At 42.5% G+C, this 190,443-nt stretch carries 146 protein-coding genes, 9 tRNA genes, 4 pseudogenes and 1 other annotated feature; of the genes and pseudogenes, 75 read left to right on the plus strand and 84 right to left on the minus strand.

Annotation, left to right across the window (positions count from 1 at the left end):
* Window positions 1–532 precede the first annotated feature (532 nt).
* Window positions 533–1,864, plus strand: coding sequence for an NCS2 family permease (locus tag GTW09_RS02180; RefSeq protein ID WP_071979242.1), 1,332 nt, complete (start codon window positions 533–535; stop codon window positions 1,862–1,864).
* A 99-nt stretch (window positions 1,865–1,963) separates the two neighbouring features.
* On the opposite strand, the gene GTW09_RS02185 is transcribed toward GTW09_RS02180, so the two are convergent.
* From GTW09_RS02185 to GTW09_RS02195, 3 genes are all read right to left on the minus strand, one after another.
* Window positions 1,964–2,218: a DUF3862 domain-containing protein gene (locus GTW09_RS02185; RefSeq protein WP_071979243.1), complete on the minus strand. Its 255-nt coding sequence runs from the start codon at window positions 2,216–2,218 to the stop codon at window positions 1,964–1,966.
* A gap of 126 nt (window positions 2,219–2,344) precedes the next feature.
* Window positions 2,345–3,283: an allantoinase PuuE gene (gene puuE / locus GTW09_RS02190; protein ID WP_163109682.1), complete on the minus strand. Its 939-nt coding sequence runs from the start codon at window positions 3,281–3,283 to the stop codon at window positions 2,345–2,347.
* Between the two features lie 3 nt (window positions 3,284–3,286).
* A complete protein-coding gene (locus GTW09_RS02195) occupies window positions 3,287–3,931 on the minus strand; it encodes a TetR family transcriptional regulator C-terminal domain-containing protein (RefSeq protein ID WP_071979245.1) in 645 nt (214 codons plus the stop codon).
* 427 nt (window positions 3,932–4,358) lie between these two features.
* Here GTW09_RS02195 and xdhA point away from each other — a divergent pair, with 427 nt between their 5' ends.
* From xdhA to GTW09_RS02230, 7 genes are all read left to right on the plus strand, one after another.
* A complete protein-coding gene (xdhA, locus tag GTW09_RS02200; protein ID WP_163109685.1) occupies window positions 4,359–5,798 on the plus strand; it encodes a xanthine dehydrogenase small subunit in 1,440 nt (479 codons plus the stop codon).
* Complete coding sequence (xdhB, locus tag GTW09_RS02205) at window positions 5,791–8,193, plus strand: xanthine dehydrogenase molybdopterin binding subunit (RefSeq protein ID WP_163109688.1); 2,403 nt, start codon at window positions 5,791–5,793, stop codon at window positions 8,191–8,193. Before xdhA ends, xdhB begins: the two co-directional genes overlap by 8 nt.
* Window positions 8,190–9,059 (plus strand): xanthine dehydrogenase accessory protein XdhC, encoded by an 870-nt coding sequence (xdhC, locus tag GTW09_RS02210; protein WP_163109691.1) that lies wholly within the window; start codon window positions 8,190–8,192, stop codon window positions 9,057–9,059. The genes xdhB and xdhC overlap by 4 nt, the downstream gene beginning before the upstream one ends.
* Window positions 9,060–9,062: 3 nt before the next feature.
* The gene (gene uraD, locus GTW09_RS02215) at window positions 9,063–9,566 is read left to right on the plus strand and encodes a 2-oxo-4-hydroxy-4-carboxy-5-ureidoimidazoline decarboxylase (protein WP_163109694.1); all 504 of its coding nucleotides are present in this window, start codon (window positions 9,063–9,065) and stop codon (window positions 9,564–9,566) included.
* Between the two features lie 123 nt (window positions 9,567–9,689).
* Window positions 9,690–10,022 carry a hydroxyisourate hydrolase gene (gene uraH / locus GTW09_RS02220; RefSeq protein WP_163109697.1) on the plus strand — a complete coding sequence of 111 codons (333 nt, stop codon included), beginning with the start codon at window positions 9,690–9,692 and terminating at the stop codon, window positions 10,020–10,022.
* 5 nt (window positions 10,023–10,027) lie between these two features.
* Window positions 10,028–11,365: a guanine deaminase gene (guaD, locus tag GTW09_RS02225; protein ID WP_163109700.1), complete on the plus strand. Its 1,338-nt coding sequence runs from the start codon at window positions 10,028–10,030 to the stop codon at window positions 11,363–11,365.
* Window positions 11,352–12,683 carry a urate hydroxylase PuuD gene (locus GTW09_RS02230; RefSeq protein ID WP_163109703.1) on the plus strand — a complete coding sequence of 444 codons (1,332 nt, stop codon included), beginning with the start codon at window positions 11,352–11,354 and terminating at the stop codon, window positions 12,681–12,683. Before guaD ends, GTW09_RS02230 begins: the two co-directional genes overlap by 14 nt.
* 122 nt (window positions 12,684–12,805) lie before the next feature.
* Here GTW09_RS02230 and GTW09_RS02235 read toward each other — a convergent pair whose 3' ends face one another.
* On the minus strand, window positions 12,806–14,077 hold the full coding sequence (locus tag GTW09_RS02235) for a diguanylate cyclase (protein WP_163109706.1): 1,272 nt from the start codon (window positions 14,075–14,077) through the stop codon (window positions 12,806–12,808).
* Window positions 14,078–14,354: 277 nt separating this feature from the next.
* On the opposite strand from GTW09_RS02235, the gene GTW09_RS02240 reads away from it, so the two are divergent.
* The 3 genes from GTW09_RS02240 to GTW09_RS02250 all read left to right on the plus strand — a co-directional run bounded on the left by GTW09_RS02240 (window position 14,355) and on the right by GTW09_RS02250 (window position 19,187).
* The gene (locus GTW09_RS02240) at window positions 14,355–15,017 is read left to right on the plus strand and encodes an NAD(P)H-dependent oxidoreductase (RefSeq protein ID WP_163109962.1); all 663 of its coding nucleotides are present in this window, start codon (window positions 14,355–14,357) and stop codon (window positions 15,015–15,017) included.
* Window positions 15,014–16,963: a monovalent cation:proton antiporter-2 (CPA2) family protein gene (locus GTW09_RS02245; RefSeq protein ID WP_163109709.1), complete on the plus strand. Its 1,950-nt coding sequence runs from the start codon at window positions 15,014–15,016 to the stop codon at window positions 16,961–16,963. Before GTW09_RS02240 ends, GTW09_RS02245 begins: the two co-directional genes overlap by 4 nt.
* Before the next feature lie 292 nt (window positions 16,964–17,255).
* Window positions 17,256–19,187 (plus strand): EAL domain-containing protein, encoded by a 1,932-nt coding sequence (locus GTW09_RS02250; protein WP_163109712.1) that lies wholly within the window; start codon window positions 17,256–17,258, stop codon window positions 19,185–19,187.
* Window positions 19,188–19,284: 97 nt separating this feature from the next.
* Here the strand turns inward: GTW09_RS02250 and GTW09_RS02255 are convergent, their stop codons facing one another.
* The 3 genes from GTW09_RS02255 to GTW09_RS02265 form a co-directional block, all read right to left on the minus strand.
* Entirely contained in the window at window positions 19,285–21,093 is a 1,809-nt protein-coding gene (locus GTW09_RS02255) for a putative bifunctional diguanylate cyclase/phosphodiesterase (protein WP_163109715.1), read from the minus strand.
* 286 nt (window positions 21,094–21,379) lie between these two features.
* Complete coding sequence (locus tag GTW09_RS02260) at window positions 21,380–22,672, minus strand: amidohydrolase (protein WP_420809534.1); 1,293 nt, start codon at window positions 22,670–22,672, stop codon at window positions 21,380–21,382.
* Between the two features lie 116 nt (window positions 22,673–22,788).
* Window positions 22,789–23,568 (minus strand): ferredoxin--NADP reductase, encoded by a 780-nt coding sequence (locus GTW09_RS02265; protein WP_163109718.1) that lies wholly within the window; start codon window positions 23,566–23,568, stop codon window positions 22,789–22,791.
* A 481-nt stretch (window positions 23,569–24,049) separates the two neighbouring features.
* On the opposite strand from GTW09_RS02265, the gene GTW09_RS02270 reads away from it, so the two are divergent.
* Both GTW09_RS02270 and GTW09_RS02275 read left to right on the plus strand, forming a co-directional pair.
* Window positions 24,050–24,415 (plus strand): response regulator, encoded by a 366-nt coding sequence (locus GTW09_RS02270; RefSeq protein ID WP_071979252.1) that lies wholly within the window; start codon window positions 24,050–24,052, stop codon window positions 24,413–24,415.
* A complete protein-coding gene (locus GTW09_RS02275) occupies window positions 24,412–24,996 on the plus strand; it encodes a chemotaxis protein CheC (protein ID WP_071979253.1) in 585 nt (194 codons plus the stop codon). Before GTW09_RS02270 ends, GTW09_RS02275 begins: the two co-directional genes overlap by 4 nt.
* A 55-nt stretch (window positions 24,997–25,051) precedes the next feature.
* Here GTW09_RS02275 and GTW09_RS02280 read toward each other — a convergent pair whose 3' ends face one another.
* From GTW09_RS02280 to GTW09_RS02295, 4 genes are all read right to left on the minus strand, one after another.
* Window positions 25,052–26,527, minus strand: a complete 1,476-nt coding sequence (locus tag GTW09_RS02280; protein WP_163109720.1) for a M20 family peptidase — start codon at window positions 26,525–26,527, stop codon at window positions 25,052–25,054.
* Window positions 26,528–26,643: 116 nt separating this feature from the next.
* Window positions 26,644–28,647 (minus strand): DNA topoisomerase III, encoded by a 2,004-nt coding sequence (locus tag GTW09_RS02285; RefSeq protein WP_163109722.1) that lies wholly within the window; start codon window positions 28,645–28,647, stop codon window positions 26,644–26,646.
* 113 nt (window positions 28,648–28,760) lie between these two features.
* Window positions 28,761–29,606 (minus strand): DUF3307 domain-containing protein, encoded by an 846-nt coding sequence (locus GTW09_RS02290; protein WP_163109724.1) that lies wholly within the window; start codon window positions 29,604–29,606, stop codon window positions 28,761–28,763.
* Between the two features lie 178 nt (window positions 29,607–29,784).
* On the minus strand, window positions 29,785–30,426 hold the full coding sequence (locus tag GTW09_RS02295) for a hypothetical protein (protein ID WP_163109726.1): 642 nt from the start codon (window positions 30,424–30,426) through the stop codon (window positions 29,785–29,787).
* Window positions 30,427–30,903: 477 nt separating this feature from the next.
* Between GTW09_RS02295 and GTW09_RS02300 the strand changes: the two genes are divergently transcribed.
* Window positions 30,904–31,908, plus strand: coding sequence for a helix-turn-helix transcriptional regulator (locus GTW09_RS02300; protein WP_163109728.1), 1,005 nt, complete (start codon window positions 30,904–30,906; stop codon window positions 31,906–31,908).
* 23 nt (window positions 31,909–31,931) lie between these two features.
* Here GTW09_RS02300 and GTW09_RS02305 read toward each other — a convergent pair whose 3' ends face one another.
* A complete protein-coding gene (locus tag GTW09_RS02305) occupies window positions 31,932–33,029 on the minus strand; it encodes a cell division protein FtsZ (RefSeq protein WP_163109730.1) in 1,098 nt (365 codons plus the stop codon).
* A gap of 221 nt (window positions 33,030–33,250) precedes the next feature.
* On the opposite strand from GTW09_RS02305, the gene GTW09_RS02310 reads away from it, so the two are divergent.
* Both GTW09_RS02310 and GTW09_RS02315 read left to right on the plus strand, forming a co-directional pair.
* Window positions 33,251–33,925, plus strand: coding sequence for a nitroreductase family protein (locus GTW09_RS02310; protein WP_163109732.1), 675 nt, complete (start codon window positions 33,251–33,253; stop codon window positions 33,923–33,925).
* Window positions 33,926–34,048: 123 nt separating this feature from the next.
* On the plus strand, window positions 34,049–34,732 hold the full coding sequence (locus tag GTW09_RS02315) for a spermidine synthase (protein ID WP_163109734.1): 684 nt from the start codon (window positions 34,049–34,051) through the stop codon (window positions 34,730–34,732).
* A 322-nt stretch (window positions 34,733–35,054) separates the two neighbouring features.
* Here the strand turns inward: GTW09_RS02315 and GTW09_RS02320 are convergent, their stop codons facing one another.
* Entirely contained in the window at window positions 35,055–35,738 is a 684-nt protein-coding gene (locus tag GTW09_RS02320; protein WP_163109736.1) for a type 2 periplasmic-binding domain-containing protein, read from the minus strand.
* A 457-nt stretch (window positions 35,739–36,195) separates the two neighbouring features.
* Between GTW09_RS02320 and GTW09_RS02325 the strand changes: the two genes are divergently transcribed.
* The gene (locus tag GTW09_RS02325; protein WP_163109737.1) at window positions 36,196–36,438 is read left to right on the plus strand and encodes a type II toxin-antitoxin system Phd/YefM family antitoxin; all 243 of its coding nucleotides are present in this window, start codon (window positions 36,196–36,198) and stop codon (window positions 36,436–36,438) included.
* A 7-nt stretch (window positions 36,439–36,445) separates the two neighbouring features.
* A complete protein-coding gene (locus GTW09_RS02330) occupies window positions 36,446–36,766 on the plus strand; it encodes a type II toxin-antitoxin system RelE/ParE family toxin (RefSeq protein ID WP_420809535.1) in 321 nt (106 codons plus the stop codon).
* 51 nt (window positions 36,767–36,817) lie between these two features.
* Here GTW09_RS02330 and GTW09_RS02335 read toward each other — a convergent pair whose 3' ends face one another.
* The gene (locus tag GTW09_RS02335; protein WP_163109739.1) at window positions 36,818–37,078 is read right to left on the minus strand and encodes a hypothetical protein; all 261 of its coding nucleotides are present in this window, start codon (window positions 37,076–37,078) and stop codon (window positions 36,818–36,820) included.
* A gap of 24 nt (window positions 37,079–37,102) precedes the next feature.
* On the opposite strand from GTW09_RS02335, the pseudogene GTW09_RS02340 reads away from it, so the two are divergent.
* A pseudogene (locus GTW09_RS02340) lies at window positions 37,103–37,216 on the plus strand (IS3 family transposase); the annotation flags it as partial.
* A 107-nt stretch (window positions 37,217–37,323) separates the two neighbouring features.
* Here the strand turns inward: GTW09_RS02340 and GTW09_RS02345 are convergent.
* Window positions 37,324–38,877: a hypothetical protein gene (locus tag GTW09_RS02345; RefSeq protein ID WP_163109741.1), complete on the minus strand. Its 1,554-nt coding sequence runs from the start codon at window positions 38,875–38,877 to the stop codon at window positions 37,324–37,326.
* A 387-nt stretch (window positions 38,878–39,264) separates the two neighbouring features.
* Here GTW09_RS02345 and GTW09_RS17785 point away from each other — a divergent pair.
* The 4 genes and pseudogenes from GTW09_RS17785 to GTW09_RS02365 all read left to right on the plus strand — a co-directional run.
* Window positions 39,265–39,417: pseudogene (locus GTW09_RS17785) on the plus strand (helix-turn-helix domain-containing protein); the annotation flags it as partial.
* A 15-nt stretch (window positions 39,418–39,432) separates the two neighbouring features.
* A pseudogene (locus GTW09_RS02355) lies at window positions 39,433–39,648 on the plus strand (IS3 family transposase); the annotation flags it as partial.
* Window positions 39,649–39,743: 95 nt separating this feature from the next.
* Window positions 39,744–40,526: an N-formylglutamate amidohydrolase gene (locus tag GTW09_RS02360; protein ID WP_163109743.1), complete on the plus strand. Its 783-nt coding sequence runs from the start codon at window positions 39,744–39,746 to the stop codon at window positions 40,524–40,526.
* A gap of 2 nt (window positions 40,527–40,528) precedes the next feature.
* The gene (locus GTW09_RS02365) at window positions 40,529–40,969 is read left to right on the plus strand and encodes a DUF3293 domain-containing protein (protein ID WP_163109745.1); all 441 of its coding nucleotides are present in this window, start codon (window positions 40,529–40,531) and stop codon (window positions 40,967–40,969) included.
* A 558-nt stretch (window positions 40,970–41,527) separates the two neighbouring features.
* Here GTW09_RS02365 and GTW09_RS02370 read toward each other — a convergent pair.
* Window positions 41,528–41,728: a hypothetical protein gene (locus tag GTW09_RS02370; RefSeq protein WP_163109747.1), complete on the minus strand. Its 201-nt coding sequence runs from the start codon at window positions 41,726–41,728 to the stop codon at window positions 41,528–41,530.
* Between the two features lie 772 nt (window positions 41,729–42,500).
* On the opposite strand from GTW09_RS02370, the gene GTW09_RS02375 reads away from it, so the two are divergent.
* The 6 genes from GTW09_RS02375 (at window position 42,501) to GTW09_RS02400 (ending at window position 52,950) form a co-directional block, all read left to right on the plus strand.
* Window positions 42,501–43,094: a hypothetical protein gene (locus tag GTW09_RS02375; protein ID WP_203565583.1), complete on the plus strand. Its 594-nt coding sequence runs from the start codon at window positions 42,501–42,503 to the stop codon at window positions 43,092–43,094.
* Entirely contained in the window at window positions 43,087–45,645 is a 2,559-nt protein-coding gene (locus tag GTW09_RS02380) for a hypothetical protein (RefSeq protein WP_163109749.1), read from the plus strand. The genes GTW09_RS02375 and GTW09_RS02380 overlap by 8 nt, the downstream gene beginning before the upstream one ends.
* Window position 45,646: 1 nt before the next feature.
* Entirely contained in the window at window positions 45,647–48,790 is a 3,144-nt protein-coding gene (locus tag GTW09_RS02385; protein WP_163109751.1) for a site-specific integrase, read from the plus strand.
* A gap of 121 nt (window positions 48,791–48,911) precedes the next feature.
* The gene (locus tag GTW09_RS02390; RefSeq protein ID WP_163109753.1) at window positions 48,912–51,023 is read left to right on the plus strand and encodes a hypothetical protein; all 2,112 of its coding nucleotides are present in this window, start codon (window positions 48,912–48,914) and stop codon (window positions 51,021–51,023) included.
* A gap of 1,176 nt (window positions 51,024–52,199) precedes the next feature.
* Window positions 52,200–52,637: a type II RES/Xre toxin-antitoxin system antitoxin gene (gene parS / locus GTW09_RS02395; RefSeq protein WP_163109755.1), complete on the plus strand. Its 438-nt coding sequence runs from the start codon at window positions 52,200–52,202 to the stop codon at window positions 52,635–52,637.
* A gap of 148 nt (window positions 52,638–52,785) precedes the next feature.
* Window positions 52,786–52,950, plus strand: coding sequence for a hypothetical protein (locus tag GTW09_RS02400; RefSeq protein ID WP_163109757.1), 165 nt, complete (start codon window positions 52,786–52,788; stop codon window positions 52,948–52,950).
* A 215-nt stretch (window positions 52,951–53,165) separates the two neighbouring features.
* Here the strand turns inward: GTW09_RS02400 and GTW09_RS02405 are convergent, their stop codons facing one another.
* The 4 genes and pseudogenes from GTW09_RS02405 to GTW09_RS02420 form a co-directional block, all read right to left on the minus strand.
* A complete protein-coding gene (locus GTW09_RS02405; protein ID WP_163109759.1) occupies window positions 53,166–53,831 on the minus strand; it encodes a hypothetical protein in 666 nt (221 codons plus the stop codon).
* Between the two features lie 1,541 nt (window positions 53,832–55,372).
* Window positions 55,373–55,855, minus strand: a complete 483-nt coding sequence (locus GTW09_RS02410; protein ID WP_163109761.1) for a hypothetical protein — start codon at window positions 55,853–55,855, stop codon at window positions 55,373–55,375.
* A 198-nt stretch (window positions 55,856–56,053) separates the two neighbouring features.
* Window positions 56,054–57,586, minus strand: coding sequence for a DUF4145 domain-containing protein (locus tag GTW09_RS02415; protein ID WP_163109763.1), 1,533 nt, complete (start codon window positions 57,584–57,586; stop codon window positions 56,054–56,056).
* Between the two features lie 297 nt (window positions 57,587–57,883).
* Window positions 57,884–58,827 (minus strand): annotated as a pseudogene (locus GTW09_RS02420) (IS3 family transposase).
* Window positions 58,433–58,549 (minus strand) — a sequence feature (AL1L pseudoknot). It overlaps the preceding pseudogene by 117 nt.
* Before the next feature lie 363 nt (window positions 58,828–59,190).
* On the opposite strand from GTW09_RS02420, the gene GTW09_RS02425 reads away from it, so the two are divergent.
* Together GTW09_RS02425 and GTW09_RS02430 are read left to right on the plus strand one after the other, a co-directional pair.
* Window positions 59,191–61,359 carry an McrB family protein gene (locus GTW09_RS02425; protein WP_163109966.1) on the plus strand — a complete coding sequence of 723 codons (2,169 nt, stop codon included), beginning with the start codon at window positions 59,191–59,193 and terminating at the stop codon, window positions 61,357–61,359.
* A gap of 3 nt (window positions 61,360–61,362) precedes the next feature.
* Window positions 61,363–63,987 (plus strand): restriction endonuclease-like protein, encoded by a 2,625-nt coding sequence (locus GTW09_RS02430; RefSeq protein WP_239059245.1) that lies wholly within the window; start codon window positions 61,363–61,365, stop codon window positions 63,985–63,987.
* Between the two features lie 345 nt (window positions 63,988–64,332).
* Here GTW09_RS02430 and GTW09_RS02435 read toward each other — a convergent pair whose 3' ends face one another.
* From GTW09_RS02435 to GTW09_RS02575, 29 genes are all read right to left on the minus strand, one after another.
* The gene (locus GTW09_RS02435) at window positions 64,333–66,120 is read right to left on the minus strand and encodes a hypothetical protein (protein ID WP_163109765.1); all 1,788 of its coding nucleotides are present in this window, start codon (window positions 66,118–66,120) and stop codon (window positions 64,333–64,335) included.
* Between the two features lie 2 nt (window positions 66,121–66,122).
* Entirely contained in the window at window positions 66,123–68,486 is a 2,364-nt protein-coding gene (locus GTW09_RS02440) for an AAA family ATPase (RefSeq protein ID WP_163109767.1), read from the minus strand.
* Between the two features lie 3 nt (window positions 68,487–68,489).
* Entirely contained in the window at window positions 68,490–69,944 is a 1,455-nt protein-coding gene (locus tag GTW09_RS02445; RefSeq protein ID WP_163109769.1) for a hypothetical protein, read from the minus strand.
* Window positions 69,934–73,275, minus strand: a complete 3,342-nt coding sequence (locus tag GTW09_RS02450; protein ID WP_163109771.1) for a DEAD/DEAH box helicase — start codon at window positions 73,273–73,275, stop codon at window positions 69,934–69,936. The genes GTW09_RS02445 and GTW09_RS02450 overlap by 11 nt, the downstream gene beginning before the upstream one ends.
* A gap of 8 nt (window positions 73,276–73,283) precedes the next feature.
* The gene (locus GTW09_RS02455; protein ID WP_163109773.1) at window positions 73,284–74,714 is read right to left on the minus strand and encodes a protein kinase domain-containing protein; all 1,431 of its coding nucleotides are present in this window, start codon (window positions 74,712–74,714) and stop codon (window positions 73,284–73,286) included.
* Window positions 74,707–75,399: a protein phosphatase 2C domain-containing protein gene (locus tag GTW09_RS02460; protein WP_163109775.1), complete on the minus strand. Its 693-nt coding sequence runs from the start codon at window positions 75,397–75,399 to the stop codon at window positions 74,707–74,709. The genes GTW09_RS02455 and GTW09_RS02460 overlap by 8 nt, the downstream gene beginning before the upstream one ends.
* Window positions 75,400–76,077 (minus strand): vWA domain-containing protein, encoded by a 678-nt coding sequence (locus tag GTW09_RS02465; protein ID WP_163109777.1) that lies wholly within the window; start codon window positions 76,075–76,077, stop codon window positions 75,400–75,402.
* Window positions 76,078–76,124: 47 nt separating this feature from the next.
* Window positions 76,125–76,460 carry a hypothetical protein gene (locus GTW09_RS02470; protein WP_061485479.1) on the minus strand — a complete coding sequence of 112 codons (336 nt, stop codon included), beginning with the start codon at window positions 76,458–76,460 and terminating at the stop codon, window positions 76,125–76,127.
* Window positions 76,461–76,762: 302 nt separating this feature from the next.
* Window positions 76,763–77,356: a sigma-54 factor interaction domain-containing protein gene (locus tag GTW09_RS02475; protein WP_163109779.1), complete on the minus strand. Its 594-nt coding sequence runs from the start codon at window positions 77,354–77,356 to the stop codon at window positions 76,763–76,765.
* 197 nt (window positions 77,357–77,553) lie between these two features.
* Window positions 77,554–83,856 carry a DEAD/DEAH box helicase gene (locus tag GTW09_RS02480; protein ID WP_163109781.1) on the minus strand — a complete coding sequence of 2,101 codons (6,303 nt, stop codon included), beginning with the start codon at window positions 83,854–83,856 and terminating at the stop codon, window positions 77,554–77,556.
* On the minus strand, window positions 83,853–87,251 hold the full coding sequence (locus GTW09_RS02485; RefSeq protein WP_163109783.1) for an STY4851/ECs_5259 family protein: 3,399 nt from the start codon (window positions 87,249–87,251) through the stop codon (window positions 83,853–83,855). The genes GTW09_RS02480 and GTW09_RS02485 overlap by 4 nt, the downstream gene beginning before the upstream one ends.
* Window positions 87,252–87,267: 16 nt before the next feature.
* A complete protein-coding gene (locus GTW09_RS02490) occupies window positions 87,268–87,807 on the minus strand; it encodes a DUF7004 family protein (protein WP_159494063.1) in 540 nt (179 codons plus the stop codon).
* A 46-nt stretch (window positions 87,808–87,853) separates the two neighbouring features.
* Window positions 87,854–89,629 carry a DNA recombination protein RmuC gene (locus GTW09_RS02495; RefSeq protein ID WP_239059246.1) on the minus strand — a complete coding sequence of 592 codons (1,776 nt, stop codon included), beginning with the start codon at window positions 89,627–89,629 and terminating at the stop codon, window positions 87,854–87,856.
* A gap of 129 nt (window positions 89,630–89,758) precedes the next feature.
* A complete protein-coding gene (locus tag GTW09_RS02500; RefSeq protein ID WP_163109784.1) occupies window positions 89,759–90,277 on the minus strand; it encodes an ATP-binding protein in 519 nt (172 codons plus the stop codon).
* Entirely contained in the window at window positions 90,270–91,676 is a 1,407-nt protein-coding gene (locus tag GTW09_RS02505; protein WP_163109786.1) for a zincin-like metallopeptidase domain-containing protein, read from the minus strand. Before GTW09_RS02505 ends, GTW09_RS02500 begins: the two co-directional genes overlap by 8 nt.
* Window positions 91,677–91,705: 29 nt before the next feature.
* The gene (locus GTW09_RS02510) at window positions 91,706–93,064 is read right to left on the minus strand and encodes a restriction endonuclease subunit S (RefSeq protein WP_163109788.1); all 1,359 of its coding nucleotides are present in this window, start codon (window positions 93,062–93,064) and stop codon (window positions 91,706–91,708) included.
* Window positions 93,064–94,659, minus strand: a complete 1,596-nt coding sequence (locus GTW09_RS02515; RefSeq protein ID WP_163109790.1) for an N-6 DNA methylase — start codon at window positions 94,657–94,659, stop codon at window positions 93,064–93,066. The genes GTW09_RS02510 and GTW09_RS02515 overlap by 1 nt, the downstream gene beginning before the upstream one ends.
* Window positions 94,660–94,793: 134 nt before the next feature.
* Entirely contained in the window at window positions 94,794–98,318 is a 3,525-nt protein-coding gene (gene hsdR / locus GTW09_RS02520; RefSeq protein ID WP_163109792.1) for a type I restriction-modification system endonuclease, read from the minus strand.
* A gap of 65 nt (window positions 98,319–98,383) precedes the next feature.
* Window positions 98,384–99,886 carry a sigma 54-interacting transcriptional regulator gene (locus GTW09_RS02525; protein ID WP_163109794.1) on the minus strand — a complete coding sequence of 501 codons (1,503 nt, stop codon included), beginning with the start codon at window positions 99,884–99,886 and terminating at the stop codon, window positions 98,384–98,386.
* A gap of 536 nt (window positions 99,887–100,422) precedes the next feature.
* The gene (locus tag GTW09_RS17510) at window positions 100,423–100,638 is read right to left on the minus strand and encodes a hypothetical protein (protein WP_239059247.1); all 216 of its coding nucleotides are present in this window, start codon (window positions 100,636–100,638) and stop codon (window positions 100,423–100,425) included.
* A gap of 533 nt (window positions 100,639–101,171) precedes the next feature.
* Window positions 101,172–103,184: an EH signature domain-containing protein gene (locus GTW09_RS17515; RefSeq protein WP_163109796.1), complete on the minus strand. Its 2,013-nt coding sequence runs from the start codon at window positions 103,182–103,184 to the stop codon at window positions 101,172–101,174.
* Entirely contained in the window at window positions 103,171–103,839 is a 669-nt protein-coding gene (locus GTW09_RS02540) for an OmpA family protein (protein WP_163109798.1), read from the minus strand. The genes GTW09_RS17515 and GTW09_RS02540 overlap by 14 nt, the downstream gene beginning before the upstream one ends.
* The gene (locus GTW09_RS02545; RefSeq protein WP_163109800.1) at window positions 103,840–106,179 is read right to left on the minus strand and encodes a hypothetical protein; all 2,340 of its coding nucleotides are present in this window, start codon (window positions 106,177–106,179) and stop codon (window positions 103,840–103,842) included. It abuts the gene before it with no gap.
* Window positions 106,180–106,191: 12 nt separating this feature from the next.
* Entirely contained in the window at window positions 106,192–106,596 is a 405-nt protein-coding gene (locus GTW09_RS02550; protein ID WP_239059248.1) for a hypothetical protein, read from the minus strand.
* Window positions 106,597–106,750: 154 nt separating this feature from the next.
* Window positions 106,751–107,311 (minus strand): hypothetical protein, encoded by a 561-nt coding sequence (locus GTW09_RS02555; RefSeq protein WP_163109802.1) that lies wholly within the window; start codon window positions 107,309–107,311, stop codon window positions 106,751–106,753.
* Window positions 107,312–107,697: 386 nt separating this feature from the next.
* Window positions 107,698–107,865 (minus strand): hypothetical protein, encoded by a 168-nt coding sequence (locus GTW09_RS02560; RefSeq protein ID WP_157187990.1) that lies wholly within the window; start codon window positions 107,863–107,865, stop codon window positions 107,698–107,700.
* Between the two features lie 86 nt (window positions 107,866–107,951).
* Entirely contained in the window at window positions 107,952–108,803 is an 852-nt protein-coding gene (locus GTW09_RS02565; protein WP_163109804.1) for an HD domain-containing protein, read from the minus strand.
* Window positions 108,804–108,876: 73 nt separating this feature from the next.
* Window positions 108,877–110,097, minus strand: coding sequence for a site-specific integrase (locus GTW09_RS02570; RefSeq protein WP_163109806.1), 1,221 nt, complete (start codon window positions 110,095–110,097; stop codon window positions 108,877–108,879).
* Window positions 110,090–110,326, minus strand: coding sequence for a hypothetical protein (locus GTW09_RS02575; RefSeq protein WP_163109808.1), 237 nt, complete (start codon window positions 110,324–110,326; stop codon window positions 110,090–110,092). The genes GTW09_RS02570 and GTW09_RS02575 overlap by 8 nt, the downstream gene beginning before the upstream one ends.
* A gap of 98 nt (window positions 110,327–110,424) precedes the next feature.
* Between GTW09_RS02575 and GTW09_RS02580 the strand changes: the two genes are divergently transcribed.
* Entirely contained in the window at window positions 110,425–110,646 is a 222-nt protein-coding gene (locus GTW09_RS02580; RefSeq protein ID WP_014978923.1) for a helix-turn-helix domain-containing protein, read from the plus strand.
* 662 nt (window positions 110,647–111,308) lie between these two features.
* On the opposite strand, the gene GTW09_RS17725 is transcribed toward GTW09_RS02580, so the two are convergent.
* The gene (locus GTW09_RS17725; protein WP_163109810.1) at window positions 111,309–112,535 is read right to left on the minus strand and encodes a flagellin N-terminal helical domain-containing protein; all 1,227 of its coding nucleotides are present in this window, start codon (window positions 112,533–112,535) and stop codon (window positions 111,309–111,311) included.
* A gap of 409 nt (window positions 112,536–112,944) precedes the next feature.
* Here GTW09_RS17725 and GTW09_RS02590 point away from each other — a divergent pair, with 409 nt between their 5' ends.
* Window positions 112,945–113,652 carry a hypothetical protein gene (locus tag GTW09_RS02590; RefSeq protein WP_239059249.1) on the plus strand — a complete coding sequence of 236 codons (708 nt, stop codon included), beginning with the start codon at window positions 112,945–112,947 and terminating at the stop codon, window positions 113,650–113,652.
* Window positions 113,653–113,902: 250 nt separating this feature from the next.
* Here the strand turns inward: GTW09_RS02590 and GTW09_RS02595 are convergent.
* The 3 genes from GTW09_RS02595 to GTW09_RS02605 all read right to left on the minus strand — a co-directional run bounded on the left by GTW09_RS02595 (window position 113,903) and on the right by GTW09_RS02605 (window position 115,815).
* A tRNA-Val gene (locus GTW09_RS02595) sits at window positions 113,903–113,979 on the minus strand.
* Window positions 113,980–114,159: 180 nt separating this feature from the next.
* Window positions 114,160–115,239: a patatin-like phospholipase family protein gene (locus GTW09_RS02600; RefSeq protein ID WP_163109811.1), complete on the minus strand. Its 1,080-nt coding sequence runs from the start codon at window positions 115,237–115,239 to the stop codon at window positions 114,160–114,162.
* Window positions 115,240–115,401: 162 nt separating this feature from the next.
* Window positions 115,402–115,815 (minus strand): MarR family winged helix-turn-helix transcriptional regulator, encoded by a 414-nt coding sequence (locus tag GTW09_RS02605; protein WP_163109812.1) that lies wholly within the window; start codon window positions 115,813–115,815, stop codon window positions 115,402–115,404.
* A 477-nt stretch (window positions 115,816–116,292) separates the two neighbouring features.
* On the opposite strand from GTW09_RS02605, the gene hmgA reads away from it, so the two are divergent.
* Together hmgA and hppD are read left to right on the plus strand one after the other, a co-directional pair.
* Entirely contained in the window at window positions 116,293–117,591 is a 1,299-nt protein-coding gene (gene hmgA, locus GTW09_RS02610) for a homogentisate 1,2-dioxygenase (protein WP_163109813.1), read from the plus strand.
* Between the two features lie 288 nt (window positions 117,592–117,879).
* Window positions 117,880–118,956 carry a 4-hydroxyphenylpyruvate dioxygenase gene (gene hppD, locus GTW09_RS02615; protein WP_071979265.1) on the plus strand — a complete coding sequence of 359 codons (1,077 nt, stop codon included), beginning with the start codon at window positions 117,880–117,882 and terminating at the stop codon, window positions 118,954–118,956.
* 92 nt (window positions 118,957–119,048) lie between these two features.
* On the opposite strand, the gene GTW09_RS02620 is transcribed toward hppD, so the two are convergent.
* Complete coding sequence (locus tag GTW09_RS02620; protein ID WP_071979266.1) at window positions 119,049–119,420, minus strand: VOC family protein; 372 nt, start codon at window positions 119,418–119,420, stop codon at window positions 119,049–119,051.
* 556 nt (window positions 119,421–119,976) lie between these two features.
* On the opposite strand from GTW09_RS02620, the gene GTW09_RS02625 reads away from it, so the two are divergent.
* From GTW09_RS02625 to GTW09_RS02650, 6 genes are all read left to right on the plus strand, one after another.
* Entirely contained in the window at window positions 119,977–120,366 is a 390-nt protein-coding gene (locus GTW09_RS02625; protein ID WP_163109814.1) for an ACT domain-containing protein, read from the plus strand.
* A 2-nt stretch (window positions 120,367–120,368) separates the two neighbouring features.
* Window positions 120,369–120,872, plus strand: a complete 504-nt coding sequence (locus GTW09_RS02630; RefSeq protein ID WP_338024912.1) for a PTS sugar transporter subunit IIA — start codon at window positions 120,369–120,371, stop codon at window positions 120,870–120,872.
* A gap of 161 nt (window positions 120,873–121,033) precedes the next feature.
* Complete coding sequence (locus GTW09_RS02635; protein WP_163109815.1) at window positions 121,034–121,381, plus strand: ArsC family reductase; 348 nt, start codon at window positions 121,034–121,036, stop codon at window positions 121,379–121,381.
* On the plus strand, window positions 121,375–122,511 hold the full coding sequence (dapE, locus tag GTW09_RS02640; RefSeq protein WP_071979270.1) for a succinyl-diaminopimelate desuccinylase: 1,137 nt from the start codon (window positions 121,375–121,377) through the stop codon (window positions 122,509–122,511). Before GTW09_RS02635 ends, dapE begins: the two co-directional genes overlap by 7 nt.
* On the plus strand, window positions 122,511–123,197 hold the full coding sequence (locus tag GTW09_RS02645) for a M15 family metallopeptidase (protein WP_163109816.1): 687 nt from the start codon (window positions 122,511–122,513) through the stop codon (window positions 123,195–123,197). The genes dapE and GTW09_RS02645 overlap by 1 nt, the downstream gene beginning before the upstream one ends.
* Window positions 123,198–123,266: 69 nt before the next feature.
* Window positions 123,267–123,467 (plus strand): DUF2897 family protein, encoded by a 201-nt coding sequence (locus GTW09_RS02650; RefSeq protein ID WP_071979272.1) that lies wholly within the window; start codon window positions 123,267–123,269, stop codon window positions 123,465–123,467.
* A gap of 211 nt (window positions 123,468–123,678) precedes the next feature.
* Here the strand turns inward: GTW09_RS02650 and GTW09_RS02655 are convergent, their stop codons facing one another.
* From GTW09_RS02655 to GTW09_RS02695, 9 genes are all read right to left on the minus strand, one after another.
* The gene (locus GTW09_RS02655; protein WP_071979274.1) at window positions 123,679–124,005 is read right to left on the minus strand and encodes a heavy metal-binding domain-containing protein; all 327 of its coding nucleotides are present in this window, start codon (window positions 124,003–124,005) and stop codon (window positions 123,679–123,681) included.
* Between the two features lie 28 nt (window positions 124,006–124,033).
* Window positions 124,034–124,438 carry an HIT domain-containing protein gene (locus GTW09_RS02660; protein ID WP_163109817.1) on the minus strand — a complete coding sequence of 135 codons (405 nt, stop codon included), beginning with the start codon at window positions 124,436–124,438 and terminating at the stop codon, window positions 124,034–124,036.
* Complete coding sequence (gene astE, locus GTW09_RS02665; protein WP_163109819.1) at window positions 124,431–125,471, minus strand: succinylglutamate desuccinylase; 1,041 nt, start codon at window positions 125,469–125,471, stop codon at window positions 124,431–124,433. The genes GTW09_RS02660 and astE overlap by 8 nt, the downstream gene beginning before the upstream one ends.
* A 214-nt stretch (window positions 125,472–125,685) precedes the next feature.
* Entirely contained in the window at window positions 125,686–126,126 is a 441-nt protein-coding gene (locus GTW09_RS02670; RefSeq protein ID WP_163109821.1) for an NfeD family protein, read from the minus strand.
* A gap of 152 nt (window positions 126,127–126,278) precedes the next feature.
* Complete coding sequence (locus GTW09_RS02675; RefSeq protein WP_071979279.1) at window positions 126,279–127,220, minus strand: SPFH domain-containing protein; 942 nt, start codon at window positions 127,218–127,220, stop codon at window positions 126,279–126,281.
* Window positions 127,221–127,486: 266 nt separating this feature from the next.
* On the minus strand, window positions 127,487–128,824 hold the full coding sequence (locus GTW09_RS02680; protein WP_163109823.1) for a putative bifunctional diguanylate cyclase/phosphodiesterase: 1,338 nt from the start codon (window positions 128,822–128,824) through the stop codon (window positions 127,487–127,489).
* A gap of 273 nt (window positions 128,825–129,097) precedes the next feature.
* Entirely contained in the window at window positions 129,098–131,575 is a 2,478-nt protein-coding gene (locus GTW09_RS02685) for a glycogen/starch/alpha-glucan phosphorylase (protein ID WP_163109825.1), read from the minus strand.
* Window positions 131,576–131,796: 221 nt separating this feature from the next.
* Window positions 131,797–133,449, minus strand: a complete 1,653-nt coding sequence (gene pgm, locus GTW09_RS02690; protein WP_100972453.1) for a phosphoglucomutase (alpha-D-glucose-1,6-bisphosphate-dependent) — start codon at window positions 133,447–133,449, stop codon at window positions 131,797–131,799.
* Between the two features lie 28 nt (window positions 133,450–133,477).
* Window positions 133,478–134,341 (minus strand): SeqA protein, encoded by an 864-nt coding sequence (locus GTW09_RS02695; protein ID WP_163109827.1) that lies wholly within the window; start codon window positions 134,339–134,341, stop codon window positions 133,478–133,480.
* A 380-nt stretch (window positions 134,342–134,721) separates the two neighbouring features.
* Here GTW09_RS02695 and GTW09_RS02700 point away from each other — a divergent pair, with 380 nt between their 5' ends.
* The 3 genes from GTW09_RS02700 (at window position 134,722) to GTW09_RS02710 (ending at window position 138,880) form a co-directional block, all read left to right on the plus strand.
* Window positions 134,722–135,681 carry an AAA family ATPase gene (locus GTW09_RS02700; protein ID WP_163109977.1) on the plus strand — a complete coding sequence of 320 codons (960 nt, stop codon included), beginning with the start codon at window positions 134,722–134,724 and terminating at the stop codon, window positions 135,679–135,681.
* Between the two features lie 116 nt (window positions 135,682–135,797).
* The gene (locus GTW09_RS02705) at window positions 135,798–136,805 is read left to right on the plus strand and encodes a DUF58 domain-containing protein (RefSeq protein WP_163109829.1); all 1,008 of its coding nucleotides are present in this window, start codon (window positions 135,798–135,800) and stop codon (window positions 136,803–136,805) included.
* Window positions 136,802–138,880 (plus strand): transglutaminase TgpA family protein, encoded by a 2,079-nt coding sequence (locus GTW09_RS02710; RefSeq protein WP_338024913.1) that lies wholly within the window; start codon window positions 136,802–136,804, stop codon window positions 138,878–138,880. Before GTW09_RS02705 ends, GTW09_RS02710 begins: the two co-directional genes overlap by 4 nt.
* A 73-nt stretch (window positions 138,881–138,953) precedes the next feature.
* On the opposite strand, the gene fusA is transcribed toward GTW09_RS02710, so the two are convergent.
* The 5 genes from fusA to GTW09_RS02735 form a co-directional block, all read right to left on the minus strand.
* Window positions 138,954–141,038: an elongation factor G gene (gene fusA / locus GTW09_RS02715; RefSeq protein ID WP_163109831.1), complete on the minus strand. Its 2,085-nt coding sequence runs from the start codon at window positions 141,036–141,038 to the stop codon at window positions 138,954–138,956.
* A 182-nt stretch (window positions 141,039–141,220) separates the two neighbouring features.
* A complete protein-coding gene (gene rlmM, locus GTW09_RS02720) occupies window positions 141,221–142,318 on the minus strand; it encodes a 23S rRNA (cytidine(2498)-2'-O)-methyltransferase RlmM (RefSeq protein ID WP_163109833.1) in 1,098 nt (365 codons plus the stop codon).
* A gap of 7 nt (window positions 142,319–142,325) precedes the next feature.
* On the minus strand, window positions 142,326–142,787 hold the full coding sequence (locus GTW09_RS02725) for a DUF423 domain-containing protein (RefSeq protein WP_338024918.1): 462 nt from the start codon (window positions 142,785–142,787) through the stop codon (window positions 142,326–142,328).
* Between the two features lie 113 nt (window positions 142,788–142,900).
* Complete coding sequence (locus GTW09_RS02730) at window positions 142,901–143,668, minus strand: alpha/beta family hydrolase (protein WP_239059250.1); 768 nt, start codon at window positions 143,666–143,668, stop codon at window positions 142,901–142,903.
* The gene (locus GTW09_RS02735) at window positions 143,661–144,560 is read right to left on the minus strand and encodes a transcriptional regulator GcvA (protein ID WP_071979289.1); all 900 of its coding nucleotides are present in this window, start codon (window positions 144,558–144,560) and stop codon (window positions 143,661–143,663) included. The genes GTW09_RS02730 and GTW09_RS02735 overlap by 8 nt, the downstream gene beginning before the upstream one ends.
* A 217-nt stretch (window positions 144,561–144,777) precedes the next feature.
* On the opposite strand from GTW09_RS02735, the gene GTW09_RS02740 reads away from it, so the two are divergent.
* Window positions 144,778–145,056: a hypothetical protein gene (locus tag GTW09_RS02740; protein ID WP_163109837.1), complete on the plus strand. Its 279-nt coding sequence runs from the start codon at window positions 144,778–144,780 to the stop codon at window positions 145,054–145,056.
* 241 nt (window positions 145,057–145,297) lie between these two features.
* Here GTW09_RS02740 and kdsA read toward each other — a convergent pair whose 3' ends face one another.
* The 6 genes from kdsA to hemA form a co-directional block, all read right to left on the minus strand.
* The gene (gene kdsA / locus GTW09_RS02745) at window positions 145,298–146,152 is read right to left on the minus strand and encodes a 3-deoxy-8-phosphooctulonate synthase (RefSeq protein ID WP_163109839.1); all 855 of its coding nucleotides are present in this window, start codon (window positions 146,150–146,152) and stop codon (window positions 145,298–145,300) included.
* Between the two features lie 21 nt (window positions 146,153–146,173).
* Complete coding sequence (locus GTW09_RS02750) at window positions 146,174–146,545, minus strand: SirB2 family protein (protein WP_163109841.1); 372 nt, start codon at window positions 146,543–146,545, stop codon at window positions 146,174–146,176.
* A gap of 14 nt (window positions 146,546–146,559) precedes the next feature.
* Window positions 146,560–148,128: a DUF3369 domain-containing protein gene (locus GTW09_RS02755; RefSeq protein ID WP_071979293.1), complete on the minus strand. Its 1,569-nt coding sequence runs from the start codon at window positions 148,126–148,128 to the stop codon at window positions 146,560–146,562.
* Between the two features lie 91 nt (window positions 148,129–148,219).
* A complete protein-coding gene (gene prmC / locus GTW09_RS02760) occupies window positions 148,220–149,071 on the minus strand; it encodes a peptide chain release factor N(5)-glutamine methyltransferase (protein ID WP_163109843.1) in 852 nt (283 codons plus the stop codon).
* A gap of 1 nt (window position 149,072) precedes the next feature.
* Complete coding sequence (gene prfA, locus GTW09_RS02765) at window positions 149,073–150,158, minus strand: peptide chain release factor 1 (protein WP_071979295.1); 1,086 nt, start codon at window positions 150,156–150,158, stop codon at window positions 149,073–149,075.
* A 15-nt stretch (window positions 150,159–150,173) separates the two neighbouring features.
* A complete protein-coding gene (gene hemA, locus GTW09_RS02770; protein WP_163109845.1) occupies window positions 150,174–151,448 on the minus strand; it encodes a glutamyl-tRNA reductase in 1,275 nt (424 codons plus the stop codon).
* Window positions 151,449–151,579: 131 nt separating this feature from the next.
* Between hemA and lolB the strand changes: the two genes are divergently transcribed.
* The 4 genes from lolB (at window position 151,580) to GTW09_RS02790 (ending at window position 154,213) form a co-directional block, all read left to right on the plus strand.
* Window positions 151,580–152,248, plus strand: a complete 669-nt coding sequence (gene lolB, locus GTW09_RS02775; RefSeq protein WP_163109847.1) for a lipoprotein insertase outer membrane protein LolB — start codon at window positions 151,580–151,582, stop codon at window positions 152,246–152,248.
* Between the two features lie 11 nt (window positions 152,249–152,259).
* A complete protein-coding gene (gene ispE / locus GTW09_RS02780) occupies window positions 152,260–153,123 on the plus strand; it encodes a 4-(cytidine 5'-diphospho)-2-C-methyl-D-erythritol kinase (RefSeq protein WP_163109981.1) in 864 nt (287 codons plus the stop codon).
* Between the two features lie 32 nt (window positions 153,124–153,155).
* Window positions 153,156–153,231: transfer RNA gene (locus GTW09_RS02785), tRNA-Gln, on the plus strand.
* A gap of 34 nt (window positions 153,232–153,265) precedes the next feature.
* Window positions 153,266–154,213 carry a ribose-phosphate diphosphokinase gene (locus GTW09_RS02790; RefSeq protein ID WP_163109849.1) on the plus strand — a complete coding sequence of 316 codons (948 nt, stop codon included), beginning with the start codon at window positions 153,266–153,268 and terminating at the stop codon, window positions 154,211–154,213.
* A 130-nt stretch (window positions 154,214–154,343) separates the two neighbouring features.
* On the opposite strand, the gene GTW09_RS02795 is transcribed toward GTW09_RS02790, so the two are convergent.
* On the minus strand, window positions 154,344–155,075 hold the full coding sequence (locus GTW09_RS02795) for an alpha/beta fold hydrolase (RefSeq protein ID WP_163109850.1): 732 nt from the start codon (window positions 155,073–155,075) through the stop codon (window positions 154,344–154,346).
* A 231-nt stretch (window positions 155,076–155,306) separates the two neighbouring features.
* A complete protein-coding gene (locus tag GTW09_RS02800) occupies window positions 155,307–156,353 on the minus strand; it encodes an NAD(P)-dependent alcohol dehydrogenase (protein WP_163109852.1) in 1,047 nt (348 codons plus the stop codon).
* 213 nt (window positions 156,354–156,566) lie between these two features.
* Here GTW09_RS02800 and GTW09_RS02805 point away from each other — a divergent pair, with 213 nt between their 5' ends.
* The 14 genes from GTW09_RS02805 (at window position 156,567) to GTW09_RS02870 (ending at window position 164,616) form a co-directional block, all read left to right on the plus strand.
* Window positions 156,567–157,061 carry a ribose-phosphate pyrophosphokinase gene (locus GTW09_RS02805; protein ID WP_239059251.1) on the plus strand — a complete coding sequence of 165 codons (495 nt, stop codon included), beginning with the start codon at window positions 156,567–156,569 and terminating at the stop codon, window positions 157,059–157,061.
* 130 nt (window positions 157,062–157,191) lie between these two features.
* On the plus strand, window positions 157,192–158,193 hold the full coding sequence (gene ahr / locus GTW09_RS02810) for an NADPH-dependent aldehyde reductase Ahr (RefSeq protein WP_163109854.1): 1,002 nt from the start codon (window positions 157,192–157,194) through the stop codon (window positions 158,191–158,193).
* Window positions 158,194–158,450: 257 nt separating this feature from the next.
* A complete protein-coding gene (locus GTW09_RS02815; RefSeq protein WP_071979303.1) occupies window positions 158,451–159,083 on the plus strand; it encodes a 50S ribosomal protein L25/general stress protein Ctc in 633 nt (210 codons plus the stop codon).
* A 5-nt stretch (window positions 159,084–159,088) separates the two neighbouring features.
* Window positions 159,089–159,670 carry an aminoacyl-tRNA hydrolase gene (pth, locus tag GTW09_RS02820; RefSeq protein ID WP_163109856.1) on the plus strand — a complete coding sequence of 194 codons (582 nt, stop codon included), beginning with the start codon at window positions 159,089–159,091 and terminating at the stop codon, window positions 159,668–159,670.
* A 41-nt stretch (window positions 159,671–159,711) separates the two neighbouring features.
* A complete protein-coding gene (gene ychF / locus GTW09_RS02825) occupies window positions 159,712–160,803 on the plus strand; it encodes a redox-regulated ATPase YchF (protein ID WP_071979305.1) in 1,092 nt (363 codons plus the stop codon).
* A gap of 186 nt (window positions 160,804–160,989) precedes the next feature.
* The gene (locus GTW09_RS02830) at window positions 160,990–162,033 is read left to right on the plus strand and encodes a peptidylprolyl isomerase (RefSeq protein WP_163109858.1); all 1,044 of its coding nucleotides are present in this window, start codon (window positions 160,990–160,992) and stop codon (window positions 162,031–162,033) included.
* A 188-nt stretch (window positions 162,034–162,221) separates the two neighbouring features.
* Window positions 162,222–162,298, plus strand: a tRNA-Met gene (locus tag GTW09_RS02835).
* 34 nt (window positions 162,299–162,332) lie between these two features.
* Window positions 162,333–162,417 (plus strand) — tRNA-Leu (locus GTW09_RS02840).
* A gap of 4 nt (window positions 162,418–162,421) precedes the next feature.
* A tRNA-Gln gene (locus tag GTW09_RS02845) sits at window positions 162,422–162,497 on the plus strand.
* A 23-nt stretch (window positions 162,498–162,520) separates the two neighbouring features.
* Window positions 162,521–162,605 (plus strand) — tRNA-Leu (locus tag GTW09_RS02850).
* 2 nt (window positions 162,606–162,607) lie between these two features.
* Window positions 162,608–162,683 (plus strand) — tRNA-Gln (locus GTW09_RS02855).
* A gap of 52 nt (window positions 162,684–162,735) precedes the next feature.
* A tRNA-Met gene (locus GTW09_RS02860) sits at window positions 162,736–162,812 on the plus strand.
* A 16-nt stretch (window positions 162,813–162,828) separates the two neighbouring features.
* Window positions 162,829–162,904, plus strand: a tRNA-Gln gene (locus tag GTW09_RS02865).
* A 305-nt stretch (window positions 162,905–163,209) separates the two neighbouring features.
* Window positions 163,210–164,616 carry an amino acid carrier protein gene (locus tag GTW09_RS02870; RefSeq protein WP_163109860.1) on the plus strand — a complete coding sequence of 469 codons (1,407 nt, stop codon included), beginning with the start codon at window positions 163,210–163,212 and terminating at the stop codon, window positions 164,614–164,616.
* Window positions 164,617–164,732: 116 nt separating this feature from the next.
* On the opposite strand, the gene GTW09_RS02875 is transcribed toward GTW09_RS02870, so the two are convergent.
* Both GTW09_RS02875 and GTW09_RS02880 read right to left on the minus strand, forming a co-directional pair.
* Entirely contained in the window at window positions 164,733–165,389 is a 657-nt protein-coding gene (locus GTW09_RS02875) for a cupin domain-containing protein (protein ID WP_163109862.1), read from the minus strand.
* 101 nt (window positions 165,390–165,490) lie between these two features.
* The gene (locus GTW09_RS02880) at window positions 165,491–166,114 is read right to left on the minus strand and encodes a flavin reductase family protein (RefSeq protein WP_163109864.1); all 624 of its coding nucleotides are present in this window, start codon (window positions 166,112–166,114) and stop codon (window positions 165,491–165,493) included.
* Window positions 166,115–166,293: 179 nt separating this feature from the next.
* Between GTW09_RS02880 and GTW09_RS02885 the strand changes: the two genes are divergently transcribed.
* Complete coding sequence (locus tag GTW09_RS02885; RefSeq protein WP_163109866.1) at window positions 166,294–166,851, plus strand: acyl-CoA thioesterase; 558 nt, start codon at window positions 166,294–166,296, stop codon at window positions 166,849–166,851.
* A gap of 229 nt (window positions 166,852–167,080) precedes the next feature.
* On the opposite strand, the gene GTW09_RS02890 is transcribed toward GTW09_RS02885, so the two are convergent.
* Window positions 167,081–169,651: a TonB-dependent receptor plug domain-containing protein gene (locus GTW09_RS02890; RefSeq protein WP_163109868.1), complete on the minus strand. Its 2,571-nt coding sequence runs from the start codon at window positions 169,649–169,651 to the stop codon at window positions 167,081–167,083.
* Between the two features lie 488 nt (window positions 169,652–170,139).
* Between GTW09_RS02890 and GTW09_RS02895 the strand changes: the two genes are divergently transcribed.
* Complete coding sequence (locus tag GTW09_RS02895) at window positions 170,140–170,322, plus strand: hypothetical protein (protein ID WP_163109871.1); 183 nt, start codon at window positions 170,140–170,142, stop codon at window positions 170,320–170,322.
* 146 nt (window positions 170,323–170,468) lie between these two features.
* On the opposite strand, the gene GTW09_RS02900 is transcribed toward GTW09_RS02895, so the two are convergent.
* Window positions 170,469–171,020: a carboxymuconolactone decarboxylase family protein gene (locus tag GTW09_RS02900; RefSeq protein WP_163109873.1), complete on the minus strand. Its 552-nt coding sequence runs from the start codon at window positions 171,018–171,020 to the stop codon at window positions 170,469–170,471.
* A gap of 336 nt (window positions 171,021–171,356) precedes the next feature.
* Between GTW09_RS02900 and GTW09_RS02905 the strand changes: the two genes are divergently transcribed.
* The 5 genes from GTW09_RS02905 to GTW09_RS02925 all read left to right on the plus strand — a co-directional run bounded on the left by GTW09_RS02905 (window position 171,357) and on the right by GTW09_RS02925 (window position 178,055).
* Entirely contained in the window at window positions 171,357–171,941 is a 585-nt protein-coding gene (locus GTW09_RS02905; protein ID WP_163109875.1) for a TetR/AcrR family transcriptional regulator, read from the plus strand.
* 620 nt (window positions 171,942–172,561) lie between these two features.
* A complete protein-coding gene (betB, locus tag GTW09_RS02910; RefSeq protein ID WP_163109877.1) occupies window positions 172,562–174,028 on the plus strand; it encodes a betaine-aldehyde dehydrogenase in 1,467 nt (488 codons plus the stop codon).
* 36 nt (window positions 174,029–174,064) lie between these two features.
* Window positions 174,065–175,717, plus strand: coding sequence for a choline dehydrogenase (gene betA, locus GTW09_RS02915; RefSeq protein ID WP_163109879.1), 1,653 nt, complete (start codon window positions 174,065–174,067; stop codon window positions 175,715–175,717).
* A 168-nt stretch (window positions 175,718–175,885) separates the two neighbouring features.
* Entirely contained in the window at window positions 175,886–177,103 is a 1,218-nt protein-coding gene (locus tag GTW09_RS02920) for a BCCT family transporter (RefSeq protein WP_163109881.1), read from the plus strand.
* Between the two features lie 229 nt (window positions 177,104–177,332).
* The gene (locus GTW09_RS02925; RefSeq protein ID WP_163109883.1) at window positions 177,333–178,055 is read left to right on the plus strand and encodes a TorF family putative porin; all 723 of its coding nucleotides are present in this window, start codon (window positions 177,333–177,335) and stop codon (window positions 178,053–178,055) included.
* A 140-nt stretch (window positions 178,056–178,195) separates the two neighbouring features.
* On the opposite strand, the gene GTW09_RS17435 is transcribed toward GTW09_RS02925, so the two are convergent.
* On the minus strand, window positions 178,196–178,372 hold the full coding sequence (locus GTW09_RS17435; RefSeq protein ID WP_198033598.1) for a hypothetical protein: 177 nt from the start codon (window positions 178,370–178,372) through the stop codon (window positions 178,196–178,198).
* Window positions 178,372–179,634: an FAD-dependent monooxygenase gene (locus GTW09_RS02930; protein ID WP_163109885.1), complete on the minus strand. Its 1,263-nt coding sequence runs from the start codon at window positions 179,632–179,634 to the stop codon at window positions 178,372–178,374. Before GTW09_RS02930 ends, GTW09_RS17435 begins: the two co-directional genes overlap by 1 nt.
* Window positions 179,635–179,959: 325 nt before the next feature.
* Here GTW09_RS02930 and miaB point away from each other — a divergent pair, with 325 nt between their 5' ends.
* The 5 genes from miaB to lnt all read left to right on the plus strand — a co-directional run bounded on the left by miaB (window position 179,960) and on the right by lnt (window position 185,650).
* Window positions 179,960–181,393 carry a tRNA (N6-isopentenyl adenosine(37)-C2)-methylthiotransferase MiaB gene (gene miaB / locus GTW09_RS02935; RefSeq protein ID WP_163109887.1) on the plus strand — a complete coding sequence of 478 codons (1,434 nt, stop codon included), beginning with the start codon at window positions 179,960–179,962 and terminating at the stop codon, window positions 181,391–181,393.
* A gap of 99 nt (window positions 181,394–181,492) precedes the next feature.
* Window positions 181,493–182,590: a PhoH family protein gene (locus tag GTW09_RS02940; RefSeq protein ID WP_071979341.1), complete on the plus strand. Its 1,098-nt coding sequence runs from the start codon at window positions 181,493–181,495 to the stop codon at window positions 182,588–182,590.
* On the plus strand, window positions 182,587–183,066 hold the full coding sequence (gene ybeY / locus GTW09_RS02945; RefSeq protein ID WP_163109889.1) for an rRNA maturation RNase YbeY: 480 nt from the start codon (window positions 182,587–182,589) through the stop codon (window positions 183,064–183,066). Before GTW09_RS02940 ends, ybeY begins: the two co-directional genes overlap by 4 nt.
* Window positions 183,067–183,207: 141 nt before the next feature.
* Window positions 183,208–184,065, plus strand: coding sequence for a CNNM family magnesium/cobalt transport protein CorC (corC, locus tag GTW09_RS02950; protein ID WP_071981207.1), 858 nt, complete (start codon window positions 183,208–183,210; stop codon window positions 184,063–184,065).
* Window positions 184,066–184,144: 79 nt separating this feature from the next.
* The gene (gene lnt, locus GTW09_RS02955; protein ID WP_163109985.1) at window positions 184,145–185,650 is read left to right on the plus strand and encodes an apolipoprotein N-acyltransferase; all 1,506 of its coding nucleotides are present in this window, start codon (window positions 184,145–184,147) and stop codon (window positions 185,648–185,650) included.
* 21 nt (window positions 185,651–185,671) lie between these two features.
* On the opposite strand, the gene GTW09_RS02960 is transcribed toward lnt, so the two are convergent.
* On the minus strand, window positions 185,672–187,420 hold the full coding sequence (locus GTW09_RS02960; RefSeq protein WP_203565585.1) for a Mur ligase family protein: 1,749 nt from the start codon (window positions 187,418–187,420) through the stop codon (window positions 185,672–185,674).
* On the minus strand, window positions 187,421–190,249 hold the full coding sequence (cphA, locus tag GTW09_RS02965; protein ID WP_163109891.1) for a cyanophycin synthetase: 2,829 nt from the start codon (window positions 190,247–190,249) through the stop codon (window positions 187,421–187,423).
* Between the last annotated feature and the right edge of the window lie 194 nt (window positions 190,250–190,443).

Genomic DNA, 190,443 nt, shown 5'->3' on the forward strand with positions numbered 1-190,443 from the left:
CTTTCCGTATTCTTATTTAACCACAAATGCAGTTTTATCAATAATATTGGCGCTATATTTTCCATAGTGCTATTTTTCGTGCCGCTGTTTCACACAATGCTTCTCCGAAAAAAGATGCCTTCCGTAAGATACTGTTATGCAACTCAGCTTCATGTGATAGCACCACGATAGCACCATCATAACGCCATCATAGTGCTATAAAGGTATCGTTTGATCGCACCTATAGCTCAACTGTAGCGACCAAAGCAGGTTCGGTGAGTTACAGACAGCTTGATAATTTAGCGATGCAGCAAGTACATTAAGCAACTGAATAAGAGAAAGCGTAGCATGAAACGCACCAAAACGTTGACTACTTGGTCAGTTAATTGCTTATGGCTAACGCAAGTACTTTCAGAAATTAGCCTTGCTTTGCGATTATAGATAATGGATAGACAACGTATTAACGAATATCTGCGCTTGCAACGTTAGCGAAAAAAGAAAGATACCTCCTATTTTAAAACGAATCACTGACTCAACACATAGAGATGACTAGATGTTCAACAACCTCATAGAGCGGCTTTTCAAACTTCAGCAGCACGGCACCACCGTAAAAACAGAAATCATTGCCGGCCTCACTACCTTTGCTGCTATGTCGTATATTTTAGTAGTCAACCCTGGCATTTTAGGGTTGAGCGGAATGCCTATTGAGGGCCTTATTACCGTAACAGCCATTGCTGCCTGTTTAGGTACTTTGCTAATGGCACTTATGACTAATTACCCTATCGCCCTAGCACCAGGCATGGGTTTGAATGCATTTTTTGCGTTTACCATCTGTTTAGGAAGAGAGGTGCCCTGGGAAGCCGCACTTGGTATCGTTTTTTATAACGGCATTCTGTTTTTAATTTTGTCGTTAACCGGTGTGAGAACCAAAATTGCGGAGTCTATCCCACCCTCACTAAAAATAGGCGTGCAGTGTGGAATAGGCCTATTTATAGCCTTTATTGGCTTAAAAAACGCTGAGCTTATTGTTGATAATCCAGCTACATTTGTTCAATTAGGCGACCTTTCAGAACCCGCGGTTCTGCTAGCACTTTTAGGTATAATTTTTACTATTGTGCTAATGATAAAAAAAGTGACCGGCGGCATTCTCATTTCTATTATCACCCTTACGGTTATTGGTGCGTTTATTCCCACAGACTCGGGAACATTAACGCAAACACCGCAAGCAATTGTGGGTATGCCTGAGCCAATATCTAACACCTTTTTTGCCATGGACCTTTGGTATCCCATAGAGCACTTTGCGCAAACCTGGGACCTTATTTTCGCACTTATGTTCGTTAATATGTTTGATACCATTGGCACGCTAATAGGTGTATCTCGAAAAGCAAATTTGCTCGCTGAAGACGGAAGATTACCTAAAATTGGGCCAGCAATGACGGCAGATGCGTCTGCAAGTGTTGTAGGGGCTATGGTGGGAACGTCTCCGGTTACAAGCTATGTTGAGTCTGCTACAGGCGTGTCAGCTGGCGGACGTACTGGGCTTACCGCCGTGGTGGTATCGGCCTGCTTCGTATTATCGCTGTTTCTCACCCCGCTTATGAAAGTAATACCACTAATGGCGACTACGCCAGCCCTGTTAATGGTAGGTATTTTAATGATGGAGTCTATTCGTCAGCTTGACTTTGACGACCTCGGCGCCTTAGCCACAGCGTCTGTTGCCCTTATCGCCATGCCACTGACGTTTAGCATTAGTGAGGGCATAGCCCTTGGTTTCATTACCTATGTGGGCATTAAAGTCGGTACTGGGAAGTTCCGAGAAGTGACTTGGCTAACCTATATATTAGCTGGCGTGTTTATACTCAGATATATTCTAGATTTGAAGTAAGACTTAGGAAAATCGCGGTGAATGCGAAGGGTGCCCTAGCGCTTTCAGCTCACCGCGACTTGAAGGTATGCTATTGAAAGTAGGTTATCCAAAGATAAGTTAAAGACCGCTGTAGTTAAATGTAATAGCCTTATCGCCCATGAATACAATTTTGACGTATTTAGACTCTTCATTCCCCCAAGTACAGGCCATTGTCCCCATTGTTTTTGAGCAGTTATCAGCACCGCCAAGAACGCTTTCTACTTCATTTTGTGACATGCCCATTTCTAGCTTGTCGTAATTTTCTTTAGAAAGTTTAGAGCATGCTGTAAGTGCTAATGCGCCCACAATTATCGCGATTGTTTTGAGTTTCATGCTGAAATCCTTTTTTGTATTTATAAATAATTACTAGCAAAACGCTATTTAGCATTTAGCCAATTAGCTTAATAGTAGCCTATTTACGCAAAGCCTATACAGTTATTCGTTCACATAAACTGAGCATTAATCAATGTTGTCGGCCCCTTTGTCAGGATGCTCGTTTAGCCAATGTCGGGCAATCTCTTCTCTTGTTGCGAACCACACCTTATCGTGAGATTTTACGTATTCGATAAAACGCTTCAGGGCAGCCAACCTCGCCGGACGACCGATGATTCTGTTGTGCAAACCGATAGATAACATTTTAGGCGCGTCCTCTCCCTCTTCAAGCAACACATCAAAGGCATCTTTTAGATAGGTAAAAAATTGGTCGCCACTGTTAAATCCTTGAGGAGAAGCAAACCGCATGTCGTTGGTATCGAGAGTGTACGGCACCATAAGCAAAGGCTTGCTGTAATGGTTATCAAAATACGGTAAGTCATCGGCATACGAGTCTGCGCAGTAAAGAATATCGTCCCGCTCTGCAATAAGTTTTAGCGTATTAGGGCTTGTGCGGCCGGTATACCATCCAACGGGCTTTTTGCCCGTTAACTGCTCATGAAGCACAATGGCGTCATCAATTTCTTTGCGCTCTTGCTGCTCATCCATGTGTTGGTAGTGAACCCAGCGCATACCGTGGCAGGCTATCTCCCACCCAGCACTTTGCATGGCTTCTACCGCTTCAGGATGTCGCTGCATTGCCATGGTAACACCAAAAACGGTTACTGGTATTTGGTGCTGAGTAAATAAACGGTGCAGACGCCAGAAGCCGGCTCGGCTGCCGTACTCATATATCGACTCCATACTAAGATGACGATCTTTATATGCCTGCGCACCGATAATTTCAGAAAGAAAAACTTCAGATGACTCGTCACCGTGCAGTACGCAGTTCTCGCCACCTTCTTCGTAATTGATAACAAACTGAAGTGCGATTTTGGCATTGCCAGGCCAGTTGGCGTGAGGCACATTTTGGCCATAACCCACTAGGTCTCGAGGATAGTTTGCAGCGCTTTTTTTATCTATCATTCCCTACTCCATAAATTGCGATGGCACCGCTAAACCACAGCCGCCCAATACAAGCTTAACAACTTCTTTTGTCGCTTCTTCAAAGTCTGCCTTGGTCATTTTTTTACCGCGCAGGCGAGTGATTTGCGCGGAGAAATCGGCATAGTGCTGGGTGCTTGCCCAAATAGTATAAAGTAGATACTCAGGGTTAAGTGGCTGCAGTTTACCTTCACTTATCCATGCGTTGATCAGCGCAACGCGTCCAGCCATCCAGCGGCCGTGCTCTTCATCAAAATAGCCACTTAAATTTTGCGCACCGTTGATAATTTCCATCGCAAATATTTTAGATGCTAAAGGATGAATGCGAGACACTTCCATTTTTTCAGCAATATATGTAGCTAGCACATCGGCAGGATCATCAGCCACCGTTGCTTTATCAAAATGAGAGTTCCACAGCGATAGAGTTTCTTCTAATACCGCGACATAAAGCTCTTGCTTCGATTTGAAATAGTAGAGTACGTTAGTTTTCGGAAGGCCCGCCTCATCGGCTATTTTTTGTACTGCCGTACCTTTGAGTCCAAATTGGGCAAAGCATTTTTCCGCAGCCTGAATTATTTTTCGTCTATTTGCAGCCCCGACACCAATTTCGGAGCCTCTTGCCTTTATCATTTTTTGTTCGTTCCTTTACATCATAATATGCATAAACTTTTAAATGCATTCGTGTAAGACGCTCTCTTATATTCGCTTACAACACTGTTACAACGCTGCTATCACACGGTTAACCTGCAAAATGTGCCACTACTCTAGTGCCAATCCAGTGTGACGCGCAAACTCTTTTTTAGGCCATTTACGTTAGCATGAATTTTTCTGCGCTCGGAAAATATATGCTTTTTCCTAAAGCTTTTGCCATTGCTGTCAAATTTGCATGAATGTTGCTTATCTTAGATAAGTAACTGAGTTTAAGAACGCAAAAAAACAGCCATGTAACCTACTGGCTTTTTTTATAAGCAAAAAATTGACCACATGGTCTACTTTTATATTCAAAATCCAGCTATATTAGCGGATATCAAAATGAAAAAAACGAAAGGGTGTGTATATGATTCGCTTCCTCATTAATCAAGAGCACGTTGAAATAGATAATGCGAGGGCCGATCTCACTCTTCTTCAATACATACGTGAATACAAAAAGCAGACAGGAACAAAAGAGGGCTGCGCTGCCGGCGACTGCGGTGCGTGTACCGTTGTACTTGCTGAGCCTAACGCTGATTACACGTCGCTGCATTACAGAACGGTTAATAGCTGTATCACTGTAATGAGCGCCGTTCACGGCAAGCAATTAATTTTGGTTGAACATTTAAGTTCAGGTAAAAAGCTTCACCCCGTTCAGCAAGCGCTTGTAGACAACCACGGCTCTCAATGTGGTTTTTGCACTCCGGGCTTTATTATGTCGATGTTTGCGCTTTATCACACCAACAGCGCGCCAAATAGAGATGATGTGCTTTATGCATTATCTGGGAATTTGTGTCGTTGCACAGGCTATCGCCCCATTATCGACGCCACTCTGGCCGCTTGTGAACAGCCTGCTGACGATCACTTTACACAAAATGCGTCACGCACCTTAGCGTTATTGAAAGACTTAAATGATGATAGTGAGATAGGCACCACTAGTCTCTTAATGCCGCAAAACCGAGTTGAGCTTGCTCAAGCCATTCGGGAAAACCCAGAAGCTAAGCTTGTGGCGGGCAGTACAGATTTAAGCCTAAGTTTTACTCAACAGCTAAAAAATATCGATAAGCTTATAAGCCTGTCTCATATTAACGAGCTAAAAGGCTGCACCGAAACACAGCATTCTCTCGTTATTGGTGCAGCTAACCCGTTTATGGATATCACACCTAAGCTGTTAGCCCACTTTCCACAGCTGGCAGAATTGATTACCCGTTTTGCGTCACTTCCCATAAGAAATCAAGCAACTATGGGGGGCAACGTTGCCAACGCCTCGCCCATTGGCGATATGCCGCCTGCTTTAATAGCCCTTAATGCAGTAGTTATTGCAGATAATGGCGCAGACAAACGTCGAATCCCTATCACAGAGTTTTTTGTTGGCTACAGACAGACCGCACTTAATACCGGCGAGTGGATAAGCCATATCGAAATTCCGTTTCTGTCAGATAATCAACGCCTTGCCGCTTACAAAATATCTAAGCGCGCGGAGGACGATATTTCTGCAGTGTGTGCTGTATTTAATGTCACCATTAGCGATGGCATTATTGAAAAAATAAGTGCTGGTTTCGGTGGCGTGGCGGCTACACCACAAGGCTGTCAGGCATTAAATGACGGGCTTGTTGGAGAACCTTTTGCAAGCAAGGGCTGTTTAGAAACTGGCAAGAAAATACTGTCGACAGCCTTTTCCCCTATTGACGATGTGCGAGCAACAGCAGCCTATAGAAATACGGTTCTAGCCAATTTATGGCATCGCTTTTGGCTTGAACATCAAACAGACAATACCATCGCGACACGAGTGGTGAATCATGCGTAAACTCATAACCCCATCTTCACAAGACAAATCTACCGGGCGCGTTCACACTTCTGAAAAACATGAAAGCGCGATTCGCCAAGTGCAAGGCGCTGCGAATTATGTTGACGATATTACTGAGCCTCAAGGCACACTGCATGCAGCAGTAGGTCTTAGCGACTGCGCGCGAGGTCGCATTTTTGCAATTAATCTTGATGATGTGCGTGCCAGTGAGGGCGTCATTGACGTTGTGACTATTGATGATGTGCCCGGTCACAAAGATATAGGGCCAGTATTCAAAGGCGATCCACTACTTGCTGACGGCGAAATAAAGTTTTTTGGGCAACCCGTATTTGCCGTGCTTGCATCATCAGCGCATTTAGCACGACAGGCCGCACTTAAAGGCCAAATAGAAGTTGAGTGCGAAGACGCTATCCTTACGCCGAAGCAAGCACATGAACAACAAGCTTTCGTAAGACCAATGCATCGCTTTGGACAAGGCGACGCAGATACCCAGCTTGAAAACGCCGTGCACAAGGTAAGCGGTTCACTTAATATTGGTGGGCAAGAACATATGTATCTTGAAGGTCAGGTAAGTTTAGCTGTACCTGATGAAGAAGATCGAATGAATATCTACACCTCTAGCCAACATCCAAGTGAAGTACAAAAGTTGGTGTCCGAGGTATTAAATGTGCGCTTACACCGTGTGTTGGTAGACATGCGACGAATGGGCGGTGGTTTTGGTGGTAAAGAAACGCAAGCAGCTCAATGGGCGTGTATCGCTGCATTACTTGCGCATAGAAACCGACAAGCGGTGAAATTGCGACTTCCCCGCTTTGTCGACATGCACGTAACAGGAAAACGCCATCCTTTCAGTAATGCCTTTGATGTGGCCTTTAACGCTGAAGGCAAGATCACCGCTACTCGCATGGAAATTAATGGTATTTGTGGGCATTCGCCCGATCTTTCTGATGCTATTGTAGACAGAGCCATGTTTCATGCGGACAACGGATATTTTTTAGGTGACAGCGATATTGTTGGTCATCGCTTGCAAACCAACATGGTTTCTCATACCGCGTACAGAGGCTTCGGCGGCCCGCAGGGAATGATTATGGCAGAGGCTATGATTGATAAAATTGCGCGTTATACTGGGTTAGACCCCTTAACAGTTAGAAAGCGTAATCTTTACGGTGAAACCACTGGTTCAAAAACACCTTACGGGATGGAGGTAGAGCACAACTTACTTCCAGACATGATTGAAGCCCTTGAGACAAAAGCCCAGTATTGGCAACGCCGAGAATCGATAAAAGCATTTAACCAAACCAGCCCTATTATTAAAAAAGGACTGGCGTTGACTCCCGTAAAGTTTGGCATTTCATTTACCTCAAAGCATCTTAATCAAGCTGGCGCTCTGGTGCATATCTATACCGACGGTAGCATTCAGGTTAACCACGGTGGAACCGAAATGGGGCAAGGCCTACACACGAAAATAGGCCAAATTGCAGCAAACGAGTTTGGGGTAGACTTATCAATGATTGAGGTCACCTCGACGCGCACCGACAAAGTGCCAAACACCTCGCCTACCGCGGCCTCAAGCGGTACAGATATGAACGGCAAAGCGGTACAAAATGCCTGTATTACATTGAAAGCTCGTTTAGCTTCCTGCTTTGCCACGAAAATTGGGAAACCTGAGCTGGCAAATCACGTTACCTTCACAGATGGCCTTGTGCGCTTAAACGACGAGAGTATGGCGTTCTCTGAACTTGTTCAAGCAGCCTATTTTGAGCGTATCTCGCTGTCTACCAGCGGCTATTATAAAACCCCGAAACTCGCATATAACCGCGAAACGGGGGAAGGCCGTCCGTTTTTCTACTTCGCTTATGGCGTGTCTATGTCAGAAGTCTCTATTGATACCCTAACTGGTGAATACAAGGTAGATAGCGTTGATATTATTCACGATGTTGGTAACAGCCTTAACCCTGCTATAGATATTGGCCAAATTGAAGGGGCGTTTATTCAGGGAATGGGCTGGCTAACTACCGAAGACCTAAAATGGAATGATAGCGGCAAGCTGATCAGTGAGAATATGGCTACCTATAAGATCCCAGCTATTGGCGACACTCCCGTTAACTTTAATGTTGAGCTGTTTGGAAAGGAAAATGCCGAAGACAGTATTTACCATTCCAAAGCAGTAGGAGAGCCACCGTTTATGCTTGCAATATCTGTGTGGTGCGCGCTAAAAGACGCTATTTCAAGTCTGTCGAATTACACTATTGATCCGCAACTGGACACGCCAGCCACGCCGGAAAGAGTGCTGAATGCAGTTGTTGCTACCACTGAGGCAATGCAAGCAGAAGCAGAATCAAAGACGTCACACTCGAAATACGGCGACGCTTTTTCGGCTTCGGAGGTGTCATGAATACTCCGTCATGGCGCTCAAAAACTTGGCATGAGGGCATTGCACACTGCCAACAAAGCAACCAGGCCTATGTATTAGTTACTGTAGTAAGTGTCGCAGGCTCTGCGCCGAGAGAAAGCGGCAGTAAAATGGTGGTAACCGCTTGTGAAAGTATCGACACTATCGGCGGCGGCCATTTAGAGCATCACGCTATACACACTGCAAGAGAGCTACTTGTTGCTGGAAAGCCGCATACAGAACTTTGTAGCTACCCGTTAAGCAGTAAGTTAGGGCAATGCTGTGGAGGCGCGGTGAAGGTATTATTCGATGTGTGTAATATGAACCAGCAGCATGTTGCTGTATTTGGTGCAGGTCATGTCGCTAAAGCACTGATCCCGATTATTGCGCAACTGCCGGTGAATATTAGCTGGATAGACGCTCGTGAATCACTTTTCCCCACTGATGTACCGAACAATGTAAAGGTGATTGTCGAAGAAGAGCCAGATTCTGAGGTGAGCCAATTGCCGCCGGGTAGCTGGCTAGTTATTCTTACTCACGACCACCAGTTAGATTTTCGAATTACCGAACAGGCGCTTAAATTTGCCTCACTGCCCTTTGTCGGCTTAATCGGCTCTGAAACAAAAGCGAAGCGATTTATCACTAAACTCACTCATCGTGGATTTGACGATTCTGCACTTGCAAGATTACACACGCCAATAGGCAGCCCCACAATACCTGGCAAACAGCCCATTGAGGTGGCGGTTTCTATTAGCGCGCAACTCATTACTATGCTGCACAATAAGACGATTCCAGTAGATAAAAAACCTCCATCTCAAGATGAAAGGTGTGAGCGCCAGGATAACAGAGTAAAGCATGACGACGAGTAAAACATGACACTTGATGAATTAAACAATTTAGATGCTCAAATGGCTGCCCAATGGTTTGAGCAGTGCTGCGCCTCTCAGGCTTGGATAGAGGGAATGGTAGTCGCACGCCCTTACACCAGCCTAGAAGCGTTGGAACAAGAAGCCGAAAACGTTTGGGAAACCTGCACAAACGAAGACATTTTAGAGGCCTTCAAAGCCCACCCTATGATTGGCAATGTAGATTCTTTGCGAGAAAAATTTGCCAACACTAAGGCGATAGCAGCGGGTGAGCAATCGGGTACGTCAAAAGCGTCTGAGGAAACTCTCAAGCAATTGCACGAAATGAATATGGCATATCTTTTAAAGCATAAGTTTATTTTTATCATTTGTGCAACAGGGTTATCAGCAGAAACCATGCTGTCAGCACTTCAATCTCGGATCGTTAATAACACTGATGAAGAGATAAAAATTGCTGCGGGTGAGCAGCTAAAAATCACGCTGTTAAGGTTGCGCAAAGCGCTTTCGTAATTAGGTGCTTATATCACTGTTTTATAAATGCAAGCGTAACGCTTTTTTATCAACTTGAATCACAGATTATCGAAAGTTGTGGCGTTAAATTTTTGTTTTAGCCGCAATATTAAGGACACGAATATGAACACATTATCAAGTCATGTACTCGATACCACAAACGGAAGGCCTGCAAAAGGCATAGCGCTTACGCTTACTTATCCCGACGGGAGCACTGCTGAAGGAATAACTAACGACGATGGCAGATTTAACGGCTGGGCAGAAAACTCAGCAAAGGGGTTTGAAGCCGGTACTTACACCCTGCGTTTTCACTGCCAGGAATACCTTTTAAGTAACCATAGCAAAAGCTTTTATCCTCATATTGATATTGCGTTTGAGCTTGAGGAAAACGGCGGCCACTACCACGTACCACTGCTTATATCGCCCTTTGGCTTCAGCAGCTACAGAGGCAGCTAACGTTTATGCCATTAAAAAATAAGCACGCAGAAGCAACACAGCTATTGCGTGCAAGCATTGCACACTTCCCTACTACAACATTGAATTTCGATGAGAAGGTTGAGATTTTCACTGACGGTGCATTAATAGTTAAGGGCAACACCATTCAAGACGTGGGTGACTATTTGTCAATGCACACGCGCTATCCCGATGCTGTAATAAATGATTATTCGGGCAAATGGATATTACCGGGTTTAATAGACAGTCATCTACACTACCCTCAAACTCAAAGTATCGCTAATTACGGTGACCAACTGCTTAGCTGGCTAGAGAACTATACGTTCCCTGCAGAGATGGCGTTTGAGGATGAAGCGCATGCCGCTCATATAGCCAAAGTATTTTTAAACCAGCTTCTTAAAAATGGAACCACTACCGGTTTTGTATTTACCACTGTGCATGCGTCGAGTAGCCAGGCCCTGTTCCGCGCCGCAAGTGACATCAATATGGCTATTGTTGCAGGCAAAGTGTGTATGGACAGGCACTGCCCGTCAAACTTACAAGATACGCCAGCATTGGCCCAGCGAGAAAGCGCTGATTTAATTGATGAGTGGCACAACAAAGGGCGCAACAAATATGCACTTACTCCACGCTTCGCACCAACGAGCAGTGATGCACAGCTTGCTGCTATTGGCGAATTAGCGAGTCAATATACTGATGTGTTTATTCAGACTCATTTGTCGGAAAACCATGATGAAATTGCGTGGGTTAAATCTCTATTTCCGAGCGCTAATGGCTATCTGGATGTTTATGATAAGTACAACCTCGTTCGCGAGCGCGCTGTATTTGGGCACGGAATTCACCTTAACCAAGAAGAATGGGAGCGATTAGGCGAAGCGAGGGCCACCATTGCTTTCTGCCCTACATCAAATTTATTTTTAGGCAGTGGTTTGTTTAATATGGAACAGGCTAGAGCGAGTAATGTTCACGTCGCTCTTGCCACCGATGTAGGCGCTGGAACAACATTCAATATGTTTAAAACCTATGGTGATGCTTACAAAGTCAGTCAACTGCGCAACGCTCCTATTAGCCCTCTCGAAGGCTTTTATCTAATGACTCAAGGCGCGGCAGCGGCCCACAAGTTAGATGACGAAATTGGTAACCTCAACCCGGGCACCGCTGCCGATTTCATCGTTGTTGAACCCAGGTTTGATGAGCTTACTGCGCTGCGTATCGATAAGGATGCTCTGTTTAAAGACGTCTTTTTTGCGCTCAGCATTTTAGGCGATGATCGTATGATTGAAGAAACATGGATTAGCGGCCAATGCTGTTATTCCAAAAAGGAGAATTTAGATGCCATGGCTTGACTGGTTCAGTTTGTTTGTTAGATGGCTTCACGTTATTGCGGGAGTCGCCTGGATTGGGGCTTCGTTTTATTTTATCTGGCTAGATAATAACCTTAAAGCCCCCCCGCAGTGGAAGGTTGATAAAGGCATAAAAGGGGATCTTTGGGCCATTCATGGCGGCGGCTTTTACGAGGTGGCTAAATATGCCTATGGGCCTGAACAGATGCCGACAACGCTTCATTGGTTTAAGTGGGAAGCCTACACAACGTGGCTTTCGGGCTTTGCACTACTGATTATCGTTTACTATTTTGGCGCATCTGCCTATCTGATAGACCCATCCGTAAACGCTATTTCTCCTAATATAGCTATCGGGTTAGGTTTAGCCCTCATTTTTGGCGGGTTAGCGCTTTACGAAATTGCTTGTAGAAGCCGACTTGCAAACTATCCAGTCGCTTTTGGCATTTGCTTAATTGCGCTTATTTGTGCGGTCACGTTTTTTGCGACGCAATGGTTTAGTGGGCGCGGTGCATTTATCCATGTTGGTGCATTAATAGGCACCATCATGGCTGGGAATGTCTTTTTAAATATCATGCCCAATCAACGTAAAATGGTGGCGGCGGTGGCAGCTAAACAATCCATAGACCCACAATGGGGCGCTAGTGCCAAGCTTCGTTCATTGCACAACAATTATTTTACGCTCCCCCTTCTTTTTATCATGATTTCAAATCATTACCCCATGACGTATCAACACCCTCAAAATTATTTGGTACTGATTGCCATTATGGCTGCTGCGGCGTGGATTCGACACTTCTTCAATTTGCGTCACAAAGGCCAAACACAACCTGGTATTTTAGTTTCTGGGGCAATCGCTATGCTGGCCATATCATTATGGGTGTCTTGGCCGCAAAGTTCGGCCGCGCTAGAAAGCCCGACACTCTCCCAAGTCCTTCCTCACTCTGACTCTAACTCTGGCTCTCACTCTGATAATTTAAATGCGACCGCTGGCGATGCAAGCAACGGTGAAAAAGGCGTAGGTCTGAATGTGGGTGAGGCTGTAGCCGTAGGTACAAAAACGCTTATCAGCAATACTCAAGTCGAGGGGTTAATAGAAAAACATTGTGTGAGCTGCCACTCCCGAAATCCAACGGATGATATCTTCAAAGTTGCGCCAATGGGTGTGGTTCTTGACTCGTGGCAAGACATTGAGCGCTACGCACCTCAAATTGTAAGGCGTACCTCGGTAACAAAAGATATGCCCTTTATGAATAAAACCGGTATGACCGAGCAAGAACGGGCCGCTATAGCGCTGTGGTATAAGCAATGGCAATTGAAACAGTAGGCTGCGCGGAATTGCAGTGGGAAGCTTTCCGCTACTAAAAAGCTAGTGTATAAAAATGCTCGCGCGGCTAGGCGCGCGAGCATTAGAGAAGATGAGTTATTGTGAATTAGTTTCGAAATAACCTACTCACTGATGTGATTGCGCTGTTTCGACTCTCCTTTAATTGAATACATTACATGGTCTGCAGCATCTAACCATTTTTGAACGGTGGATAATCTCTCATTCCATTCTTTCCACCCTGCTGTGTAACGAATGGGAACAGATAGGTGATCATCAATGTGCAGTACGAATGAAAGATTATCTATTCGCGCAAAAAAGCGCTCTACTTCATTAGCGCGAGTACCGTAAAGCAACACGACAAACTCATCACCGCCAATACGTCCCATTCGGTCGGAATCTCTCAATTTATTTTGCATTTTTTCGGCAAAGATCTTTAGTGCTTGATCCCCCGCAGCATGTCCGTAGTTGTCGTTTATTTGTTTGAAATCGTTTAAATCAATATAAACCAAGGTAGAAACATGCTGCTCTCGCTTCATGCGCTCTATCTCTTTTGAGAGTTGCTCAAATATTTCGCGGCGATTAATAAGCCCTGTGAGCGGGTCGGTTTTAGACAAGTAGGCTAATTCACTAATTGCGACCTCTAATGCCTGCTGCTGCTCTTTTTCTTTGGTAATATCATCTGCAGTGCCTAAAATAAGTGCCTGCTTCTCTTTTGCATCAAAAATAAGGTTCCCTCTGTCGTGCAAATAGCGAACTTTTCCGTTTACATCATAAATTCGGTATTGCAGTTCCCACGTTTTCAGTGGACGTTGATTAAATACACTCATTACCTTTATTTTATCTTCTTCGTGCACATGATTAATAAATGCCAGTGGTTTGGCATATAGCTCGTAGTCGCTGCGTCCAAAAATTGTATGGTAGCCGTCATTAAGGTAATGCAGCTTTTTGAAGTCTGGGCTCGCAACCCATATGAAAGTTCGGGAGGAGAAGGCATCTACGATTTTACTAAACAGTGCTTCAACCTGAAACAACTCGCTTTCTAAACGTTTCTTTTCGTCAATATCTTCAACCACCGAGATAAAGAAGTCTGGGTTGCCACGGCTGTCCCTCACTAAAGATACCGTGAGTTTACCCCACACCGCTGCGCCTCCGTTACGGATGTATTGCTTTTCCATAGAGTAACTATCTATAGAACCCGCAAGAAGCTGTTGAAGGTTAGAGAGATCAGTATTTAAATAATCACTTACCGTAAGCTCTTGAAAAGTCATACTTTTTAGAACATGTGGCTCGTAACCTAAAAACTCACATAGCTTTTTGTTTACATGAATAAAGCTTCCATCTGGACTAACGTGGGCTAAACCTACCGCACAAAATTCGAACGTTTTATCGAACATGTGCTTCACCCCTTTTCAATAAATGCATTCCGTGCCCTCTAATATCTGTAATTATGTGTTTTTTACTTACGACTATATCTAATTTATACTTTAGTCTAAAAATTAGTGATGGGGAAAGAATTGCGGGCAATTAGCCGAAAACATTTATTTTTCGCGTTTACACTTACTCAGGGCATGCCCTAGTCAGCTTTATAACAACCACTTCGGGAAAATATTAATGACCGACGCTACCTTGCCGTCTTCAGCAATAAAAAAGCCAGCAATAGAAACTTCTGCTATGGAAAGCTCGCAGACTTTAACTTCGTCTATAGCTAATAAAGATAAACGAATTCTCGTTTTATTTGCACACCCAGTACCTCAGCAATCTGAGGTGAATATTTTTCTATTTAACGATGCTAAAAACGTATCGAATGTCACCGCTATTGACCTTTATGCACACTATCCAGATTTTAATATCGATGTGATAAGAGAACAGCAGCGTTTGGTTAGCCACGATGTCATTATTTTTCAATTCCCACTTTACTGGTATTCCACGCCCTCGATTTTGAAAGAGTATCAAGATCTCGTTTTAGAGTATGGTTTTGCCTATGGTAAAGGTGGCAGCGCACTTAAAGGTAAGCAATTTTTTTGTGCCATTAGCGCCGGAGGTAAAGAAGAGGCCTACCAGTCTGACGGCTTCAATCACTTTACGATCCGTCAGTTGTTGCAACCTCTAGAACAAATGGCCAGCATTACCACCATGACATATTTGGCTCCGTTTGCCTTATTTGGCAGTCGCTCTGCTTCTCGAGAGCAACGTATCGAAAAACATCGTTCGAAGTGGCGCTCCCTTCTCAACGCCTTAGCAACAGGGCAATTTGATATAGAGCGGGCTAGAAGTATTGAGAATCTTGCAGATTTAGACATCCTTGAAGAACCTGCGGAGAATCAGTCGAAATGACCGCTTACTTTCTCTACATTTTCATTTATTTGGCCGCAGCGGTGATTGCCGTTCCGGTGGCTAAAAAGCTCGGTTTAGGCAGCGTTCTGGGCTATTTAATAGCAGGGTTAATTATTGGGCCAACACTTGGACTAGTTGGTGACGAAACCACCACTATTCAGCACTTTGCTGAATTTGGCGTGGTAATGATGCTATTTTTAGTGGGGTTAGAACTTGAGCCTAAATCCCTATGGGCAATGAAGTCTCGCCTTATTGGTTTGGGCGGATTGCAACTAGGGGGCACCACCCTACTGATAACCCTCATCGCAATGCTATTTAATCAACCCTTCACCATCGCGTTAACTATTGGCCTGATTTTCGCTCTTTCCTCTACAGCTATTGTGCTGCAAACCTTTCAGGAAAAGGGCCTGCAAAAAACGGAAGGCGGCAAAGGAGCTTTCTCTGTTTTACTATTTCAAGACATTGCCGTTATCCCTATGCTGGCGCTTATTCCCCTTCTTGCCCTACCGGAATTAGTGGCAAGCAACGCAGCATCTCAGGGAGAGGGACAAAGCCACTCAGACAGCCTGAGCGTGGTGAATGAACTGGCCCCGTGGGCCTATGGTTTAGTTATTATTGGTTCTGTGGCCTTCGTCACAATTGGTGGCCATTACCTTAGCCGCCCTTTATTTAAATTTGTCTCTTCCTCAGGTTTACGGGAAATTTTTACTGCCACTGCGCTTATGCTCGTTATTGGTATTGCTGCGTTAATGGGCTTAGTAGGTTTATCCCCAGCCCTTGGCGCTTTTTTAGCAGGAGTGGTATTAGCTAATAGTGAGTTTCGTCATGAATTAGAGGCAAATATAGAGCCGTTTAAAGGCCTTCTGCTGGGGCTATTTTTTATTACTGTGGGTGCTGGCATTAACTTTTCGGTGTTATCCGAAAACGCGATATTAATTGGCGTGTTAACACTGTCGGTAATTGGGTTAAAAGCTGCGGTACTTTTTCTAATTTCCCTCATATTTTCGTTTAAAGGAAGTAGCAAATGGCTTCTTACGTTAAGCCTAGCTCAAGCGGGTGAGTTTGGCTTTGTTCTACTTAGCTTTGCGTCACAAAATTTTGTACTGCCCCAGGATATTATTGCCATACTGTCACTGGTGGTAGCCCTTTCCATGTTTCTTACCCCCGGACTGTTTATTTTCTTCGATAGAGTCATTCTCCCCCGTTATCAAAGAAGAGGGTCACAAGGTACAGAAGACACTATCGATGACAAAGGAACCGTTATCATTGCCGGCATAGGACGTTTTGGACAAATTATAAACCGGTTACTTGTCGCCAATAATGTGCATACGGTAGTGTTAGATATTCGCGCAGAGCAGGTCGAGCTCATCAGAAAAATAGGCACCAAAGCTTATTTCGGCGACGCCTCGAAACCTGACATCTTGCATACAGCCGGTGCCGAAGATGCCGCATTGCTCATAATTGCTATTGATAACAGAGAAACTGCTGCAGACATGGTGAAATACGCGAAACATGCGTATCCAAATATGCGTGTTCTTGCCCGCGCTTTCGATCGCGGTCACGGCTATCGGCTGCGCCAGCTAGGTGCCGACTACGTGGTATCTGAAACTTATCACTCCGCACTTGAAATGGGTGCTCAGGCGCTGCGCTCACTTAATGTTCATCCGTTCCAGGTTGAACGGCAAAAAATGGCTTACAAAGATATTGAAGATCAGCAAAACGACGTGCTTTACCACGCGTGGATTGATGATGCTAGCGGAGAGCGTATCGACAACAACTATTTAAAACTCTTTGTTGAACTAGAATCGTTAATTGGTGAGGCACTGAACACTGAACTTCATGATACCCATTCCAAAGTTAAGGGCTGGACACCACCGCCTAAAGGACATGCAGATTCATTTTCTAGCGCGCAGGAAGGCGGGCACCCAGAAGTCAGAGATAATTAGGGGGTGTGTATAAAACGTACGAGGCTTTATCAATGGCTACTGAACATTAATTAAACTACCTGATATTGAGACTTGCTGGTATCATGGTAACAGAATCAATGAGATAAGCGGCTCACCTTTGAAGCGACAAGGGTTATTGCTGGCTGAGCTTAAGTAAACGTGATACCAAGCTGTCGCTAAAAATGATTACCTACAAAACAAATTAGCTGTAGGTAAAATGTCAGTAGCTTCTTGCATATTGAGTCTGTGAACGCTATGGAGCAGCCGTTAAATAGGGAGTTAACAAACAAAAATGAAGTTATCTACTCAAATAAATTTAGGCCTTTTGGTTCTTATTCTGATGGTAGGTGCCGGTGCAAGCTTTCTGGAAATTGAACAAACAAAAGCGCAGGCTATCCAATCTACCGAAACCTTATCAAAAGAAACAGCGACTCGATTAAATGCTCAATTGTCCAGCTTCAATGAAAGTCAGTGGAATAATAAGTCACTGCTGGAGAGTATTGTAGATGCAGCATTTTTAAATAAAGACGTTACTCACATAAGTGTTGAAAACGATAATGGAAGCGTGCTCATTGAAAAACGCACTTCAAACAGTGCTCAAGGTGTAAGTTTACTAGCTTCGGTTGTGGAGCTTTCTGACTCTTCGTCTCAAGTTGAAATTCCCACGACACAAAATGTAGTTAAGGTGAAAAGCAGCCCAAATAGCCACTATGTAAATTTATGGCGACAGCTTTTAAAAATCTGCGCGCTATGTGTTGTTCTCTATATTTTAGCGGCGATTGTGGTTGTACTCACAAGTAAACGCGCTGTTAGATCAGTGGGTAAAGTAACCAAAAAATTGAATGAACTTCAGAACAATGACTTTAGTCCTTCTTCGATAGAAACGTCTACCAAGGACTTTCTTTATCTCGTAAGCGCCGTAAACAATCTATCTCTTTCCCTTGAAAATAAATTTAAAGAGTTGACTCGCCAGGCTGAGCAATTCAAATCGGTGGCAAGTAGAGATACTCTCACAAAAATTGCCAATAGAAATGCTTTCGATAGACATATGAAGGCGCTAATTGGGGGCATTTCAAGCCCGAAGGAATATGCAATTACCCTAGTGCGCCTTGCCCAACTTACTAATATCAATCATAAGTTAGGCATGTTGGCGGGTGACAATTACGTATGCAGCGTTGCCGACATCATCAAAAAGGCAAGCCAAGAGCAGTTTACCGGTGCTTTTGTATTTAGAATATCTGGCGGCGACTTTGCTATCCTGAGTGATGTGCAGCCCAAAGACGTTCACGAAGAAAACCTCGCGATTATGAGTAAAGGCTTTACTACCATAAATCCTCTTCGCGACGGAAGCAAAGCAGCATGGATAGGTGTGGCGCGCTTTACTAACAGCATGTCACTAAAAGAGATCATGGAAAGTGCAGACAGTGCATTGATGGCTGCAACAAAGAGGCCTCAAGGCTGGCAATTTGCCTCCGATATTGCCGAAGTCCACAGCAATGCCAAGTGGAGAGAGCGCTTAAATTACGTAGTTTCTCAGCAGTATGCCGATATTTTAATTCAACCGATAATGAATTTAGAGCGCAATACACCCTCTTACTACGAGACTTTTGCACGTTTTAAAGACAAGCAAACCAACGACATCATTCCTATGTCTCAGCTGATCCCAGCTTCCGAGCGATTAGACCTTATTCCTGAAGTAGACAAGTTAGTTACTAGCATTGTATTTAAAAAACTCAAGGTGACTGCTCACCAAGTAGGTATCAACCTGTCTAACGCATCTATAGCCAACTCGGAGTTTCGTGAGTGGTTAATAAAGCAATTGTCTGAGCACGAAAGTCTCTGTCATCGAATCGTTTTTGAAGTTCAAGACGCTGCATTGATTCACTATAACGAAGAGGCTGTGGCGCTATGCAAGCGTATAACCCAACTGGGTTGCAGAATTACAGTAGAGCATTTTGGTGACAACTTTGCCTCTCTGTCAGGACTTCGCGCTATACAACCCGCCTATGTGAAGCTGTCAGGTCGGTTAACTGAAAGTATTCATACCAATAAAGACAACCAGCTTTTTGTAAGCAGTTTGCTTAATATTGCGCGTAGTTTAAATATTAAAGTGATTGCTGAAAAAGTAGAACATGAGGCTGAATCAGTGGCGTTGAATAATTTAGATATTATTCACCAGCAGGGCTATTACTTCTCAAAACCCGCTTTATGGACGGTTTATTAATGCCATTTATTCTTTAGCTTGTGTGCGTAACATACACCATAACATGCACCTCTCTGAGCAAGCCTGTGCGCACAAATTGAAACGACTGTATAAACAACTAGCCCTGCTCCAACAGCCTTGTTTCAATATCTTTGGCAGGTAATGGTTTGGCAAAAAGGTAACCTTGTGCGCACTCTATTCCCACGTTTTGGCAATAAGTAAGCTGCGATTGAGTTTCTATACCTTCTACAACAATTTGTAGGTTGAGCTTGCGGCCAAGGTTTACGATAGCTTCCATCAGCGCGCCGTCATATTCGCTTTCCGGCGCGTTTTCAAGAAAACTGCGGTCAATTTTCAAGTGACTTACAGGAAATCGCTTTAAATAGCTAAGCGAAGAATACCCTGTGCCAAAATCATCAATTGAGATTTCAACGCCCAATGCACGTTGCTTTTGTAAACCATCAAGTACCTGCTCGTCTGATTTGATCAATATATTTTCGGTTAACTCTAATCCTATTGCACTAGGTGGTAGGTCATACTTTTCTCGACACTTTGTTAAACGCTCAAAAAAATCGTCTTGCTCTAATTCACTACTAGACACATTGATGTGAATACATATCTCTATTCCTTTGTTTCGCCAATGCCTTGCTTGCCGACAGGCCTCTTCAAGCACCCACCTGCCAATAGAGATAATGAGATCAGTTCGCTCTGCAATGGGAATAAATACATCTGGTGGTGCACTGTGTTCTGCTACTTCAGGTGTCCATCTGAGCAATGCCTCACAAGATATGATACTTCCATTTCGCAAATCTATTTGAGGTTGATAAAGCAGCGTAAACTCATTTTTTTGAATAGAAGCCCGAAGCCGAGAGGCTATATTCCTCTGTTTATGAAGAAATAAGCTTAAGTCTTTGCTAAAAATACTGTAGCGATTTCTTCCGCTGTCTTTTGCTTCATACATGGCCGCGTCGGCATTTTTAAGCAGTGTCTCAACTTCTTTTCCATCTTCTGGAAAAAGGCTTACGCCAACACTAGAGGTAACAAAAACATTTTCAGCACCCAATGGAAAACTCTCTTTGCAACAATCAACAATGCGCTCAGCCATGCTCGATATAGAGCATTTTTCGTCAATCAAGTTGCTTACAACTACAAACTCATCGCCACCGAAACGAGCAACGAAAAATGCATCCCCAACACATTCTTGCAACCTTTCTGCAAATGCCGTCAGTAGCTTATCACCCCACGTATGACCGAGTGTATCGTTAATATCTTTAAACATATCAAGGTCGATAAAAAACACCGCCATCGCTGCCGACGCCGAACTAGCCTCTTCAATACGACTTTTGAGTTTTAATTCCAGGTGACGCCGGTTAGGTAGACCTGTTAATAAATCTGTCGTTGCTATTTTTTCAAGCTCTGCGCGAACGGCGTGTTGATCGCTTAAATCAATATCGACACAAAACATTTCAGGGCTGTCGCTCCCCTCTTTCAACATAACGTGAGATGAAAATACATTAACCGTTTGGCCATCTTTTCGAATGAGGGCTAACTCGCCGCTAGGAATGGGCACTCCTTCTACAATCCATTTGTTATGAAAAGAAATTACGTCGTTTCTCATAAATTCAGGAATGATTAAGTCTTCAAGACGCTGCCCTAGTGCTTCTTTTGCAGAATAACCATAGATATCTTCACTAGACGTATTCCAGTAGATAACTCGGCGATGTTTGTCATAACCTTGAACGGATACTTTAGGGAGTGAACTGATGAGTTGAAGGAAATGTGACTCTGCAGCCTCGCGGGCTGTTAATGATTGCACCGTTTCTGACGACGCCTTTCTTAATGAAGCTTTATCTGATGTAGCTTTATCTGATGTAGCTTTGCTTGACGAAACTCTCGACGAAGTACTAAAGTCGCTTTCTCTAGCCATTCTACGTCCTTATGCTTATTCATTACTGCAATGTAGACGTATAATCCTCGCCCACTTCGTTAGTATAGTTGGTAATTCTCCTTTGTCTCAAAATTTAATAAAGAGCAGACCACTTGCGTCAAACAATAAAACCATGAAAATAATAAGAATGCTCTAATGAACAAAAATGCTGCGGCATTCTGCCAGCAGCATTTTCCCTTTTGTACTGATTTTTAGGCAACCAATGTAATTAGCTAACGCACAAAAGGCATGTGGCTCTTTGCTGTAAAGCAAAGTTCAACATGCCCTATAGATTGCTGTAATCCAAAGCCCAATTTACGTACAACTCAGTCCCCACTTTCAAAGATGACTCGTCAGCATAAAAATAAGGAGAGTGATTACTTGGCGCTGTTTTCGCATCCTGTCCTTCTGGCGTTACACCTAAGAAAACGAACAACCCAGGGACATCAAGAGCAAAAAACGAAAAGTCTTCTGCGCCAGTCACCAAATCATTAACGTGCACGTTTTCTTTACCCGCGACACGCTCCATTGTAGGCAGCATCTGACGAGTAAGCGCCACATTATTTATTGTTACTGGGTATCCTTCATCAATATGCACATGAGCTTCTGCACCTGTGGCTTTAGCGGTCATTTCAGCTGTTGTAGTCAAATTTTCAAAAATTTGAGCGCGGTTACCCATGTCGAAATTGCGGATGGTACCCTCTAAATAAACTTCATCAGGGATAATATTGTTGCGAATACCACCATCGACAATACCAAAGCTTACCACAGCAGGCGCTTTGGTTATGTCTACCTGCCGGCTTATAATGGTTTGTGTGTTGCTGATGATTTGGCCCGCCGCCACTATGGGGTCGACACCGCCCCAAGGTCTTGAGCCATGAGTTTGCTGGCCTTTTACAGTTATTTCAAATCGGTCTGAAGAAGCCATCAATGGCCCCTCTCTGTAACCTATATGCCCTGCAGTTCCTGCAGACCATACGTGAATACCAAAAACAGCCTCTGGCTTATATCGCTCAAATAAGCCCTCTTTTAGCATTAGCTCGGCACCGCCCTCTTCACCTTTAGGCGCTCCTTCTTCAGCAGGCTGGAATATAAATACCACAGTGCCGTTAAGCTCATCTTTCATGCTCGCGAGCTTTTCTGCTGCTCCCATCAACATAGACATATGAAGGTCATGTCCACAGGCATGCATAACACCAACTTCTTCACCTCGATATTCAGAGACAGCGGTAGACTTAAACGGCACATCTGCCTTTTCGACAACGGGTAAAGCGTCCATGTCGGCTCGCATAGCGATAACAGGGCCTGGGTTCGCTCCCTCGAGCACGCCGATAACGCCCGTATGGGCAACGCCTGTCTCTACCTCCATTCCAAGCGCATTTAAATGTTCTGCAAGCACTTTTGATGTGCGAAATTCTCGGTTACTTAATTCAGGATGTTGATGCAGGTCGCGACGCCATTCAATCACTTTTTGCTCTAATTCAGCTGAAATAGTGACCGGCTCTTGAGCGTGGGTAGTGGGGCTAAGCGCAAGCATGGCAAGCGCAGAAAAAGCGGTGGTAACGGCTTTCATAAACATTCCTCATTATTCTATTTGAATAAGCAGTATGCCTATGTCGTACCGCTACCACAATACGATTTGTTTACCTTAACTGAAGCCTTGTGACAAAAAGAACACCGCTTGTATCACAGCGGTTATTCTAAGAACGCGTGCTCGATAACAAAGTGACCTTTCTCTCGAGACGTGGCTTTCTTGAAGCCGAAGTCAGACAGGATAGACATAGTGTCATCTAACATAGATTGGTTTCCACACAGCATAAACCTGTCGTCCTCGGTATTTAACTCTGGCAAATTGAAGTACTTACACAGCTCTCCGCTCTTCAGTAATTCAGTTAAACGGCGCTGATGAAGGCTACTTCTAAACGGCTCTCTTGTGACGATAGGAAAATATAGAAGCTTTTCGGACACTAAATCACCAAAGTACTCGTTGTTAGGCAATTCGTTGCAAATCTGATCTTGATAAGCAAGCTCGCTTTTCTCGCGCACGCTGTGCACTAAGATCACATGTTCGTACCTTTCATAAATGTCAGGGTCTTTTATGATCGACATGAAAGGCGCAAGGCCCGTTCCCGTTGCCAGTAAATAAAGGTTTTTACCCTCTATCAAGAAATCAGCCACCAGGGTACCTGCTGGACGGGTAGATAGAAGCAGCTGTTCGCCCACTTTTATATCTTTCAGCCGAGAGGTAAGGGCTCCGTCTGGCACTTTAATGCTGAAAAACTCAAGCTCATCTTCATAATTTGCACTCGCGATACTGTAGGCACGCATCAGCGGCTTATTATCAATTTCCAGACCCAGCATAACAAACTGCCCGTTTTCAAAGGTGTAATTTGGGCTTCGTGTTGTTTTAATTGAAAATAATGACTCATTCCAATGGTGGACGTGGGTAACTGTTTCTGACGTTAAATTTCGCATTTTCTCCCCGATAACGTTACTTCAATTTAGCTGTTGGTAATTAACACCCGCGATTAGTCGTAATAATACCCGAGTGTTTTACTCAGGTAAATACCCTAGCAAATTACTCAAGTATTAGTTAAGACCATCAGCCAGACCATAAATATAAATAGCAATCTCCCAAGGAGAACGACGGATAATTGTGTTACGTGATACGAGAAGCTTGAGATTAAGATTAGAGCGTATTGATGATGCGGGCGCTGTCGAATTTTAAAGTAGAATTTAACCCCACTAAATCTTATTTTTAGCCCGAGCATAAATTGCGATTTCGCTAAATCGCGTCTAGGTTAAAAGTGACTAAAACTAAAGTTGTATCCACTTTTGTATTAATTTAAAGTTTAATATACTTAAATGTCATATATGTCGTATTATGATGTACAAAGTTTCTTCAACAGAATAAAATGTACTGAAGAGGTATTTTCCCTGCTCACGGAGGATTTACATGTCGTTATCTGTACTAATTGCCGATGACTCTAAACTAGCAAGACGAAACGTTGTTCGCTCACTTCCTTTAGAGGTCGATTTTGCGGTAACTGAAGTGACAAACGGGCAAGAAGCAGTAAGTTTGCTTGCAGATAACACATACAGCCTTGTTTTACTTGATCTTACAATGCCGAAACTCGATGGCATTGACGTTCTCGAGCGACTTCAAACACTACCAGAAATGCCGAATGTGGTGGTAATAAGTGCTGACTTTCAACCAGAGAAACAACGGGTGGTAAAGGAGCTTGGGGCTAAATACTTTCTTCGAAAACCACTCAAAAAAGAAGATTTGGTGAACGTTCTCACTGAGTTAGGGTATTTATGAACACGTCATCACAGTTGAATGAAGAGCAAAGGGATGTACTCCAAGAGCTATTGAACATCTCAATGGGCCAGGCCGCTAACTCTCTAGCGGTTATGCTAGATACAAGAATTGATATTTCCATTCCCGAAATTTCTGCCGTAACCCCAAATCAGCTGTACGACTTGCTGTTTGAAACCGGCGACCTCTCTTACACTCGACAATCGTTTATGCGCGACATCCACGGCGAGGTAATATCGATCATTTCCTATTCTGGCCTCTCTGAAATTGGCGCGCTGATGGATTATGACCAGCCGTTAAGCGAGGAGGATATTCAAGAAATTATTTTAGAACTTTCTAATATTCTTGCAGGGGCTTGTCTTTCAGGACTTTCGGAGCAACTTAAGCTAACCACAAACCTCAACATGCCTTTACTTTTTCAGCCTGATAAAGCCAGTTTTGACGGCCTTCCATGGCAGCATAGCTTAGCAATGGAAGTGCAGTTTTTAATTACGATATCGTCATTTAGCATGCGGGTTATATTCTGCCTTGATGATGAGTCACTCGCGAGAATACTTGGTACCTTGAATGCGTACTTGAAGTAGTAGATACGATTTTTAAATACTGTTTTAGACAATCTCATTAGCACGCCGGCTTGGATTACTTTGTGCCGGCGTCTTCAATCATACTGTAAAAATAACTTACCGCTTTTATATAATCATCAACCGCAAGCTGCTCATTCACGCCATGGAAACGTTTTAAGCTTTGCTTGTCCAGTCTCACCATCATAAATCTATACACGTTATCTGATAGCTCATAAAAGTGCTTAGAGTCTGTGCCTCCCATTACCAGGTAAGGGGCAACTAAAATACTGTCATCCATACGGCGAATGTTGGACTCAATCAAGCGATACCCCAAACTGTCTGTAGGTGACACTTGAGAAGGCTCGTTTTCCATAAAAGTTTCAACTTTTACGCGAGGATCGTTTATTGCCTCAGTAATGTGCTGTTTAACACTAGCAATAGTGTCGCCAGGTAAAATACGCACATTCACTACGGCACTCGCTACTGTTGGTAATATATTAGACTTACTGCTGCCCTCAAGCATTGTAGCCGCTATAGAGGTGCGAATGCCCGCAGCACTGCTTGGCGATGCCAGCATTGTTTGCTCTACAATTGGCGAGAACAGCCATAGGTTTGCCATAGGAAGCTGAAGTGAAAAAGGCGCATAAGCCGCCACATGAGAAAAGGTGTTGTAACTGTGAGATAAATCGGTGTCGAACTGATTATTCTCTATATTGACGATAGCCTGGCTTAGAATACCTGCCGCTGTATGGTTTGGCGGTTGAGAAGAATGGCCCCCCTCAGACGACACGGTCAACCGTAAATTAACGAACCCTTTTTCGGCCACACCGATAATGGCAACGGGTTGCTCTATACCTGTCATTACGCCTTGCGTTATAGCGCCACCCTCATCAAGAACAAACTCAAAGCTTAACCCTTGCTGTTTAAAGTGCTCCGCAATTTTTGCAGCTCCCTGTTTGCCGCCTATCTCCTCATCGTGACCGAACGCAAAGTAAATACTGCGCTTAGGTGCAAAACCATTTTTTAAGTGCGTTTCCATGGCTTCAAGCAACGCCATTACTGTTACCTTGTCATCAATGGTGCCCCGTCCCCAAACCGTATCATCGACTACGGCGCCACTAAATGGCTGCTGCTCCCATTGCTCAGCGGTGCCTTCATCTACCGGCACCACGTCTGTATGCCCCATAAAAAGCACAGGCTGCAGCGAAGCATCGCTACCTTTTAAATGATAAACAAGGCTGTACTCACTCATTGTGTAATGCTCTGCTTTCTCATGAATTAAGGGAAAACTGTTTTGAATGTGCTTGTGTAGCCCCAAAAAGGCCTCTGCATTAAGGCGAGATGGGTCGTCATAAGAGACCGTCTTAAACTGAATAGATTTAGCGAACCTTGCTACAGCAGATTCTCTATCGATGGGCGCCTCTGGCAGCGGGCTATCTACAATTAGTTGGCTGTCTTTAAAACTCATTAGCGTATTCACATAAAGGCCTACACCAAGAACAACAACCAGCACAATTAAGAAACTTATTATTTTTATCAGCCGGGATTTCATTTTTATCTACCTAAATGAAAAGTGCAAAATAGTGAAGATAGTATTATCACGAATGTGCGGTAAAGTCTTGTTATGTCAGACCTATTCAAGCGTTTCAACAGCCTGTGATAGTTTGCCTATTTCGCCTGTCCTCTATTTTTGCTTCCAACTTCAGCCTTCTTAGTTCGTTTTCGCTTTTTGTAGGCAGGCTTTCCCGCTGCTTTCACCCCTTTAAGTGAGGTAGGCAAAGATGATGATGCTGCGCTAATAAGGCTGCTTAGTGTGCTTTCTAGCGGCTGCATAAAGCTTTTATAGTTGGCTTGCTGTTCGGCAATACTATTTAACGTGGCCTCCCACTTCGCTGTCATGTCTGGGGTTGTGCATATTTCAGGAAGCGCCTCAATTAACCCTACGCCAGCGGGGGTAGCCACTATTGCTTTTCCCTGACGCTGCAAAAAGCCTCGTTTAAATAATAACTCGATAATGCCGGCACGAGTGGCTTCGGTACCTAAGCCGTCTGTGTCTTTTAATATTGATTTAAGCGCCGCGTCTTTTACGAAACGGTTAATGCCCGTCATTGCAGCAAGCAGCGTGGCGTCGGTAAAATGCTTTGGCGGCTGGGTAAACTTTTCTAGAAGCTCTCCTTTTTCACAGTGCAGCAGGTCTGTTTTTTTAAGGTTGGATAATACTTGGGCAAATGCGCCCTCGTTGTTGCTTTGTTTCCCAGTATCGGTCTCAAAACTATTTTGTTCGCCTGTGTTTGTATTAGCAGCGGGCCCTTTCTCAAATAGTTTCTTCCAGCCTAATTGCTCAGTCACATTGGCGGTTGCGTTAAATTTGCCACCAGCAATAGTCAATTCAATGTGAGTGTGTTGATAAATAAAAGCCGGATAAAACTGCGCTAGGTACTGGCGCACAATAAGCCCATAAACGTTTTTTTCTAAACTGCTTAACGACGAGTTTGCTGGCGACTTTTCAGTTGGAATAATGGCATGGTGAGCCCCTACCTTTGCATTATTCCACGCTTTAGACTTTATTGATGCGTCGGCTTTTTTAGCATCTTCAGAAAAAGGCATTTGCGCGTTTGAAAGCGTGTTGATAATCGATTTCGCCAAAGCAAATTGTTCGTTTGGTAGATATCGACAATCAGAGCGTGGATACGTGATGAGTTTATGTTTTTCATACAGCGACTGGCATACATCAAGCACTAGCTTTGCGTTTAATGAAAACCGCTTAGCTGCATCTATTTGAAGCGACGACAGGTTGTAAGGCAAAGGAGCGTTAAGCTTTTTTTGCTGCTTTTTTATATCGGCAATTTTTGCAGCTTGATTGGTTATTCTTGCTACGACATTTTCTGCAAGTGCTTTAGAGAGAACGCGCCCTTCATCATCCATGTAGGCGCTACATGCGTCGCTTGGTTGCCACTTTGCAATAAATCGTTGATTGTTAGGGACTTGAACATGAGCGTTCACCTCGTAAAAAGGCTTGGAGACGAAGTGTTTAATTTCCTTGTCTCTGGTTACTACTAAGCCAAGAATTGGGGTTTGAACACGACCAACGGAAAGCACACCTTTGTAGCCCACTTTGCCGCCCTGAATAGTATATGCCCGGGTTAGGTTAATACCATATAACCAGTCGGCTCGGCTTCTGGCAAGTGCTGAGACTGACAGGGGCACAAATTGTTTATTTGACTTCAGTTGCGTTAATGCTCGCTTTACTGCCGGTAAATTTAAGTCGCTTACTAGCAAACGCTGCATAGCATCGCGCTTTCGCTGCGCCACGTTTAAAAAATCGATAACTTCGTCAACAAGCAGTTGCCCTTCACGATCAGGGTCGCCTGCATGCACTATCTGCTGACATTGTTTAACTAATTTGCGAATAACCGCTAGCTGGCTTTTTGTTTTATATTTTGGCTTGAGTTGCCATTGCTGTGGAATGATAGGTAAATGTTCTAACTGCCACCTCTTGAATTTTTCATCGTAGCTGTCGGGCTCTGCTTGTTCAAGAATATGCCCTATACACCAAGTAACAACATCACCATTTCCTACTTCAATGTAGCCTTGATGCTTTTTGTGAGGTTTGGGCAACGCATCCGCAATTGCACGCCCTAAGCTAGGCTTTTCTGCAATGTATAACTTCATTAAAACGCTTTAGCAAAGAGAAGTGAAAAATAGGGGTACATGGTAGATAACCACTGTTGATATATCCAGTTATTTTTAAATCAGCACTAAAATCCAACCTAATTGACAGTTAACTAGGGCGTGCTGATATACCAATGAGTAAAAAGCCCTATTGCTATGGTTATTGCAACGCTTGTAAATGTTCCTAGCAATACATATTCGGTTAATTTTTTATCTTCACTTTTAGTTAAATTACCAAACCTAAAAATAGATTTAGCAGCAATTAAAAAACCTATAGCGGCAAATTGGTTCATCAGCACAAAGGTAAGCATAAGCAGCCTTTCTAAGTAGCCAATACGTTGCCCAGCCATTGCTAATGTTGTTTGAATAGGAAGCTGAACAAGGTGCTCTGCTTCTTTTGGCTTATTCAGTTCATCAAGTTGTTTTGTCCACGGCGACAGCAGCTGCTTAATAAATATAGAGGTGGGCTGTAAAATTACTAAATACGCTAAGAACACAGCTAAGTGAATATGGTTAATGGTGAAAATTCTGATTATTAAAGCGTCAAACTGATTGGTCAACAGCGCCCACAATAATACGAGAACTGCGACATGGGCTGCTTGATCTATTGCAAACGCGAGTGTGGAAGAACCTGCGTAAGACTTTATTGCATCAATTATGAAATGGCTGAATAACACAGCAATTGCCACTATACATAGCGGGCCTATGCCAATCGACAAAGATGTGAGTTGCTGAATACTGCCTTTGCTTGGCAACTGCCCTGCCTGCTTATACGACACAAACGATATTATGAGTAATAGCAGCAATGCCACTACGCCATGCAATAGAGCATGAAGATACAGTGCCGGCGATTGAAGGTGTTTAGTATTTCGGCTGTTTACCCAGCTCGCAGGCTGAAGATAGAAATCGCCAATGACGTGAGCCACCAATAGCCCGATTAAAATACCAATGTGTTCCATTCTTAGAAATCCGTTTTATATTCGGTTAACCGCAGCGGCTTTTTTAGCAGCTTGTTCGCAAACCGTTCTTCTGTTGCATGTTGTTCAATATGGGTATTTCTCGTGGCATAAGTCGTGGCATACCTTGTGGAGTATCTTATGGGGTACCTTATTGGATACCATGCGACATACCTTGCCATCAGCGACTATTCTCATTAACTTCTGCAGCCATATAAGAAAGATAATCGCTTACCAAATGATATTCGCTGGCATTTAAAATACGGGTAACGTTACTGCGGGTTTTACCCAGTTTAACTGCTATCTGCTCATGCCCTTTATCTTCTGCGCTAATGTAGGCTAATAAGGTTTCTGCTTGGGTTTGAGTTAGACTTGTAATGTGGCTGTCTAAAAATGCAGTTAATAATGAAGCATGTTTGTTAAGAGCTTCAGAGTTACTCGTAAACGCTAAATATTGCGATTTCAGATTATCCAGCGCCCTGCCAGAGCGTACGAAAGCGTCGCCATTGCCGGTTTTAACTTCACCACCAGTAAAATTCACGGTACCAAGCCCCACGCTAATGCGAACGTTTATAGAGGGTTTGCAGGCTTTCAACGCAAGCCTTATACAAACCGCCACCTGCATGGCGTGTTGTGGTGAGGGAATAACAGCCTGAAAAGCATCTCCGCGAAACACGTCAAATTCCCCTTCATAAAGCGCAGTTTGCTCTTTAAGGGCGGCGGTGAGTACTTTCAATACATGCGCAAAGTCGGCCTCACTTAAAGACTGTGAATTCGCAATATCACCGGTTATTACTGCCGCGCTCTGCAGAGCCTTTTCCATATCGTCCTTCTTCGCGTTTTAATGTCTTTTCCGCACCTTGCTTTTAGTAAGAAAGAAAGTGAGTAAAGACGTAAAGTAGAATCAATTTATATTCTTAGTTTAGATTAACTGTATTTTTATACAGATACAATTCATACCTTTCTCACCTTTATATAGTCGAGCTAAAATGTGAAGCTAATGTGTGAAGCCAAAGTGCACTCGTTAATTTACCTTACTTCAAAAGTGACTATAAATAATCACTTTTTTGAAAGTTACCATAATCAATCACTTTTATGCAATGAGTTACCCGCTTAGCTTGAGTAAAGAACCTTTAATACAGGGTTTCTAACTTGGCACGCACCTATCAAGACAGGCACAACACTCACTATCTTACGGATAAAGTGAATGTCACTAGGCTAAAGTTCCAGTGCGACAGTTTTTGTCGCATATGGTAACTATGCTATCGTCACTGTTACCCTTAAAGCCTGTTTTCTCACTATGAGCGCATTTCAACGAAAACTCGATATCTTGCAGTTTGTGCCTACGGCCCCTCGTAAAGTGTCAAGCCGACAAATTTTTGAGAATCTTCAAAATTGTGGACATCATCATATCGATATGCGCACTATTCAACGAGATCTCGTCAATCTTGAAAACGTGGGTTTATTTGGGCTAGAGGTCGATAAGCGCTCAAAGCCCTATGGCTGGTATATAAACGCCAACTTTAAAAAGTTGAACCTTAGCTTGATGGATGGAAACACCGCACTAGCATTTAAAGTGCTAGAACAATCTGGAGCTACGCTGCCCAATTCTACCCTAACTGAAATGCAACCCTACTTTGATAAAGCGACGCAAATTTTGCAGCAAGATAGCGATTCACTGCTCACTAACTGGTTAAAATCGGTTGCAGACTCTCAAGTGTCTCAACCCCTCATTGCACCGGAAATTGATGCTTCTTGTTTTGAAAAAATAAAAAGCGCCATCTTCTTCAAGAAACAGATATCGGCAGATATAAAACGCGTATTCAGTGGTGGTAACGAAACGGTTTGGAAACACTACGACCGAGTAAACCCTATGGGCTTGGTAAAACAAGACGGAAGGCAGCTGTTTGTTTGTACCTTTGGAACTTTGCATAAAAGGCGCTATGCATTGCCTCTACAATTTATAAGAAATGTGACCGTAACCGATGATGATTGCCAACAAACATTTGGAGAGCTTGAAAATGTTCAGTTCTTAACGGCTACGAGCAAAGAAGAAGTTCAGCTAAAATTATTGGTAAAAAACAACTCTCTGTTTCTGCTTCATGGTTACAAACTCTCTGAAGATCAAACTATCAACAAGTCATCTCACAAAGATAAATCTTTGCTAATTGCTACAGTAAAAGATACCAACAAACTAAGAGCATTTTTAAGAGGTTTAGGCGATAACATTGAAATTATTGCTCCACAAAAACTGAGAGATTACTTTTGCGAACTCTCGACAAAGCTCTACAACACCTACACATAGCACTTGGCATTAACACATAGAACTTAGCCCTGCTCTCTCCCCTGAAGGCGCACAAACGTAGGTATATCGAGATACGCCTTTTCTAATCCACCGCCAGACGCTTTGAGCAGTTTTGTCATAGGTACCACATTTTCTTTTTGCGTAGTACCCAGCCTTTTAGTCTGCTCTTTTCTGGGAATTCCTGTAGCAATGATCAACACCTCACCAAAATAAGGTAAATCTGATGCTACTGTTACCCCAGAAATGATTAACGTGCGAGTATCGTCTATAAGTGCCTGAAGCGTAGCCAGCATTTCTTCGTACGCCATTAAGCTTGGCTCTTCTTTACAGGTAAGCTGAACAATAACACCCTGAGCCCCCACTATGTTTTGCTCATTAACAAGGGGGTTATTTAAAGCATGAGTTACTGCACTGCATAGAGAGCTATTTTCCTCTGCTATTCCTACCCCTAATGCAGTATCGCCATCTAACGAGAGAATGTGACTAAAGTCGTTTATGTCAACGTTGATATAGCCAGTATTGGTAAGCATGGTAATTATAGCTTCAACAATTCGGTGCATTTGTGTATCGCAATGACGAAATGCCGAGAGTAATCCAACGGTTTCATTTAGCGCGGAAACTAGCGAATCATTTGAAAGCACTAACGTGGCGTTTGCCGTTGCTTTTATCTCCTCTAGTGCATTGGACGCAATCTCTTGACGTTTACTTCCTTCCGATTTGAACGGCAAGGTGACAAAACACATCACGTCGATGTGGTTTTTCTTGGCGATGTCTAACAGTACAGGTGTTGCTCCGCTGCCTGTACCACCGCCCAGCCCAGCAATCATGATGATAATGGTATCGTCTTCTATAAGGGTTCTTAACGCTTCTTCACTTTGTTGAGCTGCATTGTAGGCCACCTCGGGATCGGCACCAGCGCCATACCCTTTTGTGGTTGATTCGCCGATAAGAAGCACTTCATGATTTTTACATTGGTGTAGCGCAGATATGTCGGTATTGATAGAGCTAAATCGAATATTAGTATGGCTACATAAATCCGCCATATTGGTAACGGCGTTCCCTCCACAACCACCAACCCCAATGACGTGAATGTTTAATTCTTTAGACTCTACGTTGTGCATGCTCAGCCCCTTACTCTAGTTATTGTTATTGGTATAAATAGCGTTTAAGTACCTACAGAGAATGCACCATTTATGCGTCAGAAATTGACGTATATCGACGCAGAGCCTTCTCTTTTGCTAAAGACGCCTTATCCATTTACCCTATGGATAACAATGAGAACCAGCAATTTAGCCAAAATCTTAATAACAACAGCTAACAACGGATACTATCGGATTATTTTATGCAACCTCATGACCAGTTACCTCTACACGATTTTATAGAATATTCAGAACAAGCTATGGTGTTGCGAAGCGCTGACTTCTTAAAAACAATGCAGCGAAGACACAGTATTCGCCAATTTAGCGATCGCCCTGTAGATCAGGCCATTATCGAGAACTGCTTATTAACAGCAGGCACTGCCCCAAGCGGTGCTAATCATCAGCCCTGGTATTTCGCTGCAATTAACTCGTCATCAGTGAAGCAAAAAATACGTGAACATGCCGAAGCTCATGAGCGCGGATTTTATGAGGGGCGCGCTGGTCAGCAATGGTTAGATGACTTAAAGCCATTAGGCACAAACGCCGATAAGCCTTACTTAGAAATAGCGCCTTGGCTAATTGCTGTATTTAGTCAAAAGTTCTCAGAGACTGACGGTGGAGAAAAACAGCAGAATTACTACGTTCACGAGTCTGTCGGCATTGCTGTTGGCATGCTAATTACTGCTTTGCACAATGCCGGGCTAGCCACGCTCACTCATACACCCAAGCCAATGAACTTTTTAACCAATGTGTGTGGTAGGCCTGATAACGAACGAGCATACATGCTGATTATTGCTGGGTACCCTGCAAAAAATGCGACGGTTCCAGTTCACGCCACAAAGAAGAAATCGCTTAGTGAGATAGCGAGCTTTTTGTAATCGCAGAAGGTGATTTTGAATGCCAGTGCGTTAATTTGGATCTGACCCTGTTTATTTCTGTGCTACTCTGCGCGCCGACAATTAATTTACGCAAAAAATGCGCTTTGAAGGACAAGTCTTCACATGGTTCCATGGGTTAAATTGGGTACAGCAAAAATTCCAAACAATGGTGGTGAACTAACCTTTTCTCAGCGAGATCAGGAATTTAGTATTAGGCTTTCTGGAATTCGTGGTGAATTAATGAATAGCCGTGTATTCAATTCAGAAAAAGAGCTGTCGCAAATGGGCTGCGCGCATCTTAAATCAACACCAAACGCCCACGTTCTCGTTGGTGGTTTGGGGATGGGCTACACGCTAAGAGCAGCACTAAATGAAGTTACTGCAACCTCACAGGTTACTGTCGCCGAGCTAATTCCTGAGGTTGTTGAATGGAACAAAGGCCCCTTAGGTAACTGCGCTAAAAACCCACTTCAAGATCCTAGAACTAACGTTGTAGTAGGTGATGTTAAACACCTTCTAAATACTGGGAACCCGACTTTTGATGCGATATTGCTCGATGTGGATAACGGGCCTGAAGGCCTAACACACTCTGACAATAATTGGATTTATTCAATAGACGGTTTAGAAGACATCTATAAGGTGCTTAAACCTGGTGGCATGCTTGCCATATGGTCTGCTGGGCCTGATTATTTGTTTTCCGTTCGCTTAAAAAATGCAGGCTACAAAGTATCTACGCGTATTGCCAGAGCTCGCAAAGGAAAAGGAAGTAAGCACACTATTTTCTTGGCTAAAAAAGCCAGTAGTTGACTATGTTGCCACAGATACCATAAAACTCTTTGAAATTATTCGTATTTACTACCGTCTACCAAAATAAACACACCCGAGTTTTACAGGAAAATTAGGATGTCAAACAATAAAATACTGAGGCTCTGCTAGAAATTTTTACCTTGATTAAATCGTTAAAAGTTATACCAGCGCATAAAAAAGCTACTTTAAATCGTCACACCGTTTCCTTAACATTTTGCTTGCATTATTTATGTTTTTTAAAGTGCACAACATCAGTTCAATTAAACGGAAGAAAACATGCTAGATACAAAGATCATATCAACGCTCTTATTAACGGCTGCGTTTAATTGACGTTTAACTCGTTAAGCAGGTTGCCCCAGTCACACGTTGGGTTCATGAATAAGGTTACTGGTGTAGTCAGTATTGAGGACTGAGAAAACTCTAAGTTGTCTTTGTTAAGCTGAGAAAAGGATATGTTATCGCTGATGGCGTAATCGACGAATCCCTCCTCCACATACTTTATGCCAATTTCCTTACTTTCAACAAAAAGTACTTGAATCCCTGCGTCAAAAAACTGTTGAGCGAATGGTGAGTTTTGTCGAGTGCGCAACAGGGCCACTGACCTTCCGGCAAGAGAGCCGAGGGTTTTCCATTTGAATGGGCTGTTCGCTTTTTCGTGTGTTAAACTTTTTTTGCGTACCAGGCCAATAGTGACTTCGCTTTTAGATAATACAACGCTCATACTATCAAATTCCTCGGCTACAGGATAAAAACTTGCGCACCAATCCCCCGTTGCAATTATGGAAGCAGCCCTTGCAGGAGGGGCGTATGTTGCCCTCCACACAATACCCTTTTTCCCTAAAACTTTTTCAAGAAGCTCAAATGCGACTCCGTTACCCTCAATTTCTGAAGACGTAAATGGTGGATATTTAATAGCGATAACATCGACAGTTTTCGCACACAATGGAAGTGCACTTACAGAAAGAATTAAAGCGAAAAAAATAAAGGCAACATTTCTGCGTAACATGGGATAAACCAAGCTCACCGTTTTTAAAACGATAACACACAAGTTTTATTTTCGTCTTGTGAAAGTTTGCAAGCTGAAGTGTTTTTAAAATGACGCTAGATAAAGTTTTTAGAGAAGAATAGATGGTGCGTCTTACGCAACAAGAAGCCGAGTGCATCATTGGTGTGCTAAACCGACTAGATACCAAAGTCTCGCACTTGACACAGCTGTGCTTTTGCCTTAGTTATTGCAGCGGTTTACGACGAGGTGAAATTGCCGGTTTGCAATTTGCAGATTTTAACTCACTTGGTGATCAGTGGGGCATGTTATTAAAAGCAAACTCAAAATGCCTGGCGTTGCGAACCTGCCTTAAATACATTGCACCTTACACTCCGCACTAATCGCACGATTTAATTATATTTCACATTCTGCGCGATAAACTACAATGTTATTTTACTTCCAAACTTGGAGCTCAAGAATGCAGACATTAACAGCAAATGATGCCAAACGTAATTTCGGTGAGCTGCTGCTGAACGCTCAACGTGAGCCAGTCAAAATTAGTAAGAATAACAAAGATGCCGTTATTGTGATGTCGATTAGAGACTATGAAGAACTGGAAGCTATGAAAGCCGATTACATCAAACATTGCTTTGAGTCCGCAAAAGCAGACTTAACACAGGGCAATGTAGTTGACGGTGAAAACTTCCTAAACGCGTTGTAAGTAAAGTATGCACAAAAGTAAATATAAACTAAGTCAATTAGCACAGACTCATTTACACAAAATCAAAGATTATACCGTTAAAAACTTTTCCGATAGGCAGTGGAACGCATACAAAGACACGCCTCTCACTGGGTTTCACATGCTCGCTAAGACCCCATCGGTAGGCAGAAGCTGCAACGATTTATATAAAAATGGATTTTATTTCCCTACTGGTAAGCACACTGCTTACTTTACCAAGGAAGGCGCTTTATTTTTGTCGTTGCAGTCCTTGGGCAATCGCAATTACCACAAAATCATTTACGATAATTATCACACTCTATCACTTTGAGTTAGGATGACAGTCTTGATTGGTAAACTAACTTTTCAATATCGGGCGCAGTCACGCAGGGCATAATGGCGAAGCTTCCCGCGTGTATGCATTCAAACGAATGAAGTGAGTTAGTTGATTGCGTTGCCAGCTAACTTTATAGAGGTAGTGCTTGTGTAGTGCCTCATGGAAAGAAGACAGCGCCACATAGAGCATGTTATTATGCATTTTCGCTGGGAAAATAGCGTCGCTCACACCACTGTTTTTTGGACGAATAACCACTATCTCGGCAAACTTATCGTGCAACGCTTGCTTCTTCGGGTCAAAAACCACCCATTAATAGCCTAAATAAAGCGGCAGTGCGGGCATGCTGCTCAGCAGGATATCCTGCAATACATCACTATGTTTTATAACAGCCAAAGAATGCAGTCATACTTGGATTATAAAAGTCCAAATCAATATGAGGCTTAAATGGCTGATTGAGGAAAAGCTGCTTAACTGGGTTGTGTGAATTTGCTTGACCACGTCATATGGTGCTGATTTACGTGAAAAGGGGCTTAACGCCCCTTCTTGCAAACCTACTTAGAGTGTTTCCTCAATCGCATACTCATCAACATACAAGCAATGGACAACACGGCCAGTGTGCCAGGCTCTGAGACTGTTGCATCTACGTCATTGGATGTCGTATTAAAACTGGCTAGAAATGCAGCCGCATCCTCTATGCCTTGCATTGAAAAGTCAGCCACTGACGTTGAAAAACCGAGCTGAATAGGAAATTGATGCGTATCGTCGTCATCTTCAATGCCCGTCACTAAGAAACTAGTGATATCAGCGTCAACGAGGTGAGTAAAGTCTACTGAATCCGTGAAAAGGAAATTGCCGAGGTCAAAGACATTGTCTTCATCATCAAACCCGTACAAACCAAAATTAGCACCGAAGCCCGTAGGAAAGCTTAAAATATCGGTAAAGAAGCTGTCAGAGTCCATTGAAAACAAGTAATTTTCAAACACAATGGGGTCAAACCATGCACCGCTAGCCCCGGATGAGAACTGATAAAAACCTCGCTCGTCATCACTTACATCAGGCATGATAGGATTGGCTTGGGTGGCACCTTCGCCAAATACAATCGACGCGATAACTGAGTCCTTTATTGTTAGCGGAACGTCATCGGCTAGTGACTTTCGAGACCACAATTCTGTATTAAGTCTCAGATATTCCGCTTCGCCAGTGATTTTATAGTCAGCGCGGGATGAAGTGATGTTCTGTGCGAGCCCATTGTCACTCCGCTCCGCCATAAATTGTCTAGTGCTCGTGTTTTCTGCAACAAGGAGGTCTGTCGCCCCTCGCGTTGCTGATGTTATCTCGCCACCATCTGTACGCACGTCGATATAGTGCGTTCTATAGCCGTCATAGAAATAACCGGGCTCGGCTGAGCCATTACTTGCAGTTCCATCAGTTAAGAAGTTAAGGTGCATCGAAAATGGCGTCGAGGCTTTGTTTCCCTGTTCATCAAAAATATCAAACGCAGCATCAACACTTGTGGATGCGTCTAGTCTTGTAGTTGTTAGGTAAGAAACACGTTTTGGGCCGCAAGATGAGCCATCTGAGCCTGCATCATATACTGCGCAGCTACGGCGCGAATCCATATCTATCGCGAACAGCCGAGAGAGGCCTTCAATGGACCCCTGATAATTAAAAACGGCTCCCTTGCCTCCAGAAGTTTCTCTGAGCGAATATTGTCCGGATGCTGATGCTTCGGCAAAGTTTTCGGTAGGCTCTTGGTAGTTAAAAAACGGCTCATCTACAGTGTGAAGCGCATTAGTTTTTTCAGGCTTTGAATCAACAAGAAATGGCCGTCTTACATCATGTGTAAAGTTCGTGTGACCTATGGATACGTCGTGGGTCGCAGCGCCTTGGAGAGGGACGTCATCTCCCTGATTTGCATGAAAGGTAACGTCCGTTGATTCTACTTCACTGAGATTTTCGCCTGCACTTCTCGTCAGCGCTGCCGCTTTAACATTATGTGAAAGCGTTCTAAATTGTACGTCAATAATCGGCGCTGCTTGAACGGCGTATGGAATACATGTTATCGCTGAAACGACGAGTGATGTCGCGACTGCTTTATTCATCATTTATAATCCTTTATGTAATGTTAACAATTGACTGATATTTACAGCGACCTGTCAAAAGCAATAATTGTTCCAAATCAATAAATTAGCGGTCTGTGTGGGCTCTACATAGACTACGGAGGTCGTACCATCTGCAAAGTGTAAAAATCCTTGACAATGCGTGCCTCTAGCTGAAATTTGACTAATTAAGTGTAAAGCGAAGCTTAGTTGTCATTTTCAGTCAGCCAATAGTAGATAGGTATTTTGGCTTCAGTTCGCTTTGACCGTACCAATGGTGTTTTTAACCCCGAATTCAGATATTAAGTGCACCACTCTTGGTTAAGTGGTGAGGAGGGATCAGCGGTCTATTGATGGTACTCAGCAATATCCAAAAAAAAACGATTATTTACAATTAGTTACAAGCGGAAAATCGAGAAGCAAGAATACCAGATAGAAGCCTACTTACGCGAGGGTTTTAGTTACTGAGAAGTTGGAAATCGTTTGAAAGTGAGTCATATTACGATTAGTCGAGAGGTTCGGCGTGAAAGAATTCGAGGTATACACTGCTTTACTTACAAGTTAACAGGCAGCATGAGTAGAAAAGGTGATTGCTGGGACAATACCGTTGTAGAGAGCTTCTTCGGCACATTAAAACAAGAGCGAGTGCAATGGCGTCACTACTAGAGCCGCCATGCTTTTCAGCAAGATATCCTGCAATACATCACTATGTTTTATAACAGCCAAAGAATGCACTCATACTTGTATTATAAAAGTCCAAATCAATATGAGGCTTAAATGGCTAATTGAGGAAAAGCTGCTTAACTGGGCTGTGTGAATTTGATTGACCACGTCATATGCCCTTTTCCCTACTGAAGGATCTATCAATCATTATGAATCGCTCTAATATCCTTTTGCATATTCCTCATTCGAGTAAGGACATTCCTGATGAGCTTCGGTCACAGTTTCTCCTTTCAGATGAAGAGATAAACCACGAAAACAACCTAATGACCGACCACTTTACAGACTGGTTGTTGGCGCCTTTGCGGATACCGATTAAAAACCAAATTATTTCCCCTGTATCAAGGCTAATAGTCGATATGGAGCGTTTCAACGACGACTCACTAGAAGTGATGGCAACTATACGAATGGGCGTTGTTTATAAGAAAGGAAGTCAGCTTCAAACTATACGCCGCGAACTTTCAAGCATAGAAAAAAGAGCTTTAATCGAGCAATACTACAATCCACACCACCAAAAACTTGAGGCGCTCACCGAGTCGACACACCAAACTTATGGGCAAACGATTATAATTGATGTTCACTCTTACCCTAAAGTTGCATTACCTTACGAGCAGAACAATTTTCGTCAACGCCCAGAGATTTGCATTGGTACTTGTGAGTATCACACACCCAAAAAGCTAGAGGCATGTTTAGTTAATAGTTTTATACGTTCAGGGTTTGAGGTTGACATAAACACACCGTTTGCTGGCACGCTTATCCCGACTAAGTATTGGAATAAAGAGAAACGTGTCCTTGGATTTATGCTAGAGGTTCGTCGGGATGTATATATGGATGAAAATAGGTTTACGCTATCAAAACATAGTGATGATGCTCGGAACAAAATCTGCCAAACCGTTGAACAGGCACTAAGTACTTTCTACTCAATGGAAGATTAATAATGATAGATAAAACTCTTACTGAGATATATAAAGAAGCCAAATATGTTGTTTTGCGACCCAATGATTCTTTACAACTTAAGGTAGGGGAGCATAGTTCAGAAGTGGATGAGCTCCTCATTAAGAATGGAACTGAAAATGCCTATTTCATTACACCTGAAAACCCATTCAGTCAGTCACTTTGTGAGACTGAAAACGCATTTCGACATCAACGGTTTTTAGGAATATTGAACGACAAATCTGTCCCCTACGTTGAAGGTTATGGAACAGATGAAGATGAGGTATGGGGTAAAGAGCGCAGTTACCTCCTCTTCTCTGATGACTTTGAGTGCATGCAAACTCTCGCGGCGCACTTTGGACAAAAAGGCATACTACAAATCACTATAGGACAGCCGGTAGGGTTGTTAATGTTAGGTGAGCTTCGATACAAACAGGTATGTTGATAAAGGCGGTGTTTCAAGGTGAGCATCGCATAAGGAACATCACCAATATTCAGTTTAGAATTGAAAGCCAACAGTATCGAGCGGACCTTCGCTTTTGGATACGAAATGTGGTTAAAAACCTCTTTCCTTAACTCAAAATAGAAGTGATAGTGCCTCACTACTTTGCGCAAAATATAAGAGACGTTTCCGGCTTAAAAGCAATAGCGAGTGATAAGGGACGTTTTCTAGTAAAAAATGCTACTTTTTCGGGGGGCGATTACAATCTCATGACCCACCCATAAGGCAAAAAAAAGACGCATAGGATTGTCGACCGTCTATTAGATTACTTCCAAGGGCGCTTTAGACTCTAAAACTACTCCTCATCATCAGAGTTTTTTTGAATAGAAAGCCAATACCTAGAATTACCACCGCAGTAAGAAAGGCAAAGGGTACTGCCAATCCAGATTCGAGTATTTGCGTTAAATAGTGCATTTGTTAACCCTGAGCGAATAATTAATAGATGAAGAAGGTAAGCTGCTGGTATCGTCCCCCCTCTTGTAAGAGAAAACGCGCCAAAAGCTATTTCTTTTTTTGAGTGTCCGTCGGCTTTATGTCTTTAAACTGTTGCATAGACTTCCATGATTCTTTTTGTGTTTCCTTTCCGTGCAGTGCCAGGGGAACGATACCGTCCTTATCGAATTCAATGTGCTGTAAGTCCACGGTGTGCTTTTTATCTTTCTCAGTCATGGGTGTAACCACTTTTATATTTGCCTGTAGCATTTAGCACTACAATAGCGTCACTTCATTTTCTCGCCACTTTATGTCTAGTACGTTGCATCGTGTCTATTGAAATGCTGCAGATGTGTAGCGATACCCAATTTAGAAATTTATCTATTGCGCACTTAATTACATTTCCAATTAAGGCGCACACTATCTGCATAGCGCGTTTTTTTCAAAAACGATAAAGAGAAAAATAAGTTATGCTCATTAAGACTGATTTTACTGGCAAATGGCGTAATCGAGCGAAAGGTGAGTTATGTCATATTTTACAGAGCTATTGTCGGTAATTTCGCCACTTATGACTGTTACGGCTAGTATCGTCATATGCTATGTTACATTCTAAAGAATACTGACCAAAGTTAACGAAGGAGAAATTCATGCCAGAAGAGCTTATTTTTTTACTACCACTGAGTGTGATGATTCTCGGCGCGTTGTATATCTCACACAAACACTCGAAAAAATGAATAAATATTAAAATAGATGGTGCGTCTACCCTGATTCGAACAGGGGACCTCTACCATGTCAAGACATATATCACCAATTCCCCTTCCCTTTGCCACGCCTTTTAAAATGCACAAACATCTAAAATAAAAGGATTTTAAATAAACGAGGACCTTTATCATAACATCTTTAGGTTGATTTTCAACCTAAAAATGGTCACAATTTGGTCTCATCTAAAAGTACTTAAAACGCAGTTAAAATCACGTTTTTATAGACTCGTTTTAACTTCATTTAGGTATTGCAAAAGGTTGGCTTTTAGAGCGTAAAAACAATGAACGAATTGGAAAAAGAACTAGCTAAGTTTGATAGCAATTTGTATGACAAGAGTGAGTTGGTAGAGGTAAAGCTGAATCGACTCTCTCCGGACAGTATTATGTCCGCTATGACAAAAAGCGCTAACCCATTCGGCGCTCTGAGAACCGCTAAAGAAACCTACGAACAAACTTCACCTTTTTTAAATTTACTCTCACTGCACTCCCCTATTATCTGTTATCGAGCTAGGGGGTATTACTACGTAGTGTCAGGTTTTTTTACCTTCTTAGCATTCCAAAGATACGCTGCGCAATATCAAACGGCGTCGGAGAGAGTCATAAGAGTTTTCCTTTTAGGTAAAACACCGCCAAAGTCTCTGAGACGGTCCATCATATTGCACTCACTGAGTACAGATTTACTTTCTAAGTGCTTTATCGCAGACACAAAAAAAATAAGCTTTTATCTTCGTACTTGGTTTAATCACGACCCTGGCAAACGAAGCATTTTTCAATCTCAAGAATGGCTATCACTTTTCCCTAACCTTAACTCAGTTGAAAAAGTTGCTGAGTACTTGTCAGTATCAAAAACAGAATTGAGTCGCAGCGGTGATTAATATAGAAACCCCAACACGTGAACAAATAATCGACTTTTTCGGAAGCGATGTCGTCAACGTCGAGGAGGTAGAGATATTCCTAGAGCAAATTGAGTGCCCTATTGATTTTCGCGGTTTAGGGTTTGTTTTTGGAATCCTTGAGTATGTTAGAGGAATTTCAGGACAAAGGTGGCTCAAACTTCTTGAAATTGAGCAAAGCACTTTCGATTCACTACAACAAAAAATTATCCAAGCCCCAACTGCTAATCAGCAAATTTTATACAATAAAACAAAGGCGAAAGGCTGGTTAAGCCTTCGACCAATATATTCATTACTGTTTATATTCTATGATTATCAAGACGATAAAATGGCGTCTGCGTTACTCTCTTTTCTCAGTCACTATTTCACTCATGAGATTGAAATTAAAAGCAATCGCAGAGTAGAGGAAGCGACAAGAGCATTCCGACTATCATATACCGATCCAGATGTAGCCAATCATTTGAGAACATCAGGTTCACCAGATGCATTGGCTATGAGTGCAGCTCATGCTCGAGAGAGCATCAAAGCGTTGAATCCAAGTAATCAGAATCCTTCAAGCTTGACATACCTTTATAGCCTTGAACATTTTTATCGTTTAAATTGGACTACGCGAGTGAGACAATCCCGCGACTCGCCCTCAAAAACACGCTCTTATTTTCAAAGAACAAAGCTAGCAAGACTTCCTGGTTCCGGAAACCTTTTGACTGCATCTCTTAAAGCAAAATACTTATCGAATGATAAAACAGAGGATCCCTCTGCTTGCTTGAGCGAGGACTACCCGAGTGTGGCTATCGTACAAATTAACGAGGAGGGTGAAAGTAAAGAGAGGCATGAGCGCCCTGATACAGCTGTCATCAAAGATGAATACAAAATTGAGAAAAGACGAAGACAAATCACTAGAGACGTTAGGCGCAGTCACAACCTTCTACCGACAGACCGCGCAATTCTTCAACCTCATGAACTTCATTTGCTGTGGCATGAGTTAATATCATCATCAAGCAGCACTTACAGTGGAGTACCAGCAAACTACATTCAAAGCCTAATATGTCTAATTTGGTTCCTAGGTAAAGAGTTAGACGAACTCCTCAACATTCCTGTACATCACAACCAAAGCCATAATGAACCAGGCCTTCATGTCACCAATGCATCAACAAGTTTGATAGTCGCTCCATCTCCAACCACGAAGAACTCTCTTTCGCATAAAAGAGACCTGCTCAGAGTAGGTTCCACAGTAACGCTCTCTCTGCCTACGTTTATATGCGAAAAAATAATAGCTGCAGATATACAGATGCACGAGACTATTGGCTGCACTTACCGACTGAACACTATAAAAAGTGCGGTCGATGGTTTCCTGAAGGTCATCAATCATCGCAACCACTGTCAGATAGGTGTAACGAGGATTGAATGCTTTCTTCAAAACTTCCTAGTTGCTCAAGAGCTTCACGATCCCGTTATTCTAGAACTTCTATCAGGCAAGATATCTTACTACACAAGGGCGCCAAGGCACTATGCGTGGTACAGCGAGAGGGAAATCAATGCCCGCACTAATTCCATTTGGCAAGATGTATTAAACCAAATGATGTTTTTTGATCCTAATTTTAAACCACCCAAGCTCATGCCCTCAGTTAATACCAATAGCAACATCGATAATGAAAGCGGGATCGAACAACATATTGGAGTAGGTTCATGTTTTACGCCAACGAAGATTGCATTGCAGTCCTGGATCTCAAGTACTGCAGCACACCTAAAAACTCATTTCGAGTCTAGACAAATTACGAGGCAAATAGAAAGCCTCATTGAATATCATAATGCTTATACAACCTACACACTTGGGATGCTTCTTAGCGGAACAGGATATCGAGCCGTATGTAACCCCCTGCCCTCTTTGAGTCTAATCTTTCCAGAAAGACATACGTTATGTATTTCTGACAAAGACTCAACAAAGACCTTCTCACATATGCGAGTAATAGTCTGTCCACGCTTATTGCGCCAGCAACTTCAATTCTATCAGGTACATATAAATACCATGGCGAACCTTCTCAGTGTGGTTGAGCCTTTGCTCTCTAGACATCTATTTTCTCAACTTTCTCCTACAAATTATGTTCATTTACAAAGTAAGAGCGAGCGAATCGAGCATTTTATTACTATCAGAAATTCCGCTACCCAACTTGGCGTTTTTTTCTTGTTTAGTACACATGGCAATGAAGCAGAAGGTGAACAAAATAAACTAGACAATACGGAACAGTCCATCATACCGACAACTGTCACACCCAAAAAATTGCGTGCTGAGATTCATTTACCCATTAATTTTGGAAGACACTACATGCGAAGGTACCTTCAAACCCAAAGCGTACATCAAGAGCTGATTAAGTTTCAGTTGGGTCACTTCGTTTCGGGCGAGAACCCGTTGGAAAAGTTTTCATCTTCAAGCTACCCAGCGACCGTCTCATCGCTACAACCTATAATCGATGAAATGCTAAAAGAACTAGGTTGGAAAGCGCTTCCGTCACTACTTACGAGGCTAAGGTCTTAATATGCATAAACAAGCGTCGATATTACTTTCGACCGATGTTAAACAACAATATGCGAGTTCAGCGCAAATAAATATTTCGGACTACGTGAAGCTTTCCAAGATTAGTAGATTCGATAGGGCTGATGCAGACAAAACTATTAAAAGCGTAATCGAAAAGTTTAAACGTCATATTCGCTATGAGAACCAAAAATACGTAGCACAAACTATAAACAACTTCACAAACTCGTTGAGTAAAGGGTTCGAACTACATTTAGTTGAGTTAAGACTTGCTGAATTACTATTTTGTATCGTAGAAAAAGCGACAGAAATCAAAGCTCCTAGACTCTCCTACCCTGTTCAAATCAAACAAGATATTCCACTCGTACAACCTGACGACATAATATTATCTGCGCTACAACGCAGGCTTTATAACTTCATTGAAGCACCGGAAACACTGTCTACTTATATGAAAAGCACCTACGATCATGTAGGTATTCTCATTACTTGGCTAATGCTAAAAGAAGGCGTATCACAGCCTCAAAATGTCAGAAGTCTTTTAAATAGAGAAGTAGATATTTTCTACATTGGTACCGAATGTTTCTTTGATACCGAGCATCAGCGATTTTGGTTATCGGAGACAGCAGTTATGATGCTCAAGTTGAATTGGAATGTACGACAGCGCAGTCCCGCAAACATAGTCAACGCAATAAACAGAACGCTACATAAATTAAAGGTTACACCCTCCGAATACAAAATCAGCGCAATTATGATTCGAAGTATGCTGCGTACTGAGTTGGCATTGTCATTAAGTACAGTAGAATCGGCTATAAGGCTAAGAATATTCCCTACCACACCACTCAAAAAGTATACACTCTTCAGACTATTAAAAGGCTCCGCAGTAGAGATACCACAAAACGCCATTGTTGACAGGACTATCCCGCAACGTCAAAGCAAAGCATGGTCCGATGCTATGCTTCCAAACAAACATAAAAGAAGATACGCCAAGACTATCGTTCCTGTAGAACAAACCACTGCAGAACAATATGCTGAAGTAACCTCGTTCATAAGCCGATTAAAGGAAAAAACAACTCAAAAGAAAAGCGGCGAAATTACTACTCCACTAAAAAACGAACTGCGATCCTGGCTCGAAAAAACAGAAAATGCCATACAAAAACCTCTTATATGGTTAATACTCGCATGGGCCTATCACCTACTTGATGAAGGAGGCAAAAAAAAGGATCGTTTAAGACTCAAGACAATTTATGACTACGTAGATTACGTTGCCAAACCCTTTATTCAAGAGTTTTCAGGATGTAACATGCAAGTCATATCATCTGATACATGGGTGGCTAAGTTAAACGACGTAGTTAATGAAATCACATCTAGCAAGAAACAATTCGTGCTGTACTTTGCTGATTTTCTGATTACTAAGAACTTAGTCAAGGAAATGGATATCTCTGATATCGATGTTCCATGCACAAGATCTGGCGTGAATGCTAACATCATTACCCAACACGAAGCAGACAGGGTATGCCAACTATGCGACCTCGTGAATACACCGCTGTCAACCCTCGCCAAGCTGTATTTTTGCTTTGGGTTCTATAGTGGGTTAAGGCGTAATGAAATTTCAGGCTTACAGTTCTCAGATTTTAAGATTGGGGGTCCGCATTATGTTAGTTTACAAGTACGGCCGAATAGATTTCGTGATTTAAAGTCAGCAAAAAGTTCTCGTAACCTACCTTTAGATTGCCTTTGGCCAGAACAAAGACTGACAGAGCTTATCGACTATTTAGATGGTCAAAGGGCGCCACATGTGAATCTGAAAACCAAAGTCGTGGCAGATATCAATAAGGCAAATCAAGCCTTCAATCTACTTAGTTATATATTACGCTCGGTCACTGGCGATCAAAATTTGGTCTTTCATCACTGTCGCCATTCATTTTGCAACTGGATGATGTTGCTGTTAAATATTGAATACCTAGACAAGTTTAGAACATACCACTTTTGCGATCATCCGTATTTCAATGATGTAAATTATAAAAAGGTGGCATCACGGCTAGCTTTAACACCATGGTCAAGAAAACGGCTATGGGCAGTATCATCATTACTGGGACACACCACGCCCGAGGTGACGCTCTCATCCTACTACCATTTGTCCGAATTCGTACATCATCTTGCACTCTCCGATAACAAACTGAGTAAATCGTCGCTTAGAGAATTCTGGGCGCTTCAAGATGAGAATTCGAAATCGAGTGGGAAGCTATTAAACCCTGCACACGACATAGATTTTCTGTGTCCCAAACAAATGACTGTCTGCGAACCCAAAGCGGTACACTCAGACAACCAAACGCTTCTGAAACAGATCAACAATGCGTTTTCAATGACGAGTGACAAAGAGCTTTCTCTGTTGGATGTTTGGGAAGTTATGTTAATGCTGGCGACCAACAAGTCCCGCATGCACATAAAACAGGCTATTGAGGTTGATGATGGACAAATCAACCAAATTATCAAGATAGACGAAGAGCTTTCCAGCCGACCAGGAAAAAAGGCTAGAAGAAACCTTCCTCGCTATGCGAATGCCGCAATGCTCAAGAAAAGCGAAATCGCTAGTGTAAAAAAGTTATTAACTACGTTTAATGACCTGTGTGGAGCTACAGAGGACGGTAATCATGCACTTTGGTCGGGGATGCACGATTTGATGAGGAATCGAGTTGCATCAAAAGACTCTTTGATAAGGTCGCACAACGTAGAAGCAATACGCACCCTATTCGATCTTTTTGAAGGACTAAAGAGCGAGAGTTGGCAACTTTCATTTACTTGGTATTTCCCCTCTGAACAACAATTTGATAAAGATTTGATCAGTCAATATCGAAAGGATTTAAAATTTTGGCTTAGTGAAATAGAGAGTCGCTTTGAAAGTGAGGTCTCGACTAAAATTGTGGTACCACATAAGTTTGTCGAATACTTAAAAGCAAAGGAGCAATCAAAAGTTAAGGTCAAGGTCAGCGATGAGGGACGGTTCCTCAGTTACTTGCAGAAAGGTACCGTTAGCTTGCATTTTTTAAAGCCAAAAACAGAGTCAAATAGCACGCCAAGACGAAACAAGGCGTTTATTAGTTTTCTTTGCGTTCTGGCGATGTATGGACACTTGAATCGAGCATCGTAGCAAACGTGAAGGATTTCATCTCGAAATTAGCACGAGTCAAGTGAGAAAGTCAGTTTCACTTTGTGTTATTTAAATTTTTGTGCTTTGTTTAAATTTATCAATTGCAAATAAAGGTCGTTTTTTGAGAGCAGAACGCCAAGCAAAAGCATTTTTTAAACAGCATAAAGCTAGGGCCCTTACACCTTATCAATACAGTACAAAAGACCAGTCATTTGAGTGTCTGGTCTGCCTCGACATGTTTGATATGTCTTATGACCGCGCCAAAGCTCTCGCGAAACGCTGGAAAAGTAAAGGTAGAGAGAACTTAGATGGAGTCTGCTGCCCTTCTTGTAGAAAAAGCTGGGCGCAATCGCGAACCTTGGCATCACAGTATGCGGCTATGACGGATGAGCAACTCATAAAGCTTAGTGAAGCGGCGTATGAATCTAACACCGAAGCTTCCAATCCGAGGCCCTATTGCGACACCCCGCATTATAACGAAATGCGGCGGCGTAAAAATGAGCAAGGGCTCTCACTCGTTGACCAGGTAAACGAGCTATTAGGTAGACGACGCCAAAGGCCCGAGCTGGACAATTATACATTAGACGACTGGCGGGGCTATTTAGCAGAACGAAAATACATAAATCAGAATGCGTGGAAAAGGGCTGATTCACATGGCTTGAAAAAGTGTCGTGAATCCGGATATTTTGAGCAATTAAAAGTAGAGTTTTTTTCCAACCGTCTTCTCTTTTTATCCAAAAATGGGGGAATATTTCATTGCCAGAGCAACGAAGAAAAAATTTTCGCGCAGGTGCTCGATGCCCTTGATTTAGAATTCGAGGCGCATCCCGAATGGCCATTCTGCTTGCCGAATTCGTCCCGAAATTGTTTAGCAGACTTCAAGGCTAAGGTTAACGGGCGGGTCTGCTTTATTGAGGTTTGGTTGGTGGGTAAGCATCTCCTCAAGCCCAGCGAGTTAAACGATACTTTCTTAATGAAATACACAGAGAGGCGTGCGCTCAAAGAACAATTAATAAAACAAGCCACTGGTGTTTGCTTTGATAATTTTATTTCGATTGAGGCTAGGACACTGAAAAATCATGGGTTAGAAACCTTTTTGGAAGAGATAAAATCTGTCCTCCATGCATTGGGTGTTAACGGGCTCGAGATCATCTCTAGCAAGCTAATTTCAGAAGCAGATCAAGCTTTATGCGCTGCCAGTTCACTTGATTCAGAATGGTTACTGAATTACGCTATCAAAAATAACTTGACGCATTACACTCATTTTGAGTCTTCGTTGGAAAGAGCAATCCGCAGAAATCAAGAGCTCAAATGTGAACTTGAGCTCAAGCTGGCTGAATACTGGAGACGCGAACCGACTTCTAGATTCCTTGAGAAGCCCAACCTCGATGACGTTAAAAAGTTTATTGCTCAACGTGTCGACATCAATACTCGGGAGGCTTATCAAAAAGCGTGCGAGCGAGGTGAGCTACCTGCCGGATTTTTGCAAAACCCTGTGCAGTATTATGACGAATTAACTTGCTGGCGAGAACTATTTGGTAGGCCCTCGCTCGTAGATTATGACGAAGCCCGAGCAATCGTACGCAGGCTAGAGGTAAAAGGCAAAACTGACTTCACTCAGCGTCGCGCTAGCATTAAGGAATCATTGGATTGTAATCACCCTGATTACGACCTGCTCAAAGTGAAAGGCAACCCGGGGAACCCAATATCCGGCGGTTATCTTGAGTTTACAACCTGGTCGGACTTTACCAGTAACGTTGAAAGCATAGGGCGAAATGAGAGAAACGCTAGAAATGCTGAGTTGTTAGAGTTGGTGAAGCGGGGCACCCTATCTGAAATTGTACAAGCGCTGAAGTCTTTTAAATGTGAATCAGCTGCGGCCCTCAGGAAGGAAGTAGGTCATAAAGTGATGGATGCATTATCCGAGGTTAACACCTCGCCCTTTATTGAGTTAGCACTGTTTGGTAACACAAGGAAAAATATCAAAGACTTGTCGGCCATCGCTGCATTAGTGCCTGAAGCTGCTTTGAAAAATATTGATACCTGGGGTAGATACCGAAAAGCTAACCCTGAATTTCAAGTGTTTCCCTATCATATTGAACGTGAGCTATCAGGTAGACAGGAGGGGACATGGACTGAAGTCATTCGAATTTTAGACACAAAAAGAGCCACGTTCCCCTTGGTCAGCGAATGGATTCAGGAAGGTTTAACATTTGTAAGGAGCAGATTGTGAGGCATTCAATTGTACTAGCTCAGAATTGATGGTTACCCGTTTTTTAGGTGCCGCTGTAAGATTAGGTTTGAGCTAGATTATTCTCAGCCTAAGCCTGTTTCCCATCGATTAATGTTTCTAGTGGTGTTTTGCCACAGCACATTTTGCCTTGATGAGCCCTTTCATTGTTTTAGTAATCCATCTGCTCTGTCTCATTAAAGAGAAGCGGACAAATGCACAACAAGTAACGCGTCATATCGGTAGCGGAAAAAACGTCAGTCAATTCATCAGACGAAAACTACCATGCCCAAGGGGGCTCTGAAGGTGATCGATTGTTATCGGCATGGTAATTTCAAGAAAAAGTGCTTATATTCGTTCTGAACTAAAACGCTATTCGCGCCACTTTTTGAAACGTTTACTGTTGTGTTACTTTTTTGAATATCGAATTTGTCTTAAAAATTACTTTGAGGAGGGACAGACAATTAATGAGATTCAGCTTATCGGCACTATCTTTATTATATTAACAATTTTAGTGGTAGGCATTGGCTTTTATTGGATTGCACGTCGACATGACAAATAAATCCTGTTGCAAAGAGTAAGTTAAGAAGGAACATACAAGACAGCTTAAATAGCAAACCTCTATATGTATTAGTCTCGAGTTTCCTGACAGGAGTGAACCAATAACGGTGCAGAATGTGGTATCAATAAGTGCCTTTTTATGTATTTTTGGCTGCGCTGTTCATCTAGTGTGAATGTCCAATAAAATAATCGAAAGCGAAGTACTCGCAAACTGACATCGCACTATTTTCTTCATTAATATTAGCCTTATACAGCTTGAGTACATGGAAGTATATCAGTATGAAATTTTACGATACTCCGAATGCCTCTCCCGACTATATTAAATTGAAAGAGTGGCCTTTCGGATGTTCAGTTGCCATACTTCGTGACAGTACTGCTATTCCCAAAGACATGGGATAGGCAATAAGTAAAATTCACAAATGTAACCCTTAAACACTAGAAGGACAGCGGGTTTATAAAGCGGTGTACGTCCCGATGTAGAACTTCAGATTGTATACTGAGTATATAAGTTAGGGAAAAATAGGTTAATATAGGCCTATTCAACAAATGCGAATACTCGCCGTCAGCTGGACTTTTGAATCACATTTTTTGCTGTAACACGTATTGTGGGAGTGCATCATGTTAACGTACACGCGCGACAGAGGGAAAAAGCAGACTATATGGGATATCATTGACATCCCCCAGAGAGGTCGCCAGCTTCAAGAGGCCATAGCAAGAGGTCTACCCTATTCCATCTTTTTGCGCATCGCACATTACGCTGAAATGACCAATGCAGAATTGGTTGGGTTACTCGGGATTTCAGTATCCACGCTACGTCGTCGTGCAAATGCTGGAAAGTTGAGTGTTGGTGAGAGCGAAAAAATAATTCGCCTTATTCAGATGATGAATGCAGGGTTAACGCTTTTTGATGGCAGTAAAGAGAAAGCGTTGTCATGGCTAAAGTCTCCCTCTCGTGGATTGAATGGCATTCAGCCTATCACGATGATATCGACATTCGCGGGAACAAACGAGGTTCTGGCGTTGACTGGTCGTATAGAGCATGGTGTGTATTGTTAGTTAGAACGCGCTATAATGTATGGTAGCGAAAGACAGCACAAGGCTAGTACGTCATTGTTATATTCGCTGAATTTTGACCAATTTAGTAGAAAAGTTGCCTTCGCTCGAGCGACAGAGCATCGATTGAAACAGTGTTTAAAGGTGTACCATGGCAAGAGTGTCGAGAGTTCCATTGAGCTTCATCTTATCAAGCAAAAATCCACGGCCTGAAGATAAGGCTCGATTGGATAAGTTTATGAGCACGTTCAGAGAGCGTTCAAAAGAAAAGATCGCGAGAGAATTTCCTCATCTTCCAGAGGCTAAAATTGACTAAATTGTTAAAGTTAAATGGCCCTGTTTTCGTTTCGGTTTTATTTTACACATAGTCTTAGTTGATGCTCGGAGATAGCTAAGTAACTCACACAAGGCGCCGTCGCTTTTGTTGCTCCACATTGTTCGATGTGTAAGCTCGTTGTCATAAGTGGCTTTATCAAGTTTACATGTCACCATTTTCTCCTAGCACTTTACCTCATAAACGAATTTTAAATTTTATTGCGTAAACTGCTCTGATTGTTCATATCGGGTAATGGCACAGCTTAGTGCATCTATAAGCAATAGGTTGCTATCGTAGTCCTGTAACAAAATCTCGATGATGTCTAAAGCTTTTTGGTGCTCTTCTTCGGTATTTATAGTATTTAATATTGGAAATTCACTTTGAAGTCGCTGCCCCATTTCTCGCAATCTTAAAAGAGCATCGCTACTTTTTTGCATAGTCTCTGCCGAATTTTCGTCGTCAGAGATTACATCAAATATATTCTTATATTGAAGAACCTCATCTCCTGTTTGTTGCTCATGCTCAATGACTTGTTTACTTCGTGCAGAGTTATCAGCTACTTCATCAATAAGTTCTTTTTCGCCTGTTGGCCAGTGAAAATCGTTCGGGCTAAGAAGCTCCTCTAGCGTGTACTTATTTGTGATTATTTCACGTTTTTCACACCAATCTCGCGCTATCACATCAAAAAACTCTGCAGGAATTTTCACCGACACCTGAGAGTCTAATATTTCAACCGGCAAGGGCATGGAATGCGAAACGACAATATCTATTTGGGCACTACTCCCGGGGGGGAGTGCTTCACTATTGCCAGACTCATTATTATCTATCTGATATAGGCTCAATGCGGTGGAGGCCTGTGATATCAAACTTTTCTTGCTCATACTCTTGTCCTGAAATTATCAGCTTCGCTACATTAATGGTTGGGCTCTGAACTTAAATATATGCTCACACCTCAATATTAACTTAGTGGCTTAGTCTGCTTTTGGCGATACTGATTAAACTAACCCGGGCGGCTAGCGCCGAACTTTTAACCAATGGAGCAAATATTGATACTAATATGAAATCGAAAACTTTCACACGAAAATTCCTACGATAAGTAGGTTTAGCCAACTATCTTGACCGGGTCTCTATAAATATTCGACAAGACAATAGCTATGCTATGCCGAGCTTAGAGCGATTTTGGTTGCGCTGATCAATCCACTTATCTTCCACCAGCGAGCCTGTGTCAAAAGTCTCAGTGTCTTGCTGTGTTAGCATATCCAGTAGCTCAGCGGTTCGAAGATTGACTGTGACACAAACCCACGTCGTTTTTTTCTTGTTGCTGACCTTGGTTACCTTTGTACTTCTTTGTTGTTACGAGTGATAGATTGGCAACCAAGTCACTTTACGGAAATGTGTTCACTTCAATTGAGCCGATATTTGCTCTTTACTTTCACATTAAAAAAACCTTGTGACATAGTGTGTATTTCCTCAAATTGAATTAAGGTGTTCAATTTTTTCTCGAAAAATGCCTTAATCATGCCCTATACTCGTATGATAGCTGCTGATTGCTTTGGGTCTATAGTACGGCTTCGTTGTTAATCCAGGACGGTGAGCAGCATAGTTAAAACTAGTAAACCTGCTAACATTTGTGTTTGTTAAACGTGAGGAACGTGATGTATCAAATTATTGTCTATGGAACGATTGGTATGCTGGTGGCGCTAACCTTTGCGGCCATCTTCATTGACTGGGATAAAATAGGTCACAAATACTTTCCAGAAACTTTTAAGGCGCCAGAGGATGATTCCTGATAGCCGCTCAATACCAAGTGCCCTAAATGTGGTGAATGGGGAGCATTGTAAAGATTTCCCGTCAAATGCCACAAAGCCAATAAATTTGGTGAGCAACATCTATTTTTTTATTACACACCGTTAGCATCTGGATGATGCCTATTCACCTAGTGTTGACGATAAACGAACGAAACTAAAATTGTCGGCCAAAATAGAGCAGAAGACTCAGTCCGTGCGTTTAGGATGTTACATACCGATGAGTTAACCAGAGATGAATGCTCTAGGGAGAGCAACCTTGATAGAACTGTAAATAAAATCTTTGCTCTAAAGGAGCGTTTAAAAAGCGACGATGATGATGATAATCTACCTCGAACTCACTTAGGCTACCTCCTATCATCTTGAACGCTTTTACAGGTTGGACTGGGTTACACGAGGTAGCCACGAGAGAAGAACGGCCAAACAAATACGTGGTCACTACAAAAGAACAAAGATACGAGCGAATAACGGGTTCCGATGACTTAATGACGCCATCGCTAAGTACGTAAAAGCTACCGCTTATTTACGAAGAAGTTGGTGTAACAAAAAGCGAGGACTCACCCGACGTTACAATCATCAAATCCTCAATTCCAAGCTCAGTATACAAATAGCCAAACTTAAAAATATCTTTGATATTTTTTGTATTTCTCTTTCTTATCTGTGAACCACTCAGTAAGGTCTACATTAAAAAAAACGCCGTTATTACCATTTCCACGATGTACGAAGCCGATGGAGTATTTAGATTTAATATGAAGTGTAAAACCATGTCCGATAGAATCTGCCTCATCTCTATCCCAATAAAGAGAGGTAAGAGAAAACCCAAAGCCCTTCTCCCACCAATTCAAACCGGCCCACTCTAAAGCGATAGCTACCGAATCTCGCGAACCGCGCTCTAAATTGTCAATTCTTTCAACAACCAGTGTAGGATGGAGAAGAATAATTTGGAGTTTAGGCGGCGCCACCAATGAAGGACCATTAAATTCATTACTGTAATACTGGGTAGTCGCCCATACCTCCCAAGGCCACTGGTACCGACTTTCATCCATAAACGAGTTCCAGCTTTTAACCAACACATTATGCTTTTCTTGGTTAGTTTCCAATAAGACGTTCCGATAAGAGTAAAAAGCAGGAGAAAGAGCGAACCTAAATTGTTCAGCAGCAGTACGACAACTAACATCTCCTTCTGCATTTGCACATACGCTATCTTTTGCTTAAGGTCACGTTATAAATGTTTGTGACTGTATCAATTAGACATTAAATCATTAACTAGCTCCGTTTGAAAAGTTGACTCATTAAAGTCACTTTCTTTTCTTTCGTACCTTTTGCCCTTGCTTACGACGCTCCTTTAAATTAGCTCTATTTGCCTTATTCTTTCTTCCGATCAAAGACCGTTTAAATGACGCGTACTCTTCCTGATGCGATTTTGCATCTTCACAACCGAACTCAACAGCTAGTTTTATTAAGTGCTCAAAGTAGATATCAGGATGTCTAATTTTATTCTTTGCTGCACAATCTATGTCATACATCGCCAATACGAAATACAACCGCCCTGCATCAGCTTTATTCAAAAGTTTGGCTTCACACATCGCCTCTAATACAACTTTATTACAAAGAAGTCCTAGCTGCCCTTTAGCTTCTGCAAAAAGAGCTGTGAGAGAGGCAGGAAACATATATGTTGGCATTCTGTTCCAATATTTGACGAGTTTTTCTATGGCTCTTACCTCGTCTTCTATTGCGGAACAGTCATCAAACAGTACTAATAACCCATCTAAATACTCAACTCCGGGCATTGATGTAGCTTTTAAAAAAACAACATTTCGTTTTGTATCTTTGGTAATATTTTTATTCAGAACATCCATGGATACTTGGTAAGCTAACGCACTTGCATTACGCCTTTTGACTCCCAAGTCGATTAGTCTTGAAAATTGTTCCTTATCTCCTAACTCGAAGGAAAGACTTAAGGCGTTGTCAAATGCTTCTGCATGCCCCATATTCAAAGCGGCTAGAAGTAAGTCTAATGCGGCAGACTTTTTTCCTAAAGCTAAATAAGATCTAGCCAAACTAAACCTTACGTCCCCAGAGCTTTCAAGCTCCAGAGCTTGCCTTTTGGTTTTGCGGAACTCTTCATCATTCTTGCCTTTTGGGTGTGCTTCTCCTGAATATATCTCTAATAACAATAGATATCCCCGACCTTCTCCCAGTCGAATACTTTTATTCGCCCAAAAAATTGCCTCGTTTATTTGCAGAAGGATCTTATCAATTACTAAGCGTGAATTTGTACGGGGCAAATCATGGAGACAGGCCAAACACTTCTTAGCGTGTGTATACACGCTACTTGGGTTCTCATTGAGTACCTGATAAGCATCTATTAGTTGATTTATATTTACTGTTTTCTCTAACTCATTAGGGATGTGACTGGGGCAAAACCTTTTACAGAGTGTTTCACCCAAGTTCATTGCAACGTTCAAGCAAGACTTGAGTTGTTGTTTAGTGACGAACGTTCTCTCAATTTCACCGGTTATGGAATTTATGGATATATGGGCTCCCACATTACCTATCGTGCGGAGATGGTGAAGTTGCTCTATTACATCATCATTATTGAGGAGCCCCTGCTGTATGCTCTTTTGGATCATGCTATACAAACCGTTTGCCGCTAAAATCTTGCCTTGAGCATGAGCCCAGTAAAGAAGCCACACTTCAGCAAAGTATCTAAGCTTGGAAGAGCATGCATCGGCATCTATATCAATAAGAAGTTCACACGTTTTTCCTGCTCGATAAAGCTCGGGGTAGGATTCTTTTAAATACCTAAAGTTTGAATTAATCAATTCCATTTACTACGACCTTTCCTTAAAACTATCTTCTTTTTATTTTGTATGTAAAGCCACTACTGAAAAACGGCATCTAGAAAACCGAATATCTTAAGAGGTAAGTGGTATTGCATGTAAATGCATAAACTTTCTTTTTCACCTTTTATCCAGACGATTTGATATGGGTTATTGTATGGATGAGGGATTTCGTTACCTATGAGGCGCTCCCTAGAATTTATTGCTCCGTTTGAACTTCATTTTTTCGTTGCTGTACGCTTCAAGTAAATTGCACCGGTAAATTCGGAGGCGAATTTGTTTAAGTCATGCTGCCGTATCTTCGGCTAGTTGTCGATAATAGTTTTCCTCAAATTGTACCTGTGGTGTGTCACCGATCGGTTCGAGCGGACGTTTTTTTTTGAACCAGTCAACCCATTCCAGCGTAACAGGCTCGACTAGATCTGGCCCCTTCCAGGGGCCGTCTTTGTGAATGACTTCGCTTTTGTAGAGGCCATCGATAGTCTAAGTTAGCGCGTCGTCGTACGCCACCCACAGTTGGTTGGGACGCTGTGCCGTAAACTCACGATTAACCAAATCCAATAGCTTTGCAGCATTGTCATCCGGGATGGTGTTAATAAAGTGACGACTTCGGCGCACACCTAGGATACCAAGCAGTTTCATCAACCTGGCTATAGTGTAACGAGCAATACGAAAGCCCTCGTGATTCATCTGTTTCCAGACTTTTCTCACGCCATAGCAGCGCTTATTTTCCTGACAGACACGCATCACTTCAGGCTACGCTTCATCCTGTTGATAACGCTGACAGCGCCGCTCTGGCTCAGCTTAAAGCGCTTTGTAGCGGCAATACGTTGACGGTGCGACTTGCACTTGACGACAAATCGGCTGGACACCATACAACGCACGATTGGCTTCAATAAATTTAACTATTACCTGGGTTTGCGTTCGAGCTCCGCCTGGGTGAAAAGAGCGGAAGCCATACGCAATATATCATTCGCTTGCTTAAGCTTTCGGTTTTATCGTTCTAGCACTTTGATTTTGGTTGCGGCATCCGAAGTCACACCAGGTTTCTTACCAGAATCAACCTCCATTTTATTCACCCAAGCTCTTAATGTATCAGGTGTTAAACCAAATTTAGATGATACAGACACCAAAGCGGCACATCTTGATGGATGCTCACTCTCTGAAATCAATACCATGCGAACAGCACGCTCGCGGACTTCTGGAGAATAAATAACTTTCCTGTTCATTGGCAAATACTCTCAAGATAATTAGCCTCCAACAAACCCAGATTGATTCATCCTGCATCAAGTGAACTTAAAATAAGGTAGCAGCCTTTTTTAGGTAAGGAATATAATCACCTACATCAATAATTAATCTACCTCAAATATAGTGAAATCGCTCATGCTGACAATGAAGTCGCATTAAGCCTTGCCTTTTATTCATTCTGTAAATATTCAGCGCTTTACATCTGTATCCCATTGCGTATACCATCAGAGGTTGTAACAGGAAAAAATTGCTCAAATTTCAAACGCTTAAGACGAAGCTGTGATCAGTGTAGCGTGCGTTAAATAGAGAAAAAATTCAATTAATAAGGACATTTGTCAGTAGTAATGGAAATACGCGATTATGAAGAGTTCGAGCTTGAACCACTTACTGATGCGGAATTAGTAAGTATTCTCCAAAAACGTTGGGAATTAAACGATACCGAATTTAATGTTTGGGGAGAACTTAAACCACTTGGTGACGTGAGTTGGGGTTATCTAACAAACGTTAGGGTTATTGGTGGCAGCACTATACTCACTTATCCCCTAAAGGGACATAACGGCAATTGTGAGTTCTTTGTCAATCCTAAAGATGCGTCAAAATACGGCCACAAAGATAATAGCAGACTGATCAGATGTCAGCTTATTTTATCTCCTCAAGAAGAGCGTAAAAAACACGAAATTCCTTTTGAAATGAATGTGAAACCAGGGAGTTGTTCTGAACTTAAAGAGCTTCCTAGCGCTGCGCCCATTGAAATCATCAATGCCGACGACAAGTCACCCTATATCACAAGTAGCCTTTATGACTTTCATCTAAACAAAATCCAAGAAAAATTAGCACTCGCGACAGATGAGTTAAAGACTGCGACAGAAAACGAATTGAATCTGCTGCAAGCACAACGTGACGAAGAAGAATCTAAACGTGATAGCGCAATCACACTCAACCGCACGCTTTCAGAAAAAGAGCAACAACTTAAAGACTCTATTCAGTTAATTGAAACCGAAAAACATGCTTCAACAGATGCATTACTTAAATTACAGAATCAACTAGCCACATTTGAGGTCGAAATGAACCAGAAGATAAAACGACTCAAGAGTTATGTTTCCGATAAAGCACAGTTTCTAAAAACATTTGAGTTTATCGACGAAGACGACCTCGAAAATTTCTTGCTTGAATCAAATGCTATTGGCTCTCAGGTAGACGGGCTCAGTTTTAAAGACGATTTCGGTAAAGACTACGAACGCGCTGTATCCTACATACAAGCTCACCTAGTTGAAAATGATATTCTTTATCCCCGCCATATTATCGAGAATTATCTAACTCTGCTTAGAACCAAAGACCTGATTATTCTGGCGGGTGACTCTGGCTCAGGTAAAACAAACCTGGTTAAGTCATTTGCAAAAGCCGTCGGTGGCAAATCCGTTATTGTACCCGTTAAACCGAACTGGACATCCAGGGAAGATTTATTGGGATACTATAATCCTCTTGAAAAAAAGTATCTCTCAACAGAGTTTCTTGATGCGCTTCTTGAGGCCAGACAAAACCCCAATATCCCCTACTTTATCTGTCTTGATGAAATGAACCTTGCTAGGGTTGAATATTATTTCGCAGACTTTTTGTCTCTTCTTGAAACACGTGATGAAGAGCCTGAAATATCATTATATTCAGAAAATGAATCTTCACACGTTTTGTCTGAGTTAAAGGCGGTTGTAGAAATCATAAATTCTGCAAAGGAAAAATATAGCCAGAACGGGATAACCGATTTTATTTCGTTACTACAAGATGAAGATGTTAATCATCAACTAAGACAGTCTTTTGGTTTCAGTGACAAAGATTCACTCATCAAGTATCACAGCGATATAAGGAGAATGTTGTCAGCGGTTATTACGATGCCGTCCAGCATAAAAATGCCTGAAAATGTACACATCATTGGTGCAATCAACATCGATGAGACTACCCATTACCTGTCACCTAAAATCTTGGATAGAGCACATATAATGCGCTTTGAATCCCCTCTTCTATCAGATTGGGATCAAATACTTTCAGAGGTGAATGCCTATAAATTTGACGAGTTAACCAAACCACTCTTGTTTGATAATGATGAGTTAGGCATTCGAATGAACTATCCAAAATTCAAACCAGGAGATGAGTTTACTGATCTCTTCATCGAATTAAACAGGAACTTCTTCCATAAGTTAGGCGTGGAATTTGGTATGAGAACTATTCGACAGGGCTTACATTACTTAACCCTATTTAAGGACGTCAATGACGATAAAGTACAAGCGTTGAACAATTTCTTACTACATAAAGTGCTCCCCAAATTTACATTTGATGGCAATAAGACTGTCGGACAAACAACGAAGTTGGATCTTATTGAAAAGGTTTTAGCCGAGCGAATACGACAAGAACTTCCAGACGCCGAAGAAATGCCTTCGTCTTTTTCAGCACTCTATGCGCTTGAAGAGATAGTCATCAATGCAAAATCCAATGATGGTGTAGTGAATTTTTGGTCGTAGTTGATGTCCCCCAAATTTGAAATCAAATATATAGAAATTCAATGGTATGACGAGCAGACAGTCACAAAAGTCATCGAGTCAGAATACAGCCTTCGCATAACGTTTAACGAAGAAAGTCAGGACTATGAATGCGAGACAACCATTTACCCCAATGCAGACGGATTTTTGGGTCAATTAGCAATACGTGTTTTGGATGACAATGCGACGCCTCCCCATATCAACATGCCCTCTGGTGAGGTCAAATATCTCGAAGAAATAAAGGATAAAGATACGGGTAGACTATGGTGGATAGAAAAAGACACATGGGATGAAAAAAACACTTATTGGCGACATTCCGGCGTTAATACTGCGGGGATGCTTAATCTTTCGATTGCTGGACAACGGTGCCACGTAAATATCGGTTCAATGGATTTTAGCTTTGAACAATTGAACAACTATCTGGATAGTTTCAAGAACGACCTGTGGGAGCTTATCTTAGATGAATCAAGCAGTATTCAAACGAATAAAATGGATAGTGCTTTCGGAATAAATAAAGACGCCATCGATTGTATCAAGCAGCTGGTAGGTCACGCTCAAAAAATACTCGAATCACCGAAAGGTGAGCTAAGAGAAGTTCAAGAGCTAAGACCAAGAAAAGCAGTAAGACCTGTCAATCGAACGTTCATGGAGCTGGTAAGTAAACCGAATCAACGCTTTTTAACGAGCCGAGCATCAACGCCCACATATAATGTTCCAGAGAATCGATATGTTTTGTTCGCACTAAAACGCTGTTATCGGATTATTAAACAAATCCGTACACTTTCAGAAAACAAATCTAAGCGATATTTGAATACGGTATCAAAACTCCAAGGCCAACTATCTTCATTTCGACCAACAGTGACGATTAATCGAGATTTAGTTGTCGCTGATTTAGAGCGCCTAAAAGTAAGGTGTAACATTAAATACTGGCAAGCAAAACTTGCAGAGCGATTAGCACTCAACAACATCAATCTCTATAAGAAAACGAATCTGCACTCTGTGCTTCGAATTAAAACAGAGAAAGTATCAACCAACAATTTATCGGGTGAAAAAGATGGCTTTTTCATCAAGGTTGTTGATAACAAAGATTGGTCGCAGCCAAATGACAACTTTACGTTTCTCAAATTTCTGCGAGGTAATTACGACCTTACAAGCTGTTTGGAGCCTTATTCAGAATACGAACTCGTTGGTAAATTCACATGCTCGCAAAGCGCTAGAGCGAACTTCTATAATATTATCGAGCTTGCTGAAATTAGGATTATCTCAACGCCCGGTTTTGAAATCGCAAGAAGCAACTATAGAAAAGAATTCCAACTCGGAAAAACACTAAACGAAAACTCGTGGCAACGAGCACTAACTACAAAAGAAATTGAGGAACAAGAGAAAGAAAAAGCTGCCATAAATAATCGCATTGAATTTTACTCTAAGAATCAGGAACTGGCGGCATACGTATGGGAAAAAATTGCTCCAAAGGAACGAATGTTACTCACGTTGATAAAAAAGCTTAAATCACTCAACATCAAGGAAGCATCTCATTTTCCCAACTCAATGACCTTTGTACAAAATCCTAATTACCAAGGAATACACAATGGTTATCGAAAATTAAGAGATCTAACACACCTTACTGACGAGGACATATTAGTTAGCCTAGAAAAAGTTGATGCCATGGGATTGGTTAATATGCCCTTACTATATGAACGTTGGTGTTTACTCCAAATCATCATTGTACTCAAAGAAGCGTTTCGTTTTCGATTACAAAAAGATTGGAAACACCGAATTATTGAGGCCGTCGGCGCGAAAAAAAAGGACATTCAAATTGCATTGGCAAACACTGAGACCAAACGCTTTATTACGCTGACGTATGAAAAAACACTTACGAACCGACGTATTCCTGACTATATAATTGATTTAGTATGGTTTGCTGATAGTGACACAAACGACGAGTACCCACAGAAAAAACGCTTTGTCATGGACGCCAAGTTTTATGATAGGCGCACATTTCAACGCTTTGACGGGTTATCTGGTGTGGTACATAACCTCTCAAAGACTAAAGATTATAGTGAGCAAGACGAAAACCCAGTATTTATTATTCACCCCTGTAAGGATGCTATCCCACATCGCGTTACGGCACAGGATTGGGGAGAAACCAGTTATTTAGGCGAAATACCCTATTCTGATGGGCGAATTCAAGGAAACCATGACTCCGGTGGCATATACCTTTCTCCCATAGACAGTAAGCTGTATACGGACGAACTGCAGCGATTACTGGGTTTATTTTTGCAGTATAAGCTCGAAGAAATGAACACAAAGTCCAGCGACCGAAGCGATGATAGAACTTCAGCTGTCCCTTTTTGTATTCGGTGTGGTTCTTCTGACCTGCAAGTTAAATCAAAATCAAATAACACTCGATTCGGAAATCCTATCTCGCGAACCCATAGATCTGTTTGGATGCAATGTAACGACTGTAATCACTTTATGAGCTTCAATCATTGCAATCAAACTAACACACGCCTTATCAAGAATGGCACTTATTGGACGTATCATTCAGCAAGAGCCATCGAGCCGTTCAATATAAAGTGTCCTAAATGTGGTGAATGGGGAGCATGGTAGCGGTAGCTCTTCAAATCTCACAATGCCAATGAACTTAGTCGCGCTTGTATTATTTATTACGCACCGTTAGTATCCAGATGTTACCTATCCGCCTAATTTTGAACCATATCGAATCATGATGGCCGCTTCTTTTGCGAAAGCTTCAAGCTCTTTCTTATTCATGTTTGTCTGCCTATCCTTAACTCTCTATAGAGTAAATTGAGATAGGCAGTTACACAAAATTAGTTACAGTCTCCGTCAACTGAACGTTTATTTTTCTATTGGTCGGTCAAAAAACACTCACGACCTCACCCTGTATCTATATTGCCTTTCATCAGGCTTTGAATTTTCATACTGCTTCACTATCTATTCGCCAAGGTTAATATTAAATGCAAATCTGCCATTGGATGTGCCTCCACCATTTAGGGTGAATAACAATTTTCTAACATCCAAAGTCCAGGTGGCTTTACATTCTTTATTACGACAAATTGCCGTAAAGTAGTCTTTAGATGATTGTCTTACACTGTTTTCATGCGCTTGCTGACTACAAACGGGACACTGTTTCAAATACTTAGAAATATTGTTCTTTGAAACTATTGTATTGTACAGGTCTGTGTTTGCATGTTTTTTAGCAATGCTTAATGCTTCATCCGACAGTTTGTAGTCATACTTTTCTTTGTATAATTCATCTATTGCATTTGGTAATTTAACTTCAAAGTCTGTTAAATATTCAAGAATAATTACTTTTATAATTTGCTGCTGTAGCTTTCCTGCAAGTGTCTCTTTACCGTCTAGATTAATAGGTGAAATAACTATCACTTTATCTGTTTCACTTAATGTATTGTTTTCAGGACAAACTAGAAATTCGCCATCCGCAAGTTCATTGTTGTTAATTTCTTCAACTAAAGGTTCAGATATAACTACGATTCGCGCAATAGCATTTTCTTTTCTTATTAATAACCACTCACCCTTTTTAGAATTCTCAATCGATAATCTAAAAGTGTTGTCATGGCTTAACTCATAACCTTTAGGCACCTTAGTTAAAGACCACCCTAAATTAACAAGTACTTGTCTTAGTATTTGGTCAACATATGATTGGTATAGAATAAAATTAAGTTGCTTTTGCTCGAGAACTTGTTGTGGTGTTAACTTATCTGTATTTGAGTTTTTAAGCCACTTGCGCCAAAGTTTAGCAGCTCTTCGATAGTTTTTATCATGAACTAAAATATTAGTTTGCTTCAACTCCATAGGTATCTGAGCACTTGTTGGGATTGACTGATATAACTTATCTGAGCGCAGTTGTGATAATTTACGAATGCTAGATTTAACCTTTTCTAAAGTAGACTCAGTTTGTTCATGCAGTTTATCTATTGCGCCTTCTTTATTTTCATATGCTCTACCCCAATCTTGAGTTAACTGAGTAATATATCTGTGGTCTTTATTACTGCCATCCAAAGTACCAAATCGGCCAATAAACCTTACGATTTCCTCAAGACGCAAACGATACAAAGTAAGGTAATTAAATAAGTTATCTATAAGCCTTGCATATACAATATTTTCATATATGGCTACTTCATCTTCACTTACCTTTGCCATTAACTTTTTAGGGATAATGCCTACAACAGTTCTTTGCTGCCAACATTCTGAATGAGCTACTAAGTGTGCTTGATAGTTATTTGCGTATCGTTTTACCCTGCTTGTAGGTAACAACTCAACGTCATATCGCATGCTCATTCTTGGAGAGCTATTGATTTGAAACAACACACCGTTTTCAAAAGCTTCTTCAATTCCTTTATCAAGCTCATTTGGCGTAATGTTTTTGCTAGTTTCCGGAGGTAAGAAGTGACTAAATGTAACTAAGTCATTTGCATCAAACTTATCGTTTATTTGATGAATAGCATCATATATAACTTTAAGTTGCTGCTCGCTTTTTAAAATATCATCATTGGTAAATAGCTCATCTGAAGGCTGAGCAAAATCTATTTTATTTGAGAACTTGTCTTCTACCTGGACAGGAATAATCGGCTCGAAAATAAGGGATTGTTCAAAGCTTTTTTCAAACTCTTTACCAACCAGGGCATAACGCCCTGATTGTATGCAAGTTACTTCGTTAGGCTTAACCGTTCTAGAAGTTACTCTGTCTATTAACAACATTGCTAATAGACCCCTTCTTCTTTGCGGGTAATTTCACTTTCAATAATTTCAATCGCCTTAGTGGCTGTACAATTAATTGATTTGAATATTTTAGATAATGCACTCTTCAAGTCTTTTAATTTATCGATAGAAATATCATAACGACCCAGTACCTTACCTTTGCGTAGAACTCGAGTTATTAGAAGGTGCTCTAATGCATCTGCTTCGTGACCACCAGAGTCTTTGTATACAGATATAAACCTAAGTGATTGAGCTTCAAATCGGTTACCCCAACCTATACCAAACTGACGTTCTAGGATATTTGTAAACTCTGAATTCACTAGTTTTTTCAGCATATCTAAAATTAGCTTGCTGTGGGTGCGTTCAGCTTTTTCAAAAAGTTCATTAACTGAACCGAAATCAATAACAGTATTCCTGATAGCTTTGGCTTGCCAACCATCAGGTTTTACTTGTTTTTCTAGGTCTAATGTAAACGCTCTATCGTGGGTTTTGTCTGCAAATTCAAAGGTTGTTTCATCGTGGTTCGCAGTCCCCATAAACCAGGTATTAGATTTTAATAACAACTTTCTGTCTTCAACAAAATATTTTGGAGGGTTAGCAATAGAAGAATCCATTAAGACAACGGTTCTTTCATGTTCATTCTCTTCCATCGCAGATAAAAACTCTGCAAAGTATTGCTCTGGCCGAGATAAGTTCATTTCATCTAGCAAGATAATATTAAAACGGTTTTCATAAGAAGGCGTATGGGCTCTATAAATACCTTGTAAACACTCTTTTTCATAATAACGTTTTTCAAATGCATTATAGTGGCCGATCAAGTCATCTCTATCTCGCCAGCCCGCCTGAACACGAACCTTAGTTACTTCTCCCCCAACCGCTTTAGAAAATGCATTTACTAAACTTGTTTTACCAGTACCTGAAATGCCTTGAAAAACATGAAGCGGACTAAGCGCTAAACCAGCCATAAACTTTCGAAGTAAGTCTAAATCGTAGTAAAGCTCTACATCTGTTGAAATGGCGATGCGGTGCTGTAATTCTTCTGTAAAATCTTTTAATGAATTCACTTGTTGAGCAGGCACGGGTTCACGATATTTACGATCCATTAATGTCAGCTCTTTAAACGCTTCTTGCGATTGCTGCTTTTCAATTAAGTCATCTAATTGTGACTTGACGGATTCAATACTGTGAGTCAAAGCAGCATTGCTTGTTTCAAGAAGATCTTTTTGCTTCTGCAATTCCAGCTTTTCCCTAATACTGAGCTTATACTTACCCTCACGTTGTTTAACTTCATCGTGTTCTTGTTTAAGACCTCTCAGCTCTTCTTCAAGATCGTCTGCTCTTTCTTTATAAAAGCCTAACTCTTCTTCTAAATCGTCTTCGTTGCGACCTTTTAACTTGTTGCGAGCATCTCGAAGCTGTTTTTCAAGTTCATCAATACGCATTAATACGGCAGCAGGAGAGCCAAGCTCTTTGATATGAGCTTCTCTTTCCAGCTCTTTATATCCAAGCAATCGATCCGTTAATTTTTTTATTTCGTTTTGATCACGACTACGGTAATCCTCTAACAGTTTTAGTTTATTTTCTAACGTAACTTTTTCTGTTTGAAATTCTCTGCGAATTTCTTCTAATGCTTGCTTTTTCATTGCTGCCTGTTCACCGAGCTCTTTCGTAAGCTGCTCGTTCAACAATTTGTTTTCATCAATTTGATTGCTTAGCTTCAATTGACGGCTCGCTAGTTCATCTTTTTCTGCCTGAAGCTTTTTCTTTAAGTCTTCGAATCGATTATTTTCCTGCTCTTTAGCAAGCTCTTCGGTTTGAGCTTGCTTTTCAAGCATTTTCAACTCGTTTGTTCTGCGCTGTTCGTCAAGCTTAGCTATTTTTTGTTCAACTTGTTGGTACTCTTTCTTCAAAGATTCCAAAGACTTTTGACGCTCAAGTGCAAAGCCAGCGTTAGCATTAGCTTCTTTTTCTAATAAAGTTTGCTCTTTTGATGAAAGCTCATTTAATTTTGCTAGAACCTCTTTCTCTTTAGATACAAGGTTTTCCTCTTTCACTTTTATCGACTGAAGTTTACTTTTTGCTTCTTCGCTGTCTTTAGCCGCTTGTTCAACGTTCAATTCAATTTTAGTTTGAATATCTTCTTGTTCTTGTTTTGTTAATTCATTTGCTTTAATTAACTCTTCTAGTTGAGTTGTTAAATCTGCAAGAGCTTGCTTCTCTTCTTCATTTAACTTACTAATCAACTTTTCATCTGGTGAAACACCTACTTTTTTAAGAAGACCACCTAGAACTCCGTTTGATGAAGGAGACTTTGGCTTTTCAATTGGTTTTGGTGTTGAATTTCTACTTTTGCCTTTCCTAGCCATTATTTAATCCACTAAAATATTTTCTAAAAATTTGTCTACAACGTTGATGTGTTGCAACGCTTGTTCATTTGTAAATCTTGTGTTGTTACCGTGAGATGCTTCATCACGGTTATGCGACAGTTCATACACTTGCTTAAACAACAACCTATCTTCAGTCATAAACTGAAACGGATGATGTGGGTAATCTCTCATCGATATAAAAATAGTCGCTAACAGAGAGCGAAGACTAGAGTGTTTACCACGAGCCGTTTGATAGATCTTTCCAGGCTGAACTTTGAGAATGCTGTCTATCTGTGAATGACTAAACTTTCCAACACCTTTTAATAACAAAGCTAGCTCTCGTCTCTTTTCGTTATTATGAAGATTGTTAGCCGGTAAAATACCTAATCGTTTAAATGGATTTGAAATCAAAACCGCTTTACATACGATTTCTAGGATAGAGCCACAGCCGTTAATTAAAGACCTATTTAAACTGTAATCAGCTGAATTTTCTCGATTAAGCTTTTCTCTTCCGTTTATTAACTCAAATAATGGTTCGACTAAATCACCAAAACGTTCAGCATTTGGATATTTAGTTAATACTTCAACTCTGGCAGTCTCCTTCATAAGATCGATAGTTTCTTGATAAGAAATCTCTTCTTCTTGATTATTAAATTTTGAGTTAGAGAACTGCGCTAGTTTGTTGTTTGCACTTATGGCTTGATCAAAAATTTCATTCAGCCAAGGCGCTTTACTGGACAGTGCAAATGGATCAATGAAATCAAATTTAAAACCCGAAGATACGTCAGCCCAAAGCAACAGATAGGACTGCTTAACATCTTTATTTGAAAGGACCATTTTCTCTGCTTTTATTGGCACATGATATCTTTCGCTATTAATGTTATTTGCGATCCAGCGAGCATCTTTATCTTTGCTTAATAGATTATTTAGCTGATCAAGGCCCGGCCTATTTACTTCATGTATTTGCTCTGTCGCACGATAAGCTCTAATGCGTTTATCTGTCGCTCTGTCTAATTTAAACGTTAGCTTGCGAGTATCATTTTCAGGTTTGATTTCGCTAGAATCGTAAGCAATTCGAGGGAACCATTGGCCAGTTATTGCACACTGAAATACTGTTGCTGTCGTCATCTCTGGTTCTGTTTCTGAATCTAAAAATTTTTGTCCTTCTTTTGTAATTTTAAAATTTTTATCTAACCATCCATTTGGCTGCATCGTAGCGGTTAAAATGTATAAAACCATTTCTTTTTCTAACGATAACCATTCTGCAATTTGACTCACTGATAATTCTCTATCACCAGTAATTCGAATAAGATCTAGAATAGTTCTTTCAAAAAGATTTAACTCTCGCCCTTTATGAGCAGATAGATAAACTTCCCAACTGTATACAGGCCAAGCGAAAAGTTGAACGTCACGGTTTCTAGGAAATTCGGTGGTTTTTATATATGTATTAGAGAACATTGCCTTTCTCCTTTTGGCAAAGCTCATTGAAAAATTTGGGAAAACCCACTAATAGTCTCTCATTAGCTGAAGTACGAGTTGATTCAGGCATAAGCTGGTCAAGGCTAGATGAAGCCAAGCTTTTATCGCCAACAACAATTAGTAAACGTCTCTGCCTAGACATAGCCACGTTAATACGGTTAGGTATGCGTAAGAAACCAAGCTGATTATTTACCGTATCTTGCGTAATTTTATCTGGTTCATTCCAACTTCTAACTGTTGAAAGTAACACTACATCAAACTCTTTACCCTGGAATGCATCAACAGAGCCAACACGAAAACGCTCTTCTGGTTGTTCATCTGAACTTGGTTTTGTCATTCTAAACTCAGATACAACGTTTGAGCCGGAAGCCGTATACTCCATAACTTTTCGCTCTACCATTTTTTCAATAATATGGTCTCTTTGAGCTGCATAAAAAGTAATAATACCAACACTTAAATCCGGTCTAGCCATTAAGATTTTATAAGCCTCGTCGGCAATAATTTCAGCTTCACAATCGCGATATTTAGAGCCATTTTTGCTAGACATTTTGCCTTTTGACTGTCCAACATCTATCCATGCCGCTATCTTGCCTTCGTAATCCGGTACGTCCAGCGGAAAATATGATTCATCTAAACCCGGTTTAACTGGCGGCAAACCAAACAATTCGTAGAACTCTTCACTTACAAATGAACCTAACTCTGGGTGCATGCGGAACTGAGTATCTAGCATCACTACTCGCTTGTGATCTGTTGAACCATCTTTTTCATATTTGGAAAGGGAGTGGTATAACCGTTCAAACAAACTTTGCTGTAATAACTTGTGTTCGGTTATTTCCAGCTCATTTTTGTCTTGCAACTCTTTTTCAACTCTAGGCTCTAACATATGTGGTAGCTGTCTGTGATCTCCCACGAGAACCACACGCTTTCTAGCCATCGACATAGGTATCATGAGATCCAAAGGATTAGCCCTTGCAGCCTCATCGACAATTACAGAGTCAAAATTAATATTACTACTATGCTCAACAGACTTTACTCCTACCATAGCTTCGCCCGCAGCTTGCTGGCACGTTGCACCGAGCACCGCGCTATACTCTTTCAATGAATTTTGAACTTGCTTCCTTTCGAACATTAAAGAGTCTAAGTATTTTTTACGATAATATAGTTGGCCTAACCTAGGTGAATTAACCAAGCTTGCTTCAAGCTCTTCTATTAACTCTCCTAAACGATTAGATTGTTCTGTTTTTAACGCGCGTTGTTTTGGCAGTACAAACTGTTCTTGCAGAGCATCGAGTAATTGGTTTTGAGTATCCTTTAAAAGTTCAAAATCAATACTTGCTTCTTTTATGGCTTCAAGCTTTTCAAGATCAAAGTCATTGCCTTTTAACTGCTTGAGTAATGAAACAAGTCGAGTTAACCTTATACTTCCATCGTCGTCATATGATATTGAATCTGTTCTTAACGCTCTGGCTGCTGTAATTAACTCCTGCTTTTGAGAGCTAGTTAGTGCATAGGAAGAAGATAAACTGAACTGTTCGATAAGCTGCTCAATATTATTCTCAACCTTAACTGATACCTTAATCCCATTTTCTGCCGCTAATTTCTTAAGCTTTAACTGCAAATCGAGTAAGTTTTGATATATGAATTCCGCATTATTTGAATTTTTAATTTGGAAAACTAACGACGAAATTGCATCAACTAGTTTAAATTCATCACTACGTTGAATTTCAGCTTCGATAGCTGGTTTTAAATCATGAATGACTTTACTGGTCCATGAATCGATGCTGTTAGATAGTTGCTGATTTGTTTCATCTTTTTTACCACCAACTTTAATAGCCGGAAGTCCAAATACACCAGATCTGTCTACCACATTGTCTACAGCATCATGCTGATAACTAGTCAATAAAACTTGGTGTTGTAACGATAAATTATATTTATTACCTTCTTCTGCAATTCTGTGTTGAAGTGCGGAAATAACTTGTGTTTTACCAGTACCAGGAGGTCCGATAATCAAAGCTATATCTGGGGTATTTAACGCTACTTTCACAGCTTTTTCTTGCTTTGTTGTTAGCGACTTTCCACCTAACTTTCTCTTTAATGTAGTTGTTATTGCACGCAGCGGTTTAACTTTCATTTCAGGTGGATTTACACCCTCTAATATATATTTAAGTTGCGGCATTGGGTTTCTTGCATCTTTCAGCGAATCGAAAGCAAGTTTCTTACGCTCATGTTGTTTTTTCATACCGTTTAAGGATATAAAAATATAGCCATTAAACTTCGGCCTTTGATGTAAGTTTGCAGATAGAAAGTCTCCCTCAATTTTCACTTTACGTAAGAAAACTGGTCGACCATCACCTTTTTCAAAATTTTCGTTCGATGCTAACCAACTTGGTAAATTTTGAGCTATTTGCAATTCAATATCTGACAATGAAAAGCTTTCACCAAGGGCGTCTAGATGATTTTTATACTTTTCAACAAACGATTTTAATGCCTTGTGGCCAACTTTAAATTTGAATCTTATTTCACTATCTGAGTCGCTATAAGCGGCGTCATATTCTAGAAACCCTACTTCTTTAGCTAATCTAGAATGTTGCTCCCAATGAAGATCAGAATATTTTTTCCAAAGCTTAAAGTAACTCGCAGAATCTTGAAGGTGTTGTTCAAGCTGATGCTTGTAATTAGAACTGGTTAGTTGCTCTTCGATACCATAAAGCTCTAACTCATGGTTCCCATAGTATGCATAAAGCTTATCCGAGTCACCGTCAAATTGACGAATAGAAGATAAATGCCAATTATTTCCAATCTTGTCTACTAGGGCTTTGAAATCCTTACCAATTAAGAAAAAGGAATCTTTTGAGTTTTCTGGGAATTCGACGAAAACACCATAATTAGCATCTTTAGCAAATACGAACTCTTGATTAAACCAGCCACGTGCGCTCTCAAAATCGATAACACCCGATGCCTGTTTTTGTATAGCTTCAACAACGACTGGTTCAATTTTAAATTCAAGGTTTTCGTCATAGCTGTCAACAAGGTCAATATAGCGAATAGCTAGAGCACAAGCATTTTTGTAGCATGATACTGCACAAACTTTTCGTGCTTTACTGCCTGATACAGCCATAGCAAGAGGTGCATTTTTAAATTTGACCTCTGCAAAATATCCTTGAGTGCCTTGTTTAACGTAGTAAGAGTCTATTTCAAAAAACAGCTCTACTTCTTCGCCTATGTTCCAATTTAAGTTAGCATCTTTGGTGTCTTCAAAAACGAGCTCAACAACGTCACTTGTAAGGCATTTAGAATCTAATAAATTCATTATTTACCTCACACCAACTGCCATCTATAAGATTTTAATAGCTCAACAAAATCAGAATTAGTATCGTCAGATTTTAACCAGTTTGTAAATTCATAAGGATTTGTAGCGCTTCGACGATCTCCAGTAATTCTTTGTTTGCGTGTAATTTGATGGATTTGCTCGGTATTTTTGCGAGATATATTACAAACCGCATGTGACTCAGGAATTAGATAAATATCTCCTTTATCCATAGTTACAGTAAAGTTTGTGTCACTTTCAAACCACAGTTCAGTATTGTACGGAGCAGAGTTAAATGTCAGCGAAGTGCCATTACCAACAATACGTACATTTTCAGTAGTAATGAAACCTTCAGATGCATTAAATGAGTCTTTAGTTTCCTCGTCATTTAGATAAATAACCTGCCTTAATATTGCATAATGTTCTTGTCCAACTTTAGTTAGGCAAAATGGGCACGTTTGTTCTTGAGATTGCAAGTCAGCAAAATAGTGACTAGCACAACTAGGACACCCTATTAGATGATCTATTGCCTCTTGCAGCGCTGCACACCATGCATTTAACGAAGGCCTTTCATAAGGTTGTGTTTTACCTTTACTAAAGCATTGGTCAAATAAGTTAAAAATCTTATTGTTGGCAACCAAGCTTATATTGATACCGCCAGCAGATTCGTTGCTATCATCTTCGGCATCGTATACCCAAGGCAATTCACCTCTGTATGCCTGTTCGTCTACTATCTCCGGCTCGCCATCTTCTACATATAACCCTTTAAAAGGATGTTGGTGAGTCAAAAGCTCAAACGCCATAACAGCAAACGACCACTGGTCGGTTAATGCGTTAACTCCCATATCGCCTTTTACAACTTCTGGAGCACCATAGCCTGGTGTGTATATATGAGTTAAGCCTTCTCTTTCGTTTACACATAAGTTATCGCAATCGATAAACCAAACTTCTGAGTAACGGCTATCTTCAGAAACAAAGATATTAGCAGGGGAAATATCGCCGTAGGCGTAACCTCGACTATGCAATTTAGCCAAAGTTTTAGCGACTTTAAGTAAAATTTGAAGGCGCCTTTTCAGACCACCTGTTTTTATAAACTGCTTTATGCTTTGCTTGTCTACAAGATCACTAAAGCTTTCTTCTAATACAGTTTGAAGCGGAATTAAACCATCCATCAACTCCATGACATAACCTAGACGAGGCTTTGTTATTTGTATTTTAGGATGAGCTAAATTTAAGCCTGTCAAATCTTGCCTGAGGCTCCAATCTAGCTGCTTTTGCCATTTTTTTATGGCTGTTTCATCTTTCGTATTTAAGATCTTTACAAGAATACCATCTATCTGAGTTTGGCAGACAATACCTTGCCCCCCCTCTCCAACCCGTTTGGTGAGTTCGTATGCATTGTTATGTTTATCGTAAACAGTACTCTTCGTTTTACTATTCATTAATTAAAACCACTGCAATTGTTTTGTCGTCTGTATGATGTGGTGTAGGCCAATTATGTAATAGACCTTTCAAATTTTTTTTTACGGCTCTTAAACTCGCTTTCTGAGCACGTTTTAATATGGAGTTACAAAATCCAAGTTGGTCTTCAATGTCTTCAGAAATTCCATCAGTCATCAATATTAATCCAATATTGGCTTTATCTAACTTACCTCTACCTGTACGCCAGTCTGAAAGTTTTTTACTAAGACCAAGGCCAGTTGTTTCATTTGAAAATAATTCGTCTTCAGAAACAGAGTGATTGTCATTGCTCGAGCAAATAACACCATCGCCTAGTTGAATATAGCGGTAATCTCCTTTTGAATTACCCCAAGTAACCATTAAAGTAGTTACGGCATCGTTAGGTTCAATATTGATCTCATTAAGTCCAGTTAGCCACTGGGTATATATATCTGTGATTAGCTCTTTAGCTGATACATCTTCACTATTATCTAGGCAGCAACTAACAGCTAAGTTAGTTGCTAATTTAGAACCTACGTGGGATAAACTTCTTGACCCCATACCATCAGCTACTGCGACCACCCATCGACCATTACGCTTTTTTGAAGCAACAGCATCTTGATTTGGAAGATCTAAATCCAAATGCGCGGGGCCGATAACAGAAGTCTTAGATATACTAAAGTTCATCTAAAGAGGAATATCTAAGTCATCGTCAGCCAACTCGTCGTTTACAAACTCCAACTTCATTGGTTCATTTGGCTTTTGACTTTTGGAATGGTTCGCAACACTCATAGTTACAGCGCGGAAAAAGTGAGCTATTTCGGCAGCATTGTGTGCAAATAATAAAGGGGCTTCTACGTCGTTACCGAATGATTCGAGTAAATCGTTATCTGCATCATTTCCAATTGACAAAGCAAACCTGGTAGCTTTTTGAGCTCTATCACTATTTATCAAAGCATCGAATGCGTTTTTATAATCATCAGTAGGATAACCATCAGAAACTAGAATGATGATTGGACGATACGCTCGAGATGGAATACATTCTTTATCCTCAATCATATCTTTAACTATGGTGCAAGCTGCCCCTAAAGGCGTCGTGCCTTGGGCCACGAAATTTTCAATTTGCTCTATCTGATGAGCAGGTGTTAAAGGAAGATGCGTCGCGGCTTTGCTACCAAAGGTTACAACAGACAAGTGGATTTCGGCTCGTAACCTACTTTCGCTCGCAAAACTCGAAATCATATCTTTGATTGAAAGATTCAGCGCATCAATTTTTCCATTAATGCTCATACTACCGCTTGTATCTGCCAAAATTATTACTGGTAAAGGGCGTGCTTTATTTACTACGAATTTTTTTAAACTCATTTTCTATCCTTTTAATTTTGATTAACTGTATGCCAATCAAACTTCAATTAATGTAAATGTTTGTGACTGTGCTTATACGGGCGAACTTTTCGTAAATCTTTATTTTTGAACGCCGTTAATACTGTTCCATTTGCCGACACAACCAATTGAACGCCATTCATATTTTTTAGCTCTGGCACTATGCCACCGTACTTTTTAATTTCCTTATTACCAATCACATGATAAACCGCACGTCGTGAGTGAATTACTCGGCCATATTGGTAAGCCAACATCACCTGCTTTTTAGATATCCCTCTTTGTCCTTCTCTTATTTGTGCGTGTTGACTGTTTGTCAGCTCAGGTACAACGAATAATCGATCTTGTTCTTTTACAATAAAAGCCATAACGTTTTCCTCACATGATTAGATAATCATTACAGTGCGAAAACCAGACCAACAAACTATCCCTTTGTTTTATATAAACTTTATAAAATAACACGCACATAAAATAATAACATTTACTATTTTTGTGTAATTTTTATTACCACATAGTTCAACTCTCATGATATGCCGCGATTACCTGTTTTAATTGTGCCAATAACTTCATACACTCCTTTTGGTTACTTTGTCTTGGTTTTGAAAGTAGTTTCTTGGATGAATGAGGTTGCTAATTGTGCGAATGTTATGGGCGGCAATGATCCTGACATCTACTGATATCGTTTTTTATCACCAACTCTGGTAATTTCACCTTGCTCTAACGCTCGCAACAGCGTTACTTGGACACTTGGCGTTAATTCACCTACTTCAACGAGAAATAGCGTGCCGCCATTGGCCTGTTCAAATAAACCCTCGTGTTTTTCGTTTGCACCAGTAAAAGCACCTTTAACGTGACCAAATAAAATTGAATCCACTAATGATTCTGGCAATGCACCGCAATTAACGGTTTTTAGGGGCTTGCCGGATCTGGGACTCGCCGCATGAATCCCATTAGCAATAACTTCTTTACCCGTTCCCGTTTCTCCTAATACTAAGGCAGGCAACTCTAATTCAGGTTCAGCCACACGTTTCGCTTTGGATATTGCGCTTTTCATTACTTGTGATTGCGCAATGATGTTGTCGAACAGTTTGTGTGATGAAGGCGCTTTAACAGCTTTATTGGCTATGCTTTTTACAGCTGATTTTACATAGGTTTCGCCAAAATCAACTGGAACATCAACGTTCTCTATGGTGTTGTCACGATTGGACTGAATGAAGTGCGTGTTCTGTTTACCTTTACCGACTAAGACAGATACCACACTCATCGCGGGTGTACTTGACGTAATATTGATAAAAAGCTCCTAATTTTCCTCAGATAGCTTAGAGGCCCGTTTCTCTGTTTCCCTTATGAGCGAAGGGTAATCGGTCGGGTCTTCTATGTTGGCTTTGAATATTGCAACATTGTTGAATGGACGGCTAACTTCGCTAAGTTACAGAAGCTTCAACGTCACAAAACGTAATTTTAAAGTTTCGCGATAAAAATCACAGTTTCCCAGTCATACTTGGTTTGAAGGTTTCCATATTGCCAAACTTCAGCCATTTGTAGTAACTGCTCATGTGGCTGACCGAAATCAAACCAATGCTTGTTCTTAGTGAGATGATGGTTCCAATATCCCATGCCTTGATCTAGGCTTATTGAGTACCTATTGCCATTACTGAATGTAAGCTTCATTTCACGTCTATGAGCAATGTCATCGCGTCTCTGATGCAAGTCAAGGTAGCAAGGCGTAGCTGCTCCCTTCTCAAACCACGTAGAGATAACTTCTGTCATTGTGTTGCTGTTGCTCCAGTCATCGTGAAGCCGCGCACCTTTGTCTCTGAAATTAAACAAAGTTTCTAATTCAAAGCCAACGCCTGGTGCTTTAGGTAACGCCCTAATTATTTCGCCAAGCAAAATGATGTACCAAGGCGACTGTAAATACCTATCGGTGTATTCAACACCAGCTAACTGGGATGAGTTCAGGTCATCCTCAAGCGGTTTAAAATTACTTCCCAACAACTCCCAGAATCTATTGCCGAAACCATCGATGGCACCATCCAGCTCTTTTCTTAACTCTACTTTTGCCATAGAGTTACCGTCGAATTTTATCCAAGATGATGTATCAACTGGAGACACCTCAACGCTTGAAAGAGCTTCGGAATAAACAACCATATTTTCAGTGCGTGAAAGCAACCAACTTTGATTTGGATTGAGTACATCAAATGAAGAGCAAGCTAGTGTAAAAGCCTTACCCTTTTCGTAGATTGCCTGCGCAACAAGAGCCCCACTATCTAACTCGGCATCACTGGTTACAAATTCAACGCCAATGTCGCTTAATCGAGATAGAGAAATATAATCAGCATCGGACAAAGTTGTGTTTGGAAGAACAATAGTAAGCTTAACCTTGTGAATATTTAGCATTTGAAAAGCGAACATCTGTACGTGACGAGAATTTAAGTCCCATTCATTTACATTGCTTCCCATCCACACTCGTATTTCACTGGCACCTTTGTTTATCTGCCGAGAAATAGCTTCCAGAATAGGCTCGTAACAAAATTTTGCACCTTTAATAAAGTGATACTGTTCACTCAAAGATACAAAATTGGAAAACTCATCTCCTAACCATGCTTTAGCCAAGTTACGATTTAGTTGGTTTGCATCGTGTCGAGTATTTGAATCCAACAAGCATGTCGAACACGCAGAGTCACACGAAGCTTCACAAGACAAATTTTGATAAGTCTGCATAAGTACATCTTCAATATGAAGTGCTGCACTTGTTGAAAAACCTGCACCTCCGCTTACAACGTCATATAGCTGCACAGCGATTGCTTGCTTGTTTGATTCTTGAACTCTGGTTTTTCTCGTAGAGTACCCTATCTCCGACGTCGCGATGCCTAACTTTGCTGCAAGGGCGTTACGCATGGCGACAGCTAATGTTAGCGCTATAGAATCGGAATCAGGATGACTGGGATCTATATACTCACCAGAAAGAGGATGTCGCAACACCAGTTCAAATGCATCTGTAAGACCAGAACAACCAAGATGTACATTACCATGGACAGTTGCGCTTCCATCACAGAGCTCAGGCTCGAAACCATCCTTGTCTTTAGATTTCGGTGTTGAAGTAATAGGCTTATGAAAAGAGGCAGGATTAAGCGACTTTGGAAACTCGCCATCACCTAGCATAGATTCTGCTTTACCACACTGCATGCAAATCGCGTAGCCATGTTCATTTGCACCAGATGAATGTTGGAAAATAGTAGACTCTGTCCCATACTTCATGTACCCCAAATTAGGGTCAGGAAGATTAATCGGCAATGCATCAATGGACAGCCAAGACGGTTGAACAGCAATGTAACTTTGAGATGAAATGTCGTTTGATGGAGCGGTAAAAAAGTCAGTTACAAAACCAGTTGGCTCAAGAACCGTTTTTTTCCAACTATTTCTTATTTTGGTTCCACATGAGCCACAACTCCAATCTTCCATAATTGTGGTATTTGTTTCTACACCTGAATGACCACATGATCCACAGCGCCACGCAACATCGAATTTTTGCCCCTCTCTAGCGTCACTGGCCAGTTTCTGCCAATTAAGAGCGACCCCTGCAGATTTGAATACACGTCCATCCAAAACAATTTCTGCACCTGGAGCATATTCTCGGATTGCAACAGCTAGGTTTCTAGTGGGTAATTCTCTAAGCTGAGAAATGTTGTCCTCTCTAAATTTTTCGCGCTTTTGTTTTCCTTCTTTTTCACGTTTGAAATCAACAAAATTTTTATTGTTTAGTGTAACGATATCTGTTGGAAAGCCGTAACCTGGAAGAAAAGCTTTGGCAGCGAGCTCTTTCAATAAATATTCATTAGTGTGCCTTGTTAATTCAACTCTTACCTTAAACTCGTATGCACTCTCAGGTGTTGCATCTTGTTCTGCAGTTTTAAGCTGACGGTAGTGAGTTATCCAGCGCTTAGATAATTTTTCAATAGCCTGATTTGTATCGTCGATAACATTCCAAGCCGGAACAGTCGAAAGTACAGTTCCTTTCAATACATCTTTAAGCGTTTTTTCTAAGGTATTTGCGTTACCTGATGCCCATGCGATGAATTTGTCGCAGACAGATTGTCCGCCTTCCGACGGTAAGAAGAACCATTCTAAGTTTAAACTTGTTTTTTCCTTATTCGTTGAGCCGATAACATCTCTTAGAAAAATTGAAAGTAAAAGGGAATTTACATGTCTTTGAGCAAGCCGTTTAGAATCTAAAGATATTTTAGGTGCGGGTATAGCTGTGACAAAAGGCCATGATGGCTCGTTAAAAACTTCTGTATCATGGGGGTTACTTTTACATAGCGTATAAGATATGGCTCTGGACTCTTTACTTCGGCCCGCTCGTCCTGCTCGTTGCAAATAGTTCGCGGGATGAGGAGGAACATTATTCATTACAACCGCTGATATACCACCTATATCTACACCCATTTCCATGGTTGTAGAACAATTGAGCACATTAACTTTTCCGCTTTTGAACATGCTTTCATAATTGTTAAGTCGCTCTGATGATTGTTGAGCAGAATGCTCGGCAGTTCGATAATAAAAACCACCCTCCACTACTCTATCATTTATATCTGTCCACAGGTTGCGAGAACGAAGTTGGGAAACTTTTTCGTCTGCTAAAACAGACTGTCGAATTTTTTTAAGCCCTTCACTGTAGTCGTACTGGGATATATCCAAAGTCCATATAGGTGGTAAATCTATTGATTTGCACTCAAAGTTTCTTGAATCAAAAGAATTCGGCAAATAGGGCGTAAGATTTCTAAATGTTGTATCGAGCAGTTTGTTAGTAACAGGGCAAATAAAGCATTTTTCAGCAAACTCAAAAGTTATTTTTTGACGACTTAAGAAGAACTGATTGCCCTCATTATCAAGTACTTTATTTTGAGTAAGTGCAGTCCAAGCAGATCTTAGCCATTCATTAACAAGATCTTTCGTAACCTTCGATTCTTTGTCTAATTTAGCACCAAGTATGAGTAATTTCGCTAGCCTGTTGTAAGCTCCTTTGACCTGTGGCCATTTTTTGACTCTGTTTTCGTCTTCTTCAAAAGAATCTGGTTTTAGGAATGTTTTAGGAGCAAACTTAAAACCAATCCAAACTCTCCAGTCATCTTCAAGCTTAATATAGGTATTTTCTCGAACATAAAAATCTAAACAGACTTTGAGAAAATCCTGCCAATCTTCAAGCTTAAGGCCATGTTCACTCCAATTGTCAGGAATAGCGTTTACTTTTTCTAATCCCTGATATCCAATTTTTATAATCCCTTGAGTTTCCATGTTGTTCTGGAACTTTGGACGTCGAGCAAACTCGCGAATTAACAACATTTCAGAAAGCTTCTCAGCTCCAGTCGAATCACCGAATACTTCAGGGTTTGCGTATTTATTGTAAGTTAATATGTTATCTTTAATGTCGTTCTTTAGCAGAAGCTCTTTTACCATTGTCCCCCATGAAACCACTTCGGATTTAAATGAGACTAATTTACCACCTTCTGCTGCATTAATTTTTTCTTGTAGCTGGGCAGCCATATCATATAAGCCTGCGCTTTGAAGGCTTTTTATATTTTCTCTTAACCCAGCTAAATCCGCATCTCTAGCAATATCCTCTTCATCTGGTTGCGATTCCTGAAAAGTTCTTAGAATGCTAAATACTAAACCTCGTAACTTACTGCGTTCAGCTTCCTGCTGCATTCTAACAGCCATACGAGCGGTGCCCTGTCTACTGTCTGTAAATGTGATTAGCTTGCGCCCTCGCCCGGGCAATGTATTCGGACCAAGACCTGTTTCTTTATCTACTTTTGGGTCAGGGCAAAATTCAAGTATAGTTGGAACAGCATTAGCCACGTAAAAAGGAGAGCCGAGTATTGCCCTTCTAATCGGTTTTTTGAATGATGTTCCTTTATAACCACAACATCCTGTTTGATAGGTACTATTCTCATCTTTATCATACGCATAGTACAAGCGCACAGCGTCAGTGATGTCACCCAATTTTCCTGTAGACACATTAATATCGACTGGGCTGTAAATAAGCTCGTCATCCGGCTCAGCTCTAAGCGTTACAAAAATTGATGTAGGTTTGTTTTTATTACCGCTTTCATCATCCTCAGTATCGTCATCATCGTCCTGATCGATAAGCAACGAAAACTCATCACCAACATCTGTATCTCTTTGTGTAATAAAACCACTTTTATCTGCAGCCAATAAATGGGGCTCATTGCAGTCGTTACAAAAGCCAACTTCCAATACCGGTGCACCACAATTACATTTGCCAGTTTGCTTCGAATACACCATGCCGAACGGCCAACTGTCTTTCAAGACAGAACTTTTCTTACTTGCACAATGAGGGTCAATACAGCTCCAAATTCCATTCATCATTCTTTGAAAAAAGTGCGCTCTGACCTTTAGGAACGCTTCATGTTTAGGTGATAGCTTCGTTCCAGTTAGTAAGTCTAGCCACTGAAGTACAGAGTTCTGCGCAAACGTTTGAGAAGGGAATTCCCCCTCTAGATATTTTTTTAATTCAGCAAGCTTTAATGGCTTATTGCTATTGACGAACTTATCTCTAATTTTCTTTGCAACTGTAGACTCTGTCAGTGCTTCAAAGCGTGTTTTCGAAACATCTGGATCGTAATCTTTTTCTCCAGGTTTTTTATCAGCTGGTATTAAAGACAATTCCTCCAGTGTTTGAGCGTCTTTGGGAGAAAATGTTAACTGAGGTATATTTCGCTTCCCTCCGATAACGACTACATGATCATTAGGAACACCGGCGAGGTCGGCCAGATAGCTTTGAAGCTGTTTTTCAGCATCCTTGTCTCCGATGGTTGCAGACGTAGCAACGAAACGAACATCTTTCGCTTCCACACCAAAAGCGTGTAAAACTCGTCTCAACTGCATTGATAGTTCAGCTGCCTGTGAGCCAACATACGTATGAGCCTCGTCCAATACTATCCATCTCAAGGACTTCTGTTCTTTCGATTTGTTGATAATTGGCGAGTCAACGTTTCTTACAAGCATATATTCCAGCATAGTGCCGTTTGTAACCAAAATGGGCGCAGGCTGATCTCGCATTAACTCTCTTGAGAGAATCTCATTTGGCACTTGAGCCTGGCGTGCTTTTACCTTGTTGGCTTTTTCTTCTGTATTCCCGTTATACAAGCAGAATCGAATATCTTTACCAAAGTCCTGTGTCCAGGCGTGTAGCCTTTCTCGTTGTGAATTAATCAGTGCATTGAGAGGATATAAGAAGATAGCTCTGACCCCCGACAAAGGCTCTTGTGTTTGCTGTGATTCTCTATAAAGATCTTCAAGCACTGGAACCATGAAACACTCGGTTTTACCGGAGCCAGTTCCACTGGTTACTACAACAGATTTAGGTTTATCGGCTAGTAATGTGTTCCAGCTTTTTAATTGATGAGTATAAGGTTTGAACTCTTTTTTAAACTGATAGCGATTTTCTACCTGTTTTCCTTGGCTATCCGTTATTTTCTTTCTATCCAATGCATTCAAAACTGCTGACGATAACAACCTATCTTCAGCTAATTGCCCCATGGTTCTATCGGCTTCTGTCCATCCGAATGTATGTTCAAAAAGCGGTGTCGCCATCATTGACTCAGACTCTCCGCAATCTTGTGACATTTGAATAGCGAGATGTTGACGTAACGCAGGGTTAGTTATACCCAATACACTTAAAGACGACTCTTTCGCTCTCGCAATAGATTGATTAACTAACTCAGAAAAATACTTCATGCGACAACCTCTTCCTTATAATCTGAATAATATCCAATGCCAAAAGCGTAAACACCCGAGAACCAATCTGGTGCAAACATCTTCACTTGCTTAATTTCAAACTTCATTTTTGCTGATAACTTATTTGGGTTTGTTTCGATATATCCAGCAGCAATAGCAGCGGCAATGAGTGGGTAGTTGATAACGCTTGCATGATGTGGCAAATCACATCTAATTCGATGGCTAAATCCTTCACTCAATAACGGAAACTGAAATGATGGCCAGTCTGAGTCTTTGTGATTTCTCAGTAAAGGCTGCTTCATTGCAATATCAATAACCTTAAACATTTCCTGTTCGGTTAGCTGAGCTTCCCCCGTGAGACGTTTCATGCCTATATCGCGAAACAATTGAAATTGCTCAGATTCTCTTTCCGGATCTTGGATTAATTCGACTATACGTTCTGCTAAATAGTCGTTGCAGTTGACTTCGATACCTTTAAGTCGCTTAATTAACGGCTCAGGGACATTTAAAACAACGTCATAAAACTTATCTAGAAGAACCTCTATTCTCTCTTCTACCATCGACGTTGGAAGGCCTAAATTAAGAGAAGCCTTTTTTACAACAAGTATCGATTGTTGCCACACAGAAATAGGTATCAACTCCCAAAGAATGGAGAACTCTCGATCTAATGCTCGAATGAATTCTTCATTCATCTCAAAACGAAATAATGCAACCGTAAGGCAATGAGGATTCTTAACTAGCGCCTTCCATACTTCAAACGTTGATAGCGGCAGATATGAGAAATGCTCCCATAGTTTCCTACAATAATCCCAACTTGGATGAGTAAAATCGCCTTCCATTTCGGTTAGAAACTTCTCTATCGAATTGACCTCACTTCTAGGGTTAAACTGCTTCACCGCTGTTTGTAGACTTTTAATCGTTACACTTTGTTCATACGAAGGTTCGACACCTTTATAGAACGTTGGCCTGAATAAATAAGGTGTCTCAGAACTTGGAACAATCATCCAAGGACCCGTTTTCTCCATTTTTTCCGTTGTGTTGAACCAACCTAATGAAATACCACCAATTTCTTTTTCTGGCAGTTCTAAAGGTGGGCGTTCTGGTTCAGCAATCAGCATAGCCATTGGTGGTTTTAGGTCACCATGCGCTAATTCAGACTGAGCTAGCGCTATACCGCCACCGACTGAATCAAAGTTTAAGGATGAAATATATCGGCGAATTGAAAAAACTTTTCTGTCGCTTAAACCACTTAAGCAAATTTCAACTTCTGCATCTAAATTATTCGATAGCGACATTAGCTCTATAATTTTCTCTTTGAAACTATATAAACTGACGCTTAACGTACGGTCCTTTACTTTTACTTTGGATTGGTATCGTGGTGACGTTCGGTTATTTGGTTTGAGGGCTAGTTCAATAGAAACGTCCTCAGGATAAGATTTTGCTGAATAAAGGTTAACTTCGGCACCTAACAGTTGCTCTACAGTTAACTCAGTTTTAAGAGGCTTACCTTCACTATCAAATGCAAACATGCCGCTAGCAGGGAATGGCAGGGTGACAATAATAGGATCTTCCATCAGGTTAGCCTGTACCTCTAGTGTGACACTCGAAGGTGGCTCAGCTTCAGGATAGATTTCAAATAGACGTCCATTTTCAAGCTTTTCGTTTTCTACTCGACACGCTTGTGCATACACTGTCATCAGCAGGTTTCGCGATGACGTAACTTTTATTTGCGCATGATCTTTAACTGCAACCGCTTCGATATCTAAATCATCTGGAACAATTGCAACCGTTCTTCGCAATAAGGTGTCACTTTCTTTGTTTTTAACGCTTAAATAGTGTTTTCCGTATAACTCATGAACAGCGAGTGATTCAACAGGCTTGTTGTTCAGTAACAGTGAAAGCCCTAGCTGTGATGCTAGTGTACCTTCTGTATCTCTAACGCTAGGAACACCTTTATAAACTTTTGAAGGCAAGGTTTTTAATAATATTTCTGCACCTTCAATATAGAGGCTGCCGCTAGACGTTGAGGTAGAGTTAGTCCTGATACGAAAGCGGTTATCTCCGTGATAAAACCTTGAATCACCGTTTACTCTAAACCAGTTAAATTCAACTCCATCGATAGCTTGCTTACCGGCGTATTCTTGATAACCAGATAGTATTTCAATTTCATAAGCTAATGGCGCAAGTACCAGTATTTCAGCATACTTTGTTGAAAAACTCCCCTGCCCGACTAGTTTCAATTCACCTTCATCTTCCAAGAATCCCAGCGGCGCCTCATTGAAAGAAATACTAGACTCATTTACTTCTACCTTCCCTATAACAACTCCAGATTGTGAGAGGTCAGTGAAAAGTGAAGAACTTAGTAACCGCCTGGGCACTTTTATCGATTTTTTTCTAGGAGGTACAAGTACATTTCCATCATCTATCTGCGCTACGACACCACCAAGTTCTGCAATTCGATTCGTACCCTCAAGTAACCCCAACTGAGTGTAAGTGGACTCCAGCGCCTCACTGCAATTTCTAAAAGTAAGCTTTCTTGGAAGACTAATTTGAGTATAAAAACGGCCCGTACTTTTATCGAAAAAATGTTCGCATGACAGTTTATCTTTAAAGTCCTTTATTACTTTGCTTGCATTAGTTGCTCCAAGCAACCAGTTATCCAATAGCCCTTTACCCGTTTCATCATCGAGTGGAATTGGAAAACTATCACGCCAGCCAGGTGACTTTTGGTCAAGTTGCATTGAAGGTGACTCTTCGCCAACATCCGAATCAACCAACCCTGCGCAAGTCATTAGATTCTTTACCACAGACCCAATTAACTCTACAGATTCAGGCTCGGAAAATACCACTGGCAAATGGCCTAACTGACTTTTCACAAGTTCTGTAATCGAAACCGCATACAAGTCGACCTGATAATAAAGCTTTAAGAGCTTTCTAATCGCTTCTGAAAATTTATTTCCAGTTGAGCTAATTAATTTGAAAGGTAGACCCCCTTCAATAAAAATCGAACCTAAAAAGTTTCTAGTGTCAGATTCATAGCGACGAATAGGCCTTTTCCAGAACCCCTCTAAACCTAATGGTATTATGTCAGCTCGTTGAGAAGCAGTGAGTTCAAAGTTAAATCTCTGCCAAAGGGGAAACCATTCCCACTTCTGAGCGCAACAGTCACGTCGATACCACTCTGAGCAGTAAATGACAAAACACGCGGACCAATCTTTGTGCTTAGACCAACTTACATTTGTTTTTGGATGAAAATCACGTACTAACTCGAATAACTGTCTGTATTCGTCGTGAGTCATTTGATATGAAAATAGAGGATTTCCGTTGGGCTCAGATAAACTTCTTTGATTAAGAAAGTCTTTAAGCCACGTAGCTGGTGAGTTACTTACTAACATAAATGCACACCTCCCTTTATGCAATTAACTTCGTTATACTTTTATTATTATAAAAACCGCGAGCGTCGCATTCCTGCTGTAACTCTTGCCACTTTTTTCCACGAGAATAGTTAGCGGCCCAACTAGCTGTATGCCCTTCTATTAACACCTGGTGAACCCCCAGGCGTTTTATGTATTTTTTTAACCTAGCAAAACGTTTGTTTTCCTCGGCGACCATGCCAGCATATAAAAAAGTAAGCACGTACTCAACTTCATAAGGTTTAGTATATGCTTTGGCAATTTTCTTAACCTTTTGGACTACATCATATTTGACACATTTTGTCACGTTATGAAATATGTATAGAAAATCGCTATTTAACCTGAATCGTTCATTTGACGAAGCATACCTCTCAAGTATTGAAAAGATTTCTGAATCCTTTATAGCGTGTTTTCTCACTCCAGAAACGTGGTAAATGCACCATTCGTCGAACTTTCCCTGAGCAAAAATTAATTTGCTGCCATCAAATAACGTTGCAATGTGTCGAACATGGGTCAAGCTATTGTTGTAATCGGTCATTATTCTGCGCTCCTGAATTTATGAGAATCAGCGGTTAAGCAACCGCTTAACCGTTCACCGCAATTACACCCGCACCAGATTGCTCTACTAAAGTCTCTGGTAGCGCCTTGTTATTTCCAATGCGTAACTCCTTCATTTGTTCTGCGCGTCTTATCAAATTACCGGTCCCAGTACTCAACTTCTTCATTGCTTCCTGATAGCTACCTTCTGCCCGCTGCATATGGTTGCCTAACTTATTCATATCCTCTACAAACCCTACTAATTTGTCGTAAATTGCCCCTGCTTTCTTAGCAATTTCTTGAGCGTTCACATTTTGATGTTCTATGCGCCACATGTTGTTGATGGTTTTAAGTGCAACCATCAGGTTTGTGGGGCTAACCAACATGATGTTGCTAGCTAGCGCCATTTGAATGATTTCTGGATCATGTTCAATGGCTGCATTGAACGCAGGTTCTACCGGAATGAACATCAGGATATAGTCGAGTGTTTTTATACCGTGTAGATCTTGATAATTTTTACCTGAGAGGTCTTTGATGTGCTTCTTAATCGCTGAAACGTGTTCCTTGAGGGCCTGAGCTTCAATGAGATCATTTTCAGCGTTAAAGAACCGTTCGTATGCTGTTAGTGCCATTTTAGAATCGATAACAACATCCTTGCTACCTGGTAAATGCACAATTACGTCAGGCTTGAAGGTATCTCCTCCTTCGCCTTTAAGATTCTTTTGTGTCTCGTATTCATGATCTTTGCGCAATCCTGACTCTTGCAGCACTCGTTCAAGTACTACCTCGCCCCACGTTCCCTGCTTTTTGTTGTCGCCTTTCAAAGCGCGAGTTAATGCTGTTGCTTCCTTGCTCATTTGTTCATTGAGGGCCTTCAACCCCGTTACTTCTTCTTTTAGAGCATGGCGTTCTTTTGCTTCATTGGTGTACACATCTGATACTTGTTTACTAAATGCCCCTATCTGCTGTTTGAGTGGCGATAACAATGCGTCCATAGACTGTTTACTTTGTTGACTAAACTCGCCGCTTTTTTCTTTGAAGATCTTATTAGCAGTATTTTCAAATTGCGTGACCAAACGTTTTTCAGCAGCCTCTAGTAGCGCTATTTTTTCTTGCATTGCCCGCTTAGCTTCATTGTCTGCCGACAATTCAGATTTCAAATTGCTAATTGTTTCAATGCGGGCGGTTAAGGCTTGTTTGGTAGTACTAAGTTCTGTTTTTAACTCTTCTAAATTTTTAAGCTTTTCAGCTTGCTCCGCATTTTCATTACTAAGCGTCTGCACTTTTACTACGTAAGAACGGATTTCATCTTTGGCGTTTACAAGCTCTGATCTTAATTCGTCAAACTGATTGAGTTTTTCACTTTGTTCAGCACACAATTTACTCAATTGCAAAGTGCTATTCTGTTTCTCGTTTAGCTCGTTTTTGTGAACAGCGAGGTCGTTTTTAGCTTGCTCTAACTGCCGTTTCTTTTCTTCGACCTGTGTTTGCAATTTGCTAACTTGAGCTTTGTGCATAGATAGTTCAGCTAGCTGTTCGTTACAACTTTTTTGCAGATCTATGCATTTAGCTTCCGTGTCAGACAAGCGAGATGTAATGTGGTCAATTGATGAAGCCGAAGAGGCGAGCTTTTGTTTAAGCTCAGAGATAAGTTCTTGCTGCTCATTATATTCATGTTGCAGCACTTCATACTTATCAGTAACAGATTCTGAATCAGCGGATGCGTTTTGATCTTGTTGAGTTCGGGTAATGCGAATTCCAACAAACAACGTAACAACAATAACTGCGCTCAGTATTACAGTTTGGATTAATAGTTCATTCATGTTTTTTCACCTGTAGTAAATTATTCATACTTACTACAGCCAAACATGTGCCAACTAATAAAAAACCATTATTTACATAAGGTTACCAAAAAACCTCAAGATAACAGCCACACCAATAAAAACTATAAATTACTTATTAGCAATATTTATTACTTTCAATTTCAAGATTTCACTGAATCCTTCATCCTCATTAACTCGCTCATATTTATCCACCATACTTTTAATGATTGATTCTTCGATGTACTTTCCTTGCGCCCTAGAACGCTCTAGGTTGCGTTGTAACAATTCTCGCTTCAACACTTCGTTTTTGCCGCATGGTGTATCAAATTGGATAGCAGTAAACGATGCTCCAGGATAATGCACAAATATCCTTGCTCTACTTTCCTGGGTAAGGTTCGTTAGATCCCACACAATATGCTGGAAGCGCTTGCTATGCTGCACTAGTTTGTAAAATATCTTATCGTGAGCAATTCTAATTTTGTGCAGTTTGGGAAGTAAAAAATACTCATGGTATTCAAGCATATGTTGACGACATAGAATTTCTACTATGCGGTCAGAAGAAATAACAAAGTCTGACTCAAAGTCCTTTAGATATGATGACTTCCCAGAGCACGGTGGGCCGACTAAAACAGTTATTCGTTTAGTCATCTCGCTTGGGGATATAAATATAGTTGCTCGCTTGATTGGCTTTTCTGGCGGCTTGCTCTAACTTCGCCATGGATTTTTTTAGATTGAAACTGGATAACCAGTTTGCAATATAGCGCACTGAGTTTACTCTGGCGCGTTTCGTTAACCCAAATCGCGCGCATAAAAAGCTGGAGCCAATTTCAGCAACTAATTCTTCAAACGCATAGGCAGGACTCCCAAACTTTTCACCGATATTTCTGTTACAACGGGTTTCATGTCCCGTCCAGTGGACTATCTCATGAAGCAAGGTGGCATGGTATGCCCGGGTTGCATCTTTACCTTTAAACAGCGCTTTGTTTGGCATTGTGATAGCGTCAGCTTCAGGTTCGTAATATGCTTCACCCGCTTCAGTATGTTCTATGCTGACACCCAACTCATCAATTCGCTTTTCGAGCATAGAAAGCTGCTTTACCTTTGTTTTTTCGATGCCTGAACCATCAAAACCTTGCACCTGGTCAGCATTATAAACAATGGAGATTTTACGACCGAAGCTTTGCATTTCACCGTCGGCAAGTGCTTCGTCTTCTTGATTCACATTAATATTAAAATAGTGAAACACGGCAGCAGGCTTGGCATCGTCAGCAATGGTACATCCCAGCTTGCCCCATTGCTTTTTTGTTGCCCACAGGTTACTGGTAAAACCATAAGTCTGAGCCATTAACGATAAAAACAACCAGGAGAACAATGAGCCATACATTCTGTGGGTTCTGGCATTGTAATGCGCACCCAATACGGGTGAATCGAGCCATTCCGTGATGAAGGATTTATTATCACTTTCCAGCTGCGTTAAGATGTTTTCGAATATTTTCTGGTCCTGTTGCCAGTTAAAGTCACTTACTTCAGCAATATCAGCCAAACGATTTAACTGAGAAAATAGCGGCTGTTCGAGTATCGCCAACAGACTTTGCGCCGACGTTAATTCTTCACCTAATTCCAGATCATCAATGTTGTACAACCAGAACCGATATTCATTAAGTAACGGTGAAATCTCAGCCTTTGTCACCTCCGTCCAGTACTCATGCTCTATTGTCGGAAAGAGGTTGCCTAAACTTGACGTGCCGTGTTTGCCTTTGAGCGCATAAACTAACTCAGGTATAGACATATCAATGCTGTCTTCAAGAGTAACTAAAAGCCTAGAAGCTTGTTTCAAACTGGTAATACTTGCTTCTAAAAACTCATCTTCACCTAACCACTTAACCGGGCTAGAGCTCGAGCCGGTACTTGCCATGGCGTTGAAAATATCGATCTTACCATTTACATCCTTTGTACGCGATAACAGGTTAGCAACGGTACGCCCTGTTCCCAAGGCAAACTCATATTGCAACAATTCACTCTTTCTCAATGCTGCCAAGTTACTCATGACTATTCATCCTTGTTTAAACTGAAGCGTTATCGCTTAACTTTGGCCGCTTTCTTCGCTGTTTTTTCTAGCTTTTCAGCTTCCAGACGTGCGGCTTTAATTCGCTCAAGTAGTTTATCAGCAGGTTCATCATTGGGGTCTTGCGGCACTAATTCACCACGGAAGGCTTTGGCTAGAATAGATTGGGTTAAGTTATCGACTCGAATTTTGGCATTAGCTAAATGTTTTTCGAGGGTACCGGCCAGAGCAAAATACTGTTCAATCTGGCGAACAATTTCGGTTTGTTCTCTTAAATCAGGCAATTCACAGTTAAAGGCTCTCATCTTTTTGATACCGAATGCTGCTTGTGAAGTTGAATTTGACTGTTTTGCAACTTCGTTCATCGTAGTTGGAGCAGATAAAAAGAAAGTTAAATACTCTGGAAGAACGACATCAAGTAAAGGCTGAATCAGAATTACGTTAGCAGATAATGTATAGTCAATATCCATGGGTAGTTTGGTTGCTTTTCCTAATGTACCAATTTTACCGAAAAGGAAATCACCTTCTTTTAGTTGATATCTTTCTTTGTGCTCTTTTAAAACATCAAACGACACTTTTCTTGCTCTTTCAAAATCAATACTCCCATCAACCATTAAGTCGCCTATACCTACATATGGAACTCCACCTTCTACAACTGGCGGTGTTCTATGGCTAGGCTGAGGATCAATAATATTAGCAGCATCTTTGAGGATTATGTCTTTCCAAGCCTTAACATTATTACCTTCACGCCATTGCTCTGTGAGTTTTCCTGAAACAGCGGCGGCGAGGACGGATTGGCGGAAGCGTTTGATAATGTCAGGCAGGTTATTCAGTCGTTGTTGAATGGTATCTACCTGCGCTAATAACCTATCGAGTTTTTCTGTAATGCGTTTTTGCTCATTCTCTGGAGCCGCAACAAATGGTAGCGATTTAGTTGCCGTACTTGATAACTCTTTGAAAGTAGTACCAGTAGCCTTTGATTCAGCGATATGTTTGATTGACATTAAGTAATAGTATAGATAATTACTGTCTACCCCCTGTTCAGGGACAAAACTCTTAAACCCTTGGTTCGTTGAAATTTCATTTTCAGCTATTACTACATAACCAATAGGCGCTCTGCTGCTATACAGCACACTTCCTTTAGGCATTTTTTTTGCTGAGCAACTTTGGTAACCAATTTCCGTTAAATTTCGTTTCCCTCTACTAATAGTCTTAACTCCATAACCACTTAAATCAGCAGGAGTCAACCAGGCTACACCACCAGTTTCACAAAAATTTTCTGTTACGGTGGATTTAGGAGTTCCACCACTCACTATTGATGCGATATCTTCTAAAGTACAATCTTTCCACGATGGAGGTATAAGAGCCATTATTTCTTGCCCTCAACGACAACTGGTGCCAGGCCAAACTCTTCAGCCAGCAACGCGACTTGTCCTTCAGCCTGCTCGGTTGCGCCCAGTTCAATCATTAGCTGGTGCATTTCTCGCAAAGCTTCTGTCAGTTCGGTCATCGCTTCTGTTGCTAATACATCTGGCTCAGGCAAGTTTGCCGCATCGGTAATCGAGGTATCTTTAAGCCACGTGATATCCAGGCTGTCACCTTTATCTTCAATGAACTTTCTGGAGAATTTGCGCCAACGGGCGTTCTCAATAGTTTTCTCGTCATCGGTAAGTTCCGTGGTAGAGCCAAGAGTATTGTACACACCTTCTTGGCGCTCACTCTGTCCGTTCGGGTCTTCGCCGTAAGCTTCTACAAAGCTTTCCAGATATTTGTCGGAGAAGCTGTTTCGCTTGCCGAAGGTTTGCATATTACTGCGCAGGTCATAAACCCAGGTTTCGGTTGTACAGCCTTTATCCTGTGTAGGGTTTTCTGGTGAGCCTTTCTGGAAGAACAATACGTTTGTTTTCACGCCAGCTGCGTAAAAGATGCCGGTCGGTAGGCGTAAAATCGTATGCAGGTTACATTTATTCATCAGATCGCGGCGAATTTCTGTTCCTTTACCGCCTTCAAACAGCACGTTATCAGGGATAACAACGGCTGCCCTGCCGCCCGGCTCAAGCGCCTCGACGATGTGCTGCATAAAACACAATTGCTTATTTGATGTTTGGTGCACAAAGGTACGGGTTATATTAGTGCCTGCTGCACTACCAAATGGCGGGTTGGTTAGGATAACGTTAGCTTTAGGAAGGCTTTCACCCGCTGCACCTAGTGCATTGCCCTCACGAATAACGCCTTCGTTTTCATCGCCCTCAATGTCATGCAAAAGGCAGTTCATTAATGCTAAGCGACGTGTACCGGGTACTAGTTCTAACCCTACAAACGCCCGTTTCATCTGAAAGTCCTGATCGGCATCATCGAGATCGAACAGGTTATTGGTAATACTCTTTACGTAGCGGTCTGCCTCGATCAAAAAGCCTGCGGTGCCTGCTGCCGGGTCCTGCACTATTTCACGTGGCTGAGGCTTCATTAGCTTAACAATGGTGTTAATTAACGTGCGAGGGGTAAAATACTGGCCTGCGCCCGATTTTGTTTCGTTTGCATTTTTTTGTAGCAGGCCTTCGTACATATCACCAAAATCATCGCGACTTTTACTGCTTGTACCATCACCGGTTTCATCACTCCATTGCAGTTTATCCATGCTGGTAATGAGTTCGTTTAACTGCGCAGGCTGGGTAATGGTGGTATTCACATTCTGGAAGATGGCACGAACAATGGCGTGTTCGTCTGCCCCTAGCTGGACCAGAAGGTTACGGTAAAACTGGTGTTGGTCCTGTCCTAGCTTTCTTTTGAGATCGTTCCAGCGAAACCCTTCGGGTAAAAGATCTTCTTCCTGACCGGTTTCTTCGCACATCTTCAAAAAAAGCAGCGAGGCCAATTCGTTTACATAATTTTGATACGACACCCCGCCATCACGCAGGTTATCGCATAGTTTCCATAGCTTATTAACTAAATCACTGTTATTCATTTTGCTTCTCGTTAACTGAGCGCGGTATTACCGTCTGTTCACTCAGTATTAATGCTAAAACTGTTCTGTTCCCCAATACTTGTAAAGGTAAAGGCAACATTTAATTAATTGTGGATGTTACATGCTTCTATTTCTTAAGCAGGCTCATCCCAAATAAATTCATAAAATTGCGACAGAATACTGGCCAGTTCATCTTCAAAAATCGTTTCCAGCTTGCGCTTACCGCCACTGCGTTTGTAATTACCAGTTTTAAAGGTTGTATCGTCTAACACCACTTGCTGTTTAATACTCGATGCCAGGCGTTCTAGCCAACTTAACTGGGCCGAGTTCCACTTTTTGCTCTGCTTAATTTTATCCAATGCATGGTCCACGCGTTCTTCAAAAGGCAGCAATGCATCGCCGATGGCCGCTCTTCGTATATGCCCGATAAGTCGCGCAGCAATATCCTGGTTTTTGGTGGCTTTCCAGGCTTTCCTCAATGTTGATTCATCATAGTTTTGCGCATCAAACCATTCCTGTAATTCCAGCAATGACTTTCGGGTCAAATCTCGCGGCCGGTTTATGATAGTCGCTAAGGCCTGTTGCTGATTAACCGATGTACTAACCAGGTTGTCGAAGGCCTCCAAAAAGTCTTCTGGCTTTTCATGTTCGCCCCATTTGCTTGTTACTTCTATAACCTCATCGGGAATATCCGTAAAAATAGGCATTTCCCGCAATTCGTTTAAACTGGCTTTGAGTTGCTCCAACCGATGGGCAAAGTTGGGTAAGCCATTTAAGATTTCAGCTGTTTGCTTAGCGCCTTTGGTTTTTAAAACATTGGGTAAACTAAAAAAATCGCATCCTGCTTTGGCTTTTAGAATTTCATCCAAACGCTTAATCTGGCTATCGACTTCTTTAGAGCGATCCTGATTTGAACGGGCATGAAGCGTAATACGCTGTAATTTAGTGACTAGCTGTTCGTGACTGTGCTCTGCAAAGCTTCTGCCATCTGCTTCAAAAGACTGATAGGTGTCTTGTGCTGTTATTTCATTGATCAGGGTTTGTATAGTAACCTGAGGACGCACTACGACCGGATGCATCGTATCAACACTTTGCAGCGTACTATATAGATCTACCGCATCGAAAATTTTAAAGCTGGTTTTACCGGCCGCAGGGCAAAGCCTGGTTGCCCGCCCTTTCATTTGTTCGTACAAAATACGGCTGCGAACCTTTCGCAAAAACACCAGATTACAAATATAGGGAATATCGATTCCGGTGGTGAGCAAATCTACCGTTACAACAATATTGGGTAAGCGATCTTTTTTATAACGGGTAATAAGCGACTGGATTTTTTTACTGTCTTTATCAGAGTCACCGGTAATTTTAATAATGGCGTCGTGCTCAAGTTCAGGATATTTTTGCTTAAAGGCAGTACGCAACTCTTCTACCACGATATCAGCATGCGTATTGTTGACGCAAAACACCAAGGTTTTTTGCCTTTCTTTATTGGTAGGATCGAGATGATTTACCAGCTCTTCGCAAACAACCTTGTTAAAGTTAGACGCAATCAGACCGCGATTAAAATCAGCCACTTCAAAAGCTTGTTCGTCTTCAAGAGTATCGTTTAAAAGCTCGCCCTGAGGAGAGAGCCTCATCACTTCGGCACCTTTACCAATATAAACGTTATCTCTTGCGAGTTTGGTAATGATTTTAACGGGCGGTTCCTGATCAACCAAATGCCCGTCGATGACAGCTTTTCGATAACTGTAGCGATAAACAGGCGTTTTATCTACGCCACCAAAAATATCGATGGTATGTAATGCGGGCGTTGCTGTTAGCGCTATTTTTACCGCATCAAAGTGGTCGATAATACGGCGATAAGACGAGATGTAATCCTGTAAATTCCGGAATTTTTCTTCGCCTTCGGTTTGTTCTTTATCCAGCACATACCCTCTGTGAGCCTCGTCGACGATGATACAGTCATAACGCGCGACGGGCATCACCTCGTCACTTTGCAGTGTGCGTTTTACCAGAGACTGTACTGTAGCAACATGTATTTTTGTTGCATCATCAGGAAACTTATCGGTTAAATTACTCACCTTGAATATTGATTTAAACGTGTCTCCTTTGATAGTGGTATCTTCAAAGGAATCCAGTGCCTGCTCACCCAGCGATGTTCTATCAACTAAAAACAAAATTCGCTTGAAACGTTTAGACTGAATAAGGCGATACATTAAGGCGATAGCAGTTCGGGTTTTCCCTGTGCCAGTAGCCATGGCTAATAAGATATCTTGCTGACCTTTGATCACGGCTTTTTCTACCGCCTCGACCGCTTCTTTCTGATAGTAGCGTAAGCCCAGCTCATCCGTGATTGGATTTTCTGCAAACCATTCATTGTATGCCTGCTTATCACCCGCCAGCATATCAATAAGTTCTTCAGGTCTGTGCCATTCAGGCAAGGCTTTGGGCATATTCGTGAAGTGTCTGACATCACGATACCAAATACCGCTTTTCGTTCGAACAGTTGCGCGGTAAGCACGACCATTAGTAGAAAAACAGAATGGTATTTTAAAAGGATTCCCTGATGAGTCTTGCCAAGTTACCAAATATTGAGGTATGGCTTCTTTAATCTGCTCTGGCTCTGCATGCGTTATTTCTTGTTTGAGCAGATCATAGTCAAAGGTCTTAGCGTATCGGTAGGCTTCATTTAATTTATCGCATACGTCTTTATTTTGTTTTTTCGCCTCAATAACTGCAATGGGTTTTAAACCGATAAATAGCACATAATCAGCGAAACCCAATTTGCCCGTTTCATCTTTGCCGGTTGGCCATTCTGCAATCGCGATATTTCTTCCAACCTGAGGGCGGGCCCCTTTGGCGTAATTTAAGTTTTGACTATCTGCATCCCACCCCGCTTTGCGCAACTGCTCATCTATAAGGTAACGAGTTTCAGTCTCAGACAGATTTAAACTTCGCTTCGCTGCTGATTTGCGTACTTCGGCATGATAAGCCTTACGTTGATCTGCTGTTTTACTGGCAAGCTCAACATCTTTGGCTTTCAGTTCCGCTTCTAAAGCTTTAATTCTTGCTTCGGCCTGCGCCTGGGTTTCTGTCTGCTTCGATTCTAATATCGATATATAGCCTTGCAGGCTAATGACCGTGTTTTCTTTTTCGGCGAGCTCTTTATCCGTTGTCGTTTTCTTATTATTTGCCTGCTGAAGTTTGACTTTGAGATCAAGGATCTCTGCCTCTAATACAGCACCCAGCTCACCTTTGGGTAATTGAAAGGCCGGGAAGACATAATCGAACTGGTTTGTTTTTAAGCTGTAGTACCAACCGGCTAACTTATAAGCCAATCGCAACGTCATCTCTGCATCGGGTAAATCGTCATGGTATTCGTGAACTGCTTTGTTACCTACTCTGCGAAGTTTATGGAAAACCTGAATAATGTCATCATTTATCCCCGGCACTTTTGCCAGTTCTCTGATGATATCCAACTGGGTTTCGGTTCGTTCAATTTTAAGTGCCAGAGCCAACTTTTTAGCGATAGCCTCACCGAAAATACGTAACTTAGCCATAGTGGTATTAGGATCACCAGGATAATTACGCTCAGCAGCTAAGGCGATTTGATATAGCTGCTTATCGATGTCTTTAAGAAAAAGAAAGTTAGACTGCTTCATGAGTGAGAATTCCTTATGTCGCTGGCTTCTATGAGCAAACGGTATTCCAATTTTTCGATGAGGTATTATTTGTCTGATTCTATACCCAATCGTTTCATCCAGTTCGATAATGTTTGATGATCCTTCAGGCCAAGGATTTGCGTTGCTTGCTTCTTAACATTACCACTCGCTTTTAGCGCTGCTAAAACGTATTTTTTTTGATATTTTTCAGTCAATTGGACTATATCTATTTTATCACTGAATGACAAATTCACGTCTTCAGCATCTTTGCTTTCAACTCTGCTAATAATTGCAGATGCTATGTCTGTATCCGTTATTATGTCCTTGTCGGACCATAAAAAACTGCGCTGGATGGTCGCCATCAACTCTCTGATGTTCCCCATCCAGGGTTGGCTTTTGATAAAGTTTATTCCCTTTGGAGAAATATTCTTACTTACGTATTCGCTATCAGTGTCGAACTGCTTATTTAGCTTTATTGAAATATCTGCCAGTAGGTCAGGAATATCATCTTGCCGCTCGCGCAATGCGGGTAAATTCACCACCCCAACAGCTAACCTATAAAACAAATCTTCTCTGAACTCTCCATTTCCGACCATTTTAGGCAGATCCCGGTGAGTGGCGGCTATTATTCTTACATTTACCTTTTTAGTCTTAGTGCTACCAACAGGAGTTATTTCATCTTCCTGCAATACCCTGAGCAATTTTGCCTGAATGGCAAGAGATAGCTCACCTACTTCATCTAAAAATAACGTGCTGTTGTGCGCTTGTTCAAAAAGTCCCTGATGACCTTTCTCTGCGCCGGTGAAGGCTCCCTTTACATGACCAAATAAAATAGAATCCACCAAGGTTTCAGGAAATGCTCCACAATTCACCGCTCTCATCTTTTCATTACACCTTAAACTGGCGTTGTGTATTGCATTCGCTAGTAACTCTTTACCGGTGCCTGTTTCACCTAAGATTAATGCTGGAACATCAGTACGCGCTATTCTTTTTGCTTTCTCAACAGATTCTTTCATTACAGAAGAGTTGATGGTTAGATCAGAAAAGGCTTTATCAGTAACCAAGTCATTTATCACAGCATCAGCTGTATTTTTTGCTACTGACTTAGCTGGAGCCTGGATGATACTGGCAGGTATCTCCACCTTGTAAAGCTCATTTTTAGGTGTGCTTTGTACAAAGTTTGAATTATGTATACCGCTCCCCACAAGCACCGACAGAGTCGCCATCGCTGGCGTGCCCGATGTGAGATTTATAGATAACAGACTGGACTCTTTACTTAGCCCATGAAGCCATTTATATGCTTCCTGGTAAATAGACTCGTAGTGAATAGGGCTTTGTATTTTCGCTTTGAAAATATTAATTTCTATTTTCGTTTGGCCTCGCTTTTTTGCTGTCTCTTGTAAGAAACGTTTGAATTTTTGCCACTCCTCCTTGTATTGATTGGCTAAGATAACGACCTTATCAACCGGCGCTTCAGATTTAGCGATTGTCGTTGCAATCGCCGCAGGTTGACCATTAAGCATGTTTTCGATGTCTCTATTGCCTAGCCATGTGAAGAGAGTATGCATTGCTACTAAAGCGCCTTTTATCAAATAGTGTAAATAATATTACCTTAAATAATATTATTTACACTCTTTTTGCAAATTAAAGCTCAGTATGCATTTTGACCATCAGCAAGATTGAACTGCCTTGACACATTCAATATGGGTTCGAAAACGTCCAGATATGGCGAAGAATATCAGCATAACGCGGGCATTCCAGCGTCAAGAAATAACATGGAACTGCACTCAGCTTTAGCGTTATTTTCCATCGTAATTAATATGACTTCCTGTGTCAGTGTATTGCATAGCATCACTTAACGTTTTTTTGCCGATATCATGTCAAAGCGAACCTACAATTCCGAGTATCTCTTCCTATGTATTGACATAGCAGTTCTCGATGAATGTTTGTTATCACGGAATAAAAGTATCGATAAAGAACAAGATCTCATCAGATGTCCACTGATTGTCTTAACTTTAACCACACTCTAATGCTTGAATATCGGCTGCTGATAAGGTTGAAGAACATATCGACTGAATTTTTTCGTCATTCTTTGCGAAACTAGTTATTTCAGGCCCAACGAATCGATATCGCTCTCTTTGGCTAAATCAATCAAGATTGGCGTTGCACTGCTTCCAGTGCCACCTCCTAGGCCAGCGATAATGATAATAAGGTCAGCATATTTTATTAATGAAGCTAAGGCATCTTTACTCTGAATGGCAGCATTGCTAGCTACACCTGGTTCCGCCCCGGCTCCATCCCCCCTTTGTTGCCGCCTCAATCAATACTACTTTATGATTTGTAAACCTATGCAAAGCAGCGATATCGGTACTCTCGGCAGCTAGCAAAGAGAAAGGCAATCCATCTTCGCTAAACAAGGAGCCAAGATAATCGTTTCGTTAACTTTCATAGCGATTCACGGGGCGCTTCCAGTAAGTGAGCCCCTTGATCACGGCATCCGCGCGCTGCCCAGGCACTAAGTCAAAACACAGCGCATTAAATATACCCGACCAGGACCAGGCGGACTGATATTAACGCCGGTACCATTCAGCACTGAATAAGCAAAATGCTGCGCACCAATGTGTATTTTTTAAACACGAGGAAGTGGGAGCTTTTGTAGATAATAAATTTCTAAGTTTGTTATAAACGGTTTCACTCAGTTGATAAGAAAATAGTGGCGCGCCTTTGGCGGTATCGCAGCTCTTTTTGATGAAGTAAATTGTTAATAATTTCAGCAATAATCTCGCTCGAACTTAGCAATCCCTTGGTTCTCGACACTTTACTACTTCCCATATGAGGTTATCTAATATACTTTTATTTCAATTTGTTACTGACTTCATCCGACAACTTTTTAACCCTTGCGTTTTGTGTTCTACGGCTTAACTCTTTTTGAACCATCTTTAGCTCACTAGAATTCAGTTCATACTCTGAAAAGAGCTTTTCGAATTCATTAATATATAGCCCTACAAAGGGGCGATCTGTATTTGGTCGCAATTTTTGTTTAATGCTATCGTCTTTGATTTTATCGAGTGTTATGAGGCGTTGTTTATTTTTTCTGAAAGAGGGTTCTTCCAAATCCTTTGTCACTAAAGATTTAAGATCCACATTTTCATAGTTAGGTTTCAAATTAATTTTTTCACATAACTTAACTGCTAGGGGGTATCCTCTATGAGCCAGTTGTTTTATAAGCGATTCAGCCATTTTCTTGCGATTTCTAGGTTCATCTGGATCACTGACTAAATCTAATGAATATAGGTAAGAGGCTTCGCTATCTCCATTCAATACTGCTTTTGCAAGTACTGTGCGAAAACCCTTTTTGTTTCCACTTACTTTTCTAATTTTGTATAGCTCAGTCAGATGACTGACCGAATTAGATGTGTTGCCTAATCTTTTTTCTCTCGTATTAAACGCGTTGTACCAATCTTCGAGATAACGTTCCCGCTCAGAAATTAACTTCAATGGAGGTTTGGGTAGTCCGTTACGAAAATCATAATGACCAAGACCTGGACGTAACCCACTGAACTCTTGGATGTTCGGGTTGGGTGTAATATTAAACTGAACTCGAAGCATTTTTTCACAGAAATATTGCCAGAGTTTAACGTGATCATGAATTGCACTGCACGCCAACTGTCGTACCCCACTCACAGAAAGCGCAGCGTTATTGCCGAAAAAGCGATTACTATTTCGTGAAATATTTTCAAAAAGCCTAATTTCGCTACAGTTGCCCCTAAGCACCAAAAAAACAATATGGTCTTTTAACTCAAACAGCACCGCCTCGTCTTGCTCCTTGTCATTTGAAATAACAAAATCTAAGCTCGTTTGATTGCTATTCATCAATGTATGTAACGCTGATTTTCGCGGAATAATCAGTCTTAGCTTGCCGACCATTTCGCTATAATTAGACCAAAAGCGAACTCGACTCCGCAATCGACTTATCTCGTCGTCAGTGATATTGAGATATCTTTTGTTTTCGTGCGCGCACATCATATCCATGACGTTTTGAAATGCATAAAAAGCGCTCAGTTTAAACAAAGCTTTTAACGCATCCCGCACATCAGCACTAACTTCAAACCACAACGTGTTAGTCGCGCTTGGCAGGCAAGTTTTTTCCAGCCAATCCTTTAAAGGTTGATGTATCGGCAATCGTCGTTTTAATACCCCATTGATGAGCTCGATCGTCTCTGGCGTAGTCGATTCTTTCAAACAGCGTACGAACCATAAAGAGGCCTTTTCATCATCATATTGTTCAAGAACATCCAATGCTCCTAAGACGATGCTATTTCGATAACGTGAAGAGTTAGGCAATTTGAGAAAGTGAGATAGTTGTGCAGGTACCACGTCACATTCGTAAGCTAAAGCCGCAATCTTTACAAAATGCTTATCTCTCAATGCTATTAACCAACGTGTTCGCTGTGCCGCTACTCCACTAATAAGCGGTAGAACGATATCTAACGACCTAAGCAAAAATGTGGGGAACTTTTCTTGGCGGCCATCTAAATGTAGCGCTGCGACAAATAATGCGAGACGGCCTAATCGTTCATTTTTGCCTATCGCTTGCCAAACGAGCGTTGCAGCCCTTATCCCTTGCTCGTCACCATCAAAAATGATGTCTTGCTGAAAAACACCTAACCACTCTATAGGTGTTATCAAGTCTTCCGAGCCATTTTCAATAAGCTTTAAAATTTGTTGGATAGTAAGGGGAGGAAATTGAGGCACAGGTCGATGATTCAATTCTCGCGCGAGCGCACCGTCAGACGAAACGTTTTTTAATGTATTCGTTTTGGGTATTCTCGGAAGCTTAAATTGAATCCCGCTACTTAGCGACACGAACTACTCCTTCCTTCCCTACCACTTTCTGAAATTCCTGACCTTTAAATTGAAAGCGGAACATCACTTTACGGTCAGCCTCATTCGCCATGGTCTGGTCTGAGTCTATCGCACCTCGACCAGAAATCAGCAGCTTTTGCAAATAATCGGGCTTATTGGGAAAATCCATTAAGCTGATGTATTCAAATACACTGTTGGCACGAAGCACACTCAGCCGCATGTTGTGTTCAAAATTCCCTTCACTGCTCGAATGTCCCTCTACGACAATACGCACTACCTCCTCGGCCGTTTCTTTATTTTGAAATACCACCTTGCTGTAAACTGGTATAAATTTATCCAAAAACACTTCGCCATCGCGTTTTAATTGGTAGTCGTTTTGCTCAAATAAAACAGAATTGGTTATTGAAATATCACCTGTTTCTGGATTTGGCGTCGCATCAATGCCCGCAGCTTTAAACCCATCCTCCAATCCTTTAATGATCATCACACGATTGTTTTTACTCTTTTCTGCCACATCGGCAATCTGCACTAATGCACTGATGAGTAAGAGCGCAAAAATCATTAGCAGCGCTGACATCAAATCACCAATGGAAAGCCAGGTGCCATTTTCATCGATAGCTTCGTTGTTATCTACTCCCTGTACAAGTTGACTCATTTACACTGCCTCAGTCTGCTTGGTTTCCATCTCGCTTATTTTTGCGCTGACCAGGTAATCAGCAGCTTGGGCAAGGCGATTGTGGATATTGGCTGCAGCTTCATCAAATGTATTGAAAAACTGCTCCGTACTTTGGTTAGCTTGTGTAAAGTATTTCTCCATGGCCTTGGGTAGCCCTTCTGTCACCTCCCGGAATACTCTTGATGCCTGTTCATAATCCTTTTTAAGCGCTCCAATATGACGCCCCATGGTATTCGCAATATCCTGTAATTCAGATAGCGTTGCCGTTTTTGAAAGCCCAATTGCCTGAGCCAAGTTTTCTATTGTTTTAGCCGATGATTGAAGGTTTTCATGTTGCTGAGTTAACTCTTGCAATAAATTGTGACGCGTTTGATACTCTTCTTCGAATACCTGCTTAAAGCGATTAACTGCATCCACTAGTCCGGTGGTTTGTTTATTCAAAGAATCCTCTAGCAGGTTGCTTTGATCTTCAAAGAATGTAGTCAGGTTTTTTTGATATTCAATCCGGAAAGCCTCTAACTCCGTTTGAATAGTGTGCGACATGTTAGTGATTTTCGAATCAATATCACCTAGTCCCTGTTCTAGCTCATGGCGCGCAGTATGCATTAATGAACTCGCTTGCTCACCGGTGGTCCGTAACACATCATTTTGTTCTTTAAAGCTTTGATTGGTCTGCTCAAGTAAATTTTCGATTCGTTTTTCTGTCGCATCAAACAGCTCTTTTTCAGTTGCAGCTCTGGATACTAAAGCTTCTTCAAGTTGTTCACCCATGCCTTTAAATGCCTGGGAAGCTTTTTCCGCGCTCTGTTCAAATGCCTCTCGCTGCGACGCCATGCCTTCACTAAACTCTTCTCTTGCGGATGTCATCAACGCACTTGCTTCACTGCCGGTGGTCTTTAAGGTTTCATTTTGTTCTTCAAAGCTCTGGCTAGTTTGTTTGAGCAAATTCTCTATGCGTTCTTCCATTGAGAAAAAGAGCTGTTTTTCTTTCTCTGCGCGATTATCCAGTGCGGCCTCTAGCTGTTCTCGCATTCCGCTGAATGCATCTGCGGCGTTACTTGCACTTTGTTCAAAAGCACTTCGCTGTGACGCCATTCCCTCTTCACTTAACTTCAAGACATCGTGAACTTTCTGTGTAATATCGTTCATCGCGCTCTTAGTATCGTCCTTAAAACCATCGAGAACTGATGCGAGTGACTGAGCAAAGTCCTGAAGTTTTTGCATTGTGTCCTGATTGAATTTGTTGATCGTTTCAACTGTTGTCGACATATTGGTTAAAACTTTACCAACATTGGTATTCAGCTTTTCTGTCACCTCATTGCTGGCGTTTACCGCCTCAGTTGTTTTATTTAACTCTTGCGTAACTGGCTCAATTAACTCTTCTTTAATTGCATTAATAATCTGACTGAGCAGTTCTTTATGATTGTCTTGCTTAATTTGGCGCAGTGTTTGAATTTCATCTTTAAACTCAGACAATATCGGCACCACTGAGTTTTTCATTGTGTTGTCGACGGAGTCTGAAATTTGGGAAGCGATATATTCACCGTTCAAATTATCCCCTAATCCTTTAAACGTAGTAAGTAATTCGCCAAACTGATTACCTACCGCTTCCATAGCACGCGTTGACTGCAACTGCGCATCCAACATTTGTTGATCTTGTTCACGTTCCGCAATTTTTTGTAAAAATTCGACGCTTGACGCTTCTGCCAAACATTGGGATAAAAGACGATTAACCTTACTTGTTTTGCTATTAAGACGAATATGGAAAAACTGCATTACAAGCATAATAATGGCTGAGCCAGCAAGGCCTGCGAGCGAGGTATAAAAAGCCGTTTTCATACCCTCTAGAAGTTGAGATGCCGATTGCAGCAAAGATGCTGTGCCTTGTTCAACGCCACTAAAATTGAACTCTGATAGACCTAGCGTAATACCCAAAAAGGTGCCCGCCACACCAATACTAGTTAACAAAGCAGGTAAACTTTTACCGTGAAATCCTGGCGTACGGATAAAAGCTTGAGATATATTACTTTTGATAAGAAAACGACCGTCACGCTTTTCTGCAACAACGTCTTCACTACTCAGAGTTAGCATGAGATGCTGTTTTAACCAGTCGGCCGCAATACCTGAAAACTTGCTAAGCGAGACCACCTCTTCTTTTGTGAGCTGCTTAGCCATCGTAAACAACTCGCCCAGCTCTTTTTTATCGCGTCTGTAGCCAATTATCTGACCGCTTAAGCCCACAAAAAAGAGCCCAAAAATACCGACAAGCAGTAAAAAAGTAATCAAATCTATTTGTAAAGATTGAATCAGATTGCCCATATTACAACACTCCTATCGGATTAAAGATTCAAGTTCATAAGAAGAAAAAAGCTCTTTCGCTATTCGCAAAGGTATATGTTCTGCATCAAGTCGCAAAACACCATTGATATTCACAGGGCTGTGCAATCTCACACTCAGCAGCACTTCACCATCAGTGTTGTCATTATCAACTTTTAAGTAAGCAGCGTTTTCATGAAATCGAAGTAGGCTCGCCTGCCATGAGGATTTCTGACGACGCATTGCTTCGGTGATATCATTTTTTGCCCCCAAAGTTTCCCGAGAAACTTTCCAGGCATGATTTAGCGCAATAATGCGAGTAATGATTGCTTCAACAGAATTGAAAGATTCCATAAAATCTCGGCTGTTTTTTTCACCCGTATGAGACCTGGATGAACTTGCATGTAATTCCTTTAACATTTTTATAACTCCCTAATTTTCAAGCTCTTCGTTTCATTCTTTTTGAAACCTCATCAGAGCCCGCTTTAGCATTTCCAAAAATTAAAAATGCCTTGCACAGGCCCGTCTTTATTGAAATTGCGATCAACAGAATCTCGGCTATACATCATGTGCTCTAGTTTACTGCTGGCTTGTCAAGGTACCTGACAATGGTCGTGTCCTGCTTCTCCCGCTGTCCTGTATTAATCTTACTAGCAGCAGGTAGGTACTCAGCTGACAGTTTAAACGGAATATCAACTTCTTGAACGCCCTGTTCGAGAGGTGACTGCAAAAAAGTACAGGGGAAACGAGTTTTTCCTAACAAAATCCAAACCGTTTGCATAGCGGGTGTACCAAGGCTAAGGAGGATAGATAGCCTATTCGGTTGAGTGCAAAGTTTATTTAGATGACGATTTGCATGTGCGTATATATCGCCAAAATCAATTGATGATGACAGCGAAATATGATTAGCACGAATATTGGCATTAGTAAGCTTGCTCAGCCATTCAATACAAGGAGCAACGCGTTCTTTAAGGTAGTTATATAACAATTCTATTGAATCAAGAATGTGGGTGTTCAGAACTGACACAATGGGTCCAGAAATATTCTTGATATAAGTATCGCCCTTTAACGAATCAAGGTCATTTCCTCCAATCCAACTGGTGAGTACCCGTTCCTTTTTACCACTACTGCTCATCCTTGACCCTCAACTTTAGCAAAGCAACAAAAACTAATATCCCGATAAATTTCTGCGTAGATATAAAAATTGCTTAAGTAAAGATACCATCAGCCACTGATTTTGGGAATCTCAATATTAGCCAAAAGTATAACAAAAAACTCACAATTCCGATCCCAGCCTTTGCAGAGACCAACAAACCTACTCCTCATCATCAGAGTCTTTTTTGAATAGAAAGCCAATACCTAGAATTATCACCGCGGTAAGGAAGGCGAAAGGAATCATTAAGCCAGATTCAAGAATTTGAGTAAGATAGTCCATAATGAAACCTCAGATAGTAAGTTTTGATTAAGCTACAAGCTTTATTGCTATTCTCGCTCTCGATGGATGGAGTTTTGCTTACGACGCTATTTTTTGTTTTTGGACACAGTGGGCTTGATGTCTTTAAACTGCTGCATAGATTTCCACAACGCCCTCTGAGTTTCTTTTCGGTGCAGAGCAAGTCGCACAATGCCGTTTTTATCAAACTCAATATGCTGCAAGTCAACAGCATGCTCTTTATCTTTGTTTGTCATAAAATATTACCCCTGATGAAAGTGGACAGAAGACCCCATGGTTCTCTTCAAAACCTACAATAATGCTATTTTATAATCGCGCTACTTTATGTCTGTCCCTTTGAGTCTTCTCTATCAAATCGTTGTATCTGAGTCGCTATGTTAAGCTTCGCGGAATACTTCAATTGTTCTTTATCACAAGTCCAGATGTGACGTAAAATATCGGCATACCTAGGGTTTGATTGGGAAAGTTGTTTGAGCGCTGAAGCACAAAGTTCTAACGTTAACGAGTCATGGTTTACCATTGTTCCTGTAGCGGTGTAGATCATAGATTCAGATAATGTGACGGTTTTACCTATATCGTGAAGAAGTGCTCCGACAATACCTAAAGCCTTTTCTTCTTTTCTACCCACCATGTTTTTCGCAAATAACTCTGCCACTCGTATGCTGTGTCTTAACAAGCCACCAATATAGTTATGATGGTAATTTAAGCTTGCTGGGTTTCGAAGAAATGGCACCATTATTCGGCTTTGAATCAAAGTGTGCGCGACGAATCGTCTTAACGCTTCATACTCAATGCACTCTACTATTTTAACCAGACGCTCGACATCTTCATGATTCTCCGATGCATCTCTAGGAACTAAGCGTATATGTCTGTACTTTTCAGGAATTTCATCAACAGCATAGAAAAAGTCAGCAACATATACCTCACCAACGGTTGTTTTAACTTTCGTTGCTTCAACGTGAACAAAGCCAAAGTGAGAAAAGCGTTTTGTGTCGCAATCAATCTGCGTGGCTATTATCTCAAACTGGGTAAATGCATCCATTAACGTAATCACCCAATACGGTCTACCATGCTGGTTAAACCTAACTACGAAACCAGCCATGCAATAAAAACCTTTAAAACGAGAAAGTTTTTTCGCTTCTGAAAGCTCCGGCTGCAATGAATCAATTTTCATCGTTCTGCCCTCTTTGTTGATACCAGTATAAACTCCGTCCTAATTCACCTTTACAGTGTATTAAGTGCTAAAACTAGAAGTGCTGGCTGTTCTCACATAGAACGTTTGAAAGTAGTTGCTCGAACGCAGAACCATCTCTTCGAGTCAGGTTTGGTACGTAGCGGCTGTAGATCTCAAATAGCATTTTTGTGTTTGCGTGCCCCATTTGACGCGCTATCCATTCGGGCGCTTCGCCGGATGCTAACCACAACGTTGCAGCGGTATGACGAGTTTCGTATGGTCTTCGATATTCCATACCGATTTTTTCTAATGTAGGTTTCCAAACCCGATCTCTTACATTGCCATGATCTAACGGGTTACCTTGGGAATTCGGAAATACAAACTTCCCATCACCAGAAACGTCCAACTGATTTTGAAGCGCTTCTTTCACTAATGTCGACATTTGAATGTCGCGCATAGAGCCGCGAGTTTTGGTTGAATCCATTCGACCTTGCACAAATGTCTCTCTGATACTTATCGTGCCCAAGTCAAAGTCAACGTACTTCCACATTAGGCCATCAATTTCAGCGGTTCTCATGCCAGTAAAAAAGCGCACTGTGTAGTAATTCCGAAAGTCGACACGCACTGTTTTCAAAAACGTTAGCACTTGTTCTAGTGAAAATGGATTAACATCTCGCCGGTCTACGCGAAGCGGCGCAATATTTTCAAATTGGCAGCGGAAACCAAACCTGTCAGCCGCCTCGCGTAAAATCATTCGAAGTGGTGTCATGATATGATTTACAAAGTCGGTCGAAAGCTGAGTACCATCAGCTTTTGGCTGCATCAGTTTGGCGCGATATTTCAAAATAGTCGGGCGGTCAATTTCGCTCACATCAAAACCCGCAAACTCTTTAGTGAGATACGAGAACACATAAATTCTCATGCTGTTGACGTAGCTTTGTTTCCAACGTACTTCGTTTTCAGAAAACCACTCCTGGGCAAAGTCTTCAAACGCCCTATTGTTATGCCCTTGAAGAGCGTTAGACACTTTTTGGTAAGTAGCCAGCATCGCTCGCTTTATGCGGCTTGCTTGTTCATCTTCTTTAACAAAGTTCGAAGCCTTTTTAGAATCTGGAAAATAATCGCTGTACACAAAGCATTTTAAGCGAATATCTGACTCAATTTGCTTAAGTAGCTTTTCAAGCTTCTTCCTATTGGCCCGAGTATCTGGCAATACGGTTTGCTCTCTACATCGCGTATTTAAATACCTGAAATCAATATAAAGCTTGGATTCACGAACATTTATACTACCCATGACACACTCTCCCCGACGCCATGGGAATATATGAAGCATTTCGAACTGCACTTTCATACAAATACGCTTCTACCTCTTCCCAAATGTATAGAATTTTTCTACCATTGAATGGTCGGATGTAGTGCTTACCTTCGATGAAAATAGAGTCTCGCAGCTCCGCATTGATGTAGTTGGCGCTAAATTTAATTCGGGCTGAGAGCTCTTTTGCTGTGAGCAACGTTTGTTTCATAAAGGCCTCCTTTGACCTGTTTCGTCTTCACAAGACAAATATACAAGTCAATTTTCGTCTTATCAAGACATTTTTGTATATTTTTTGGTAACCGTATTTTGATTAAGTATAAGATTAGAGAGCTGGTAAAACAGAAATCCGAACAAGAAGGCAGAAAAATAACGCTGTCGTTTCTAGCAAATGAGGTGGGTATTCAAAGCTCAGCTATGAGTAAAATAGCCAATAACACTGGCTATCACACCAGCATCACCACGCTAGAAGCTTTGTGTAAATTCTTTGATTGTAAAATTGAAGATGTTGTTGAGTATGTGCCGGATTAGCGTGCTATTGAGCCACTTTAATGTTGTGATAATTAACGATCGAAGGTCACAGCTTAACGGCTGTCAGATTGCTACCTGAAGTTTTAATTTTACCAAGAGGTATAAGTGGGCAACAGTTGCATCGAGTACAAAGGACGATGTAAAAATTTTTTTGCCTTAATGTAGAACTGCTCAAGGCTTATGAAAAGGCAAATCCTGCCTAAACTGTTCCACTTCCACCTTCAAAGCTATGCAGCGCGATTTATCAAATGAGCTGGTTGATGTTATCAAAAATACACTTAATCTAATTGAAGAACACAGCTTAAGTGAAGTCTCCTTCCTTTCAAACGATGTTAAATGGTTCAGTTCTGTCTCTGAACGGATATATCAGGAGATAAAATCAAACCTGCATGTTGACAAAGATTGCGTGTATTTCTCTGGGACTTTTGATTCATAGAATCCCCTGCTTTTATTTCCACGAGGTTACCGCTGTCAGTAGTTTTTCTGAGCAGGGACAACTGCTAAAGTTATCAATCTTGCCATTTTATTTTCTCATTCTGCTCAAACGATGATAACTGGAATTGAGAATTAAAATCGCAAAGTGTAATTATCTTGGGAGCGCCAGAGTAGCTTGGAAAAACTTACTTTAAAACCTTGAACAATTGACACAGTTGACCGATTTACTATTCCAATAGCGATAGTGCAAGCTGAGGGCGCTGATTTGCTTGGGCTAGGACAGAGATGCTTGCTTGCTGAACTATTTGAGATTGCGTTAGCCTGGACGTAGTCGATGCAAAATCTGTGTCCATGATTCTGCTCCTTGCATCAGAAACATTCTCAGAAATGTTGCTCAGACTTCTTATTGTAGACTTGAAACGGTTCTCCAGTGCACCTAACTCTGTTCTTAGCGTGTTTATGCGAGAGAGTGCTCCATCGATTGCTGAAGTAGGACTTTTGCGATTGATGCCAGAAGCGCTGGGTGAACTCGAGTATGTGCCAATAATTGAATTAATAGATAGTGAAGATGGATTATTTACATTTTCAGCAATTCTTAGTTGAGTGTTACCAGGACGAATAAAAACACCAACAGTTTGACCAATAGGATCTTGCCCTGCACCAAGAGAGTCAGAACCAAGGACACTATCAATCCCTTCGGCAATATTAGCTGCGTCCATTATGGAAATACCAGCAGCATCATTTCCGGTCAAGTTTAAATCAAGCTCAAAAAAAGATTGACCAGCATCATTGGAGATAGCGAATTTATAGACTCCTTGATTCAGTCCGTCAGTTCTAAAAATGCTGTTTGTAAGCGCATTTGGCTCACCACTATTTGATACCACAGGAGCGCCAAATGTTGTCGTTCCCGCAACAACATCAATTCCTGCTATATTGAGTCCAGCTAAATCGAATCCAAGCCCAGATAATTGATTGAACCTAACAGTTATATTTTGCCCCGCGTTCGAGCCGACTAAAAACCTTGCACTAAAATCTCCTCGTAGGATATCTTGCCCAGCGAACTGAGTAGTATTTGAAATTCGATTAATCTCTGCGAGCGAAGCATCAGCTTCTTTCTGAAGCGCTTGGATATCTGAAGAAGTATTGATACCGTTCTGTGCTTGTATTGAAAGCTGCCTGACTCGCTGGAGATTAGTAGCTACCTCTGATAGCGCACCATCAGCTGTCTGAATTAATGAAATACCATCATTTGCGTTTCTCACAGCTTGACTCAAGCCTTTTATCTGCGAAGTCATCCTAGAAGAAATTTGTAGTCCAGCCGAATCATCACTTGCACGATTAATTTTTAAGCCCGACGATAACTGCTCAAAAGACTGAGATAGGGCGTGGTTTGTATTTGCTAAAGCTCTTCTGGCACCCATCGCCACAATGTTTGTATTGATAAAAAGAGACACCTTTCATTCCCTCAACGAATTTCCATCACTTATATTTCAGGGTCATTTCAACGCCGTAGTATTTCCAATATCGGCAACACTACAAATGTCTGAAGCTAAATTAAAATTCCCGTTGCAAACTAAAATGCGGATTTTTATTAAATGACATCTTATCTATCGTTGACTCACTCCATTCTCCTTTCAACGAACGCTATTCTTAAAACTGGCAGTCAGTTTCGGGGGGAACGTCAGCCATCTCTAATGAAATGGTATTTGGTTACTCTACTAGTAAAAAATGACCGCTCAGTACAGATGCCATGGGCTTCAGGTATGAAACTGCTGGTGTTGATTCGTCGCTGATATTTCGAACGTCTTTTGTTTATCTTTAGCGCCACCTTTTCACGAATGCGAAAAGGTCCGTCTTACGTTAATGGCTGCCAAAATAACGGACTATGAAGCACTTGAAATTGTTGAGCGAAAACTGCCAACGATGAACTATCAAAACCGTATCGAACAATTTGCGGCTCAAGAGGGAATAAAAGCGAGTAGCGTGGGAAAACGGTTATCTCAAAGGCGCAGACGTATTAGAGAATGGCTTAATCTGCCGGGTCACTCCCCTACCCGCCATAGCAATGCTTTAATTGTCACAGATTCAGAAGGACGCACATTTACCAGCTTAAAAGAAGCTACTGCCAAAAAAGGCATGCATCGCTCAACATTAAAAAGCGGCGGCTTAAAGCTTGTAAGAGTGAAGAAATACGCCTTTGAATCGGAAATGTCTATTTCTGCCGAATCCCTTTCACTTCTGTGCGCTCATCCAAATTTACTGTTAAAAGACGACTTATTCTCTTCTGATGGCCACTTCATACTTTTAGATAATCAAGTGCGCCTACATTTATTCTTCAGAAATACTGGAGGTAATGAATATATTGCATTTGCATCAATTGATGGCGTGACGTTATTCAGTGTTAATTGCTCGATAAATGGATACAGCATATCTACAAACAGCACATTATTTCGCGATACCGCTTTCCTAAAACCTCACGAAAAAACAGCATTGCACAATTTAATGCGCGGTTGTGCGAAGCAGAATTGTGAAATGTTCTTGAGTGACTTTGTTAAATACAAAATGCCATAAGAGAAAAACGCCATGGTTTTTAACGGCAAATAACAACGGAGTTAAATCTAGATTTGGTCACGAGTGGTCACGAATTGTGACCACTCGTGACCATTACGACAGTATTCATACGTTTTTAAAGGAAAAAACGAAAAGAAATAGAAATCCTGAAAAAACGGCTTAAAACCGATTATTTCAATGCTGTCAATGAGTTAGGAATCTTAAATATTTTTGAAATGACGGTAGAAAAATTCTTAGGGGAAAAACTAGATGGTGCGTCTACCCTGATTCGAACAGGGGACCTCTACCATGTCAAGGTAGCGCTCTAACCAACTGAGCTATAGACGCATTTTGAGTTGAGGCGTAAAAACAACAAACGGGCATTTGTCTGCTCAACGGCGCGTATAATACTGAGGCAGAATGAAAGCTGCAAGAAAAACTTAATAAAACTGAATTAAGTGCTTATTTTACAAGCAGCATAGGCTGTCAGTTAAAATACTCACAGCCCACCGAGTGTTGGAAGCACTGTTAGTCACGCAAGTTAAAAGGGAGCGGTTTTATGCTATCTACCAATCTTCCGTCGTTCACCGCTTCCATGAAGTATTCACCTAGCCTGTCGGTTTCGCTTAATACGGTTTGCCAATACTTTATACGCGTGGGTGCATCGAGCACTTCAAAATCTTTTCTATCAGGTATCTTGCCGTAAGGTAGTTTGGCGACAAATGATGGCGAAGGCACCAACATAACTACATTATCGTAGCTTGAACGATGGGGAACGCGGCGCTTTAAGCCTTTATCAAACCATCCAGGAATAGGTTTGTTGTAAAAGTGAGGATACAAAACCAAGCCTTCATCGGGGCCAAACGACACATCAAAGTGATAGTCTATTATGCCGCCGTCCCTATACATTCCTGGTGGCGCGCCTTCTATTTGAGTAACCCCTTCAATCACTATCGGAATTGAACCTGACGCCAATAATGCACTATGAATATTGCCTTGCGTTAGCGAATGAAAATGAGAGGGCATTCCGTAGGGATCGGTAATAGTTAATTGGCTATTTGGCGATGAAAACACATATCGCTCATACAACTTAGTTAAATTTTTACGGCTTACGGTATTAGCAGCCGCACTCATGGCCAAGCCAGAGAGCTGCTGAAATTTACCCTCAAAACGCGTTGCGCCTAAGCATTTAGCAACAATTAAATGCGCTTTAAACCGCTCGTTTGCCAAAACCTCTTGCTTTCCCTTTTCATCAACCATGTGTTTTAACAAGTCTTCTGCTTTTGATGTTATTTCTCGAGCTGTGGGTTTGTTACTGCTGTACGTTGTTGTTGAATAAGACTCTGCAAGTCTGTTTATTGCTGCAAGCGGATCATTTTGCACCGCACAAATGGCACGAAAAGCCCCTGCTGATGAACCAATTACGTGAATTTGGTGCTTTACGCTGGCAAACCATTCTGGAAATAGAACTCTATCTAGCCCGGCAAGTGAAAACCACTTAGGCCCTCCGGATGCCCCCAGAAAGTAGCTAAATAACTCAGGGGTAAAACCGTTCTTTAAGATAGTTTCTCTTGCTTTATCTCCTGCATATACTTCTAATGGTGCCACGCGCTTTCCTGTTTTAAATCTAGATTGTTCTGTTAGTTTTTATTCATAAAATCGTGCATTTTTGCACTTATGTCGTAAATTACCAGCTAACAACTTAAAAGTAATGATTTTCTCGTAGTCGAATGCTGCCATTACCTATTCTGAACTCAGCTCATGCCTCTATTATTCGTCACTTAAACTATTCATCACTTTTAAAAATGTGTTGTACTCATCAGCAGTTATATTTTTAATTTTTTCAGCCTGCCATTGAGAAACTAACGGAGTAATTTCATTGAAGATGTTTTTTCCCTTTTCAGAAAGCGCAACATTAACGGCACGCTTATCTCGTTCGCTAGCCATCCTAGTAACCAGTTGTTTATTTTCTAATTGCTGAAGTGCCCTACTTATTTGTACTTTATCGAGGCGTGTGGCAACAGCTATATTTTTAGATAACATAGCGTCATTGTTTCCTAGAGTGGCCACCACACGCCATTCGGGCATGCTCAGTCCAAATGGTCGATAAATAGAGGCTAATGACTGACTGAGATCATTAGAAAGCATGGCTACCTTGTAGGCCAACATGTCGTTAAGCTTCATTTTAAACCTCTTTTTCAACCGATTGTGTTAGTGCTATATAAAGCTCTTCTTCGAGCGGTTAGAAATCTATCTGCTGACTATCGCCGCTTTACACAAATCAACATGCTCTCAAATAGTGTTTATCAACCTCAGTTGTTTTAACCAACCCATTCAAAGGTGCAGTTGCCGGCAAACACTGAATAATTACTCCGGATGTAAACTAATCAGCACGTTTCTCGACTAACTCCCAACATGTTTTACTGTTCACAATTGATTTACATAACATTAAGCACTAGCCTAAACGAATTAGTTTCATTTGTAACTAGTTAAATAGCGTGGGTGTCTCACTAATATTTTTAGAAGTAGCGAGATGAACAGAAGGTTTCAACTCCTATAAAAGACCACGATGTAAAATCACTATTTAAAATCACAATGTAGAAATGCAGCGCAGAAGAACGGTTGATAATACCGCGACCAAAAAAGCAAATTGGGGGAGCAATGAAAAACTTAAAATACATGACGGGTTTCAATAATGAGCACGAAACCGAGGCGCTTGAAAATGCGCTTCCTAAAGGCCAGTTTAGCCCCCAGAAAGTAAATTATAAGCTGTATGCAGAGCAGTTTAGCAGTACGGCATTTACGGCCCCTCGTCACGCCAACAGACGCACCTGGACTTATCGTATTAGGCCGTCTATTGCTATGGGCGACTTTGCACCTTATGCCCACGCTCTAATAAAAACTGCTCCGGATAGCGACATTCCCTGCCCTCCTAATGTTCTAAGGTGGAATCCTATTCCACTGCCAGAGAAAAGCACCGATTTTGTTGATGGCCTAGTCACTATTGGCACAAATGGCGATGCGAAAACGCAAATTGGTATGGGCATTCACTGCTACGCTGCCAATGCGTCTATGGGCAATAAAGTGTTTTACTCTTCCGATGGAGAAATGTTGTTTGTACCTCAAGAAGGTAAGCTTAACGTGAAAACCGAATTTGGTTTACTCTCTGTAGTGCCCGGTGAAATTATGGTTATTCCTCGTGGCGTGCGCTTTTCTGTAGATGTGAGTAAAGACGAGCCAATTCGCGGCTACATTTGTGAAAATTATGGCCATCCGTTTGTTTTGCCGGAACGCGGCCCGGTAGGAGCCAACGGCTATTCAAATCAGCGCGATTTTCTTTACCCTGTGGCCTGGTTTGAAGATAACGATATGGCCCATACCGTTATCAATAAATTCTGCGGCAATTTGTACGCAGCGGAAATGGACCACTCTCCTTTTGATGTAGTGGCATGGGTAGGCAACTCTGCCCCTTATAAATACGATCTTGCTAACTTTAATGTGATGAACACTGTGAGCTTCGATCATCCCGACCCCTCTATTTTTACTGTGCTCACCTCGCCCTCTGAATTAGACGGCACTGCAAACGTAGACTTTGTAATATTTCCTCCGCGCTGGATGGTGGCAGAAAATACATTTCGCCCTCCTTACTATCACAGAAATGTGATGAGTGAATTTATGGGGTTAATCGAAGGTACGTACGACGCAAAAGAGCACGGGTTCGTGCCAGGCGGAATGAGCCTGCATAATTGCATGACGCCTCACGGCCCTGAGGCCGAAGTGTTTGAAAAAGCATCGAACGCAGATTTAGCTCCACAGCAATATAAAGATACATTGGCATTTATGTTTGAATCCCGTTACGCCATTGCACCAACGGCGTATGCCATGCAAAGCCCGCAAAGGCAAAAAGACTATATCAACTGCTGGAGCGGCCTGAAGAAATATTTCGATGGTAACCTTTAAACAGGTTGCGTTATTAAGTCATGGTGAATTAACGAGAGTACATAAGGCTGTATCAAATTATGGACACTCTATACCACCATCAATTTTTAATAAAAGCGCTAAACATTAGTGCTTTAGGGCTTTTATTACCTCATTAAACCGCTGCGAATTTTAGAGTGAAAACTTATCGTTACAGCTTTGCTTTCCATAGCAAAAGTAGGTGTTGGTAGCGTCTATTGCTTGTGTTTTAACGTCGCGCTTACAATCGACTCACAATTACAAAAACATATCCACGAAGGAAAACTTCCTATGGCAGATCTATTTGAAAATCCCATTGGTTTAGACGGCTTCGAATTTTTAGAATTCACCGCACCAGAGAAAGGTATCTTAGAACCCATGTTTGAAGCGATGGGTTTTACGCTTGTGGCTCGCCATAAATCAAAAGACGTTGAATTGTGGCGTCAAGGCGACATTAACCTTTTAAGTAATTACGAGAAAGACTGTCATGCTGCCTACTATGCTGAAGAGCACGGCCCTTCTGCTTGCGGCATGGCGTTTAGAGTAAAAGACTCACAAGTAGCTTATAAAGAAGTGTTAGAGCGTGGGGCACAGCCCATGGACACTTACACCGGTCCGATGGAACTAAAACTGCCTGCAATAAAAGGTATCGGCGGTGCCATGCTATACCTCATCGACCGTTATAAAGGCGAAAATACTATTTACGACATCGACTTTAACTGGATTGAAGGCGTAGATCGTCATCCAGTTGGATGTGGTTTCCATACTCTAGATCATCTTACGCACAACGTTTACCGTGGTCGCATGGACTTTTGGGCAAACTTTTACGAGAAGCTCTTTAACTTCAGAGAAATTCGCTATTTCGATATTAAAGGGGAATACACAGGACTGCTGTCTAAGGCGATGACAGCTCCAGATGGCAAAATCCGTATTCCGCTAAATGAAGAAGCTGTTGGCGGTGGCGGTCAAATTGAAGAATTTTTGATGAAATATAACGGCGAAGGCATTCAACATATTGCGTTTGCCTGCGATGATTTAGTCGCTTGCTTAGATAAGTTGAAAGCCAGAGGTATGAAGTTTATGACGCCTCCGCCTAATACTTACTATGAAATGCTAGAAGAGCGCCTTCCAGGTCATGGCGAAAATGTTGAAGAACTTCAAAAGCGCGGAATATTACTCGACGGCACAACAAAAGATGGCGAGCCTCGACTGCTGCTTCAAATATTTTCTGAGACGGTATTTGGCCCGGTTTTCTTTGAGTTTATTCAGCGCAAAGAAGATGATGGCTTCGGCGAAGGAAATTTCAAAGCGCTGTTTGAGTCTATTGAGCGTGACCAAGTTAGCCGCGGCGCTATTAATAAAAAGTAGCGAGCAACAAGCTACTCGATAAAAGCGCTAGCCCTTGCGGCAAGGGCTTTAATTTACGGCGAATGAAGTTTCATTCGCCGTTTTTTATTGTCTCATTCATCGCCATTTTCACTCCCCTTTTCATATAGCGCAAAGGGGGCGCCGGAAGGGTCTAGGGCGACGCAAAAAAGGTCACTACCGTGATGTTTCACGTCCCCCACTTGGGTTCCGCCTGTCTCTTTTAATGCGGCCAGTGATTTTTCTACACTATCAACGGTGAAATAATTAATCCAACCACCTGGTAGTTCGCTATTTACCCCTCTTTTATGGCAAATGCCTCCAATTGGCGTGCCGTCGGGCTTCATCATTACGTAGTCGCTGTATCCGCCCATGTCTATCGCCTGTTTCTGCCATCCCATTACCGCCTCATAGAAATGCACTAACTCCTCTGCACAGTCAGTTGTAATATCACACCAATCAGCCATAACTCTTCCTTAATAAAATTTTGGATTTACGCATTTTTGTTTATCTTTGCTAATCTTTGCATATGTAGCGGCACAGCAAATATGCAGAGATATTTATTCAGTTTAGCTTATGTCACTAAAAGCGACTTATCTTGTTGTGTAAAAAGTTGCCCTCATTCATCAAATGTGGCTGTTATGAAGTGATCTGAACAAAAGGTATAAGGCCGAGTTGGAAAAGTTAAACAACGGTGCATATTAACGGCACTTAGATCTTATCTGCTAACGCGCTTTTCGCTAAAGATTAGACATAATGTCAAGCAAAGAAATTGCAAAAAATATAAACATTTTTTATTTAAGTTGTAGACATAGCCTGTGGAAAATGCTTGTTAAACCGTTAATGTTATCCACTGAGCTTTTTTTGTACAGTTTATTTTTTTGTTTAATATCAACAAATTAAGGGAACACCCCAAACTACTCAACAAACTTATCCACAGATAAAGTGGATAACACGTGACACTTAATCACAGTTAATGGTTTAATGTGGATATGTTGAAGTATTCATATTTTTAGATAATCCATGCCTAAACAAACACTCTTTGTACACGACGAATTATTCACTATTCACAGTCTAGATCCAGACTCAAGCATTCCTTCGTCAGTGCTTAGTAGCCCTCTATTTTTTCTTGGAAAAACCGAAGACGAGCTCTCTATTGTGGTGCCAGAGTCTGTGGAAGTCGATTCTATCGACCGCGACGAAAATTGGAGAGCATTAGAGTTGCTAGGCCCCCTTCACCTCTCTATGGTGGGTATTATGGCTGAACTTGGACAGGTTTTAGCCGCGGTAAAAGTCTCTATTTTTGTTGTGTCCACGTTCGACACCGACTTCTTTTTGGTAAAGGACAACAAACTTAGTGATGCTGTAAAAGCGCTTAAGAAAGCTGGTTATACCGTCAACGAGACTCCGTAACAGTGAAAAAAGGCCAGTTACTTTTTAGTGCACCTGACTCATACAGAAAGTCGTTTGATGTGTTAGCGCCTATGAGCGGACAGGTAAAACCGTTAAGTGCTGCCAGTGATAGCCTATATGCAAAGGGGTATTTTGGACCTGGAGCGGCAATCACATCACCATCGTCAAGTGTGAAAGCCCCTTTTAGCGGTATCTGCACTCGCGTTATCCCACTTGATTACGCTGTTGAAATTAAGTCGAGTGCAGGACTAAAGTGTTTGATCAAATACGGTAGCGATACCCATCAATTGCATGGCGCTCAATTTTCTTGCGCAATAAAGACAGGTGATACATTTAAAGCGGGTTCTCTATTATTTACCGTTAATTCTAGCTGGCTAAAGCAGCAAGGCGTCGAAAATATTTGTATAATGACCATATTAAACGCCCATGCATTACTTGGCGTAATGGCCACAGAGAGAAAACATGTAGACGCTGTGGAAGATCCATTACTCACGCTATTCGTGTAGCCCCATGCTTGTTTGCTAATTTTTATGGGTTATTGGCATAGCTTATTGACATGGCTTAGCGGCATGGCTTAGCGGCATGACTTAGCGGTGTAGCTCAGCGGCATGGTTTAAATACGCACACGACACAAATAAACGGTTTTATAAGTACGGAATAGATATATATGAGCACTGTTATTTACGGTATTCCAAACTGCGATACAATTAAAAAAGCAAAAAAATGGTTAACCGAACGGGATATTGAATTCACGTTTCACGACTATCGAAAAGACGGCGTAGACTCAGAGTTTTTACAACGCGCCGAAGCACATCTTGGCTGGGAAGTAATGCTGAACAAACGCGGCACCACCTACAGGCAGCTTGATGAAGCAGAAAAAGCGACCATCGATAGAGAAAAAGCTCTGGCCCTGCTTGAACTTCACCCGGCCATGATTAAGCGCCCAATTATGGTTCACAACAATCAATTCCATATTGGTTTTAAACCTGCTCAATACGAGGAAATATTTTGTTAAACGATTCAGTCATCGACATTGCTAAAAATCTGATCAACCGCCGTTCGGTTACACCAGAAGACGCCGGTTGTCAGGATGCGATGAAAACATTTCTCGACGCTTTAGGTTTCAACAATGAGACCATGGTGTTCGATGACACCACAAATTTATGGTCGCGACGCAATACCGAAGGCCCACTGTTCTGTTTTGCAGGCCATACTGATGTTGTCCCAAGTGGACCTGAAAGTGCTTGGAAGACATCTCCTTTTGTCGCCACAGAAATAGACGGTTATCTGCATGGTCGTGGAGCCGCAGACATGAAGGGCAGCTTAGCAGCTATGCTGGTCGCTACCAGAGAGTTTGTGAATAAGTACCCCGATCACAAAGGCAGCATCGCATTTTTGATCACCAGCGATGAGGAAGGGCCATTTATCAATGGCACTACCCGCGTTATTGATACCCTTGAAGCGCGCAATGAAAAAATTGACTGGTGTTTAGTTGGCGAGCCATCTTCTACTGACCACGTTGGCGACATTGTGAAAAACGGACGTCGAGGCTCGCTAACCGGCGACCTAATTGTTAAAGGTATACAGGGGCATGTTGCTTATCCTCACCTAGCCAAAAACCCTGTTCATATGGCCGCAGCTGCACTCGATGAACTAGCTTCTTCACACTGGGACAATGGCAACGATTTCTTCCCGCCCACCAGCTTTCAGATATCTAATATCCATGCTGGTACAGGCGCAGGTAATGTTATTCCCGGTGAAATGCACGTGTGTTTTAACTTCCGCTTTTCAACAGAAGTTACCAACGACATTCTCATAGAGCGCACCAAAGCCATCTTGGACAAACACGAGCTGGATTACGATATTAAGTGGACATTCAACGGACAACCATTCCTTACCGACTCTGGCGCTTTACTTGAAGCCACTCAAGGCGCTATTGAAGCGGTAAAAGGCACGCCAACGGTGCTTTCAACTGCCGGCGGTACATCCGACGGTCGCTTTATCGCCCCCACTGGAGCGCAAGTTATAGAGCTAGGCCCGGTTAACGCTACCATTCACAAAATAGATGAATGCGTAAAAATGTCAGATTTAGAACAACTCGCCGACATGTACTTCGGTATTTTAGAACGCCTGCTGGCTAACTAATGCCATCAAGTATTTTAAAGCAACAGTGGCTAGGCCAGCAAAACGACTACTTAGTAGACGCTGGCCATGGTCACTTTCTTCACCCTGATGTGAATGATGCTGTTAAGGCGATGCAGCAAAAAGCGCATTGTGACGGTATCGATTTACAAATAGTAAGCAGCTATAGAAGCTTCGACCGTCAACTGGCTATTTTTAATAGAAAATGGCGGGGGGAAGCTGTGTTACGAGATGCCCAAGGTAACGAGCTTATTATTAGCGAATTGTCTGACACCCAAAAATTACAGGCTATTCTGACATGGTCTGCATTACCTGGAGCCAGCCGACATCATTGGGGTACCGATCTTGATGTCTACGACAGAACCTCTGTTTATCAATGGAGCGGTAGCTTTGAGTTGGTAGAGCAAGAATATTTATCCGAAGGCCCTTGCTATGCGTTAGCGTGCTGGCTTGAGGATAATATGAATGAATTTGGCTTTTACCGCCCTTTCGAGAAAAATGTTGGTGGCGTGGCGCGAGAACCCTGGCATATTAGTTATAAAAGTGTGGCGTCAAACTTTGAGTTGGCTAGAAGTGAAAATGCATTAGCCGATGCCCTTACGCAAAGTGAGATTCTTGGCAAGGACATTATTTTAGGCCAACTGCCCTCGTTGTACGAACAATACGTGCTTAATAAGGGCGAAAGCTAGCCGCCTCTAATACCCTGTGAGTTGAGCATAATATTTCGCTGTCATATCTTTATAAACGGAGAACACTCAATGGACACAACATGGATAGTCTTGATTATTGTACTCGTGCTAGGTGTCATTGTTGGCAACATTACTCTGTTGAAGTACAGCGCAAAATTTAAGTTCCCTACGCCATCAAAGCCCTTTGATAGCAATAAAAAGCAGGATGACGACAAGGCGAGTAAAAAAACGTCAAATGGGTTTGACGATGAAGATGATGACGAGTGGTAAATCTATCGTTTTTAAAAACAAAAAAGCGCAACATTCGATATGTCGCGCGTTTTAGCAATGTCACAACTACGCCATAGAATAAAACAAGACTTCGTTAAAAACAGGCATAGCGCTGGCTGCTTTTATCAATGCAGGCGTTTAACAACTTACGTTCCGGTAAAAGGCTTTGTGGTGACAGGCTTTCCAGTATAAAGCTTTCCAATATCAGGCTTTAAAGAGGCGAAGTTTTCACTGCGGTGCCGCTAATGCTCACCATAAGCATACTGCCTTTATCGCCAATAACTTGGTAATCAAGGTCGATACCCACCACTGCATTGGCACCCATTGCCCTTGCTTCGTGCTCAATTTCACTAAACGCCAACTTTCTAGCCGTAGTAAGTTCTTCTTCGTATGAACCAGAACGTCCGCCCACGATGTCTCTGATAGAAGCAAATAAGTCTTTAAATACATTGGCCCCCATTACCGCTTCGCCAACCACGATGCCGCAATATGCATCAATTTTCTGACCTTCAAGTGTAGGGGTTGTAGATATAATCATAGGTAACTCCATTTAATTTAGGTTTTATTCAGGATGTTAGTTTCAATTTTAATTCTGAAATTATCTCTGCAGCATCGCTTTCTTCATAGGCCACAGAGCTCTGATTCCCCCATACGGGTTTAGGCCACGCCACGTCACTTTCAAAACGGGCAACATGATGCACGTGCAGTTGCCTAACCACATTGCCAAGCGCTGCCACATTAAGCTTATAAGGTGAAAATAACTTCTGCATTACTTTAGATACTTTGGCAGACTCACTCAGCAGCATTTGTTGCTCTTGCTCGGTTAAATCAATTATTTCAGCCACGTCATCTCTCATCGGCACTAAAATAAGCCATGGGAATTGACTGTCATTCATTAAAAGTACACGACTGAGCGTTAAATCGCAGACAAAAAATGTATCATTCTGTAACCGACTGTCTAATTCAAACATCAAGATCGTCCAGTTTTGTAGGCACTACCGTAAGCAGTGCTCGTTGGCCAATAGCCACTTTTGCATTAGGAAATACAATAGCTTCCCCGTCTACTTGGGCTGTATAGTCTGTGCCCGGCTCCGAGGCGAGAACGGTTCCTTTTGGATAACCCGTAAAGTTTGGCGTATCGTCGTCGAAATGCAGTGTAAACTCTTCTTGTTGTCTGTTTATCACTTGGTTAACCCGAAATATATCAAGCTCATCCATGTCCACTTGGGGCGAATAATCATTGCTGGTTATAAGAGAAACCAAAGCGTCTTTAGCTTCCTTAAAGCGACTCATGTCGTTTTGTCCAAAAGGCTTTACCTTGCCAAGCTCTACCGTAAACGCATGAGCATTGTGGTAGAAAGAAGAGAAGTAACTAAATGTAGTTGTCGGGTTTTCTGAAAGAAGAATAGTTTTTACGCCGCACGCAGCAAGAAATGCAAGCTGACTTTTGCTGTGTTTTCTATCGTGAAGATACGGATACACCGCAAACTTCTCATTTTTAGACTCACGAATTGCAGTATGTAAATCGTAATGCAAACGCTCACCGTTTTGCTCGTTCTGCCTCGTGAAAAAATCAGCTACTGCATCTTCAAGGGCTTTCGCACGCTTACGTTCATCGTTTATCAGTCCCTCTCCTTCTGAGTGCGCTCCGCTAAATAAGCGGTTCATATTCTCTTGAACAAAGCGCTCTGCAATATCCATTGCAGGTAAGTTACCAAACAGAAAAAGCACATTGTGCGACAGGGAAAGTTGACCAGATAAAATACGCTGCACCAGCTCATCACATATTTCTATAGGTGCTGTCTCATTACCATGAACACCGCAAGATAATACTACTTTCTTCTTGCTCGTAGTGTTGCCTACGGGATGAAATTGAATGATGCCCGGCGCAGTAATAATCACGCTTGTGCCATTGGCCAATTCGAAGGTCATTGGTGCTGAAAATAGAGAAGGCGATTGTCGGGATAAGGCGAGAAAGTTTCCGCCATCGATAAGTTGCTGCATAGTTAACCTACGTAATCAAGAATGCTAATAGTCTAACGACACCCTTGATTAAAAGCACGTTTTCGCGCGCAAAATCTGAGTATTAACAACATAGAAAGCGTAAAGAGCACTTCACCTAAAAGGCTGGCGAAAGCATTCTTTTTACTCACAATCTATTTTTATGAGCGTGCTCAGTTACATTTACTCATTGTGGTTTTACTCATTTTGGCTTCTACTACTTTTTAGCGCTTACGATGAGTATACCTACCTCAACATCTTGAATGAAAACACTGGTGCCGGCCGCTAACTGCTCATCGCTTTTTACTTTCCATGTTACTCCAGAATAGTGCAACGATGATGATTGAGCAGGCCCCACGTCTTGAGAAAGCTCTACTACATTACCTACCAAGTCGCTTTTTACTTTGCGAGGCGCCCTATCTCGTTGAAGATATTTCATAGGTTTCCACAGTGCCACCATAAGAATGGAATCTAGCACAGATACCGCAATAAAAAGATTTAGTACACTGGGCTCAAAAACGCCCATATACACTAATGCAGAGGTGACTATTAAAGATAGCCCTAGTGTGAAAAGCAAAATAACTGAGAACCCTAGTAGCGATTCTAAAATCATTAATACCAAGCCTAATGCAAGGAGGTAGCTTTCTATATTTTCCATAACTCTATTTCCAAACAATAGTTTGCGTAATCGTACTTGGCGTGAAAGTACTTGGCGTAACAAAACCTTGCATAGCAGGCCTTTGCATAACACGCTTTTGCAAAATCAGGCTTTTAATGGCAGTGCTTTTCATAACAAAAAGCTTCACGCAATTAATCAACTTTTTTGCCCAGCTTGTTCACAATTGACATGGCCTGCGCAACAACACTTCCTATTTCCGTTGAGCCGTCTGGCAGTAAAATTACTGAGCTCTCTTTAGCAATCTGTTCTTTTGCTTTAATAGCACCTTTTGCCAAGTCTAACTGCACGGCTTTTTGACCATCTTCAGTAGCAGCGGCCCTACCCACTGTTTCAATAGCTTCTGCATCGGCTTTAGCAACCTGAATTATCGCTTCGGCTTCACCTTGGGCTTTTAGAATTTGCTCTTCTTTCTCGGCTTGAGCTGCTAATACAATAGATTGCTTCTCACCTTCTGCGCGGTTGATAGCTGCTTGCCTGTCACCTTCCGACTCTAAGATTTGTGCTCTTTTAAGACGCTCGGCTTTCATTTGCTGTTCCATGGCATCAAGAACAGAGTTTGGCGGATTGATATCTTTTAATTCGTAACGTAGCACCTGAACACCCCAGGGCGCTGCGGCGTCGTTAAGTGCAGACACAATATTAGTGTTTAATAAATCTCGCTCTTCAAAAGTTTTATCTAGCTCCATTTTACCCAGCTCTGAACGCATAGTGGTTTGAGCTAATTGCTTTACTGCGAAGGTATAATTTTCTACGCCATAGGTAGCTTTGTAAGGATCGACCACGCGAAAATAAAGTACACCGTCTACCGACAGCGTAATATTGTCTTTAGTAATGGCAGATTGTTCAGGAACGTCTTCGGCCTGCTCTTTTAAAGAGCGGTCTGCGGCAACCGTGTCGATAAATGGCACGATAAAGTTAAGCCCAGCTTCAAGAGTGGTATTGTACTTCCCAAAACGAGAGATAATGTAGGCTCTGTTTTGCGGTACAAACTTCACCGATGACTTGAGTAAAACCACCACAAGGATGAGTAAAAATGCCTGGTAGGAGAACAAGTAATTGAATACAACGTCCATATTTAAATTCCCTCAATGTATACATTAGCTATTTAACTGAGCTAATTGTTTTTATTATTAAAATAAGAAATGAAGCACTATTCAAGCTGTGCTTTATAGTAGTTTTTGCTTTAACAAGTTATACCACAGAAAAGGCGAAGTGTGATAACCATACTCCACTCGCTTCCGTTTGTGGAACGAGCTCAAGTTGGTGTTTAAGAGAGTAAGTTAGAGCATTAGCGAGTCAAGTAACTAAAACTCAACAGAAAGGAGCTTCCGTTTGTTCCTTATGCCTGCTTCCTCGTTGGCGAGCTGCCTATAATAACTTCCTGCTGAGCCAAGGTTACAAATTTTTTCAGCGGAACTGCTTTTGAGAACAAATATCCTTGCCCATCGGTAATACCAATGTCTCTTAAGATATGTAGCTGCTCAACGGTTTCAACGCCTTCTGCAACCACCTTACAACCTTTAGCCTCTCCGATAATTTTAACAGCTTCTATTATCGCTCGGTTTACGCCTGCTTCCTCTAATTCCATAACAAACGCTTTATCAATTTTAAGCGCATCGAGATGCAGGTCACGTATATAAGCTAAGTTAGAATATCCCTTGCCAAAATCGTCAACAGATATAGAAATATCTAGGCTTCGTAATTCATCTAATTGCTTTTTAACCATTAATGAGTTTGAGAGCGCGATATCTTCTGTTAACTCAAGCTCTAATCGAGACATGGGAATATCGTAAGACTTACTGAGCATGTGTAACGTAGGAATAAGTTGATTATCGTAAAGCTGCGTTGGCGATATATTCACCGATAGAGAAAGCTGAAGTTTCAATGCCTCAAACTCCGCCAGTGTTCTAAACGCTTGCTCGAGAGTCCAATAACCCAACTCATTCATCATGTTATAAGATTCAGCAGCTTCGATAAGCGGCCCGGGAAATAGCACACCATCAAGAGGATGGTTCCATCTGAGAAGACACTCAGCGCCCACAACTTGCAAGGTTTGTAAGTCTACTTTTGGCTGGTAATACAGTTCTAATTCGTTTTGGGATAGCGCACGCTTTAAGTCTGCTTTTAACGCAAGACTTCTTCCCGTGTCAGCTTTATCTTTTAATGCGAGTGAAAAGTAGTTTTCGTATTTGTTCTCTTTGGCTTGTTTTAATGCGGCCTCAGCACGAGAGACAAATGCAGTGATATCAAAACGCGGCGTATCAACTTCACTGTTTACCCAATGTGTGTCGTTGCTGCACACCACGCCCACATTAAAATCTGCCATAAATGCATTATCTTCGTAATGCATGGGTACTTTGAAGTGCTCTACAAGGTAATCGAATGAATAACGAAGCGACGCCTCATTACTAACATTTGGGAACACAACCCCAAAAACATCACCGCTTATTCGGCCAATAGACACATCTTTGCCAAACAGCGATTGGATCCTATTCGCTATCTCAAGAAGAAACTGGTCGCCTACTGTGATCCCCAAACTAGTAGTTACATCAGAAAACCTCACAACATCAACGAGCATTAACGACAGCTCTGAACACTGTGAAGCGACTTTGGATACACTATCTATAAATGCGAATCTATTTGGGATAGTGGCCAGTGAAGTATGGGTTCGACTCATGAAGTTTCCTTGCGCTCAATGGCAACGAAGTACTAATACAAACTGCTTCTATAGAAACACTGCGCAACGTTTGTAGCAATGCCACTAACGTATAAATAAGCATACGAGGTTATACTTACGTATAGCTTATGAATACTTTATTCCATATCTGCGCGAAGTTGCGCCCTCTCTCGGTCACCCGATATCTATGAGTGTAGTCTAATTACCGACTACGAATATAAAAAAAGCCCGAAAATAATAACATTTTCGGGCTTTTTCGATGATGTATTGCGATTAGCCTTCGATCTTACACGGTGAAAGCTTCCATACACGCTCTACGTAATCTCTTATTGAGCGATCTGAGGTAAATTTACCCATTTTCGCCGTATTGATAATGGCCATTTCAGCCCAACGCTCTTTATCTCTATAGGCGGCGTCTACTAGAGTTTGTGCATCAGAATAAGCTCTAAAGTCAGCCAACACCATGTACGGGTCGCCGTGATCTAGAAGGCTTTGCTTAATAGAAACTAGTGCACCTGGCTTACCGGGTGTGAAGTAGTCTGTTTCTAACCAGTCAAGAACCGCTTTTATCTCTGCATCTTTGTAGTAGTAGTCGTCAGGGTTATAACCCGCAGCTTTACGCTCATTCACTTCTTCAACAGTTAAACCAAAGATAAAGATGTTTTCATCGCCTACTTCTTCAGCAATTTCAACGTTCGCGCCGTCTAATGTACCAATTGTCACCGCACCGTTAAGCGCAAGCTTCATGTTACCTGTACCAGAGGCTTCTTTACCCGCCGTACTAATTTGCTCAGACACATCTGCAGCCGGAATCATCTTCTCTGCCAACGAAACGCGGTAGTTCGGTAAAAACGCCACTTTAAGCTTGTCGTTTACACGCGGATCGTTATTTATCTTTTCAGCCACTTTGTTGATGGCATAAATGATATCTTTTGCCAGCTTGTAGCCCGGAGCCGCTTTCGCACCAAAGATAAACACGCGAGGATGCATGTCATAATCTGGGTTTTCTAAGATTCGACGGTATAGAGCCATGATATAAAGAAGCGCTAGATGCTGTCGCTTGTACTCGTGCAGACGTTTAATTTGCACATCAAAAATAGCATTTACGTCAACTTCGATATCCAAAGACTTGCGAATTTCCTCTGCCAATAACTCTTTGTTCTCTAGCTTCACTTTCATGAACTGCTTTTGGAACGTTTTGTTTTTGGCAAACTTAGCTAAACCTTGAAGTTTATCTAAGTCCGTCGGCCAGTCATCACCAATCTTCTTGTCGATAAGCTTTGAAAGTTTTGGGTTACACGCTTTCAACCAACGACGTGGCGTAATACCGTTTGTCACGTTAGTTAACTTACCTGGATAAAGCTCATCAAACTCTGGGAAAAGAGAAGACTTGACTAGGCGAGAGTGCATTTCTGCCACGCCGTTAACCGCAAACGAACCGATAACCGATAGGTTACCCATGCGTACCATCTTCTCACTGCCCTCTTCAATAATCGACAGCTTCGCTTTCATGGCATTGTCGCCAGGCCATTGCTTATCAACTTCAGCCATAAAGCGATGGTTAATTTCGTAAATAATTTCTAAGTGACGCGGAAGGATTTTCTCAATCATTCGTGCAGGCCACTTTTCTAGTGCTTCAGGAAGCAAAGTATGGTTTGTGTAGGCGAATACTTTAGTACAAATTGCCCACGCGTCGTCCCAATTAAGTTCGGCGCGATCCACAAGAATACGCATTAATTCAGGGATTGAAATGGCTGGGTGAGTATCGTTAAGCTGAATAACAACTTGATCAGCAAAGCGGCTCCAGTCATCTCCATGCGCGCGCTTATAACGGCGAATGATGTCTTTTAGTGAGCATGAGCTGAAGAAGTATTGTTGAATAAGACGAAGCTCTTTACCGGCTTCGGTTTCATCATTCGGATACAATACTTTAGAGATAGTTTCTGCTTGCACGTTTTCACGTTGTGCATCTACATAACCACCCGCGTTGAATACATCCCAGTTAAAGTAACCTGATGCTTCAGACTGCCACAAACGCAATACGTTAACGGTTTTACCTTCGTAACCAACAACCGGAATATCCCATGGCACACCCTTAACAATCGAACCAGGGTGCCACTCTTTTACTACACGTCCGTTTTCACCGTATTTAGTTTCTACGTAACCGTATAGTGAAATTTCTTGAGTAGATTCTGGGCGACAAATTTCCCATGGATTGCCGTAATCCCGCCAGCTATCAGGACGCTCAATTTGCGCGCCACTCTTAATTTCCTGACGAAACAGACCGTGCTCGTAGTGAATACCATAGCCAATTGCCGGCATTTCCATCGTTGCGAGTGAGTCGATAAAGCACGCTGCCAAACGGCCTAAACCACCGTTACCTAGGGCCATATCCGGCTCTTCTTCCAGCACGTCTGAAATTTCTACACCCAGCTCTTTTAATGCTTCGCTTGCAACTTCAAACAGACCAAAGTTTTGCAGGTTGTTCGATAGCAAACGCCCCATTAAAAACTCAGCAGAGAAATAATGTACTGCACGCGTGTCGTTTAAATAGTGAGACTTTTGAGTTTTACGCAGCCCCTCTAATACTTGTTGCTGCATAGCGGCACACGTTGCTTTCCACCATGCGTGGTTGTTTGCTTTGTTTTCGTCGGTACCCAACGAACAATGAAGATGGTTTATGACCGCAGCCTTAAACTCAGACTTGTCAATTTTTTGAGAGGTTTGCGTCTTTGCCGCTTTTGCATTCATATTGCGTCTCACTCTTAGGTTAAACGGTGCTCATGCACCCTCTAAAACGTAATTTAATTACAGCTTACGTCAATAATATGACAGTAATATATCAATACTTAAACGATTATGTTGTTATTATTTTGTAAACAAAACAAAAAAACGCATGAATTCGTATGCATTCATGCGTTTTTTAACATTTAAATTACATTTAAAGCTAAAAGCAGTTTAATTTTTAATCGCTAGCCGATAATTTTACCCACTAACGCTTCGGCCTCCTCAATTAAGTTCTGTAAGTGAGTTTCACCTTTAAAGCTTTCTGCGTATATTTTGTATATTTGCTCGGTACCAGAAGGACGCGCAGCGAACCAGCCATTTTCAGTCGATACTTTCACACCACCAATAGCTGCGTTATTACCGGGTGCGTGAGTTTGTATGGATACAATGGGCTCTCCCGCCAGCATATCGTTGGTTACAACAGAGGCATCCATTGCCGATAGTTTTTGTTTTTGCTCTAGGGTGGCGGCAACATCGACACGGTTATAAACGGGAGCAGAGAATTGTTCTGTTAAAGCAATATAGTGCTCGCCTGGATCTTTACCCGTTACCGCTAAAATTTCAGCGGCGAGTAAGCAAAGAATGAAGCCATCTTTGTCAGTTGCCCAAGTGTCACCATTTCTCTCTAGAAAAATGCCTCCGGCACTTTCTTCGCCCGCAAAGCCAATGTGGCTATTGGCTAGTCCGTCTACAAACCACTTAAAGCCAACAGGCATTTCTGCCAACGGTCTGCCTAAACTTTTCGCTACGCGGTCAATCATGCTGCTAGATACTAAGGTTTTGCCTATTTTAAGAGAAGCTGGCCACTCGGTGCGGTGGGTGTATAAATAATTAATGGCCACAGCAAGGTAATGATTGGGGTTCATCAGCCCTACGCTTTTACACACAATGCCGTGTCTGTCGAAGTCTGGATCGTTGCCCCACGCTAAATCGAAGTTATCTTTTAGTTCAATAAGTCCAGCCATGGCGTAAGCAGAAGAGCAGTCCATGCGTAGCTTGCCGTCTTTATCTCTTCGCATAAAACCAAACTGGGGGTCTACACTGTCGTTGACCACTTCAATTTTGATACCGTATTTTTCGCTTATACGCGACCAATAGCCTATGCCTGCCCCGCCGAGCGGGTCTGTACCCAACGTTAGGTTTGCTTTAGCAATCGCTTCCATATCGATAACCTTCGCTAAGTCATCAATATAGGGTTCCATGAAGTCTTCTTCGCGAACAAGCTTGCGCTCGCGGGCATTTAAAATATCAATTCTTTTAACGTCTTTGTTGCCATCGGCAATAAGCGCATTGGCTCTGTCTTGGATGAGTTTGGTCACATCGCTGTCGGCTGGACCGCCGTGGGGAGGATTATATTTAAATCCACCATCTGAAGGCGGGTTGTGTGATGGCGTAATTACAATGCCGTCAGCCTGATGTTCCGTGTTATCTCGGTTATAGCGTATTATAGTGCGAGAAATAACCGGCGTTGGTGTATAGCCCAAGCTTGCATTATCACTTCGTTGAACAACAACATCGACACCATTGGCGCAAAGCACTTCTATTGCAGTCACCATAGCGGGTTCAGAAAGTGCATGGGTGTCTTTCCCTATATATAAAGGCCCCGTTATTCCCTCTTGCTGTCTGTACTCAACCAACGCTTGGCATATGGCACTGATATGGGTATCGGTAAAAGTACAGTTTGACGCTGTACCTCTATGGCCAGACGTACCGAAAGATACGCCCTGACCTGCCTCGCGAATATCAGGTTTAAAGCTATAGTACTGACTTACCAGTTGCGCAACGTTAATAAGTTGCTCTTTTGCCGCAGGCTGTCCAGCTTGAGGGTGTAATGCCATGTTTTAGTCCTTTATGATATAGGGTCGATTATTTGCCTTCAGAAGAGAAACGAGAGATCACGCTGTCGATAACTTCTGGTGAATAGCCTAACTGACGCAAGACCTGTTCCAACATACTCACTTTTTTAGCGGTGTTGTTATTGGTTACTACCCAATAAGAACTGTCTGGTATCGCTTTGGGATTGGTGCTACTGCCATTCTCGAGCAAGGCTTCTTTGCTTGTTGCGAAATAGGTTCTATTTTTGCCCTTAATTGATTCTACGCGCTCGAAGCTATCTGCATTAAGTTTGTGCGCTGCACTTAAAACGAACAAGAATTGATCTACTCGTTTTGTGAATGTAGACAATGCGCTTTTAGATACCAGAGTTAAAATATCGTTTTTATCATGAGCTTGTGCAGCGCTGCTTGCTTCACTATCGGCATTCTTGTTAACTGGTGCTGCAGATGTTACCGCTGCTTTTGCCGAGGCTGCCTTTTTCACCGGAGATTGCTTCGCTCTGCTCGTTGAAGAGGAGGTTACTGACGTGCTAGTGCTCGCATCATCTTGAGCTGCGCCTGCAGTCGATTTACGTTGTCTGGTTACTGTGGCTTTTTCGGTAGCCGTATTTGAGATGGCGGTTGCAGAAGGCACTTGTTTTTGAGTTGTTGATACTTCTGCCTTTTTATCCGCGTCAGCGCTTTGCGAAGCACTCGCATTCTTTGCTGAACTGCTTGCTGAGCTGTTTGCTGTATTGTTTACCAAAGATGCCGCTGGCGTTTTAACACTGTGCAGTGCTGCCCCGTCTTCGGGTAACAGTAAACGTCTTAAAATTTGCGATGCACTCTCACCAATATGCTTTGTTTGACTGGCGATAAAGGCATATAAATCATCATCTATTTCAATGCTTTTCATAACTACTTCCTTTTTTAGATGCACCATTATAGACAACCCAGAATAACTACGCAGCACAAAATGCCACTTAATATGTAAGCAGCCAAGTAATGAGCAAATATACTTGGGTATTAAAGTACAGCAGAATCTACCATGCCGACATTGCTAGAATTAAGTTGTGCAGCTTTTAATAGACTGAACTAAAAAACAATTCTGGTTCATTTATGCGAATGCAACGACAACAAAGCGCCCCAAAAAGTAATAAGAAGCTACAACAGCACTATTGCGCTTTAATGAAGGCAGGCGCGTAACAGTAAATAATAGCTGCAATTATGTGCTTTAATTCAAGCATGTTTGATGAAGCAGGCAATCCACAACAATTAACCTTAAGTGATAATGCAATGCGTTTAGATATTGAAGAAATTTTACAGGCTTTAGGTGAAAAAATAATTGGCAAACAGCACCAACTCAAGCTGGCGCTTACCTGTTTGCTCTCAAACGGCCACCTGCTTATTGAGGATTTACCAGGCATGGGGAAAACCACCCTATCTCATGCGCTTTCCCAAGTATTCGGGTTACAATATTCGCGCATTCAGTTCACTTCAGACTTGCTTCCTTCCGACATGCTGGGTGTTAATATTTTCCACACTGGCGAGGCCGATACCGATAAACAATTTACTTTTCGCCACGGCCCTATTTTTAGTCAAGTGGTGCTGGCCGACGAGCTAAACAGAGCAAGTCCTAAAACCCAGAGTGCCTTACTTGAAGCTATGGAAGAGCGCCAGGTCAGTATAGATGGCACGACTCACTCTCTGCCCTCGCCTTTTTTCGTTATAGCGACTCAAAACCCAAGTTCTCAGTCGGGCACATATCCGCTGCCAGAATCTCAGCTCGACAGGTTTTTCATGCGTATATCGTTAGGTTACCCAGAGTGGGATGCCGAAAAAGCTATGCTGAAACAATCTAATGCCTCAACCGCACTTTCACAGATATTAGATGAAGGGAGTCTTACGGCGCTTCAAAAAAGCGTTGATGACGTGCACGCCAGTGATGCGCTTATCAATTACATTTTGATGCTGGTTAATGAAAGTAGAAGTAACAGCGCTTACCCCAACCCGCTCTCGCCACGAGCCAGTAGAGCGCTTTTGCAAGGAGCAAAAGCCTGGGCCTTTATTTCCAACAAGGCGTTTGCCACCCCAGATGATGTGCAAGCGGTATTTACGGCCATTACCGCTCACAGACTAACGTCATCATCACAGCATCAAGGCACTGGTTTTGATAACAGCACTTACGCGAGAGAGTCTGCTGGCGAAACGCTCAGTAAAAAACTGCTTGAAAGCATCGATCCTCTGGCGGCTTAATAAGGTGAGTAAGGTTAATAACGGTGTCTAACGCGGCGAAGCACGAATTCAAGCAAAAGCAAAATACGAGTATAAGAGCACGGCTTTCTCATCGTAGGAAAGCAATCTTATCAACAATGCTTTCAAGATGGTTAGATAAGCGAATTCCGCCAGCCTCACAGCACAGCCTTACCTTGAATTCCATTTTTGTATTACCCACTGGCTTTGGCTGGTCGTTTATTATTATGGCGCTTTGTCTGTTTTTATTGGGCACGAATTATCAAAACAATCTTATGGTATTGCTGAGCTATATTTTACTGAGTGTGATGCTTCTTACGCTATTTTACACTCATCAAAACTTTGCCCGCTTGGCGGTAAAATCCCAGCCAATAGCCCCTTTTCATTGCCATCAAACAGGTACATTTCAGCTTGCGGTCATTAAGCATCACGCGCAGCAAGACAAACCGTGCAAAGGTAATTTAGTTGCAAGGTGGTTTGACACAAAAGAGCAAGTGTCTTTTATTCTTAACGCCGAAGAAAAATCTCAACAGCGGCTCTCAGTACCCATTAAAAGAAGCAAAAGGGGTAAATATCCACTACCTAGACTTACCCTTGCCTGCGATTTTCCACTGGGTTTGTTTAAATGCTGGACACATCTCGACTTTGATGCAGATATATTGGTTTACCCTCAACCACTGCAAGATGAGGCAATACAAGTCGCCTTACCTTTTGATGAGTCGGAGCAAAGTAAAAACGATACAACAACCTCTAGCCATAGCAGTACAGACTTTCATAGCCTGAGTGACTATAAAGCAGGAGAGCCGCTCAACCGGGTGGTCTGGAAGCAAGTTGCTAAAAGCGGTGACTGGGTAGTTAAACAGTTTTCAGATCCTATTAACGAAAAATATTATCTTTCTGTAGATAACCAAATAGACGTTGAGCGGGCTATCAGTATTCTCACCCATCATGTTATTGAGCAGAGTAAAAATGGTAATCAGTTTGGCTTGCAGTATCGCTCTATCGATATTAGCCCCCATTATGGAGACAGCCATACTCACCAATGCTTAAAAGCACTGTCACTTCTGAATTTACCACAGCGCACCTATCCAAATGACGCCTTCTCAGCAGAGGCAGCGTCATCGTGATAGCGCTTTTAAAGCCTTCGGCGCTATCATCTCACCAGCCTATTTCTTACTTCATGCTGGCTATTGCGTACGGTGTGTTGCTACTCACACTAACCGAAGAGTTGATGATATGGGTGATCATACTGGGATTGTGCGCCATTGTTGTTCGCACTGTCTCTTTTGAAAAGAGCAGTCATTTGCCCAATGCTCGCACCGTTAACTTGCTCGCAGTGTTATCCTTGTTTGCGCTGACATGGTTTGGCTTTTCAATAGGCTTGCTTAACAGCATGATTAATCTGCTGGCTATCGCATTTGCCCTTAAACTGATGCTGCTAGATAGCAAACGAGACTTCCACCTTCTTTTTTGTACCAGCCTCTTTCTTATTGGCTGCGGCTTTATTTCTGCGCTCAGTGTTATTGCATGGCTAGGGTATCTTGGAGTTTTGCTATTTTTATTGCTCTCCCTCGCCTATTACCATGGCCCGGTAACTCCGCTTAAAAGTAGCGCTAAATTTGTAGGCACTTTGGTTATTCAGTCTATTCCCATTGCTGCATTACTGTTTTTGGTGATGCCCCAACTGCCGCCGCTGTGGCAAATGCCCACGTCCAAGTCTCAGCAAACGGGACTGTCAGACACAGTAACACCCGGAGACATAGCGTCACTGGCAAAATCATCAGAACTCGCGTTCACTGCCACTTTTCCATCAGCGAGCGCCGTTCCAGAGCCTCAACAGCGCTACTGGCGTGCCCTGGTTATGGAAGACTTTAATGGCAAAACATGGTCAATAGGTCAGAAACGCAAGCAGGCGGAAAGACAGCTTGCAACTATGCGGCGTACGCCTCCTCTTTTACTTCTTGCCAATACTGCCGAAAATGAAGAAAGCGATGAAAGCGGTATAAGCGAGACAAAAAGCTATGAAATGATTGTTGAACCCACAAAGCAAAACTGGCTGTTTGCTCTGGAGTTATCCGCGCCCAATAATGGAAAAAATAACATTACGGTTAATGCGCAGTTCGACTACACGCTCCGGACATCGACGCCACTTATGAGCAAAAAGTCGTTTTACTTCGATTACCTACCCAATGCGCCGGTAACCAACCCGGTAGGCGAATTTGAGCGGCAGTTGAATAGCTTATTGCCAGCAACGTCTAACCAAGAAACTCGCCAGTGGGTAAGCAGCCTTAAACAAGCGAACCCAACGCCCAGGGGTTTAGCTTCAGCCATAATGAACTACTTCAAACAACAGGGTTTTACCTACACGCTAGAGCCTAACGCAATGCCGGTAGACCCTATCGATAGATTTATATTTGAAGAAAAAGCCGGATTTTGTGCTCATTACGCCAGTGCTATGACGTTTGCACTGCGAGCAGGCGGTGTGCCAGCTCGAATGGTGACAGGTTATCAGGGGGGTGAGCAACTAGACGATAACGTATTGCAAGTAAGACAATACGACGCGCATGCGTGGGTGGAAGCATTAATAGACGATACCTGGGTGCGCTACGACCCCACCAGCATGGTAGCGCCTTCGCGTTTGCAGTATGGCATTGAGCAGGCTTTAGCTGAATTTGGTGAAAAGCGTACCGACGGACTGTTAGGTGATTTGCGGGAAGGAGCACTATTTACTACGCTGCAAAACTGGATGCGGCAGATGGATTATCAATGGAGTAAGTGGATTTTAGGATTCGATGCAAACAAGCAAAAAGACTTACTTGAAGACTTATTAGGCCAAATCACGACAAAGAAAATGACCGCAGTATTTCTGGCTACCTTGAGCATTGTAGGCGTTATATTGCTGGTGTATTTCTTTCCTATCCAGCGCCAGTCTACCCTGCCTAAGTATCACCGTATTTATCTTAACGCTTTGTCAGCCATTGAAAAACATAGCGGCGTTGAAAGGCAATATTTAAGCCCTCGGGAATATCTCAACAAGGTCTCTTCGCATTTAAATGAAAATACTCAAAAGATCCTAAGTGAAATGACGTTGCTCTTTATCGAGAGTAGTTACAGCCGTGAAGGTATTGGTGACGATAAAGCCAAGGTTACGTTAAAGATGAAACACCATAACCGCGCCTTGAAAAAATCTCTTCGCCAATAAAAAAGCCAGTCTGTGAAGACTGGCTTTAAATACTATTGAAACCACCGCTAAAGCGGTGGAAGCAAGTTGCTAATTACTTAGCAGCTTTGCGTGCTTTCGCTTCTTCAATTACTTTGTCAGATACGTTCTGTGGACATGGTGCATAGTGGCTGAATTCCATAGAGAACTGACCACGACCTGATGTCATTGTACGTAGTGAACCGATGTAACCAAACATTTCTGAAAGCGGTACGTCTGCTTTAATGCGAACGCCTGTTAAACCTGCTTCTTGGTCACTTAGCATACCACGACGACGGTTAAGGTCACCGATTACGTCACCAACGTGATCTTCAGGAGTAAACACGTCAACTTTCATGATTGGCTCAAGAAGTTGTGCACCTGCTTTAGGAATAGACTGACGGAATGCGCCTTTCGCTGCGATTTCAAATGCGATTGCAGATGAATCTACTGCGTGGAAACCACCGTCGTAAAGTTCAACTTCAACGTCAAGTACTGGGAATCCAGCTAGAACACCTTCGTCCATCATTGACTTGAAGCCTTTCTCTACTGCAGGCCAGAATTCTTTTGGTACGTTACCACCAACAACTGTTGACTTGAACGTGAAGCCTGAACCTTGCTCACCAGGCTTGATACGATAGTCAATTTTACCAAATTGACCAGAACCACCTGATTGCTTCTTGTGCGTGTAGCTATCTTCAACTTGTTGCGTGATAGTTTCACGGTAAGCAACCTGAGGCTGACCAACGATAAGGTCAACACCGTAAGTACGCTTAAGAATGTCCACTTTAATGTCTAGGTGAAGTTCACCCATCCCTTTAAGGATAGTCTCACCAGAATCTTCGTCAGTTTCTACTTGGAACGACGGATCTTCAGCAACCATCTTACCGATAGCAATACCCATCTTCTCATTACCGCCTTTATCTTTAGGCTGTACAGCAATTGAGATTACTGGAGTTGGAAATACCATTGGCTCTAGCGTTACTTTGTCTTTCGGATCACAAAGTGTGTGACCAGTTTGAACGTTCTTCATACCCACGATTGCGATGATGTCACCGGCTTGGGCACTTTCTAATTCAATACGCTCATCAGCTTGCATCTCAACCATACGGCCAACACGCTCTGTTTTACCAGTAAACGAGTTAAGGATGGTGTCACCCTTCTTAAGTTTACCAGAGTAAATACGTACGAATGTCAGGGCACCGAAACGGTCATCCATGATTTTAAACGCAAGAGCTTTAAACGTTTCATCAGGAGATACGATAGCGTGTTCGCCAGTTTCGTTACCTTCTTCGTCCATTAGAGGCTGTGGATCGACTTCTGTAGGCGCAGGTAAGTAATCAACAACGGCGTCTAGTACTAGCTGAACACCTTTGTTCTTAAATGCAGAACCACAGTATGTTGGGAAGAATGCAAGGTCGCGAGTACCTTTACGGATACAACGCTTGATGTCTTCAACAGAAGGTTCTTCACCTTCCATGTACGCTTCCATAAGGTCATCGTCTTGCTCTACAGCAGTTTCGATTAGTTGCTCGTAGTATTCTTCTACCAAGTCAACCATGTCTTCTGGAACTTCTTTAATTTCGTAGTTTTCAGGAAGACCTGTGTCATCCCAAACGTATGCTTGCTTGTTAAGTACGTCTACAACACCAACGAATTCGTCTTCAATACCGATAGGTAATGTCATAACAAGAGGTGTAGCGCCTAGCACTTTACGAACTTGCTCTTTCACGCGATAGAAATCAGCACCCATACGGTCTAATTTGTTCACGAAAATGATACGTGCAACTTCTGATTCGTTAGCATAACGCCAGTTAGTTTCTGATTGTGGTTCAACACCACCAGAACCACAGAATACACCGATACCGCCATCAAGTACTTTTAGTGAACGGTAAACTTCAACGGTGAAGTCAACGTGTCCAGGAGTATCGATAACGTTGAAACGGTGGTCTTTCCAGAAACAGCTTACCGCTGCAGACTGGATGGTAATACCACGCTCAGCTTCTTGTTCCATGAAGTCGGTAGTAGATTCACCATCGTGAACCTCACCAGTTTTATGGATTTTACCGGTTAGCTTCAAAATACGTTCTGTTGTGGTAGTTTTACCCGCGTCTACGTGGGCGAAAATACCAATGTTTCTGTAATGAGATAAGTCTGACATTAGTTCACTTTCAATTGGTTCAGAGTAAAAAAACGGCTGGATTATAAGGATTTCTGTACCAAATTTACACCTTTTTTAGCACAAACCGATAAATCGACTGTACAAAACCAAGCCCCGATTAATTCTTTTCTATAAATATCAAAAACTTATTCATTTTTGACACTTTTTTTAAAATAACAAAATTACACCTCATGTTTTGAAGTGCGAATAATTGTTACTGTTACTTCATCTCTGTCGTGGTAGAGATGCCTCACCTTGACCGAAAACGCATCTTCCAATGCGTGTAATCGCGTCTTTAGCAGCGCTACAGCGTCTTCCACTGTTTCAAAGCGCCGTTTCATAGGGAGCTTTAGGTTAAAGATAGCATGCGTTGCCCAGTGTTTTACCAGCCAATCGCCCATTAACTTTGCTACCCTATCGGGTTGCTCTATCATATCACAGACTAATAAATCGACGCGACCAAATTGTGGTTTATATGTAAAGCCGTCAGCGGCGTGATGTTCTACAAGACCTGTTTGCATGAGTGAGTCGGCTACCAATCCGTTATCAATGGCCTCTACATACATACCTCGTTTTACCAGCTGATAAGTCCAACCACCAGGGCAGGCGCCCAGGTCTACCGCTCTCCCGCCGCTGCGAAGCACTTTTGTTTGCTCTTGAGAGCTCAACATATTAACCAGAGCATCTTCTAGTTTTAAGGTTGAGCGACTTGGTGAGTCGCTGGGAAATTTAAGTCTGCATATTCCCAGATGGTCTTTGCTTGCATGAGTGGGTAACGAATAGCCAATGTGGCATGTCTCGAAGGACTCAAAGAAAATATGAATTTTTGCTTTGCCGGTATTTTCCTTTGCAGTAAGCCAACCTGCTTTGCGAAGAGCTTGGCGCATGGGCACAGTAAACTTTTTGCAAAACTTGGCTAATGTTTTCCCTTCTTCGGTATCAGGATATTCAATATCAATGGCTCCAAAGATAGACAAGGGTTTTTCAACATCTTTCAGACACTCAAGAATTTGGCCCACGCGATCTTCTTTTTCGATATTCGCTAAGGTCGCAAAAGCAGCAATTAATTGACGAGGAAAAATAGTATCCCTAACGGCGAACTCGGCAATGGCGTTACTGAGCTGCTGCGCATCATAGAGATGATATAACACGAACCCGCTATTTTTCTTTGAGACCGGATATCCATATATACTTACCTCGCCATAGCGCGTGGTTAGCTCGTTTGCAGCATCGTTCTCATACCCTGGGCGACAATAGGCTATTACACTAGTTTGACTCATTTTTGACTCATTTAAATTGACTTACATTTTGTTGCTCAGAATCAGCGATTTGCTCTGGCGATACTGTTTGCCCTAGGTTCTCCTGCGCATTTTTACTAGCTTTAGACCTTACTAAGGCAACAGTAAGTAGCATCCAGCCAACGATGAAAAATGTGCCACCTAACGGCGTGATAGGTCCAAACCATTTAATTCCTGTGATGGCAAGGGCATACAAGCTACCACTAAATAGTACGCAGCCAACTGTAAAACAAAAACCCACACGATTTGCCCATTTCGACGCTATTACTGTGGACAGGGCTGGTAAACACAAGAGTGCTAGACCGTGATACATTTGATACCGAACGCCAATTTCGAATGTGGCTAATTGCTGTGCGGACAGCACAGCTTTGAGGCCATGCGCAGCAAATGCGCCTAATACCACGGCTAACCCAGCCGCAAGTGCTCCAATAACTAAATAGACTTTCGCAATACTTTTTGTATCTTCGCAGGTGTTCTCATTAACGGTGTCAGTCTGGCTCTTCGTTTCTTTTTTCGTGTGACTTTTCGTGTGGCTTTTCGTATAGCTTTTTGTATCGCTTTTCATTACAACCCCTCACCAGATGAATTCTGAGCGTGCGATTTCTTATCCAAACCGGTCTCTTCTATAACGCTTTTTCGCTCATTCATTACTGCTTTTATAAATTCAGCTGTAGCTTCTGCCGCGGTTTGAATATGAGACTCTTGAGTATATCCACTCGCTTTCCTTGGTTTAAAGCTATGATCGCCATCGGGCAAATACTTCACCTCTATCGATGAAGACAGTGAATATGTACTGATATCTGCTTTAGTGCCGAAAGTATCACGCTCTCCCTGTATAACAAGCAGCGGCTTGGCGAGTGTTTCTAAATGCGCTGTGCGCGTTTTTTCTGGTTTTCCAGGAGGGTGAAACGGATAGCCAAGAGCGATAGCGCCGTAGATACCAGCTAAATACTCACATTGCTCAACGGAAGGTTCATTGGACTGATGTTGCTGATATGCAGTTGCTTCGCTCAACAACATGGTTGCCATACGCCCGCCCATTGACTTACCGCCAATGAACGAAGGTAGCAGAGGCTCTTTTGCGTTAACGTCGCAAATTACGTCTGTGAAATGCTGAAGCAATTTATCTGCTTTGTCTGGCGGACGGCGCTTACCGGTAGCTTTTATCGTTTGCATATAAGCAAAGTTAAACAGTACAACATCAATACCAAGGTTTGTGAGATGCAGCGACATCGACTGCATAAACTCATGCTCCTTACCGGCTCCTGCCCCATGGGCTAAAAACAGGCGTGAAAAAGGCGAAGCTGCTCTTTTTATTTCAATATCAAACATTGTCTTGCTCTTCTTCAACTAACGCGAGGATCCACTCTCTAAAAGCGGCAATTTTGCCCAATTCAGCCTGAGATTCCTCACACACCAGATAGAACGCATCTTTACTTTCCACCCGCTCTTCAAAGGGCATGACTAACCGCCCGGCTTCAATTTCTGGTCGCGCCAGAATAGTGTTACCTAACGCGATCCCTTGGCCAAGAGCTGCCGCTTGTAGCACTAGCATAGAGTGGCTAAATACGGGACCTTGATTAACATTTACGCCTAATACATCGACATGTTTCAGCCAATTTTTCCACGCGGCTCTGCTCATATCGTGAAGCAGAACATGATGGCGCAGGTCAGATAACGTAGATAATGGCTTAGGCCCTTGAAATAACATGGGCGAGCACAAGGGTGTTAAAAACTCTCTGTGTAGCTGATCGGCTTGCAAGCCTGTCCAACGCCCCTTGCCGTAGTAAATGGCTACATCGACATCGTCAGCTAAAAATCCTTCATCAAAATCTACTGCTTTAATACGAACATCAATATCTGGGTGGGCAATGCTGAACTTATTGATGCGGGGTACCAGCCACTGACTGGCGAAGCTTGGCGGCATGGCTACCGTTATAGCGCCTTTGCTACCTTTTGCTAACAAACGCTCGGTGGCATCTTGCAGGTGCTTAAAAATTTCTTTTAGTTCAAGAAAATAAGCCTGCCCTTCTTCGGTGAGCAGCAGGGTTCGATTGCGCCTGAGAAATAATTTCATTGATAAGTATTCTTCAAGTGCTTTTATTTGGTGGCTAACCGCTGCTTGGGTCACAAAAAGCTCTTCCGCCGCCTTAGTAAAGCTAAGGTGTCGAGCTGCTGCCTCAAAGGCTTTTAGCGCATTTAGCGGGGGTAAACGTCGATGCATAGCGTTTTCTTAATCCAATGTGACCTGATCATGACAATAACATTAGATTTACTAATGGCAAGCCATACTTTTACTCGTTTTCACTTTACGCCCAAACTGTCTACAATTCACCCGAAATTAAAAAAGAACTTTTAATTTCAGTATTTTATGATGCTTAATTGTTAACCGCGTTAACAATTGAACACATTTTATTTAATTATTTTTATTAGGTGTGAAAATGAAAAAATTACTTGTTGCTAGTGTATCAGTTATGGCGTTTGTAAGCGCCGCTGCAAATGCTAACGTACAACCAGAAAAGATCAATCTTGCGTCGCTAATCAATACCGCTATGACGAATGTAAAAATGGCTGAAGTATTACCGGCTAACGATGCACGCATTGTTGTTAAGAAACAGTCAACGGCAATATTGACTGAAGAGACTCAAATCTCGCTACACAAAAACTTGTTAGCAAAGACCCAACGTGAAGAGAGCCTGGTAGAAAAAGCGGGCGAATAATTCCTCATCACACCTGATCCGCATGCCGGTGTCTGACACCGGCATACGCCATCAGCACTCACTTTTAAGCTATTCTCGCTGTAGACAACGAGTAACCACGGCGCTGAATATCAATTATTTACAAATCACCCGGTTAAATGCCGTCTCGCTAAGTTTCATCTCACTAAGTTTCATCTCACTAAGTGCAATCTTGCTACAAGACATCTTGTTGGCTGCTAGCTATAACAAAGGTACATCTGTACTAGGTATTACTGGTATCAAGCTCTGCGAACCCTTTCACTAAATCATCTAAGGCTTTCATTTGCGCTAAGTAAGGCTCCAGTTTTGACAGCGGTAATGCGCAAGGTCCATCACACTTCGCTTCATCAGGGTTTGGATGTGCTTCAATGAACAATCCTCCTAAACCTAACGCCATCCCACTTCTTGCCAATTGAGCAGCCTGTACTCGACGACCGTCTGCAGACGTTGCACGACCGCCAGGCATTTGCAGCGCGTGAGTAGCGTCGAAAATTACCGGTGCGTAGGCTTTCATCGCATCCATGCCCAACATATCAACCACCAGGTTGTTGTAGCCAAAGCTGCTTCCTCGCTCACAAAGGATAACCTTATCGTTACCGGCCTCGTTAAGTTTACCAATGATATGACGCATCTCATGAGGCGCTAAAAACTGCGGCTTTTTCACGTTAATCACATTTCCCGTTTTCGCCATTGCTACAACAAGGTCAGTTTGACGGGCTAAAAATGCGGGAAGTTGAATAACATCGACTACCTCAGCAACGGGTGCTGCCTGATGCGGCTCGTGAACATCAGTGATGAGGGGAACGTTAAAAGTAGATTTTATTTCTTCAAATATACGCAGGCCTTCTTCCATGCCAGGCCCTCGATAAGAAGTCACGGAAGAGCGATTGGCTTTATCGAAGGACGCTTTGAACACGTAAGGGATATTCAGTTTTTGCGTCACCTCAGCATAGTGCTCGGCTATTTGCATTGCCAAGTCTCTCGACTCCAACACGTTCATGCCACCAAAGAGAACAAACGGTAGATGGTTAGCCACTTCTACATTGCCAACACTTATCACTTGCTTAGATACAGACATTTTTACTTCCAATATTAATTTCTAGAAAAGCGGTTGCTTTGTCACGGCTACCATGGCCGTTGCCATGAGTACGGCTAATGCAGCAACGAAGAAACCCCAGCGACCCGCAGCCGTCTTCGCTTTTTTCAGTGCAAACAACCCAAATACGATATACAAAATAACACCGAATAACTTAAAGGTGAGCCAAGCGTTAACAAAGGGGTATTGCGACAAAATAACGCATAGCCAAAGCGCACTTCCCAACAGTATGGTGTCGATAATATGAGGTAATATTTTTATCCATTTTTTTGCTAATACTGTGGCATCGAATTGTGCCCACACAAAACGAAAGATAAAGAAAAGAATACTTAGCACAACTGCCGTTAAATGAAGATGTTTTGCCATCATGTACATAATTTGCGTTCCTATTATTGATTTTTGTTGGGGTACTGCGCTTGTATCTCTAAAAACGCGGGTAAATGTTTAAGTAATCGAGACACCAGTTTGGGATCAAAATGGCGTCCGCTTTCCTCTTCTAGCGTGTTTACAACCTTTTCCACGCTCCATGCTGGCTTATAAGGACGCTCGTTAAGTAAGGCATCGAAAACATCTAGCAGTGTCGCAATACGACTTTTTTGATCTATCTCCTCGCCTTTTAAGCCTTCTGGGTATCCATCGCCGTCCCATCGCTCATGATGCTGGCGCGCAAGGGTAGCAGCTAGCTGAATAGTAGGTCGAGAAGAGTCTTTTAATATTTGGTAGCCAAACTCCGCGTGCTGACGAATCGCAAAAATCTCATCGTCGGATAACGGCGTACTTTTGTGCAATATAGATTTAGGTACCTGAGATGTTCCTATGTCATGTAAGGATATGGCCAATTTGAAAGTATCAATTTCTTGCTCAGGCAGCGCTAATTTTTGTGCCATCAAACCTGCCATTTCTGCCATTCGCTTAATGTGGTTTGAATCACCAGATTCGTGCTCTAGAGCGTGGCCTAGGCGCTCAATAATTTCTCGTTGCGTGCCCTCCAAATCTAGTGTCTTTAACACGTTATCGAAGGCAAGTTGAACGCTGTTTGAAAATCGCTTCACTAAGTGTTTATCGTTTTCACACAAACGGCGAGGCAAACCAGAAAGATACAAAAGCGCGCCTTTGTGCGACTTACTATTGCAATAGGCAACCACATGGTCGTCGGCATACACAATTTGCTTTTCTTTCATCGCTTGTTCGCAAAGGGCGTACTCTTCATCTGTTATTGCACTTTTAAGTGGTAGCCCCTCTTTCGAGGAATACTCTCCGTTACCTGCAAACACATAAAGCTCGTCTTCATCAATTTTGCCATTATCCACATCAAGTGTACGCGATGTGGTTGCCACAGCTGTAGTGATGTAGGCCGCATCCTTAGAACAACCCAATATAGACGCAAGCTGCTGAATAATGCCCTGCATAAATTTTTCTAACGAATGAGATGAAAAGAGATCTACCGATGCATCAATGATCTTTTCTAAACCGGCTCTGTTTTCTTCAATTACAATGATGTCGCGATATGAACGTAACGCAGCAATCATAACGGTAAAAAGCTTTTGCGCTGTTAGCTCGGTCTTAGATTTATAATCGTTGATATCGTAGTTTATAATGACGTCTTTTTCGGGGGCCTGGCCGGGCTGACCTGTGCGCAGAATAATGCGGGTAAAATGATTGTCTAATTCGTTTCTGATGTAATTCGCAACCTGAAGACCAGCGTCGTCGGTTTCCATCACTACATCGAGTAACACAACAGCGATATCGCTATGCTTTCTAAACATAGCCTTTGCTTCTTCGCCGCTGTAAGCGCTTATAAATTCGAGTGATTTACCATTAAGAATAAAGTCATTCAATGCAAGACGAGTTACTGTGTGAACTTCGGGCTCGTCGTCGACGATAAGTATCTTCCAGCTACCAAGATTCTCACCGCTACTATCGTCGTCATCCTCAGCAAAAAGAAAGTCGTCACTCATTGGGTAAATGTCCTTTTTATTTTTTAACCAAGATACTAATGCATATCACAATATTAGCAAGTGCCCTGACAGCATGGCGGTTAACGCGGTGCTAGATTGGAAGAAAACCCAAGGTCACTCGATCGTTTCCACCGTAATCTTTGACTGTTTCAACATCAGTAAAGCCTGCTTTAAGTAGTAGCGTTCTCACCGACTCTCCCTGATTAAAGCCGTGCTCAAAAGCAATGAGACCACCGGCGGCGAGATACGACTGCGATTTGTTAATAATATGCCTGATGTCACGCAAGCCATCTTCTCCGGATATAAGCGCTGTTTTAGGCTCAAATTGAACGTCACCTTGTTTTAGGTAAGTGCTGGAGTCTTCAATATATGGCGGGTTAGACACGATTACATCAAACTGCATATTATTGAGTGCAGCAAACCAATCGCTCTGAATAAATGTGGCGTTGCTTATGCGGTTGACTGACGCGTTGTGTGTGGCAAGTTCAACGGCCTCTTGCTTGAAATCAATACCGGTTACAGAGGCTTGCGGAAGTTCCGTGGCTAGCGCTAACGCAATGGCTCCCGTTCCCGTGCCCAAGTCACAAATGGAGAAGCGAGCGCCATTACCTTTATTACTTTGAGGCAATCGATTAAGCACTTGCTCAACCAACACCTCGGTATCTGGACGCGGTATGAGTGTATGAGGCGAAGTAGCAAGAGTTAACGTCCAGAAGTCTCGTTTTCCCGTTATATAGGCTACCGGCTCACCAAGACGTCTTCGCTCTATCGCCTGTTTAAATCTCTCTAAAGCTTGTGGTTCGAGAGTTTTATCTGGCCAAGTAAACAGGTAGGTGGCATCTTTGCCAATAACATTGGCTAACAGCACTTTAGCGTCAACAGAGGGTGACTCACCACCCTCTAGCTCTTTTGCTGCCCATACAAGGGCATCATCAATGCGCATACTATTCGTCAGACAAAGACGCGAGCAAGTCGGCTTGATGCTCCTGCAAAATAGGGTTAATTAGCTGATTTAAATCACCTGCTACCACTTCATCTAAGCGGTAAATCGTTAGGTTAATGCGATGATCGGTCACTCGCCCCTGAGGGAAATTGTAAGTCCTTATACGCTCAGAACGATCGCCGCTCCCTACCAAACTCTTACGAGTAGACGCTTCTTCTGCTGCGCGTTTCTCTTCTTCTATCTGATTTAAACGCGCTTGCAGCACAGACATAGCTTTAGCACGATTTTTATGCTGAGAACGCTCGTCCTGACACTCTACCACCAGGCCGGTAGGCAAGTGCGTAATACGAATAGCAGAGTCGGTTTTGTTAACGTGCTGACCACCAGCACCTGAGGCTCTAAACGTATCTATGCGTAAGTCGGCAGGGTTAATCTCAATTGCTTCAGACTCTGGAATTTCAGGTAAAATGGCTACCGTACACGCGGAGGTATGAATACGGCCCTGAGATTCTGTTTCTGGCACACGCTGTACGCGATGACCGCCAGATTCAAATTTAAGGTTTCCATACACACCGTCACCGCTAATGTTAGCGACCACTTCTTTATAGCCGCCGTGTTCGCCTTCATTGGCGTTTATCACTTCTACACGCCAGCCTTTATTTTCGGCATATCGGCTGTACATGCGGAACAAGTCGCCAGCAAAAATAGCCGCCTCATCGCCACCTGCGCCAGCACGAACTTCCAAAAAGCAGTTATTATCATCGTTCGGATCTTTAGGAAGAAGTAATAACTGAAGGTCTGTTTCAAGACGTTCTATTTCAGATTTGGCCTCTTTATACTCTTCTTGGGCCATCTCGCGCATTTCGGCGTCGTCTTCATTCATCATTTCTTGTGCTGATGAAAGGTTTTCTTGCGCTTGCTGATAAGCATTAAAGCCATCGACAACGCCTTCAAGTTGACTGAATTCTTTTGATAAATTGCGAAATTTATCCTGATTGCCGATAACGTCAGGATCGCCAAGTAAAGCCTGAACCTCTTCGAAACGCTCAACAAGATGTTCGAGTTTTCTAACCACCGACTCTTTCATATTCTTTTTATTACCTTATTTATTTTCATCTGATGGATCATCAGATAAATCTAATGCCTGTCCCATCCAGCGACTCAATGCCGGGTCGTCGTGTCTTGCCGCTTCGCGAAGCGCAAGCGTGGTGGGATGTAACAGCGCATTGGTTAGCTTGTACGCCATTTCCTCGATAACAAGGTCTGCGCTTTTGCCTTCTTCTAGCTGGGCTTTTGCTTTTTCCACTATATCATCGCGGTGAAGCATGCCCTTCTGTCTGTATTGCTTGACCAAATCTATTGATTGCTGAGATTGCTTCCAACTCATGTAATGGCTGGCCTGCTCGTCAATCAACTTTTGCGCCTCTAACGCCGCTTGCTCTCTGTTCTCTAAGTTCTTTTGAACAATGTGCTGTAGGTCATCAACAGTGTACAAGTACGCATCGCCTAGCTCGTTAACTTCCGACTCGATATCACGGGGAACGGCAAGGTCGACCAAAAACATAGGCGTATTTTTACGCTGCTTTAGTGCTTTTTCTACCATGCCTTTACCGATTAATGGTAACTGGCTGGCTGTAGAGCTAATAACGATATCAAATTCGTGCAGGTGTTCTGGAACTTGAGACAGTGTGTACACACTTGCATCGAGTTTTTCGGCAAGTGCTTCTGCCCTTGCTACCGTGCGGTTTGCTACAGCAAGGCGTTTAACGCCCTGCTCTTTTAAATGCTGTGCCACTAACTCTATAGTCTCGCCAGCACCAACCAACAACACAGAGCGTTTGGGTAGCTCAGCAAAAATATGTTTTGCCAGCTGCACGGCAGCGTAAGCTACGCTTACCGCGTTAACACCAATATCGGTTTCGCTGCGAACGCGTTTTGCTACTGAAAAAGTGTGCTGGAACAGTTTGTCGAATTCGCTGCTTATCATGCCAGAATGTTTGGCATCACCAAACGCCTGTTTTACCTGACCCAATATTTGCGGCTCGCCAAGAATTAACGAGTCTAAACCACTGGCTACCCGCATTATATGCTTAACCGCGTCATCCTGCGCAAGAAGATAACTATTTTTCGCAATCTCTTGCTCATCAAGATGGTGGAAGTCGCTTAACCACCGCAGAATTTTTTCTCCGGTGTCATCTTGCGTATTAACATAGAGTTCGGTTCGATTGCAGGTAGAGACGATCACTGACTCGTTTACACCCTCAACACTTTTCAAACTCGCAAGCGCAGCCACCAGAGAATCTGGTGTAAAAGCCACTTTTTCGCGAAGCGCTACGGGGGCTGTCTTGTGGTTAATGCCAAGGGCAAGTAAAGTCATTCAAATCTGTGCTGGCAACGTCGGACGCGCATTGTACGAAAAAGCCAAAATGATTGAAAGTATTCGTGAAACTGTGTTCACATAATATGTGCGATGTTTTCGCCCAACCCATCAAGGAAATTATTTACATTATGCTGCGTGTCATTACCGTAATTCTTCTCACCGGAGTATTTTTAAGTGCTTGTAGCACCGCACCAAAAGGCCCACAGCACGCAGTAAACCTCACCGCACAGCTTGAAAAGGTAGCCGAAATTCAGCGCTGGCAAATGCGCGGCAAAATTGCATTTAAGCAAGGAAACGAAGCGGTAAGTCTAAATCTAGTCTGGAAAAACGATTCAGGCGATTTTGATTTTAGATTAAGTAATTTTCTCGGCGTAAGCATGGTTGACTTAAATGTAACCAGTGAACAATCTACATTAGTGGTGGATGGTGAAACTTATTACGATGCAGAACCAGAATCGCTAATTTACAACACCACTGGCATTATCATCCCTGTGGCACCGCTGCTCTCATGGGTAAAAGGACTTCCTCTTAAAGACGATACTTTTACGTTAACCGATAAAGGCCTTGTTGATACTTTACAAAGCGGATGTAATGGCTGCAGCAATTGGACAGTACGCTACGGCCAATACGGCAAAGTAGACAGCAGTGTATGGCTACCCCACAGCATTACGCTAACTCAATTGCCGATGCAGCAGGCGTTCACACAAGAACAGAACTCATCAAACACACAACCTAACGCATCACTGACGCCGCAAACTCAATTAAAAATAAAAATATATAAATGGACAACGTTGTAATGAGTGAACCTATGCCAAACGCTAACTCACTAAAAAAAGACTGGTGGCCATCCCCCGCCAAGCTCAACGTATTTCTGCATATACTTGGTCGCTTAGATAATGGATACCATCAGCTTCAAAGCCTTTTTCAGATGTTAGATTACGGCGACGAGTTGGCTTTCGACATTACTAATGATGGAAAAATAACCATGGCTAGCCAACTTGAGGGCGTCAGGGATGAAGATAACCTTATTGTAAAAGCGGCCAAACTACTGGCAAAGGAAGCAAATTCGCCGTTAGGTGTCACAATATCCCTCAATAAGCGCTTACCTATGGGAGGCGGTATCGGCGGGGGTTCGTCGAACGCAGCCACAACATTAGTGGCGCTTAATTTACTGTGGAAAACAGGGCTTAGTGAAGATCAACTGGCTGACCTTGGTTTAGCACTTGGCGCAGACGTGCCCATTTTTGTTCGGGGCAAAACCGCTTTTGCAGGAGGCGTAGGGGAAAATATCACACCAGCCGAGCAACAAGAAAAGTGGTATTTAGTTGCAAACCCTGGTGTACACGTAAGCACAGCAGAAGTATTTCAAGCCAAAGATTTACCTAGAAACACACCCCCTATTCAGTGGAAAGACTACATATTTGAAGAAACACGCAATGATTGTCAGCAATTAGTCGCTAATTGCCATCCCGAAGTTGCAAAATTATTACAGTGGTTGTTACACTACGCACCGTCGAGAATGACGGGCACAGGTGCATGCGTATTTGCCATTTTTTCCGACAAAGCTTCAGCAGAACATGTATTAGCATTATTGCCAAATGCGTGGCAGGGTTTTGTTGCAAAAGGTGTAAATAGCTCACCACTATTAAACAAAAAAGAACAATATAAATAGCGTGAACGCCACATCGGACAGAACTTAAAAATTGGGGTATAGCCAAGTTGGTAAGGCAGCGGGTTTTGATCCCGCTATGCGTAGGTTCGAGTCCTGCTACCCCAGCCAAATCTCTTTTATCAACGCACTGAGGAAATCACTTGTGCCAGATATGAAGCTCTTTGCAGGTAATGCCGTACCAGAACTTGCCCAGAAAGTCGCCGACCGTCTCTACACCAAACTTGGAAATGCCAAAGTAGGCCGTTTCAGTGACGGTGAGATAAGCGTAGAAATTCATGAAAACGTCCGTGGTTCGGACGTTTTTATTATCCAGTCTACGTGTGCCCCTACCAACGATAACCTAATGGAACTGATTGTGATGATCGACGCATTTCGCCGCGCATCGGCAGGTCGTATTACTGCGGTCATTCCTTACTTCGGTTACGCTCGTCAAGACCGTCGAGTTCGTTCAGCAAGAGTACCTATCACTGCAAAAGTTGTGGCAGATTTCTTGTCAAACGTGGGAGTAGATCGTGTTCTTACGATTGACCTTCACGCTGAGCAAATTCAAGGTTTCTTTGATGTACCGGTTGATAATGCGTTCGGTACACCAATTTTGCTTGCAGATATGGTAAGACGAGACTTTGCCGATCCTGTTGTCGTATCACCCGACATTGGCGGTGTGGTAAGAGCCCGTGCAACAGCGAAACTGCTTAACGATACCGACTTAGCCATTATTGACAAACGTCGCCCTAAAGCGAACGTAGCGCAAGTAATGAACATTATTGGTGATGTTAAAGACCGCGACTGTATTATTGTGGACGACATGATTGATACTGGCGGTACGCTCGCAAAAGCAGCAGAAGCGCTAAAAGCACACGGCGCAAGAAAAGTTTACGCCTATGCCACGCACGCCATCTTCTCAGGAAACGCAGTAACAAACTTACGCGATTCTGTTATCGATGAAATTGTAGTGACAGACTCTATCCCACTAAGCCCAGAAATGCGCAAAATGGGGAAAGTAAAACAGCTTACGTTGTCTGAAATGCTTGCGGAAACTATTCGCCGTATCAGTAACGAAGAGTCTATCTCAGCGATGTTTGAATATTAAAATCGGATATCCGTAAAAGATACTGGTTTGAGATGCTCGAAAAAGTATCGCACAAAAGCATTATAAAAAAGCGAGCACGAGCTCGCTTTTTTTGTATGAGCTTCTTTGCTGCCTAAAACTGGGCATTATATCAATCAAGGTTTGCGATAAAGCGTTCTATACATTGATTGACGATATCTGGCTGCTCGGCAAATACCATATGCGTACCATCATCAATGATATTTAGGCTCGCGTTTGGAAGCTGTTCGTTTAAATAATGCGAATATTTAACGGGGGTCATTACATCTTCACTGCCCACAATAAGCTGAACAGGCAAAGAAACCTTATGCAATGAGCCCATAACGTCGAAACTATTGCATATTAAAAAGTCGGTAAGCGTAACGGCTGCGCCATTTTTCACCATGGCCGTATTCACCTCAGTTCTAAGTGGCTCAGCCAGTGTTTGGTTTGGTGCCAATAAAAAGCCGGGGAACTCCTCACCCTTTTCTACCACACTCGTCAGTGCATCTAAAAACTGCGGCATAACTTTTAATTTCGCGCCAGCGCCAATTAATACTAGGCCCTTTATTCTGCTGTTCTCGGAAGTTGCCACCCGATGACTTTCGGTTTTAGAGGTGGCGGTATCTAAAGCGGCTTTTAATACAACTGCGCTACCTAGAGAGTGACCCACGAGCACCACATTATGCAAATTGCGCTCTTCAAGCACAGATAGTAGCCACTGCGACATAGCTTCAATGTCAGTGAGTGCATTTCCGTTAGGATGCCCGGGAAGATCGAGAGCAATGCTGTTATTAAAGAAAGACGTTTGATAAGACCATACGTGATGGGTACAACCAGAACCGTGCACAAAAACAAGCGTCACAACTCAACTCCTTTTCACTACTCTCGCGACTTTTAACCGCGCTCTATCAATTACAGGGCGGCGACTTAGCGTCACAACCCTGAAAAGCTATTCATTCAAAAATCGCCCGAAGATATGAAGCGGCTTACTTATTCAATAGAAAGCGCAGCCAATAGAAGGCCTAGCCAATAAAACGCATAGCTAATTATTAAGCTAAGCCACCGTTACATAACTGCGAACGTCTAGGGCGTGTTACACAGACAAGCTTGCCATATCAATAACAAAGCGATGGGCCACGTCACCGGCTCTTAAATGATCAAAGGCTTCATTCACTTGGTCGGCGTTAATCACTTTACATTCCGGGTGGATGCCGTGCTCTGCACAAAAATCTAATACTTCTTGCGTCTCTTTGATTCCGCCAATAAGAGAACCCGCTACGCGACGACGTCCAAGAACGAGAGGCGCTGTCATCGATTCGTCCATTGGCCCAATTTGACCAACGATGACCAAGGTACCATCAATATCTAACAGCGGTGTGTATTGGTCCACCGAGTGCTTTACAGGAACTGTGTCGATTATTAAGTCGAAGGCACAGGCAGAATCTTTCATTGCCTTTTTATCAGTGGAAACCAAAATATCATTTGCACCACTCGCTTTCGCTTCTTTCTCTTTAGAGCTAGAGCGAGAAATAACGGTAACGTCTGCCCCCATGGCTACGGCTAATTTTACCGCCATATGACCAAGGCCGCCCATGCCGATTACACCCACTCGACTTCCTTCTTTAATATCCCAGGTTTTCAACGGCGAATACGTAGTAATACCGGCACACAAAATTGGCGCTGCCTTTGATAGATCTAGAGCTTCAGGCACTCGCAATACAAATTCTTGACGAACAACGATGTGCTTAGAGTAGCCGCCTTGTGTGGTTTCGCCAGAAATGCGATCGGGAGAGCCGTAAGTCGGCGTCATGCCGTTACGGCAGTATTGCTCTTCGCTTTTTTCGCACTGGTCACAACTTTGACAGCTATCAACCATACAACCTACTGCAACATGGTCACCAACGCTGTAATCACTAACTTGCGAGCCCACATCAATCACTTTTCCTACAATTTCATGACCCGGAACTAGTGGATAGGGCTGAGGACCCCAATCTCCATTTACGGTATGCAAATCAGAATGACACACTCCGCTGTAGAGGATTTCAATGGCCACGTCGTTATCGCGCAATGCTCTACGCTCGAAGTGATACGGTTCCATGTGGGCGTCTGAAGAATGCGCTGCATAGCCAATTGTTTTCATATAAACCTCTTTGTTCATTAATAATAATGTTAAGCATTTCAATTTGAAATTGCTCTACGCTTTATCGCAAAGCGATTTGATTAAATGTACTTAAGTGACAAATTAGCATATACCCTTATTGTCACATCGTCATGGTGTATACGTTGAAAAGAAGTTTACGTGCTATGAGAAGTGCATGTATTCTTTTAGAAAACAAAAACAAAGGACGTAGAAATGAAAAACCCGATAGTTAAATCTAAAGCGCAAGTAATGCTTATTGCCATAGCGACAGTGTTCGGCCTCTCTGCGTGTACAGAGGACGACGAAAACGTTGAGTCTACGGTTTCTAACCAAGAACTATACGATGAAAACAAAGCGACCATTGAAAAAATGGAAGCAAGAAAAGATGCACCAACAGAATTGGCTGCTGAACCAGTAACGCAAGCAGAAGCAAAAGAGGTCAATATCAAAGATAACGTAACCTTAAAAGGAAGTATTATTTACAAAGAGCTTGAAGGCGGATTCTTTGCTTTTATTACAGAGAAAGGCGATCGTTTTACCCTGCATGGCTTAGATAAAACTTACCAAAAAAATGGCTTAGTGGTTGAGATTGAGGGCATAACCAAGCCTCAAATGATGACAATTACTCAGTTTGGTACTGTGTTGGAAGTACAAAGCGTAAAAGTACTCGACGCCAGTAAAGTTATTGATGGAACAAACACCCACTAACAGTGTTTTCTAAGTCAATCACATTGCCAACAGCATTGATCGTATTGCAAAAATACGCGTAATTATTCTTTTACGAATTCGTGTTATTAAAATTGATTTAAGTTAACAGCAACGATAAAGGAAGAGCGCAATGATTAATGCATACGCAGCAAAAGAAGCTGGTGGGAAGTTAGAAAAGTTTGAATATGACCCCGGCGAACTGGACGCACACGATGTCGAAATTGACGTAGAGAGTTGCGGTATCTGCCACAGCGACCTAAGCATGCTAGATAATGAATGGGGAATTACAGAGTATCCATTTGTGCCTGGGCACGAAGTGGTCGGCACCATCAGCAAAGTAGGCGCTCATGTTACGTCGCTACAAATTGGCCAGCGCGTCGGTCTTGGTTGGCATGCAGGTTATTGCAATAGCTGTCGTACGTGTGAAGAAGGCGACCATAATTTATGCCAGCAAGCCTCTATGACTATTGGCGGTCGCCATGGTGGCTTTGCTGAAAAAGTGCGTGCTCAGGCTCGCGCCGTAGTGCCATTGCCTGAAAAATTGGATAGCACAAAAGCAGGTCCACTATTTTGCGGCGGCATCACCGTTTTCAATCCACTAGTTCAGTTCGATATCAAGCCAACATCTGAAGTAGGCGTGGTGGGTATTGGCGGTCTAGGTCACTTGGCATTGCAATTTTTGAACGCTTGGGGCTGTAAGGTGGTTGCTTTTACCTCTAGCGAGTCGAAGAAAAAAGAAGCCCACGAGCTTGGCGCTCACGACACCATAAACAGTCGCGATGAAGATGAAATAAAGCAAGCAGAAGGCCGTTTCGACCTCATCATTTCAACAGTAAATGTAAAGCTGGACTGGAATCTGTATTTATCGACTCTTGCACCAAAAGGTAGGCTGCACTTTGTTGGCGCTACACTTGAGCCTCTTGATATTGGTGCGTTCAACTTAATTGGTGGACAGAAAAGTGTTTCAGGCTCGCCGGTTGGCAGCCCTGCCACAATAAAAACCATGCTGGACTTTGCTGAGCAACATAATATTGAGCCAGTCACAGAAACCTTTAAGTTCGACCAGATAAATGAAGCCGTTGAGCGGTTGCGCGAGGGGAAAGCACATTATCGCATTGTGCTAACAAGATAGTTCTGGTAACTGGTTTCCTAGTGCTAAACAAGCGCCTTCTACGGCGCTTTTTTACGACCGCGGTAATTGTAAGTTTAACAGCGTGGTGGTAGAATTCGCCGCCCTTAAAAATTGGGGCCGTGAATTAATGGTGTTTAAACCTCGCATTGCTCTCTATTATGGTGAGCTTTAATAGGGTGTTTACTCTGCCAATAACACGTTAACAGTGGGTTTTGGTCGCAAAAGCCCACACCATTAACTTATTTTGGAGACATATAATGTCTGATTCAATTTTTAACCTAGACGCTACTGTTCGTACAGACCTAGGGAAAGGTGCGAGCCGCCGCCTACGTCGCGAAGACAAGCTTCCTGGTATCATTTACGGTGGTGAAGAAGCACCGGTATCTATTACTCTTGATCACAACAAAGTGAACAATTCTGCTGACTTTGAAGCGTTCTACTCTCACGTTCTTACATTGAACGTAGACGGTAAAGCTACCGAAGTACTAGTAAAAGATATGCAGCGTCACCCGTACAAGCCTAAAATTACACACATCGACTTCCAACGTGTAATTGCTGGTCAAGACGTTCACACTAACGTACCAATTCACTTCATTAACGAAGACAAGTCTGCTGCTATCAAAGCTGGCGGTATTGCTGAGCACCACGTAACTGAAATTGAAGTAACGTGTCAGCCTAAAGCTCTTCCTGAGTTCATTGAAGTAGATCTTGCTAACGTTGAAATGGGTCAAACTGTTCACCTTTCTGACCTAACACTTCCAGCGGGTGTATCTTCTGTTGAGCTTGGTAAAGACGACGAAGCACACGACCTTGCTGTTGTAACTGTTAAGCCTGCGCCTAAAGCAGCTGAAGCAGATGAAGACGGTGAAGAAGAAGCTACTGAGGAATAATCCTCTTGGCTGATATTCGCCTTATCGTGGGTCTGGGTAATCCAGGCCCCGAATATGAAAATACCCGACACAATGCCGGCGAATGGTTTCTCAACCAGCTTGCTGACACCTACAATACCCCGCTAAAACCTGAATCTAAGTTCTTCGGAAAAACAGCTCGCATTACGATAGCAGGTAAAGACATAAGACTTCTCTACCCCACTACGTTTATGAACAAAAGCGGTCAAGCTGTTGCTGCATTAGCAAACTTTTATCGAATTGAACCTGAGCAAATTTTAGTGGCATTTGACGAACTCGACCTTCCACCTGGCGTAGCCAAATACAAAATTGGCGGAAGCTCTAGTCAAAACGGTGTGCGCGATATTGTGGCAAGAATGGGTAATAATAAAAATTTTCTTCGCTTGCGAATTGGCATTGGTCATCCGGGGCACAAAAGCCGCGTAACCGGCCATGTACTTGGTAAGCCTTCAGCAGAAGAAAGAGCGGCGATAGAAAGCGCCGTTGATGAAGCAGTACGCTGCACCGAAATATTGCTGAAAGACGACCTAAAGCAAGCACAAAATCGACTCCATGCTCATAAAGCATGAGTGTAAGCCAGATATAACTTTTCCAGACAAGGATCCATACCATGGGTTTTAAATGCGGTATTGTTGGCCTACCCAACGTAGGTAAATCAACACTTTTTAATGCATTAACAAAAGCAGGCATAGAGGCGGCAAACTTCCCGTTTTGTACCATTGAACCAAACACTGGCGTTGTACCTGTTCCAGACCTTCGCTTGGATAAGTTGGCAAAAATTGTAAATCCTCAGCGTGTTATTCCGACAACTATGGAATTTGTTGACATTGCAGGGTTAGTTGAAGGCGCCTCAAAAGGTGAAGGCCTTGGTAACAAGTTTTTGGCGAACATTCGCGAAACTGACGCCATTGGCCACGTAGTGCGCTGCTTTGACGATGAAAACATTGTTCACGTTGCTGGCCGCGTAAGCCCGCAAGACGACATTGACGTAATTAATACAGAGCTGGCACTTTCAGACTTAGAGACAACAGAAAAAGCGCTTCACCGTGTTGCAAAACGCGCGAAAGGTGGCGACGCTGATGCTAAGTTTGAAATGAAAGTGCTTGAAAAAATTAAGCCTCATTTAGATGAAGGCTTGTTGTTGCGCTCATTAGAGCTGACAAAAGAAGAGCACGCTGCTATCAGCTACATGAATATGCTTACTCTTAAGCCAACTATGTACATTGCCAATGTGAACGAAGACGGCTTCGAGAATAATCCGTATCTTGATCAAGTGCGAGAAATTGCAAAAGGCGAAAACGCGACGGTTGTTGCGGTTTGTGCTGCGATCGAGTCTGATATCGCTGAGCTTGAAGATGACGAGCGTGAAGAATTCATGCAAGACATGGGGCTTGAAGAGCCGGGTCTTAATCGCGTAATTCGTTCTGGTTATGAATTGCTTACTTTACAAACTTACTTTACCGCTGGCGTAAAAGAAGTGCGCGCATGGACGTTCCCAGAAGGGTCTACAGCACCGCAAGCGGCAGGCAAAATTCATACTGATTTCGAAAAAGGGTTTATTCGAGCTGAAATAGTAAGCTACGACCACTTTATCGAATTCAACGGTGAGCAAGGCGCGAAAGACGCTGGTAAATGGCGTTTAGAAGGTAAAGAGTACATTGTTAAAGACGGTGATGTTATTCACTTCAGATTTAACGTGTAAAGCGCAACGGGGGTTAGAGACGTTTAAGCTCTCTCCTTTACTGTTAAGTATTGACAGTTCATACCCTATTTACAGAAAGGCCACTCTTGCGAGTGGCTTTTTTATTTGTTGTTACTTTCTACTGCTGATATAAAAAGAAAAGCGATAAAGAACATACTAAAGACTATAAAAATAAAAGGTAAAACCATGCAATTCATTGGCGCCCTACGACACCTTCTTAACCGCACTATTGACGTAAAACAAAGCTCTTGGTCTATTTGGGCCTTACTCGCCTATGCAACTTGCCTGTTTACCTTTAGCGCTTATGCAACAGCCAATGAGTATAAAACTGATATTCAAAGTAATAGCCCCGTTTCTAATAATGCGGTTACCGACAATGCTCCAACTTCACTAAAAACCACGATGTTAAATGCTACGTTATTAAATGCCACGTTGTTAAATGATAGTCACCCACATTGGTACAAGGTGCCTCATGAAAATACTGTTACCTTTGTGACTGAATACGGTGAAGTCGTTATTGCGCTTAGCCCTGCCCTTGCACCTAATCACGTTGAGCGTTTTCAAGCACTGGTAAAAGCTGGCTTTTATAACCAGCAGCACTTTTATCGAGTGGTTGACGGCTTTGTTGCGCAAGGAGGCAGCAACGACACGCACGACAAAGACGCCTTTTCACAAGCGCTATTAAGTGAGCTAACCGCTGAGTTTACCCAACCAATATCAAAACACGCTACCGTGGTTGAAAGCCGCGACATGTTCGCACCAGAAACAGGTTTTTTAGACGGTTTTGCCGTTGGCATGGATAGGAAAAGTAACGAGATGTGGGGGCTTCACTGCCCTGGCACTGTTGCATTTGCCAGAAATAGTGAAAAAGATACCGCCGCCACAGAGTTTTATATCGTTATAGGCCAAGCACCTCGTCATCTCGATAGGAACATGTCGGTGATAGGTCGTGTAGTACAAGGAATGGATGTACTGCAAAAGCTGCCTCGTGGCGACAGCAAGTACGGTGGGGTAATTCAACAAGTTACTAAAAACAGCGAAATAAGACGCTCAATTGTTCACAATGATCAGTACCCCAGTTATTTTATCCAACTGCCAGAACATGAAGAATATGCATCGCGTATAGAAACTGGAAAAACCTTAAACAATCCGTTTTTCCATGATAAAAAATACACCCCCAGGCCTGTAGATGTTTGTTATTACCAAACCAAAACTACACTTACGCCCTAGTTAGAATTTGCAGATGTTTGTACATTTTCGTAGAGAGATTGTATAAATTCAGTGCTTTTTGAATGTTATTCGAACGCCTTCGCGCACATATTAACCATTTAAAAAAAGTTAGCAAAAAAGGGGTTGACGGGTGCGAGTCATATACGCATAATACGCGCCACTTCCTGAGAGGGAAGAGAAGTATGAAAGGCTACGTAGCTCAGTTGGTTAGAGCACATCACTCATAATGATGGGGTCGCAAGTTCGAATCTCGCCGTAGCCACCACTTCTCACTATCTCTTTTAGGAATGTCTAGCTGCGCGGGAGTGGTGGAATTGGTAGACACGCTGGATTTAGGTTCCAGTGCTTCACGGCGTGAGAGTTCAAGTCTCTCCTTCCGCACCAAAGTTGGGGTATAGCCAAGTTGGTAAGGCAACGGGTTTTGATCCCGTCATTCGTAGGTTCGAGTCCTGCTACCCCAGCCAACTTTGTAACAGCTAGTGTCTATGCGGGAGTGGTGGAATTGGTAGACACGCTGGATTTAGGTTCCAGTGCTTCACGGCGTGAGAGTTCAAGTCTCTCCTTCCGCACCATTTGGGGTATAGCCAAGTTGGTAAGGCAACGGGTTTTGATCCCGTCATTCGTAGGTTCGAGTCCTGCTACCCCAGCCAAATTCTGAAAAGCCGCTCACACGAGCGGCTTTTTAATGATTTGCAAAAGAAAGGCTACGTAGCTCAGTTGGTTAGAGCACATCACTCATAATGATGGGGTCGCAAGTTCGAATCTCGCCGTAGCCACCATCTTTTACCTACCTATTGGGATATAGCCAAGTTGGTAAGGCAGCGGGTTTTGATCCCGCCATTCGTAGGTTCGAGTCCTGCTATCCCAGCCATATTTCGAGAAACCGCTCATTGAGCGGTTTTTTATTGCCCTAAATAAACTGTTGCTTAAATCTGCATAATTTTTCTTAACTTATGCATAATTCTTCATGCTAACTCATACTTTTATGGCTTCATTTGTGTTTGTGTCATGCTAGTATTACCGACTTCTTTAAATAACACACCGTACATGCAAGCACGCTCATCCTCTATCAGCAGGGCTTGTTCAACGGGGCAACGCAAAATACATCCCTATCTGTAAGCGTGGTGTCTGTTGCCATAGTTAATAGTTTTTAAAAATAATAACGAAGGAAAGTGCGTGATAAACGAATTCGTTTCATTTGTGAATAATATTTTGTGGGGCGATGGCCAAGTTCTCATCGTTATGCTGCTGGTGTGTGGTGTTTGGTTCACCGTGAAACTAGGCGGCGTGCAGTTACGTCACTTTGGCCACATGTTCTCATTACTGCGAAATAGTAAAACCTCGAGTAAAGAAGGCATTAGTTCGTTTCAAGCACTGTGTACAAGTTTATCAGCCCGTGTGGGAACCGGTAACCTAGCCGGCGTTGCGGTAGCAATCTCGCTAGGTGGCTCAGGTGCCATATTTTGGATGTGGATGATAGCTTTGCTAGGTATGGCCACCGGCTTTGCTGAAAGTGTGCTAGGCCAGCTTTACAAAGTGCGAGACGAAAACGGCGAATTTCGCGGCGGCCCAGCTTACTATATTAAACAAGGCTTGAACAAAACTTGGCTCGCTGTTGCTTTTTCTCTGTGCTTATTTTTTGGTTATGGTTTTGTATTCAGTGCAGTTCAAGCCAACACAATAACCGATGCGCTTAACAATGCTTATTCGTTTCCAAGTGAATATGTGGGTATTGCCATTATCTTACTTGCCGCATTGATTGTGGTGGGCGGTTTACGCGGTATTGCAAGGTTTGCCGAATTTGTGGTGCCGTTTATGGGTATAGGTTATGTGTTAGTGGCCCTTGCCATTACGTTTATCAATATCTCTGAATTACCGGCTTTACTGCTAGATATTATTAAGTCTGCATTTGGCCTGCAAGAGGCTGGTGCCGGTGCTTTAGGCGCAGCCATTAAAAACGGTATTCAGCGTGGGCTGTATTCAAACGAAGCGGGCAGCGGCTCGGTGCCGCACGCTGCGGCAAGTGCGGCGCCAAACCCTAACCACCCAGTATCCCAAGGCTACATTCAGATGCTGGGCGTGTTTTTAGACACCATGATCTTATGCACCTCAACAGCATTTATTATTCTGCTTGCCGGTGGGTCTAGCTCAGAACAAATGGAAGGCATACGACTTACCCAAGATGCAATGAGCAGCCATTTGGGCGAAGGTGGAACCGACTTTGTTGCTGCAGCAATAAGCTTGTTTGCTTTTACCTCGGTAGTAGCTAACTATGCCTACGGTGAGAGTAACCTTCACATGTTTAAGCTTGATAACCGCGCAGGAAGAGCTGCTTACACAATTGGCTATTTAGGCATGATTTACTGGGGTGCACAAGCGGCGCTTCCTCAGGTTTGGGCCATGGCCGATATGGCGTTAGGGCTTATGACCGTTATTAATATTGTCGCGATCGTTTGGATGACCCCGACCATTGTATCTATCAGCAAAGATTACTTTAAAAAGAAAGACAGCGGAGAGACGGTGGAATACAAAGCCGGTGACTGTGAAATTCAAGGTAAGTCTGAAGACGGCATTTGGAAATAGGCTGTTATGGCATTGCATTAATACAAAGCACTTTGTTATAAAGACAAAAAGGCCCTATGTTGTATCAACATAGGGCCTTTTTATTTTGTTTAACCCGCATTAGCAGTATTAGGCCGCTATAACGCGACTGGCAAATGCCCAGTCTTCACCCAAATAACAGTTTCTTCATCAACAAACGGATGATGCTGACTCATATGCGGGTTTCGCATCCAGGTCCCTGTTGGGTATTCCCCAGCTTCGTCTTTAAATGTACCAGATAAAACAAATATCTCTTCACCGCCAAAATGACGATGAGGCTTAAACACCTCTCCCGCAGGCCATTTAACCAGTGCAACGTGCTCGTGTTCAAAGTTATGCAGAGGCATAACCTGCAATCCGCCCTGCCCCTGTAGCCATGGCGTATAATTTGTATCAACCCTAACTTCTTGAACATCACGTTGGTCGAACTGGTTTAATTTTACCAGTATCACACATCCTTCTTTACTAAACGGGCTATGCTTACTGCCAGGTGGATTACGTAAATAGGTACCCGCAGGATAATCGCCGTGCTCATCGGAGAACACACCCTCTAGAACGAAAATCTCCTCGCCATAGGGGTGGCCGTGTTCACTAAAACTCGCGCCAGCTTCATATTTGACCACACTGGTAGTGTGCCCCGACTCTTTTGCTTCTCGTTCTAGCGGTTTACGCCACACCGTACTCGATGGCGACGCTTGCCACGGCATTGGCTGTGTATCAATCACCATCCGCTCATCAAAATTCATATTTAACATGCTGCTTATCCTGGCTAACGTTTAAATTTTTCGCTAATCGTTGGCGCTTATAGTTGACGCTTATATTTAGCACTTTTAGTTAGCGCCGTTACATCAAGAATTTACTTTGCGTCTGGTCGACGCAATTCAAAATAGTTACTTTCACTAATAGAAAAGTAGTCACCCGCTCCGCCGCCGCGCATTACGGGCTCACCTTTCAGCGTTTTGTAAACACCATCTTCAATGAGCGATGTGTCGATATGCACACCTACGACTTCTCCCATAATAAACCAGCTGTTTACCAGCTCGCCTTTTGCCGACTTTAACTGAGTGATATCGGTTACTTTGCACTCCATCGACACTAAGCTTTCTTTCACTCTTGGAACCGCAACAACCTGACTACTAGCGGTACTTAAACCTGATGCTGAAAACTCGCTTTCCTCAGGAGAGAGTGGCCTGCTGGTTTCGTTCATGGCATCTACAAGATGCTTAGAGACAAGGTTCCAGCAAAACTCACCGGTTTCGCGAGCATTATTTAGCGAGTCTTTATCGCCCACACTTGAAAAGCCGATAATGGGTGGCGTGTAATTTAGTGCATTGAAAAAGCTGTAGGGCGCCAGATTAAGAACGCCTTGAGTAGATTGTGTGGAAATCCAACCAATAGGACGAGGAGCAATAATGGCATTAAACGGATCGTGGGCTAAGCCATGTCCGTCTTTCGGTTGATAAAAATGTATTGAAGACAAAACCGTTCCTTCACAAATATTGTTAGTTTATTTATTGTAGCTATAGAGATTTATCCTTCACAAATAATCGTGACTGCATCGCTATTCACATTAAATATGTTCTATCAGTGATAATACGCGTATTTTTCATTCTCGATCGTTTATATCGACCCTTTAAATTACTCACAATAAGGTGGTAAATGGCTATTCGCAATGTTGCATTTTCTCGAACTCGTTTAACCGAACTCATGGTGCCGTCTTACGCCAACTTCGGCGGCAAGGTACACGGAGGGGTTATTTTATCGTTGATGGACAAAGTAGCCTATGCATGTGCCAGTAAGCACGCTGGCGCTTACTGCGTTACCGTAACCGTTGATGGGGTAGAATTCTTACAGCCTGTTGAAGTAGGTGATTTATTGCATTTAGATGCCACTGTGCATTTTGTAGGTAACACGTCGCTTGTGGTAGGCATAAAAGTAACCACTGAAAATATTAAATCTAACGATGTGAAACACACAAACAATAGCTTTTTCACCATGGTGGCAAAAGACGATGATGGAAAGCCGGTGCAGGTACCTGAGTTAGAGTTAACCACGCACCAAGAAATGCGTCATTTTGTGACTGCAATAAGACGAAGCAAAATTCGTAAAGAGGCACAGATAAAACTTCAGCGCGATTACGACACGTTTATCCCAGAAGAAGATTTTGCGTTAGTAGACAAGCACCGAGGCAACATCACGTTTGACAAGAACAGTTGATGTTAAAAGAGGTGTTCTTAAAAGAGCTGGCTTAAAGGAGCTGGCTTAAGGGAGTTGGTTTCAAGAGAGCTAACCTTTAAAAACGTGTCATAAGAATGTGGCTAATGTAGAGCATTAGTGAGCGTTAAACGTATAGCGTTAACAAACAAGAATATAAAGAAACCTCGCTGCACATTAGAGCGCAGCGAGGCTTTTTTAAGGCAAAGTATCAGGCGGTGTTAACCCATTATTAGAAGCTATAAGATACCTTACCGTAAACATAGCGCCCGGTGAAACCGTATGGCGAAAAGCTTGAATACGGGAATATATTCGAGAACGTTGTAACTTCGTCTACAAGGTCTCGTGTTGCTTCTGGATAAACATCAAAAATGTTGTTCGCGCCCACCGACACAGCGAGTTGGTCGGTAATAGCAACGCGTACATCAAGGTCGGTAATCCACTCAGACGGTATTATCTCGTTTCGTGCTTCAACCGATGACGGGTCTTCAACCTCGCCGTAGCGAGTTGTTCGCAGCGTGGTTGAATAGATATCGTAAGACCAGGTAACGCCTAGGTTAACTTTGCTATCTGGAGCGCTTGTCTCAAATCGGCGTAACTCTACATCTGAGAATAAATTGCCTTGATCAAAGCCTGCCCCCTGAAGCACTGCTGGTGCATCCAAAATATCAGTAACTTCATTGTCGTTAAAGTTAACCCCTGCATTAAAATTAAATGCACCAAAATCTGAGGTATTCAGCGTGTAGGTGGAAACAATGTCTACCCCTTCGGTTCTGGAATTAATCGCGTTTAAGAAGAACCTTGCGCGGGTAGCACCGGTACCTTCAAGCAGGCTTTCGATAGCTTGGCCTGACAGGTTGTTCGACAACACAATGCGATCATCAATATCAATGCGATAGAAATCTACCGTTAAGTTGAAGTCTGCAGTGGGTGAATAGGTAAAACCGGCACTGTAGTTATTCGACTCTTCTGCGTCGAGACCCGGGCTACCAAGGGCTTGTGCCACATCACTAGAAGGCGCAAATGTACCTGTTTCCGTCGGCTCACCGTCAACAAACGTGGTAGCCACCGAGGTAAAATACTGCTGCTGTAGCGAAGGCGCGCGAAAACCAGTTGATACCGACGCGCGAAGAGCAAATGCATCACTTAGGGTATATCTTTGAGTTACCTTCCAATTAAATGTACTACCAAAATCAGAATAATCTTCAAAACGACCGGCAACCGCAACATTCCAATTCTCAGTTACGTCAGCTTCTAAATCCACATAAATACTGTAGTTGTTTCGGCTGTTGTCTCCCGCTGAAGCAGGGGTGAAACCAGGGAATACCTGAGAGCCCGCAGCACCAAAAGGTCCGTCAACTGGGTCAGTCACTACACCGCCTGGCCCAAACGTGCCTTGTATGTACGAGTTCTCTTCGCCCGCCGTAATGTCGTAACTCTCGTAGCGATACTCGGCGCCCATAGCAAAGTTCATTTCGCTATAAAAAACACCCGTATCTACTAAGCGAGAAGCATCGGCGTTGAATATTGTGGTGTTGTATTCAAGTGTGCCGGCATTAAAATCTGTCTGACTTGATGGGCCTAGTGAAGTGTTTAAGCTATTCACAACGCTGTATTCAAGTTCATTCCCACCGTGAGTAAGTGACAAATCATAATTCCAGACTTCACCGTATCCCTTTATGCCTGTGATAAGCGACATATCTGAGATATCTGTTTGAATAGATGGAAGAAAGCCGTTGGGATAAATATCTAAAACGTTTCGGCTATCTTGTGCGCGACGGTAAAAACCACCACCCAATGAATCACGGCTACTTAGCCCAGCTGTAGCATAAAATTCAATGTCATCGGTAATAGCTCTACCCGCATTAACAAATAGCGCATAGTCTTCAACTTCACCATTACCGTACACGTGATTGTAACGATTAACCGTTAATTCTCTCTCATCGATGTTTCCGTTCGCATCACGAGAATAATTTTCTCTAGGGTCGAAGTCTGCCCTATTTGCTTGACCTCTGTCGCGGTACTCTGCAGACACATTAACAAAACCGTCGTCGCCCCATTCAAAGCCAACATTGCCGCGCAAGGTAAAGGTTTGACCGTCGGTGAGTTCTCTATCTGAACCTGTGTTAAATGCCAGGTCACCTTGCTCATTGGTAGAAACACTTTCTAGGTTAGGTACACCGTCCATTGTAGTGACGTTTGCACCGTAAGTTGCTGAAATGTTGCCGCCTTCACTGGCATCTTTCAATACAATATTGATAACACCTGCAATAGCATCTGAACCATATTGCGCAGCTGCTCCGTCACGCAATACTTCAATACGTTTAATAGCGTTTGCTGGAATCGCGTTTAAATCAACGGCCGATGAGCCGCGACCTACCGAGCCGTTTAAGTTTAACAGCGCAGAGGTGTGGCGACGCTTTCCGTTTACCAGTACCAATGTATGATCGGGTGCAAGGCCGCGAAGCTGCGCCGGACGCACGTGGTCGGTACCATCGGTAATAGACGGCTGTGGAAAGTTAAAACTCGGCAGCAACTGATTAAGGATCATATTGGTTTCAGTAAGACCCGTTGCTTCTATAGAAGATGCATCAATAATGTCGATAGGCACTGGTGAATCATTAATGGTGCGTCCTACTCTGCGAGAACCCACAATTTGAATTTGTTCAATGTCTGTTTCAAGGGCAGCCTGCTCTGGAGACTGCTGCTGAGCAAGTAATGATGAAGAAAAGGCAGCTCCTGCCACTGCACTTGCAATTATTGAAAGCTTAAAAGCCATGACGCCATGTTTTGCTTGTTGCATAGTGATAATTCCTGAGTATGAATATGTGTAATGTGTTTGCGTAATACGTTTGTGTAGTTTGTTTATGATGGCCTGTAAAAAATCAGTCATAAAAACTCATACAAAGTACGCGCAAGCCTGAAGGCACAGAGACAAAAACTGCCTGAGAAAAGTTATTATTTTTAGGTGATTAATTGAGTGCACGCGTCAGCAAATAGTTATAACGCGTTCTGCTGCCCACTCACTCATGTCATTCTTTCTTATTTTTTAATTCTGTTGCTTTGAACTTTCGGGCGAAGTAAATCACAAAATATAGACGTAAAACAATACTAAAGTAGTAATACCTTATTCTGAAAATAATAGATGGCGTTTATCTAAACTTATTCTATTCACATATCATTTGTGAACCACATGCCTTTATTAGTCATACAAAAGTCACATAACTGTCACTCCTTTGTAGCGAAGCGAATACAAAGTGAAAAAAACAAAAACAGACAAGAGTAGTTATTATGATGGAAACACAATCTTCAGTTCACCTTTCATGCTTCATTGAAGCTATCGCTCTGGCGAAACACGAACAATGCGAAACCCGCGATGAGCTAAAGGCACTGCTGGAGCAAAAAGGATATAAAGATACAGTTGCTTCGCATGCAGTAAAGGAAATTTCTCCGCAATATCTGGCAGCTTCCTAGTTTTTAACCCCAAATCTGCTTTAAAACTTTTTAAGTGACCCAGAGCTCTTCACTAAAGCCTTCACAAAAACGGAAGCGATGCTTCCGTTTTGCAAGACTTTATTACCCGAATAGAGCTTAGTGCTCAAGTGTACTAACTCAGGCAACTACTTAGGTGACCACTCAAATTTTTTGAATGGTTCATCAACTGGTGTATCCGCAAGGTGGTTCGTGTAATTGCTCATCACCTTCTGCGCTAAAATCAGCACAATTTCTAGCAGTTGTTTATGCTCGTAGCCCGCTTTATAGAATGCATCGAGCTGCGACTTATCTGCATTGCCTCTGCCTCGAGTTAGTGCAAGCACAGTTTCTTTCAGTGTATTTAGCTTGTTATCAGATAGAGTTTCGTCATTGCGTAACTCCTCAATCAGTTCATCGCTCACTTGCATACTTTTCGCGATACCCGTATGCGCAGGAACACAATAATGACAAGCGTGTTCAACATTCACTGTTTGCCATACAACAGTAAGTTCTTCCGCATTAAACGAAGTGTCTTGTGCTAACTTGTGTAGTACTTGATAGCCTTCAAGTAACGTAGGTGCCTCGGCCATAACTGCGTGTAAATTTGGCACCATACCAAATGCTTTTTCTGAATTATCCAAAAGAGATTTAGATGCTTCTGGCGCAGATTCTTTTGTATGTAGAGTAAATTCTTTCATATCTTTCTCCTGTTACTAGAAGCCGATGCAATAGCGCGGCTTTTCAAGTGTCGTTCTAACGCTAGAGCTCTTTAAAATTTTTTTGAGCAGACTGTTTTGCTAGCGATGGACTGACAATATCACAAATGAACGACTGTTCAAGCATTATCTGAACGATCGTTCAAAAAGCTTTGTAGTTGGAGGCCCTTAGTTTAAAAATACCCTGCTAGCGCTTTGCTTCCATGGCAGTAAGGTTAAAAGGTAGATTGCAGCAACATAGGCAATTAGACTTTACCTCAAGGCCTATTTATGGATAATTGAACACATGTTCAAACTACAAATCTTCAACACCAAGCTATGAAACAGACTCACCAAGAAGCCATCGAGAAAGCCACAGTATTATTTTGGAAACGAGGTTTTCAAGGAGCGGGAATGCGAGACATTCAGCAGGCATTAGATATGCGCCCTGGTAGTATTTATGCTCGATTTCAAAGTAAGGAAGGTTTGTTTAAGTTAGTAGTCGAGAAGTATGTTGAAAATAGCAAAGCACAATTACAATGCGTTGCGAATAGTAATACTCCTCTCCAATCGCTGGGTGATTTTTTTAAAAGCGCATTAATAAACCCAGATGAAATGCGGTATATGCGCCAGTGCCTTTTGGTTAAATCTATTGCTGAATTAGACCTCATCGGAGAAGTAGGACAAAAAGCCGTGTTAGACGGCATGGTGTCTCTCAATGATTGCTTCGCATTGGTTGTAGAAAAAGCGATATTATTGGAAGAGTTGTCAAATACTACTCCTGTTGATATGGCAGCGAACTGGCTACAAAACCAATTTGTAGGTTTAAGAGCTTTTGCAGTTATACAGTCTGATAACGACGCTATCGAACGTATGATAGATAAGGTACTTTATGATTTAACAACACAATGGCCTGAAAATTAACACCTGCCCTCCCCGTTTCCCCCTGCAACGTCTCGCGCAGGTGTGCAAATACAGTGCTTCACACTGGGTTAAATAATTTGGTCGGCAAACGCGTTACCGTACAAATAATCTGCACTCTTTCTCCCTATAACACTGTCAGTGTTCGCTCTCAGTGCCCGTCCTCATTAGTCGCTCTCATTAGTCGCCTTAATTTGCAGTCCTCGTTAGTCGTCTTAATTAAAGCCTCTCAATGAATCACTTCAATTAAACACTTTCTAAACCATTAGAGCACTTTTTAATATTTCTGGGTTTATATAAACAAAACATTAGGTTAGCACCACCAAATCCATCGAGATGGGGCCTTAAAACCAGTAATCACCTATCTTCAAGTTGAAACAATAGTTAGAACACTATACAATTTATTTTTATTGAACGGCCAATTAAAATAAATAACACAGTATTGAAAGCACTAAATATGGGGTTCGTAGCCACGAGCACCCAGCAATAGAGCGGCAATATGTGAATATTTTTTGAAGGGGCAATGTGTTTAACACTAATGGTTTTACTCATAGGTTTTGAACCACATACCCATAATTTAGTTGGCTCGTTATTTAGCCCGTTTTAAAAGTAGGAGTTTATGCATGTCATTACCAACTTATCAGAATTTCATTCATGGCAAGCCGTTGGCAAACAAAAGCAAAGAAACCTTTGCCGTTACGAACCCCGCTACCGATGAAGTGATTTATCACGTCGAAGTTGCTGATGAGTTTATCCAACAAGAAGCAATTAAAAGTGCAAAAGAAGGCTTCGCGTTATGGTCATCAATGATGCCAATTGAAAGAACGCGAATTCTGAATAAGGCGGTTGCACTGCTTCGAGAGCGTAATGATGAACTGGCAAAAGTTGAAGTGCTCGACACCGGTAAGCCAATTCAAGAAGCCGATTGTGTTGATGTGGAAACAGGCGCTGACGTTATTGAATATTATGCTGGGCTTGCTCCTACTCAATTAGGCACTCAACAACCCGTTGGTGAAGACTTTTTCTACACACGTAAAGAAGCCTTAGGTATTTGTGCCGGCATTGGCGCCTGGAACTACCCCCTACAAATAGCGTGCTGGAAGTCGGGCCCTGCCCTTGCTGCTGGAAATGCCTTTATTTTTAAACCCTCTGAAGAAACGCCTATGGGCGCACTCAAACTTGCAGAGATATTTATTGAAGCAGGCGTGCCGGCTGGCGTCTTTAACGTTGTTCAAGGTGCCGCGGAAGTTGGTCAATGGCTTACGTCTTGCCCTGATATTGAAAAAGTATCGTTTACTGGCGAAGTAGGCACAGGCAAAAAAGTAATGCAAAGTGCCGCAGCGTCTAACCTTAAAGACGTCACAATGGAACTGGGTGGAAAATCTCCACTACTTGTATTTGATGATGCCGATATTAGCCAGGCAGTAAGTGCCGCCATGTTGGGTAACTTCTACACTCAAGGCGAAGTTTGCACTAACTGTACTCGCGTTTTTGTTCAGCGCTCGGTATACCAAGCATTTATTGACGAGCTGAAAACCCGAACTGAAACCAATATTGTTATGGGTGACCCACTCGATCCTAATGTGAATTTAGGTGCACTTATCTCTAAAAAGCATCAAGAGCTGGTGCTTAACTACATAGCCAAAGGCAAAGAAGAAGGCGCTACATTAATCACCGGTGGTAAGGCGGCATCGCCACAGTCTGCTCCTAATGGCTACTTTGTAGAGCCTACTATATTCACCGACTGCACCGATGATATGACTATAGTAAAAGAGGAAATCTTTGGCCCTGTGATGAGCGTGCTAGTTTTCGATGACGAAGACGAAGTTATCGCTCGCGCTAATAACACCGAACTCGGTTTAGCTGCAGGTGTGTTCAGTAAAGATATTCAACGTGCTCACCGCGTTATACATCAAATTCAGGCAGGTATCTGCTGGATTAATTCATACGGTAACTCTCCTGCTGAAATGCCTGTAGGTGGTTACAAACAGTCTGGCATAGGGCGTGAAAACGGCGTCGAATCTCTCAATAGCTATACCCAAACAAAATCGATTTATGTGGGTATGAGCAACATCGAGAGCCCGTTTTAAGACACACGTTTAAACGCAAACCTTTGAGGATTCATTATGCAGACATTTGATTACATTATTGTAGGTGCAGGCTCTGCGGGCTGTGTGCTGGCAAACCGCCTGTCAGAAAACCCTGAACACAAAGTACTCCTGCTTGAAACCGGTGGCTCAGATAAAAGTATTTTCATCAAAATGCCTACGGCGTTGTCTATTCCCATGAATACCAACAAATATGCCTGGCAGTTTAATACTGAAAAAGAACCCTATTTAAATAACCGTGAAATGCACTGCCCCAGAGGCAAAGTGCTAGGTGGCTCTTCGTCAATAAACGGCATGGTGTACGTTCGCGGTCATGCAAAAGACTTCGACGAGTGGGAAGCCCATGGTGCAGAAGGCTGGAATTACCAAGCCTGTTTACCCTATTTCCAAAAAGCCGAAACCTGGTACAAGGGTAACGACGCCTATCGTGGTGATAGTGGCGAAATTGGCGTGAACAACGGTAATGAAATGAAGAACCCGTTGTACACAGCTTTCACCAAAGCTGGTGAACAAGCGGGCTACGACATTACTAGCGATTACAACGGTGCGCAGCAGGAAGGCTTTGGGCCTATGCACATGACCGTTAAAGGCGGCGTTCGCAGCTCTACCAGCCGAGAATATTTAGACCCGGTAAAATCTCGTAAAAATTTGACCATTGTCACTGGTGCCCTTGTAACTAAGGTAGTGCTTGATAATAAGGTGGCAAAAGGTGTCGAGTATGTGGTGAATGGTAAAACCAATACTGCCGTCACTAATAATGAAGTAATTTTAAGTGCGGGTTCAATAGGCTCTCCACATATTCTTCAATTGTCAGGAATTGGCGATAGCAACGTGCTTAAGAGTGCCGGTATTGAGGTTAAACATCACTTGCCGGGCGTGGGTCAAAACTTACAAGACCACCTTGAATTTTATTTTCAATATAAGTGCAAGCAGCCCATAACGCTCAACCGCAAGCTAGATCTTATCTCGAAAGGGCTAATTGGTGCGCGCTGGTTGTTTAATCGCTCTGGTTTAGGTGCCACTAACCATTTCGAATCGTGCGCGTTTATACGCTCGAAGGCCGACGTGGAATGGCCTGATATTCAATATCACTTTTTACCTGCAGCCATTCGTTACGACGGTAAGTCTGCGTTTGATGGTGATGGATTTCAGGTACACGTAGGCCACAATAAGCCAAAAAGCCGAGGCAGTGTAACCATACAGTCTTCAGATCCCACGGTTCCACCGAAAATCTTATTCAACTATCTGCAACACCAAGATGATATTGAAGGGTTCAGAGCATGTGTAAGACTGACACGAGAAATTATCGCGCAACCCGCGTTCGACGACTTTAGGGACGGCGAAATTCAGCCTGGCGAGCATATTCAAACAGATGAACAAATTGACGCATTCGTTCGAGACGCAGTAGAAAGCGCCTATCATCCATCGTGCTCATGCAAAATGGGCGAAGATGAGATGGCTGTTGTTGACTCTCAAACCAAGGTACACGGAATAGAGGGCCTGCGCGTGGTCGACTCGTCAATATTCCCGACCATTCCTAACGGCAACTTAAATGCGCCAACCATTATGGTGGCAGAAAAAGCAGCAGATATCATTTTAGGTAAGCCAGCGCTACCTCCACAGAATGTGCCCGTTGCAATTAACGAAAATTGGCAACGCCAACAGCGTTAAGTTTGTTAACTCATTTGAGCACCAATGCGCTTGAAATATATTCAAGCGCGTCTTCCACAGTGCCTATATGCAGCTTTGGTAAGGTCGCTACATATAGTTGGGTGGAATAACTAACGACTAAAAAAGGAAAAAGCATGTTACATTTCTATCAATATTGGGAGGGTGATAATGACAGTATGGCTTAGTGCAGGCATCATGTTTACCCTACTTTCTGTGGCTTACATTTTGTTCAAATGGGGCAACATGAAAGTGGTTGGTGTAACGCCAGTTAGAACCTTCACCTTTGTTGCTATTCTCTTTACCTCGGGTTTAGATGTGGGGCTTATCATGTTCCCGCTTACCGAATTTGCAGGTTATGCTGACATAAGCGCAAGTCCTGAATATGCATTCACTAATCCCCTTGCTATTGAGTTTGGGTTTTGGGGCTTCTTCATTTGGGCGTTTTACTTTTTTACTTGCTTTTATTTCTGCGTAATCGAGCCAAAGGTTAAATTCTTCGAGATCCCGGTTGTTAAGCTAATAAACAACGTTGTGATCATTGGAACTTGTGCCTTTACCGCATTCTTACTTCTGTCGAATCTGCCTTGGTATTTACCCAGCATAGGCGATGGGGAATCTGTAGTACCCGCGTTTTATCTCATTGTTTTTGCGGCTATTGCATTTGCTGTTTATTCAAGTACCAACATTAAGTATGTGCGTATTTTAAGTCTAACAACCACTTGGGTGTTTATAGCGTTAATTGTAGGCATGTGGGCTAGTGCGTTTATATTTGGTGAAAGCCAAATTGCTGCTTATCTTACAAACCTTGGATTGATTGGCGGTTACTTCGCTAATATTGATCATTTCGTACTTCCTATGAACGAGTACCACGAGTTCTATCTATTTTGGTGGTTCAGCTGGAGTATTATGATAGGTCAATTTACCTCGCGCTTTGTAGGCGGCCTCAAAACATATCAGGTGCTGCTAGCAATGATGGTGATCCCTTCTATTCCAATTGCGGCTTGGTTCTCAGTGCTTTATCACTATCACAGCGCGGGCATTCCAACCGAAGGGCTCACAAATTTAGCGATGGTATTTGTTGGTGTTGTTTTTGTTATCAATTCTCTTGATTCACTGATAAGGCTGTATACCGACAACCTCAACATATCGGTGGCACGCATTGGTAAGAGAAACTATATCGCCCTCAACATTGTTGCGCTGTCGGCGCTAACTCTGCTGTTTAAACTCGACTTCCTTCAAATTCAGTGGGTAGGCGCCTTGGTGATAGCCGTTTTCTTTAGCTGCTTTGCGTTCATTTTAAGTCAAAAATTCAAGTCAGTGACGGCCATTAAAACCTCACCCAAAGAAAACAAAATCGACTTCACAAAAATAGAAAGTGCCAATTAACTAAATCTATAGCAACTAAATCTATAGCGTTTAAGTCGCTTTTCATTCGCACCTAAATGAACTTGCTTCGCATTGGCTCAGCTTTGAGCCGATGTGGGCAGGTTGCGCCCTAAACTTATGAATATACGTGAATATATTCAAAAGAACACACTAGGGGAAAGTGCACAAAGAAGAGCGAGCCATACACAAATCATAGAAAGAAAAACAGAGAGAAAAATAGGTAGTAATCATGAGTAAATCACACATTTTTTGCACTTCAACAACCTTGATAACCGCTATTATTTCTGCATTGATATGCTCGGCAACAGCACATGCAGATTGGAGCGCGAACATATCTGCCGTGTCAGACTATACCTTTAACGGTGTTAGCCAAACTCAAAACGACCCTGCACTTCAAGGCGGTGTGGATAAAGCCTTCAGCGATGGTTTTTATGCTGGGACCTGGGCATCAAATGTCGATTTTGGTGGCGACACTAACCTTGAGTGGGACTTTTATGTGGGCAGATATCAAACTATTACCGAAGAGGTAAGCATAGACTACGGTATTGCCTATTATTCTTATCACGGTGGTGATGATTCTAGTGCGGGTAACTACCCAGAGCTTTATACCAAATTTGGTTATGCCAGCGACTATGGAAACTCAGAGCTTAATTTTTGGTACACGTGGGACTACTTTGGTACCGGTGCAAAACACGCTATTGCAATGGTAGCGCATACCTTTGAACTTGCGCCAAATCACAATATACGTGCAAGCTTCGACGTCTCAAACTCATTAGACAGTGATAAGTGGTTGTGGCAAGGCAATGACACTTCGTTTTATCATTATCGTGTAGCGTATCAAACCAGCTATAAAGGGTTTGATTTTGAAATTGCAGCTGAAAATACAAATTTAGATTTTGACACCGCAGACGAGCGTATTGTATTTGGTATTGCCAGAACGTTTAGCTTCTAAATTGTCGCACTGTATCATTAATATGAGCGTGTAATACGAGCGTATAATATGAGCGTGGTATGCGCGATGCAGCCTTGTATCGCGCAGCCTCGTATGTGAAGAGAAACTAGTGCACAGTCTTTTTCTAGTGCTCAGTCTTGTTAAGAAAACGCCAGCCTAATCAACTGTGCAACAAGTAGTAAGCCCATTAGCGGCCAAATCCACTTGGCCCATTTTGCCGCGTCTTCGTTACTAATACGCATTTTCGAGCGCTCTAGCAGCGGCACAACGATTACCAGTGCACCAAACAGCACTGCGAGTAAAATAAGCACTTCCATCAACGCATCCCTATAGCATATTTGAGTACTTCTTTCTTAATAGGCCCAGCATGCTCGGCTACAGAAAGAAGCTGATTTCTTATCCATTTAATGGGGGCTATATCGTTACTAAACAAGCTGTAAAACCCGTCCATTGCCGACATCATTAATAAATTGTCTTTTCTACGGGGTTTTTCAAAGTCATTTTTCAGCTGCCGGCGAAAAGCCATAGACGTTAAATCCGGCTTGCTAGCTGTTACCTCTAATAATGCCTGTACGTCGCGAAAACCAATATTTACACCCTGCCCCGCCAGAGGGTTAATAGTGTGAGCCGCATCACCTACTAATATACACTGCCCTCTCACATACTCGCTTGCATGCATGCGCGTTAGCGGGAACACTGCTTTATCGATTACGGAAAAGTCATTGTCATTTTTTGTCAGCTCTTCAGGAAAGGCAGCCAGAATTTCATTTTTCAGCTGTGTGTTACTTAGCCCTTTTAGTCGTTTGAGCTCTTCAGGTGAGTTGTACCACACCAATGATGCATACTCATCAAACATAGGTAGAAAAGCTTTTGGCCCTGTTGGCGTAAACTGCTGCCAAGTAATCGCTTCCGTTTGCTTAGTCATTTTTACCGTAATGCCCATGGCCTGCTGAGCATATTGCCAACCAGTTGTGCCAATACCTGCGGTTTTTCTCACCTGGGATTGCGCGCCGTCTGCCCCCACAAGCCATTTCGCCTCAATTTTTTTGTTTGACGACAAGGTCAGTGTTACAGAGCCCTCAGCGATAGTGTTGCAAGAGCCCTCAGCGATAGTGTTGCAAGAGCCCTCAGCAGTGTTTGTAAAAGCCTCCTCGGCGGTATTATTCGCCAACGTGATTTCTTTTACCTCATCGTTACTTATAACCGTAACATTTTCATGCAGTGCCAAAGCCTGATGACAGCCCAGTTGTAACAAGCGATTTTCAACAAAATATCCCAGTTGAGGAACATCAATACTTTTAGCGGTAAAGTCGGTTCTGTGTTTGGGGTCATCCCACACGCTAAGGCCCACGTAGGGCTTTACGCGCATCTTTTCTATAAAGTGCCAAGCACCGAGAGCTTTTAATAGTGTTACCGACGCTTCGCTAATGGCAGAAACACGAAGGTCTGGCCCATCGTTTTTAAAAAAATCTTTTGGAGCAAATGGCTCTATTACTACTACGCTATAGTGTTGCTGCGCTAGTCCTAACGCCAACGCTGCGCCCACCATACCGCCGCCATTAATGCAAAAGTGGTACATTGTTACTCCATGATTAAATGCATATTTCCTGTGACCAGAATATAAAATACCGGTGATTAACACAAATTAAGTAGAAATCATGGATTAGCCCAGCACTTGCGGCTTCAACATCGAGTCATTACTTAAATTTCTTTAATTCCTTAAATTAACCGGTAATCGTCTTATTACGCTGGGAATATAGGTGCATAACAGGTAAAATGTGCGGCTATTTTGAACATCTTCAACGTAACTGTGTTGTGTGGGTGGCATCGCGTTTTTATGCTCGCGACATTCATATACTCCACCAACCACTTACCAGAACTTAACAGGTTAACGAATAGTTGTTATGACTAAAAAGCTGTATATCAAAACCTGGGGCTGCCAAATGAACGAGTACGACTCGGAGAAAATGGCAGACTTACTAGACTCAACCCACGGCTTCACCGCGGCTGAAACTGCTGAAGACGCTGATGTTATTTTGCTGAACACGTGTTCTATTCGCGAAAAGGCTCAGGAAAAAGTATTTCATCAGCTAGGCCGATGGAAAAACCTGAAGCAAGACAAGCCAGAACTCATTATCGGCGTGGGTGGCTGTGTAGCATCTCAAGAGGGTGACACCATTCGTCAGCGTGCGCCATTTGTCGATTTAGTATTTGGCCCTCAAACTTTGCACCGCTTGCCTGAAATGATTAACGAACTGCAAGGTGGCGCCAAGTCGGTTATGGATATCAGTTTCCCTGAAATTGAGAAGTTCGACCGCTTGCCCGAGCCTCGCGCTGAAGGTCCTACCGCGTTTGTATCTATTATGGAAGGCTGCTCGAAGTACTGTACCTTCTGCGTAGTACCTTACACCCGCGGTGAAGAAGTAAGCCGCCCGGTAGATGATGTACTACTTGAAATTGCACAGCTTGCTGGTCAAGGCGTGCGTGAAGTAAATCTGCTTGGACAGAACGTGAATGCATATCGTGGCGATCACTACGACGGTACTGTTTGTCGTTTCTCAGAGTTACTAGAGTTGGTTGCAGCCATTGATGGTATAGACAGAATTCGTTACACCACGTCTCACCCTGTTGAATTTACCGACGATATTATTGATGCCTACGAGAGTATTCCAGAGCTTGTCGATCACCTCCATCTTCCGGTGCAAAGTGGTTCAGATCGTATACTCAACCTCATGAAGCGAGGCCATACAGCGCTAGAATACAAATCGAAGATGCGTAAGCTGAAAAAGATTCGCCCTAACATCAGTTTGTCGAGCGACTTTATCATTGGTTTCCCAGGCGAGACGGATGCTGATTTCGAAGCTACCATGGATTTGATCCAGGCCGTCGACTACGACCTAAGCTTCAGCTTTATTTACAGCGCGCGACCTGGTACGCCAGCGGCTGACGCCGTTGATGACGTTAGCGAAGAGACCAAAAAGCAACGTCTTCACCTTTTACAGCAACGCATTACACAGCAGGCGCTGCGTATTGCGCGCCACATGGTAGGCACTGAGCAACGTATTTTAGTAGAAGGCCCATCGAAGAAAAACCCAATGGAGCTTTCTGGTCGTACTGAAAACAACCGCGTTGTTAATTTCGAAGGCACGCCAGACATGATTGGCGAATTTGTTGATGTAAACATCGTTGACGTTTTCACTAACTCATTGCGCGGCGAAGTTGTTCGCAGAGAAAGTGAAATGGGCTTGCGTGTAGCCGTATCGCCCCAATCTATTATGGCAAAGCATCAGGCAGAAACCCCTAACGAGTTAGGTGTTGGCCAGTTCACGCCGGCCTAACGGTCCGTTAGGCCTAGGCAATTAATGAAAAGACTATTGAAATAAACGTTTTTAATATTGAAACATTCTTAAAAAGCGTAAAGCGAGGAAAGTAGAAGTTTGAGTACATTGGTAAGTAATGAATTTGAGTTAGAACCGGCAGATAGTAAGCGTTTGTCGAGTTTATGTGGCCCGTTTGATGACAATATCAAGCAAATTGAGCGCAGGTTGGGTGTTGAAATAACATACCGAAATAGCGCATTTAAGGTGCTTGGAGAGCCACAGCAAACCAATAGCGCTACCGAACTACTCAAGCTTCTTTACGTTGAAACCCAGCCTGTTAAAGGTCGTATTCCTGACCTAGATGCTGAGCAGGTTCACCTTGCAATTCAAGAAGCCCGCGTTATAGAAAAAGATGAAAACGGTGGCTACGGTAAAGAAGTTAACATTAAAACAAAACGTGGTGTTATTAAGCCGCGAAACCCAAACCAAGCGCAATATGTGGCTAACATTATAAACCACGATATTACCTTTGGTATTGGCCCAGCCGGAACAGGGAAAACGTACCTTGCTGTAGCTGCTGCGGTAGACGCCTTAGAACGACAAGAAATAAGACGCATTCTTCTCACTCGCCCAGCTGTTGAGGCTGGTGAAAAGCTAGGTTTTTTACCAGGTGATTTATCGCAAAAGGTAGACCCCTATCTGCGCCCGCTTTACGATGCACTGTTTGAAATGCTGGGCTTTGAAAAAGTCGAGAAGCTTATGGAGCGCGCGGTTATTGAGGTAGCTCCCCTAGCCTATATGCGTGGTAGAACGCTAAACGATGCTTTTATTATTTTAGATGAAAGCCAAAACACCACGGTAGAACAAATGAAAATGTTCTTAACCCGTATTGGCTTCAATTCGAAAGCGGTAATTACCGGCGATATTACACAGGTAGATTTACCACGCGGCGCTAAATCTGGCCTGCGCCACGCCATTGAAGTGTTAAGCGACGTAGACGATATCTCGTTTAATTTCTTCAATGCCGACGATGTGGTGCGTCACCCCGTAGTTGCGCGAATTGTTCGCGCTTATGAAGAGCACGACGCCGAGCAAGAGCGCATCCGCAAGCAAAAGAAAGAAGAAGCACTTCGCCTTCAACAAGCAGAAGCAGCTTCTGCCGCAAGTGGTGCTAATGACGTAAGCAGCGTAAACGCGAACACGAGCAACTCGTGACAGCAATTATCGACTACCAGAACGCGTATGAAGGCGAAAACAGCGACGAGGAGATAGCTAACGCTATCCCTCCGCTCGACAGCTTTAGTGTATGGGCTGATGCAGTTTTATCCTCAGAGAATCTTCACGACCAAGAAATTACTATTCGTTTAACCGACGAAATAGAAAGTCAGCAACTCAACAACGATTACCGCGGTAAAAATAAGCCTACTAACGTACTCTCTTTTCCTTTCGAGGCACCACCGGGAATTGAAATGAACTTACTCGGCGATTTGGTGATATGTGCGCCGGTAATTAGCCGAGAAGCCGAGGAGCAAAAAAAGCTCACGACGCATCATTATGCTCATATGACGATACACGGCATATTGCATTTACTTGGTTACGACCATATATCCGATGAAGAAGCGGACGAGATGGAAGGAAAAGAGATTGAAATTCTCTCCTCCTTAAATATTGCGAATCCTTACGAAGCTTGATTTTCAATGTTCTTGGTTTTAAAACGTTAGTTTACCCAAGAGTATGAAAATTCTGCGATTTATAATTTAAAACAATAAAGCATTGACGACGTGTAAGAAGCATTTTAACGTTGGTGTTGAATAAACAATAAAATGGATATTATGAGCGACGACAATCCCCACTCTACCAACGGCTCATCAGGCAAGAGTTGGTTAGATAAACTAAAAAATTCGATTTCTGGCGAGCCGAAAAATAGACAAGAATTGGTAGCAGTTATTACCGATGCTGAGCAAAATGAGATAATTGACCCACAAACCCGTGAAATGATTGAAGGGGTTATTGGGGTTAACGAAATGCGTGTAAGAGATATCATGATCCCTCGCGCTCAAATGTCCACCATCGATGTCGAACAAAAAGTGGAAGAGTTTCTTCCCATTATGCTCGAGTCCGCTCACTCTCGTTTTCCCGTGATCAGCGAAGATAAAGACCATATTGAAGGGATTTTACTCGCTAAAGATCTTCTTTCTTTTGCTTTCAATACCGAAAAACACTTCAACCTTCGCGACATACTGCGCCCTGCCGTTATTGTTCCTGAAAGCAAGCGTGTAGATGTACTGCTTAAAGAATTTAGGCAGCAGCGTTACCACATGGCTATTGTGGTAGACGAATACGGTGGCGTGTCTGGTCTTGTTACTATTGAAGATATCCTAGAAATTATCGTTGGTGAAATTGAAGACGAATTCGATATTGAAGAAGACGGCACCGACGATATTCGCCCGCTTAACAAGTCGACTTACTCGGTAAAAGCACTAACACCGGTTGACGATTTTAACGAATTTTTTGAAACCAGCTTTAGTGAAGAAGAAGCCGATACCATTGGCGGCATTGTGCTTAAAGCCTTTGGGCATATGCCTGAAACTGGTGAAGAAGTTACAATTAGCGATATTCACTTCAAAGTGACTAACTCTGATAAACGTCGCTTGATACAGCTAAAAATATCGGTGCCTTCTCTCGAGTAGCCGTAGCTAACCACCAGCTCGCTATCGAATAATTAAAATATGGAGCCAACGTGCCCTAGGCGCTTTGGCTAAAAACGCCATGCTAAAACGCTTTACTCCCTATTTGCTGCTTATTGCAAGCGGCCTCAGCTTAACGCTAGCCTTTGCGCCTTTTTCAATGTGGGCGCTTACTATTCCAGCGCTAGCTATTGCTATACGCCAGCTAATTAAACTTAAGCACAAGCCGTTTTTGGCAGGCTGGTTGTTTGGTATGGGCTGGTTTGGCGCAGGCGTTAGCTGGGTGCATGTGAGTATTGCCGATTTTGGCGGGCTTCCATTAATTGCATCAATTGGCTTAATGGCATTGCTGTGCGGCTATTTAGCGTTATATCCAGCCCTCGCTTTTAAACTTGCTGCTAAATACTTTAAGCCTCAGCTTTGGCCTTTAGCACTACCACTATTCTGGGTACTTGCCGAATGGCTGCGCAGTTGGATGTTATCTGGCTTTCCATGGCTTTCTTTGGGTTATAGCCAAATTAACGGTCCATTGGCAGGCTTTGCACCTATTATTGGTGAAACAGGGTTAACCGCGCTTCTTGTTATCAGTGCGGCCTCGCTAGCTATAATTAATAGCAAACGCACATTTTTATCTGCTTCGGCAATTACAGCAAGTCTTCTCATTTGTGGCGCGTTGCTGTATCAGCATACCTGGGTTAGCCCCTCAAAAACCTACTCTGTATCTATGGTGCAGGGGAACATTCCGCAAAGTCTTCGTTGGGTACCAGAACAAGACGCCGCGACCATGCAAACCTACCTGGAACTCACGGAAACAGTATGGAGTAGCGATTTAATTATTTGGCCAGAAGCTGCGGTGCCAAAGCTTGAGCCATTAGCACAACCTTACTTGTCGCAGTTAAACGAAAGAGCGTTTAATGAAAATACGGCGCTCATCACGGGTATTGTAAACTTCAATTGGGAAACCGATGAGGCATGGAACAACCTTATTGTTGTTGGCAAGAAAACCCCAGACGCGACTTACCCCAACTACCACTATTTTCATAATAACCGGTTTTCAAAACATCACTTATTGCCCGTTGGTGAGTTTGTGCCGTTTGAATCGCTATTGCGCCCCCTCGCTCCTATTTTCGATTTGCCAATGTCATCGTTCTCTCGGGGTGATTTTCAGCAACAAAACTTAGAGGCGAACGGAATAAAGTTGGCACCGGCTATTTGCTTTGAAATTGCATTTCCAAGACAAGTTACAGCAAACGTTAATGGTGACACCGATATGATAATTACCGTGAGTAACGACGCCTGGTTTGGCAAATCTCACGGCCCTGCTCAGCATCTTCAAATAGCACAAATGCGAGCCTTAGAATTAGGCCGCCCGGTGCTGCGGGCGACTAATAATGGTATTACTGCGTTTATTGATCACAAAGGGCGTATTGATGCCAGGCTTCCACAATTTGAATCTGCAAATATCAGCGCCCCTGTTATAGCGACCAAAGGCTTTACGCCCTACTACCACCTGCAAGATTACGGCGTGTGGCTATTTGTATTAGTGCTCTTTATCTGTGCTTGGCGTTTGAAAAAAGCGGCTGACTAATAAACCAGTTCGGTTTGGTGGCTACTTTATTGACTCAATAAAAGCGCGGATTTCCTCTCGCTCAGTTAAGGCGAATAGCAAAACCAAGTCGCCTTCATTTACCTCTTTCAACGCCGTCTGCGTGCCAGCTAAGGGACTACTTGCCCGTTGTATCTGAGAAGCTTGTACACCGCTTGCGAGTAAATGATGCTCAACAATGTCCGATATTTCGCCCGGCTCGCGGCCTCTTAAATACTTCTCTAGTTCGGTGAGAATGTAAGTATTAGGTTGCAAGGTAACGATGGCATCGGCGACACGTTTGATATCCTCGTTAGACCTGTCACCAGCATGGCCAAACAACACTTTTATTTCGCCATAATCATTTTTTTGCTTTAAACCTGAGGCCATTTTTATCACAGCCTGCATGCTATGAGGATTATGGGCAAAATCCACAATAATGGTAGCGCCTTTGCGCTTGTATATATTGGTTCTACCGGGGTTATCCGACGCATTGCTTTCGAAATCAAATAAGCCCTGAGTTATTGCCTTACTGCTTATTCCCATCGATTTACACAGCCCTACCACGCCAAGGGCGTTTTCGAGGTTGTGCAAAGCCGTGCCGTTTACGGTCATGGGTATACGATCAATTTGAGCAATCGCGTGTGATATTTTGCCGTCGAAATAAATGATCTGATTGTCTTTCGCATAAACACATGGGCAACCCGCAGCTAATGCCTCTACTATTTGCTGATTGTCTGCATACTTGCTGAACCAACAAACAGAACTAGGGTTTGCGTTGCTATGTACAAACTTTACCAAGCGCGAGTCGTCGGCATTTAGCACCAGGGTGTCGCCTTGATGAATGGCTTTACTCACCATGAGCTTTACGTGCGCAATGTCATCTACCGTATTAATACCGTACTGACCTAAATGGTCGCTGGCAACGTTGGTTACTAGCGCAGCATTGGCATGATAAACCGGTAGCCCCCTGCGCAATAGGCCACCTCGAGCTACTTCTAAGAACGCTATTTCAGTGCGGTTGTCTCTCAATAGCATTCTCGCGCCACCGGGCCCCGAATAGTCTCCCTCGTCTATAATATCATCGCCTACCTTTATAAAATCGGTAGAGGTAACGCCCGAATTAAGGTTTGCGGCCTTGGCAATTTGAGCAGCCAATCTAACACTTGTCGATTTGCCGTTGGTGCCGGTGATGAGCGCCAAAGGAATTTCACTGAACTGTTGCCAATTAATTGTTGAGGGAGCCGGAATAGCGTCTATGGGCCAAGTTTGCGCACTTACGCCAGCGCCTAGGCTAACCTCATCATCATCTACCAAGCAGCGTACTTTGTTATTTTCAGCCGCTTGAACAAAAGCAATAAGAGCGGGGTTCCTTTCTTCTATAATAGCGGTTCGCAGTTCATCTATCCTGCTAGCAAAATTGGCAAGAGGCAAAGTATCTGACTGAACGGCATAAAGCTTACTAAAATCGAGAACACAGCATTCCCATGCGAGTTCAAGTATGTCACAAGCACTGTATAAGAGGTCGATGGGAGCGCTCATCGATAAACTCGCTCCCCCGTCGTAATAACGAACAAAAGTTTTTTCATGCCATTCAAGCTGATGTTGAATGGCCTGAAGGTGACCTTGTAAACAGTCTATTACCTCTTGGCCGCTAATCCCCTCTATCAACACATCGATGATAGCGCCAGTATGATTAGATAAAAGATTCGGCCCCGTCAGCCGCCGTACCTCATCTAAATCCAGTCGAATTACGTTCTGCTGCTGGTCCATTTAGTCTGACTCTTCATCGCGGTCTACAACAATGTGCACGCCACGTTCGTCGTTTACTATGTGCTGGCCTTCCTGCAACTCAAACTTGTTTTCAATAACTTCGAATAGCTTTTCAGGATAGTCCTGTGATGGAGTTAAATTGTTTTGCGATTCCGGCGTATCTGCCACACCGTCGTCATTAAAGTGCACTATTTGCTTCCAGCAACGGGTGATATTGTCGCCTAGAATCATGAGTAAGTCGCCAGCGTGGCAAGACGATAAAGCCGCATCAATACTTTCTTCCTCGCTAGGAATAACGAGAATGTCTTTTTCATCCACGCCTTCTTCCATAAGGGTTTTCTTCAGCAACTGTGGCACTTCATCGTAACCGCGCCCGCGTCTATCGTCATCGGCTTTGCAAACAAAAGTGTCGAAGGTAGAAGCTACAGATTTAGCCGATTCAATAATATCCTCATCGCGGCGATCGCCAGGCATAGCAATAACCAAACGGCGTTTGCCCTTAACGTCTAATCGAGCCGCCAAGTCTGAAATAGTCTTAATGGCTGCTGGGTTGTGTGCATAATCAAGAATAACTTTAAACGGGTGTTCGTCGAATATGTTCAATCTGCCTGGCGCTTGGTAGAAGGACGTATTAAATATGCGTAGGCCCTGTCTGATATTCTCTAAGCTAGTATCGAAACTGTACGCTATTGCGGTAGCAAACATGGCGTTTTGAACGTTGTGTAGAGCTTTGCCCTCAATGGTAGCCGGTACTAAGTGTGTCCAAAGTAAGGGAATATGCGCGCCTTTATCGTAAATAGTGATCATGTCGCCATTAATGCCTTTCTCAAGCACTACAGCCATGCCACCACGTCGAATATGTTCACGCACTAAGCCGTGGCCTGGGTCCATGGTAACGTAACAAATTTGTTTGGCACTACAAAACTCAGCCATTTGCAGACAATGGATGTCGTCGGCGTTAAGCACAACACAGTCTTGCGCTACTTCTACCACAACCCGCTTTATTTGGGCGAGTTGCTCTAGCGTATTAATTCCACGCTGCCCTAAATGGTCTGCAGTGATATTTAAACATGCACCTACATTACAGGTTTGATAACCAAGGCCACGCTTAACTATGCCGCCACGCGCGGTCTCCATAATCGCAAAGTCGACGCTTGGGTCGCGCAATACAATTTGTGCTGACGTGGGGCCGGTCATGTCACCTTTAACAGTAAGGTGTCCGTCGATATAAACACCATCGGTTGACGTCATACCGGTTGTATGACCCGCGGCTTTCATAATGCTGGCCAGCATACGGGAAGTGGTGGTTTTACCATTTGTACCGGTAATTGCCGCTACCGGAATACGAGAGTCTTTGCCGGTTGGGAATAGCATGTCCATCACCTTGCCCGCCACATCACGAGGCTGACCTTCACTGGGTGCCACGTGCATGCGAAAACCAGGTGCAGCATTACATTCACAAATACCGCCGCCAATTTCTTTATAGGAACGGCTAATATCTTCAGTTAAGAAGTCTACGCCGCCAATATCAAGACCAATGGCTCTTATGGCGCGTATTGCCATATCTCGGTTATCTGGGTGCACAATATCGGTAACGTCAATGGCGGTTCCGCCCGTTGACAAGTTAGCTGTTGAGCGCAAAAAGAAGGTTTCTCCCTCTGGAAGCACGGTATCTTCGGTATATTCTGCTTCTTCCAGTAACCGCATTGCTTGGTTATCTAGCTCTAGTCGAGTAAGCACTTTTTCGTGCCCTACTCCACGGCGAGGGTCGAGGTTTACGATGTCGACCAACTCTGAAATAGAATGCTTGCCATCGCCCACTACGTGTCCGGGCACGCGCTTGGCAACAGCGACTAATTCGTTGTTCACCACCAGCATGCGGTGATCGTAACCCGTTAGATAACTCTCTACTAACACAGCGCGACTTGTGCCGTGTTGCTGCGCTTCACTAAACGCCACCTGCACTTCCTCGTCGGAGGTTAGGTTAATACTCACTCCACGACCGTGATTGGCGTTTAATGGTTTTAAAACGACGGGAAAACCAATGCGCCTTGCGGCTTTTATTGCCTGTCGCTCGCTATAAACCATTAACTGTTGAGGTACAGGTAAGCCTAAATCATTAAGAAGGTTGTGGGTGTCTTCCTTATCGCAGGAAATCTCAACAGCGATATGCTTAGTTTCACTGGTGATAGTGGCCTGAATACGCTGCTGATGCTTGCCGTGGCCAAACTGGACTAAACTGTAGTTATTCAGGCGAAGCCATGGAATATCCCGGCTCTCTGCAGCTGCGACCAAAGAAGCGGTACTTGGACCAAACTCCTTGCGCTGCGCCATTTTGATGAAGGCCGTTAATTCATCGTTAAAGTCGAAATCGTCTTCTATTTCTGCATTTATTGCCTTTTGAACTTCGCTTGGCATTAGGTGCTTTAACAGTTTTAACCCTAGTGCTCCGGCTTCTATCCCCACATCGCGCTGATGGTATTGATAGACAACATAGTAACAGCCTTCATTTTCTAAACTGCGGGTACGACCAAAAGACACTGCGGAACCGGCTAAGTTTTGAAGCTCTATAGCAACATGTTCCCAGATATGGCCAATCCAAGTTCCTTCGTCTTCATTGAGACGACGCAGGAAGCCTCCTTTTTCGCCATAAGAGCAGCCGTGCTCTTGCAAACTAGGTATTGCAGCTACTAGCCCATCAATAAACTCTCGACCAAGTTTTACCGACGGCCACTTTTCTAACTCACCAATATCTATTTGATAACAAATAACCGGGAAATTAGCGTAAACATTAGGACCAACATACACATTTTGACTTAAAATTTTCATTACACCAACCTTCCCTTTTTCAATTCCCATACTATGTAACAACACTACAGAATAAATGGGGTCAGATCCTGAGGGATCCCCACGAATTTAATTCCATGTGCTTCCGGCCCATGCACTGTCTACTATGGAGCTGTACCATTTGAGTGCAGCTTTCCACTGTCGCATGGTAAACCTTATTCGGCAAGCAATAGCTC

Source organism: Alteromonas hispanica (genome assembly GCF_010500915.1).
Lineage (GTDB): Bacteria > Pseudomonadota > Gammaproteobacteria > Enterobacterales > Alteromonadaceae > Alteromonas > Alteromonas hispanica.

Excerpts from the sequence above, each read along its gene's own strand:
- GTW09_RS02180 (WP_071979242.1), top strand. The coding sequence starts at position 533 with ATGTTCAACAACCTCATAGAGCGGCTTTTCAAACTTCAGCAGCACGGC.
- GTW09_RS02185 (WP_071979243.1), bottom strand. The coding sequence starts at position 2,218 with ATGAAACTCAAAACAATCGCGATAATTGTGGGCGCATTAGCACTTACA.
- puuE (WP_163109682.1), bottom strand. The coding sequence starts at position 3,283 with ATGATAGATAAAAAAAGCGCTGCAAACTATCCTCGAGACCTAGTGGGT.
- GTW09_RS02195 (WP_071979245.1), bottom strand. The coding sequence starts at position 3,931 with ATGATAAAGGCAAGAGGCTCCGAAATTGGTGTCGGGGCTGCAAATAGA.
- xdhA (WP_163109685.1), top strand. The coding sequence starts at position 4,359 with ATGATTCGCTTCCTCATTAATCAAGAGCACGTTGAAATAGATAATGCG.
- xdhB (WP_163109688.1), top strand. The coding sequence starts at position 5,791 with ATGCGTAAACTCATAACCCCATCTTCACAAGACAAATCTACCGGGCGC.
- xdhC (WP_163109691.1), top strand. The coding sequence starts at position 8,190 with ATGAATACTCCGTCATGGCGCTCAAAAACTTGGCATGAGGGCATTGCA.
- uraD (WP_163109694.1), top strand. The coding sequence starts at position 9,063 with ATGACACTTGATGAATTAAACAATTTAGATGCTCAAATGGCTGCCCAA.
- uraH (WP_163109697.1), top strand. The coding sequence starts at position 9,690 with ATGAACACATTATCAAGTCATGTACTCGATACCACAAACGGAAGGCCT.
- guaD (WP_163109700.1), top strand. The coding sequence starts at position 10,028 with ATGCCATTAAAAAATAAGCACGCAGAAGCAACACAGCTATTGCGTGCA.
- GTW09_RS02230 (WP_163109703.1), top strand. The coding sequence starts at position 11,352 with ATGCCATGGCTTGACTGGTTCAGTTTGTTTGTTAGATGGCTTCACGTT.
- GTW09_RS02235 (WP_163109706.1), bottom strand. The coding sequence starts at position 14,077 with ATGTTCGATAAAACGTTCGAATTTTGTGCGGTAGGTTTAGCCCACGTT.
- GTW09_RS02240 (WP_163109962.1), top strand. The coding sequence starts at position 14,355 with ATGGAAAGCTCGCAGACTTTAACTTCGTCTATAGCTAATAAAGATAAA.
- GTW09_RS02245 (WP_163109709.1), top strand. The coding sequence starts at position 15,014 with ATGACCGCTTACTTTCTCTACATTTTCATTTATTTGGCCGCAGCGGTG.
- GTW09_RS02250 (WP_163109712.1), top strand. The coding sequence starts at position 17,256 with ATGAAGTTATCTACTCAAATAAATTTAGGCCTTTTGGTTCTTATTCTG.
- GTW09_RS02255 (WP_163109715.1), bottom strand. The coding sequence starts at position 21,093 with ATGGCTAGAGAAAGCGACTTTAGTACTTCGTCGAGAGTTTCGTCAAGC.
- GTW09_RS02260 (WP_420809534.1), bottom strand. The coding sequence starts at position 22,672 with ATGTTTATGAAAGCCGTTACCACCGCTTTTTCTGCGCTTGCCATGCTT.
- GTW09_RS02265 (WP_163109718.1), bottom strand. The coding sequence starts at position 23,568 with ATGCGAAATTTAACGTCAGAAACAGTTACCCACGTCCACCATTGGAAT.
- GTW09_RS02270 (WP_071979252.1), top strand. The coding sequence starts at position 24,050 with ATGTCGTTATCTGTACTAATTGCCGATGACTCTAAACTAGCAAGACGA.
- GTW09_RS02275 (WP_071979253.1), top strand. The coding sequence starts at position 24,412 with ATGAACACGTCATCACAGTTGAATGAAGAGCAAAGGGATGTACTCCAA.
- GTW09_RS02280 (WP_163109720.1), bottom strand. The coding sequence starts at position 26,527 with ATGAAATCCCGGCTGATAAAAATAATAAGTTTCTTAATTGTGCTGGTT.
- GTW09_RS02285 (WP_163109722.1), bottom strand. The coding sequence starts at position 28,647 with ATGAAGTTATACATTGCAGAAAAGCCTAGCTTAGGGCGTGCAATTGCG.
- GTW09_RS02290 (WP_163109724.1), bottom strand. The coding sequence starts at position 29,606 with ATGGAACACATTGGTATTTTAATCGGGCTATTGGTGGCTCACGTCATT.
- GTW09_RS02295 (WP_163109726.1), bottom strand. The coding sequence starts at position 30,426 with ATGGAAAAGGCTCTGCAGAGCGCGGCAGTAATAACCGGTGATATTGCG.
- GTW09_RS02300 (WP_163109728.1), top strand. The coding sequence starts at position 30,904 with ATGAGCGCATTTCAACGAAAACTCGATATCTTGCAGTTTGTGCCTACG.
- GTW09_RS02305 (WP_163109730.1), bottom strand. The coding sequence starts at position 33,029 with ATGCACAACGTAGAGTCTAAAGAATTAAACATTCACGTCATTGGGGTT.
- GTW09_RS02310 (WP_163109732.1), top strand. The coding sequence starts at position 33,251 with ATGCAACCTCATGACCAGTTACCTCTACACGATTTTATAGAATATTCA.
- GTW09_RS02315 (WP_163109734.1), top strand. The coding sequence starts at position 34,049 with ATGGTTCCATGGGTTAAATTGGGTACAGCAAAAATTCCAAACAATGGT.
- GTW09_RS02320 (WP_163109736.1), bottom strand. The coding sequence starts at position 35,738 with ATGTTACGCAGAAATGTTGCCTTTATTTTTTTCGCTTTAATTCTTTCT.
- GTW09_RS02325 (WP_163109737.1), top strand. The coding sequence starts at position 36,196 with ATGCAGACATTAACAGCAAATGATGCCAAACGTAATTTCGGTGAGCTG.
- GTW09_RS02330 (WP_420809535.1), top strand. The coding sequence starts at position 36,446 with ATGCACAAAAGTAAATATAAACTAAGTCAATTAGCACAGACTCATTTA.
- GTW09_RS02345 (WP_163109741.1), bottom strand. The coding sequence starts at position 38,877 with ATGATGAATAAAGCAGTCGCGACATCACTCGTCGTTTCAGCGATAACA.
- GTW09_RS02360 (WP_163109743.1), top strand. The coding sequence starts at position 39,744 with ATGAATCGCTCTAATATCCTTTTGCATATTCCTCATTCGAGTAAGGAC.
- GTW09_RS02365 (WP_163109745.1), top strand. The coding sequence starts at position 40,529 with ATGATAGATAAAACTCTTACTGAGATATATAAAGAAGCCAAATATGTT.
- GTW09_RS02370 (WP_163109747.1), bottom strand. The coding sequence starts at position 41,728 with ATGCTACAGGCAAATATAAAAGTGGTTACACCCATGACTGAGAAAGAT.
- GTW09_RS02375 (WP_203565583.1), top strand. The coding sequence starts at position 42,501 with ATGAACGAATTGGAAAAAGAACTAGCTAAGTTTGATAGCAATTTGTAT.
- GTW09_RS02385 (WP_163109751.1), top strand. The coding sequence starts at position 45,647 with ATGCATAAACAAGCGTCGATATTACTTTCGACCGATGTTAAACAACAA.
- parS (WP_163109755.1), top strand. The coding sequence starts at position 52,200 with ATGTTAACGTACACGCGCGACAGAGGGAAAAAGCAGACTATATGGGAT.
- GTW09_RS02400 (WP_163109757.1), top strand. The coding sequence starts at position 52,786 with ATGGCAAGAGTGTCGAGAGTTCCATTGAGCTTCATCTTATCAAGCAAA.
- GTW09_RS02405 (WP_163109759.1), bottom strand. The coding sequence starts at position 53,831 with ATGAGCAAGAAAAGTTTGATATCACAGGCCTCCACCGCATTGAGCCTA.
- GTW09_RS02415 (WP_163109763.1), bottom strand. The coding sequence starts at position 57,586 with ATGGAATTGATTAATTCAAACTTTAGGTATTTAAAAGAATCCTACCCC.
- GTW09_RS02425 (WP_163109966.1), top strand. The coding sequence starts at position 59,191 with ATGGAAATACGCGATTATGAAGAGTTCGAGCTTGAACCACTTACTGAT.
- GTW09_RS02430 (WP_239059245.1), top strand. The coding sequence starts at position 61,363 with ATGTCCCCCAAATTTGAAATCAAATATATAGAAATTCAATGGTATGAC.
- GTW09_RS02435 (WP_163109765.1), bottom strand. The coding sequence starts at position 66,120 with ATGTTGTTAATAGACAGAGTAACTTCTAGAACGGTTAAGCCTAACGAA.
- GTW09_RS02440 (WP_163109767.1), bottom strand. The coding sequence starts at position 68,486 with ATGGCTAGGAAAGGCAAAAGTAGAAATTCAACACCAAAACCAATTGAA.
- GTW09_RS02445 (WP_163109769.1), bottom strand. The coding sequence starts at position 69,944 with ATGTTCTCTAATACATATATAAAAACCACCGAATTTCCTAGAAACCGT.
- GTW09_RS02450 (WP_163109771.1), bottom strand. The coding sequence starts at position 73,275 with ATGAATTTATTAGATTCTAAATGCCTTACAAGTGACGTTGTTGAGCTC.
- GTW09_RS02455 (WP_163109773.1), bottom strand. The coding sequence starts at position 74,714 with ATGAATAGTAAAACGAAGAGTACTGTTTACGATAAACATAACAATGCA.
- GTW09_RS02460 (WP_163109775.1), bottom strand. The coding sequence starts at position 75,399 with ATGAACTTTAGTATATCTAAGACTTCTGTTATCGGCCCCGCGCATTTG.
- GTW09_RS02465 (WP_163109777.1), bottom strand. The coding sequence starts at position 76,077 with ATGAGTTTAAAAAAATTCGTAGTAAATAAAGCACGCCCTTTACCAGTA.
- GTW09_RS02470 (WP_061485479.1), bottom strand. The coding sequence starts at position 76,460 with ATGGCTTTTATTGTAAAAGAACAAGATCGATTATTCGTTGTACCTGAG.
- GTW09_RS02475 (WP_163109779.1), bottom strand. The coding sequence starts at position 77,356 with ATGAGTGTGGTATCTGTCTTAGTCGGTAAAGGTAAACAGAACACGCAC.
- GTW09_RS02480 (WP_163109781.1), bottom strand. The coding sequence starts at position 83,856 with ATGAAGTATTTTTCTGAGTTAGTTAATCAATCTATTGCGAGAGCGAAA.
- GTW09_RS02485 (WP_163109783.1), bottom strand. The coding sequence starts at position 87,251 with ATGTTAGTAAGTAACTCACCAGCTACGTGGCTTAAAGACTTTCTTAAT.
- GTW09_RS02490 (WP_159494063.1), bottom strand. The coding sequence starts at position 87,807 with ATGACCGATTACAACAATAGCTTGACCCATGTTCGACACATTGCAACG.
- GTW09_RS02495 (WP_239059246.1), bottom strand. The coding sequence starts at position 89,629 with ATGAATGAACTATTAATCCAAACTGTAATACTGAGCGCAGTTATTGTT.
- GTW09_RS02500 (WP_163109784.1), bottom strand. The coding sequence starts at position 90,277 with ATGACTAAACGAATAACTGTTTTAGTCGGCCCACCGTGCTCTGGGAAG.
- GTW09_RS02505 (WP_163109786.1), bottom strand. The coding sequence starts at position 91,676 with ATGAGTAACTTGGCAGCATTGAGAAAGAGTGAATTGTTGCAATATGAG.
- GTW09_RS02510 (WP_163109788.1), bottom strand. The coding sequence starts at position 93,064 with ATGGCTCTTATACCTCCATCGTGGAAAGATTGTACTTTAGAAGATATC.
- GTW09_RS02515 (WP_163109790.1), bottom strand. The coding sequence starts at position 94,659 with ATGAATAACAGTGATTTAGTTAATAAGCTATGGAAACTATGCGATAAC.
- hsdR (WP_163109792.1), bottom strand. The coding sequence starts at position 98,318 with ATGAAGCAGTCTAACTTTCTTTTTCTTAAAGACATCGATAAGCAGCTA.
- GTW09_RS02525 (WP_163109794.1), bottom strand. The coding sequence starts at position 99,886 with ATGCATACTCTCTTCACATGGCTAGGCAATAGAGACATCGAAAACATG.
- GTW09_RS02540 (WP_163109798.1), bottom strand. The coding sequence starts at position 103,839 with ATGAGTCAACTTGTACAGGGAGTAGATAACAACGAAGCTATCGATGAA.
- GTW09_RS02545 (WP_163109800.1), bottom strand. The coding sequence starts at position 106,179 with ATGGGCAATCTGATTCAATCTTTACAAATAGATTTGATTACTTTTTTA.
- GTW09_RS02550 (WP_239059248.1), bottom strand. The coding sequence starts at position 106,596 with ATGTTAAAGGAATTACATGCAAGTTCATCCAGGTCTCATACGGGTGAA.
- GTW09_RS02555 (WP_163109802.1), bottom strand. The coding sequence starts at position 107,311 with ATGAGCAGTAGTGGTAAAAAGGAACGGGTACTCACCAGTTGGATTGGA.
- GTW09_RS02560 (WP_157187990.1), bottom strand. The coding sequence starts at position 107,865 with ATGACAAACAAAGATAAAGAGCATGCTGTTGACTTGCAGCATATTGAG.
- GTW09_RS02565 (WP_163109804.1), bottom strand. The coding sequence starts at position 108,803 with ATGAAAATTGATTCATTGCAGCCGGAGCTTTCAGAAGCGAAAAAACTT.
- GTW09_RS02570 (WP_163109806.1), bottom strand. The coding sequence starts at position 110,097 with ATGGGTAGTATAAATGTTCGTGAATCCAAGCTTTATATTGATTTCAGG.
- GTW09_RS02575 (WP_163109808.1), bottom strand. The coding sequence starts at position 110,326 with ATGAAACAAACGTTGCTCACAGCAAAAGAGCTCTCAGCCCGAATTAAA.
- GTW09_RS02590 (WP_239059249.1), top strand. The coding sequence starts at position 112,945 with ATGGCTGCCAAAATAACGGACTATGAAGCACTTGAAATTGTTGAGCGA.
- GTW09_RS02605 (WP_163109812.1), bottom strand. The coding sequence starts at position 115,815 with ATGAAGCTTAACGACATGTTGGCCTACAAGGTAGCCATGCTTTCTAAT.
- hmgA (WP_163109813.1), top strand. The coding sequence starts at position 116,293 with ATGAAAAACTTAAAATACATGACGGGTTTCAATAATGAGCACGAAACC.
- hppD (WP_071979265.1), top strand. The coding sequence starts at position 117,880 with ATGGCAGATCTATTTGAAAATCCCATTGGTTTAGACGGCTTCGAATTT.
- GTW09_RS02620 (WP_071979266.1), bottom strand. The coding sequence starts at position 119,420 with ATGGCTGATTGGTGTGATATTACAACTGACTGTGCAGAGGAGTTAGTG.
- GTW09_RS02625 (WP_163109814.1), top strand. The coding sequence starts at position 119,977 with ATGCCTAAACAAACACTCTTTGTACACGACGAATTATTCACTATTCAC.
- GTW09_RS02635 (WP_163109815.1), top strand. The coding sequence starts at position 121,034 with ATGAGCACTGTTATTTACGGTATTCCAAACTGCGATACAATTAAAAAA.
- GTW09_RS02645 (WP_163109816.1), top strand. The coding sequence starts at position 122,511 with ATGCCATCAAGTATTTTAAAGCAACAGTGGCTAGGCCAGCAAAACGAC.
- GTW09_RS02650 (WP_071979272.1), top strand. The coding sequence starts at position 123,267 with ATGGACACAACATGGATAGTCTTGATTATTGTACTCGTGCTAGGTGTC.
- GTW09_RS02655 (WP_071979274.1), bottom strand. The coding sequence starts at position 124,005 with ATGATTATATCTACAACCCCTACACTTGAAGGTCAGAAAATTGATGCA.
- GTW09_RS02660 (WP_163109817.1), bottom strand. The coding sequence starts at position 124,438 with ATGTTTGAATTAGACAGTCGGTTACAGAATGATACATTTTTTGTCTGC.
- astE (WP_163109819.1), bottom strand. The coding sequence starts at position 125,471 with ATGCAGCAACTTATCGATGGCGGAAACTTTCTCGCCTTATCCCGACAA.
- GTW09_RS02670 (WP_163109821.1), bottom strand. The coding sequence starts at position 126,126 with ATGGAAAATATAGAAAGCTACCTCCTTGCATTAGGCTTGGTATTAATG.
- GTW09_RS02675 (WP_071979279.1), bottom strand. The coding sequence starts at position 127,220 with ATGGACGTTGTATTCAATTACTTGTTCTCCTACCAGGCATTTTTACTC.
- GTW09_RS02680 (WP_163109823.1), bottom strand. The coding sequence starts at position 128,824 with ATGAGTCGAACCCATACTTCACTGGCCACTATCCCAAATAGATTCGCA.
- GTW09_RS02685 (WP_163109825.1), bottom strand. The coding sequence starts at position 131,575 with ATGAATGCAAAAGCGGCAAAGACGCAAACCTCTCAAAAAATTGACAAG.
- pgm (WP_100972453.1), bottom strand. The coding sequence starts at position 133,449 with ATGGCATTACACCCTCAAGCTGGACAGCCTGCGGCAAAAGAGCAACTT.
- GTW09_RS02695 (WP_163109827.1), bottom strand. The coding sequence starts at position 134,341 with ATGAAAAGCATTGAAATAGATGATGATTTATATGCCTTTATCGCCAGT.
- GTW09_RS02700 (WP_163109977.1), top strand. The coding sequence starts at position 134,722 with ATGCGTTTAGATATTGAAGAAATTTTACAGGCTTTAGGTGAAAAAATA.
- GTW09_RS02705 (WP_163109829.1), top strand. The coding sequence starts at position 135,798 with ATGCTTTCAAGATGGTTAGATAAGCGAATTCCGCCAGCCTCACAGCAC.
- fusA (WP_163109831.1), bottom strand. The coding sequence starts at position 141,038 with ATGTCAGACTTATCTCATTACAGAAACATTGGTATTTTCGCCCACGTA.
- rlmM (WP_163109833.1), bottom strand. The coding sequence starts at position 142,318 with ATGAGTCAAACTAGTGTAATAGCCTATTGTCGCCCAGGGTATGAGAAC.
- GTW09_RS02730 (WP_239059250.1), bottom strand. The coding sequence starts at position 143,668 with ATGTTTGATATTGAAATAAAAAGAGCAGCTTCGCCTTTTTCACGCCTG.
- GTW09_RS02735 (WP_071979289.1), bottom strand. The coding sequence starts at position 144,560 with ATGCATCGACGTTTACCCCCGCTAAATGCGCTAAAAGCCTTTGAGGCA.
- GTW09_RS02740 (WP_163109837.1), top strand. The coding sequence starts at position 144,778 with ATGAAAAAATTACTTGTTGCTAGTGTATCAGTTATGGCGTTTGTAAGC.
- kdsA (WP_163109839.1), bottom strand. The coding sequence starts at position 146,152 with ATGTCTGTATCTAAGCAAGTGATAAGTGTTGGCAATGTAGAAGTGGCT.
- GTW09_RS02750 (WP_163109841.1), bottom strand. The coding sequence starts at position 146,545 with ATGTACATGATGGCAAAACATCTTCATTTAACGGCAGTTGTGCTAAGT.
- GTW09_RS02755 (WP_071979293.1), bottom strand. The coding sequence starts at position 148,128 with ATGAGTGACGACTTTCTTTTTGCTGAGGATGACGACGATAGTAGCGGT.
- prmC (WP_163109843.1), bottom strand. The coding sequence starts at position 149,071 with ATGCGCATTGATGATGCCCTTGTATGGGCAGCAAAAGAGCTAGAGGGT.
- prfA (WP_071979295.1), bottom strand. The coding sequence starts at position 150,158 with ATGAAAGAGTCGGTGGTTAGAAAACTCGAACATCTTGTTGAGCGTTTC.
- hemA (WP_163109845.1), bottom strand. The coding sequence starts at position 151,448 with ATGACTTTACTTGCCCTTGGCATTAACCACAAGACAGCCCCCGTAGCG.
- lolB (WP_163109847.1), top strand. The coding sequence starts at position 151,580 with ATGCTGCGTGTCATTACCGTAATTCTTCTCACCGGAGTATTTTTAAGT.
- ispE (WP_163109981.1), top strand. The coding sequence starts at position 152,260 with ATGCCAAACGCTAACTCACTAAAAAAAGACTGGTGGCCATCCCCCGCC.
- GTW09_RS02800 (WP_163109852.1), bottom strand. The coding sequence starts at position 156,353 with ATGAAAACAATTGGCTATGCAGCGCATTCTTCAGACGCCCACATGGAA.
- GTW09_RS02805 (WP_239059251.1), top strand. The coding sequence starts at position 156,567 with ATGAAAAACCCGATAGTTAAATCTAAAGCGCAAGTAATGCTTATTGCC.
- ahr (WP_163109854.1), top strand. The coding sequence starts at position 157,192 with ATGATTAATGCATACGCAGCAAAAGAAGCTGGTGGGAAGTTAGAAAAG.
- GTW09_RS02815 (WP_071979303.1), top strand. The coding sequence starts at position 158,451 with ATGTCTGATTCAATTTTTAACCTAGACGCTACTGTTCGTACAGACCTA.
- ychF (WP_071979305.1), top strand. The coding sequence starts at position 159,712 with ATGGGTTTTAAATGCGGTATTGTTGGCCTACCCAACGTAGGTAAATCA.
- GTW09_RS02830 (WP_163109858.1), top strand. The coding sequence starts at position 160,990 with ATGCAATTCATTGGCGCCCTACGACACCTTCTTAACCGCACTATTGAC.
- GTW09_RS02875 (WP_163109862.1), bottom strand. The coding sequence starts at position 165,389 with ATGTTAAATATGAATTTTGATGAGCGGATGGTGATTGATACACAGCCA.
- GTW09_RS02885 (WP_163109866.1), top strand. The coding sequence starts at position 166,294 with ATGGCTATTCGCAATGTTGCATTTTCTCGAACTCGTTTAACCGAACTC.
- GTW09_RS02890 (WP_163109868.1), bottom strand. The coding sequence starts at position 169,651 with ATGCAACAAGCAAAACATGGCGTCATGGCTTTTAAGCTTTCAATAATT.
- GTW09_RS02895 (WP_163109871.1), top strand. The coding sequence starts at position 170,140 with ATGATGGAAACACAATCTTCAGTTCACCTTTCATGCTTCATTGAAGCT.
- GTW09_RS02900 (WP_163109873.1), bottom strand. The coding sequence starts at position 171,020 with ATGAAAGAATTTACTCTACATACAAAAGAATCTGCGCCAGAAGCATCT.
- GTW09_RS02905 (WP_163109875.1), top strand. The coding sequence starts at position 171,357 with ATGAAACAGACTCACCAAGAAGCCATCGAGAAAGCCACAGTATTATTT.
- betB (WP_163109877.1), top strand. The coding sequence starts at position 172,562 with ATGTCATTACCAACTTATCAGAATTTCATTCATGGCAAGCCGTTGGCA.
- betA (WP_163109879.1), top strand. The coding sequence starts at position 174,065 with ATGCAGACATTTGATTACATTATTGTAGGTGCAGGCTCTGCGGGCTGT.
- GTW09_RS02920 (WP_163109881.1), top strand. The coding sequence starts at position 175,886 with ATGACAGTATGGCTTAGTGCAGGCATCATGTTTACCCTACTTTCTGTG.
- GTW09_RS02925 (WP_163109883.1), top strand. The coding sequence starts at position 177,333 with ATGAGTAAATCACACATTTTTTGCACTTCAACAACCTTGATAACCGCT.
- GTW09_RS17435 (WP_198033598.1), bottom strand. The coding sequence starts at position 178,372 with ATGGAAGTGCTTATTTTACTCGCAGTGCTGTTTGGTGCACTGGTAATC.
- GTW09_RS02930 (WP_163109885.1), bottom strand. The coding sequence starts at position 179,634 with ATGTACCACTTTTGCATTAATGGCGGCGGTATGGTGGGCGCAGCGTTG.
- miaB (WP_163109887.1), top strand. The coding sequence starts at position 179,960 with ATGACTAAAAAGCTGTATATCAAAACCTGGGGCTGCCAAATGAACGAG.
- corC (WP_071981207.1), top strand. The coding sequence starts at position 183,208 with ATGAGCGACGACAATCCCCACTCTACCAACGGCTCATCAGGCAAGAGT.
- lnt (WP_163109985.1), top strand. The coding sequence starts at position 184,145 with ATGCTAAAACGCTTTACTCCCTATTTGCTGCTTATTGCAAGCGGCCTC.
- GTW09_RS02960 (WP_203565585.1), bottom strand. The coding sequence starts at position 187,420 with ATGGACCAGCAGCAGAACGTAATTCGACTGGATTTAGATGAGGTACGG.
- cphA (WP_163109891.1), bottom strand. The coding sequence starts at position 190,249 with ATGAAAATTTTAAGTCAAAATGTGTATGTTGGTCCTAATGTTTACGCT.